Raw genomic sequence first — 226848 nt, forward strand, 5'->3', positions numbered from 1 at the left:
ATGACCATAGCGAGTCGGTCCCACCCCTTCCCATCCCGAACAGGACCGTGAAACGACTCTACGCCGATGATAGTGCGGATTGCCCGTGTGAAAGTAGGTAATCGTCAGGCTCCTCATGCTGTACGTCCAGAACCCCGGTGTCTCCGAAAGAGCGCCGGGGTTCTGGCGTTTACGCGGCTGTTCGAGCTCAGTTCGAAGAGCGTGAACCGGGAATCTCCACTCCTTGACGGCGTCTGTACCGGACGCCGGCGTCGATCGTATACACATACGGTCGACGCGGCTCTCGTGCTCTACAGCTTCGTTCTGGCCAGCGCGCGGACAAGCCACTGAGCTGCGGGCAGGACATGCATCCGTCTGTACGTCTGTCTCCGGTTAATTGGCCTGCGCTAGAAACTTCTGCGCCAATCGAACCCAATACGTCGATCCGACCGGCAGTAGCTCGTCGTTGAAGTCATAACTCGCGTTGTGCAGCATGCAAGGGCCCGCTCCGTGGCCTGCATCGCGGTGGCCGCCATCGCCGTTGCCCAGAAAGGCATAGCAGCCGGGCTTCACCAGCAGCATGAAGGAAAAGTCTTCGGCGCCCATCGTGGGCTCGACCGCATCGTCGACGTTTTCCGCGCCGACAATCTCTTTCATCACGGACGCGGCAAAGCGCGCTTCCTCACTGCTGTTGATCGTCGGCGGGTAGTTGCGGTGGAAGTGAACCTCGACGGAGCAATCGTACGCATCAGCGGTGCTTGCCGCGATCTTGCGCATACGTGACTCGATCAGATCGAGCGTCTCGGTGGTGAAGGTGCGCACGGTGCCAGCGATCCACGCGTCGTTAGGCACGACGTTGACGGCGTCGCCGGCATGGATCTGCGTGATCGACAAGACCGCGGTATCCAGCGGTTTCTTGTTGCGAGTAATGATGCTCTGCAGTCCGCTGGCGATCTGGACCGCGGTAAAGACAGGATCGCGACCATTGTGCGGCAGCGCGGCATGCGCGCCGACGCCTTTGATTTCAATGCGGAATTCGTTGCTCGATGCCATGATCGGCCCTTCCGTGACACCGAAGTGTCCGGCCGGCATGCCCGGCCAGTTGTGGATGCCGAACACCGCATCGACGGGGAATTTGACGAACAGGCCATCGTCGATCATCGCCTGCGCGCCGGCGCCGCCTTCTTCGGCGGGCTGAAAAATGAACACGATCGTGCCGTCCAAATCGCCGTGCTTCGCCAGATAGTGCGCGGCACCCAACAGCATCGCGGTATGCCCATCATGGCCGCAAGCGTGCATCTTGCCTTCGTTTTGCGAGCGATGATCGAAGCTGTTCAGCTCCTGAATGGGCAACGCATCCATATCGGCGCGCAGGCCGATCGCGCGTGAACTGTTGCCGCGCTTCAACACACCGACCACTCCGGTTTTGCCCAGTCCTCGATGCGTCTCGATGCCCCACGACTCGAGCGTGCGCGCGACCAGATCGGCCGTCGCCGTCTCTTCATAGCGCAGTTCAGGATGGGCGTGGATGGTTCGTCGGAGGGTCTGGATTTCGCCGCGCGCGGCCTGGATTTCGGGGATCAGTTTCATGATGGCGTGAGGATGCGTTTGCGCTTGACTTGCGTGGGATCGCCCCGGGGCCGGTCGGCCGGGGGCACTTAGGATAATTCATTCTACGCCGAAGGCCTTTTTGGCGGCACCACCCGGGCCGGGGGACGATTGGCGTAATAAAATTCTGTCTTGCCCCATCACTGACGGCGCACCGCTCACCAGGACAAATTGCCGATGAACGCCCCGACCGAATTTGCGCGCGCCGTGTGCCCGCACGATTGCCCCGACACCTGCGCGATGCGCGTGACCGTCGACAACGGGCGGGCGATCAAGGTTGTCGGCGATCCTGACCATCCGCCCACGCAGGGCGTGCTGTGCACGAAGGTCAGCCGCTACGCGGACCGGGTCAATCATCCGAGCCGGCTGACGACGCCGATGAAACGCATCGGCCGCAAAGGCGAGGGCCGTTTCGCGCCGATCAGTTGGGACGAAGCGCTCGAACTCGCCGCCAGCCGCCTCGCGGAAATCGCACGCCGCGCGCCGGAGGCGATCCTGCCGTACAGCTACGCGGGCACGATGGGCCTCGTGCAGGGCGATAGCATCGCGCAACGCTTCTTTCACAAGCTCGGCGCGTCGCAACTCGATCGCACGATCTGTGCGGCGGCGGGCGCCGCCGGATTGAAATACACGTACGGCGCGAGCATCGGGATGCACACGGAGTTCTTCGCGGAGAGCGACGTGATCCTGATCTGGGGCGCCAATCCGATCGCTTCGAACCTGCATTTCTGGAGCCGGGCTCAGGAAGCAAAGCGGCGTGGCGCGCGTCTGATTGCGATCGATCCGTATCGCTCGCTCACCGCGGAGAAATGCCATCAGCACATCGCGCTGAAACCCGGCACCGACGGCGCCCTCGCGCTCGGCATGATGAACGTGCTGATCACCGAGGACCTGCTCGACCACGACTACATCGCCGCGCACACGCTGGGTTTCGCCGAATTGAAGGCCCGTGCGCTTGGTTATCCGCTGGCGCGGGTTAGCGAAATCTGCGGGGTCGAAGAGCCGGTGATCGCCGGACTTGCGCGACTTTACGGCAGCACGAAAAAAGCATCGATTCGTCTGAACTACGGTCTGCAGCGGGTGCGCGGCGGCGGCAACGCGGTGCGCGCGATCGCCTGTCTGCCGTCGCTGACCGGCGCATGGCGGGAGCGCTCGGGCGGGGCCTTGCTGTCATCGAGCGGCTGGGCGCCGGTCGATTCGCATGCACTGCAGCGCCCGGACCTGATGCCCGGCTGGCCGTCGAAACCCGCCCGCGTCGTCAATATGAATGCGATCGGCGACGCGTTGCTGCATCCGGGCGACGCGACGTTCGGCCCGAAGATCGAAGCGATCGTCGTCTATAACTCGAATCCCGTTGCGGTCGCGCCCGACTCCGAGCGGGTCGCGGCCGGCTTTGCGCGCGACGATCTGTTCACGATCGTGCTCGAACATTTCCAGACCGACACCGCGGACTACGCCGACCTGCTGTTGCCGGCCACGACGCAGCTCGAGCATCTCGACGTGCAGAAGTCATACGGCCACACCTACGTGATGGCCAACCTGCCCGCGGTCGCGCCCATTGGCGACGCGCGCCCGAACACCGAAATTTTCCGCGGCCTCGCGCGCCGGATGGGACTCACCGAGCCCGCGCTATTCGACAGCGACGAAGCCGTTGCCCAGGCCGCGTTCCGCTGGGACGACAAACTGCTCGACGGCGTGGACTGGCCGACGCTGAAACAGAACGGCTGGGCCCGCCTCAAGCTGCCCGACGCGCCGTTCGCCGCGGGCGGTTTCCGCACCCCGTCCGGTAAATGCGAGTTCTACAGCGAGCGTCTGGCGCGGCAGGGCCTCGACCCTCTGCCCGACTACCTGCCGCCTTACGAGTCGGCCGACGGCGCACCGGAACTCGCGGCGCGCTACCCGCTCGCGATGATTTCACCGCCAGCGCGCAACTTCTTGAACAGCACCTTCGTGAACATCGAAAGTTTGCGGGCGACGGAAGGCGAGCCACACCTCGACATCCATCCGGCCGACGCCCATGCGCGCAACATCGCCGATGGCGAGCAGGTGCGCATCTTCAACGATCGCGGCTCGATGCAAGCGCGCGCCCGCGTCACCGACCGCGCGCGCGAGGGGCTCGTCGTCGGCTTGTCGATCTGGTGGAAAAAGCTCGCGCCGGACGGCCGCAACGCGAACCAGCTGACGAGCCAGGCGCTCACCGACCTGGGCGGTTCGGCGACGTTTTATGACTGCCTCGTCGAAGTCGAGCGAGCCTGAAAGCACGCTGCACATCGAGCTTGTGTCCCGGTCCCGTTGGTTCGAGGCCGCAGTCTAACCTCGTCGCTTTCGCCATTAGCAGGAATTTGCCCATGCTACGATGCGTTTTTAGCACGACCATTCGAAAATAATTCAGGAGACGCTGCATGGAGAAAATCTGGCTGAAATCTTATCCGCCGGGCGTTCCCGCAGAGATCGACCCGACCCGCTATGCGTCGGTAGCCGAGTTGCTCGAGGAAGCCTTTCGCGAACACCGTGTGAAGCCGGCGTTCGTCTGCATGGGCAAGGAAATGAGTTACGGGGAACTCGACACACTGTCGCGCAATCTGGCCGGGTGGCTACAGTCGAAGGGGCTCGCGCGCGGCGCCCGCGTCGCGATCATGATGCCGAACGTGCTGCAATATCCGGTCGCGATTGCCGCGATTCTGCGCGCGGGCTATGTGGTCGTGAACGTGAATCCGCTCTATACGCCGCGCGAGCTCGAGCATCAACTGAAGGACAGCGGCGCCGAAGCGATCATCCTGCTCGAGAATTTCGCCGGCACCTTGCAGGCGATCGCGCGTAACACGCCGGTCAAGCATATCGTCGTCGCGGCGATGGGCGACCTGATGGGAATCAAGGGACCGCTCGTGAACTTCGTCGTGCGCAAGGTGAAAAAGATGGTGCCGGCGTGGAATCTTCCCGGCCACATCAAGTTCAACGACGCAGTCGCGCAAGGTGCGCGCGCGACCTTCAAGCCGGTCCAGCAAGGTCCGGACGACATCGCGTTTCTGCAGTACACCGGCGGCACGACGGGTGTGGCCAAGGGCGCGACGCTACTGCACCGGAACCTGATCGCCAACGTGTTGCAGTCCGAAGTGTGGCTCAATCCGGTACGCGAGAATCGCCCCGATATCAAACAGTTCATCACCGTCGTCGCATTGCCGCTATATCACGTGTTCGCGCTCACCGTGTGCGGTCTGCTGACGATCCGCACCGGCGGTCTCGGTGTGCTGATCCCGAATCCGCGCGACATCCCCGGCATGATCAAGTCGCTCGAAGGCTACGCGATCACGACGATTCCCGCGGTCAACACGCTCTATAACGCGATGTTGAACAGCCCCGATTTCCACAAGCTCGATTTCTCGAAGCTGCTGACCGCGAACGGCGGCGGCATGGCCGTGCAGGAAGCGGTCGCGAAGCGCTGGTTCGAGCTCACGCGCACGCCGATCGTCGAAGGTTATGGGTTGTCCGAAACGTCGCCGTGCGTGACCTGCAATCCGGTCACCGCGACCGAATACAGCGGCACGATCGGCCTGCCGCTGCCGTCCACCGAAATCTCGATTCGCGACGACGACGGCAACGAAGTGCCGCCCGGCCAGGCCGGCGAGATCTGCATCCGCGGCCCGCAGGTGATGGCCGGCTACTGGAATCGTCCGGACGAGACCGCGAAGGTGATGACCGCGGACGGCTTCTTCAAATCGGGCGACGTCGGCGTGATGAGTGCCGACGGCTTCGTGAAGATCGTCGATCGCAAGAAGGACATGATTCTGGTGTCCGGTTTCAACGTCTATCCGAACGAGATCGAGGACGTCGTCGCGAAACTGCCGGGCGTGTTCGAAGTCGCCGCGGTCGGCGTGCCCGACCAGCACTCGGGCGAGGCGGTCAAACTGTTCGTCGTGAAGAAAGATCCGTCGCTGACCGACGACCAGATCTTCGCGTACTGCAAAACGCAATTGACCGGCTACAAGCGGCCCAAGCTGGTCGAATTCCGCACGGAGCTACCCAAGAGCAATGTCGGCAAGATTCTGCGCCGCGAGTTGCGCGACGGCAGGGCGTAAGCGCATCTGAGCGCACCTAAGCGCTCCGAAGCGCTCATCGCCGAGGAGTACCGTAAAGCCCGGCGCACGAAAGTGCGCCGGGCTTTTTTCTCGCCCATTTCCGGCGTCACGCGCGCAAACGCCGCGCATAAAAAAAGGCGCCCGAAGGCGCCTTTGAGACAACTGCGTATTTACGACTTATTAGAACTTGTGACGGATACCGACGCGCGCGGCGAACTGGTTGTTCGTCGTCGAGCCCGTCAGACCGTTGATGTTTGCCGTTGCTTCGACAACGCGGCCAGTCGTGGTCACGGTATCGCCCAGAGCGTGCTGGTACACGCCGATCAGGTAGACGTCGGTACGCTTGGACAGGAAGTAATCCACGCCCAGTGCGCCCTGATGGTACTGAGCGCGCGAGTTGCCTTCGATCTGGTCGCCGCGCGTGTAGTCATACGCTGCGCCAACCAGCAGTGCCGGGGTCAACTGGTACTTGAAGTTGACTTCGGCGTTGTTGAAGGTAGCCTTCTGGCCCGCGAACGGCGATGCGAAGGTCTTGCCCAGGTTGCCGAACTGGATGTTCGAATACGTCAGGCCGATCGTTGCTGCGCCGAACGTGTATGCGCCGCCTGCACCGATGACCTGGTACGTGTTAGCCGACGTGAAGCCCGAGTACACCGTGCTCGTCACTGCCGCGGCCGGTGCCGCGATCGTGCCGCCGTTGTTGAACAGGCCGCCCGAAGCTGCGGGCGTGCGTGCGTTCAAATAGCCGACGCCCAATGCCAACGGGCCGTTGTTGTAGCCAGCACCCAACGACCAGATCTGGTTGCCGGTGAAGTTGCCTGCCTGGCCGCCGAAGCTGTACGTGCCGCCGAACGTCAGGCCGCCGTAGTTCGCGCTCGTGTACTTGACCGTGTTGTTGGTGCGGTACGCGTTGTTGAAGTTGTCGATGTCGCCCGGGTGAGCAGCGATGTAGCCGCCCCACTGGTCGCCCGCTTCGAACGGACCGACGTAGTCGACCACGGAGTCGTACTGACGACCCAGCGTGACCGTGCCGAACTGGCTGCCCAGACCGACGTATGCCTGACGACCGAACATCAGGCCTTTCTGGCCGAGCGAGCCGTTGGTCACGTCAAAGCCGTTTTCCAACACGAACAGGGCCTTCAGACCGCCGCCCAGATCTTCCGTGCCGCGCAGGCCGAAACGCGAGCCTTGCAGCACGCCGCTGGACATATCGTACTTATGCGAGCCGCCCGAGTTGGTGTTCATGTTGATACCAACGTCGACGATACCGTACAGGGTCACACTGCTCTGAGCATGTGCGACGCCTGCGAATGCGCCCAATGCTGCGAGAGCGAGAAGCGACTTTTTCATCGAATGATCTCCAAGGATTACGAATCTTTTGTACAAGGCGAAATATTTAGTTAGCGCTGAGGGCCTTGCTATTCCAACTTCGCGAGAAGTTGCCACGTAATGTAACAAAAGGCATACATGGGACAAAGAAAAAGGAGACCCGCGGGACAGCGCCTGTTTCGTTTACGCAACATGGTCTAAAATCCGGAATTGGTCGCCAATTTCATGCGGATTCGAGCTTTCCGTGCAGCCGGTTTTGCGACGCAAAGCCTTGTCGCGCGGAGCATCCGGATCGATCGGCCAGTTGTCGGATCACGGAGTGCTTTATGTTGCTGGACGAGTTGATTAGCGAGTTTGATCGGGGTTTACGCTCACTGACGGGCGTGTCGCGGATGAGTCGTCCGCTGCCGGTTCCGCAGGCATCCGCGGCGCTGGCCGAGGCGCCAGAATTGTCGGCGGCCGAGCGCGCGCATTCGGCTGGTTTGATGCGCGTGAATCATGTCGGTGAGGTGTGCGCGCAGGCGCTTTATCAGGCGCAAAAATTCGCGACCCGCTCGCCGTCGATACGCGCGATGTTCGATCACGCGGCGACCGAGGAAGAAGATCATCTCGCGTGGACCGCGAAGCGCCTCGAAGCGCTCGACTCGCGTCCGAGTCTGCTCAATCCGTTGTGGTACGCCGGCGCGCTGGCCATCGGTCTGGCCGCTGGACGCATGGGTGACCGCGTGAGTCTTGGCTTCATGGCCGAAACCGAGCGCCAGGTCGAACAGCATCTGGACAGCCACCTCGAACAATTGCCCGCCGCCGACCACGAATCGCGCGCGATCGTCGAACAGATGCGTATCGACGAAGCGCACCACGGCAAGTCCGCAATGGACGCGGGCGGTATCGAATTGCCGTTCCCCGCGCGCGCGCTGATGCGGGCGATGTCCAAGGTGATGACGCGCACCGCATATTACATATGAGCTGAAACGTGCTGAAACGCGGAACTCGCCGCTGAACACGGCGTTCCGAGGTCCGCGCGGCGCGCTCGCCAGCACGAGTTTTACAGGAGGGCGACGGCGCCGCGCGCGCCGCTCTCACCGTTCCCGCAGCCCCGCCTGAATCCTTCCAAACCGGCTTAACGATTCCTTTCAATCCGCGCTGTTCCCCCGCACTTTTCACGTATCACCTTCACAAGCTTCACTAGCTCATTCATTTATAACGGTTTTCCGTTTTATGTCTGATGTGAAGAGGACGCGCTAAGTCCTTGTTCTAGCAAACAAAATCCGCCCGAAAACCCGTCGGCTCCCTTGACCCGTGTTTAGCGTTCCTCTAAAGTGGGAGACAGTGTGAGAAAGTGTATTTTTGTGTGATCTGAGTGGCACTTTCGGGTAGATTTTCACGAATCGGGAAGCCGGCGCAACAGCGTCGCGAGAGGGGAGAGCGAAGTGTTCCAAGGGGCGTCGGCGCTGACGCTCGATGCGAAAGGGCGGATGTCGATTCCCTCTCGCTATCGGGATGCGCTGCAGACACAGGCAGAGGGCCGGGTGACGATCACCAAGCACCCGGACGGCTGCCTGTTGCTGTTTCCGCGCCCCGAATGGGAAATCTTTCGCGACAAGGTCGACAAGCTGCCGATGAACGCAGCCTGGTGGAAGCGCATTTTTCTCGGCAACGCAATGGATGTGGATATGGACGGCGCAGGCCGCGTGCTCGTGTCGCCGGAGCTGCGCGCGGCCGGTTCGCTGGAGAAGGAAGTGACCTTGCTCGGCATGGGGCGTCACTTCGAGTTGTGGGATGCCCAGATTTACGCCGCGAAGGAACAGGCGGCGATCGCCGAGGGCATGCCCGACGCGTTGAAAGACTTCACGTTCTGATCGCGGCTTAACTTTATGGCATCTGCGATGGGAAACGAATTGCAGCATCGCACGGTGCTGCTCAACGAAGCGGTCGATGCGCTGGTCACACGCGCCGACGGCACGTATGTGGACGGCACCTTCGGCCGTGGCGGTCATAGCCGCCTCGTGCTGGAGCGGCTGGGCGAAGCGGGTCGGCTGATCTCGTTCGACAAGGATCCGCTCGCGATCGCGACGGCGCAAAAGATCACGGATCCGCGCTTCGCGATCGTGCACGAGAGTTTTGCTTCACTGCGCTCGGCGATGGCGGAGCGCGGCGTAGGGCGTGTGTCGGGTGTGTTGCTCGATCTGGGCGTGTCGTCGCCGCAGATCGACGACCCGGAGCGGGGCTTCAGCTTCCGCGCCGAAGGCCCGCTCGACATGCGGATGGACCCGACGCGCGGCGAGTCCGCGGCGGACTGGCTCGCGCGGGCCACGGTGCAGGAACTGACGGAGGTGATACGAGATTATGGGGAAGAACGGTTTGCTTTTCAGATTGCAAAGGCGCTTGTTGCTCGCCGGGCAGAGTCCGACCGTCTTGGGCCTCTCGTCAGCACGGGCGAGCTTGCCCAAATCGTGGCTAACGTCGTCAAAACCCGTGAGAAGGGCAAGGACCCGGCAACCCGCACCTTTCAGGCTATACGGATTCACGTCAATCAAGAGCTTGCGGAGCTGCAAGTCGTTCTAGAAGCAGCATTGTCGTTGTTGGAGCAAGGGGGGCGGCTGGTGGTCATCAGCTTTCATTCGCTCGAGGACAGGATCGTCAAGCGATTCATGCAGGCGCACGCGAGCACGCCGGCGGTCGACCGCCGGCTGCCGATTCGCGCGGTCGACCTGCCCAGCCCGCCGCTCAAGATCATCGGCCGCGTGTTCGCGAGCGACGCTGAAGTCGCCGACAACCCGCGCTCCCGTTCTGCCGTGATGCGCGTGGCGGAGCGGATCGCGCCATGAACCGCCTCAATATCTTCCTGCTGATCATCGTGATGGGCTGTGCCTTGTCGGTCGTCAATGCGACCAATCAGCAGCGTCAGATCTTTATCCAGTTGCAGCGCGCCCAATCTCAGGAGCGCCAGCTGCAGCAGGACTATTCGCAGCTTCAATATCAGCAGAGCGCGCTGTCGAAGACCTCGCGCATCGAGCAGATCGCCACTGCGTCGCTGAAGATGCAGTCGGTTACCACCGGCCGCACCCAGTACCTGACGCTCGACGCGGGCGCCGCAAAGGCGCAGGACGCGCCGATTCCGACTTCCGCTCCGGCCTCGGCGCCGGTCGCGACCCGTCGCGGAGGCGCGCGATGAAAAAATCGTCGTCGGCTCACAAGAGCGTCGCTTTTTCGGCCAATCCGATCCTGTCGGTGCGTCTGCCGATGTGGCGCTCGAAACTCGTCGTGTTCCTGCTGTTCATGGCGTTCGTCGCGCTGGCCGCGCGCGCGTTCTGGATTCAGGGGCCGGGTAACGCGTTCTATCTGAAGCAGGGCGAAATCCGCTATCAGCGCCGCCTCGAATTGCCGGCCACGCGCGGCAAGATTCTCGATCGCAACGGTCTCGTGCTCGCGACGAGCCTGCCGGTGCGCGCGATCTGGGCGATTCCCGAGTCCGTGCCGGACGATCTCGGCGCGGACAAGCTGACCGCGCTCGGCAAGCTGCTCGACATGAGCGACAAGGAGTTGCGCAGGAAGCTGTCGGAAGACAAGACCTTTGTCTACGTGAAGCGCCAGGTGCCGGTCGACGTCGCGGCCAAAGTCACCGCGCTGGAAATCCCCGGCATTTACGCGCGCGACGAATACAAGCGCTTCTATCCGGAAGGCGAAATCACCGCTCATCTGATCGGCTTCACGAACGTCGAGGACGAAGGCCAGGAAGGCGTCGAGCTCGGCGACCAGAAGCTGCTGGCGGGCGTGTCGGGCAGCCGTCGCGTGATCAAGGACCGGATCGGCCACATCATCGAGGATGTGGACGAGCAGGTCGTGCCGCACAACGGTAAGGACGTCGATCTGTCGATCGACAGCAAGATCCAGTACATCGCGTACACGAACCTGAAAGCGGCGGTCGAGAAGTTCAAAGCGAAGGCCGGCGCGGCAATGGTGATCGACGTGCGCACCGGCGAAGTGCTGGCGCTCGTCAATTACCCGACCTACAACCCGAACGACCGCTCGCACCTGACCGGCGACCAGCTGCGCAACCGCATCCTGACCGACACCTTCGAACCGGGCTCGATCATGAAGCCGTTCACGGTGTCGCTCGCGCTCGACCTGCATCGCGTGACGCCGAATACACTGGTGGATACGGGCAACGGCCACTTCGTGCTGGACGGCGCGCCGATCACCGACGACGCCGGCTTCGGCGTGCTGACGGTCGGCGGCGTGATCCAGAAGTCGAGCAACATCGGCGCGACCAAGATCGCGATGCAGCTGCGCCCGGAAGAGATGTGGAATATGTATACGAGCATCGGTCTCGGGCAGGCGCCGAAGGTCGGCTTCCCCGGCGCGGCGGCGGGCCGCCTGCGGCAGTGGAAAAACTGGCGCCGGATCGAGCAGGCGACCATGTCGTACGGCTATGGTCTGTCGGTGTCGCTGTTCCAGCTCGGCCGCGCGTACACCGCGATCGCGCACGACGGCGAAATCATGCCGGTGACGATCTTCCACACGCCGGGCGACCAGCCGGCCACCGGTCCGCAGATCTTTTCGCCGACCACCGCGCGCCAGGTGCGCGCGATGCTCGAAACCGTGGTGTCCGCGCAAGGCACGTCGCCGGACGCGGCGGTGCCCGGCTATCGCGTCGGCGGCAAGAGCGGTACCGCGTACAAGCACGGTCCGCACGGCTACGACCACTCCAAATACCGCGCGTCCTTCGTCGGCATGGCGCCGATGCCGAATCCGCGCATCGTCGTCGCGGTGTCGGTCGACGAGCCGACCGCCGGCAGCCACTTCGGCGGCCAGGTGTCCGGCCCGGTGTTCTCGGGCATCGTCGGCGATACGCTGCGCGCGCTCAACGTGCCGCCGGACATGCCGGTCAAGCAGATGGTGGTGTCCGACGACTCGGCGCCGGCCGCGCCCGGCGCGCCGGCCACCCAGGCTCAGGCGAAGAAGCAGCCCCCGAATGCCGGCGTGAAAAAGATGACCATTTCCGCCAACACGAAGAATCACCCAGGAGTCGAGCGATGAGCGCGCTGCGCGAGCAACACCCAGCGCACCGGCAGGTCGCCGACGCTCTCGCGTGGCTGCGGGCGCGCCTGCAGCCGGGCGCGCATCTGCACGCGGACACCCGCACGCTCGCGGCCGGCGACGGCTTTTTTGCGTACGCGGTCGACGGCGCCGATAACCGCCCGCACATCGCCGCCGCGCTCGAACGCGGCGCGGCCGCTGTGCTGGTGCAGCCCGAAGGTTTCAGCGGCACGCTCGATGCGGCCGTCGCGCAGCCGGTGCCCGCGTTGAACGAACTCGCCGGCACGATCGCGAGCGCGTGGTATCGCGATCCGAGCGACGCGATGCTCGCGGTCGGCATCACCGGCACCAACGGCAAGACCTCGTGCAGCCAGTGGATCGCGTCGGCGCTGTCGGCGCTCGGCACGCGCTGCGCGATCGTCGGTACGCTCGGCAGCGGCTTTCCGGGCCAGCTCGCGCACACCGGTTTCACGACGCCCGACGCGCCGCAACTGCAACGCAGTCTCGCGCAGTTGCGCGACGCCGGCGCGCAGGCGGTGGCGATGGAAGTGTCGTCGCATGCGCTGCATCAGGGGCGGGTGAACGGCACCGCGTTCGATATCGCGGTGTTCACCAATCTGACCCAGGACCATCTGGACTACCACGGCACCTTCGACGCATACGAAGCGGCGAAAGCGCGCCTGTTCGCGTGGCCGGAACTGCGCGCGGCCGTGATCAATCGCGACGATGCCGCCGGTCGCCGTCTGCTCGCGAGCACGCAAGGCCACGCGCGCACGATCGCGTATGGCGTCGATCCGGCGCCGGCCGGCACCGCGCAGCAGATGCAGCAAATGCCGCCGGCCGACGCATGGCTGCTGGCGTCGAACGTGCGCGCGACCGCGACCGGCACCGCGTTTCATCTGGACACCTCGGACTGGGGCAACGCCGAAGTCGAGGTGCAGACGCTGGGTCTGTTCAACGTCAGCAATCTGCTCGCGGTGCTCGGCGCACTGCTCGCCGCCGACGCGAAGTTCGACGCGGCGCTGGCCGAACTCGCCAAGCTCGAACCGGTGAACGGCCGCATGGAACGTCTCGGCGGCCGGCTGCAAAACGACGAACCGCTGGTTGTAATCGATTACGCGCACACGCCCGACGCGCTCGAAAAGACCCTCGAAGCATTGCGCCCGATCGCGACCGCGCGCGGCGGCGAACTGATCTGCATGTTCGGTTGCGGAGGCGATCGCGACGCGACCAAACGTCCGCTGATGGGCGCGATCGCCGAGCGCCTCGCTGACGGCCTCGTCATCACCAGCGACAACCCGCGCAGCGAAGATCCGCTCGCGATCATCGAACAGATCGCGGCAGGCATGCACGACGCGTCGAAGGCGCGCCGTATCGAGGACCGCGCGAGCGCGATCCTGCAAGCGATCCGCGGCGCCGCGCGCGAAGACGTGATCGTGCTGGCCGGCAAGGGCCACGAAGCCACACAGGAAATCATGGGCAAGAAACGCGCTTTCTCCGATCAGGACCACGCTCGCCTCGCACTCGCCGCGCGGGCCACGCAAGCACGCGGAGGTGGCGAATGAGCATGTTCTCGCTGCGCGCGGCCGCCGCGCAAATTCCGGGCGCCACGGTAGTCGGCGACGACAGCGTGCGCTTCGAACGGGTGTCGACCGACAGCCGCAGCGCGGGCCCGGGCGATCTGTTCATCGCGATCAAGGGCGAGCGCTTCGATGCGCACGAGTTCCTGCCGCAAGTGGCCGCGCGCAACGTCGCGGCCGTGCTGGCAAGCCGCACGCCGGAGAACTGGAATGTGCCGACGCTGCGCGTCGCCGATACGCGGGTCGCGCTCGGCGCGCTGGCGCGCGGCTGGCGTCGCCAGTTCGAATTGCCGCTGGTCGCGGTGACCGGCAGCAACGGCAAGACCACGGTCAAGGAAATGATCGCGTCGATCTTCGCCGCGGCGGTCGGCGCGGATGCGCGCCTCGCGACCGCCGGCAATTTCAACAACGACATCGGCCTGCCGCTGACGTTGTTCCGTCTGCACGCCGCGCATCGGCTCGCGGTGGTCGAACTCGGGATGAATCATCCGGGTGAGACCGAACTGCTCGCGAAGCTCGCCGAGCCGACGGTCGCCGTCGTCAACAACGCGCAGCGCGAGCACCAGGAATTCATGGCGACCGTCGAAGCGGTCGCGCTCGAACATGCGAGCGTGATTCACGCGCTGTCGCCCGAAGGCACGGCTGTGTTCCCGGCCGACGACGCGTACGCGAGCATCTGGCGCGTCGCGGCGACCGGCAACCGCATCATGGATTTCGCGCTGAACAACGCGGAGCGCACGACCCAAGCGGCGGTGACGGGCCGCTTCGACGGCAAGCATCTGAGCGTCGAAACCCCGCACGGCCATCTCGACATCACGCTGCAGGTGCTCGGCGACCACAACGCGCACAACGCGCTGGCCGCGACCGCGGCCGCGCTGGCCGCCGGCGTATCGCTCGATGCGATCAAACGCGGTCTCGAATCGTTCGGCCCGGTGAAGGGCCGTTTGCAGGTCAAGCAGGCGGTGCTCGGCACGCTGGCCGGCGCGACCGTGATCGACGACACCTACAACGCGAATCCCGATTCGATGCGCGCGGCAATCGACGTGCTCGCATCGCGCGCGTCGCCGCGTGTGCTCGTGATGGGCGACATGGGCGAAGTCGGCGACCACGGTCCGACGTTTCACCGCGAAATCGGTGCGTACGCGAAAGAGCGCGGTATCGACGCGCTGTATGCGCTCGGCGACGCATCGCGCGACGCGTGCAGCGCATACGGCACAACCGCGCAGCACTTCGCCGAGGTCGGCGCGCTGGTCGCGCAACTCGAGCAGGCCGGCTTCGGCGCGGCCGCAACGCTTCTCGTGAAAGGCTCGCGCTTCATGCAGATGGAGCGCGTGGTGGACGCCGTTACGAGTCCACAACCCAACGCTGCGGGCAACACGCCCGCCGCACATTGAAATAGAAGGACCGAAGCATGCTACTGGCGCTGGCGCAATGGCTGCAGAATGACGCAACCTTCCTGCGCGTGTTCAGTTATCTGACGTTTCGCGCGGTGATGGCGACCATCACCGCGTTGTTGATCGGGCTCGTCTGCGGCCCGGCGGTGATTCGCAAGCTGACCGCGATGAAGGTCGGCCAGGCCGTGCGCAAGGACGGCCCGCAAACCCACCTCGTCAAATCCGGCACGCCGACCATGGGCGGCGTGCTGATTCTGCTCGGCATCGGCGTCGCGACGCTGCTGTGGGCCGACCTGACCAACCGCTTCATCTGGATCGTGATCCTCGTCACGTTCGGCTTCGGCGTGATCGGCTGGGTCGACGATTACCGCAAGGTCGTCTACAAGGACCCGCGAGGGATGTCGTCGCGCGAGAAGTATTTCTGGCAGTCGGTGATCGGCCTGTTCGCGGCGGTGTACCTCGCGTTCAGCGTATCCGAGGCGAACAACGTGCGGGTCTTCGATCTGTTCATGGCGTGGGTGCGCAGCGGCCTGTCGATGGGCCTGCCAGCGCGCGCCGACCTGCTGGTGCCGTTCTTCAAGTCGATCACCTATCCGCTCGGCGTGTGGGGCTTCATCGTGCTCACGTATCTCGTGATCGTCGGCGCGAGCAACGCGGTGAATCTGACCGACGGCCTCGACGGCCTCGTGATCATGCCGGTCGTGCTGGTCGGCGCGTCGCTCGGCGTGTTCGCGTACGTGATGGGCAGCTCGGTCTACTCGAAATACCTGCTGTTTCCGCACATTCCCGGCGCGGGCGAGTTGCTGATCTTCTGTTCGGCGATGGGCGGCGCGGGGCTCGCGTTCCTGTGGTTCAACACGCACCCGGCGCAGATGTTCATGGGCGACGTCGGCGCGCTCGCGCTAGGCGGCGCGCTCGGCACCGTCGCGGTGATCGTGCGCCAGGAAATCGTGCTGTTCATCATGGGCGGCATTTTCGTCGCCGAAACGCTGTCGGTGATGTTGCAGGTCACGTGGTTCAAATACACCAAGCGCCGTTACGGCGAAGGGCGGCGCTTTTTCAAGATGGCGCCGCTGCATCACCATTTCGAATTGTCCGGCTGGAAGGAAACCCAGGTGGTGGTGCGGTTCTGGATCATCACGTTGATGCTGTGTCTGTTCGGTTTGTCCACACTCAAGCTGCGTTGAGCGGCGCGCGAAGTCTAGAAAGGGAAGGCGATGTTCGGCGAGAAGTTTCGGGATCGGCAAAAGCCGATGGTGCTCGTGCTGGGACTGGGTGAATCCGGTCTCGCGATGGCGCGCTGGTGCGCGCGGCACGGCTGTCGGCTGCGGGTGGCCGATACGCGCGAGGTGCCGCCGAACCTGTCGGCGCTCGAAGCACATCGGGTCGATGCCGAGTTCGTCGGCGGCCCGTTCTCGCCGGTGCTGCTCGAAGGCGTCGAACTGGTCGCGATCAGCCCGGGGCTGTCGCCGCTCGCCGCCGATCTGCTGCCGCTGATCAGCGCCGCGCGCGAGCAGGGCATTGCGGTGTGGGGCGAGCTCGAACTGTTCCAGCAGGCGCTGCGCACGCTCGGCGAGTCGGGCTACGCGCCGAAGGTGATCGCGATCACCGGCACCAATGGCAAGACCACCACCACGAGCCTGACCGGCTTGCTGTGCGAACGCGCGGGCAAGAAGGTCGCGGTCGCGGGCAATATCAGCCCGTCGCTGCTCGACAAGCTCAGCGATGCGATCGACCAGACCGCGCTGCCCGACGTCTGGGTGCTCGAACTGTCGAGCTTCCAGCTGGAGACCTCGCACACGTTTACGCCGGATGCGGCGGCGGTGCTGAACATCACGCAGGATCACCTCGACTGGCACGGCGGGCTCGATGCATACGCGGCCGCGAAGGGCCGCATCTTCGGTACACAGACCATGCGCGTGCTCAATCGCGACGACGCCCGTGTGATGGCGCTGGCGGACACGGCCGGCGACGCCGAGGTCGTCACGTTCGGCGTGACCGAGCCGCACAACGTTGGCGACTACGGTCTGCTGCGCGACAACGGAATGGTCTGGCTGGCGCTCGCGCACGACCGCGACGCGAGCGACGAACCGGCGCCGAAGCGGCGTCGCAAGAACGAAGCGGCCGCGACGCCGGATATCGCACTGAAGCGCCTGATGCCCGCCGACGCATTGCGCATTCGCGGGCTGCATAACGCCGCCAACGCGCTGGCCGCGTACGCGCTCGCGCGCGCGGTCGGCCTGCCCGGCGCGCCGCTGCTGCACGGCCTGCGCGAGTATCGCGGCGAGCCGCACCGGGTGGAACTGATCGCGTCGATCGACGGGATCGACTACGTGGACGACAGCAAGGGCACCAACGTCGGCGCGACGGTTGCCGCGCTCGACGGTCTCGCGCAGCGCATCGTGCTGATCGCCGGCGGCGACGGCAAGGGCCAGGCATTCGAGCCGCTCGCCGCGCCGGTGATGCGCTGGTGCCGCGCGGTGATGCTGATCGGCCGCGACGCGCCGCAGATTCGCGCGGCGCTCGAACACACCGGCATCGCGATGACCGATCACGCGACGCTCGAAGAAGCGACGCGCGCGGCCACTGCAATTGCGCAGCCGGGCGACGCGGTGCTGCTGTCGCCCGCGTGCGCGAGCTTCGACATGTTCAAGGGTTACGCGCACCGGGCGGCGGTGTTCCGCGGCACGGTCGAAGAAATCGCGGCCGAACGGGGGACGATGATATGAGCTGGTCGGAACGTTTCGGCTCGCGCGAGGCCGCCGGCAACGGCGGCGCGACGCGCTCCACGCGCGGCGGCGGCAGCGGTCTGGCGAGCGCGGTCAACGGCGTGCGGCCGCTGCGCTCGCGCATGCTCGACTACGACCACTCGCTGCTGTGGGTGGTCGTTGCGCTGCTGGGTCTCGGCATCGTGATGGTGTATTCGGCGTCGATCGCGATGCCCGATTCGCCGAAGTACTCGTCGTACCGCGACTGGGCGTTCCTCGTGCGCCAGATCATCTTCGTCGTGATGGGTTCGGTGATCGGCGTGGTGTCGTTCCGCGTGCCGATTTCGACGTGGGACAAGTACGCGCCGAAGCTGTTTCTGATTTCACTGGTCGCGCTCGTGATCGTGCTGATTCCGCACGTCGGCAAGGGCGTGAACGGCGCGCGCCGCTGGATTCCGCTCGGCATCACGAACATGCAGCCGTCTGAAATCATGAAGCTCGCGGTGACGATCTACGCGGCGAACTACACGGTGCGCAAGCAGGAATACATGCACAGCTTCGCGAAGGGCTTTCTGCCGATGGCCGTCGCGGTGGGGCTCGTCGGCATGCTGCTGCTGCTCGAGCCGGACATGGGCGCGTTCATGGTGATCGCCGCGATCGCGATGGGCGTGCTGTTTCTCGGCGGCGTGAACGGCAAGCTGTTCGGCGGCCTGGTGGCGACCGCGGTGGGCACCTTCACGCTGCTGGTGTGGGCGTCGCCGTGGCGGCGCGAACGGATCTTCGCGTATCTCGATCCGTGGGACGACCGCTACGCTCAGGGCAAGGCCTACCAGCTGACGCACTCGCTGATCGCATTCGGCCGCGGCGAGTGGTTCGGTGTCGGCCTCGGCGGCAGTGTCGAGAAGCTCAACTATCTGCCGGAAGCGCATACCGACTTCATCCTTGCGGTGATCGGCGAGGAACTCGGTTTCGTGGGCGTGCTGGTCGTGATCCTGATGTTCTACTGGATCGTGCGCCGCTCGTTCGAGATCGGCCGTCAGGCGCTCGCGCTCGACCGCACGTTCGCGGGTCTGGTCGCGAAGGGCGTCGGCATCTGGTTCGGCGCGCAGACCTTCATCAACATGGGCGTGAACCTCGGCCTGCTGCCGACCAAGGGTCTGACCTTGCCGCTCGTCAGTTACGGCGGCTCGGGCATCGTGCTGAACTGCGTGGCGATCGCGGTGCTGATGCGGGTGGATTATGAAAATCGTGTGTTGATGCGTGGGGGGAAGGTATGAGCCCCATGCAGCAACGCACGATTTCGGCGAAGGCTAACTTCGTGCGCAACGCGCGCGAAGTTAAGCGCAGCGGCCGGAGCCAAAATCGATCGCGTGGAGGGAAGGTATGACCCTCGCGCGGCAACGCACGCTGATGGTGATGGCCGGCGGCACCGGAGGACACGTGTTCCCCGGGCTCGCGGTCGCGCATCTGATGCAGGCGTGGGGCTGGAACGTCGTTTGGCTCGGCAACCCGGCGGGAATGGAAGCGACGTTGGTGCCCAAGCACGGCATTCCGATGGAGTACGTGCGCTTCGGCGGCGTGCGCGGCAAGGGCATCAAAACCAAGCTGATGCTGCCGGTCAATCTGCTGCGCGCGTGCACGCAGAGCTTCTCGGTGTTGCGCCGGGTGAAGCCCGACGTGGTGCTCGGCATGGGCGGCTACATCACGTTCCCGGCGGGTCTGATGACCGCGCTGAGCGGCCGGCCGCTGGTGCTGCACGAACAGAATTCGATTGCCGGTCTGGCTAACAAGGTGCTGGCGAAACTCGCGAAGCGCGTGCTGGTCGCGTTTCCGAATGCATTGCCGCACGGCGAGTGGACCGGCAATCCGATTCGCGAGGAACTTGCGCGCGCGAATGCACCCAAAGCACGCTACGCGCAGCGCAGCGGTCCGCTGAACGTGCTAGTGGTCGGCGGCAGTCTCGGCGCCGCGGCGCTCAATGAAGTGGTGCCGCGCGCGGTCGCGCTGCTCGGCGCCGGCGAACGGCCGCGCATCGTGCATCAGGCGGGCGCGAAACACATCGACGCGCTGCGCGAGAACTACGCGGCAGCCGGCTTGCAGCCGGGCGCCGACGTCACGCTGGTGCCGTTCATCGACGACATGACGAGCGCCTACGAGCAGGCCGATCTGGTGATCTGCCGCTCGGGCGCGATGACGGTGTCGGAGATTTCGGCGGTCGGCGTCGCCGCGCTGTTCGTGCCGTTCCCGTACGCGGTCGACGATCACCAGACCACCAATGCAGCGTTTCTCGCCGACAACGGCGCGGCGCTGGTCGTGCAACAACGCGATCTGTCGGCGGAAAAACTCGCCGACTGGTTGCGCAGCCAGACGCGGGACAGTCTCGCGCTCATGGCGGAGCGTTCGCGCTCGCTCGCGAAACCGGATGCCACCGAACAGGTCGCGCAGATCTGCGCGACGGTGGCGGGCGCGGGTTCGATGGCGGGCGTGAGCCCAGAAGGAAAGCAATGAAACACATCGTCAAACACATTCATTTTGTCGGCATCGGCGGCGTCGGCATGAGCGGCATCGCCGAGGTGCTGGTCAATCTCGGCTACCAGGTAAGCGGCTCGGACCTGTCGGGCAACGCGGTGACCGAACGCCTCGCCAGACTCGGCGCGCGCATCTCGATCGGCCATGCGGCGGAAAACATCGAAGGCGCGAACGCGGTGGTCGTCTCGACCGCGGTGCGCAGCGACAACCCGGAAGTGCTCGAAGCACGCCATCGGCGCATTCCGATCGTGCCGCGCGCGGTGATGCTCGCGGAACTGATGCGTCTGAAGCAGGGCATCGCGATTGCCGGCACGCACGGCAAGACCACCACGACCTCGCTGGTCGCGAGCGTGCTCGCCGCCGGCGGGCTCGATCCGACCTTCGTGATCGGCGGCCGGCTGATCAGCGCGGGCGCGAATGCGCGCCTTGGCACCGGCGACTTCATCGTCGCCGAGGCGGACGAGTCGGACGCGTCGTTCCTGAACCTGTTCCCGGTGATCGAAGTCATTACGAACATCGACGCCGATCATATGGACACCTACGGGCACGACTTCGCGCGGCTCAAGCAGGCGTTCATCGAATTCACGCACCGTCTGCCGTTCTACGGGATTGCAGTGCTGTGCGTCGACGATCCGAACGTGAAGGAGATCCTGCCGTTCGTGTCGAAGCCGATCATCCGCTACGGTTTGGCGGCCGACGCGCAGGTGCGCGCGGTCAACGTCGAAGCGCGCGAAGGGCGCATGCATTTCACCGCGCTGCGCGAAGACGCGGCGCCGCTCGACATCGTGCTGAACCTGCCGGGCGAGCACAACGTGCAGAACGCGCTGGCGGCAATTGCGATCGCGACTGAACTTGAAGTGAAAGATGCCGATATCCAGCGAGCGCTGGCGGATTTCAACGGCGTCGGCCGGCGCTTCCAGCGCTACGGCGAAGTGCCCGTATTCAGCGACGGCAACACCGCGGGCGCCTACACGCTGGTGGACGACTACGGTCACCATCCGGTCGAAATGGCCGCCACGGTGGCGGCGGCGCGTGGCGCGTTTCCGGGCCGGCGTCTGGTGCTGGCGTTCCAGCCGCACCGCTTCACGCGTACGCGCGATTGCTTCGAGGATTTCGTCAAGGTGCTGTCGACCGTCGATGCGCTGGTGCTGACCGAGGTGTATGCGGCCGGCGAAGCGCCGATCGTCGCCGCGGACGGCCGCGCATTGGCGCGCGCGCTGCGGGTCGCGGGCAAGGTCGAGCCGGTGTTCGTCGATACGGTGGATGAAGTGCCGGACGCGCTGTCCGCGGTGGTGCGCGATGGCGATGTGGTGATTACGATGGGCGCGGGCTCGATCGGCGGTGTGCCGGGTCGCCTCGCTCAGGAACAGAAGGTGTGAGATGAGCAGCAGTATCGATCCGAAAAAATTCGGCAAGGTGGCGGTGCTGCTCGGCGGTAATTCCGCCGAGCGCGAGGTGTCGCTCAATTCCGGGCGTCTGGTGTTGGAGGGACTGCGCGCTGCGGGCGTCGACGCGCATCCGTTCGATCCGGCCGAACGGCCGCTGTCCGCGTTGAAGGACGAAGGCTTCGTGCGCGCGTTCAACGCGCTGCATGGCGGGTACGGCGAGAACGGCCAGATCCAGGGCGCGCTCGACTTTTACGGCATCCGCTACACCGGTAGCGGCGTGCTCGGCTCGGCGCTCGGTCTCGACAAGTTCCGCACCAAACTCGTGTGGCAGCAACTCGGCATTCCGACGCCGCCGTTCGAAGCGGTGCTGCGCGGCGACGACTACGAAGCGCGCGCGCAAGAGATCGTCGCGAAGCTCGGTCTGCCGCTGTTCGTGAAGCCGGCCAGCGAAGGCTCGAGCGTCGCGGTGATCAAGGTGAAGAGCGCGGACGCGTTGCCGGCCGCGCTGCTCGAAGCGGTGAAGTACGACCGCATCGTGGTGGTCGAGAAGAGCATCGAAGGCGGCGGCGAATACACCGCGTGCATCGCCGGCAATCTGGATCTGCCGGTGATCCGCATCGTGCCGGCCGGCGAGTTCTACGACTATCACGCGAAGTACGTCGCCAACGACACCCAGTACCTGATTCCGTGCGGCCTCGCCGCAGCCGAAGAAGCGCGCCTGAAGCAGCTCGCGCGCCGCGCGTTCGACGTGCTCGGCTGCACCGACTGGGGCCGCGCGGACTTCATGCTGGATGGCGCGGGCAACCCGTATTTCCTCGAAGTGAACACGGCGCCTGGCATGACCGATCACTCGCTGCCGCCGAAAGCGGCGCGCGCGGTCGGCATCAGCTATCAGGAACTGGTTGTCGGCGTATTGGCGCTGACGTTGCAGGACTAACCGGGGCAACCCGAAAGCAACACCATGTGGAACAACGTTCGCCAGCTCAATCTCGCCACCAACGCATTGCATGCGTTGCTGGTGCTCGTGCTGCTGGCGGCGGGCGCTTACTGGCTGATCCAGCGTCCGAACTTCGCGCTGCACGCGATCCAGATCGACGGCGACACCGAGCACATCAATTCGCCGACGGTGCGCGCGGGTGTGGTCGGCAAGCTGAAGGGCAACTTCTTCACGGTCGATCTCGACGTCGCGCGGCAGGCGTTCGAGCAGATGCCGTGGGTGCGTCACGCGAGCGTGCGGCGGGTCTGGCCGAACGCATTGGCTGTCACGCTCGAGGAGTACAAACCGCTGGGCACGTGGGGCAGCGATCAGCTGGTGAGCACGGACGGTGAGCTGTTCACCGCGAACCAGGGCGAACTCGACGAAGAGCTGCCCGCGTTCGACGGTCCGGACGGCACCGCGAAGGAAGTCGTCGCGCGTTATCACGACTTCCAGAAGTGGTTTGCGCCGCTCGGCGCGACGCCGGAAGAAGTCACGTTGTCGCCGCGCTACGCGTGGACGGTGAAGCTGTCGAATGGCACCCATGTCGAGCTGGGGCGCGAGCGCAATCAGGACACGCTGGCCGATCGCAGCAGGCGCCTGACCGCGGCATGGGGCGCGGTCACGCAACGTTGGGGGAAGGATATCGAGTATGCGGACTTGCGCTATCCGAACGGTTTCGCGATTCGTGCCGCTGGCATGCGCTTCATCAGCGAACCCGACAAGGGCAAGAAGTAAACGGACATCACACGCACTGAGCACGCTATGAGTAAAGACTATAAAGATCTGCTGGTCGCCCTCGACATCGGAACGTCGAAGGTAGTGGCCATCGTCGCCGAGTTGAAGGGCGAGGGCCATTACGAGGTGATCGGTCTCGGCCAGAGCGAGTCGAAGGGGCTCAAGAAAGGCGTGGTGGTCAATATCGAAGCCACCGTGCAGTCGATCCAGCGCGCGCTCGAGGAAGCCGAGCTGATGGCCGACTGCAAGATCACCAATGTGTTCACCGGGATCGCCGGCAGCCATATCCGCAGCTTCAATTCGAGCGGCATGGTGGCGATCAAGGAAAAGGAAGTGACCCAGGCGGACGTCGCGCGCGTGATCGAAACCGCGAAGGCGATCAACATTCCGACCGACCAGCAGGTGCTGCATATCCTCACGCAGGAATTCATCATCGACGGTCAGGAAGACGTGCGCGAGCCGATCGGCATGAGCGGCATCCGTCTCGAAGTGAAGGTGCATATCGTCACCGGCGCGGTCAGCGCGGCGCAGAACATCGTCAAGTGCGTGCGCCGCTGCGGCCTCGAAGTGAACGATCTGATCCTGCAACCGCTCGCGTCGTCGCTCGCGGTGCTGACCGAAGACGAGAAGGAACTGGGCGTGGTGCTGGTCGACATCGGCGGCGGCACCACCGACATCGCGATCTTCAGCGAAGGCGCGATCCGTCATACCGCGGTGATTCCGATCGCCGGCGACCAGATCACCAGCGACATCGCGATGGCGCTGCGCACGCCGACGCCGGACGCCGAAGACATCAAGGTCGATTACGGCATCGCCAAGCAGGCGCTCGCCGATCCGGACGAAATGATCGAAGTGCCGGGGCTCGGCGAGCGCGGTCCGCGCACGCTGTCGCGCCAGGCGCTGGCCGCGGTCATCGAGCCGCGCGTCGAGGAGCTCTTTTCTCTCGTGCAGCAGGTGGTGCGCGAGTCGGGTTACGAAGAGCTGCTGAGTTCGGGCGTCGTGCTGACCGGCGGCGCGTCGATGATGCTCGGCATGGTCGAGCTCGGCGAGGACATTTTCCTGAAACCGGTGCGCATCGGCGTGCCGGAATATGCGGGCGGTCTCGCCGACGTCGTGCGCAATCCGCGCTATTCGACGGCGATGGGTCTGCTCGTCGAAGGACGCTCGCAGCGCATGCGCGGGCGCAAGGTTGCAGTGCAGTCGGGGTCGATGGGCCAGGTGTTCTCGCGTATGAAGGACTGGTTCCTCGGCAACTTCTGAGCACGGGTTTCGAAATACGCGCTGGTGCCGGCGGCTGGTGCGCGACAGGGGGTTGCCCGATCCCCTGCCGGATAACGCCGAGTGGCGGTACTTTTTTATCTTGACGGAGGCAACATGGAATTCCAGATGCTGGAAACCGAAACGAACGGCACCATCATCAAGGTGGTCGGAGTAGGTGGCGCTGGCGGCAATGCCGTTCAGCACATGATCAACAAAGGCGTGCAAGGCGTCGACTTCATCGTGATGAACACGGACGCGCAGGCACTGTCGCGTTCGCGCGCGACCGCGGTGATCCAGCTCGGCAACACGGGTCTGGGCGCCGGCGCGAAGCCGGAAATGGGCCGCGCCGCTGCTGAAGAAGCACGCGAGCGCATCGCCGACGCACTGCGCGGCGCGCACATGGTGTTCATCACCGCGGGCATGGGTGGCGGCACCGGCACGGGCGCCGCACCGGTGGTCGCGCAGATCGCCAAGGAAATGGGCATCCTGACCGTCGGCGTGGTCAGCAAGCCGTTCGAATTCGAAGGCGGCAAGCGCATGCGCGTCGCGGAAGCCGGTTCGCAGCAACTGGAGGATCACGTCGACTCGCTGATCGTCGTGCTGAACGACAAGCTGTTCGAGGTGATGGGCGACGACGCCGAGATGGACAAGTGCTTCCAGTGCGCTGACGACGTTCTGAACAACGCGGTTGCGGGTATCGCTGAAATCATCAACGTCGACGGTCTGGTGAACGTCGACTTCGAAGACGTGAAGACCGTGATGGGCGAGCAGGGCAAGGCGATGATGGGCACGGCGACGGTCGCCGGCGTCGATCGCGCGCGCCTCGCGGCCGAGCAGGCCGTGGCGAGCCCGCTGCTGGAAGGCGTCGATCTGTCGGGTGCGCGCGGCGTGCTGGTCAACATCACGTCGAGCCGTTCGCTGCGTCTGTCGGAAACCCGCGAAGTGATGAACACGATCAAGAGCTACGCGGCGGAAGACGCCACGGTGATCTTCGGCGCGGTGTACGACGATGCGATGGGCGACGCACTGCGCGTGACGGTCGTTGCAACGGGTCTGGGCCGCGCGGCGAAGAAGCAGCAGTCCGCACCGATGACGCTGCTGCGCACTGGCACCGACAACCAGCCGATCGCCGCGATGCAGCATGCGGCGTACGCGCCGGCGGCGGCGCAGGCGAGCACGGCCGACTACGGCGCGCTGGATACGCCGGCAGTGTGGCGCACCTCGCGCGACACCGCGGCATCGCACGTGCAGGCGCTGCAGGAAAAGGGCGTCGATACGTACGACATCCCGGCGTTCCTGCGCAAGCAGGCGGACTGAGCGCGCGAGCAGGCTTTCGTTGCCGCGCTGCGGTAGGACGCAGGGCAGCGCTGGCGGACGAATGCACGAGCGTGGCGGGTGAACGGCGAGAAGGTCGCGTATCGTCAGATTCGCGGCAGGGGCAACTGCCCTCTGCAAAAAACGCGAAGCGGACGGCACGGCTGCCGCCGGATTTCACTGCGACACGAGAACGTGCGAGCGTGCTTCGCATCGATGCAAAGGACTGAGCATGATCAACGCAGGTGACAAGCTGCCCGACGCGACGCTCTTCGAATATGTCGAAGACGGCCGGGCGGGCTGCACGATCGGACCGAACAATTTCGACGTGCGCGGGCAGACGGCGAACAAACGCGTGGTGATCTTCGGATTGCCGGGCGCGTTCACGCCGACCTGTTCGGCCAAACATGTACCGGGCTATGTCGAGCATGCCGAGCAGTTGCGCGCTGCCGGCGTCGACGAAATCTGGTGCGTGTCCGTCAACGACGCGTTCGTGATGGGCGCGTGGGGACGCGATCAGCACACCGCGGGCAAGGTGCGCATGATGGCGGACGGCAGTGCGGCTTTCACACGGGCGCTCGGTCTGGAGCAGGATCTGTCGGCGCGTGGGATGGGAATCCGTTCCCAGCGCTATGCGATGGTGGTCGACGACGGCGTGGTCAAGACGCTGAACGTCGAAGCCGCCGGCAAATTCGAAGTCAGCGATGCAGCGAGTATTCTCGCGACGTTGCGCTAGTTGCGGGCGTTACGCCTTCGCCTCTCGCTGCGCGCATCTGTCGCGTGGCGCTGCGGCAACGGCGCATAAGACGCTTTTGTGACAGGCCGTTACGCGGGCCGATGACCGGAAACGCCTCCGTTCCGGCGCATCGGCCCGTCACGCTTTCCTTCGCGGTGCCCAGGGGTAATTCAGCGAAACAGATTGATACGTTCCCTGGAAGGACGCTCGTCTGGGGAATGGAGTATAATTCGGGCTATGGAATAAAAAGTCCCGATTGGGATTTTCAATCGAACAGAAGATCACCATGTTGAAGCAGCGCACTATCAAATCGATCGTCAAGACTGTCGGCATCGGCCTGCACTCGGGCCGTAAAGTCAATCTGACGCTCCGTCCGGCGGCGCCGGATACCGGCATCGTATTTTCGCGCGTGGACCTGGCCACTCCGGTGGACATTCCCGCGTCGGCGATGGCAATCGGCGATACGCGGCTCGCTTCGGTGTTGCAAAAAGACGGCGCGCGGGTGTCGACCATCGAGCACCTGATGTCCGCCTGCGCGGGTCTTGGCATCGACAATCTGTATGTCGACGTGACCGCCGAGGAAATTCCGATCATGGACGGCAGCGCGGGTTCGTTCGTGTTTCTGATCCAGTCGGCCGGCATCGAAGAGCAGAACGCGCCGAAGAAATTCATCAAGGTCACGAAGCCGGTGGAAATCCGCGACGGCGACAAGTTCGCGCGTCTCGATCCGTACTTCGGCTTCAGGCTCAAGTTCACGATCGACTTCCGTCATCCGGCCGTCGACAAAACCGGCCAGGCGCTCGAAGTGGATTTCGCCAACACGTCGTATGTGCGTGAAATCGCGCGCGCGCGTACGTTCGGCTTCGCGCATGAAGTTGAAATGATGCGCGAGCTGGGTCTGGCGCGCGGCGGCAGCATGGACAACGCGATCGTGCTCGACGAGTACCGCATCCTGAACAACGACGGCTTGCGTTACGACGACGAGTTCGTCAAGCACAAGATGCTCGACGCGATCGGCGACCTGTATGTGGTCGGCCATCCGCTGCTGGCTTCGTACACTGCGTACAAGTCGGGTCATGGGCTGAACAACGCGCTGCTGCGCGAATTGCTCGCACACGAGGACTCGTACGAAATCGTCACCTTCGACGACACGCAGAAGGCGCCGCGCGGCTTCGCGTACGAAACGCAGACGGCATTCGCATAACGCTTGCGGCAACGCGGCGTCGACAAGAGAAACGGCCCTTTCGGGCCGTTTTTTTCGTTCAGTGAATTTCGCTCAGCGCGTGCGCCGATGTCGGGCCGCCATGCGCGCTAGCGCTTCTTGCAACGGCGACGGTTCGAGCGATTCGCTCAACGCCTGCAGCGCGGCCGCGCCAACAGGCGTCATACGCGCCTGTTTGATCGGCGGCGGCTCCTTGATGGGCTGCGGCCGCACGCGAATTCTCAGCGCGTGAACCTGCCAGCCGCGTTGCTGCAGGTCCGACAACAGCCGCGGTTCGAGATGGCGCAAGCGCGCGGCGAGCGCATTGTGCGCGGCGAACAGCGCCAATACACCTTCCTTGACGAAGCCCGGCTCGACGCTGGTTGCGAGATAGTCGGGCAGCAGTTCGCGTAAATCCTTCTCGAGCGCGGCGATCTGCTCGACGCCCGCGCGCAGCGCCGCGAACGCGTCCGTGCGGCCGAGTACTTCGGCGACGGGCTGCGGCCGGCGCAGGTCGAACTGCTTGGGCTGCCTTGAAAAGGACGGAAAACGGCTCATGTTTGGAAGTGACGACGTGAGCGCACCCGATGTGCGCCAACGTCGCGATTGTACCGCGCGGGCACTGCGCGAAACCGTCCGGCGAGCTGCCGCGGAGGGCGGCAGACGGGCCGGAAACGGCCTGCAGCCGTCACGCCGTCGACACGAGCGCGGCCGAAGGCGCGTGCTAAAATGCCCGATTCGAATTCACTCTTGGACTAAGCGGCCGAGGACTTTCCGACCCAGACGCAGGTGTGCGCCATCGCATGCCGCGAGCCAGCCGAAGCCGCGACGCAGACACCGATCCGATGACCACCGGTTTTCTACAGAAGATTTTTGGCAGCCGTAATCAACGGCTAGTCAAGCAATATCAAAAGACCGTCGCGGCGATCAATGCGCTCGAACCGCAGATCGAGCAATTGACGGACGAACAGCTGCGCGCCAAAACGGGTGAATTCCGCCAACGCGTCGCGAGCGGTGAGTCGCTCGACAAGCTCCTGCCCGAAGCTTTTGCCGTCTGCCGCGAGGCCAGCAAGCGGGTGCTGAAAATGCGCCACTTCGACGTGCAGCTGATCGGCGGCATGGCTCTGCACTACGGCAAGATCGGCGAAATGCGCACCGGCGAAGGCAAGACGCTCGTCGCGACGCTGCCCGTGTATCTGAATGCGCTGTCGGGCCGCGGCGTCCACGTGGTCACGGTCAACGACTACCTCGCGCAGCGCGACGCCGAATGGATGGCGCGTCTGTACAACTTCCTCGGTATGTCGGTCGGCATCAACCTGTCGCAGATGGAGCACACGGCGAAGCAGCAGGCTTACGCCGCGGACATCACGTACGGCACCAACAACGAATTCGGCTTCGACTACCTGCGCGACAACATGGTCTACGAGACCGACGCGCGCGTGCAGCGTAGCCTGAACTTCGCGGTCGTCGACGAGGTCGACTCGATTCTGATCGACGAAGCGCGTACCCCGCTGATCATCTCCGGCCAGGCCGAAGATCACACCGAACTCTACGTGCGCATGAACGCGCTGCCGCCGCTGCTCGAGCGCCAGATCGGCGAAGAGAAGGCGGACGGCACCGGCGTCGAGAAGCCGGGCGACTACACGCTGGACGAAAAGGGCCGTCAGGTGTTCCTGACCGAGTCGGGCCACGAAAAGGCCGAGCGTCTGCTCGCCGAGTGGGGCCTGATCGGCGAGGGCGAAAGCCTGTACGCGCCGCAGAACATCACGCTGATGCACCACGTGTATGCGGCGCTGCGCGCGCACACGCTGTTCTTCAAGGACCAGCACTACGTGGTGCAGAACGGCGAAGTGATCATCGTCGACGAATTCACCGGGCGTCTGATGGCGGGTCGCCGCTGGTCGGACGGTCTGCACCAGGCGGTCGAGGCGAAGGAGCACGTGAAGATTCAGAGCGAGAACCAGACGCTCGCCTCGATCACGTTCCAGAACTACTTCCGCATGTACGCGAAGCTCGCCGGCATGACCGGTACGGCCGACACTGAAGCGTACGAATTCAACGAGATCTACGGCCTTGAAACGGTTGTGATCCCGACCAACCGTCCGCCGAAGCGGATCGACAAGCAGGATCAGATCTACAAGACCGCGAAGGAGCGTTATGACGCGGTGATCCGCGACATTCGCGAGTGCTACGAGCGCGGTCAGCCGGTGCTGGTCGGCACCACGTCGATCGAGAACTCGGAGTTGCTGTCGCATCTGCTGAAGCAGGCCGGCTTGCCGCACGAAGTGCTGAACGCGAAGCAGCACGCGCGCGAAGCGGCGATCGTCGCCGAAGCGGGCCGTCCGCAGCGCATCACGATCGCCACCAACATGGCCGGCCGCGGTACCGACATCGTGCTCGGCGGCAACGCGGAAAAGCAGGCGCTGTTCATCGAGCAGGACGAAACGCTGTCCGACGCGGAAAAGCAGAGCCGCATCCAGAAGCTGCACGACGAATGGCAGACGCTGCACGATCAGGTGAAGGCCGCCGGCGGTCTGCACATCATCGGCACCGAGCGTCACGAGTCGCGCCGGATCGACAATCAGCTGCGCGGCCGTGCCGGCCGTCAGGGCGACCCGGGTTCGTCGCGCTTCTATCTGTCGCTGGAAGATCCGCTGCTGCGCATTTTCGCGGGCGACCGCGTGCGCGCGATCATGGATCGCCTGAAGATGCCGGAAGGCGAGGCGATCGAAGCGGGCATCGTGTCGCGTTCGATCGAATCGGCGCAGCGCAAGGTCGAGGCGCGCAACTTCGATATTCGTAAGCAGCTGCTCGAATACGACGACGTATCGAACGACCAGCGCAAGGTGATCTACCAGCAGCGCAACGAACTGCTCGAAGCGAACGACATCACCGAGACGATCACCGCGATGCGTCACGGCGTGGTCGCCGACCTCGTGCATCAGTTCGTGCCGGCGGGCAGCATCGAAGAGCAGTGGGACGTGCCCGAGCTCGAAGAACTGCTACGCAACGACTGGCAGCTCGATCTCGCGATCCAGGAAATGATCAACGAGTCGAACTCGATCAACGCCGACGAGATTCTCGAAGCGGTCGAAGCGGCCGCGGACGAAGCGTACGAAGCGAAGGTCGAACTGGTCGGTCGCGAATCGTTTAGCGGCTTCGAGCGCTCGATCATGCTGCAGACGCTCGACCGCGCATGGCGTGAACATCTCGCCGCGCTGGATCATCTGCGCCAGGGCATCCATCTGCGCGGCTATGCGCAGAAGAATCCGAAGCAGGAATACAAGCGCGAGGCGTTCGAACTGTTCGCCGCAATGCTCGACGCGGTGAAGCTCGAAGTCACGCGCATCGTGATGAACGTGCAGATCCAGTCGCCGGAGCAGCTCGAAGCGGCCGCCGAGCAGATCGAAGAGCAGGGCGGTCATCTCGTCGACAACGTCGAGTTCCGCCATGCCGAGTTCGCGGAAGCCGCCGCGCCGGTCGCGGCCGAAGCCGCTGCCGCGATGATCGGCGACGCGATGAGCCACGGTCACAGCGCGACGCCGCAGGCCGCGGTGCACGTGAATACCGACAACGTGCCGAAGGTCGGCCGTAACGACCCCTGCCCGTGCGGCAGCGGCAAGAAGTACAAGCAGTGCCACGGCAAGATCGCGTAAAGCCGACACGGCGCGCTCCCGGGCGCGCCGCGTTGTTTTGCGCGCCGCTTGGCCGTTGATTTCGCAGGTGAGCCGGCAACCCGCCCGGCTCATCCGTTCTGTTTCCTCAATGCCGGCTCCCGCCGGCATTTTCTTCGACAGGTCGCGACCATGGCTGTCAACTTTCCCTCGATCGATCCCGCTCAACTGCACCCCGTCGCCGGCGTCAAGCTCGGCTGGGCGGAAGCGAACATCCGCAAGCCGAACCGCAAGGACGTGCTGATCATTTCCGTCGACGAAGGCGCGACGGTCGGCGGCGTGTTCACGCAGAACCGCTTCTGCGCGGCGCCCGTGACCGTTTGCCGCGAAAACCTGCAGCGCGTGCGCGCGGGCGGCAAGCCGATTCGCGCGCTAGTGGTGAACACCGGCAACGCGAACGCGGGCACCGGCGAGCCGGGCCTCGCGGCGACCCGCGAGACCTGCGCGGAACTCGCGCGTCTGACGGACCTCGCGCCCGAGCAGGTGTTGCCGTTCTCGACCGGCGTGATCCTCGAACCGCTGCCGGTCGATCGTCTGAAGGCCGGCCTGCCGGCTGCGCTCGCGAACCGCAAGGAAGCGAACTGGTTCGACGCCGCGCAGGCGATCATGACCACGGATACGCTGCCGAAGGCCGCTTCCCGCCAGGTCACGATCGACGGTCATACGGTCACGCTGACCGGCATCAGCAAGGGCGCGGGCATGATCAAGCCGAACATGGCGACCATGCTCGGCTTCCTCGCGTTCGACGCGAACGTCGCCCAGCCGGTGCTCGACGAACTGGTCAAGCACGTCGCGGACCGCTCGTTCAACTGCATCACGATCGACGGCGATACGTCGACCAACGATTCGTTCATCCTGATCGCATCGGGCAAATCGAGCCTGCCGGCGATCACGTCCACCGCTTCGCCCGCTTATGCAGCGCTGCGCGACGCGGTGACCGAAGTCGCCCAGACCCTCGCGCAACTGATCGTGCGCGACGGCGAAGGCGCGACCAAATTCATGACCGTGCAGGTCGAGGGCGGTTCGAGCGCCGGCGAATGCCGCCAGATCGCGTATGCGATCGGCCACTCGCCGCTCGTCAAGACCGCCTTCTATGCATCGGATCCGAACCTCGGCCGCATTCTGGCGGCGATCGGCTATGCGGGCATCGATGATCTCGACGTCGGCAAGATCGATCTGTATCTGGACGACGTGCTGGTCGCCACCGCCGGCGGCCGCAATCCGGCCTACCGCGAGGAGGACGGCCAGCGCGTGATGAAAAAGAGCGAGATCGGCATTCGCGTGGTACTCGGCCGCGGCGATGCGCAAGCCACGATCTGGACCTGCGATCTGTCGCACGACTACGTCAGCATCAACGCCGACTATCGCTCGTAACAGGTTCAATGCGCGGCTACGGGCCGCCTACTCAACATGGACAAACTCGAACAGTTTCTGACCCGGGCCGAAGCCGTGCTCGGCCGCCTGGAAGCGATGCTTCCGCCCGCCGCGCCGGAGATCGACTGGTCTGCCGCGATTGCGTTCCGCTGGCGCAAGCGCCAGGGGCGCGGCTATCTGCAACCGGTGCCGGCGATTTCGTCGATCACGCTCGACGACCTGCAGAATATCGATCGCCAGAAAGGGCTGATCGAACAGAACACCCGCCAGTTCGTGCGCGAGCAGCCGGCCAACAACGTGCTGCTGACGGGCGCGCGCGGTACCGGCAAGTCGTCGTTGATCAAGGCGTGCCTGAACGCGTTCGCGCGGGACGGGCTGCGTCTGATCGAAGTGGACAAGGACGATCTGCACGATCTCGGCGACATCGTCGACCTGATCGCGCAGCGGCCGGAGCGCTTCATCGTGTTCTGCGACGACCTGTCGTTCGAAGACGGCGAGTCGGGCTACAAGGCGCTGAAGGTCGCGCTCGACGGCTCGGTCGCCGCGCAGTCTGACAATGTGCTGATCTACGCCACGTCGAATCGCCGCCATCTGCTGCCGGAGTACATGAGCGACAACGAGACGTACAAGCACACGTCGGACGGTGAGATTCACCCGGGCGAACTGGTCGAGGAAAAGATCTCGCTTTCTGAGCGTTTCGGGCTGTGGGTCAGCTTCTACCCGTTCAAGCAGGACGACTATCTGACCATCATCGCGCACTGGCTGCGCCATTTCGGCTGCGACGACGCCGAAATCGAGGCGGCGCGCGGCGACGCGCTGGTGTGGGCGCTCGAACGCGGATCGCGCTCGGGGCGGGTCGCGTGGCAGTTCGCGCGCGACTGGTCCGGCCGCAAGACCTCGGCATGAGCGACGCGGGTAAAAACGGCGCGGGCCGTCCGGTCACGGAAGTCGCGGTCGGCGTGCTGGTGCAGCCGGATGGGCGCTATCTACTCGCGCAGCGTCCGGCCGGCAAGCCGTACGAGGGCTACTGGGAGTTTCCGGGCGGAAAGCTGGAAGCGGGCGAATCGGTCGAGGCCGCGCTCGCGCGCGAGTTGCACGAAGAGTTGGGGATCGAGGTCGAGGCTTGTCATCTGTGGCATACGCTCGAACACGATTATCCGCACGCCTATGTGCGGCTCTTTTTCTGCAAGGTGACGCAGTGGTCGGGCGAGCCGCATGGCAGGGAAGGTCAGGCGTTCGTATGGCAGAGCCTGCCCGCTGACGTGGCGCCGTTGCTGCCGGCGACAATTCCGGTGCTGGAGTGGCTCGCGGCCGAGAAGAAGTAATCCGCAGGCTCAGACAGAACACGCGGTAGTGTGCATTGCTCGGGCAACGTACGCTACCGCGTGATCTTTTTGGGACGCTGGTTTCGCGGAAAGTGGGCGTCAGTGCAACCCGCTCAATGCGGGTTGAAATCGCTGCGCGGCGGCTCCTCATCCGAGGAAGCCCCTTCCTGCTCATTGCCGCCGATCTTGTATTTCGCGGCGGCCCATGCGCCGAGATCGATCTGCTTGCAGCGCTCGGAGCAAAACGGACGGAAGCGGCTTTCGGGAGTCCAGCGGACATCTTTACCGCAGGTAGGACATTTGACGACGGTAGGCATACGGTCGGACGGTCAATCGCAAACGGAACAAGTAACGAATATAGGGCTATTTCGCGCGGCTTCAAAGGCGCGTTGCCCGCAAGCCGCGGCGGGCTTGCGAAGCCGGCGGCGCTCTACAGACTGCAGAGCGTGAGCTGGAACGGCACGTCGATATCGACCGCGCGCGGGCGCAGATCGCTTTCCTGCACGGTGAAGCGTACCCACAGCATGTATTTGTTGGCGCTCGCTTCGGGGATCACGCGCAGTTCCGGCGCCACGCGAACCTGCATCAATTGATACGAGCGGCCGGATAGCATCTGCTGATAGCTGCCTTGCATCGCCATCACCTTCGATGCCTGACCCGATTCGCGCGCGAGGCGCAGCACGATGGTGGCCGCGTCGCGCAACGGCAGCAGCGGCGTCACCCATTTGGCGATGTCCTGACGGCGTTGATCGGGATGCAACTGTTGCCACGCGTAGTACGACGGCAGATCGAATTTACAGGTCCCGCCGGGAATGATCGCGCGGCTGCGAATGCTCGCGAGCCACTCGTTGTCTGCAAGATGCTGGCCGGTTTTGCCCTGCATTTGTGTGAGCCCGGCGAGCGTCTGTTCGATTTCGCCGAGCACCGCTTCGAGCGCGTTCTGCTCGATGCCGGGATTGCCGCGAAACGGCGCGAGCGTTTGCCGCTGGCGCTCGAGTTCTTTCATCAGATCGGATTTCAGATCCGCACGGCCCGCAACTTCGGAGATTTCGAACAACGTGGTCAGCGCGACGTGATGTTCCCTGGCGTCTTCCTGAGTCAGAAAGAACGTGAAGCGCTCGAACAGATCTTCGAGGCGCAACAGCGTCCGGATTCGCTCATTGAAGGGATACTCGTAAAGGATCAAGCGGGGTCGCCTCGGGCGTGGTCGGTGACAGGAATGCAAAACATTCTAATGCCGTGGGACTACCCAAGCAATCACGCACTTTTTCGGCGCGCTTTCGCAACTTTTTTCGTCAGTTCACGGTGTTCTGCGCGGTTCGGCTCGGCTTGGGGCGCAAAGTTCAATGCGCGCGCCGGCTGCGCTTTATCCCTGCGCGAGCGACAGATAGAGCTCGTGCATCGCGGCCACCTGCGCCTCGAGTTCTTCGAACGGCATGTTTTCGTTGAAGATCACTTCGGTGGCCGCGGCGAGGCGCGCTTCGCGCGTGGCCTGACGCGCGATGATCGCGAGCACCTCGTCGCGGCTGAAACCGTTGCGGTTTATCACGCGTGCGATCTGCGTCTCGACCGTGCAATCGACGATCAGCACGCGATTCACACGGTCCTTCCACGTACCCGACTCGACCAGCAACGGCACCACGACGATCACGTAAGGCCCTTGCGCTTCGCGCTGCTCGCGTTCGGTTTCCGCGCGAATCAGCGGGTGGGTGATCGCTTCGAGACGCTTGAGCGCGGTCTCGTCGCTAAATACCAGCGAGCGCATCCGTGCGCGATCGAGCGAGCCGTCGGCGGCGACGAACTCCTCGCCGAACTCGGCGGCGATATGCGGCATCGCGATTCCCTGCGGCGCGGTAATCCGATGCGCGATCACGTCGGTATCGACGAGCGTCACGCCGCGGATCGCGAACAGATTGGCAACGGTCGATTTGCCGCTGCCGATACCTCCGGTTAGTCCCACCACGAACATGTTTCAGCCTCCCAAGGCAAGGTAGAGCGGGGTGCCCACGAACAGCGTCAGCGCACCGCCGGCCGCGAGAAACGGCCCGAAGGGCAGCGGCTCCTCGAAGCGCATGCGGCCGCGCCACGTGGCCGCGAGCCCGACCACGGCGCCGGCTACCGCGGCGATCAGCACGATTTGCGGCAGCGCGGCCCAGCCGAGCCATGCACCGAGCGCGGCCAGCAGCTTGAAGTCGCCGTAGCCCATCCCTTCGACGCCGCGCACCAGCAGGAACAGCCAGTGCACGGCCCACAGCGCGAGATAGCCGACGATCGCGCCGAGCACCGCATCGTGCAGATTCGTGAACATGCCGTTGAAATTGACGATCAGGCCGGCCCACAGCAGCGGCAGCGTCAGCGAATCGGGCAGCAGGTGCGTGTCGATATCGATTGCGCTCATGGTCAGCAGCATTGCGCCGAGACCGAATGCGGCGAGCGCCATCGAAGTGGGGCCGAACACGACGAGCGCGGCGGTCGCGAAGGCGGCGCTGGCGAGTTCGAGCAGCGGATAGCGCAGGCTCACGTGGGTTCCGCACGCGGAGCAGCGGCCGCGCAACAGCAGGTAGCTCAGTATCGGCAGGTTTTCCCACGGGCGCAGCACGTGGCCGCAATGCGGGCAGGCGCTGCGCGGCACCCACAAGTTGTAGCGCGCGGGCAGTCCGTCGGCGGAAGGTGCCGCGTCGGCGGCATCGGTGGCTTCGCTGATTTCCGCGCGCCACGCACGTTCCAGCATGATCGGCAGCCGATGCACCACCACGTTCAGGAAGCTGCCTATCACGAGGCCGAACACGATCGCGAACGCGATCTGCACACCGGCGGGCAGGCTGGCGAACGCGAGGCCGATCTCGCTTGTGAAGCGTGCCGGCAATAAGCCCGAGAACAGGCTGGAAGAGGTTTCTGACACGAGCGGAACAGGAGCTTGCATGGTAAGGGGATTGGGTTCGGCTGGATGCTACACCACGTTGCCGAGTTGAATAATGGGCAGATACATCGCGATCACGAGGCCGCCGACCAACGTACCGAGCACGCTGATCACCAGCGGTTCGCACAAGCTCGACAGCGTGCCGATCTTTTCGTCCACCTGACGATCGGCGAGCGACGCGACGTCGAGCAACATGCTGTCGAGCGCGCCCGATTCCTCGGCGACCGCGACCGGCTGCACGACCTCGGCGGGAAAGCACTGCGCGGCCCGCATCGCCGCGGCGAGCCGTTCGCCGTGCCGTAGCCGGGCGGCAATGCCGGCTGTCGCGCTATCGAACGACGCGTTGCCGGTTGCGTGAGTGAGCGAGTCGAACGCGTCGGCGAGCGGAGTGCCGGCCGCGAGCAGCGTGCCGAGCGCGCGGCTCCAGCGCGCCGCGCAGAGCGTGCGCAGAAGCGGACCGGCCACCGGCAGGCTCAGAGACGCGCGCGCGAAACGGATGCGCGCGTTGGTCGAGCGCCGCAGGATGCATGCGAGCAGGGAGCCCGCCGCGCCCATCAGCACGAGCAAGGGCACGCTCCAGCGCGCCGCGCCGGCCGATAACGCGAGCACGAACTGCGTCGGCGCGGGTAACGTCGCGCCGAAGCTGTCGAAGATCTGTTTGAAGGTGGGCACGACCCACACCAGCAACGCCGCTGTAATCGCGACGGCGAGCAGCAGGATTGCGACCGGATAGGTCAGCGCGGCGCGCACTTTCGCGCGCTGGGCGGCCGCGCGTTCGCGGTCGTCGGCCAGACGGGCGAGCACGGTGGCCAGCGCGCCCGCCGCTTCGCCGACCTCGACCAGCTGGCAGTACAGCGTGTTGAATTGCGCCGGATGCCGTTGCAGGGCCGCGGAAAATCGCAGGCCGGCGGTGATGTCGCGGGCGAGGGCGCCGACGATGCGCGGCATTCCTTGCCGCCGGCCCGCTGACGAGGTCGACGCTGGCGCTTGGGCGAGCAGTTCGAGCGAGGGCGCGAGCGGCAGACCCGCGCGCAGCAGACTCGCGAGTTGTCGCGTGAAGCGCGTGACCTCGGCCGCGCGCGCTTGCGGGCGCGGGGCCGGACCTTGCGTCGAAAGATCGACGATGAAGAGGTCGTCACGTTTGAGCATGTCGCGGGCGACGCTCGCGTCCGGCGCGATCAGCGTGCCGCGTTGACGCGTGCCGTCGGCGCTGACGCCGCGCCAGCGAAAGCGCAACTCGGTCGCAACGGGCGGCATGACGGGCGGCGCGAGGGAGGCGGTGCTCATGCGACCTCCGTGGCGGCGAGCGCCTCGGCGAGACTGGTGGTGCCGTCGCGCACGCGCGCCAGCGCGGCGTCGCGCAACGTCGCGACCTGTTCTGACTGAGCGAGGCGAGCCAACTCGTGCACGCCCGCGCCGGCGACGATCAACTCGCGCATCGCCTCCGACACTGGCATTACCTGATGGATACCGACGCGCCCGCGATAGCCGATGCCGTGACACGCGGCGCAGCCGGTCGCCGCATACGGCTGCCAGCCGTCGAGCTGCGCTTCGGCAAAGCCCGCGGCCCGCAGCGCCGCCGCCGAATGCGGCGCGGGCGCGCGGCACGCGACGCACAGCCGCCGCACCAGCCGTTGCGCGGTCACCATGCGCAGCGCGGCCGCGAGGTTGTACGGCTCGACGCCGATGTCGATCAGCCGCGCGATCGCCGCCGGGGCGTCGTTGGTATGCAGCGTGGACAGCACGAGGTGGCCGGTTTGCGCGGCTTTCACCGCGACGTCGGCGGTTTCGCTGTCGCGGATTTCGCCGACCATGATTACGTCCGGGTCCTGGCGCAGAAAAGCACGCAACGCGACCGCGAACGTGAGTCCCGCCTTCTCGCGCACGCCGACCTGATTGATGCCGGCCAGCTGAATCTCCGCCGGATCCTCGACCGAGCACAGATTGCGCGCTTCGTCGTTCAGCAGATTCAGAAAGCAGTACAGCGACAGCGTCTTGCCGCTGCCGGTCGGTCCGGTGACCAGCATCAGTCCGTGCGGCGCGCGGATCGCGGCATCGACGGCGTCGCGCTGTTGCGGGTCGAGTCCGAGCGAGTCCAGTGAAAGATCGCTGGGCAACGCGTCGAGCCGCCGCAGTACGAGCTTCTCGCCGAACAGCGTCGGCAGCGAATTGACGCGGTAGTCTTCGAGCCGCCCCGGCGACGTCGCGATCCGCAGCCGCCCATCCTGCGGCACGCGCCGCTCGGCGATGTCCAGCCGGGCGAGCACCTTTACCCGGGTGACGAACGCGTCGCGAAGATGTGCGGGCGGCCGCGGGAGTTCGTGCAGCACGCCGTCGATACGCAGACGCATCCGCCAACCGTGCTCCGCCGGTTCGATGTGGAGGTCCGACGCGTTACGCCGCGTTGCTTCCTGCAGCGTGTCGGTTAGCAGACGTACCGCGGGTGCCGTATCGACTTCGCTCGGATTGGCCGCATTGTGCTCGCCGCTGAACGCGACGGGACGCGGTGACGCCGTGGTGGAAGGAAAAGACGTTTGCATGAGAGACCGGTGATGAGCCGCCTGTGAATCGGGACGGCTTCATCTTCCGGCGATCGGCGGCTGAGCGCCATTCGGCCGTTCGGCTAATGGCGCACAGGGCCGGCTTGTGTGAAGCTGGGTACTGGGCCAAGCGGCAGCGCCCGCAGCCACGCGGTTCAGCCCGCGCGGACTTTATTACCCTTGCCGCGCGACGCCGGTCGGAACAGCTTGACGGTGCGGATCGCCTGATCGTCGCTGCGCATCACTTCGAGTTTGACGTCGCCGATTTGCACGCAGACGTCGCCGTCGGGGATGTCTTCGAGGATTTCGAGAATCAGGCCGTTGAGCGTTTTCGGGCCGTCGGTCGGCAGCGCCAGTTGCAGCCAACGGTTCAACTCGCGCAGCGGCATGCTGCCCGCGACGATGCATTCGCCCGCTTCGTTCCAGCCGCCGCGCGAACTCGCGCTGCGCGGAATCGACGTGGTGAATTCGCCGATCAGCTCCTCGATGATGTCCTCCGGCGTGACGAGGCCTTGCAGTTCGCCGTATTCGTCGACGACGAGCGCGATGCGGTGGCGGCTCTCCTGGAAGTACTGCAGTTGCTGGAACACCGGCGTGCCGCTCGGCACGAAGTACGGCTCCGCGAGCAGCTCGCGTAGCGTATCGCGCTCGAGCTCCTGGTTGTGCAGCCCGGCGAGCGTCTTGCGCACATGGAGCACGCCGAGCACGCGGTCGATGTCGCCCTGATAGACGATCAGTTTGTTGTGATAGCAGGTTTCGAGTTGATGCAGGATCTGTTCGAACGGCGCGTCGAAGTCCAGCGCCTCGATGCGGCGGCGCGGGATCATCACGTCGTCGACGGTGATGTTTTCGAGGTCGAACAGGTTCAGCAGGATGCTGCGGTGTTTGGTCGGCATGAAGCTGCCGGATTCGAGCACGATGGTGCGCAGTTCTTCGGTGGAGAGCCGCTGTTCGCGCGCGCCCTTCGTATTGATGTGCAGCACACGCAGGATGCCGGTGGCGAATAGATTGACGAACCAGATCAGCGGCCTGCCGACGCGCATCATCGGTCCGATCAACAGGCTCGCGGGCAGCGCGATTTTTTCCGGGAACGTCGCGCCGACGATCTTCGGCGTGATTTCCGCGAACACGATGATCAGGAACGCGACGATGCCGGTCGCGATCGACAGCACGAGGTTATTGCGGCCGAACGTATGCAGCGCAATCGACGTGGTGAGTACCGGGATGATCGTGTTGAAGAGGTTGTTGCCGATCAGGATGACGCTCAGCAGTTGATCGGTGCGCGCGAGCAGCCCTTGAGTGGTTTTCGCGCCAAGCGCGTTTTTACTGGCGAGATGTTTCAGTCGATGGCGGTTGAGCGCCATCATCGCTGTCTCGGAAATGGAAAAGAAGGCGGAGCAGATGAGCAGCAGAAAGACGGCGCCGATCTGCGCCCATAAGGGAAGTTGTTCCACGCGTCGTGAAAAATGAGGGAAAGGATGGAGAGAATATAGCAGAGGGACTTGCGCGTACCGCCGTGGCGGCGGACTGGCGGCCCGGCTAGCTTGGGCCGGCAGCAGCCTTGCGGTCGACCGTCACGAAGGAGATTGCATTGCGGCGCCGGGAGAAGCGCACGGAAAAATTGCCGCGCAAAAACAAAAAACCGCCGAGCATCGCTGCGGCGGTTTTTGAACCCTGATCTAACAAGGAGAATCTGGTCGGGGTGAGAGGATTCGAACCTCCGGCCTCTACGTCCCGAACGTAGCGCTCTACCAGGCTAAGCTACACCCCGATTTGGTACTGCTGACTCGATTCAGACTAATCCGGCGTTTCAGTCTTGTTCAAGACTGTCTTGCCGTCGAGTAAGAACATAATTCTAGCAGGCTCTCTTTGAAAATGGAATGGGGAAATGAAGAAATTGCTACGGCTGCTGCTTGAGCTTCCTGTTTCGCACATTCCAGCGTGTGGTCGAGCGCGCCCGATTGCGTGATCGCATCGAAAATCGTGTCGAAACGGTCGGTGCCGCCTTGCTCGATCGCTTCGCGCGCAAGCGCCGACTGTTCGGGCGTGCCGCGTTCGATCAGATAGATCAGCGGAAGCGTTGGTTTGCCTTCGCGCAGGTCGTCGCCGGCGTTCTTGCCCATCGATTCGGCGGTGCCGGTGTAGTCGAGCCAGTCGTCCATGATCTGGAACGCGGTGCCGATGCGACGGCCGTATTCAGCGGCGGCCGCTTCGGTCTTCGCGTCCGCACCGGCGAGCACCGCGCCGAGCTGGGCCGCTGCTTCGAACAGCTTCGCTGTCTTATAGCGGATCACCTGCATGTAGCGGGCTTCATCGACGTCCGCGTCGTGCATGTTCAGCAACTGCAGCACTTCGCCTTCGGAGATGATGTTGGTCGCTTCCGACAGAATCTCCATCACGCGCATCTTGCCCACCCCGACCATCATCTGGAACGAGCGCGAGTAGAGGAAGTCGCCGACCAGCACGCTGGCGGCGTTGCCGAATAGCGCGTTGGCGGTCTGGCGGCCGCGCCGCAGATCGGATTCGTCGACCACGTCGTCATGCAAAAGCGTCGCCGTATGGATGAACTCGACGACCGCCGCCAGTTCGTGCCGGTGTCCCGTCTTGTCGCCCAGCGCGCCCGCCACCAGCAGGAGCAGCGCGGGACGCAGCCGCTTGCCGCCGGCACTGATGATGTACTCGGAGATCTGATTGATCAGCATCACGTCCGACGCAAGACGTTGCCGGATGACGCGATTGACCTGCTGCATGTCTTCGGCGATCGGAGCAAGCAGGTTGGCGACGTTGGGAGAGGAGGTGGCGGTCGACGACATGATGGCTGAATTGGGTAGTGCCGCGAATTATAAGGCGAGCGGGCCATTTCCGGGTCGTTTGACTGTGGCGCGGCTGCTTTCCGGGCGGCGGTTGCGACGGACGTCGGGGTTGCGCGCGGGGTGTCAGAAGCCGCTCGTGGCGTCCGGTGGCGGCTCGCCACGGCGGCGGGAAAGGGGGCGCGGCGGCCCCGGCCGCTTGCTAAGTGGTCTTTGACCGTGAAGCTAACTCTATGTATAATCGAGGGTTTCCGCGCGCGGTGCGTGGAAAAAATGAACACAGAGTGAGGTTCTCAATGTACGCGGTCATAAAAACCGGTGGCAAGCAGTATAAAGTTGCCGTCGGCGAAAAACTTAAAGTAGAACAGATACCGGCAGACATTGACGCTGAAATCACGCTCGACCAGGTTCTCGCAGTGGGCGAAGGCGAATCGATTAAGTTCGGTACGCCGCTGGTCAGTGGGGCTTCCGTCAAGGCTACCGTCGTGTCGCAAGGTCGTCACGCAAAAGTGACCATCTTCAAGATGCGTCGCCGGAAGCACTACCAGAAGCATGGCGGCCACCGCCAGAACTACACCGAACTGCGCATCGACGCGATCAACGCGTAAGCGCACCGGTTAAGGAGCACATCAAATGGCACACAAAAAGGCAGGCGGATCGTCCCGGAACGGCCGCGACTCCGAATCGAAACGCCTCGGCGTGAAGGTTTACGGCGGCCAGGCTATCAACGCTGGTGGCATCATCGTGCGTCAGCGCGGTACGCGTATGCACGCTGGTGAGAACGTCGGCATGGGCAAGGATCACACCCTGTTCGCGCTGAAGGACGGCCACGTCCAGTTCTCGACCAAGGGCGCGGCGAAGAAGCACACCGTTTCCGTCGTCCCGGCAGCCTGAGTTTAATCAGGCACGGGCTTCAGGACCGGAAAAAGGCCCCGCGAAGTTCGCGGGGCCTTTTTTATTGCGGCGCGCTGTAGCGCGCAGTGGCCGCGCAGCGCATATCGGCGACCGCCATATGCCGCTCGGTCGATTGATCAACGCGCGGCGCGCGCGGCAAAATAGCGGAATCAGGTTGGCAGCATTCCAGCGTCACCTCTGCAGCACAATCAGGCAGTACAGATCAGGCAGTACAAATCAGGCAGTACTACGGGACGGAGTTACGCATGAAGTTCATTGACGAAGCGAGGATTGAAGTCATCGCCGGCGACGGAGGGGATGGCAGCGCGTCGATGCGCCGCGAGAAATTCGTTCCGTTCGGCGGCCCCGACGGCGGCGACGGCGGCCGCGGCGGCAGCGTGATCGCACTCGCCGATCGCAATATCAATACGCTGATCGACTACCGCTACGCGAAAAAGCACCTGGCGCGCAACGGCGAAAACGGCCGCGGCTCCGACTGCTATGGCAAAGGCGGCGACGACATCACGTTGCGCATGCCGGTCGGCACGACGATCACCGATATGGAAACCGGCGAGCTGATCGCCGATCTGACCGAGCACAACCAGAGCGTGCAGATCGCGCAGGGCGGCGCCGGCGGTCTTGGCAACCTGCATTTCAAGTCCAGTACCAACCGCGCGCCGCGTCAGAAGACCGACGGCAAGCCGGGCGAGCGCCGCATGGTGCGCCTCGAACTGAAGGTGCTGGCCGACGTCGGTCTGCTCGGCATGCCCAATGCCGGCAAGTCGACGTTTATCTCGTCGGTGTCGAACGCGAAGCCGAAAATCGCCGATTACCCGTTCACGACGCTCGCGCCGAATCTCGGCGTGGTGCGCGTCGGGCCGAGCCGCAGTTTCGTGATCGCCGACATTCCGGGTTTGATCGAAGGCGCGGCGGAAGGCGCGGGCCTCGGCCATCAGTTTCTGCGTCACCTGCAGCGCACGGGCCTGCTGCTGCACATCGTCGACATCGCGCCGTTCGACGAATCGGTCGACCCGGTCGCGGAAGCGAAGGCGATCGTCAACGAACTGCGCAAATACGACGAACTGCTGTACCAGAAGCCGCGCTGGCTCGTGCTGAACAAGCTCGACATGGTGCCTGAGGACCAGCGCGAAGCACGCGTCGCGAGCTTCCTCGAAGGCTTCGGCTGGGACGGCCCAGTGTTCGAAATCTCGGCGCTGACCGGTCAGGGCTGTGAGAACCTTTGCTACGCGGTGTTCGACTATCTCGCAGAGCACTCCGACGCGCAGCGCGCGGCCGAAGCCGAAGATCTCGCGTCCGACGTGCGCTTCCGTGAAGGGGCGGACGCGGCGCGCCCGGCCGGCGACTCCAGCACCGAACCGCAGGAATAAAACTCGAGCGCCGGCGGCCAGCGGCAGCTGCCGGTATGCATCAGGGGTCATCTTGGGAGACAGCGCACAATGCGTTCCGTCATCGCAGATTCACGGCGATTGGTAGTCAAAGTCGGCTCGAGCCTCGTCACCAACGACGGGCGAGGCCTCGATCATGCGGCGATCGGCCGTTGGGCCGCGCAGATTGCCGCGCTGCGCGCGCAGGGTAAGGAGGTCGTGCTGGTCAGCTCGGGCGCGATTGCCGAAGGCATGCAGCGGCTCGGCTGGACTAAGCGGCCGCGCGAGATCGACGAATTGCAGGCGGCCGCCGCCGTCGGCCAGATGGGGCTCGCGCAGGTGTACGAGAGCCGCTTCGCCGAGCATTCGATCCAGACCGCGCAGATCCTGCTGACACACGCCGACCTCGCCGACCGCGAGCGCTATCTGAACGCGCGCTCCACGCTGCTGACGCTGCTGCGTCTCGGCGTCGTGCCGATCATCAACGAGAACGACACGGTCGTGACCGACGAAATCAAGTTCGGCGACAACGACACACTCGGCGCGCTGGTTGCCAACCTGATCGAAGGCGATGCGCTGATCATTCTCACCGACCAGCAAGGCCTGTTCACCGCCGATCCGCGCAAGGACCCGAGCGCGACGCTCGTGCAGCAAGCCGATGCCGGCGCGCCGGAGCTCGAAGCGATGGCCGGCGGCGCGGGTTCGAGCCTCGGCCGCGGCGGCATGCTGACCAAGATCCTCGCCGCCAAACGCGCGGCGCATAGCGGTGCCAATACGGTGATCGCGAGCGGCCGCGAAGCAGAGGTGTTGCTGCGGCTCGCGGCGGGCGAGGCGATCGGCACGCAGCTGATCGCGCGGACCGCGCGGATGGCGGCGCGCAAGCAGTGGATGGCCGATCACCTGCAGGTGCGCGGCCACGTCGTGATCGACGATGGCGCGGTCGAAAAGCTGACCGCGGGCGGCAAGAGCCTGCTGCCGATCGGCATCGTCGGCGTGCAGGGCGCGTTTGCGCGCGGCGAGGTGATTGCGTGCGTGAGCGCGCAGGGCCGGGAAGTCGCGCGCGGTTTGACCAATTACAGCAGCGCGGAAACCAAGCTGATCCAGCGGCGCCCGAGCGGCGAGATCGAATCGGTGCTCGGCTATATGCTTGAGCCGGAACTGATTCATCGCGACAATCTCGTGCTGATTTAACGATTCTTCGGACCCGCGAAGAGCATCGATGAGAAGCAGAAGGCTGTAAAAAAGCCGTTCCAGCGCGGGCTGGAACGGCTTTTTTTCGTCCACAGGCGGCGCGCACCGAGTGTCGCGCGCCGTCACGACAACAGCGTCAGTGAATCAGCGACGTCTGCGTGCGCTTGTAGCGAATGTTATGCACGATCTGCTTCGCACTGCCGAGCGGAATCTTGTTCGCGCACATGTAGTCCTGATACAGCGCAGCCTGATACGCATTCAACGCGCCGTTTTCGATCCGCGAAAAATCGTTGGCGACGGTCCGGTCCCAATCGTCGTGATCGGCGTTAAGGGCCGCGTACTGACGCCATTCGTAAGTGTCGCAACGAATGCCCTGATAGCTGACGTTGCGCGCGCCACCCGGGCTCGTGACCACCACCGTATAACGTACGACACCGTCGTCGCCGACGCTGAGCGACTTCGGATCGATCGCAAAGTGCAGCGGCGTATTGCCGGAAACTTCGAACGGCAGCAGGTTCGCGTCCGTCGGCAGTGTCGGCAATGTGTCCACCTTGTTTTCCACCCAGGTGCCCTTGCGGTCCAGCAGATACACGAACGCGCTGTCGTCGTTATTGCTCGGTTTGCCTGCGCTCGAACAGCCTGCCAGCAAGGCGCCGGTGGCGACGCACGCCGCGGCGAGTGCAAATGCTTTCAATCTGATTCCCTCAAAAGACGGGCGCGGCTCGAAAGCCGCGCCGGAGAGGGGCGGCTGGACAGCCGCCCGGAATGGTTAATCGCGCACGCTCCGCCCGATTTGCGGGTCGGCGGTTTCGTCGGCCGTTTCGTGCTCGTGCTCGGGGCTTAGCTGACCCTGACCACCGGCACCGCAATCCGGCAGAATCAGCACGCGCGTCGAAGTCTCGACGCTGACCGAACTCACGGACACGACCGTAGTGACCGTGCTTACCGTGGAATCCGGCGGGCTTTGCATCGACGACGCTACCCGGGGATAGCGCGATCCATGATGCCCGCCAGGTTTTTCCGCACGCGGCGCAGGCCGGCGCATGAAACGGGACAGCTCCGTCAGCGCCAACTGATACACATCCCGCTTGAACTCGATCACACAGTCGAGCGGCACCCAGTACTCGTTCCAGCGCCACGCATCGAACTCGGGGTGGTCGGTGGCGCGCAAGCAGATGTCGCAGTCGCGTCCTACCATCCGTAGCAAGAACCAGATTTGCTTCTGGCCGCGGTAATGACCGCGTACTTCACGCTTGATGAACTTGTCAGGCACCTCGTAACGCAACCAGTCGCGCGTGCGACCGATCACCTTGACGTGCTCAGGCAGCAGTCCGGTTTCTTCGTGTAACTCCCGATACATCGCTTGCACGGGGGTCTCACCGTATTTGATGCCCCCTTGCGGAAACTGCCAGGAATGTTCACGGAGCCGTTTGCCCCAAAACACCTCGTTGTGCGCGTTCAAGAGGATGATGCCGACGTTCGGGCGAAAGCCTTCACGATCCAGCATACAACCACCTTCGAATCCTTTAAAATTGCTTTGATTATAAACAGATAACGGACCCTACGCACCGAATCGCATAAGAATGGAGCGATTAGCCGCAATCGGCCCGTGTTTGCGGTAGCCTGTCGGTTTCCCGTGCCCGATCCCTTATGAGAAAGGCTTTGCGCGGCGATCACAGCGCCGTGCCCGGTCAGCGCGCGGCGCCGGTCGAGCGAAGCGCGCCGGCCGCGCAACGGATCCGTGTCGATTTTCCCAACGTTTTCACCTTTTCGGGCGCTCCTTCCGGAGCCGCCGCTTTTGGATAATCTGAATGAAAGCCTCCCGTTTCTTTATCGGCACCTTGAAAGAAGCGCCCGCCGACGCCGAAATCATCAGCCACAAGCTCATGGTGCGCGCGGGCATGATCCGTCGCGTGGCCGGCGGTATCTATAACTACCTGCCGATCGGCCTGCGCTCGATCCGCAAGGTGGAAGCGATCGTGCGCGAGGAAATGAACCGGGCAGGCGGGGTCGAACTGCTGATGCCGGCGGTGCAGCCGGCCGAACTGTGGCAGGAATCGGGCCGCTGGGAAAAGTACGGCCCCGAGCTGCTGCGCTTCAAGGACCGCAAGCAGGCGGACTTCGTGATGGGCCCGACGCACGAGGAAGTCGTCACCGACATCGCGCGCAATCAGATCAAGAGCTACCGTCAGCTGCCGGTCAACTTCTACCAGATCCAGACCAAGTTCCGCGACGAAATCCGTCCGCGTTTCGGCGTGATGCGCGGCCGCGAGTTCATCATGAAAGACGCGTACTCGTTCGATAAGGACGCCGAAGGTCTGCGCGAGTCGTATCGCAAGATGTACGACGCGTACGTGCGGATCTTCACGCGCCTCGGTCTGGACTTCCGTGCGGTCGCGGCCGACAACGGCTCGATCGGCGGGAGCGGCTCGCATGAGTTCCACGTGATCGCCGAGACCGGCGAAGACGACATCGCCTATTGCCCGACCTCGGAGTTCGCCGCGAACGTCGAGGCCGCCGAAGCGCTGCCGCTGCTCGCCGAGCGCGCGGCGCCGGCCGAAGAGCTGAAAAAGACCGCGACGCCGGGCAAGGCGAAGTGCGAGGCGGTCGCCGAACTGTTGAACATTCCGCTCGAACGCACGATCAAGTCCGTCGTGCTGGCCACCGAGAACGAAGGCGCGCCGGCCACCATCTGGCTGCTGATGCTGCGTGGCGATCACGATCTGAACGAGATCAAGGCGGCCAAGCTGCCCGGCCTCGCTAATTTCCGCATGGCGACCGAAGCCGAGATCGTCGAGACCTTCGGCACGCCGCCGGGCTATCTCGGCCCGATCGGCACGAAGAAGCCGGTCAACGTGATCGCCGACCGCACGGTCGCGAACATGAGCGACTTCGTGGTCGGTGCGAACGAAGTCGACTATCACATCACCGGCGTGAACTGGGGCCGCGATCTGCCGGAGCCGGTCGTCGCCGATATCCGCAACGTGAAGAAGGGCGATCCGTCGCCGGACGGCAAGGGCGTGATCGACATCTGCCGCGGCATCGAAGTGGGTCACGTGTTCCAGCTCGGCACCAAGTATTCCGAAGCGATGAACGCGACCTGCCTCGACGAAACCGGCAAGCCGCGGCCGATGGAAATGGGCTGCTACGGCATCGGCGTCACGCGTATCCTGGGCGCCGCGATCGAACAGAACTTCGACGACAAGGGCATCATCTGGCCGGAATCGATCGCGCCGTTCGAAGTCGTGCTGTGCCCGATGGGCTATGACCGCAGCGACGCGGTGCGCGAGCAGGCCGACAAGCTGTACGCGGAACTGGCCGCCGCAGGCATCGACGTGATCCTCGACGATCGCGGCGAGCGCCCGGGCGTGATGTTCGCCGACTGGGAGCTGATCGGCGTGCCGCATCGTCTGGTGATCGGCGACCGCGGTCTGAAGGACGGCAAGCTCGAATACCAGGGCCGTCGCGACACCGAAGCGATGCTGCTGCCGGTCGAGAGCGCCGCTCAAACGGTGATCGACAAAGTGCGCGCGGCACTCGCGCGCTAAGCGGAGCGGACAGTGGAGTACACCTTCCTGTCCGCGACCGTGCTGCTGATCCTGATCACCGATCCGCTCGGCAACATCCCGCTGTTTATCAGCTGTCTGCGCGGCGTGGCGCCCGAGCGGCGCACGGTCGTGATTCTGCGCGAGGTCGCAATCGCGTTCGCGATCCTGCTGCTGTTCATGGTGCTGGGGCAGGGCTTCCTGCGGATCATGAGCCTGTCGGACCAGTCGTTGGGGATCGGCGGCGGGATCGTGCTGTTTCTGATCGCGCTGCGGATGGTGTTTCCGCATCCGGACGGGCCGTTCGGCAGCGACGCGCGCGGCGGCGAGCCGCTGATCGTGCCGCTCGCGATTCCGGCGCTCGCCGGGCCGTCGGCGTTGGCGACCGTGATGCTGTTGAGCTCGCAGGCGCCGGGCAAGACCTTCGAGTGGATCGGCGCGCTGACGGTCACGATGATCGTCTGCGCGATCGTGCTGATGCTGGCCGAGCGGATTCAGGCGTGGCTCGGCGAACGGATGATGGCCGCGTTCGAGCGGCTGATGGGACTGGTGCTCGTCGCGATTTCTGTCGAGATGATGCTCGGCGGCATCCGCTCCTTCGTGCACAAGCTGTGATATGAAGAACCGGCTGCCGACGCAGCCATGAAAAAAGCGGCCAGTTTTAAAGCTGGCCGCTTTTTTTGCCGGCGGGGAAGCCGGCATGCCGCGCTACGGCAACTTCAAATGGCTCGGCGCGCCGAGCCGAGCCGAGCCAATGAGGCTCACGCCGCTCACGCGCCTTCGGTCAGTGCGCGGATAGTCGGCAGATTGCGCCAGTATCCCTTCGCATCCATCCCGCAGCCGAACACATAGCGGTCCGGTACTTCGAAGCCGCAATAATCGGGGCGCAGCGGCTTCGCCTTCGGAATGATCTTCTCGCACAACACCGCGGACAGGAAACGCTTCGCGCCCATCGCGAGGATCCGGTCGCGGATCGCGGCCATCGTCTCGCCTTCGTCGAGGATGTCGTCGAGCACCAGCACGACGCGGTCCTTCACCGACTCGGCCGGCGCGACGCGCCACTGCATCTCATTGCCGCCCTTGGTGGTGTTGCGGTAGCGGGTCAGGTGGATGTAGTCGAACTCGAGCGGGAAATCGAGGTGCGGCAGCAGCATGCCGGTGAACACAGCGGCGCCGCCCATCACTGACAGCACGAGCGGGAAGTCCTCGCTCATCTCGTCGCGGATGGCGCCCGCCATGCGCACGATCGATGCATTGACGTCCGAGGCCGAAACGATTTCTTCGGAGTGTTGAAAAACATGGAGGGCTTCTTCGCGGTTCATGACGTCTGACGGGCGGTAACTGTATACATAGTGTGGGTCGGACCATCCGGGAGGACGATCCTGCGAAGGACGGCGGCACGCGCTACAGAATAAACCCGCGCGGGCCCGAAGTCAGCCGCGCCAATTTTGGTGCCGCGCGGCGCCGTCCTCAAAGCTTAGCGCATGCCGGGCAGCATGCCCTTCATGCCGCGCATCATCTTCTGCAGATTGCCGCCCTTGAGCTTTTTCATCATCGTGCGCATCTGGTCGTACTGGTTCAGCATGCGGTTCACTTCCTGCACCTGCACGCCCGCGCCGGCGGCGATGCGGCGCTTGCGGGTCGCCTTGATCAGCTCGGGCTTCGCGCGCTCGGCCGGCGTCATCGAATTGATGATGCCTTCCATGCGGCGCATCTGCTTTTCCGCCTGGCTCATGTCGGCGCCGGCCGCGGCCTGCTGGAACTGCGCGGGCAGCTTGTCCATCAGCGACGACAGGCCGCCCATCCCTTTCATTTGCGTGAGCTGCGCGCGGAAATCGTTGAGGTCGAAGTCGCCGCCTTTCTTGACCTTGTCGGCGAGCTTCTGCGCGGCCTGCACGTCGACGCCGCGCTGCGCTTCCTCGACCAGCGCGAGAATGTCGCCCATGCCGAGGATCCGGCTTGCCATCCGGTCCGGGTGGAACACTTCGAGGCCGTCGAGCTTTTCGGCGACGCCGACGAACTTGACCGGCTTGCCCGTCACGTGACGCACCGACAGCGCGGCACCGCCGCGCGAATCGCCGTCGAGCTTGGTCAGCACGACGCCGGTGAGCGGCAGCGCGTCGCTGAACGCCTTGGCGGTGTTGACCGCGTCCTGACCGAGCATCGCGTCGACCACGAACAGCGTTTCGGCGGGCTTCAGCTCGGCGTGCAGCGCGGCGATTTCCTGCATCATCGCTTCGTCGATACCGAGGCGGCCGGCGGTGTCGACGAGCAGCACGTCATGGTAATGACGCTTGGCCCAGTCGAGCGCGGCGCGCGCGATGTCGACCGGCTTCTGGTTCGGCTCCGACGGGAAGAAGTCCGCGCCGACCTGCTCGGTCACCGTTTTCAACTGCGCGATAGCGGCCGGGCGATAGACGTCGCACGACACCGTCAGCACTTTCTTCTTGTACTTCTCGCGCAGCAGTTTCGCGAGCTTGCCGACCGTGGTCGTTTTACCGGCGCCCTGCAGACCCGCCATCAGGATGATGGCCGGCGGCGTGACCGCGAGATTCAGTTCGGACGCCTTGCCTTCGTAATCGCCGCCGATCACCGCGGTCAGCTCGCGCTGCACCACGCCGACCAGCGCCTGCCCCGGCGACAGACTGCTGATCACTTCCTCGCCGAGCGCTTTCTCTTTGACCTTGGCGATGAACTCGCGCACGACGGGCAGCGCCACGTCGGCCTCGAGCAGGGCTAGACGCACCTCGCGCAGCATTTCCTGGGTGTTCGCCTCGGTAAGGCGGGCTTCGCCGCGCAGCGTCTTGACGACGCGCGCCATCCGTTGAGTCAGATTGTCGAGCATGGGGAGCGATGAAGGGTGGGGCCCGGGCGACGCGCGAAGCGCGAGACGTCGTGGAGCAGGGGCCTAGTGTAAACTTCGAACATGGATATTGTACTGTATGCCCTCACCGCGCTTCTCTACGGCGGCCTCGCCGTGGCCGGCTGGCGCTCGCACCGGTACGCGAGCGCGCGGCCGCTGCTCGAAAGCGTGCCGCCGCTGCCCGCTCACGCCGCGCCGGGCGCGTCGGTCGCCACCGGCATGAGCACGCAGGGGCGGGCGCTGCTGTTCATCGCGCTGCTCGCGCACGGCCTGCTGCTGCACACCACGATCTTCCCGCAGAACGCGATGGTGTTCGGCTTCGCGTTCGCACTGTCGGCGATGTTCTGGCTCGGCGCCGGCATCTACTGGATCGAGAGTTTCTTCTTCCCGCTCGACGGACTGCGCTTGCTGGTGCTGCCGCTCGCGTGCGTCGCGTCGCTTCTGCCGCTCGCGTTCGGCGGCGTGCGCGTGCTGCCGTACGCGGCCGCGCCGATGTTCAAGCTGCACTTCCTGATCGCCAACATCGCGTACGGTCTGTTCGCGATCGCCGCGCTGCACGCGGTGCTGATGCTGGCGGTCGAGCGCCGCTTGCATGCGATGCGCGGCGGTCTCGCGCAGCGCCACGCGGCTGCCGCCGGCAACGGCTGGTGGTCGAGCTGGCTCGATACGCTGCCGCCGCTCCTCACGCTCGAGAAACTGCTGTTCCGTCTGATCGGCGCCGGCTTCGTGCTGCTTACGCTGACGCTCGTGTCGGGCATTCTATTTAGCGAGCAGCTGATCGACCGCGCGCTGCGGCTCGATCATAAGACCGTGTTCGCGATTCTTTCCTGGCTGATGTTCGGCGCGCTGCTGACCGCGCGCAAGGTGTCCGGCTGGCGCGGCCGTGCGGCGTTGCGCTGGGTGCTGGCGTCGTTCGTCGCGCTGTTGCTCGCGTACGTCGGCAGCCGTTTTGTGTTCGAGGTGCTGTTGCACCGGCCTGTAGTGTGAGCGTGTCTTCATGCGACAAATCTTTCTGCTGATCCTGCTGTTCATCGTCGGTCAATGGCTCGTGAAGGCGCTGCGCCGTCACGACGCGCACAGCGCGCAACGCGGCGGCGCCCGCACCGCGGACGGTGCGGCGAACGGCGCCTCGGCGGGTGCCGCGAATGGCGCGGCCGGCGCCCGTGGCGCGGGCGCGCAAGCCCAGCCGCAACTGGCCGAGCCGATGATTCGCTGCGTCGAGTGCGGCGTGCATGCGCCGAAGAGCGACTCGGTGTCGGTGGCGGGGCAGGCGTTCTGCTGCGCCGCCCATGCGCAGCGCCACAGCGCGCGTCCGTCCGGCCGCGACGCGCGATGAGCGGCACTTACATCGTCGACGCCGACGGTTGGGTGCCCGCCGCCCGCAAGCTGGTCTCGCCGAACTTCGAAGCGCGCCCGCAAGGCGCGGTGCCGACCCTGATCGTGGTCCACAACATCAGCCTGCCGCCGAACCAGTTCGGCGGCAGCGCGATTGCCGAGCTGTTCCAGAACACGCTCGACTGCGACGCCCATCCGTACTACGACACGCATCTGCGCGGCGTGCGCGTATCCGCTCATTTCGTGATTCATCGCGATGGCGCGCTCGAGCAGTTCGTGTCGTGCAACGAGCGCGCGTGGCACGCGGGGCCGTCGAATTTTTTCGGCCGCGAGCGCTGCAATGATTTCTCGATCGGCATCGAGCTCGAAGGCAGTGACACGGTCCCATTCGAAGCCGCGCAATACCGCACGCTCGCCGCGCTGGTCGACGCGCTGAAGGCGCGCTATCCGATCGACGCGCTCGCCGGTCACTCCGACGTCGCGCCCGGCCGCAAGACCGATCCCGGTCCGCACTTCGAGTGGTCGCGACTGCAAAACGACACGTCGCTCGACGCTCGGTATTTCCCCTATCTCAAGTTTTCCGGAACGCGCTAGGCGCTTTGGCGTGTGCTCGCGAGACCCGCGGAAGAACGAGGCGCTGCCTCATTCTCCGGGGAGCCCGATCGCGTCGCGAGACGAAAAAGTCAATACATCCGGCGCAAATAAATCGGTTTGACCTGCCCCGAAGTTCCACTATACTTGGTGCCACAAAGCGGGGTGTGCACTATATCTTGTGTTGTTCTGTGCATAACCTTGTGAATAACCGAGTGTATAAGTATGCGGCGCCCCGCTCCTGGAGCATGGCGCCGCAAGCATTCCGGGCACCGAAAAAATTCCTGGGGCGCGGCCGGTAGGGGGATCTCCGGCCGCATCCAGAAGCATTCAGGAAAGGACCAGCCAGTGAGCGCGACCAACCCGATGAAGACCGACATCAAATCGAATCAGGCTTCCTCGCAGTCGTATCCCGCCAACCGGCGTAGCCGGCCTTTCCGCACCCTATCGCTCGCGCTCGCGGCGGCGCGGCGTTCGATTTAATCCGCGGCACTCGCCGCAATTTCCAAGACGAGGAGCTTTGCAAATGCAAACCACCGACAACGTGACGACCCGTTACGAAGGCTCACCGGCTGGCCAGGCCTTTGGCCAGGCACAAGGCGCACAAGCGCTCGCGCCGCAGGCGAACTTCGCCGACTACAAGGTGATCCGCCGCAACGGCAGCGTGGTGTCGTTCGAGCCGTCGAAAATCGCGATCGCCGTGACGAAGGCGTTCCTCGCCGTCAACGGCGGCCAAGGCGCGGCGTCGGCACGGGTGCGCGAACTGGTCGAGCAACTCACGCAGAACGTGGTGCGCGCGCTGGTGCGCAGCCGCCCGAACGGCGGCACGTTCCATATCGAAGACATCCAGGACCAGGTCGAACTCGCGCTGATGCGCGGCGGCGAACACAACGTCGCGCGGGCGTACGTGCTGTATCGCGAGAAGCGCAACCAGGCGCGCGCGCATGACGAGCAGGCTGAGCCCGCCGCCAGCACGCCGGGCCTGAACGTGACCGACAACGGCATCACCCGTCCGCTGGATCTGGCCGCGCTGCGCGGCATTATCGAGTCCGCCTGCGCGAACCTCGGCGACGCGGTGAGCGCCGAGCCGATCGTCGCGGAAACGGTGAAGAACCTGTACGACGGCGTGCCGATGAGCCAGGTCTACGACTCGGCGATTCTCGCGGCCCGCACGATGATCGAAAAAGACCCGGCGTATAGCCAGGTCACCGCGCGCATCCTGCTGCACACGATCCGCCGCGAAATCCTCGAAGAAGAAGTCACGCAAGCCGAAATGGCCACGCGCTACGCCGACTACTTCCCGCAGTTCATCAAGCGCGGCATCGGCGCGGGCCTGCTCGACGACAAGCTGGCGCAGTTCGACCTGAAGCGCCTCGGTAACGCGCTCGACGCCAACCGCGACCTGCAGTTCGGCTACCTCGGTCTGCAGACGCTGTACGACCGCTACTTCCTGCATCACGACGGCGTGCGGATCGAAATGCCGCAGGCATTCTTTATGCGTGTCGCGATGGGCCTGTCGCTGAACGAGATCGACCGCGAAGCGCGCGCGATCGAGTTCTACAACATCCTGTCGAGCTTCGACTTCATGTCGTCCACGCCGACGCTGTTCAACTCGGGCACGCATCGCTCGCAGCTGTCGTCGTGCTACCTGACCACGGTCGACGACGACCTCGACAGCATCTACGAAGCGCTGAAGGAAAACGCGCTGCTGTCGAAGTTCGCCGGCGGTCTCGGCAACGACTGGACGCGCGTGCGCGCGCTCGGCTCGCACATCAAGGGCACCAACGGCAAGTCGCAAGGCGTCGTGCCGTTCCTGAAGGTCGTCAACGACACGGCGGTCGCCGTGAACCAGGGCGGCAAGCGCAAGGGCGCGGTGTGCGCGTACCTGGAATCGTGGCACCTCGACATCGAGGAATTCCTCGAGCTGCGTAAGAACACCGGCGACGACCGCCGTCGTACGCACGACATGAACACCGCGAACTGGATTCCCGACCTGTTCATGAAGCGCGTGATGGAAGGCGGCGACTGGACGCTGTTCTCGCCGTCGACCTGCCCGGACCTGCACGACAAGTTCGGCGCCGAGTTCGAAGCGGCTTACACCGCCTACGAAGACAAGGTCGCGCGCGGCGAGATCAAGCTGTTCAAGAAGATTCCGGCGGCGCAGCTGTGGCGCAAGATGCTGGGCATGCTGTTCGAAACCGGCCATCCTTGGATCACCTTCAAGGATCCGTGCAATGTGCGCTCGCCGCAACAGCACGTCGGCGTGGTCCACTCGTCGAACCTGTGCACGGAAATCACGCTGAACACCAGCGACTCGGAAATCGCCGTCTGCAACCTCGGCTCGGTGAACCTCGTCGCGCACCTGAAGGAACAGGCCGACGGCACGCTCGCGCTCGACCACGACAAGCTCAAGCGCACGATCAGCGTCGCGATGCGCATGCTCGACAACGTGATCGACATCAACTACTACGCGGTCGCCAAGGCACGTAACTCGAACCTGAAGCACCGTCCGGTCGGCATGGGCATCATGGGCTTCCAGGACTGCCTGCACCTGCTGCGCACGCCGTACGCGTCGCCGGAAGCGGTCGAGTTCGCCGACCGTTCGATGGAAGCGGTCTGCTACTACGCGTACTACGCGTCGACCGAACTCGCCGAAGAGCGCGGCCGCTACTCGAGCTACCGCGGCTCGCTGTGGGATCGCGGCATCCTCCCGCAGGATTCGGTCAAGCTGCTGGCCGAAGCGCGCGGCGGCTACGTCGAAGTCGATTCGAGCGAATCGATGGACTGGACCTCGCTGCGCTCGCGCATCGCGACCTACGGGATGCGCAACTCGAACTGCGTGGCGATCGCGCCGACCGCGACGATCTCGAACATCATCGGCGTGTCGGCCTGTATCGAGCCGACCTTTCAGAACCTGTACGTGAAGTCGAACCTGTCGGGCGAATTCACGGTGGTCAACGACTACCTGGTGCGCGACCTGAAAGCACGCGGTCTGTGGGACGAAGTGATGGTCGCCGACCTGAAGTACTTCGACGGCACGCTGTCGCGCATCGACCGCATCCCGGCCGACCTGCGCGCGATCTACGCAACGGCGTTCGAAGTCGATCCGACGTGGCTCGTCGAGGCGGCCTCGCGTCGTCAGAAGTGGATCGACCAGGCGCAGTCGCTGAACATCTACATGGCCGGCGCGTCGGGCAAGAAGCTCGACGAGATCTACAAGCTCGCATGGCTGCGCGGTCTGAAGACCACCTACTATCTGCGCACGATGGCGGCGACGCACGTCGAGAAATCGACGGTCGCGCACGGCGCGCTGAACGCGGTGAGCTCGGGTCATGAAGGTTCGGGCGGCGCAGGCGGCGCGGCCGGCGGCTTCGGCGTGAGCGGCGGCGCGGGTAACGCGGCAGGCGGCTTCCAGGCAGCGGCTGCTGCAGCAGCGGGTGTGGCGGCTTCGGCAGCGGCAGTCGAAGCAACGCCCGAAGCGGAAGGTCCGGTTTGCATGATGCGTCCGGGCGATCCTGGCTTCGACGAGTGCGAGGCTTGCCAGTAAGCACGCGGCAAGCAGCGGGAGCGTTGCTTGCTAACTGCACGCGAGGTCGTAGGTGATGACCCGCATGCAGCGAGCGACGCTCGTCGCGAATCGCGCAGGTGCAGTACCGCGGTAGAGGTAGTTCGATGAACGGTGGGGCAGATTGAAGTCGCGCCGTTCATCGATGCAGCAAAGCAGTCTGCGAGTGGTAGTCAGTTGCGGCCCGCAACGCACGCGATGAAGCAGCAACAAGCGGTAGGAACAGGTAGCAACCGGTGGCAGCAAGCGGCTACGAAACAGCGGCCGCGACACAGCCGCCGCTAACCAAACGCAGCGCGCAGCAGTGCCTTCTGAGTCACTCGCCAGCGCGCCTGCAACACGGTCGACGCAGCACACCGGACACTCGCGATCGGGCGATGCGCCCAGCAGCGAGCCGGCAACGAATCGCAACGCAATGCGCAGCAACGCACTGCGCAACAAGATAGATAGAGCAACGAAACGTCACGACGAAACGTTGCTCTTCGAGTTCCCGAAGCAGCTCGTCAACACACGTTCAACACGCATCACTCGACGCATCGCACAGAGTCGGTTGAACAAAGTGTTGTATGAACGTAGCAACGCGAATCGAAAACAGGAATTTTCATCAGCGAACTCTTTTATCGCTCGTGAAAAGATGGTACAAACCGTTCTAAATTGATGGTGACATTTATGCTCAACTGGGATGACGAGATCACTGCCGTAACTCCCTCGAGCGCGACGCAACCGAACGTGTTGCGCAACGCTGCGGGATTGGCTGTGGGTTCGCAAATCGGAACGCGTTCCGCTCCTCATGCTCCCTCGGCTCAGGAAGTCTTCGCGAACGACATCGCTGTCGCTCCCGTCGCTCATGCAGCCACCCCGGTCGCCGGCGCCGCTGTTTCCGAAGCGCGCGTCAATGTCGCCGACAAACGCATCATCAACGGCCAGACCGACGTCAATCAGCTGGTGCCGTTCAAGTACAAGTGGGCGTGGGAAAAGTATCTGGCTGGTTGCGCCAACCACTGGATGCCGCAGGAAGTGAACATGTCGCGCGACATCGCCCTGTGGAAAGACCCGAACGGGCTGACCGAGGACGAGCGCCGCATCGTCAAGCGCAACCTGGGCTTCTTCGTGACGGCCGACTCGCTCGCCGCCAACAACATCGTGCTGGGCACCTACCGCCACATCACGGCGCCCGAATGCCGCCAGTTCCTGCTGCGCCAGGCGTTCGAAGAGGCGATTCACACGCACGCTTACCAGTACATCGTCGAGTCGCTCGGTCTCGACGAAGGCGAAATCTTCAACGCGTATCACGAAGTCCCGTCGATCCGCGCTAAAGACGAATTCCTGATTCCGTACATCCACGTGCTGACCGATCCGGCCTTCAAGACCGGCACGCTCGAAGCAGACCAGACGCTGCTGCGCTCGCTGATCGTGTTCGCCTGTGTGATGGAAGGGCTGTTCTTCTACGTCGGCTTTACGCAAATCCTGGCGCTCGGCCGTCAGAACAAGATGACCGGCGCGGCTGAGCAGTACCAGTACATCCTGCGTGACGAGTCGATGCACTGCAATTTCGGCATCGACCTGATCAACCAGATCAAGCTCGAAAACCCGCACCTTTGGACGGCTGAATTCCGCGCTGACATCCGCGCGATCTTCCAGCAGGCGGTTGAACTCGAATATCGCTACGCTGAAGATACGATGCCGCGCGGGGTGCTCGGCCTGAACGCGTCGATGTTCAAGAGCTATCTGCGCTTCATCTGCAACCGCCGTTGCCAGCAGATCGGTCTCGATCCGCTGTATCCGAACGAGGAAAACCCGTTCCCGTGGATGAGCGAGATGATCGATCTGAAGAAGGAACGCAATTTCTTCGAGACGCGAGTGATCGAATACCAGACTGGCGGTGCGCTCTCCTGGGAGTAAGCCGGGATTTCGCGACGCAGATGTATTCATTGATGGGGGTGCCGCCGGCCGAGGTCGCGGCAACCTGGATTAGGAGCAGAACGGCCTGATGCAAAGCGTGTCCGGTGCCTTGGCGGCCCACAAACATGACAGGCACTTTGCGGACCCTTCAGTGGGATGGGCAAACTTCCCCCCGGAAAAAGCCGCTGGCGTGAGCGCCGGCGGTTCGATCAAGCAATTGCCGGCGTCGCCCAGCGACGTCGACCAGATCTGGCGCGCGGTGCCTTGGGGCACGGCGCGCCTTACCGCATTCATTAGCGTAAGCGCGCGGCACCTGCGTACGCCGATGAATAGCCCGCTTCGTAGCGCGCGCCCTGAGAAGCGTCCGCGGGAAGCGGGTTTTGACGAAGGGTGTAGTTTGAACTGACCTCATCTGAAAACCTGAAGGAGAAAATGATGGCAACTGCAAAGAAGGCCGCGGCCAAGAAGCCCGCAGCGAAGAAGACCGCAGCCAAGAAGGCTGCTCCGGCGAAGAAAGCAGCACCGGCCAAGAAGGTCGCAGTGAAGAAGGTTGCAGCGAAGAAAGTCGCGGTGAAGAAGGTTGCCGCGAAGAAGGCTGCGCCGGCGAAGAAGGCTGCTGCAAAGAAAGTCGCGGCTAAGAAAGCGGCACCGGCCAAGAAGGTCGCTGCAAAGAAAGTCGCTGCCAAGAAAGTCGCGGTGAAGAAGGTCGCTGCGAAGAAGGCAGCACCGGCGAAGAAAGCCGCGGTGAAGAAGGTTGCTGCGAAGAAGGTCGCGGCGAAGAAGGCACCGGCAGCCAAGAAGGTTGCAGCGAAGAAGGCAGCGCCGGCCAAGAAGGCCGCTGCCAAGACCGCCGCCAAGAAGGCCGCGCCTGCGAAAAAGGCTGCAGCGAAGAAAGCTGCACCTGCCAAGAAGGCTGCCGCGAAGAAGGCCGCTGCACCTGCGAAGAAGGCTGCTCCCGCAAAGAAGGCTGTCGCCAAGAAGGCAGCACCTGCTCCCGCTGCGCCTGCTGTCACGAGCGCGGCACCGGCGGCGACGGTGAAGACCGCGCTGAACCCGGCAGCGGCATGGCCGTTCCCGACGGGCAGCCGTCCGTAAGCAGTAGTAGTCGCTCGGCACATCGAACGATGTGCCGGCTGACCGGGTCGTGCTGGCGCTTCAGCGAGCGCCGCCCGGTCGATGTCCCGTTACCGGCTTGCCGGTGGCGGGATTTTTTTTGCCCGCCGCGCGGGCGGCTGAACGACGCCCGGACGAAAAAACACGCATGGGCCCGTGAAGGCGCATGCGTGTGAGTTCGTCGTCGCGGCGCGTCAGCCAGAGCCGTACGCGGCCGCGCGAGAGAAGGGCAGGCCGGCGGCCGCTTAGTGGGTCACGCGGGTGACGCCGCCGCTCGAGAGCAGCCGCACGCGATCGCCGGCGCGGAAGATCTCGCCGGTGGAAGTTTGCGTGATCGCACGAATGTCGCCGTTGTCGAGCCGCACGGTGATCTCCAGGCCGTCGCGCATCGCGACGCTGTTCTCGACCGCGTTACCGGCCACCGCGCCACCGATGCCGCCGACGATTCCGGTAGCGACCGAGCCGCGTCCGCCGCCAAACGCACTGCCGGCGAGCGCGCCGAGCGCGGCGCCGCCCAGTGCGCCGACGCCGCTCGGCTGACCGTTGTTCGAGCTGATCCGCACCGCGCGCACGCTGTCGACCGTGCCGAAGCGAACCGTCTGTTCACGCTGCGCCTGCGACGCGGTAAACACGTCGGGAGAGCTGCTGTTGACCGCGCACCCCGACATGGCCAGCGAACCGGCGATCAAGGTGGCGACGACCAGGCGACTCGTTGTTCTCATTGCCAAACTCCCATAGCTCGCGATATCAGGGCAGGTCGTAGCCGAAGGCCTGCTTGAACCGCGCGTTGATTTCCGCCCGGGTGGGCGCGTAATTTTGCGGGCCCTGCTGTTCGATTTTCAATGCCCCCATCAGGCTGGCGAGACGGCCGGTGGTGGCCCAGCCGAGACCATTCTCGATACCGTACAGCAAGCCGCCGCGAAATGCATCGCCGCAGCCGGTGGGGTCGAGTACCTGGTTGGCCTTCACCGCCGGAATCTCTTCGATGCCGTCGGCGTGATGGATTCTTGCACCCTTTTCGCCGAGCGTGATGATCAGCGCGTCGACCTTGCCGGCGATCTCCTCGATCGACCAGCCGGTCTTGTTGCCCACGAGCGCGGCTTCGTAATCGTTGACCGCCACGTAAGTGGCAAGTTCAATCATGCGCCGCAGCGTGGCGCCGTCGAACAGCGGCAGCCCCTGACCCGGATCGAAGATGAACGGCACGCCTGCTGCCGCCAGCTGTTCGGAGTGCTGAACCATGCCGTCGTAGCCGTCCGGCGCGACGATGCCGAGCGTGAGCCCTTTCACTTCGTCGGCGCGGTTCAGATGCGATTGCATCATCGCGCCCGGATGGAACGCGGTGATCTGGTTGTTCTCGAGATCGGTGGTGATCATCGCCTGCGCCGAGTAAGTGTCGGGCACCACTAGCACGTTGTCCGCCGGCAGGCCGAGGCTCGCGAGACGATCCAGGTAGAGCTGCGCGTCGACCGCGCCGATCGCGCCCATGATGCGCGCGTCGCCGCCGAGCAGATGCAGCGCATACGCGATGTTGCCCGCGCAGCCGCCGAACTCGCGGCGCATGGTCGGCACGAGAAAGCTAACGTTCAGGATGTGGACCTGCTCCGGCAGGATGTGCTCCCGAAAGCGGCCTTCGAAGGTCATGATGTTGTCGTACGCGAGCGAACCGCAGATGAGCGTAGCCAAGGCGAGCGTTCCTGTTAAAAGCGTTGGAAAAAGCGGCGACGATGCGACAGCGCCGCGCCGAAGCCGAGCTTCGCGCGGCGCTGGGGTTCGTGCGCGGCGGGCTTACTTCAGTGCGGCGAGCGCGGCGTCGTAGTTCGGCTCGTTCTTGATTTCGCTGACCAGCTCGGCGTGCAGGACCTTGTCGTTTTCGTCGAGCACGACGACCGCGCGCGCGGTCAGCCCCGTCAGCGGGCCGCTCGTGACGTCGACGCCGTACGCTTGCGCGAATTCATGGCCGCGGAACGTCGAAGCGGTCACGACGTTCTCGATGCCTTCGGTCGTGCAGAAGCGCGATGCGGCGAACGGCAGGTCGCCCGACACGACGATCACCGCCGTGTTGTTCAGCTTCGCGGCCGCTTCGTTGAACTTGCGGGTCGAGGTTGCACAGGTCGGCGTGTCGAGGCTCGGCACGATGTTGAGCACTTTGCGCTTGCCGGCGAAGTCGGCGAGCGTCAGCGGCTTGAGGTCCTTGCCGACCAGCGAGAAAGCGGCGGCCTGCTGGCCCACCGACGGGAACGTGCCGCTAACTTCGATCGGGTTGCCACCCAGCGTGACTTGACTCATGTTTGTGCTCCGAAAGGGCGTCAGTAAATGACAATGAAGCGCCCGCTCGGGGCGGGCGCGTGGGCTGCGTTACGGATAGAAAATCTGTACGCGGAAATTGGAGGCGACCGCGTTGCCGGTATCGAGATGCACGATCATCGTCTGCGTGCTGTGCGCGGGCAGGCCGGCCGCGATCACGGTGCCGGGCGGCACGTAATCTTGCGGCCACAGCACGCGCCGCACTGCGACGTTGTTCTGATCGTCGAGCAGCGTGAGTTCGATAGCGGGGTACGCGAGCGCGAGATTGAGCCGGTTGCGCAGCGGCATTCTCAGTTCGAGCTTGTGCGGACCGTCGATCTGGCGCAGATCGGACGGCTCGACCAGCAGGCCGTCGATGTCGTGCGGCGGGCTTAACTGACAGCCCAGATGCGCGCACAGTTTCGCGTACACCGCCTGCGAGCCCGGAATCGCGACCTGCACGCTCTCGCGCTGCCACCACGCGAGCTGCGCGAGCAACGCGATCAGCAGCAGGACCGCGAGCACGATGCCGGTCGCTATCCAGCCGGTTCGTCCCGCCTCGGCGGGGCGGGTTTCGCGCGTGACCGGGAACGGCTCGCTGCCGTCGTTGACCGGGCGCACCGAGAACGGCTCGCCGCTCGACGGCGGAGGTACGGTGCCGCCACCGGGCGGGCGCGGACCGCGCGGTCCGCCGGCACCCGCGGCCGTGCTTGCGCGTGCTTGTGCGCCCGCACCTGCACCTACGCCTGCACCTGCGCCGCCCGATGCCGCGGCGCCGAAAGCCGCGCCGCCGGCCGCACCCGCGGCGGCGCGGAAGCTGCCCGGGCCGGCGCCGATCGAACCGAAGCGCGGCTCGTTATCGGGGATGCCGTGCAGGCTCGTCGGCTCGCGCAGCTCAGGCTCGTCGAATGCGGACGGCTCCTGGCGGCCGGCCCGGTGCCACACACGCGGAGTCTCTTCGGCGAATGGCGGCGGCGCTGCAGGCGCGGATGAAGAGGGCGGTGGTGGCGGCGTGACGGAGGGGCGAACCAGCGTGTCGGCGGCAGACGCGGCAGGCGGCACTGCTGGTGGCACTGCTGGTGGCACCAGCGGCGGCACGGCGAGCGTGTCGTCATCCGGCTCATCGGACGGATAGGCGAACGGTTCGAGCGGCGCGTCGGCGAGCGTCGGTTCCTGCTGATCGGCGGGTATCGTCGCGCTGAAGCCGCCGGCGGGCAAACTCGGTTCGCTCGGCTGTTGCGGTGGGGCTGGGTTAGCGGTGGGCGGCGAGTGGTAGTCGCTGCCGAGCGGCAGCGGCGTCAACTGCATGCTGTCGGCGTGATGGCGCAAACGGGTGTCGAGCGTGCTGGCGGAGCTGCCCACCGCACTACTCGTCGCACTGCTTGCCGCGTTGCCCGCCGCATTGCCCGCGGCTTCGCCGACGGGCGCACTGCCCGCGGCTGCGCCGGCGGGCGCGTTGCCCGCGGCCGGCGCCCACGGATCCACAGTCTGGTCGCCGAAATGCGCGCCCGGCTGCGGCGCGCCCGAGAGCGCTTCGACCGCCGAAGCGGCCACCGGTTTAGCAGTAGAGAAATCGCCGCCTTCGCTGACGTCGAACAGACTGCTCGACGCGTCGAAGACTTCCTGGCAGTGCCCGCAGCGCACGAGACCGCGGCGCTGCGCAAGGTGTGCCGGTTGCAGGCGGAAAACAGTTTCGCAGAAGGGACAACGCGTCGCCAGAAGCATATCGAGCCGTTGAGCCAGGGGCTGTTGGTTTGACAATACGCCTTATTCTAATGGCTTTCGCGACGCGTTCCGGCGAGGCACACCCAACCTTCGTGCTCGCGCCACACGCTGATGTCGATCCAGCGCGCGTACACCTGCGCGACTTCGTCGGCCTGGCGCGCGAGGATGCCCGACAGTGCGATCCGGCCGCCCGGCCTGACCTTCGACGCCAACATCGACGCCATCAGTTTCAGCGGGTTCGACAGGATGTTCGCGACCACCACGTCGAACTCGCCGGCCGGACATGCGTCGGGCAGCCCGTACGTGACTTCGGCGCGATTGCGTTCGCTATTGTGGCGCGCGGATTCGACCGCCTGCGGATCGATGTCGATGCCGAACACCGGATCGGCGCCGCACTTCTTCGCGAGAATCGCGAGAATGCCCGAGCCGCAGCCGTAGTCGAGCACCGACTGGCCGGCCTTGACCGATTGCTCGATCCATTCCATGCACAGACGGGTAGTGGGGTGGCTACCGGTGCCGAACGCGAGGCCCGGATCCAGTTCGAGTACGAGCGCGTCGGGGTCCGGCGCATCGTGCCACGACGGCACGACCCAGATCCGCTCGCCGATCTGGATCGGATCGAACTGCGACTGCGTGAGCCGCACCCAATCCTGCTCTTCGACTTCGCGCACGCTGAACGCGGGCGTGGCGTCGAGGCCGATCTCGTTGGCCGCGGCGGTCAGCAGCAGCGCCGGGTCGTGTTCCGGCGCGAGCAGCGCGATCACGCGCGAGCGCTGCCACGCGGTGCGATCCGGCGTCAGACCGGGCTCGCCGAATAGCGGCTGCTCGTCGGGCGTGTCGGCGTCCGCGTCTTCGACCGACACGGACAACGCACCCAGCTCGAGCAGCGCGTCGGAAAATTCCTCGGCGTGCTCGCGCGCCAGTTCGGCGACCAGTTCCCGATAGCTCATGACTTAGGCTTCTTCCGGCGCAACCTGCTGACGCGCGGCCAGCCGGTTTTCGAGGTAGTGAATGCTGGTGCCGCCTTCGACGAACTTCGCGTCGAGCATCAGCTCGCGATGCAGCGGGATGTTGGTCTGAATCCCTTCGACCACCATCTCCGACAGCGCGATGCGCATCCGCTTGATCGCCTGTTCGCGCGTCGCACCGTAAGCGATCAGCTTGCCGATCATCGAGTCGTAGTTAGGCGGCACGAAATAGCCGTTGTACGCGTGCGAATCGACGCGGATGCCGGGGCCGCCCGGCATGTGCCACGAGGTCAGGCGACCCGGCGACGGCGTGAACTTGAACGGATCTTCAGCGTTGATCCGGCATTCGATCGCATGGCCGCGGAACTGGATGTCGCGCTGACGGAACGCGAGTTTCTCGCCGGCCGCGATGCGGATCTGTTCCTGCACGATGTCGACGCCGGTGATCAGCTCGGTCACCGGGTGCTCGACCTGCACGCGCGTGTTCATCTCGATGAAGTAGAACTCGCCGTTTTCATACAGGAACTCGAAGGTGCCCGCGCCGAGATAACCCATCTTCTTGCACGCGTCCGCGCAGCGATCGCCGATCCGGTCGATCAGGCGGCGCGCGATACCCGGCGCCGGCGCTTCCTCGATCACCTTCTGGTGACGGCGCTGCATCGAGCAGTCGCGCTCGCCGAGCCACACCGCGTTGCGGAACGAATCCGACAGCACCTGGATTTCGATGTGACGCGGGTTCTCGAGGAATTTCTCCATGTAGACCTGCGGGTTGCCGAACGCACGGCCGGCTTCCTCGCGCGTCATGTTGACCGCGTTGACGAGCGCCGCTTCCGTGTGGACCACGCGCATGCCGCGACCGCCGCCGCCGCCGGCCGCCTTGATGATGACCGGATAGCCGATCTGGCGGGCGATCTTGACGATCTCTTTCGGATCGTCGGGCAGCGCGCCTTCAGAGCCCGGCACGCACGGCACGCCGGTCTTGATCATGGTCTGCTTCGCGGTGACCTTGTCGCCCATCATGCGGATCGTTTCCGGACGCGGGCCGATGAAGGTGAAGCCGGACTGCTCGACGCGCTCGGCGAAGTCGGCGTTCTCCGACAGGAAGCCGTAGCCGGGGTGGATCGCTTCGGCGTCGGTGACTTCGGCCGCGCTGATCAGCGCCGGCATATTCAGATAGCTGAGCGGCGACGGTGCCGGTCCGATACAGACCGCCTCGTCGGCGAGCTTCACGTACTTGGCTTCCTTGTCGGCTTCCGAATAGACGACGACCGTCTTGACGCCGAGTTCGCGGCACGCGCGCTGGATACGAAGCGCGATCTCGCCACGATTGGCAATGAGGATTTTTTCAAACATAGCGGGTTTTCGACTCATCAATGGGCGCCGGGTCGTGTACGACGCCGGCTGCCGCAGAGCATCGGTCGCGCGCCTCGGGAAGCGGCGCGCGGGCGGCAAATAGTGCGTGCCGCGTTAGCCGACCACGAACAGCGGTTGGCCGTACTCGACCGCCTGGCCGTTTTCGACGAGGATTTCCTTGACCACGCCGGACTTGTCCGACTCGATCTCGTTGAGCAGCTTCATCGCTTCGATGATGCAGATCGTCTGGCCTTCCTTGACCGTATCGCCGACCTGCACGAACGGATCGGCGCCCGGCGACGGCGCGCGGTAGAACGTGCCGACCATCGGCGAGGTCACCACGTGACCCTGCGGCGCGGCGGCGGCCGGCGCGGCCGGTGCGGCAGGCGCTTCGCCGGCGGCGGCCGGGGCCGCTTGCGGGAATTGCGGAGCGGCGTAGGTGGCGGACGGCTGCACGTAAACCGGCGGCGCATTCTTGACGATGCGGACCTTGCCTTCGCCCTCGGTCACTTCGAGTTCGGAAATACCGGACTCCGAGACGAGGTCGATCAGAGTTTTGAGTTTACGTAGATCCATCAGGGTGCCCCTTTCAATGCGTAGTGTGCCGGCGCGCGCACGTGTGCAGTAGCCGGCTCAAATTGGACGTGTTTGGATTCAGTCGCGCGACGAACCGGCCGCGAGCCGGTCGAGCGCGAATTCGAGCGCGTACAGATATCCCTTCCAGCCGAGGCCGCAAATCACGCCCTCTGCCTGGTCGGAGAAATACGAGTGATGCCTGAACGGTTCACGACGATGCACGTTCGACAGATGAATCTCGACGAACGGAATGCCCACCCCCGCCAGTGCGTCCCGGACCGCGACGCTGGTATGCGTGTACGCGGCGGGATTGATCAGTATGAAATCGGTCTTTTCAGTCCGGGCGGACTGAATGCGGTCGACCAGTGCGCCTTCGTGATTGCTCTGGAACGACGCCAGTTCGACGCCTGCGTCCGTGGCGCGGTCCGCCAGCGCCTGATCGATCTGCGGCAAGGTCACGCGACCGTAGACCTCAGGTTCCCGGGTGCCGAGAAGATTGAGGTTGGGTCCGTGCAGTACCAGCAGTCGCGTCATGGTCGCTTCTATTTCCGTGGAATTGGGCGCACTTTAGCGCTGATTAGAGAAACTTGTCTAGTTTCCCGTAAATAGACGCGACGCGCCGGCGCTCGCCGGGCGCCGGCCGCAAAGCCAACTTCACTCAAAGTCGGGAATTTTCCGTGTATTTTTACCCGTTCTGCACGGAATCGGACACCAAAAGAAACGGCGGGAGAAATCGCGGAAACTTACAGAGTGTCGAGCGTCTGGCGCAGCGACTTTGCGTCGATCTGGCCCAATTTTGTCGAGCGAATGTTGCCTTTTGCGTCGATCACGACGGTAAACGGTAGCCCGCCCGCGTTATTTCCGAACGCGCGCGCGAGATCGGCGCCGCCGAAACCGGTCACGTAGATCGGGTACGCGACCTTGACCTTCTGCAGGAACGTCTGGATGTTCTTTTCGGAGTCGACGCCGAGGCCGACGAACTGGATGCCCTTGCTCGCGTACTCGCGCTGGATTTGAGACAGCTCCGGCATTTCCTCGACGCACGGGCCGCACCAGGAGGCCCAGAAGTTGACGACGAGCGGATGGCCCTTCAGGTGATCGAGCGACTGCGGCTTGCCGTCGACGCCGGTCACCGGCGCGGTCCACAACTGTTGCACCGCGTCCTGATGGCTGTCGGGCTGCGCCGCCTGCGCGACCTCGGCGTCGCGAGTGAACCAGTGATTGGCCGCCACGCCGCCGCCCGCGGCGACGACCGCGACGAGCGCGCCCGCCAGAATCCGTCTCGTATTCATCGTGCCCTGTTCAGTCTGTTCAATTGATGAAGGAGGTGAGTTCGTCGCCGTCGAGCAGCGCCTGCACCGCCTGCAGATTGGCTCGCGCGGTGCGCCCGCGCGCGTCGGCGCGCACCGCGCCGCGCAGATCGTCGGTCTCGTACAGCGCGAGGTGGATGCCGACCGGGTCGGCCGCGCGCTCGCCGGGCGGACGCCACAGGAAGCTCAGCGTCTCCACGTAGCCGCGGCCCGCGAAGTGGCGCGTTTCCGACACGTCGTACTGGATGTTCGCATTCAGCAGATAAATTGCGACTTCCTTCGGGTTGTCGCAGAACACCTGCAGATGCACGTCCGAATGCTCGCCGGCCGTGCCGCCGAGCACCGCGCCGGTCAGATACGGATTGAACGGCGCGAGCCGCTCCATCCAGTCGACCGCGACGACGCGCAGCCGGCGCAGCAGCGCCGGCTGGCTGTCGCCCTGGAAGAGCGACTGATATTCACGGATTTCCTCTTCGATCTGGTCGTTATCGGGCAGCCATTCGCCGGCCACCCGGGTCTCGCCGACGACCTGCCGGGCCGCTTTGCGCTTCGCGGTGGCGTAGTCCAGACCGTCTTCGGCAATCAGGCGCGCAGCCGCGATGGCGATTTCCTCGCGCACGCGCTGCGGGTCGAAATGTGATTTGCGAGCCATCCGACAATGATACTAGATCGGTCCTGGCGACGCGGGCAGTGCACACCGGGCTCAAGCCTCGCCGGGCTCCGCCCCGGGCGGCGGCCCGCGCCGCGTCGGTTACAATAGGCGTCCTTTGCAGACGGCCGTTGCGGCCCTCCTGCGGCGCTCCCACCCCTCGCAAAAATTCGCCCGCGCGGCACGACAGGCTTATGCACATCCACATCCTCGGCATCTGCGGCACCTTCATGGGCGGCCTCGCGGTACTCGCGCGCGGCGCGGGCCACACGGTGACCGGCTGCGACGCCGGCGTCTATCCGCCGATGAGCACCCAGCTCGAGGCGCAAGGCATCGGACTGATCGAGGGTTACGACGCTGATCAACTGAACGGCCTGAACGCGGATCTGTTCGTGATCGGCAACGTGGTCACACGCGGCAACCCGCTGATGGAAGCGATTCTCGACCGCGGCCTGCCGTATGTGTCCGGTCCGCAATGGCTCGGCGAGCACGTGCTGAACGGCAAATGGGTGCTGGCGGTGGCCGGCACGCATGGCAAGACCACCACCAGCTCGATGCTGACCTGGCTGCTCGAAGACGCCGGCCTCAATCCCGGCTTCCTGATCGGCGGCGTGCCGTTGAATTTCGGCGTGTCCGCGCGCCTCACCGATTCGAGCTTCTTCGTGATCGAGGCCGACGAATACGACACCGCGTTCTTCGACAAGCGTTCCAAGTTCGTCCATTACCGCCCGAAAACCGCGGTGCTGAACAACCTCGAATTCGATCACGCCGACATCTTCCCCGATCTCGCCGCGATCGAAACGCAGTTCCATCACCTGATCCGGACCGTGCCGCGGCTCGGGCGCGTCGTTACCAACGGCCGCGAGGACGCGCTCGAGCGCGTGCTGACGCGCGGCTGTTGGAGCGAGGTCGAGCGCTTCGGCGTGCAGGGCGGCTGGGAGATGCAGCCGGCCGAGCCGGGCGTGCCGGTCGACGAACACTTCGCGGTTTATCACAACGGCGAGCGCGTCGGCGTGGTCGACTGGCAGGTGCAGGGCGAGCACAATCGGATGAACGCGCTGGCCGCGATCGCCGCCGCGCGCCACGTCGGCGTGCCGCCCGCGCAGGCCGCGAAGTCGCTGTCGAACTTCCGCAACGTGAAACGGCGGATGGAAGTGCGCGGCAGCGTCGACGGCGTCACTGTATACGACGACTTCGCGCATCATCCGACCGCGATCGAGACCACGGTGGCCGGGCTGCGCGCGCGGGTCGGTCGCGACAACACGCGGATTCTCGCGGTGCTCGAACCGCGCTCGAACACGATGAAGCTCGGCGTGATGAAGGCGCAACTGCCGGCGAGCCTGCAAGATGCCGATCTGGTGTTCGGCTACGGCGCGCCGAGCGGGCGCGACGCGCTCGGCTGGAATCTCGGCGACGCGCTCGCGCCGCTCGGCGACCGCGCGCAGGCGTTCGACAATCTCGACGCGCTGGTGAAGGCAGTGGTCCACGCGGCGCGCCCCGGCGACCAGGTTCTGGTGATGAGCAACGGCGGCTTCGGCGGCGTGCATCAGAAGCTGCTCGACGCGCTGTCCGCGCGAGGCGCGTCGTGATTCTTTATCTGCACGGTTTCCGCTCGTCGCCGAATTCGTTCAAGGCGCGCGTGCTGGCCGCGCATCTGGCCGAACTCGGCCGCGCGGACGAATGGTGCTGCCCGATGCTGCCGGTGTCGCCGTTCGAGACGGTCGCGCTCGCCGAGAGGCTGGTCGCCGAGGCCCGCGCCAAAGGCGGCGCAGAGCGCGTGACGGTGATCGGCAGCTCGCTGGGCGGCTACTTCGCCACGCATCTGGCCGAGAAGCACGGCTGGCCGGCCGTGTTGCTGAACCCGGCGGTCGTGCCGCAGCGCGACCTCAGCGCTTATCTGGGCGAGCAGCCGTTGTGGCACGGCGGCGGCAGCATCGTCGTCGAGCCGCATCATCTGGATGAATTGCGCGCGCTCGGCGTCGCGTCGGTCACGCGCCCCGAACGCTATTATCTGGTGGCCGCCACCGGCGACGAAGTGCTCGACTACCGCGAAATGCTCGCGCATTATCCGGGCGCGCGGACCACGCTGATCGAAGGCAGCGACCACGCGATCAGCGAGTTCGCGCAGTACCTCGATCAGGTCGTGGCGTTCTGCGACGCCGCACACGCGGTGCCGCCGGCACCGCAAGCGACAGCCTGAGCAGGCCGGCCGCCGGCGGCGGAACGCGCACCGGTCGCGCGCGACAAAAGCTTTATGTACCCGGGCGGCCGCGGCCTCATACGGACCCCAGTCGCCGGACACGAAATTCAACCCGCTGGCGTGCATGCTGCGCGCGGCGGCTTCATCATCACGAACAGGTTGCCGTGCCGCGCAAGCAGTGATCGATCGCTACATTCGATCGGGCGCGCCGGCAGATGCAAGTCAGAACGAGAGTATTGAGTGAACGTTTTCTTCGAGGAATCGGGCAGTTTCAAGGCCGGCAGCGTGCTGTCGCGCCAGGGCGACGCGTTTCAGGTCGAGTTGCCGGGCGGCCGGCGCGCGAAGGTGCGCGCGAAAGACGTGCTGATCGAATTCGAGAAGCCGACTGCCGCGGAATTGATGCAGCAGGCCGACGCGCTCGCGCAGGAGATCGATCTGGACTTCCTGTGGGAATGCGCGCCTGACGACGAATTCCCGTTCGCGACGCTCGGCGCCGAGTACTTCGGCGCGAGCTTCGGCGCGACCGAGCGCGCGGCGCTGGTGCTGCGCCTGCATGGCGCGCCGGTCTACTTCCGCCGCAAGGGCCGCGGCATGTACCAGCGCGCGCCGCAGGAGCAGCTGAAGATGGCGCTCGCGGGCCTCGAGCGCAAACGTCAGCAGGCGCTGGTGCAGGCGCAGTACGAGGAAGAGCTGAAGCAAGGCCGCCTGCCGGAAGCGTTCGTCGGCGCCAAGGCGCTCGCGCTGCTGACCAAACCGGACAAGAACACGATCGAATACAAGGCGCTTGAAAACGCCGCCGCCGCGCGCGGTATCTCGCAGGCGCGGCTGATGCTCGAATGCGGCGCGATCGCTTCGCCGCGCGCGCTGCACGAGGCGAAGTTCCTGGCGGAATTCTTCCCGCACGGTACCGGCTTTCCGCCGGTCGCTCCCGCGCTCGTGCCGGACGATCTGCCGCAAGCCAACGTCGAGGCGTTCTCGATCGACGACGTCACCACCACCGAAATCGACGACGCGTTCTCGGTCGAGCATCTGGCCGACGGCCGCGTGCGCATCGGCGTGCACATCGCCGCGCCGGCGCTCGGCATTCAGCGCGGCGACGAGGTCGACGCGATCGCGCGCGCTCGCCTGTCCACTGTTTACATGCCCGGCGACAAGATCACGATGCTGCCCGACAGCGTGGTCGAAACTTTCACGCTCGGCGAGGGCGACTATCGCCCGGCGCTGTCGCTGTATGTGATCGTCAATCGCGACACCCAGGAGATCGTCGCGAGCGAGACGCGCGCCGAGCGCGTGTTCGTGAAGAGCAACCTGCGTCACAACACGCTCGACGAAATCGTCACCGAAGAGGCGCTCGTCGCCGGCACCGGTGAATATGCGCACAAGGACGACATCGCGGTGCTGTGGCCGTTCGCGCAGGCGCTGTTCGAAAAGCGCCAGGCCGCGCGCGCCGGCTACGGCCTGCGCCGCGAAGTGCAGCGCAACAGCGACTTCAACTTCTACGTGGAAGGCGAGCACATCACGATCACGCCGCGCCGGCGCGGCTCGCCGCTCGACACGATCGTCGCCGAACTGGCGATTCTCGCGAACTCGTCGTGGGGCGCGTTCCTCCACGATCACGGCGTGCCGGGCATCTATCGCACGCAGCGCGCGTTCGGCGCGCCGAGCGGCCCGAAGCGCACCCGCATGCAGACCAACGCGGCGCCGCACGAAGGCCTGGGTGTCACCCAGTACGCGTGGAGCACCTCGCCGCTGCGCCGCTACGTCGACCTCGTGAACCAGTGGCAGCTGATCGCGTGCGTGCAGCACGGCGTGACCGCCAAGCTCGCCGCGCCGTTCAAGCCGAAGGACGCCGACCTGTTCGCGGTCGTGCAGGGCTTCGACGACACCTACACCGCGTACGCCGACTATCAGCGCCGGATGGAGTACTTCTGGTGTCTGCGCTGGCTCAAGCAGGAAGATCGCAAGCAGGTGGTGGCGTCGGTCGTGAAGGGCGATCTGGTTCGCCTCGAAGAGATTCCGCTGCTGTTGCACGTGCCGGGGCTCGGCGTGCATGCGCGCGGCACGCGTCTGTTGATGGAAGTGATGTCGCTCGATGAGCTGACGATCGAAGCGTCGGTGCGCCTGTTGCACGTGCTCGACGCGCCGGCGGTCACGAGCGGTGCGGAAGCCGGGGAAGCGGAAGACGGCGACGAAGAAGAACTGCTCGACAGCGCCGACGACAGCGCCGAGAGCGAGGCGGAGGCCGAAGCCGAAGCGGACGGCGACGCGGACGGTGCGTCAGACGGCGCGTCAGACGGCGCGACCGACGGCGGCAACAGCGGCGACACCAACGATACCGACCAGCACATCACGGAGCCGGGACGATGAGCAGCAACGCAGCGCGCGACCGCTACGCGGTCATCGGCAATCCGGTCGGCCATAGCAAGTCGCCGTTCATCCACGGTCGCTTCGCCGCGCAAACCGGCGAGCCGATCGACTACGGTCATCTGCTCGCGCCGGTCGATGCGTTCGTGCCGCACGTGCGCGCGTTCATCGACGCGGGCGGCCGCGGCCTGAACGTGACCGTGCCGTTCAAGCTCGACGCGCACGCGTTCGCGACCACGCTGTCGCCGCGCGCGGCGGCGGCCGGCGCGGTCAATACGCTGCGGTTCGACACCGACGGCATCTATGGCGACAACACCGACGGCTTCGGCCTCGTGCGCGACATCGAAGTGAATCTGGGCGTGCCGCTGAAAGGCGCGCGCATCCTGCTGCTGGGTGCGGGCGGCGCCGCGCGCGGCGTGGTGCTGCCGATGCTGGACCGCGCGCCGCACACGCTGACCATCGTCAACCGCACCGCGGAGAAAGCCGAAGCGCTGGTCGCGCAATTCGCGCAGGCGGCGAGCGACGCGCACTGCCGGCTGAGCGGCGGCAGCGCGCAGGCGATCGAAGCGGGTCAATACGACGTGATCGTCAACGCGACCGCCGGCAGCCTCGACGCATCGCTGCCCGAGTGCGACGACCGCGCGTTCGGCAACGGCACGCTCGCGTACGACATGATGTACGGCGCGCACCCGACGGTGTTCATGGCGCATGCGGCCGGCCTCGGCGCGCGTGGCGCCGACGGTCTGGGCATGCTGGTCGAGCAGGCCGCCGAATCGTTTTACGTGTGGCGCGGCGTGCGCCCGGACGGCGCGCCGGTGCTCGCCGAGCTGCGCGCGCTGCTGAGCACGCCGTCGCCCGCCTGAGCGCGCGATGACAGCCATGCGGCGCGCCGAACACGCACGCTCTCAGGTCGGCCAGGGCGGCCAGGGCGGCCACGGCAGGCGGCCCGGTCCGCTGCGCTGGCTCGGGTACCTGATCGCGGTGCTGGCGTTCGCATGGCTCGCCACCCAGGCGTACTACTTCGCGCAGATCGCGCTGTGGAACGTCGTCGATCCGCGCTCGAGCGCGTTCATGCGCTCGGACGCGTGGCGTCTGTCGCAGGACCGCCCGGACCTCGCGGTGCAGCGCACCTGGGTGCCGTACGAGCAGATTTCGCGCAACCTGAAGCGCGCGATCATCGCGTCCGAGGACGCCAACTTCGTCAATAACAGCGGCTACGAAACCGATGCGATCCTGCAGGCGTGGGAGCGCAACAAGTCGAAAGGCCGGATCGTGCGCGGCGGCTCGACGATCTCGCAGCAGCTCGCGCGCAATCTGTTTCTGTCGCGCGAGAAGAGCTATATCCGCAAAGGGCAGGAGCTGATCATCACGTGGATGCTCGAAACGCTGATGGACAAGCAGCGCATCTTCGAGATCTATCTGAATTCGGTCGAGTGGGGCAACGGCGTGTACGGTGCCGAGGCGGCCGCGCAGTACTACTTCAAAACCTCGGCGAGCAAGCTGTCGGCCGCGCAGGCCGCGCGCCTCGCGGTGATGCTGCCGCGGCCGAAATACTTCGATGAACACAGGAATTCGGCGTATCTCGCGCAGCGCTCCAAAGTGATTGCGCGGCGCATGGGCGCGGCCGAATTGCCGGACTAAAGCCGCCGCATCGCGGCGCGCGCAATGAGCCGCGGCGCTAGCGCGGCTAGTGCCGCTAGCGCAACCAGCCCTTGCGCGACCCGCGCCCGGCAGCCGAAAGCCTCGCCATCTGCGCAGTTCTCCTCAGCATCGAGCCCGCCGCGCGCGGGCTTTTTTGCGCTCGCGCACCGCCGCTAAGCCCCTGATAGACAACTAAAATCTCACTATATGGACTGAACATTCACATATTGGTGATTGGCAAAAGTCGCCCTACAATCCAGCCAACACGCACCGCGAGTCACGCGCTGTCAGCGCGCCGAGCACGCGATTAGCGACACAAAAAACCGGAGACGAGGCCCACCATGACTGGCAGCCATAGCCAGCCGCGCGAGCGCGGCATCGCAAGTATTGCCGCCGCCCGCCGCTTCGAGCAGTTCTCCGGCCCCGCGCGCTGAGCGCAAAAAAACCATCCACCAGCGAATCGCCATGAACAAAGCGATGTCGAATCACGCGGTCAACGCGGCCGAGCCCGCCGATCTGCCGCAGTCAGTGACCCCCGCAATCAATGCCGCGCCGCGCCAGGCCGGCGCCGCTTCCACCACCACCGCCGCGGCCACCGCCACTGCGACCGCGCGGGCCTCGCGCCCGGTCGCGCGCGCGGCGAACGGCGATGCGCTCGGGCTGCCGGTCACGTTGCGCGAGATCACTCCGCAACAGGCCGGCACGCAGACGCTGCTGCGCGGCCTCGCGATTCTCGAAGCGGCGGCGGCCGGCGTGCGCGATCTGCGCAGCTTCGGCGCCGCGCTCGGCACGACCCGCAGCACCACGCATCGGCTGGTCAGCAGCCTCGTGCAGGCGCGCTATCTGCGTCAGGTGCAGGGCGGCTATCTGCTCGGGCCGAAGCTGATCGAACTCGGCACGATCGCGCTCGAACAGATGCCGCTGACCGCGGTCGCGCGTCCGCATCTGGAGTCGCTCGCCGAGCAGACGCTCGACACGATCCATCTCGGCGTGCGCGACGGCGACGACGTGCTGTACATCGACAAGATTCCCGGCACGCGCGGGCTCGAAATGCGCTCGCGGGTCGGCCACCGGATGCCTTTGGCGTCGACTGGGATCGGCAAGGCGATGATGCTCGACCTGAGCCCGGACGCGTGGCAGTCGATGTTCGACGCGTCGCGCCGCGCGCTCGCCGGCGTCAGCTTCACGCCCGACAACCGTCCCGACGCGCCGACCTTCATGCAGCGCATGGCGAACTACGCGGCCGGCGGCTACACGTTCGATCTGGAGGAAAACGAAGCAGCGATCCGCTGCGTCGCGGCGCCGGTGCGCGACGCGTCGGGTGCGATCGTCGCGGCGCTGTCGGTGGCGAGCACGATTCCGTACATGCCGCTCGAACGGATGGACGAACTGATCGCGGTCGTGCAGCGCGAGGCGCGCGCGATCTCGGAGGAACTCGGTTGGCGCGCGCCGCAACCGGCAACTCGCAGGATCAAACGATGACGGCCGCTACCGCCACGCTGGCCGATCATCCGGCGGCCGTCGCGACCGACGCGGGTCCGCAAGTCGAAGCGGACGCGCCGCTCGAGGTTGCCGGCCTCGCCGGCATCGACTTCTCGCGCGCCGCGCTGATCGCGCTCGACTGGGGGACGACGTCGCTGCGCGCGTATCTGTTCGATGCGCACGGCCAGGTGCTGGCGCTGCGCGCGTCGCCGGCCGGCATCATGAATCTGCCGAAGCGCGCGGCCGAAGGCGGCTTCGACGCCGCGTTCGACGACGTCTGCGGCGCATGGCTCGAACACGCGCGCGGCGTGCCGGTGATCGCGGCGGGTATGGTCGGCAGCGCGCAGGGTTGGCGCGAAGCGCCGTACGTCGCTACGCCCGCCAACGCCGATGCGCTGGTCGCGGGCCTCGTGCGGGTGCAGACCGCGAGCGGCGCGACGCTGCATATCGTGCCGGGCGTGCTGCAACGCGGCGAGCTGCCGAACGTGATGCGCGGCGAGGAGACGCAGATTTTCGGCGCGCTCAGTGCGGACGGCGCCGCGGACGGCTCCGCGGACGGCTCCGCCGACCCGTCCCGCTCGCTGATCGGCCTGCCGGGCACCCACGCGAAATGGGCAGTCGTACAAGGCGGCCGCATCGAACGCTTTCACACCTTCATGACCGGCGAAGTATTCGCCGCGCTGCGCGAGCACACGATCCTCGGCCGCACGATGGTCACCCCCGATCGTCCGGATACCGAAGCATTCGTGCGCGGCGTGAACATCGCGCGCGAGAAAGGCCAGGCGGGCGTGCTCGCGACCATGTTCAGCACCCGCACGCTCGGCCTGACCGGCGAGCTGGCGGCCGAAGCGCAGCCCGACTATCTGTCGGGGCTGCTGATCGGCCACGAACTGGCCGGCCTCGAAGCGGTGCTGACGCAGCAGAACAGCTCGCTCGCGCAGCAGAGTCCGCGGCTGATCGGCAACGACGCGCTGTGCGAGCGCTACCGTCTCGCGCTCGCGCAATTCGGCTGTCTGCGCGCGGAGCCGGTCCGTCATGCGACCGAGCGCGGCCTGTGGCGCGTCGCCGTCGAGGCGGGCCTCGTCACGCCGGCCGCCGGCGCGGCGCACGCGGGCTAATCAGCGGCACGGCCGCACACGAAACAAGGAATCGACATGCAACCTCACATCAATCTGCCCGGACCGTACATGCCGCACGCGGGTCTGATCGCCGCGTTCGAAGTGTGTCCGCTGATCGCGATCATGCGCGGCGTGACGCCCGCCGACGCCGCCGATCACGGCCAGGCGCTCTACGAAGCGGGTTTTCGCATCGTCGAGGTGCCGCTCAATTCGCCGCAGCCGTTCGACAGCATCGCCGCGATCCGCAAGGTGCTGCCGGCCGACGCGATCGTCGGCGCGGGCACGGTGCTGCATCCGAGCTTCGTCGCCGATGTGAAGTCGGCCGGCGGCGAGCTGGTGGTGATGCCGCACAGCGACCCGGACGTGGTGCTCGCGGCGAAGCAGCAGGGCCTCGCATGCGCGCCGGGTGTCGCGACGCCGACCGAAGCGTTCATCGCGCTGAAGAACGGCGCGGACCTGCTGAAGATGTTTCCCGCCGAGCAGCTCGGCTGCCAGGTCGTCAAGGCATGGCGCGCAGTGATCGCCGCACAGGTGCCGCTGGTGCCCGTCGGCGGGATCAACCCGGACAACATGGGCCCGTTCCTCAGTGCCGGCGCGAACGGCTTCGGGCTCGGCTCGGCGCTGTACAAGCCGGGCCAGAGCGCGGCGGTGACCGCCTCGCACGCGAAGGCGTTCATCAACGGGCTGCGAATCGCCCGCGCGGGCGTGAAGAAATGAGCCGGCTCGCCGGCAAGGCCGCGCTCGTCACTGGCGCCGGCCGCGGCATCGGCGCGGCGATCGCGCTCGCATTCGCGCGCGAGGGCGCGGCGGTGGTGCTGGCGGAGCTGGACATCGACACGGCCCGCCGCACGGCCGCGCAGATCGAATCGCAGCTTGCGGCGCAAGGCGGCGCGCGCGTGCTCGCGGTACAGACCGACGTCACGCAGTCCGCGTCGGTGCAGCATGCAGTGAGCGAGGGCGAACGCGCATTCGGCGCGCTCGACGTGCTGGTCAACAACGCCGGCATCAACGTGTTCTGCGATCCGTTGACGATGACCGACGCCGACTGGCGGCGCTGCTTCGCGGTCGATCTCGACGGCGTGTGGAACGGTTGCCGCGCGGTGCTGCCGGGAATGGTCGAACGGGGCCGGGGCAGCATCGTGAACATCGCGTCGACGCACGCGTTCAAGATCATCCCGGGCTGCTTCCCGTACCCGGTTGCGAAGCACGGCGTGATTGGCCTCACGCGCGCACTCGGCATCGAATACGCGCCGCGCAACGTGCGGGTGAATGCGATCGCGCCCGGCTACATCGAGACGCAACTGACGCACGACTGGTGGAACGAGCAGGCCGACCCGGCCGCCGCGCAACAGGCGACGCTCGACCTGCAGCCGATGGGCCGCATCGGCCGTCCGGAGGAAGTCGCGATGACCGCGGTGTTCCTCGCGTCGGACGAGGCGCCGTTCATCAACGCGAGCTGCATCACCGTCGATGGCGGGCGCTCGGCGCTGTACCACGACTGAAAGAGCAGAAACGAATCGACAACAGACAGGCGCGCGCCCCCGCGGCAACGCGCACGGAAAACCGGACGACGCGCTGGCCGCGTGCGTCAGACCGGTATAAGAAGACGCGGCCGATACCTTCTCGTTATCAATTAGTCAGGAGACAAGCATCATGAAACGCAGAATTTTCCTCACGCTGGCAGCCGCGGCCACGGGCGTGCTGTTCAACGCGCCGGTCGTGCAGGCAGCCGATTCGGTCAAGATCGGCTTCCTCGTCAAGCAGCCGGAAGAACCGTGGTTCCAGGACGAATGGAAGTTCGCCGAAATGGCCGCCAAGGAGAAGGGCTTCACGCTCGTGAAGATCGGCGCGCCGTCGGGTGAGAAGGTGATGAGCGCGATCGACAACCTCGCCGCGCAGAAGGCCCAGGGTTTCGTGATCTGCACGCCGGACGTCAAGCTCGGACCGGGCATCGTCGCGAAGGCGAAGGCCGACAACCTGAAGATGATGACGGTCGACGACCGCCTCGTCGACGGCGCCGGCAAGCCGATCGAGTCGGTCCCGCACATGGGCATCTCGGCGTACAACATCGGCAAGCAGGTCGGCGACGGCATCGCGGCCGAAATCAAGAAGCGCGGCTGGGACATGAAGGACGTCGGCGCGATCGACGTGACCTACGAGCAGCTGCCGACCGCGCACGACCGCACCACCGGCGCGACCGACGCGCTGGTCGCCGCGGGCTTCCCGAAGGCGAACATCATCGCCGCGCCGCAGGCGAAGACCGACACCGAAAACGCGTTCAACGCGGCCAACATCGCGCTGACCAAGAACCCGCAGTACAAGCACTGGGTCGCTTACGCGCTGAACGACGAAGGCGTGCTCGGCGCGGTGCGCGCAGCGGAGGGCCGCGGCTTCAAGGCGGACAACATGATCGGTATCGGCATCGGCGGTTCGGACTCCGCGCTGAACGAGTTCAAGAAGCCGCAACCGACCGGCTTCTTCGGCACGGTGATCATCAGCCCGAAGCGTCACGGCGAGGAGACCTCGGAGCTGATGTACTCGTGGATCACGCAAGGCAAGGAACCGCCGAAGCTCACGCTGACGTCCGGCATGCTGGCCACTCGCGACAACGTTGGCGAAGTGCGCGAGAAGATGGGGCTCGCGTCGAAGTAAGCGCGTGAGTTTGCTGTGAGCTGAAGTACGCCGCCGACGCGTCGCGTTCGCCACGCGCCGGCGACGGCAAATAAAAGACGCGCAATAGAACTGCGGTACAGACAGGGACCGCGCGCGATACGCGGCCCACACGAGGCAGCAAGAAATTGCATGAGACTGGACCACGCGCTAACCCGCAGGTGCCGGTCGTGAGAGGAGGCGAAGTGTCAGCGACGCTACGTTTTGACAATATCGGCAAAGTCTTTCCAGGCGTGCGCGCGCTCGACGGTGTGTCCTTCGACGTCAACGCCGGCCAGGTTCATGGCCTGATGGGCGAGAACGGCGCGGGGAAATCGACGCTGCTGAAAATACTCGGCGGCGAGTATCAACCGGATTCGGGCCGCATGATGATCGACGGCAACGAGGTGCGCTTTGCGAGCGCGGCCGCGTCGATCGGCGCGGGGATCGCGGTGATTCACCAGGAGCTGCAATATGTGCCCGACCTCACGGTCGCGGAAAATCTGCTGCTCGGCCAGCTGCCGAACTCGCTCGGCTGGGTCAACAAACGCGAGGCCAAACGCTTCGTGCGCGAGCGGCTCGAAGCGATGGGCGTCGCGCTCGACCCGAACGCGAAGCTGCGCAAGCTGTCGATCGCGCAGCGCCAGATGGTCGAAATCTGCAAGGCGCTGCTGCGCAACGCGCGGGTGATCGCGCTCGACGAACCGACCAGCTCGCTGTCGCATCGCGAGACCGAGGTGCTGTTCAAGCTGGTGCGCGACCTGCGCGCCGACAACCGCGCGATGATCTACATCTCGCATCGGATGGACGAGATCTACGAGCTGTGCGACGCGTGCACGATCTTCCGCGACGGCCGCAAGGTCGCATCGCATCCGACGCTCGCGGGAGTGCCGCGCGACACTATCGTCAGCGAGATGGTCGGGCGGGAAATTTCGGATATCTACAGTTATACGGCGCGCCCGCTCGGCGAAGTGCGCTTCGCGGCGAAGGCGATCGAAGGCCATCCGCTCGCGCAGCCGGCGAGCTTCGAGGTGCGGCGCGGCGAGATCGTCGGCTTCTTCGGGCTGGTCGGCGCGGGCCGCAGCGAGCTGATGCATCTGGTGTACGGCGCCGAACACAGGAAGGGCGGCGAACTGCTGCTCGACGGCAAGCCGATCAAGGTGCGCAGCGCCGGCGAAGCGATTAAACACGGCATCGTGCTGTGCCCGGAAGACCGCAAGGAAGAGGGCATCGTCGCGATGGCGAGCGTCGCGGAGAACATCAACATCAGCTGCCGGCGCCACTATCTGCGCGCGGGGATGTTCCTCGATCGCAAGAAAGAGGCGCAGACCGCCGACCGTTTCATCAAGCTGCTGAAGATCAAGACGCCGCATCGCCGGCAGAGGATCCGCTTCCTGTCGGGCGGCAATCAGCAGAAGGCGATTCTGTCGCGCTGGCTTGCCGAGCCCGATCTGAAGGTCGTGATTCTCGACGAACCGACTCGCGGGATCGACGTCGGCGCGAAGCACGAAATCTACAACGTGATTTATCAGCTCGCCGAGCGCGGCTGCGCGATCGTGATGATCTCGTCGGAACTGCCGGAAGTGCTCGGCGTGTCCGACCGCATCGTCGTGATGCGCCAGGGCCGCATTTCGGGCGAGCTCGCGCGCAAGGACGCGAACGAGCAGGCGGTGCTGAGCCTCGCGCTGCCGCAAAGCTCGACCGCCTTACCCGAGAACGCCAATTCGGCATCGAACGCGAACGCGGCCAACCAGAGCGGCTCGCGCGCGGCCTGAACCAGATCCGGACGCGAGTCCGCAACCCGTGGGGAACGGGGAGGAGTATTGAACATGCAAGCCAGAGAAAACCTCGCGCATCAGGCCGCCAAGAGCGCGGCGGACGCGCTGATTCCGCAGACCAGCGACAAGGCCAAGTGGTGGCAGCAGATCACCGAGTACAGCCTGATCGTGATCTTCGTCGTGATGTTCGTGACGATGTCGCTGACGGTCGACCATTTCTTTTCGATCGAGAACATGCTTGGCCTCGCGCTGTCGATCTCGCAGATCGGCATGGTCGCGTGCACGATGATGTTCTGTCTCGCGTCGCGCGACTTCGATCTTTCCGTCGGCTCGACCGTCGCGTTTGCCGGCGTGCTGTGCGCAATGGTGCTCAACGCGACCAACAACACCTTCATCGCGATCGTCGCGGCGGTCGCCGCCGGTGCGGTGATCGGCTTCGTCAACGGCGCGGTGATCGCGTATCTGCGCATCAACGCGCTGATCACCACGCTCGCGACGATGGAAATCGTCCGCGGCCTCGGCTTTATCGTGTCGCACGGGCAGGCGGTCGGGGTGTCGTCGGATACCTTTATCGCGCTCGGCGGGCTGACGATGTTCGGCGTATCGCTGCCGATCTGGGTCACGCTGCTGTGCTTCGTCGTGTTCGGCGTGATGCTGAACCAGACCGTGTACGGACGCAACACGCTCGCGATCGGCGGCAATCCGGAAGCGTCGCGGCTCGCCGGTATCAATGTGGAGCGCACGCGCGTGTGGATCTTCCTGATCCAGGGCGCGGTCACCGCGCTGGCCGGCGTGATTCTCGCGTCGCGCATCACCTCGGGGCAGCCGAACGCCGCCGAAGGCTTCGAGCTGAACGTGATCTCGGCCTGCGTGCTCGGCGGCGTGTCGCTGCTCGGCGGTCGCGCGACGATCTCCGGCGTCGTGATCGGCGTGCTGATCATGGGCACCGTCGAAAACGTGATGAACCTGCTGAACATCGACGCGTTCTACCAGTACCTCGTGCGCGGCGCGATCCTGCTCGCCGCCGTGCTGCTCGACCAGTTGAAGAACCGCGGCTCGCGCGACTAAACCCGCGACGCGCGCACCGCTCAGCTTCCCCTTAACCCACGCTCATTAAAGGAATTCCACGATGTCGTCTCCGGCCAATGCAAATGCCCGCCTCGCGGACAACGCGTACGCCCGCTATCCGAGTCTCGTCGACCGCACGGTGTTGATCACCGGCGGCGCGACCGGGATCGGCGCATCGTTCGTCGAGCACTTCGCCGCGCAGGGTTCGCGCGTAGCGTTCTTCGATATCGACGCGAGCGCCGGTGAAGCGCTCGCCGACCAGCTCGGCGACTCGAAGCACAAGCCGCTGTTTTTGCGAGTCGATCTGACCGACATCGACGCGCTGCAAAAAGCGATCGCCGACGTGAAGGCCGCGCTCGGCCCGATCCAGGTGCTGGTCAACAACGCGGCGAACGACAAGCGCCACCAGATCAGCGAAGTCACGCGCGAATCGTTCGACGCCGGTATCGCGGTGAATATCCGCCACCAGTTCTTCGCGGCCCAGGCCGTGATGGAAGACATGAAGGCCGCGCGCAGCGGCTCGATCATCAATCTCGGCTCGGTCAGCTGGATGCTGAAGAACGGCGGCTATCCGGTCTACGTGACCGCGAAAGCGGCGGTGCAGGGGCTCACGCGCGGCCTCGCGCGCGACCTCGGTCACTTCGATATCCGCGTCAATACGCTGGTGCCGGGCTGGGTGATGACGGAAAAGCAGCTGCGCCTGTGGCTCGACGACAACGGCCGCCGCCAGATCAAGGAAGGCCAGTGCATCGACGCCGAACTGCTGCCGGCCGACCTCGCGCGCATGGCGCTATTCCTCGCCGCCGACGACAGCCGCATGATCACCGCGCAGGACATCGTCGTCGATGGAGGCTGGGCGTGACTGCCGGCGCGCGCGTGCAGGCGGCGACGCTGCTGCTCGACACCCAATGCGAGCTCGGCGAGGGCGCGACCTGGTGCGCGCGCAGCGGCCGCTTCTACTGGACCGATATCGAAGGCGCGCGGCTGTGGCGCTACGATCCGGCCGACGGCCGCAGCGAATCGTTCGCCATGCCCGAGCGGCTCGCGACCTTCGCGCTGTGCGCGAATCCGCGCTATCTGCTGGTCGGGCTCGCATCGCATTTCGCGTTTTTCGATTTCGATACCGGCAAGACCCAGCGGATCGTCGACGTCGAGCCGGGCATGAACACGCGCGTGAACGACGGGCGCTGCGACCGCCAGGGCCGCTTCGTGTTCGGCACCAAGGACGAAAGCGGCAAGCTGCAGCGGCTCGCCGGCTTTTACCGCTTGAATCGCGATCTGTCGCTCGAACGGCTGCCGTTGCCGGCGCCGGCGATTTCGAACAGCATCGCGTTCAGCCCCGACGGCGCGACGATGTATTACTGCGATTCGCCGTCGCGTGAAATCCGCGCATGCGACTATCGCGCGGACGGCGGCATCGCCAACGACCGCGTGTTCACTCGCCTGACCGACGCGACCGGCATCCCCGACGGCTCGACCGTCGATGTCGACGGCGGCTTGTGGAACGCGCAGTGGGGCGGCGCGCGGGTGGTGCGCTACGGCGCCGACGGCGTCGAAACCGAGCGGATCGACGTGCCGACCTCGCAGCCGAGCTGCGTCGCGTTCGGCGGTCCGCCGAGCGGCCTCGCCGCGGGCAGCCCGCAGTTCGACACGCTGTACATCACGAGCGCGTACGCGGAACTCGATGCGGTCGACCGCGCGGCCGACACGCTCGCGGGCGGCGTGTTCGTCGCGACGCTCGCACGGCGCGGCGTGCCCGAGCCGCTATTTGAAGGCGCGCAGCTCTAGCGCAGAATGACGCGGCTGCGGCCGCGCGCCGGCAAGCGCGCGGCCGGGCAGCTCGCAACTCGCGACTCGCGAGCGGCCGGCAACGAATCGGCAGCATGCAGTTCGGACAGAGGCGATCCGTCAGAACAATAATCGCCCACACCATCCGTCAGCCTCTGACGGCAACGTCCCAAGCCTCTCGATGGAGCTCAACTATGACTGTGACGAATCTCGTTTCAGCCGCATCCCAGAACGCCCAGATCCGACGCTCGCGACTTGCCGCGGCGGCCAACCCGGTGCAGCCCGGTCCCAGCACCGCGGCGGTCGCGCGCGGCGAAGGCAGTGCGGCGGCCGATGTCGCGTGCATCACGCTCGCCAACGCGCACTTGCGCCTCGACGTCGCGCCGTCGCTCGGCGGCGGCGTGACCCGCTTCGACTGGCGCAACGACGGCGCGCTGACGCCGATCTTCCGGCGCTGCCGCGAGGTCGGCGCGGCCACGCAGCCCAATGAGCTCGCCTGCTATCCGCTTCTGCCGTACTCGAACCGGATCGGCGGCGGACGTTTCAGCGTCGCCGGACGCCGGGTCGAGGTGCCGCGCAACCGCGCGGACGAACCGCTGCCGATCCACGGCGACGGCTGGCTCGCGCAGTGGCAGGTGCTCGAGACGGGCCGCGAGCACGTACGGCTGACGCTCGACCGGCGCGACGGCAAACCGTACGCGTTCCGAGCGACGCAGACCTATACGCTCGACGGCCCGACGCTCGTGATCGCGCTCGACATCGAAAACACCGGGCGCGACACGCTGCCGTTCGGGCTCGGCGTGCATCCGTTCTTCGTGCGCGACGCGGATACCGAACTGTCGGCGGCGGCCGGCGGGCTGTGGCTGTCCGGCGACGACTGGCTGCCGGTGCGGCACGTGCCGGCGCCGCCCGCGTGGCAGTTCGGCGTCGCGTATCCGCTGCCGGAGACGATCGTCAATCACGCGTTCACTGGCTGGAGCGGCCAGGCGGCGGTGGTGTGGCCGCGGCGGCGGCTGTCGCTGAACATCGCGGCGGATACCGACTACTACGTGCTGTACACGCCGCCCGGCGAGGACTTCTTCTGCTTCGAGCCGGTCGATCATCCGATCAACGCGATGAACCTGGCCGGCGGCGCGAGCGAGCACGGGATGACGCTGCTCAAGCGCGGCGAGCGGCTCACGCGCACGTTCCGGTTTACGGTCGAGCGCACCGGCTTGCGCTCGATGCCGGGCGCGCGCGGGTCGCGGCGCAGGCAGTAGCGGGCGGCGGGCGGCGGGCGAGAGGGCGGCGAGCGCCGCGCCGGACGCAGGTAAAATACGCGCCTTCTTCCGATTACCGGCTCGCCGCGAGACCCACCATGTCCAATTTCATCCAGACACTCAACGACGCCTGGCAGCGCACCAACTCGCTGCTGTGCGTCGGCCTCGATCCCGAGCCCAGCAAATTCCCAGGCGCGCTCGCCGGCCGCGCCGATGCGATCTTCGAGTTCTGCCGCACGATCGTCGATGCGACCGCGCCGTACGCGTCGTCGTTCAAGCCGCAGATTGCCTACTTCGCCGCGCATCGCGCGGAAGACCAGCTCGAACAGCTGATCGCCCACATTCACGCGAACCATCCGGGCTTGCCGGTGATCCTCGACGCGAAGCGCGGCGACATCGGCAGCACCGCCGAGCAGTACGCGCGCGAAGCGTTCGAGCGCTACCAGGCCGACGCGGTGACGGTCAATCCGTACATGGGTTTCGACTCGATCGAGCCGTATCTGGAGCACGCGGGCAAGGGCGTGATCGTGCTGTGCCGCACGTCGAACCCGGGCGGCTCGGACCTGCAGTTTCTGGAGACGGGCGGCCGGCCGCTGTACCAGATCGTCGCGCAACTGGCGGCCGACAAGTGGAACGCGAGCGGTCAGCTCGGCCTCGTGGTCGGCGCGACGTTCCCGAAGGAAATCGACGTGGTGCGCGGAATTGTCGGCGACATGCCGCTGCTGATTCCGGGTATCGGTGCGCAGGGTGGCGACGTGCAGGCCACCGTGAGCGCGGGCCGCACCGCGAACGGCACGGGGATGCTGATCAACTCGTCGCGCGCGATCATTTACGCGGGCAAGGGCGATGACTTCGCGCAGGCCGCCGCGCAGGCTGCGAAGGATACGCGCGACCGGATCAATGCGTTCCGGTAATTGATGGGGCAGGGCGGGGAGGGCCGACGCGCTCGTGCTAGCTATTAGCGTGGCGTCGCGGCCAGCCGCCCAATCAGTTCCGCATGGCGCGGATAGCGCGCCTTCAGCGCATCGACATCCGCGAGCTCGAACTCGCTGAATTCGAACCCCGGCGCGACCGTGCAGCCGACCAGCGCGAACGTGGCGGCGTCTTCGCATTGCGCGGCGAACCACAAGCCCGCCGGCACCACCGCCTGATAGACGCTGCCGGGATCGGTGAGCGGATTGCCGAGCCGGTGCGTGACCAGCGCGCCGCTCGCGTCGTCGAGCACATGCACTAGCAGCGGCGCGCCCGCATAGAAATGCCAGAGCTCGTCGGAGCGGATCCGATGCCACGCCGAATGCGCGCCGTCGCACAGCAGGTAGTAGATCGCGGTCGACGCCGAGCGTGAGTCGACCGGCTCGCCGTCGCGCCAAACACGGGCGCTCGAGCGATAGGTTTCCGCGAAGAAGCCGCCTTCGGGATGCGGCTTCAGGTCGAAGCGGCGAATCAGTTCGTCCGCGAGCGCACGCGAATCAGTCATCAGTCCACCTGTTCAAAGTTGCCGGCCGGCCGGCCGGGCGCCGCAGCCGCAGCCGCGCGCCGGTGTACCGCGCGGGGCGCGGCGCTCAATGCTCGCGCTCGTCGAGCAGCGCGAGCACCCCGCGCAGCGCGTGCGCGGCGGCCTGCACGCGAATCTGCTCGCGATCGCCCTTGAAAATCTTCGTTTCCACAGTCGTATGCAGCCGGTTGCTCCAGCCGAACGACACCATCCCGACCGGTTTGGTCGCGGTGCCGCCGCCGGGGCCGGCGACGCCGGTAATCGACAGCGCGACCTGCGCGCGGCTATTGCGCAGCGCGCCTTCGGCCATCGCGCGCGCGACCGGCTCGCTGACCGCGCCGTGTTTGTCGATCAGGTCGGCCGGCACGCCGATCATTTCGCTTTTCGCCTGATTCGAATAGGTGACGAAGCCGCGCTCGAACCAGCCGCTGCTGCCGGAGATGTCGGTGATCGCGGTCGCGACCATGCCGCCAGTGCAGGATTCGGCGGTCGCGAGCATCAGGCGCTCGTCGCGCAGACGGTTGCTCACGCGGATCGCAAGCTGGTGAACGACGGAATCGGTAGGCATGGCGTCAATCCGGTAAACGAAGCCGGCGCCGCGGCGCGGCCAATAGCGATGATCGGGGACAGAGAAAGCGCCGGCGGCAACCGGCGCTCACTACAAGATCAAACCGACATCCGCCACAACGCGATCACGAGCAGCGTGAAAAAGGCAGCGATCAGGTCGTCGAACATGATGCCGAAGCCGCCTTTCAAACGCCGGTCGAAATAGCCGATCGGCGGCGGCTTCACCATATCGAAGAAGCGGAACACGACGAAAGCCCAGAACTGTCCGGTGAGGGTGGCGGGGGTCACCATCAGCAGCACCAGCCAGAACGCGACGATCTCGTCCCACACGACCGCCGACGGATCGCCGATGCCGAGCCGCCGCGCGGTAAACCCGCACAGCGCGATCCCGCCGATAAAACCGACGATGATCAGCGCACCCCAGCCGAGCACGGTCAGATAGCGGTTCAGCACGATGAACGACGCCCACGCGAACAGCGTGCCGACGGTGCCCGGCATGACCGGCGACAGCCCGCTGCCGAAGCCGAGCGACAGAATATGCACCGGATGCGACAGCATGAAACGCGCGCTCGCGCGGCGCGGCGGCTGCGGCTTCGGCGCGCTCGGGCCGGGCGTGGGAGCGCCGATCAGATCGTCGGCGGGGCCAAGCGAGGGGTCATTCTGCATGGAAGTGGTCGAAACCTTGCAACGTGAGAGAGAGCGGCGCGCCGGCGGCGTCGTGCCATGCGATGGCGGGCCGGTCGTGGGCCGCATCGAGAGCGCTTATTGTACCGATGCGGGTCACCGGCACCGAGGCCTCGTGGCCGGCCGCTTCGACCGCGGCGCGCGCGGCGGCGGGGGCGGTGAAGCACAGCTCGTAGTCGTCGCCGCCGGCCAGCGTGCAGCGCCGCTGAACCTCGGGCGCGAGGCGGCGCAGCGCGGCCGAGCGCGGCACCGCGTCGATATCGACGCTCGCGCGCAGCGCCGAGCGTTCGAGGATGTGCATCAGATCGCCGGCCAGCCCGTCGGACAGATCGAGCGCCGCATGGGCGACGCCGCGCAGCGCGAGGCCGAGCGCGATGCGCGGCTGCGGACGCTCGAGCGCGGTTTGGAAGAGGGCGGCGTCGGCCGGCTCCGCGTGCCACTCGCCGCGCCGCACGCCGAGGCCGGCGCGCGCGTCGCCGAGGGTGCCGGAGATCCAGATGTCGTCGCCCGGCCGCGCCGCGTCGCGGCGCAGCGCGGTTTGCGGCGGCACGCTGCCGAACACGGTGATGCACAGATTGAGCGGACCGCCGGTCGTATCGCCACCGATCAGTTCGCAGCCGTGAAGTTCGGCCAGCGCGAACAGCCCTTCGCTGAACGCGGCGAGCCACGCTTCATCGGCTTTCGGCAGCGAAAACGCCAGCGTGAACGCTTGCGGTTCGGCGCCCATCGCCGCGAGGTCCGACAGATTGACGGCCAGCGCTTTATGACCGAGCGCCTCTGGATCGAGGTCGGCGAAGAAATGGCGGCCTTCCACCAGCATGTCCGTCGAAATCGCCAGCATTTCGCCGCGACGCGGTGCCAGCAGCGCGCAATCGTCGCCGATCCCGAGGGTGCCCCCGTCAGCGTTGGACGGTCGCGCGGCGGCGGCTCGGCGGGCGAAAAAGCGGTCGATCAGCGAGAACTCGGAAAGCATGTTGGCGGAAAAAGAGCGGATTACGGTGGAGAAGCACAGAGAACCGACGACAACCAAAGCGCGTCCCGGCAATATATCCGGCAGCGCCCGGGGCATGGCCGGTTCACACTGTTTCGGTCGCGGCAGTTGTACCCGTATTGAAGGAATTGAGCGGGCAATTGGGGCTACAATGCCGTCGAACGTCTATTCTAATCTGCACCGAAAGCCCGCCTTATGTCGAATCCCGTGAACACCAAACTCCGCGAAGCCGCCCTCGATTACCACGAGTTTCCCACTCCCGGCAAAATCGCGATCGCCCCGACCAAGCAGATGATCAACCAGCGCGACCTCGCGCTGGCGTATTCGCCGGGCGTCGCGTTCGCGTGCGAGGAAATCGTCGAAAACCCGCTCAATGCCGCGCGTTTCACCGCCCGCAGCAACCTCGTCGGCGTCGTCACGAACGGCACCGCGGTGCTCGGTCTGGGCAACATCGGCCCGCTCGCGTCGAAGCCGGTGATGGAAGGCAAGGCCGTGCTGTTCAAGAAGTTCGCCGGCATCGACGTGTTCGACATCGAAATCAACGAAACCGACCCGCACAAGCTGGTCGACGTGATCGCGGCGCTCGAACCGACCTTCGGCGGCATCAACCTCGAAGACATCAAGGCGCCGGACTGCTTCATCGTCGAGCGCGAATGCCGTAAGCGGATGAAGATTCCGGTCTTCCACGACGACCAGCACGGCACCGCGATCGTCGTCGCGGCGGCGGTCACCAACGGTCTGAAGGTGGTCGGCAAGGACATCAAGAAGGTCAAGCTGGTGTCCTCCGGCGCCGGCGCCGCGGCGCTCGCCTGTCTGGACCTGCTGGTCGACATCGGCCTGCCGCTCGAAAACATCACCGTGACCGACCTCGCGGGCGTGGTCTACAAGGGCCGCACCGAGCTGATGGACCCGGACAAGGAGCGTTTCGCACGTGAAACCGATGCGCGCTCGCTCGCCGAAGTGATCGAAGGCGCGGACATTTTCCTCGGCCTGTCGGCCGGCGGCGTGCTCAAGCAGGACATGGTCAAGAAGATGGCCGACAAGCCGCTGATCCTCGCGCTCGCCAATCCGACGCCGGAAATCCTGCCGGAACTGGCGCTCGAAGTGCGTCCGGACGCGGTGCTGTGCACGGGCCGCACCGACTATCCGAACCAGGTCAACAACGTGCTGGTGTTCCCGTTCCTGTTCCGCGGCGCGCTCGACGCCGGCGCGACCACGGTCACCCGCGAAATGGAAATCGCCGCGGTCAACGCGATTGCCGAGCTGGCGCGCCAGGAGCAGAGCGACATCGTCGCGACCGCGTACGGCATTCAGGATTTGTCGTTCGGGCCCGAGTACCTGATTCCGAAGCCGTTCGATCCGCGTCTGATCGTCAAGGTCGCGCCGGCGGTGGCGAAGGCCGCGATGGATTGCGGCGTCGCCGAGCGTCCGATCGAGGACATGGACGCGTACTCGCAGCATCTGCAGCAGTTCGTCTACCACAGCGGCACGACGATGAAGCCGATCTTCCAGCTGGCGCGCGGCGTCGAGCCGGAGAAGAAGCGCATCGTGTTCGCGGAAGGCGAGGAAGAGCGCGTTCTGCGCGCAATGCAGATCATCGTCGACGAAAAGCTTGCCAAGCCGATCCTGATCGGCCGTCCGGCGGTGATCGAGCAGCGCATCGCGAAGTATGGTCTGCGCCTCGTCAACGGCCAGGACTACACGGTCGTCAACACCGATCACGACCCGCGTTACCGCGAGTTCTGGCAGGACTACGCGAAGATGATGTCGCGCAAGGGCATCACCGCGCAGATGGCCAAGCTCGAAATGCGCCGCCGCACCACGCTGATCGGCTCGATGATGGTCAAGAAGGGCGAGGCCGACGGGATGATCTGCGGCACGGTCAGCACGACGCACCGCCATCTGCACTTCATCGACCAGGTGATCGGCAAGCGCGCGGGCTGCAACGTGTACGCGGCTATGAACGCGCTGGTGCTGCCGAACCGGCAGATTTTCCTCGTCGATACGCACGTGAACGTCGACCCGACGCCGGAGCAACTGGCCGAGATCACGATCATGGCGGCGGAAGAAGTGCGCCGTTTCGGCATCGAGCCGAAGGTCGCGCTGGTGTCGCATTCGAACTTCGGTTCGAGCAACGCGCCGACCGCGCAGAAGATGCGCGATACGCTCGAGATCCTGCGCGAACGCGCGCCGGAACTGGAAGTCGACGGCGAAATGCATGGCGACGTCGCGCTCGACGCGAACCTGCGCCGTGAAGTGCTGCCGGACTCGACGCTCGAAGGCGACGCGAATCTGCTGGTGCTGCCGAACATCGACGCGGCCAACATCTCGTACAACCTGCTGAAGACGGCGGCCGGCAACAACATCGCGATCGGCCCGATGCTGCTCGGCGCGGCTCAGCCGGTGCACGTGCTGACGCCGTCGGCGACGGTGCGCCGGATCGTCAACATGACGGCCCTGCTGGTGGCGGACGTCACGGCGACCCGCTGATCGCGCGTGCGCTTCGACTGAAGTATCGGCCTGCGGCGGTGGTCTGAAGTCTCTGATCTGTCGCAGGCTTCGCGCCGGTCACCCGACCGGCGCGCGCCCGAAAAAAAGACGTGCCCGCAATGGGCACGCCTCAGGGCAAGCTGGGGAAACGCCACCCCGACAAATGGCAAAGACACAGCCTTTCGGCTGAGCAATCCCAGGCTCTTACGACCGCAACCGGACACCTTCCCGACAACCGCATGCGCTGCCGGCATCGATCTTCTTTCGCGGTCGAGCTAAGTTTAGCCTGGGTGGGATAAAGGCTTTGTTAAACCTCGTCAAACTGCTGGCTACTGGCCTGGCCGGCCGTCGAACGTTGATTCCAAAGGGGATTAGCGATACCCTTACGACTTTCATGGTCGTCAAACTCGTGATCTGACAGCGGGGAACCCTGATACATGGCACGCAACTGGATGGGCGTCAAAGGCGTGCTGATCGGTGCCGCCGCGCTCGTCGCGCTGTCGAGTTCCGTGCCGCAGGCGTTGGCGCGGGACTATTCGGCGCCGGCCGCGGCGAACGGGCAGACGGGCACCATCGCACTTGCGCAATTGCCGCGCGAGGCAGTCATTACGTTGAACCTGATAGGCGCCGGCGGGCCTTTTCCGTATCAGAAAGACGGCGTCGTATTCGGTAACTACGAACGGGTGCTACCCGCCCACCGGCGCGGTTATTACCACGAATACACCGTTCCCACGCCTCACGCGCGAAATCGCGGGGCGCGCCGCATCGTCTGCGGAGGTCCGCTGCAGCGGACCGACAACTGTTATTACTCGGACGACCACTACACCAGTTTTAATCGAATTGTTGAATGACATCGGGATGAACGGCATGAGCGACAACATCTACGCGCACGATTCCGCAGTCGCGACGGATCTTTTCGCGGCCGGCGAAGGCAATTTGTTCCAACGCGTCATGAAGATGCGCGCCGACGAGCAGGGTCGCGACAATCAGAGCGAGGCTGGCACGGTGGTTTCATCGAACGAGGAGCCCATGAGCCTTTTCAGGACCGTGCGACCGAATATCGTGCAATCGATCCGCGCGTTCCGCGTGCAGGATCTCGCCGACGAAGCAAACCAGCTCGGTCAGCACTTTCTGTATGCGTACTGCGCGAACGCGGCATCGAAACAGGAAGTCCTCGAGACGATTGCGACCTCGTTCCTGTTTCCGAAGCACTTCGGCAAGAACTACGACGCGCTGTACGACTGCCTGACCGACCTCGTGCACAAGGCGGGCGCGCAGCCGGGCTTCGTGATCGTGCTCGAACATCTGCCTATCGCGCAGAAATTCGATAAGGAAGGGCGTGAAACGCTGCTCGACGTGTTCCGCGAGGCGGCCGAGTTCTGGGCCGAGCGCAAGGTCGCGTTCCGGGTGTTTTATTCGTTCGCGTGATTTAGCTTGAGCGGGCGCTCCTCGCCCGGTCCGCTCGCGAACGTCGTGTAATGCCGGCAAAAGGCCCGCCAATTGGCGGGTCTTTTGCTTGGTCAGATGTCTTCTTCGGCAGCCGCTTTACCACCCGCCCCAGCGCGCCGCGAGCGCGGCGAGTACCGCGATCCCGGCGGTTTCCGTGCGCAGCACCCGGGGTCCGAGGCCAACCGCGGTAAAGCCGCGCTCGACAGCGGCGGCTTCTTCATCGGCGGACAGGCCGCCTTCGGGACCGATCAGCAGCGTGACTCCGGCTGGCGGCGGCGTCTCGGGCAGCGCGGTAAAGCCGATGCTCGCACGCGGCGACAGCAGCAGACGCAACTCGCCCGCCGCCGGCTCGCGCGGCAAGCGCTCGAGCCACGCGCCGAACTCCTGCACCGGTTGCACTTGCGGCAAGCGGTTGCGTCCGCACTGCTCGCACGACGCCCGCACCACCCCTTGCCAGTGCTGCTGGCGCCGCTGCGCGCGTTCGCCGGCAAGGCGCACGACGCTGCGCGCGGTCGCAAGCGGAACGAAGCCCGCCGCGCCCAGTTCGACCGCCTTCTCGATCAGCCAGTCCATCTTGTCGCCGCCGGCAATGCCCTGCGCGAGCGTCAGCCGATACGGCGGCTCGACTTCGACGTCGCGAAATTCGCGAATCCTCGCGCGCGCCGAGCGTCGTTCGACTTCGACCAGTTCGGCGTCGTACGCGCCGCCCTCGCCGTTGAACAGCACGAGCGAATCGCCGGGCTGCAGGCGCAGCACCAGCACGTGGCGCACGACATCGTCGGGCAGCGCGATGACGTCATCGGGATAAAGCGGTGCGGCAACAAAAAAACGGGGCATCGACGAAAGACTCATTAATTCAGGAAAGATGGCGCGCGAGCGCCCAGCGGTAGCCGTCGATATCCTCGACCTGCGCGAAGCGATCGCCCCAGAACTGGTCCTGCGGTTCGCTCAGCGATTTCGCACCGGCCGCGAGCGCGCGCTGGTAGACCGCATCGACGTCCTCGACATACACATAGAACGATTGCGGCGCGATCGTGCCCGCGCTTTTGGGTGTCCGCGCGGTCGAACCGAACGCGCCTTCGGGCGCGAACATGACGATCAGCTGGCCTTGATAGGTCATCTCGACGTGCATCACGGCGCCGTCGTCCTGCACGCTGTCACGTACTTCGAAACCGAACGCCGCCGAAAAAAATGCCGTCGACGCGCGCGCGTCGCGCACCGTCAGATAGGGGGTCAGCCAGGGCACACCGGCGGGGCGGGGGGCGGTCATGGAGTTCTCCGTATGGGGTGGGTGGGCGCAACAGCGGCTGCGATTCGCGTTCGACGCGTGCGTCGCGGCATCGTTCGGCTTGCTTCGCGCCGCGGCGTCACGCGTCAACTCGCTTGCCGCGGCATGGGGCCCAGTTTATCGCGCACCGACCGTGGCGCCGAGAATAGCCCTGCGTGGAGGGCCGGTTCGTAGTGCCGCAGCGAATCGATGCCGCGCGCGGCGAGGCGCTCGGCCAGCGTCGCGGCGTCGAGCGCGGCGGGGTCGAGGGTGTCGCTGGCGATCGCCATCATCCACAGCGAGCCGTATAGCGGAACGAAGGTGCCGAGCGTGCGCACCTGCGCGAAGGACGTCCGCAGGTCGGCGAGTAGCTCAGCGACACGCGGCGCGTGGAAATAGGGTGAGCCGAGATGCAGCGACAGCGCGGCGCCGGGGCGCAGTACGTGCTTCAGTTGCGTGTAGAACGCGGGCGTGTAGAGACCGGCGGCGGGGGAGTCGGGCGGCGTCAGGTCGAAGATCACGAGGTCGAATTTGCCGGCGTCGGCGTCGGCGTCGGCGTCGGCACCGGCCGCCGCATCCGCACCTGCTGCCGCCGCCACATAATCGGCCGCATCCCCGATCACGAGTTCGACGCGCGGATCCTCGAACGCGCCGCCATGCACGCTCGGCAGATGCTCCCGCGTGAGCCGCACGACCTCGGCATCGAGTTCCGCGACGACGATCCGCTCGATCCCCGGGTGCCCGAGCAACTGCCGCGCCGCGCCGCCGTCGCCGCCGCCGAGCACCAGCGCCGCGCGCGGCGCCGGATGCGCGAGCGCCGCCGGGTGCACCATGCATTCGTGATAGATGAATTCGTCGCCGGCGGAGGTCATCGGCCGGCCGTCGAGCGTGAACAGCGCGCCGAGCTGCGGCGTGTCCCAGATCTCGATGCGCTGATAACGCGACTGGACACTTTCGATCAGCCGCGCGTGCGCAAACCCATAGACGGCATCGGAATTCGGGTGGAACATCAGCGGAGCGATCACGGCGGCTGAACTCGATCGGTGAGCGTGGCGGGAGCGGTTGCCCGAATTGTAGAGGCAGGCGGCGTGCCCGCGCCGGCTCGGGTAATTTGACCGCGCGGCCGGGCGGCTTTGCGGGCGGCTCGGGGTAAACCTTCTGCTAGAATGTGACGCTTTCAGCCTTGTCCGATTGCTCTGCCCGTTTCGCGTCTGCTGGCGCCGCATCGTGCGCCGCAGCGATCCGGCTGCCGAGCTTCCGGGCCTCAAGCGCGCTCCGCTTTCTGACTCTGTCTCCGGACTCGACATGACGACCCCGTCTCCCGCACCCACTTCCCTGATGGCCAACGCAATCCGCGCGTTGTCCATGGACGCCGTTCAAAAGGCGAATTCCGGCCACCCCGGCATGCCGATGGGCATGGCCGAAATCGGCGTCGCGCTGTGGTCGCGTCATTTGCGCCATAACCCGAAGAACCCGCACTGGGCGGATCGCGACCGCTTCATCCTGTCGAACGGCCACGGCTCGATGCTGCTGTATTCGCTGCTGCATCTGACCGGCTACGATCTGCCGATCGAAGAGCTGAAGAACTTCCGCCAGCTGCATTCGAAGACCCCGGGCCACCCGGAATACGGCATTACGCCGGGCGTCGAGACCACCACCGGCCCGCTCGGCCAGGGTCTCGCGAACGCGGTCGGCATGGCGCTCGCCGAGTCGCTGCTGGCGACCGAATTCAACAAGCCCGACGCGAAGATCGTCGATCACCACACGTACGTTTTCGTCGGCGACGGCTGCCTGATGGAAGGCATCTCGCACGAAGCCTGCTCGCTCGCTGGCGTCCTGAAGCTGAACAAGCTGATCGCGTTCTACGACGACAACGGCATCTCGATCGACGGCGAAGTGGTGCACTGGTTCCACGACGACACCCCGAAGCGCTTCGAAGCGTACGGCTGGAACGTGATCCCGAACGTGGTCGGCCATGACGTCGACGCGGTCGACGCGGCGATCAGGCAGGCCAAGCAGTCGGACAAGCCGACGCTGATCTGCTGCAAGACCGTGATCGGCGAAGGCGCGCCGACCAAGGCCGGTACGCACGACTCGCACGGCGCGCCGCTCGGCGACAAGGAAATCGCGGCAACCCGCGAGGCGATCGGCTGGAAGTGGGAGCCGTTCGTGATTCCGCCGGAAGTCTACGCGGCGTGGGATGCGAAGGAAGCGGGCGCGCGCAACGAGTCGGAGTGGGACAAGGCGTTCGCGGCCTACGCGGCGAAGTACCCGCAGGAAGCGGCCGAATTCAAGCGCCGCAGCGACAAGCAACTGCCGGCCGACTGGAAAGAAAAGGCGAAGGCGATCATCGCCGGCGCGAACGAGCGCGCGGAAACCGTCGCGACGCGTAAGGCTTCGCAACAGGCGATCGAAGCGCTGTCGGCCGTGCTGCCGGAACTGCTCGGCGGCTCCGCCGACCTGACCGGTTCGAACCTGACCAACTGGAAGGCCGCCAAGCCGGTACGCGTGAATGCCGAAGGCCGTGCCGCCGGCAACTACGTGAACTACGGCGTGCGCGAATTCGGCATGAGCGCGGCGATCAACGGCGTCGCGCTGCATGGCGGCTTCAAGGCGTTCGGCGGCACCTTCCTGACGTTCTCGGACTACAGCCGCAACGCGCTGCGCGTCGCCGCGCTGATGAAGTCGCAGTCGATCTTCGTGTTCACGCACGACTCGATCGGCCTCGGCGAAGACGGCCCGACCCACCAGTCGATCGAGCACGTCGCGAGCCTGCGTCTGATCCCGAATCTGCAAACGTGGCGTCCGGCCGACACGGTCGAAACCGCGGTGGCCTGGACCCATGCGATCGGGCATGAAGGTCCGTCGTGCCTGATCTTCAGCCGTCAGAACCTGCAGTTCAACGAACGCACCGACGCGCAGATCGCCAACATCGAGAAGGGCGGTTACGTGCTGCGCGACTGGGACGAAGAGATCGTCGCGCGCAAGATCATCCTGATCGCGACCGGCTCGGAAGTCGAACTCGCAATGAAGGCGGTCGAGCCGCTCGCGCGCGAAGGCATCGCTGCCCGCGTCGTGTCGATGCCGTCGACGAACGTGTTCGACAAGCAGGACGCCGAGTACCGCGAACGCGTGCTGCCGCACGGCGTGCGCCGCGTCGCGATCGAAGCGGGTGTGTCGGATTTCTGGCGCAAGTACGTGGGTCTGGAAGGCGGCGTGGTCGGCATCGACACGTTCGGCGAATCGGCTCCGGCTGGCGTGCTGTTCAAGCATTTCGGTTTCACCGTCGAGAACGTGGTCGCGACGGCGAAGGCCGCCCTCGACTGACCGGTTCGCGCGTTGCCGTACGCATCCGCGCCGCTCACGCAGAGCGCTTCATGCGGTGCGGCAACGCCACCGGCCGGACGAACAGAAAGGTTTTTTTAGCCATCAGGAGATAAGTCATGACGATTCGCGTCGCAATCAACGGCTACGGCCGGATCGGCCGCAATACCCTGCGCGCCTTCTATGAAAACGGCAAGAAGCACGATCTCGAAATCGTGGCCATCAACGACCTGGGCGATGCAAAGACCAACGCTCACCTGACGCAGTACGACACCGCGCACGGCAAATTCCCGGGCGAAGTGTCGGTGGACGGCGACTACCTCGTCGTGAACGGCGACAAGATCCGCGTGCTGGCCAACCGCAACCCGGCCGAACTGCCGTGGGGCGAGCTGGGCGTCGACGTCGTGCTCGAGTGCACCGGCTTCTTCACGACCAAGGAAAAGGCCAGCGCGCACATCAAGGGCGGCGCGAAGAAGGTGATCATCTCGGCGCCGGGCGGTAAGGACGTCGACGCGACGATCGTCTATGGCGTGAACCACAATGTGCTCAAGGCATCGGACACGGTGATCTCGAACGCATCGTGCACGACCAACTGCCTCGCGCCGCTGGTCAAGCCGCTGAACGACAAGATCGGCCTCGAAACCGGTCTGATGACGACGATCCACGCATACACGAACGACCAGGTGCTGACCGACGTGTATCACGAAGACCTGCGCCGCGCGCGTTCGGCCACCCACAGCCAGATCCCGACCAAGACCGGCGCTGCCGCCGCGGTCGGCCTCGTGCTGCCGGAACTGAACGGCAAGCTGGACGGTTACGCGATTCGCGTGCCGACCATCAACGTGTCGGTCGTCGACCTGTCGTTCATCGCCAAGCGCGACACGACGGTCGAAGAAGTCAACGCGATCATGAAGGAAGCATCGCAGGGTTCGCTCAAGGGCATCCTCGGCTACAACGACGCACCGCTGGTGTCGATCGACTTCAACCACAACCCGGCTTCGTCGACGTTCGACTCGACGCTGACCAAGGTGTCGGGCCGTCTGGTGAAGGTGTCGAGCTGGTACGACAACGAGTGGGGCTTCTCGAACCGCATGCTGGACACGGCCGTGGCGCTCGCGAACGCGAAGTAAGCAGTAGGGCGCCGACGCCCGGTGGCAAGGTTGTCGATGCCGCCGGCGTGACGCTCGCAGTAGCAAAAAAAGCCGCTCTTCGGAGCGGCTTTTTTTCGTTTGGCGTCGTGAAAAACAGGCTGATCGGTTTGAACGAATCGCCGACCGCCCTGGATGTCTGCAGCTCACTTGCCTGGACCAGCAGCAAGTCTCTCGCTATTCCATTGCTTCTCTATAACGGCTTGATAAAGCATCCGCAGCGTAATCTGCTCGCGCTCGAGGCTATGCGGCCGGCGCAGGATCAACCGACGGAATAACGAGTAAAGAACGCCTTCCCCCTCCATCAGGAAATAGCGATGAAAGTCGAAGTCGCCCGGATCGATTGCGAAGCGCGCGAAGAAACGGCTCATGAACTCGCTCGCGTCGTCCCCCGTCTGGTCAAGGTCTTCCCATAAACGTGTACTCAGGGACAGACGTTTTGATGGGCCAAGCCCAATTTCGGCTCGCACAAAGGCCTCGAGTTCGGCCCATGAAATTGCGTTCATCGGAGTACGCGGTCCTCCGGTTTGACCAGCCGATTGTATCTGCCGATCGTATTGCCCAGGCTCGTGATGTCCTTCGCACGATAGCGGCCATCCCACTCGCCACCCGTAACCCACGGTGTGAAAATTCCTACATACGCGTTGCGCGCCGTCCGCCGTCGTTACGGCGTCGGAAAATAAACCCCCGCGCGCTGCGCTGCGTTCGCGATATGCGCCTCGATCGCCTTGCCCGCGGCGAGCGAATCGCGCGCCTTCAGCGCATCGAGAATCGCGCGATGCTCGGTGTAGGTGGACAGCACCCGCTCGCGCCGGTAGAACGGCATCCGCTGGCTTTCCTGCATGATTTCCGCGCTGCTGCGCAGGATCGATTCGATCGCCGCATTGCCGGCGATGCTGACGATGCGCATATGAAACTCATAGTCGTAGCGCGCGGCTTCGTCGAGTTCGTCGCAGGCGAGCGCGCTGTGCATCGCGGTGACGTTGTCCTCGAGCCACGCGAGGTCGGCGTCGCTGACCGCCAGCGCGGCCATGCGCGCGGCGAAGCCTTCCAGCGCGTAGCGCATCTGATAGGTGTCGGGCAGCGACGACTGCTCGGCGAAACGCCACGCCTGCGCGTTTTTCGCCTGCGCGCTTTCCACATAGACGCCCTTGCCGGGGCGGATCACCAGCAGCCCCAGCGCTTCGAGCGTGGACAGCGCCTCGCGCAGCGACGCGCGGCTGATCGACAGTTCGTCGGACAGCTGGCGCTGCGCGGGCAGCAGGCTGCCGACCGGATAGACGCCCGCTTCGATGCGCTCGCGGATGGTCGCGATGGCCGCGTCGGTGACGGTATGCGGGACGTTTTTCATGGGGGCTCACTCGGGTGCGTGGTCTGACCAGAATTTTAATACGGGCCGTGCGCGAATGCACCGCGAGAGTGCTTCGGGCCCCAACTTGTCCCAAAAATGACAAATGAAAACAACGGGTAAACACTGCTCGACACACCTTGACGCGACTATATCGGCTTCCTACTATTGGCCATAACAGTACTGGTCGGACCAGTCTGAACAGAAGTCGTCCCAGATACATCTGTCACCAGGAGAAGGCCGTGTTGAAGTTCTTCAATTCGCTATTCGGGCGGGTCGTTATCGCGCTCGTGGTCGGTATCGTGCTCGGTGCCGTCTTTCCGCATTTCGCGCAGTCGCTCCGTCCGCTCGGCGACGGTTTCCTCAAGCTGATCAAGATGGTGATCGGGCCGATCGTGTTCTGCGTGGTCGTGAGCGGGATGGCGCACGCCGGCGACCTGCGCAAGGTCGGCCGGGTCGGCCTGAAGGCGGTCGTCTACTTCGAAGTGATGACGACGATCGCGCTCCTGATCGGCGCGGTGCTCGCGTACGTGACGCGGCCCGGCGTCGGCATGAACATCAATCTGAGCTCGCTCGACGCGGCCTCGCTCACGAACTACACCGAGCACGCGAAGAGCCTGAAAGACACCGCGGGCTTCCTGCTGAAGATCATCCCGGAGACCGCGTTCAACGCGTTCGCGACCGGCGACATCCTGCAGATTCTGGTGTTCTCGGTGATGTTCGGCTCGGCCCTGTCGCTGCTCGGCAAGCGCGCGCAGCGCGTGAGCGGGCTGATCGACGAACTCTCCCAGGTGTTCTTCCGCGTAATGGGCTTCATCATCAAGCTCGCGCCGCTCGGCGTGCTCGGCGCGATCGCGTTCACCACCGGCACCTACGGCGTCGAATCGCTGAAGCAGCTCGGCATGCTGGTGCTGGTGTTCTACGCGAGCTGCGTGGTGTTCGTCGTGGTCGTGCTCGGCATCGTGATGCGGCTCGCCGGCTTCAGCATCTTCAAGCTGATCCGCTACCTGCGCGAGGAACTGTCGATCGTGCTCGGCACCGCATCGTCCGATGCCGTGCTGCCGCAGATCATGCGCAAGCTCGAATGGATGGGTGTGAAGGACTCGACGGTCGGCCTCGTGATTCCGACCGGCTACTCGTTCAACCTCGACGGCTTCTCGATCTATCTGACGCTCGCGGTGCTGTTCATCGCGCAGGCGACCAACACACCGCTGTCGACGCACGATCTGATCGTCGTGGTGCTGGTGTCGCTGGTCACGTCGAAGGGCGCGCACGGCATTCCGGGTTCGGCGATCGTGATTCTCGCCGCGACGCTGTCCGCGATTCCGGCGATCCCCGTGCTCGGCCTCGTGCTGATCCTGCCGGTCGACTGGTTCGTCGGCATCGCCCGCGCGCTGACCAACCTGATCGGCAACTGCGTCGCCACCGTGGTGGTCGCCGTGTGGGAGAACGATATCGACAAGGCTCGCGCGCACCGCGTGCTGAATCGCGACGACGCGCTGCGCTACGTGCCGGCGGTCGACGATGCCGATGAGGTCGGCGGCGAGCATGCGCCGGCTGTCTGACGCGGCGGCCTGACTAGCGCTGACCAGCGCAACCACCTGTCGTTCCCAGCGTTTCCTGACCGATGTTTTTTTCGCGCGCCGAAGCGGCGCGCCCTGCGCCGGCGGCGCTTCTTCACCGATTCCGCCGGCGCCTGCGATTCCTTGCTTCGTTCCTGTCTCTTACCGATACCGACCGACATCATGGCCAATCCGATTCTCGACCCCAACGCCCCCGCCTTCACGCGCCGCTACATGAACCTCGCCGACCCGCGGCTCGGTGCGAAGGCGCTGTTCGCGAGCGATGAATTCTTCGCGCCGAAGGAGCGCATGCTCGAGCCGCAGCCGGCAGTGTTCATCCCCGGCAAGTACGACGATCACGGCAAATGGATGGACGGCTGGGAAACCCGTCGCAAGCGCACCAGCGGCCACGACTTTTGCGTGATCCGGCTGGCGCGACCGGGTGTCGTGCACGGCGTCGATCTCGATACCAGCCACTTCACCGGCAATTTCCCGCCGGCCGCGTCGATCGACGGCTGCTACAGCGACGCCGAGACGCCGCCCGAGCAGACCGACTGGCAGACGCTGGTGCCGGCCACCACGCTGCAGGGCAACCAGCATCACTACGTCGAAGTGAACGACGCGCGGCCGTTCACTCATCTGCGCGTGAATCTGTATCCGGACGGCGGCCTCGCGCGTCTGCGCGTGTACGGTCAGCCGCAGCGCGACTGGTCGCGCGTCGAGCCCGGTACGCTGCTCGACCTCGCCGCGGTCGAAAACGGCGCGTACCTCGTCGCCGCGAACAACCAGCATTTTGGGCCGGCCTCGCAGATGCTGATGCCGGGCCGCGGCGTCAACATGGGCGACGGCTGGGAAACCCGGCGCCGGCGCGAGCCGGGCAACGACTGGGCGATCGTCGCGCTCGCGCGGCCCGGCGTGATCCGCAAGATCGAAGTGGACACCGCGCACTTCAAGGGCAACTTTCCGGACCGCTGCTCGCTGCAGGCGGCCTCGGTGACGGGCGGCACCGACGACTCGCTGGTCACCCAGGCGATGTTCTGGCCGGTGCTGCTCGGCGAGCAGAAATTGCAGATGGATCACGTGCATACGTTCAGCGACTTGGCGGCGCTCGGGCCGGTCACGCACGTGCGTTTCAATATCTTCCCCGACGGCGGCGTGTCGCGTCTGCGCCTGTGGGGCGAGGTCGTTTAACGCAACGTGATGGAGCGGCGCTTATGAAGATCCTGCAAGTGGAGCGTTTGACGCGCGCGGCGTTCGCCCCGTTCGGCGAGGTGATCGAACTCGACGGCGCGCGGCATTTTCCGATCAACGGCGGCACCACCGAGCGCTTTCACGACCTCGCGCGCGTCGATGTGACGGACGGCGGCGGGCGAACGCTGATCAACCTGTTTCGCGCGCAGCCGCGCGCGTTGCCGGTCGAGATCGCGCTGATGGAGCGGCATCCGCTCGGCAGCCAGGCGTTCATTCCATTACAGGCGGGCCGCTACCTGGTGGTGGTCGCGCCGGCCGGCGAATTCGATCCGGCGCACATGCGCGCGTTCTGGACCGATGCGTGGCAAGGCGTCAATTACGCGAAAGGGGTATGGCACCATCCGCTGCTCGCGCTCGACCGGGTCAGCGATTTCGTCGTCGTCGACCGGGGCGGCGAGGGTCCCAATTGCGATGAATTGCAGCTGGCTCGGCCGTGGCGGCTGGCGTTCGAGGCGAGCGCCGACCTGGCCGCATAACGCCATACGCATCACGCATTGCGAATCGCGATTCGCGGCGGGGACCACGCAAGCCATTTACATCGCGACAATGAAAAAGCCCGGCCGATTCTCATCGGCCGGGCTTTTTTTCGACTTGCCGGGCCGCTTACTTCCACGCGGCCAACGACGCATCAGCGCTTAATGCTTGCGATGCGGGCAATTCTCCTTCGTACACGCTCCATACAGCGCCAGTGCGTGTTCCTGCAGTTTGAAGCCGCGTTCCTTCGCGATGGACTGCTGACGGCTTTCGATTTCGGAGTCGAAAAATTCTTCGACCAGCCCGCAATCGAGGCACACGAGGTGATCGTGGTGCGACCCCTCGTTCAGTTCGAACACCGCCTTGCCCGACTCGAAGTTGCTGCGCGAGAGCAGGCCGGCCTGCTCGAATTGCGTCAGCACGCGATACACGGTCGCCAGACCGATATCGAGTTCCTCGTGCAGGAGGTTGCGGTAGACGTCTTCGGCGGTCAGGTGACGCACCGGACTGTGCTGGAAAATCTCAAGGATTTTGAGGCGCGGAAGGGTCGCCTTGAGCCCGATATTCTTGAGATCGGTTGGATTGGTCATGACAAGGGATCCCTAGAGTACAATGCTGGGCTCTCATAGTAATGTGTTTTTGCCGTTCTGGTCATCTTCGATGGAATGAGCGCGGCCCGCCAGAGGGCCCGCACGGTGAGTGAAATGATTTCTAAATCTCAATTGATCTACCGGGGGAGCCGCATGCGGGGTACCTTGATCGCTGTTGCGACTGTCGCGGTTCTTGCCGGATGTTCCACGTACGACAGCCTGACCCAGCGCTTTGCCCAGCACATCACGCCGTACCGCATTACGGTGGTGCAAGGTAACTTCGTGTCGCAGGAAATGGCCAGCCAGATGAAAGTCGGCATGACCCGCGCGCAGGCGCGCCAGGTGCTCGGCACGCCGCTGTTGACCGACATGTTCCACGCGGATCGCTGGGACTACGTGTTCTATTTCAAGCGCGGTAATACCTCGATCGTGCAGCAGCGCGACTTCGTCGTGTTCTTCTCCGGCGACGTCGTGACCCACTGGACGGGCGGCGAGGATCTGCCGAGCAATCTCGAACTGCTGGCCGAAATCGACGGCGACCGCAGCGGCCGCCGGCCGAACAACCCGCCGGTACGTGCCACCGGCGCGGCCGAGGCCGCCAACGCGGTGGCCGCCAGCGACGCCGCCGCAGCGAGCGCGGCGGTTGCCGGCGGCGCGCCTGTCATCGACACGACCCGCTCGCCGTCGGTGGAAGGCGCCGCGCAGGTTGCCACGCCGTCCACGGACGCCAACGCGGAAGCGGCCCAGGCCGCCAATCGCGCGACCAGCGCGGTGTCGTCGTCGCGCGGAACGTCCAGCGCGCGGGCTTCCGCGCCGCGTGCGAACGCCGGCGGGATCCCGACGCAAGGACCGACCAGCGGCGGCCAGCCGCAATTCCAGTTCCACCGCCCACCGCCGCCGCCGGCGCCGGCGGACAACAGCAACCCGGTCGGCCCGAACGGTTCGCAAAGCAGCGGTCCGACGCTGAACGCGCCGCTGACCGGCTCGCCGTCGGGTTCGGGCACGGGCGAGTAAGCTTGCTGTCGTGGTTGTGAGGCGGGTGGCGCGTGCCGCGCGACGCCCGCCGAAGTAGCGTTTTGGGTTGGTCCTACCGCGTGATGCGGCTCGGTCCCACCGGGCGAACCGCTCGCGCGACGTGGGCGTGTGTGCTGTGAGCGCCGCTCGAACCGAATTTCGCCGGGCGCGCGCGCCCAACCATCCGTGCCGGCGCATCTGCCGGGTCGCGTTGCCGGAAGCCATTTCCGGCTGTGTCTTTTTCGAATCCTCACCGTCATGAAAATTGCCATTGCTGGCGCATCGGGCCGTATGGGCCGCATGCTGATCGAAACCGTTCTCAACGATGCCGGCGCGACGCTGACCGGCGCGCTCTGCCGTAGCGGCGCCGCGCAGCTCGGCCAGGACGCCGGCGCGTTTCTCGGCAAGCAGACCGGCGTACTGCTCTCCGACGACATCGAGCGCGTGTTCGCCGAATCCGACTACCTGATCGACTTCACGCGTCCGGACGCGACGCTCAGGCATCTCGAAGCCGCGCAGCGTCACAACGTGAAAATGGTGATTGGCACGACCGGCTTCGACAACGAGCAGAAGGCGCAGCTGCGCACGGCGGCGGAGAAAATCGGCGTGGTGTTCGCGTCGAACATGAGCGTCGGCGTGAACGTCACGCTGAAGCTGCTCGAATACGCGGCGCGTCAGTTCTCGACCGGCTACGACATCGAGATCATCGAAGCGCACCATCGCCACAAGGTCGACGCGCCGTCCGGCACCGCGCTGACGATGGGCGAGGTGATCGCCGACGCGCTCGGCCGCAATCTCGACGACTGCGCGGTGTACGGCCGCGAAGGCGTGACCGGCGAGCGCGATCCGTCCACCATTGGCTTCTCGGCGATTCGCGGCGGCGATATCGTCGGCGATCACACGGTGCTGTTCGCGGGCATCGGCGAGCGCATCGAGATCACTCACAAGTCGGCGAGCCGTCTGTCGTATGCACAAGGCGCGCTGCGTGCTGTACGCTTCCTCGAAGGCCACAACACCGGCTTGTTCGACATGCAGGACGTGCTCGGCCTGCGTTGAGCGAGGACGGGTTGCGCACGGGGGCCGCGCGGCGCGCGCCCCCGCTTCCGAAGTCATCCTGAAGTCACTTTCTCCGACGGCGAGGTCAGATGGCAGGCAGCAGCGGCATCATCCATTACCTGCAAACCAGCGACGCGATCACGCATGGCGTCGCGTACGTGCTGCTGGCCATGTCGATTGCGAGCTGGTGCTTTCTGATCGTCAAGAGCTGGATATTGACGCGCGCGAAACGCCAGGCTGCGCGCGCGATCGCGACGTTCTGGCAAGCGCCGACGCTGGCCGAGGGCGTCGCCACGCTCAGGCGCACGGATCGCGAGCGGGTTTTTGCGCCGCTCGCCGAAGCGGCGCTGCATGCGGCCGAGGTCGATATTCCGGGCGCGCTGCTCGCGCGCGTCGAACGCAGCGAACGGGTGCTGCGCGCGCTGCGCCAGGCGCTCAACGCATCGCAGCGGCGGCTCGAATTCGGCCAGGTGCTGCTCGCGTCGGTCGGCAGCACCGCGCCGTTCGTCGGCTTGCTCGGCACCGTGTGGGGCATCTATCACGCGCTCGGCAGCATCGCGGCGAGCGGCCAGGCGCAGATCGAGAACGTCGCCGGCCCGGTCGGCGAGGCGCTGATCATGACCGCGTTCGGTCTGGTGGTCGCGATTCCGGCGGTGCTCGCGTACAACGTGCTCGGGCGGCTGGTGCGGCAATTGTCCGAGGAACTCGACGGCTTCGCGCACGATCTGCACGCCTATGTGTGCGCGCCGGCCGAGGACGCGCCGGCACCCCCGCGCGCGCATCCGGCCGCGCGCGAGACGCAGCGCTGACACCGGCAGGCCCGGACGCAAGGAGGCGAGATGGCATTCGGCGGACTCGAGAAAAAGCAGACGGCCGCGCCGATGGCCGAGATCAACATGACGCCGTTGATCGACGTGATGCTGGTGCTGCTGGTGATTTTCATCATCACCGCGCCGCTCTTTTCGCACGCGATCCGGCTCGATCTGCCGAAGGTCGCCGCCGCTCCGGCACGTCAGACCCCGCAAACCATCGCGCTGTCGATCGACGGCGCCGGCCGGCTCTTCTGGAATGGCCAGCCGCTGACGCTCGCGCAGCTGCGCGAGCGCTTCGCCGAAGCCGGCAAGCAGTCCGAGCAACCCGAAATCCAGCTGCGCGCCGAGCGCTCGACCCGCTACGAAGTGATCGCCCAGGTAATGGGCGCCGCGCAGCAGGCGGGGCTCGAACGGCTCGGCTTCGTCACCGACCCGCCGCCGCCCGCCGCGCAACCCTGAGCCGCCGCGCCGCGCGCCGCGCAGCGAGCCAGATCCCACGCCACGCCGCGCGGCGCACCCGTGCGCGAACGGTATAATCGACGCTTTCCCCGCCAGCGGGGAAACAAAGCATCCTCATCCTGCAGAGCACCAAGGCCGGTGCGAAAGCACCGAACCTAGCGATCCCATCACACCATGCACGAAAAATACGTTCCCTCCGACGTCGAAGCCGCCGCGCAAGGGCAATGGCGCGCCATCGACGCGTACAAGACGACGGAAACCACCGACAAGCCCAAGTTCTACTGCGTTTCGATGCTGCCGTATCCGTCGGGCAAGCTGCACATGGGGCACGTGCGCAATTACACGATCAACGACGTGATGTACCGCTATCTGCGGATGAACGGCTACAACGTGCTGATGCCGATGGGCTGGGACGCGTTCGGGATGCCGGCGGAAAACGCCGCGATGGCCAACAACGTGCCGCCCGCGCAGTGGACCTACGACAACATCGCTTACATGAAGAAGCAGATGCAGTCGATGGGCCTCGCGATCGACTGGTCGCGCGAAGTCGCGACCTGCAGCCCGGACTACTACAAGTGGAACCAGTGGCTGTTCCTGAAGATGCTCGAGAAGGGCATCGCGTACAAGAAGACCGGCACCGTGAACTGGGACCCGGTCGACCAGACCGTGCTCGCGAACGAGCAGGTGATCGACGGGCGCGGCTGGCGCTCGGGCGCGCTGGTCGAAAAGCGCGAAATCCCGATGTACTACATGCGCATCACGCAGTACGCGGACGAACTGCTGAACGATCTGGACGGCCTCGGCTGGCCCGAGCGCGTGAAGATCATGCAGCAGAACTGGATCGGCAAGAGCTTCGGCGTGAACTTCGGCTTCCCGTATGAAATCGACGGCGAGCAGAAGCTGCTGCGCGTGTTCACCACGCGCGCCGACACGATCATGGGCGTCACGTTCTGCGCGATTGCCGCCGAACACCCGCTCGCCACGCGTCTGGCGAAAGACCATCCGGAACTGCAGGCGTTCATCGACGAATGCAAGCGCGGCGGCGTCGCCGAAGCCGACGTCGCGACGATGGAAAAGAAGGGCATGGCGACCGGCTTCTACGTCACGCATCCGCTGACCCAGGAACAGGTCCCCGTGTGGATCGGCAACTACGTGCTGATGAGCTACGGCGAAGGCGCGGTGATGGGCGTGCCGGCGCACGACGAGCGCGACTTCGCGTTCGTGAAGAAATACGGTCTGCCGATCAAGCAGGTGGTGGCCGTCGAAGGCAAGACGTTTTCGACCGACGCGTGGGAAGAGTGGTACGGCGAGAAGAACGGCACGCTGGTCAACAGCGGCAAGTACGACGGCCTCACGTACGACGAAGCAGTGGATCGCATCGCCGCGGACCTGAAGGAGCTTGGTCTGGGCGACAAGCAGATCACCTGGCGTCTACGCGACTGGGGCGTGTCGCGTCAGCGTTACTGGGGCACGCCGATTCCGATCATCCACTGCCCGAAGTGCGGCGACGTGCCGGTGCCCGAGAAAGACCTGCCGGTCGTGCTGCCGGAAGACCTGGTGCCGGACGGCACCGGCAATCCGCTCGCGAAGTCCGAAGCATTCGTCAATTGCAGCTGCCCGACCTGCGGTGGCGCGGCCCGGCGCGAAACCGACACGATGGACACCTTCGTCGATTCGTCGTGGTACTTCTACCGCTACGCATCGCCGGACGCGAAGACCATGGTCGACGAGCGCACCGATTACTGGGCGCCGATGGACCAGTACATCGGCGGCATCGAGCACGCGATCCTGCACCTGCTGTACTCGCGCTTCTGGGCCAAGGTGATGCGTGACCTCGGCCTCGTGAAGTTCGGCGAGCCGGCCAAGAACCTGCTCACTCAGGGCATGGTGCTCAACGAAACGTATTACCGCGAAAACGAAGCGGGCAAGAAGACCTGGTACAACCCGGCGGACGTGACCGTGTCATTCGACGACAAGGGCCGTCCGGTCGGCGCGATCCTGAACGCGGACGGTCAGCCGGTCGTGCTCGGCGGCGTCGAGAAGATGTCCAAGTCGAAGAACAACGGCGTCGATCCGCAGATGCTGATCGACCAGCACGGCGCCGACACCGCGCGTCTGTTCGTGATGTTCGCCGCGCCGCCCGAGCAGCAGCTCGAGTGGTCGGGTTCGGGCGTCGAAGGCGCGAGCCGCTTCCTGCGCCGGGTGTGGAATTTCGGTCACGCGAACGAAACCGCGCTGCGCGCCGGCGGCCAGTTCGACGCCGCGCAACTTGCCGAGGTCGACAAGGCGCTGCGCCGCGAAATCTATAGCGTGCTGAAGCAGGCCGACTTCGACTACCAGCGTCTGCAGTACAACACCGTGGTATCGGCGGCGATGAAGATGCTCAACGCGCTCGACGGCGCGAAGGGCGCGCAGCCGGCCGTGCTGCGCGAAACCTACGGCGTGATGCTGCGCGTGCTGTACCCGGTCGTGCCGCACCTGACGTTCCAGCTGTGGCAGGAACTCGGCTATGCGGACGAGTACGGTTCGCTGCTCGATGCACCGTGGCCGAAGGTCGACGAAAAGGCGCTGGAGCAGGCAGAGATCGAACTCGTGCTGCAGGTGAACGGCAAGGTGCGCGGTGCGCTGACCGTCGCGAAGGACGCGTCGCGCGAAGCGATCGAGCAGCTCGCGGCCGCGCACGAAATGGTCGCGAAGTTCAGCGAAGGCAAGGCGCCGAAGAAGATCATCGTGGTGCCGGGCCGCCTCGTGAACGTGGTCGTTTGACGGACCACGCCATCGCGCCGGTTGAACGGACGCCGCCTGACGGCGGCGGCGTTCGCCGGCACCGCGAATCCACTGCGAACCGGGAGCGAATGTGACTCGCAGATCGTTTTTGACGCTCGCTTGCAGCGTAATGATGTTGTCGGCCTGCGGCTTCCAGTTGCGCGGCCAGCAGGACTACCCGTTCAAGCGGCTGTACGTGTCGGGCGGCTCGCCGGCGGCCGCCGCGCGCCTCACGCGCATCGTGCAGGGCGGCAGCGACACCGTGGTGGTCAGCTCGCCGGCCAATGCCGACGCGCTGCTGCAGATCACGCAGAACCGCGGCATCAGCACGCTGACGCTCAATTCGCTCGGCGTGGTCGCCGAGTATCAGCTGAATCTGCAGATGACCTATACGCTGACCGGCAAGGACGGCACGGTGCTGATTCCGGGCAGCGTGATCGCGCTGAACCGCGCGATGACCTATAGCGACCAGTTCTCGCAGGCGAAGGCCGCCGAGTCCGACATCCTGTTCGCGGACATGGAAAACGACGCGATCGACCAACTCGTGCGCCGCCTCGGCGCGGTGCGTTCGATGCATCCGGCGCCGGGCGAAGTGGTGCCGCCGGTCGCGCCGCGCGCGCCGCTGCCGCCGCCGCCGCTGTGAGCGGCCGGACCATTCTGACCGCCAGCCATGCAACTGCGACCTGACGCGCTCGAAGCGCATCTCGCCAAGGGCCTCGCCGGACTGTACGTCGTGTACGGCGACGAGCACCTGCTCGCGCAGGAGGCCTGCGACCGCATCCGCGCGGCCGCGCGCGCGGCGGGCTTCACCGACCGTTCGGTGTTCACGGTCGAGCGCGGCTTCGACTGGAGTTCGCTGCTCGGCGCGAGCCAGTCGATGTCGCTGTTCGGCGACCGTCAACTGGTCGAATTGCGGATTCCGTCGGGCAAGCCGGGCAAGGAAGGGGCCGACGCGCTGAAGGCGCTCGCGGCCGCCGTCAACGACGACGTGCTGACGATGATCACGCTGCCGCGTCTGGATGCAACCACGCAGAAGTCCGCGTGGTTCAGCGCGCTGGCCGACGCGGGCGTCGCGCTGAAAATCGATCCGGTCGAACGCGCGCAATTGCCGAACTGGGTCGGCCAGCGGCTCGCGGCGCAAGGCCAGCGGGTCGCCGCCGGCGAAGAAGGGCGGCGCGCGCTCGCGTTCATCGCCGAGCGTGTCGAAGGCAATCTGCTCGCCGCGCATCAGGAAATCCAGAAACTCGGGCTGCTGTATCCGCAGGGCTCGCTCAGCTTCGACCAGGTGCAGGACGCGGTGCTCAACGTCGCCCGTTACGACGTGTTCAAGCTCAACGAGGCGATGCTGGCGGGCGACGTCGGCCGTCTCGCGCGCATGCTCGACGGGCTGCGCGGCGAAGGCGAGGCCGCGGTGCTGGTGCTGTGGGCGCTCGTCGAGGAAGTGCGCACGCTGCTGCGGATCAAGCGCGGCGTCGCGGCCGGCAAGCCGCTCGCGATGCTGACCCGCGAGAACCGCGTATGGGGGCCGCGCGAACGGCTGATCGGACCGGCGCTGTCGCGCGTCAACGAAGCGGCGCTGGAACAGGCGCTCGAACTGGCGGCGCGGCTCGACCGCCAGGTGAAGGGCCTGTCGGGCGGCACGCCCGGCAATCGTCGCAATGCGCCGCCGCCCGATCCTTGGGATGGCCTGTTCGACCTCGCGATGGCGGTGGCCGCGCCCAAACCGGCGGCCGGTGCTCTGGCGGCCGGCGTACCGGTGCCGCCGCCACGACCGCGGACCGCCGCCGCCACGCCGCCGCGCCGGCCAGTCTGACGCACGTCGAGGGCGCGTCAGAGGCGCCAAAGCGTGACAGGCGCTTGCAACTGCGCGCCGCCGCCGCAAGCGCCGCCCCATGACCCGACTTACAATCGCTTGATCTTTCGCTAATCCCGCCAGAGCGCCGCACCGCAGCGTGCGCGGCATCACGAGAATGACCATGGATATCGACCAGTACATGACCGACCTCGGCCAGCGCGCCCGCCAGGCTTCGCGCGCGATGGCGCGAGCGTCGACCGCCGCGAAGAACGCCGCGCTCGCGGCCGTCGCCGAAGCGATCGAGCGCGACACCGCGCTGCTGAAGGCCGCCAATGCGCGCGACCTCGAACGCGCGCGCGAGAAGGGCCACGACGCCGCGTTCATCGATCGCCTGACGCTGTCGGACAAGGCGCTGAAGACGATGGTCGAAGGCCTGCGCCAGGTCGCGGCACTCGCCGATCCGATCGGCGAGATCAGCAATCTGAAATACCGGCCGAGCGGTATCCAGGTCGGCCAGATGCGCGTGCCGCTCGGGGTGATCGGCATCATCTACGAGTCGCGCCCGAACGTGACGATCGACGCGGCCGCGCTGTGCCTGAAGTCCGGCAACGCGACGATCCTGCGCGGCGGCTCCGAGGCGCTCGAATGCAATACCGCGCTCGCGAAGCTGATCGGCGAAGGGCTCGCGGCGGCCGGTCTGCCGCAGGACGCGGTGCAGGTGGTCGCGACCGCGGACCGCGCGGCGGTCGGCAAGCTGATCACGATGACCGAGTACGTCGACGTGATCGTGCCGCGCGGCGGCAAGAGCCTGATCGAGCGGCTGATGAACGAAGCGCGCGTGCCGATGATCAAGCACCTGGATGGCATCTGCCACGTGTACGTCGACGATCGTGCCGATCTCACGAAAGCGCTGAACGTCTGCGACAACGCGAAGACGCACCGCTACGGCACCTGCAACACGATGGAAACGCTGCTCGTCGCGCGCGGCATCGCGGCGGCGGTGCTCCCGCCGCTCGGCAAGCTGTATCGCGCGAAGGACGTCGAGCTGCGCGTCGACGCGGCGGCGCGCGCGGTGCTCGCCGACGCGGGCGTCGGCCCGCTGGTCGACGCGACCGAGCAAGACTGGCGCACCGAGTACCTCGCGCCGGTGCTGGCGATCAAGGTGGTCGACAATCTCGACGCCGCGATCGAGCACATCAACACGTACAGCTCGCAGCACACCGACGCGATCGTCACCGAAGACCACGACCGCGCGATGCGCTTCCTGCGCGAAGTCGACTCGGCGAGCGTGATGGTCAACGCGTCGACGCGGTTCGCCGACGGCTTCGAGTTCGGGCTCGGCGCGGAGATCGGCATTTCGAACGACAAGCTGCACGCGCGCGGGCCGGTCGGCCTCGACGGGCTGACCTCGCTGAAGTACGTCGTGCTCGGGCACGGCGAGGGCCGCCAGTAAGCGCGGTGCTCGAGCTGTAGCTTTCGCTGTAGGGCTGTATCCGACAACAACAAAGGACCGCGATGCTTTGGGTTAAAACGTTTCACATCGTCTTGATTGCCTCCTGGTTTGCCGGCCTGTTCTATCTGCCGCGCATCTTCGTCAATCTGGCGATGGAAACGGAACCCGCGGCGACCGCCCGTCTGCTGCTGATGGCGCGCAAGCTGTTCCGCTTCATGACCATCATCGCGGTGCCGGCGCTGGCGTGCGGGTTGTGGCTGTGGCTCGTGATCGGGATCGGCAGCGGACAGGGCTGGATTCACGCGAAGGTCGGCGTGGTCGTGCTGCTGGTCGTTTATCACGCGTATTGCGGGGTGCTGCTGCGTCGCTTCGAGCGGGGCGAGAACCGGCGCACCGACAAGTGGTACCGGATGTTCAACGAGCTGCCGGTGCTCGGGATGCTCGCGGCGGTCGCGCTGGTGGTGATCAAGCCGTTTTGAGCGCGCAATAGCGGTAGCAGTTGCGGTAGCGGTCGCAATAACGCGCCGCGGTGCGGGAAAAAAACAAAGGGCGGTGTGCCGGATGATTGGCACACCGCCCTTGTTGTTTTCTGCGGGCATGCGCGATTCGCGCCGCCTCGCTCACCCCTGCGAATCCACCCGCCGCCGGTGAATCACCTCTTTGGTCTGCGCGAGCTTCTCCACCAGCTCCGGCCCGCGGCTCAGCGCGACCCCGACCGCCAGAATGTCGCCGATCGCCAGATGCGAGACCCGCGAGGTCATCGGCGAAAAGATGTCGGTGTCTTCGTCGACGTTCGCGAACAGGCCTACCGTTGCGAGTCGCGCGAGCGGCGAATTGCCGTGCGTGATCGCGATCACCTTCGCGCCGGCGTTCAACGCTGCCTTCGCCGCGTCGATGATGTCGCGCGTGCGGCCGGTGTTCGAGATCGCGACCACCACGTCGCCCGCGCCGAGCAGCGCCGCCGACATCAGAAACGTATGCGGGTCCGAATACGCGACGCTCGGCATGCCGAGCCGGAAGAATTTGTGCTGCATGTCGAGCGCGGCGATGCCGGAGCCGCCCGCGCCGTAGAACTCGATGCGCCGCGCCTGCGCGAGGATTTCGATCGCCGAGGCGACGCTGTCGGACGACAGGTTGTTGCGCACCTGGATCAGCGCGCCGATCGTGCGGTCCAGCACCTTTGCGGCGACGCCGGGGGTCGGCTCGTCGGGCCGCACGTCGCGATAGACGGCGGGCACCTCGGCGGCGATCCCCTGCGCGAGCCGGATCTTGAACTCGCGAAACCCGGAAAAGCCGAGCGCGTGGCAGAACCGCGCGATGGTCGGCTGACTGACGCCCGCGCGCGCGGCGACTTCGGTCATCGACAGATCGAGCACCTCGCGCGGCGCTTCGATCACGTAATCGGCCAGCTTGCGCTCGGACGGGCGCAGCTGGTCGCGCATCTGTTCCACCTGGGACAGCATCATCGGAAAACTCGCACTATGCTGAAGAATCCGTGGACTATAGCCGATTGGTCGATATCCGACAAAAGGCAGGTACAAAAACTACATAACCCGTCTAAGTGTTATCCCTAGGTTTTGCCCGTTTTAGCTTGATGCGCCGCCAGTCAAGCGAGACAGCTTGATCGGCGATGCGGCGCTGCAGCAGGTTTCGTCGTTGCGAGCGTGTAGTTTTTCTACTAATATGGCGTCGTTCAAAGCACGACCGCAACGTCCCGACCCAACCCGCGACCACCCCGCGATACCGCCAGGCGTCACGCTTGCCCGCCGCCGGCGACGAAGGAGCTCCGATGGTTTCCCCGCATCCGCAATTGTCGAAGGTCACGCAACGCGTGATCGAGCGCAGCAAACCCACGCGCGCAGCGTATCTGGCCCGCATCCAGCACGCGCAAGGGCGCTTCCCGGCGCGCGGCGCGCTGTCGTGCGCGAACCTCGCACACGGTTTCGCGGGCCTGGAAGGCAGCGACAAACTGAAGATCAAGCAGATTCGCGAGCCGAACATCGGCATCGTTTCGGCGTACAACGAAATGCTGTCGGCCCACGCGCCGTACAAAAACTACCCGGACATCATCAAGCAGGCCGCGCGTGAAAACGGCGGCGTCGCGCAATTCGCGGGCGGCGTGCCGGCGATGTGCGACGGCATCACCCAGGGCAACGCGGGGATGGAGCTGTCGCTGTTCTCGCGCGAGGTGATCGCGATGAGCACTGCGGTCGCGCTGACCCACAACATGTTCGACGCGGCGCTGTGCCTGGGCATCTGCGACAAGATCGTGCCGGGCCTGTTGATCGGCGCGCTGCAATTCGGCCATCTGCCGACCATTTTCGTGCCGGCCGGCCCGATGACGAGCGGCCTGTCCAACGACGACAAAGCCAAGACCCGCCAGCAGTTCGCGACCGGCCAGTGCGGCCGCGACGCGCTGCTCGAAGCGGAAGCGGCCGCGTATCACGGCCACGGCACCTGCACGTTCTACGGCACCGCGAACAGCAACCAGATGCTGATGGAAGTGATGGGCCTGCACCTGCCGGGCTCGGCTTTCGTGCATCCGCACACGCCGCTGCGCGACGCGCTGACCGCGCAGGCCGCGCGCCGCGTGCTCGATCTGACGGTCGAGCGCGGCAACTACATGCCGATCGGCCACGTGATCGACGAGAAGGCGATCGTCAACGGCATCGTCGCGCTGCTGGCGACCGGCGGCTCGACCAATCACACGCTGCACCTCGTCGCGATCGCGCGCGCGGCCGGCATCGTGATCGACTGGGACGATTTCGACGAGCTGTCGCAGGCGGTGCCGCTGCTCGCGAAGATCTATCCGAACGGCAAGGCCGACGTGAACCACTTCCACGCGGCGGGCGGCGTCGCGTTCCTGGTGCGCAACCTGCTCGAAGCGGGGCTGCTGCACGAAGACGTGAACACCGTCGCTGGCAAGGGCCTTGCGCACTACACTGAAGAGCCGAAGCTGCTCGACGGCAAGCTGCAATGGGTCGCGGGCGTCGAAGCGAGCGCGGACACCGCGGTGCTGCGCGGCATCGAGGAACCGTTCCAGCCCGACGGCGGCCTGCGTCTGATGCAGGGCAAGCTCGGCCGCGGCGTGATCAAGATCTCGGCGGTCGCCGCCGCGCATCGCAAGGTGAAGGCGCCGGCGATCGTGTTCGATTCGCAGGAAGCGGTGCAGGAAGCCTTCGACAACGGCGAACTGAAGCGCGACTTCATCGCGGTAGTGCGCTTCCAGGGCGCGCGCGCAAACGGCATGCCCGAGCTGCATCGTTTGACGCCGCTGCTGGGTGTGTTGCAGGATCAGGGTTTCCATGTCGCGCTGGTCACCGACGGCCGGATGTCGGGCGCATCGGGCAAGGTGCCGGCGGTGATTCATCTGTCGCCGGAGGCGCTGCTGCAAGGTCCGATCGGCAAGGTCCGCACTGGCGACATGCTGGTGATCGACGCCGAAGCGGGCGTGCTCGATATCGAGATCGACGCGGCCGAATGGGCGGCGCGCCAGTGCGAACAATCGCGGCATCAGGCGGACAACGAAGTGGGCTTCGGCCGCGAGCTGTTCGGCGTCTTCCGCGCGGCTGCGGCGCCGGCCGAGCAGGGCGCGTCGGTCTTCGGCCCGATGGTCGGCGAAGGCGGCCACGGTACTGCCGCACCTCACGCCCAGCAGCACGGCGACCAACACAAGAGCACCGCGCAAACCGGCGCGGCGCTGCAGAAACAAGGAGTCTGACTATGACGGCGAAAACAGTAAGCGAGATCGTGCGCCTCGGCCCGGTGATTCCGGTCCTCGCGTTCGATACGGTCGAACAGGGCGAACAGGTGTCGCGCGCATTGCATGCGGGCGGCGTGAAGGTGCTCGAAATCACGTTGCGCACGCCGGCTGGCCTGGGCGCGATCGAGCGTGCGTGCGGACTGGCCGACGACATCGTGGTCGGCGTCGGCACGCTCACGAAGCCCGAGCATTGCGCGCAGGCGAAGAAGGCGGGCGCGCAGTTCGGCGTGTCGCCGGGCCTGACCAAGGAGCTGCACCAGGCTGCGCAGGACGCGGGTCTGCCGCTGCTGCCGGGCGTGATGACGCCGTCGGACATCATCCTCGCGCTCGAGCTGGGCTACGACATCGTCAAGTTCTTCCCGGCCCAGCAGGCCGGCGGCGTGCCGATGCTGCAAGCGTTCCACGGTCCGTTCCCGGCGCTGAAGTTCTGCCCGACCGGCGGTATCACCGCGGAAAGCGCGCCGCATTTCCTCGCGCTGCCGAACGTGGTGTGCGTCGGCGGTTCGTGGCTCACGCCGAAGTCGGCGCTCGCCGCGCAGAACTGGGAAGAAGTCACGCGTCTGGCGCGCGCCGCGAGTCAGCTGGCCGCGCCCGCGCATTGAGCGCCTGGCGGACCCCGCGAGCGTAACCGGTCCGACCTACGAGTCTCGTCGATACAGCCGCCACGGCTGTCGCGCCGGGACTCTTTTTTTGCGTGCGATGCGTACTGGATTGACGGGCGTTTCCACGATACAAACTGTAAAATTCAGCGTCCGCGCGGCCAGCCGGGTTTCAGGCATCGCGCAGGTTGCCGTGAGACGAAGTGCGGCCCGTGTTCCGCACTCAAATCAATAACTCAAAAGGAGGAGCTTCATGGAAGCCCACGGCAGCATGCTGCTCATTTACGCGCTCATCGCGATCGGCTTGCTGATCCTGATGATCACGCGCTTCAAGATCTATCCGTTCCTCGTCCTGATCATCGTCTCGCTGCTGCTCGGCCTCGTCGCCGGCATGCCGATGCAGACCATCGTCAAGTCGTTCGAAACGGGTAACGGCAACACGCTCGGCCACATCGCGATCGTGGTCGGTCTCGGCACGATGCTCGGCAAGATGATGGCCGAATCGGGCGGCGCCGAGCGGATCGCGACCACACTGATCAACTGGTTCGGCGAGAAGCATATTCACTGGGCGATGATGGTCGTCGCGATCATCGTCGGTTTGCCGGTGTTCTTCGAAGTCGGTTTCGTGCTGCTGATTCCGATCGCGTTCAACGTCGCCAAACGCACCAATAAATCGCTGCTGCTGGTCGGCCTGCCGATGGTCGCCGGCCTGTCCGTCGTGCACGGGCTGATTCCGCCGCACCCGGCCGCGCTGCTCGCGGTGCAGGCGTATCACGCGGACATCGGCAAGACCATTGCGTATGGTCTGATCGTCGGCATTCCGTGCGCGATCGTCGCCGGTCCGCTGTTCGCGCTGCTGATCAGCCGCCATATCAAACTGCCGAAGGAAAACGCGCTGGCCGCGCAGTTTCTGGGCAGCGACGTGGCCGGCGACGCCGGTGCTAACGGCGCCAAGGGCGTGCAAGCGAATGCGCCCAAGCGCGATCTGCCAGGTTTCGGCATCACGCTGTTCACGATCCTGCTGCCGGTGATCCTGATGCTGGTCGGCAGCTGGGCCGACCTGGTGTTCGCACCGAAGACGCTGCCGAACGATCTCCTGCGCTTCTTCGGCAACACCGACGTCGCGCTGCTGACGGCCGTGCTGGTCAGCTTCTGGACCTTCGGCGCGAGCCGTGGCTTCAATCGCGAGCAGATCCAGAAGTTCTGCGGCGAATGTCTGGCGCCGATCGCCGGCATTACGCTGATCGTCGGCGCGGGCGGTGGTTTCGGCCGGGTGCTGATGGATAGCGGCATCTCGAAGGAAATCACCAACGTGGCGACCGCGGTGCATCTGTCGCCGCTGATGTTCGGCTGGCTGGTCGCGGCAATGATTCGCCTCGCGACCGGTTCGGCGACGGTCGCGATGACGACCGCCTGCGGGATCGTCGCGCCGATCGCGGCGGCCGGCGCGGTGCAGGTGAAGCCGGAACTGATGGTGCTGGCGACCGGCTCGGGCTCGCTGATCTTCTCGCACGTGAACGACGGCGGCTTCTGGCTGATCAAAGAGTATTTCGGCATGACGGTGGGGCAGACCTTCAAAACGTGGTCGCTCCTCGAAACCATCATTTCGGTGATGGGGCTGGGCCTGACCTTCGCGCTCGCGGCGGTCCTGTAAGGAGATTCACATGATTCTGATCGCAATGGGCGTGTCGGGCGCCGGCAAGTCGCTGATCGGCGAACTGCTGGCCGAGCGCCTGCACTGTACGTTCACCGACGGCGACGCGTTTCACAGCGCCGCCAACAAGGAAAAGATGCACCACGGCATCCCGCTCACCGACGAAGACCGGTGGCCGTGGCTGAAAACGATCCGCGCGGCGATCGAGGAAAAGCAGCGGGCGGGCGAGACGGGGGTGTTCACCTGCTCGTCGCTGAAGCGCTCGTATCGCGACGTGCTGCGCGACGGCGACGACGATGTCTGCTTCGTGTACCTGAAGGGTTCGCGCGAGGTGCTGTCGGAGCGGCTCGGGCATCGCACCGGCCATTTCTTCGATCCGTCGCTGCTGCAAAGCCAGCTCGATACGCTCGAGGAACCGGGCGAGGACGAAGCGATCACGGTCAGCATCGACCTCCCCCCGGAACAGATCGTCGACGAAGTGCTGCGTCAACTCGAACAGCGTTGATCGATCGATGGGCAGGTGGTTCGCGCCGCGCCTCAGGATGAAAAAAAGCCGCTCCTTGGAGCGGCTTTTTATTGCGCGGCCGCGGCTGTCGAAGCCGCGACGCGCACCGTCAGTTCAGCGAACGGCTCAGCCGATCCGCTTGGCCAGTTCGACTGCCTTGCCGATGTACGACGCCGGCGTCATCGCGAGCAGATGGTCCTTCGCTTCCTGCGGAATCGCCAGAGCGCCGACGAAGCTTTGCAGCGCCTCGCGCGTGATGCCCTTGCCGCGCGTCAGTTCCTTCAGCTGCTCGTACGGATTTTCGATGCCGTAACGGCGCATCACGGTCTGCACCGGCTCGGCCAGCACTTCCCAGCAGTTGTCGAGGTCTTCGTTCAGACGCTGCGCGTTCACTTCGAGCTTGTCGAGGCCGCGGATCAGCGAGTCGTACGACAGCAGCGAGTAACCGAACGCGACGCCGATGTTGCGCAGCACCGTCGAGTCGGTCAGGTCGCGCTGCCAGCGCGACACCGGCAGCTTGTCGGCGAGGTGGCGCAGCGTCGCGTTCGCGAGGCCGAGATTGCCTTCCGAGTTTTCGAAGTCGATCGGGTTGACCTTGTGCGGCATCGTCGACGAACCGATTTCGCCGGCCTTGGTGCGCTGCTTGAAGTAACCGAGCGAGATGTAGCCCCACACGTCGCGGTCCAGATCCAGCAGGATCGTGTTCGCGCGCGAGATCGCGTCGAACAGCTCGGCCATGTAGTCGTGCGGTTCGATCTGGATCGTGTACGGGTTGAACGTGAGCTTCAGGCGGTTTTCGACCACGTCCTTCGAGAACGCTTCCCAGTCGAACTCCGGATACGCGGACAGGTGCGCGTTGAAGTTGCCGACCGCGCCGTTCATCTTGCCGAGCAGTTCGACTTTCGCGATGCGCTCGATCGCGCGCGCCAGACGCGCGGCGACGTTGGCGATTTCCTTGCCGAGCGTGGTCGGGCTGGCCGGCTGGCCGTGCGTGCGCGACAGCATCGGCTGCTCCGCGTGCGCATGGGCGAGCGCGACGAGGCGCTGATGAACCGAGCGCAGTGCCGGCAGGATCACGTGTTCACGCGCGCCGGCGAGCATCAGGCCGTGCGACGTGTTGTTGATGTCTTCGGACGTGCACGCGAAGTGGATGAACTCGCTCGCGCGCTCCAGCTCTTCCTGACCCTTGACCGATTCCTTCAGCCAGTACTCGACCGCCTTCACGTCGTGATTGGTCACGCGCTCGATTTCCTTGATGCGGGCGGCGTCGTGCGCGGTGAAGCGCTCGGCCAGCTGCAGCAGGAATTGCTCGGACGCTTCGGAGAAACGCGGCACTTCGGCGAAGCCGGCGCGCGACAGCGCGATCAGCCAGTGGATCTCGACCGTCACTCGATTGCGCATGAAAGCGGCTTCCGAGAGCCAGTCGCGCAGGGCTTCGGTTTTGGCGGCATAGCGGCCGTCGAGCGGGGAGAGCGCGTTCAGCGCGAACAGGGTGTCGGGGCGGGTGTCGGACATGATGGGACGTGTGGGACGTGATGAGCGCTCGGGGAGCGGATCGGAAACGGGGGCAACCGCGCATTTTACCACCGTGCGGGCGGCGGGCCGGCGCGCCGGCCGCGCGCGGCTGGCGTCGAGGCGGTTCCTCTCCGGCCGCGGGTGGCGCATGTCGCGAGCGCCGCGAGCGCCGGTCGGCGCCGCCGGCCGTGATCCGCGCCGCTAGAATGCAGACTTTCTCCCTCCCGCCGGCAAGCGCACTCGCATGGAACTGAAATGGCTCGAAGACTTCATTTCGCTCGCGGAAACGCGTAGCTTCAGCCGCTCGGCCGAATTGCGCCACGTCACGCAGCCGGCTTTCTCGCGCCGCATCCAGGCGCTCGAAGCGTGGCTCGGCACCGAGCTGATCGACCGCTCGGTGTATCCGACCCGGCTCACCGCGGCCGGCCAGGTGTTCAACGAGCAGGCGCTCGCGATGCTGTCGCAATTTCACGAGGCGCGTGCGCTATTGCGCGGCCATACCGCGACCCCGCAGGCGACGATCGAATTCGCGGTGCCGCACACGCTGTCGCTCACGTATTTTCCGCGCTGGCTGCAACGGATCGAAGCGCAGATGGGCCCGATCCACACCCGGCTGCGCGCGCTGAACGTGCACGACGCGGCGCTGTCGCTGGTGGAGGGCGGCTGCGATCTGATGATGGGCTACCACCATCCGAGCCATCCGGTCGCGCTCGACCCCGGCCGCTACGACATGCTGACGCTCGGTCACGAACCGATCAGCCCGTTCTCGGTGCCGGCCCGCGCGGGGCGCCCGCGCCATACGCTGCCGGGCACGCCCGAAGCGCCGTCGCCGTATCTGTCGTACACGCCGAACGCGTACCTGGGCCGGATGACCGAGGTGATTCTCGCCAACGCGCCGGAGCGGCTGTATCTGGACCGGCTGTACGAAACCGACATGGCCGAGGGCCTCAAGGCGATGGCGCTGGCCGGTCACGGGATCGCGTTCCTGCCGCATAGCGCGGTCGAGGACGCAGTCGCCGAGGGTCGGCTGATCCGTCTCGATCGGGCGAGCCGCGGCACACCCGAAGGACAACTGACTTTGAGCATGGAGATCCGCCTGTACCGCGACAAGCTCGCCGCGAAAAGCGACGACGCTCGCCAGATTCTCGTGCGGCAACTGTGGGACGTGGTGTCGGAAGAGTTGAAGCAGGGCGCCGCCTGAACGTTATCCGGGCGTGCCGCCGAACCTGCGCGACGGCGACGCGAATTTGCGACTTTTCGAACGTTATGCAAAAAAAACATAATCGGATAAGGAAACGGCATTGGATTTCGAAACGGTGTTTTTCCACAATGCCGTTACTCGATCAACGCCGGAGCGTTCATGTCTTCCCAGCAAGAAGCCGTACAAGCCGCAGCAACCCTTCAGTCCGTTCCCTCCTACCTTAATCGCGACGACCTCGGCCCCTGGGGCAACTACCTGCGCCAGGTCGACCGCGTCGCGCCGTATCTCGGTTCGCTGTCGCGCTGGCTCGAAACGCTGAAGCGCCCGAAGCGCATTCTGGTTGTCGACGTGCCGATCGAACTCGATAACGGCACCGTCGCGCACTTCGAGGGCTACCGCGTGCAGCACAACGTGTCGCGCGGCCCGGGCAAGGGCGGCGTGCGTTATCACCAGGATGTGACGTTGTCCGAAGTGATGGCGCTGTCCGCGTGGATGTCGGTGAAGAACGCGGCGGTGAACGTGCCGTACGGCGGCGCGAAGGGCGGCATCCGGGTCGATCCGCGCACGCTGTCGCGCGGCGAGCTCGAGCGCGTAACGCGTCGCTACACCAGCGAAATCGGCATCATCATCGGACCGAACACCGATATTCCCGCGCCGGACGTGAACACGAACGAGCAGATCATGGCGTGGATGATGGACACCTACTCGATGAACCAGGGCCAAACGGCCACCGGCGTCGTGACCGGCAAGCCGATCACGCTCGGCGGTTCGCTCGGCCGCCGCGAGGCGACCGGCCGCGGCGTGTTCGTGGTGGGCTGCGAAGCGGCTCGCCGGATCGGCTTCGACATCGAAGGCGCGCGCATCGCGGTGCAGGGTTTCGGCAACGTCGGCGGGATTGCCGCGCGGCTGTTCCAGGAAGCGGGCGCGAAGGTGGTCGCGGTGCAGGACCACACCGGCTCGGTGTACAAGTCGACCGGCATCGACGCGGTCGCGCTGCTCGATCATGTCGCGAAGACGGGCGGCGTCGGCGGTTTCGTCGAAGCCGACGCCATCACCAACGAAGAGTTCTGGACCGTCGAATCGGACATCCTGATCCCGGCGGCGCTGGAAAACCAGATCACCGAGATCAACGCCGGCAAGATCAAGACCCGGATCATCGTGGAAGGCGCGAACGGCCCGACCACCACCGCGGCCGACGACATCCTGCACGAACGCGGCATCCTCGTGATTCCGGATGTGGTCGCCAATGCGGGCGGTGTGACAGTGTCATATTTCGAATGGGTGCAGGACTTCTCGAGCTTCTTCTGGACCGAGGAAGAGATCAACGAGCGTCTGGAGCGGGTGATGCGCGAGGCATTCGCGGCGGTCTGGCAGGTGTCGAGCGAGCAGAATGTGTCGGTGCGGACCGCGGCGTTCATCGTCGCGTGCAAGCGGATTTTGCAGGCACGCGAACTGCGCGGTTTGTACCCCTGATCGATCTTGGACTACCCTGTCTGAGATAGCGATTGATGCATTGCCGCGCTCCACGAGAGCGCGGGTTGGACCGGCGGGCGGTATCGAGCGATGCCGCCCGCCTTCGCATGTCCGTGTGAAGCGCGCGCGGCCTTGTCGCACCGCGGTCGCGGCGTGCGCGCAACAACATGGTTAATAGCAATACTTTCAGAAAAATTACTTTGCTAAACTGGCGCCGATTCTTGCCAAGGAGATCCAAGATGAAGGTTAAAAAGGCTGCGCTGCTGCTCGCGACTCTGGGACTGTTCACGGTCGGCGCGCACGCGCAAGACTCGGGCACGCTGAAAAAGATCAAGGACACGGGCGTGATTTCGCTGGGGCATCGCGAATCGTCGATTCCGTTTTCCTATTACGACGACAAGCAGAACGTGATCGGCTACTCGCAGGACTACGCGCTGAAGATCGTCGAGGGCGTCAAGCAGAAACTGAACATGCCGAACCTGAAGGTGAAGCTGGTTCCGATCACGTCGCAGAACCGCATTCCGCTGGTGCAGAACGGTACCGTAGACATCGAATGCGGCTCGACCACGAATAACCTCGAGCGCCAGCAACAGGCCGCGTTCTCCAACACGATCTTCGTGATCGGCACGCGCCTGATGACCAGGAAAGATTCCGGCATCAAGGATTTCCCGGACCTGAAGGGCAAGACGGTCGTGACGACCGCCGGCACCACCTCCGAGCGCCTGCTTCGCAAGATGAACCAGGACAAGAGCATGGGCATGAACATCATCAGCGCGAAGGACCACGGCGAGTCGTTCCTGACGCTGTCCACCGGCCGTGCGGCCGCGTTCATGATGGACGACGCGCTGCTCGCAGGCGAGCGCGCGAAGTCGAACAACCCGGGCGATTTCGTGATCGTCGGTACGCCGCAGTCGCGTGAAGCTTACGGCTGCATGCTGCGCAAGAACGATCCGGAGTTCAAGAAGGTCGCCGACGACGCGATCGCGAAGGTGCAAACCTCGAGCGAAGGCGAGCAGATCTACAAGCGCTGGTTCGAATCGCCGATCCCGCCGAAGGGCCTGAACCTGAACTTCCCGATGAGCGACGATATGCGGGCGCTGTTCAAGAATCCGAACGACAAGGCAATCGATTAAACGCTAGCTGCTTTTTTCGATACTTTCGAAAAACGCTTAACGAAACGGAAGGGGCCACGCGCTTCTTCCGTTTCTTTTTGCCGGAGTCTTGGTCATGTCATATCACTGGAACTGGGGCATTTTGCTGAGTCCCGTCTCCACCGGCGAGCCGACCACCTATCTGGGCTGGCTGGTGTCGGGGCTATGGGTCACCGTCACCGTGTCGCTGTCGGCATGGGTGATCGCGCTGATCGTCGGTTCGTTCTTCGGCGTGCTGCGCACGCTGCCTAGCAAATGGGCGTCGGGCATCGGCACCGTCTACGTCGCGATTTTCCGCAACGTGCCGCTGATCGTGCAGTTCTTCATCTGGTATCTGGTGATACCGGAGTTGCTGCCCGTGTCGATCGGTACCTGGTTCAAACAGTTGCCGCCGGCCGCGCAGTTCTTCTCGTCGTCGATCATCTGTCTGGGGCTGTTTACCGCCGCGCGGGTGTGCGAGCAGGTGCGCTCGGGCATCAACGCGCTGCCGCGCGGCCAGCGCGCCGCGGGTCTCGCGGTCGGCTTCACGCAATGGCAGACGTACCGCTACGTGCTGCTGCCGGTCGCTTACCGGATCATCGTGCCGCCGCTGACCTCCGAGTTTCTGAATATCTTCAAGAACTCCGCGGTCGCCTCGACGATCGGTCTGCTCGACCTGTCCGCGCAGGCGCGCCAGCTGGTCGACTATACGGCGCAGACTTATGAGTCGTTCATCGCGGTCACGGTCGCGTACATGCTGATCAACCTGATCGTGATGCAACTGATGCGCTGGGTCGAAGCGAAGACCCGGCTGCCCGGCTATATCGGAGGCAAGTGATGCATCATTTCGACTGGAGCGGTATTCCGGGCGCGCTGCCTACGTTGTGGACCGGCGCCATCGTCACCTTCAAGATCACGCTGATCGCGATCGTATTCGGCATCGTCTGGGGCACCATTCTCGCGATGTTCCGGCTGTCGTCGATCAAGCCGCTCGAATGGTTCGCCAAGCTCTACGTGACGCTGTTCCGTTCGATCCCGCTGGTGATGGTGCTGCTGTGGTTCTTTCTGATCGTGCCGCAGCTGCTGCAAAGCGTGCTCGGGCTGTCGGCGGATATCGACATCCGGCTCGCGTCGGCGATGGTCGCGTTCTCGCTGTTCGAGGCCGCGTACTACTCGGAGATCATCCGCGCCGGTATTCAGGCGGTGCCGCGCGGCCAGGTCAACGCGTCGTTCGCGCTCGGCATGACCTACGGCCAGGCCATGCGCCTGATCGTGCTGCCGCAGGCATTCCGCGCGATGGTGCCGCTGCTGCTCACGCAGGGTATCGTGCTGTTCCAGGACACGTCGCTCGTCTACGTGATCAGCCTGGCCGACTTCTTCCGCACCGCCACGAATATCGGCGACCGTGACGGCACGAGTGTCGAAATGGTACTGTTCGCGGGCGCGTGTTATTTCGTGATCTGTGTGATCGCGTCGAGCCTTGTCAAAGGTCTTCAGAAAAAGGTCGCAAGATGATCTCAATCAAGAATGTTTCGAAGTGGTACGGCCAGTTTCAGGTGCTGACCGACTGCACGACGGAAGTCAAAAAGGGCGAAGTGGTGGTGGTGTGCGGGCCGTCCGGTTCGGGCAAGTCCACGTTGATCAAGACCGTCAACGGTCTCGAGCCGTTTCAGAAAGGCGAGATCGTGATCAACGGCCAGTCGCTGACCGACAAGAAAACCAATCTGTCGAAGCTGCGCTCGAAGGTCGGCATGGTGTTCCAGCACTTCGAGCTGTTCCCGCATCTGTCGATCGTGCAGAACCTGACGCTCGCGCAGATCAAGGTGCTCGGCCGCTCGACCGACGAAGCGACCGCGAAGGGCCTGAAGCTGCTCGACCGGGTGGGCTTGCGCGCGCATGCGGACAAGTATCCGGGGCAGTTGTCGGGCGGTCAGCAGCAGCGTGTCGCGATTGCGCGCGCGCTGTCGATGGACCCGATCGCGATGCTGTTCGACGAGCCGACCTCGGCGCTCGACCCCGAGATGATCAACGAAGTGCTTGACGTGATGGTCGAACTCGCGCAGGAAGGCATGACGATGATGTGCGTCACGCACGAAATGGGCTTTGCGAAGAAGGTCGCGCATCGCGTGATTTTCATGGACAAGGGCTTGATCGTCGAAGACGACCGTAAGGAAGACTTCTTCGCGAATCCGAAGTCGGATCGCGCGAAGGATTTTCTCGCGAAGATCCTGCACTGAGGTTGGGGGTGTGGCTCGCGTTCGCTTCCTGGTGGGGCTGGCGCGGGATGCAAAAAAGCCGCTCTGTGGAGCGGCTTTTTTGTTTTCGAGCGGGTCTGGTGGCGCCGTTGGTTCGCTTACGATTCGAACGCGGCCGCGTCGTCCGCGGCTTCGAGATCGGTTTCGCTGCCGGGCGCGGCTGCGGCGGCAGTCGCGGCGAGAGCCTGCGCGCCGTTCGAGGCCGCGATCGTCGTTGCCGACGCCGATGCATCGAGCGCCGGATTGCGCAGCTTTTCGAGCACCGCCGCCGGCACCGGAATGTTGGCGTGGCCGATCACGTCGCCATGCTGGAACATCAGCAGATCGCCCGGCGCGAACGCGGTCCACACTTCGTTGTCGGTCAGCGGCTTGGTCGCGATCACCGCGACGCGGTCTTCCGGCGTCGTGTACTTGGCGAAATCGATCGACACGTCCGCGTCGACCAGATGCGCGGTCGAAAACGGCCAGCTGCGCACCAGATAGTGCAGATGCGTCGAGCAATGCGCGAACAGCGCCTGGCCGTTCGACATCAGGAAATTGAACACGCCGTAGCGGGTGATTTCGCGCGTCAGCGTTTCGAGCGTCGCGAACAGCTCCTCGAGCGGCGGCTGCGCGCCCGGAAACGCCTTGCGCAAACCTTGCAGCAGCGCGCAGAACGCGAGTTCGCTGTCGGTCGTGCCGACCGGCTGATAGACGCCGGTCAACTCGGGCGCATAGCCTTGCAGGTCGCCGTTGTGCGCAAAGATCCAGTGACGTCCCCACAGTTCGCGCATGAACGGGTGGCAGTTTTCGAGCAGGATGTGCCCCTGCGTCGCCTTGCGGATGTGCGCGATCGTGTTTTTCGATTTGATCGGGTAGCGCTTGACCATCTCGGCGATCGGCGAGGTGGCCGACGATTGATGATCGATGAACAGGCGGCAGGCCTTGTCTTCGAAGAAGGCGATCCCCCAGCCGTCGGCGTGGTGATCGGTGACGCCGCCGCGCGCCGCGAAACCGGTAAACGAGAACGTGACGTCCGTCGGCGCGGCGCAGTTCATTCCAAGAAGTTGGCACATGTTGCAGGTGAGCCTGTGAACGGAACGAGCCGTTACAATGATGATTTTCCAAGCATATCACCGAGCCGGAGCCGCCAAATAGCGAAATTGACGTGTGTTCGGGCCGCAACAGCGCGGTTTGACCGGGTCGATCGACTATCCGCGCGAAGTCTCGAGGCCCCCTTGCCATGACCGCTTCCAACGTTTCCCCCGATTCCATCACGCTGGTCCGCCCGGACGACTGGCATCTGCACGTGCGCGACGGCGCGATGCTGGCGGCGGTGCTGCCCGATACCGCGCGCCAATTCGGCCGCGCGATCATCATGCCGAACCTGAAGCCGCCGGTCACGACGACCGAACTGGCGCGCGCATATCGCGAGCGGATCGTTGCCGCGATCCCCGCGGGCGCGAAGTTCGAGCCGCTGATGACGCTGTATCTGACCGACAACACGCCGCCCGACGAAATCCGCCGCGCGCGCGAAAGCGGCTTCGTGCACGGCGTGAAGCTGTATCCGGCGGGCGCGACGACCAACTCGGATGCCGGCGTCACCGACCTGATGAAGTGCGCGAAGACGCTTGAAGCGATGCAGGAAGTCGGCATGCCGCTGCTGGTGCACGGCGAGGTGACCGATTCGGACATCGATCTGTTCGATCGCGAGAAGGTCTTCATCGACCGTGTGCTGGCGCCGGTGCGCCGCGAGTTTCCCGCGCTGAAGGTGGTGTTCGAACACATCACGACCAAGGACGCGGTCGACTACATCCGCGACGCGGGCGCGCCGCCCGAACTGCTCGGCGCGACGATTACCGCACATCACCTGCTGTACAACCGCAACGCGATCTTCCAGGGCGGCATCCGCCCGCATTACTACTGCCTGCCGGTGCTCAAGCGCGAGACGCATCGCGTCGCGCTGGTCGAGGCGGCGACGTCCGGCAATCCGCGCTTTTTCCTCGGCACCGACAGCGCGCCGCATCCGAAGGGGCTGAAGGAGCACGCGTGTGGCTGCGCGGGCTGCTACACGGCGCTGCATGCGCTGGAGTTGTACACCGAAGCATTCGACAAAGCCGGCGCGCTCGACAAACTCGAAGGCTTCGCGAGCTTCCACGGTGCGGATTTCTACGGTCTGCCGCGCAATACGGAGAAGGTCACGCTGCGTCGCGAGGAATGGACGCTGCCTGCGGAACTGCCGGTCGGCGATACCCCGGTCGTGCCGCTGCGCGGCGGCGAGTCGATCGGCTGGCGGCTGGTCTGAGGTCGCGGTAGATGCGTGAGCGGGGAGTAGGGGAAGGGCTTGCGGACGAGCGTGAAGCGCCGCCATCTCCGTTTGCCGCGATCGACTGGTCGCAGCCGTGGTTCGCGCAGTTGGGACCGCGCGGCGAGCGCTGGCAGCGCGCCGCGCTCGCCGGCTACCCGGACCTGCTCGCCGCGATGAATGCCGACGCGGCGCGGATCGGCCAGACCACCGGCCGCGGCCACCCGCTCGCCTTTATCGCGCAGGACGATCTGCCGCCCGGCGCCGCGTACGAGGCACACATTGCGTCGACCGGTTGCGTGCCGACGCGCCATAACCTGCACGACTTCTTCAACGGTTCGATGTGGTTCGCGTTTCCGCGCATCAAGGCGGCGCTGAACGCGCGGCAGTCGGCGGAACTCGACGTGCTCGGCGTCGGCCCGACGCGCGGCGGAGTGCGCGACATGCTGACCCTGTTCGACGAGAACGCGCTGCTGTTCGCGTGCGCGGATCCGGCGTTGAGCGCCGCGCTGCGCGGCTTCGACTGGCGCACGCTGTTCGTCGCGCGACGCGACGCGTGGCGGCGTAGTTGTGAGGTGCGCTGCTTCGGCCATGCGTTGCTGGAAAAGCTGATCGCGCCGTTCAAGGGCTGCACGGGGCATGCGTGGATCGTCGACGTGCCGGCCGATTACTTCGAGTGGGAGACTGCCGCGCGCAACGCGTGGCTCGACGAAGCGGTCAGCGCGGCGCTGCTCGGCACCGGCGAATTGACCAGCCGGCTGTTCGCGCCGCTGCCGGTGCTCGGCATTCCGGGCTGGTGGCCGGATAACGAAACGCCCGCGTTTTACGACGACACCACGGTATTTCGCGCTGGGCGCCGCAAAAGCTAGGCGCGACGGCGGCGGCGTTGGTAGCGCGTCGGCTATTTCACGCCGAAGCCGCGAAGCCTCAACGCATCGCATCAGTCTCGTCGTCGTTCGGTGTTAAAATCCGCGCCAGCAAAGCAGGCTAGGCAGTCGCGGCCTCGACGGTTTCGGCCGACGAGGGCGAGGAAAGTCCGGACTCCACAGGGCAGGGTGATGGCTAACGGCCATCCGTGGCGACACGCGGAACAGGGCAACAGAAAGCAAACCGCCGATGGCCCGGCGCAAACCGGGATCAGGTAAGGGTGAAACGGTGCGGTAAGAGCGCACCGCGGCTGTCGCAAGACAGACCGGCACGGTAACCTCCACCCGGAGCAATTCCAAGTAGGCAGGCGCGCATCTTCGAGATGCAGGACGGGGCCCCCGTCTCGTCTGCGGGTAGGAAGCTTGAGCGCGTCAGTAATGGCGCGCCTAGAGGAATGGCTGCCACGCACGGCGCGTCTTCGGACGCGGCGTGTGCACAGAATCCGGCTTATCGGCCTGCTTTGCCGCTGAATAAAAAAATGCCGGCGTCCGCGAGGACGCCGGCATTTTTATTGGGGCCGCCTGCTTAGAGCGCGACGATATCGAACGAATGCGTGAGCTCGGCGGTCTTCGCGATCATGATCGACGCCGAGCAGTATTTGTCGTGCGACAGGTTGATCGCGCGTTCGACGGTCGCCGGGTTCAGGTTCTTGCCGGTCACCGTGAAGTGGAAGTGGATCGTCGTGAACACCTTCGGATCTTCGCTCGCGCGCTCGGCCTTCAGCGTCACCGAACAGTCGACGATTTCCTGACGGCTCTTCTTCAGGATCATCACGACGTCGTACGCCGTGCAGCCGCCGGTGCCGAGCAGCACCATTTCCATCGGCCGCGGCGCGAGGTTGCGGCCGCCGCCCTCGGGCGCGCCGTCCATCGCAACCAGATGACCGCTGCCCGTCTCGGCCGCGAACGCCATCCCGTCCTGCCCCATCCAGCTTACTTTGCATTCCATGCTGTCACTCCACCGCGCATAGCTTTATCGAGACGGCATTGTAGCCCGCTGTTTGACAATTCGCCCGCCGCTGCCTTATCTCAAAAATATACACGCTGACTACTTTTGTGTTGCGCTGCGGCATGGGCGGCCGCTCTACAATTTCTTGCTGTGTTTAGGGGTTTTACTCTAGATGCGCGTCGATGCGATCTGGATCTTTAAACCTTTAGTGCTTGATCCATAAAGGCTTTCGTTGACAGCGCCAAATTTGACTATCTTTCACAATGTGGATTTGCATTTCGCAATGCAAATGTTCTTGCGTCGCACAAGGGCGCCTCATATAATTGCACCCATCGTTGCAGCAGTTTTGCAACTCCGCTGTCTCCTCCACCTCCTCCTTTGGTGGATTAAACCCGAACCAACCGTTCGGGTTTTTTTTCGTCCGGCGGTTTTTGCATCGTTTTGACGCGGTTTCTGGCTTTTCAGCGCGGTAGTCGCCGCAAGTTTTGACTTGCCAACTCAAATTCCTTTATAATTCAGGGCTTTTCCGCATCCGCGCCCGCGGAGGAAGAACCAGGGAGAGCCTGCACGCGCCTCGATGCGCACACTACAAGCAGGAAAAAACACATTGGGCGCAGCAATTTTTTTGGATCGATCATGAAGACGTTTTCCGCAAAAGCCCATGAGGTGACGCGCGAATGGTACGTGATTGACGCGACGGATAAGGTTCTCGGGCGTGTCGCCAGCGAAGTGGCACACCGTCTTCGCGGCAAGCACAAGCCTGAATTCACTCCCCACGTCGACACCGGTGATTTCATCATCGTTATCAACGCCGGCAAGCTGAAGGTCACGGGCAACAAGGTTACCGACAAGAAGTACTACCGTCACTCGGGCTACCCAGGCGGTATCTATGAAACGACGTTCGGCAAGATGCAGGAACGCTTCCCGGGCCGCGCGCTCGAGAAGGCGGTCAAGGGCATGCTGCCGAAGGGCCCGCTCGGCTACGCGATGATCAAGAAGCTGAAGGTCTACGCAGACGCAACGCATCCGCATTCGGCACAACAGCCGAAGGCGCTCGAGATCTAAGGGGAGCCCACATGATCGGTAACTGGAATTACGGCACGGGCCGCCGCAAGAGCGCCGTCGCTCGCGTGTTCATCAAGGCAGGCAAGGGCGACATCGTTGTGAACGGCAAGCCCATCGCTGATTACTTCTCGCGCGAAACGTCGCTGATGATCGTGCGTCAGCCGCTCGAACTCACGAACCACGGCACCACGTTCGACATCAAGGTCAACGTGACGGGTGGCGGTGAAACGGGTCAAGCCGGTGCGGTTCGCCACGGCATCACCCGCGCGCTGATGGACTACGACGCAACGCTGAAGCCGCAACTGTCGCACGCTGGCTTCGTGACGCGTGACGCTCGTGAAGTCGAACGTAAAAAGGTCGGCTTCCACAAGGCACGTCGCCGCAAGCAGTTCTCGAAGCGTTAATCGTTTCGAAGCAGACCGGCTTCGCCGCCGGTCGGCAGGAAGAGCCGCCAACGCTACCCGCGAAGGCGGCTTTTTTCATGGTTCGCCGGATCGGAGAGAACCCATTGATTTTGTGGGCATCGGCACGATATCGGGATCAGCCCTACAATAGCGGCTAAATGCTTTTTGGAGAGTTCGAATGAACGCAGTCACCGATACCCCCGTGACCGAGATGCCGGCCCCCTTCGTTTTCACCGACGCAGCGGCTGACAAGGTCAAGCAATTGATCGAAGAAGAAGGCAACCCGGAGCTCAAGCTGCGCGTATTCGTGCAGGGCGGCGGCTGCTCGGGCTTTCAATACGGTTTCACGTTCGATGAAGCGATCAACGAAGACGACACCGTGATGAACAAGAGCGGCGTCCAGCTGCTGATCGACTCGATGAGCTACCAGTATCTGGTCGGCGCCGAGATCGACTACAAGGACGACATCAACGGCGCGCAGTTCGTGATCAAGAACCCGAACGCGACCACCACCTGCGGTTGCGGCTCGTCGTTCTCGGTCTGAGCGCGACGGCTCGTTGAGCCACTCATCAAGCCAGCATTGAAAACGGGGCCTGCAAGGCCCCGTTTTTTGTTGGCTGCGCGCATCGATCCCGCCGTCAGCGCGGATAGATCGCGCCCAATACACGTTCGGCCGACGCGCCGGTCACCGCCGGCAGATTGCCCGGCAAGCGCGCGATGCAGCGCATCGCCAGCCACGCGAACGCGAGCGGTTCGACCTGGCTGGGCGGCACGCCGAGCGCATCGGTCGTCATCACCGGCACGCCGCTCACGCCGCTGTCTTCCAGCGCCTGCTGCAAAGCCTTCATGATCTCCGGATTGCGCGCACCGCCGCCGCAAACGTAGACCGCGCGAGCGTCGGACGCATGCCGCTCGATTTCGCGCGCGACCGTCACCGCGGTCAGCCCGACCAGCGTCGCCTGCACGTCGGCGGGTTCGAGGCCGGGAAACGGCGCGAGCTTCGCGTCGAGCCACGCGGCGTTGAACAGGTCGCGGCCGGTGCTCTTCGGCGGTTGCTCGGCGAAGAACGGTTCGTCGAGCAACACGTTCAGCAGGTCGCGGTTCAACTGGCCGCTTGCCGCGAAATGGCCGTTTTCGTCGAACGGTTTGCCCAGATGGCGTTCGGCCCACGCGTCGAGCAATGCGTTGGCCGGGCCGCAATCGAAGCCGCGCACGCTGCCGGTCGCGTTCAGAATCGTAATGTTGCTGATGCCGCCGAGATTGCAGACCACGCGCGTTTCGTTAGGCGAACCGAAGATCGTCGCGTGAAAAGCGGGCACGAGCGGCGCGCCCTGGCCGCCGGCCGCGACGTCGCGGCTGCGGAAATCGGCGACCACGTCGATGTGCAGCATTTCCGCGAGCAGCGCCGGATTGTTGATCTGGCGCGTATAGCCTTTTTCCGGCCGATGCCGCACCGTCTGGCCATGCACGCCGATCGCACGTACTTCGTCGGCGGACACGCGGCCGTCGCGCAACAGATCATGGCAGCAGACGGTGTAGCGCGTGGCCAGCGCGTTGGCGGCCAGCGCCTCGCGTTCGATCTCGTTCTCGCCCGGCTGCTGCAGCGCAAACAGCGCTTCGCGGATGCCGGCCGAGAAGCCGACGAACGCTTCGGCCAGCACTTCCGGCGGTTTGCCGTCGGCAAAGCGGACGGCCACACCGTCGACACCGTCCATGCTCGTTCCCGACATCAATCCGATGTAGATGCCGTCTGCAGAGTCTTGCGCCACGTCGCTGCTCCTCTCGATGTTCATTGCGATTCGTTGTAGCAGATTATCGGGGTAAGCGCGGCCGATGGTAAGCGCCGCGCCGCGCATCTATGGGACAATCCTGTTTTTTCGCGACTTCACGTTTCCAGCATGAGCACCGAGTCCACCAAGCCCACCCCCGCGTTCCCGATCACCGACGAAGTCCGTCACGCTCTCGCCGTCACCAAGCGCGGTGTCGACGAACTGCTGATCGAAGACGAATTCGCGCAAAAGCTCGCGCGGAGCGCGGCGACCGGCAAGCCGCTGCGCATCAAGCTCGGTCTCGATCCGACCGCGCCCGATATCCACATCGGCCACACGGTCGTGCTGAACAAGATGCGTCAGCTGCAGGACCTCGGCCACACGGTGATCTTCCTGATCGGCGATTTCACGTCGTTGATCGGCGATCCGTCCGGCCGCAACGCGACCCGTCCGCCGCTCACGCGCGAGCAGATCGAATCGAACGCGAAGACCTATTTCGAGCAGGCCGCGCTGGTGCTCGACCGCGACAAGACCGAGATCCGCTACAACAGCGAATGGTCGATGCCGCTCGGCGCCGACGGCATGATCAAGCTCGCGTCGCGCTACACGGTCGCGCGAATTCTCGAACGCGAGGACTTCACCAAGCGTTTCCAGGGCGGCGTGCCGATTTCGATCCACGAATTCCTGTACCCGCTGATGCAGGGCTACGACTCGGTCGCGCTGAACGCGGACCTGGAGCTCGGCGGCACCGACCAGAAGTTCAACCTGCTGGTCGGCCGCGAATTGCAGAAGCAGTATGGCCAGGAGCAGCAGTGCATCCTGACGATGCCGCTGCTCGAAGGGCTCGACGGCGTCGAGAAGATGTCGAAGTCGAAGAACAACTACATCGGCATCAGCGAAAAGCCGACCGACATGTTCGGCAAGCTGATGAGCATCTCCGACACGCTGATGTGGCGTTACTTCGAATTGCTATCGTTCCGTCCGATGGACGAGATCGCCGGCTTCAAAAAAGAAATCGAGGCGGGCCGCAATCCGCGCGACTTCAAGGTGATGCTCGGCCAGGAAATCGTCGCGCGCTTCCACTCGCAGGCGGATGCCGAGCGCGCGCTCGAAGACTTCAACCATCGCGCGAAGGGCGGTGTGCCCGACGATATTCCGGCCGTGACGCTCGCCGGCGCGCCGCTCGCGATCGGCCAACTGCTGAAGCAGGCGAACCTCGTGCCGTCGACCAGCGAAGCGCTGCGCAATATCGAGCAGGGCGGCGTGAAGATCGACGGCGCGACCGTGTCCGACAAGGGCCTGAAGGTCGAGGCCGGCGAGTACGTGGTGCAGGTCGGCAAGCGCCGCTTTGCGCGCGTCACGTTGAGCGCCTGAGCGTGGTTCGCATGACTACGGCTGCTGTCGCGGCGATGCGCTGTCGGTCGTTGCGCGGGTTCGCGCGATGATCGCGCTGATCCAGCGGGTACGGCGCGCCGAGGTGCGCGTCGCCGACCGCGTGACCGGCGCGATCGACTCGGGCCTGCTCGCGCTCGTCTGCGCGGAGCGCGGCGACACCGAAGCCGCGGCGGACCGTCTGCTCGCGAAAGTGCTCGGTTATCGGGTGTTCAGCGACGCCGCCGGCAAGATGAATCTGTCGGTGCAGAATCTCGACGGCGCCGGGCGCGCGGGCGGCCTGCTGCTGGTGTCGCAGTTCACGCTCGCCGCCGATACCAACAGCGGCCTGCGCCCGAGTTTCACGCCGGCCGCGCCGCCCGACGAGGGCAAGCGCCTGTTCGATTACTTCGTCGCGGCCGCGCGCGCGAAGCATCCGATCGTCGAAACCGGCGAGTTCGGCGCCGATATGCAGGTGTCGCTCGTCAACGACGGACCGGTCACGTTCTGGTTGCAGACCAACGCTTGAGTGCTGGCTGACGCGCGCCGCTGCGGCGCGTGTTCGTTTCAGGCGCTCCGCTGCGCACTTCGCCTATCCAGTCATCCCATCGCGTTCCAGCATTCCCACCCCGCCGCGCAGGCGAGCCTGCCGCTTTTTGCGACAATGGCGGCTCGGCACAACCGGCGAACAGCGCCCATCTCCTCCTATGACGACGCAGATTCTGTTTATCCGCCACGGCGAAACCGACTGGAACCGCATCAAGCGTATTCAAGGCCACATCGACATTCCGCTCGCGACGACCGGGATCGAGCAGGCGCAGCGTCTCGCGCGGCGTATCGCCGGCGAAGTGCGGCAGGGCGCGCGACTCGATGCGATCTATTCGAGCGACCTGCTGCGCGCGCAGCAGACCGCGCAACCGATCGGCGACGCGCTCGGCCTGCCGCTGCAACTGCGCGAAAACTTGCGCGAGCGCTCGTACGGCGCCTTCCAGGGCCATGACAGCGACGAGATCGCGCTGCGTTTCCCCGACGAATACGCGCAGTGGCAGACGCGCGATCCCGGCTTCGCGCCGCCCGAAGGCGAGTCGCAGCGGGTGTTCTATCACCGCATCGTCCATGCGATCGAGCCGCTGATCGCCGCGCATCCGGGTGGCCGGATCGCGTGCGTCGCGCATGGCGGGGTGCTCGACTGCGTGCGCCGCTTCGCGTGCGGTTTGCCGCTGGATGCGCCGCGCGACTATCAGTTGCTCAATACGAGCGTGAACGTGGTGGATTTCGATAAGGGCCGCGCGACGATCGTGTCGTGGGCGGATGTCGCGCATCTGGATGCCGGCAGCGCCGACGATGACGGTTTGAAGAAACACCCGGCGCCGTAAGCGCTGCGGGGGCGAGCCGCTGGCATCCGACATACGGCTTACGCGGCTTACGCCACTGCGTGCCCCAACCCCACGCCTACTGCGACTCTTTCGCCACCGCCGCCGCCCGCCGCCGCGCCCGCTTCGACACCCCATTGACCAGCGCCCAGCGAATCACCGGCGCGACCAGTCGCACGCCGGACCGCGTCAAGGTCCGGCGCAGCGCCGCGTAGCGTTCGAAGCCGAGCATCGTCTGCGCCCAGTCGGGCAGCAGATCGACGCCGGCGTTGAGCATCAGCGTGCCGGCCGGGCGCATCGCGAGGCTCGGCGCCGGTGCGCTCAGCACGATCCTGACCACCTCGCGGGTGCGCTCGCTCGCCACCAGCGCGGGCTGCATCGCGAGCAGGTACGCCTCGATCTCGGCGCGCGAGCGCGGAATATCGGTCGCGCCGAGCATTTGCGCAATGCGCGCGGTCTCCGCGAAATACTGATCCTGCGCGGCGACCGACAGCACTGGATTCACATAACGCAGATGCGCGGTCATGAAGCTCGATACTTCCGCGACGTGCACCCACGTGAGCAGCGCCGGCTCGCTCGCGCGATACGCCTGGCCGTCCGGCGCGACGCCGGTCACATCGAGGTGGATGCGCTTCACGCGCTCTATCAGCGCAAGCGCATCCGCGCGGCTGCCGAACGTGGTGCCGGCGATAAAGGTCGCGGTGCGCCGCAAGCGGCCGAGAATGTCGCTGCGAAAGCTCGAATGATCCCAGACGCCGGCGAGCGCGAGCGGATGCAGCGCTTGCAGCAGCAACGCGCTGATGCCGCCCGTCATCATCGACGTGAAGTCGGCGTGCACTTTCCAGCAGATGGAGTCGGGGCCGAACAGGCCGGGGTCGCCCGGCGGCGACGAATAGTCGAGCACCGGGCCGCTGCCGGTCGTCAGATGGGTGACGCCGGCCGCGAGTTTCGAGCGCAGGCGGTGGGTCAGTTGCTGTGCGAAATTGCCGGACGGGTCGCCGGCGGGATTGACGGGGGCAGAGTTGTTCGGGCCGGGTCGCTGGGTCTGGTCGGACATCCTGATCGGCCTCGGCTAGTGACTCACTTCGACGATTCCCACAGGCCCGGCAACGCGCTCGATCCATCCGGCACGGCCAGTCCGAAATGCCGGTAGGTGAGCAGCGTGGCGACGCGCCCGCGCGGCGTGCGTTGCAGGAAGCCTTGCTGGATCAGATAGGGCTCGAGCACGTCTTCGATCGTGTCGCGCTCCTCGCCGATGGCTGCGGCGAGATTGTCGACGCCGACCGGGCCGCCGTCGAACTTGTACAGGATCGCTTCGAGCAGCTTGCGGTCCATCAGGTCGAAGCCGACCGCGTCGACGTCGAGCATGCTCAGCGCGGCGTCGGCGACCTGCGCGGTGATGTTGCCGTCGGCCTTCACTTCCGCGTAGTCGCGCACGCGCCGCAGCAGGCGGTTCGCGATTCGCGGCGTGCCGCGCGCGCGGCGGGCGATTTCGAACGCGCCGTCCGGATGGATCTGCGCGTTCAGCAGCGATGCCGACCGCGTGACGATGCGCGCCAGCTCCTGCGCGTTGTAGAACTCGAGCCGCGCGACGATCCCGAAGCGGTCACGCAGCGGATTGGTCAGCATGCCCGCGCGGGTGGTCGCGCCAACCAGCGTGAACGGCTGCAGGTCGAGCTTCACGCTGCGCGCGGCCGGTCCTTCGCCGATCATGATGTCGATCTGATAATCCTCGAGCGCCGGGTACAGGATTTCCTCGACGACCGGAGAAAGCCGGTGGATTTCGTCGATGAACAGCACGTCGTTGGCTTCGAGATTGGTCAGCAGCGCGGCGAGGTCGCCGGCGCGTTCGAGCACCGGGCCCGAGGTTTGCCGCAAACTGACGCCCATTTCGCGCGCGATGATGTGCGCGAGCGTGGTTTTGCCGAGGCCCGGGGGGCCGAACAGAAGCACGTGGTCGAGCGATTCGGAACGGCGCTTGGCGGCCTCGATGAAGATTTCCAGCTGGCCGCGGACTTTTTCCTGCCCGACATATTCTTCGAGCTGGCGCGGCCGCAACGCGCGCTCGAACGCTTCTTCGTTCGACGACGCGGGCGTGGCCGCGATGATGCGCTCGGCGGCGAGTTTGTCGGTTTCGATCATGTCGGCATTGTACCGCCGCGTTGCTCGCGCGTTAGCCCTTCGACAGCGCCTTCAGCGCGAGCTTGATGCCCTCGGACACGCCGGTGCCGGCCGGCACGTTCTTGATCGCGGCGAGCGCTTCCTTCTCCGAATAGCCGAGCGCGAGCAACGCGTTGAGGATGTCGGACGCGTGATCGGACGGCGACGCGGCGCCCGCCAGCGCGCCGAGATCGGCGCCGAGTTTGCCCTTCAGTTCGAGCAGCAGCCGCTCCGCGGTTTTCTTGCCGATGCCGGGCACGCGCGTGAGCCGCGCGGCGTCCTGCATCGTCACGGTCTGCGCGAGTTCGGCGACGCTCATGCCGGACAGCACCGCGAGCGCCATGCGCGCGCCGATGCCGGAAATTTTCAGCAGCTCGCGGAAGGTCGAGCGCTCCTGCGCGGTGCCGAAGCCGTACAGCAGATGCGCGTCCTCGCGCACGATCATCTGCGTGAGCAGCACGATACGCTCGCCGGTCGACGGCAGGTTGTAGAACGTGCTCATCGGCACGTCCACTTCATAGCCGACGCCGTTGCAGTCGACGAGCAGATGCGGCGGGTTTTTTTCCAGCAGAACGCCGGCAATGCGACCGATCATGGGGGATTCAGTATCGAGAGTCGTGGGGGGAATGCGCGAGTGTAGCGTAGCGGATGGGCGGCGCGTATCGTGTTGCGGGCGATCTCGGCCTCAGCCGACCAGCCGCCCGCGCCGCACCCGCAGACCTTTCTTCGCGAGCGACGGCGCAATGCCGCCGAGCGTGCTCAGGGTGCCGCCGCCATGCGCGTGGCAGATCGCCATGCCGAGCGCGTCGGCCGCATCGGTGCCCGGCACGCCGGACAGGTTCAGCAGCCGCACGACCATCTGCTGCATTTGCTCCTTGGTCGCGCGGCCGTAGCCGACCACCGCTTGCTTCAGTTGCAGCGCGGTGTATTCGGCGACCGGCACGCCGCCCGCGACGAGCCCGCAGATCGCGGCGCCGCGCGCCTGGCCGAGCAGCAGCGTCGATTGCGGATTGACGTTGACGAAGACTTTTTCGATCGCGGCCTGATCCGGCGAGTGCTCGCGGATCAAGGTCGAAATGCCCGCGAAGATGGTGCCCAGGCGCGACGGCAGGTCGGCGTCGGCGGTGCGGATCACGCCGCTCGCGACGTAGCTCAGGGTATGGCCGTGTTGTTCGATCACGCCGAAGCCGGTCACGCGCAGGCCGGGGTCGATGCCGAGAATTCTCATTGGGTGCAGCGTATGCGATAAAAACCAGGTGCCTGCGATACTACAACGAACCCGCCGCGCAGCGGTCCGCTGACGGTGCGAGCGGCGCAATAAATGCTGTTGGGTCTTACTGGGGCTGCGCGCAGGGAGGCGAACGAACGATGGAGCGTTATCGGAATCTGAGCGGCGAGTCGGGCATCGACGCGTATGAAATCGGCGCCGATTTCATCAAGGTGCGATTCCGCACGGACGTCGTGTATTGGTACACAGAGACGAGTGCCGGCGCGGAGCATGTCGAGGAGCTTAAGCGTTTGGCTCGGCGGGGAAGGGGTCTTTCTACATACATCAGCCAGCATGCGGACGTGCGCGATGGTTATGCGCGGAAAGAGCCGGACGATTGAGCGAAGGCCGCGTGGCCGCACAGCAGTGCCACAGCGAACGCAGCAAAACAAACGGCCCGGTGGAAAAATCCACCGGGCCGTTTGTTCATCGGTCATGCCGGCAACCGCCGCGTCAGTGACACCGCAGCCGTCATCCGCAAAGCCGCATCAATGACGGAAGTGACGCACGCCGGTCAGCACCATCGCGATGTTGTGCTCGTCGGCCGCGCTGACCACTTCGTCGTCGCGCATTGAGCCGCCCGGCTGGATCACGCAGGTCGCGCCGGCCGCGACCACCACGTCGAGGCCGTCGCGGAACGGGAAGAACGCATCTGACGCGACTGCCGAACCGGCCAGCGTCAGACCGGCGTTCTGCGCCTTGATGCTGGCGATGCGCGCCGAGTCCACGCGGCTCATCTGGCCCGCGCCGACGCCGAGCGTCATGCCGTTCGCGCAGAACACGATCGCGTTCGACTTCACGTACTTCGCGACACGCCATGCAAACAGCAGATCGTCCATTTCCTTTGGCGTCGGATGACGCTTGGTGACGACGCGCAATTCGCGCGGCTGCACGTTCTTCGAATCGAGCGACTGCACCAGCAGGCCGCCGCCGACGCGCTTCAGATCGAACGCGTTATGGCCTTCGCCGAGCGCGATTTCGAGCAGACGCACGTTCTGCTTGGCCGCGAACACCTGACGCGCTTCGGCGCTGAACGACGGCGCGATCAGCACTTCGACGAACTGCTTCGCGACCGCTTGCGCAGCGGCTTCATCGACTTCGCGGTTGAACGCGATGATGCCGCCGAATGCCGAGGTCGGATCGGTCTGGAACGCCTTCGAATACGCTTCGTGCGCGTGTGCGCCGATCGCGACGCCGCACGGATTCGCGTGCTTGACGATCACGCAGGCCGGCACGTCGAAGGTCTTCACGCATTCCCACGCCGCGTCGGAGTCGGCGATGTTGTTGTACGACAGTTCCTTGCCCTGCAACTGGTTGTAGTTCGCGAGCGCGCCGGCCGGCACCGTGAGGTCACGGTAGAACGCCGCGCTCTGATGCGGGTTTTCGCCGTAACGCAGGTCCTGGACCTTTTCATACGCGACGTTCAGCGTGGCCGGATACTGATTGCGCGACGTGTGCTGCAACTCTTCGGTCAGGCTCGTCAGGTAGTTCGTGATCGCGCCGTCGTACTGCGCGGTGTGCGCGTAGACCTTGGTCGCGAGGCGGAAGTTGGTCTTGTACGACACCGAGTTGGCGTTCGCGCGCATTTCCTCGAGCACGACCGCGTAGTCAGCCGGGTCGACCACCACGGTCACGTCGCGATGATTCTTCGCGGCCGAGCGCAGCATCGTCGGGCCGCCGATGTCGATATTCTCGATCGCGTCTTCCAGCGAGCACTCTTCCTTCGACACCGTCTGCACGAACGGGTACAGGTTCACGACCAGCAGATCGATCGTCGGGATGTCGTGCTTCTCGAGCGCGGCCATGTGCTCCGGCAGATCGCGGCGCGCGAGGATGCCGCCGTGCACCTTCGGATGCAGCGTTTTCACGCGGCCATCGAGCATTTCCGGGAAGCCCGTGTAGTCGGCCACTTCGGTGACGGACAGGCCCGCGTCCGCGAGCAGTTTCGCGGTACCGCCGGTCGACAGGATCTTGATGCCGAGGTCCGACAGCGATTTGGCGAAGTCGACGATGCCGGACTTGTCGGAGACGGAGATGAGCGCTTGCTTGATCATGATGAAGACGAAAAGCCGAAGGGGAAACGTGGCAGGAGCGCGAGGAAACTACAACGGGTTACAGCAAACCGTGCTGTTGCAGCTTCTTGCGCAGCGTATTGCGGTTAATGCCGAGATACTCGGCGGCCAGCGACTGATTACCGCCGGCCTGCTCGAGCACCACTTCGAGCAAGGGTTTTTCCACGCATGAAATGACCATGTCGTAGACGTCGTGCGGATTGGAGCCGTCGAGATCCTGGAAATACACGTCCAGGCTGTCGCGGACAGATTGTTCGATATTGTTCTTGCTCATGCTGCTAGTTTGTCGGTGTGGTCCTCGCCCTGCGTGTCGAGCCCGGGGGTGCCGGCTGATTCGTCGACATAGACGAGGCGGTCTGAGATCGCCTTTTGCGCGTCAAAGAACTCGTTGACGGCGAGGAGTTGTTCGCGCGTGGTGTCCAGCGTATTCATGCGATGCCGGAACAGGTTGGCGCCGGAAAGGCCGCGAGTGTACCAGCCGATGTGCTTGCGCGCAGTGCGCACGCCGGTAAATTCCCCGTAAAAAGCGTAGTGATCCTCTAGATGTTCGTTCATCACCTGCTGGATTTCGTCGATCCGCGGCGGCGGTAGCAATTCGCCGGTTTGCAGGAAATGCTCGATTTCGCGGAACAGCCACGGCCGGCCCTGCGCGGCGCGGCCGATCATGATCGCGTCGGCGCCGGTCGCGGCGAGCACCTCGCGGGCCTTTTGCGGCGACGTGATGTCGCCGTTCGCGACGACCGGAATGCCGACCGCGGCTTTCACCGCGGCGATGGTCTCGTATTCGGCGTCGCCGTGATACAGGTCGGCGCGGGTGCGGCCATGCACGGTCAGCATCGAGATGCCTGCCGCTTCGGCAAGGCGCGCGACGTTCAGCGCGTTTTTATTCTCGCGGTTCCAGCCGGTGCGGATTTTCAGCGTGACCGGCACCGCGTCGGGACCGACGCCCACCGCGCCGACCACCGCCTCGACGATGCGCTGCACGAGCGGCTCGTTCTGCAGCAGCGCGGAACCGGCCGCGACGTTGCAGACCTTCTTGGCCGGGCAGCCCATGTTGATGTCGATGATCTGCGCGCCGTTGGCGACGTTGTAGCGGGCGGCCTCGGCCATCATGACCGGATCGGCGCCGGCGATCTGCACCGCGATCGGCTCGACTTCGCCTTCGTGGTTCGCGCGGCGCATGGTCTTTTCGCTTTTCCACAACTGCGCGTTCGACGCGACCATTTCCGACACCGCGTAGCCCGCGCCGAGCCGTTTGCACAGCTGACGGAAGGGCCGGTCGGTCACGCCGGCCATCGGGGCGACGAACAGGTTATTGCGCAGATTGTGGGAGCCGAGAGTGGGCATGACGTGAGCGCGCGGCGAAGACCGGCGAATGACAGTCGACGCAAACGCGAAATGCGAGGGAAAACCGCTATTTTAGCGTTAACGGGTAACGACGAGCCGGCAACCGCATCTCGTAACCCATTAAATCTTTTATGAAAGTCGCGCAATTCATAGAGCCGGCGCGAGGTGCGAACCGGCGGCGCGCGCCGCGCGGGCGACGGCGCGGCGCACTGCGTTGTTGGCCTAGCGACGCTGGCCGAACATCATCTGCCGCGCGAGCGCGGTTTTCAGCGGCGGCACGAATTCCAGCGCGGTCAGCGCGAGGCCGCGCAGCACCGCGAGCGGCGCAACGTCCACGGTAAAGAGCCGCGCGAGCGTGTCGGTCGAGCCGATCGTCAGGCGCCGGTCGAGCGCGCGGCGTTGCGCGAACGCGGCCAGCGCGAGCGAGGTCGGCCCTTCGGCGGACAGCGCGTCGGCGAGCGCATGCGCGTCGCGCAGCCCCAGATTCAGCCCCTGGCCGGCGACCGGATGCAGCGTCTGCGCCGCATTGCCGATCGCGACGATGTGGCCGTTCACCTGGGTGTCGATCGCGTTGAGCCCGAGCGGGAACGACGCACGGCCGGTGATGTGCGTAAAGCGGCCCATGCGGTCGCCGAATGCGGCGTCCAGTTCGCGCAGGAATTCCGCGTCGGATAGTTGCGCGCGGCGCGCGGCTTCGTCGGGCGAGCAGCACCAGACCAGCGCGTAGTCGGCGCCGCGCACGCCGCCCATCGGCAGCAGCGCGATCGGGCCTTGCGCCGTGAAGCGCTCCCACGCGACATGCGGTTGCGGCGCGGACACGGTGACCGTGCCGACCAGCGCGGTCTGGCCGTAGTCGCGCGAGCCGGCGATCGCGGTGCGTGCGGACTTGCCGGCTCGAGCGGCTTCGCGGGCGGGCGGGGCGGCGGAGTTCGAGGCGGCGTCGGCAGCCGGGCGCGGCGCCGCGTTTCCAGCCGCGCTGCCGGCCGCGCCGCGCGCCGCATCCTTACCCGCGCCGCCGCCATGCTTCTGATCGCCGAACAGCCCGCCCTCGGCGTTCACCAGAATCCGCGTGCGCAGTTGCCGCGCGACGCCGGCCGTTTCGATCGGCAGCGTGACGCCGTCGCGCTCCTGGACCGGCGTGCCGGCCGAGGTCGAGCGATACCAGTGGACCGGGGTCGCGCGCACCGCGTCGGCGAGGCCGTGCACGATCGCGCCGTAGCGCAGCACGTAGCCGAGCGCGGGCAGCCCGTGCTCGTGATGGTCGATCAGCGTGCGGCCGAAGTGGCCGCGCTGCGACACATGGATGCGTTCGATCGCGGTCGCCTCGGCGGGCCAGCGCAGCGGCTCGAGGATCATCCGGCTGCCGTGCGACACCGCGATCGCGCGCGGATCGGCGATCGAGTCTTCCGGCTCGCGCGCGTCGACCAGCGCGATCTTCAACTCGCGGGTCACGCTGCGGCGCGCGAGCCAGCCGGCCAGCGCAAGGCCGACCGGGCCGGCGCCGACGATCGTTACGTCGAAGTCGAACGGCTGGCGGGAAGCGGGCTTCAGGATCACGACTGCGTGAGAGTTCTGGTTCATCGCGGCTCAGGTCCTTGCCGGCTGGGCTGCTTGCATCAGCGCTTCGATTTCGTCGGCGGCCACTGGCACCTCGCGTGTGATCAGCTCGCAGCCGTTAGGCGTGACGATCGCGTCGTCCTCGATACGGATGCCGATGTTCCAGTAGCGCTCGGGCACCCCCTCGGCCGGGCGGACGTACAGACCTGGCTCGATCGTCAGCGTCATCGATGCCTGCAGCGTGCGCCACGGCAGCACGCCGGCTTCGTCGCGCGGCGCGCCGCGTTCGCGGTAGTCACCGCAATCGTGCACGTCCATGCCGAGCCAGTGACCGGTGCGATGCATATAGAACGGCGCGTAGGCGCGCTCGGCGAGGACGTCCTCGACCGCCGCGAATTTCGCGCGCGGCACGATTCCGGTGTCCAGCAGCCCTTGCGACAGCACCCGCAGCGCAGCCTGGTGCGGATCGTCGAAGCTCGCGCCCGCGCGGGTCGCGTCGATCGCGGCCTGCTGCGCGGCCAGCACGATCTCGTACAGCTCGCGCTGCGCGGGCGTGAAGCGGCCGCTCGCCGGGAACGTGCGGGTGATGTCGGACGCGTAGCCGTCGAGTTCGCAGGCCGCGTCGATCAGGATCAGGTCGCCGTCACGCGCGATCGCGTTGCCGGCCGGGTAGTGCAGCACGCACGCATTCGCGCCCGCCGCGACGATCGACGTGTAGGCCGGCGCCTGCGCGCCGAACTTGCGGAACGTGTACAGCAACTCGGCTTCGAGTTCGTATTCGCGGATGCCGGGCCGGCACGCGGCCATCGCGCGACGATGCGCGGCCGCCGAAATCTGTCCGGCGCGCCGCATGATCGCGAGTTCGTGGTCGTCCTTGACGAGTCGCATCTCGTCGAGCAGCGGTAGCAGGTCGCGCGCGGCGGCCGGCGCGGCGACGCCGCCGCGGCTTTGCGCGCGCACCGCGTCGAGCCAGCCGCGTACCTGTTCGTCGAGCCGCGCCGAGCTGCCGAGCGCGTAGTGCAGCGCCGGCTTGTCGGCGAGGATGCGCGGCAGCTGCGTATCGAGTTCGCCCACCGGGAACGCGGCGTCGAGGCCGAACGCATCGCGCGCGCCGTCGGGACCGAAGCGAAAACCTTCCCATGTTTCGCGCTCGACGTTCTTCTCGCGGCAGAACAGGATCGACGCCGGCGCGCCGGGCGCGGCGCTGGCGTCCAGCACCAGCACTGCCTCGGGTTCGGTGAAGCCGGTCAGATAGTAGAAGTAGCTGTCGTGGCGATAGGGGTAGTCGGTGTCGCGGTTGCGCAGTGCTTCGGGCGCGGTCGGCACGATGGCGACGCCGCCGCCCGCCGCGCGCAGCGCGGCGAGAACGCGCTCGCGGCGCGTGCGGTAGACGTCGATGGCGATGGTGGGTTCGGTCGGCTGGTTCATCGTGCGATTGTAGCGCCGCGTTTCGTCCGATCTCGCGCCGCACCGCGCGGTTTTTGTGCGGATTCCGACCGTGCGGGCGCCGCGGGCATGTTGCAATCCGTCAACAAAGGGTCCGCGAGCGGCTTGCAACATGCTTGCAGCATGCTCGGGAAGGCCTTAGACCACTTATACTTTCGCCGGATTCAAAAAAAGGCAGATGGTCATGATGAAACTCATCGGTTCGCTCAGCAGCCCGTATGTGCGTAAAGCGCGGATCGTGCTCGCCGACAAGAGAATCGACTACGAACTGGTGCCCGAGAACGTGTGGGCGCCGGATACCCGGATTCATACCTTCAATCCGCTCGGCAAGGTGCCGTGCCTCGTGATGGAAGACGGCGAGGCCGTGTTCGATTCGCGGGTGATCTGCGAATACGTCGATACGCTGTCGCCGGTCGGCAAGCTGATTCCGGCGTCGGGGCGCGAGCGCGTCGAGGTGCGTTGCTGGGAAGCGCTCGCCGACGGCGTGCTCGACGCGGCGGTGCTGATCCGTCTGGAAGGCACCCAGCGCCCGGCCGAGCACCGCAACGACGCGTGGCTCGCGCGCCAGCAGCGCAAGATCGACGAAGCGCTGGTCGCGATGTCCCAGGGACTCGGCAGCAAGCCGTGGTGCGCGAGCAATCACTACACGCTCGCCGACATCGCGGTGGGCTGCGCGCTCGGTTATCTGGACTTCCGGATGCCGGAGCTGAACTGGCGCGACGCGCACCCGAATCTCGACAAGCATTTCCAGAAATTGTCGCTGCGGCAGTCGTTTATCGATACGGTGCCGTCGAATTGAGGTGGCGGCTGCGGCCAGGTGATCGATAGCCTGGAGCGCGGTCCGGTGGTGAATCGTTGAATGAAAAATGCGCCTGAGAAGTCAGGCGCATTTTTTTTGCGGGTCCGATTCGCGCGACGCGCTACTTCTTGCCCTTGCGGCGCGCGAGCTTCGGCCCGAACGCAAAACCGAACGCGAGCAGCACCACCGACACCGCCAGCACCGTGTTATTGCCGCTCGTCACGTAAGGCGTGTTGCCGGTCGTGCCTTGCACGTTCACGTCGAGCGAGCCGACCGTGTACGGCGTCAGACGGCCGATCACGCGGCCTTGCGCGTCGATCGCCGCGGTCATGCCGGTGTTGGTCGCGCGCAGCATCGGCCGGCCGGTTTCGAGCGAGCGCATCCGCGCGATCTGCAGATGCTGGTCGAGCGCGATCGTGTCGCCGAACCACGCGAGATTGGTCGAGTTGACCAGCACGCCGGCCGGCGTCGCGTTCTCGCGCAGCGTACGGGCGATCTCCTCGCCGAAGATGTCCTCGTAGCAGATGTTCAGCGCGACCGGCTGGTTATGCACCATGAACGGCTTTTGCACCGGCGCGCCGCGGAAGAAGTCGCCGAGCGGAATGTTCATCAGGTTCACGAACCAGCGAAAGCCCCACGGCACGAACTCGCCGAACGGCACCAGGTGGTGCTTGTCGTAGCGGTAGATTTCGTGCGAGTTCGGGGTGACGCCGAACAGGCTGTTGGTGTAATCGACGACCCGGCCCTCAGGCGTGATCGTGCCGCCGATCGCGCCGAACAGCAGCGCGCTGCCGGTCGAGTCCGAGAACTGGCGGATCGCCGCCGCGAAATTCGGCGGCAGTTGCTGGGCGAGCACCGGAATCGCGGTTTCCGGCGTGACGATCAGGTCGGCCGGTTTCGCGGTGATCATCTGCTGGTATTCGTCGACGGCGGCGTGCAGGCCGGCTTCCTCGAACTTCATCTCCTGCTTGACGTTGCCTTGCAGCAGACGCACGGTGAGCGGCGCGTTGGCCGGCTCGGTCCATTGCACGAGCGGCAGCAGCAGGCCGATCGCCAGCAGCGCCAGCGCGACGGCGGCGGGCGCCGCGATCTGCGCGGCGCTGGCGGCGCGGGCCGGTGCGGCGGGTCCGGCGGCATTGAAGTTAGTGGCGGCGTTGGCAGTGTGAGTCGGATCAGCGGCGGGGTCAGCGGCAGAATTAGCGGCGCCGCCGCGCGCTGCGGCGCGCGAGCGCGCGAACGCCAGCAACGCCTGCACGATCAGCGCAGCCGTTAGCGCGACCATCCAGCCGACCCCATACACGCCGGCCACCGGCGCGAAGCCGGCGAGCGGACCGTCGACCTGCGCATAGCCGGTCGCAAGCCACGGAAAGCCGGTGAACACGGTGCCGCGCAACCATTCGCCGATCGCCCACGCGCTCGCGAACGCCAGCGCGCCGTGCCAGCTCGGCGCGAACGGCGCGCGGTGGTCGTTTGCGCCGTTGCGCGCATGGCCCGCGCAGAACGACCAGATTCCCGCGGCCAGTGCCGGATAGAGCGCCAGATACAGCGAAAACAGCACCAGTGCCGCGCCGGCGAGCGCAGCCGGCATGCCGCCGTAGAAATGCATGCTGACGTACAGCCACCACACGCCGGTCACGAAGTTGCCGAAGCCGAACGCGCCGCCGGTCAGCGCCGCGCTCTTCCAGCCGGTGCTGCGCGTGAGCCACGCGAACAGGAATACGAAGATCGCCAGTTGCAGCCAGCCGCCGTGCGGCGTCGGTGCGAACGACAGCGTGTTGAGCGCGCCGGCGGCCAGCGCGACCAGGTAGTGCCAACGCGGCAACGCGCGGCTGCGGGTGGCGGCGTCGATACCGGTGTCGCCGGTCGAGGAGGCTGCAGCGGGGGCGGTCGCGCCGCGGCGCGAACGGGAAGTGAGCGGGTCGGCCATTGTTGCGCGGTCGGCGTCGAAAGTTGAGAAACGGAAAAGCGCGCATAGGCGCGCGGGATGCGGAAAAACGGTGAGTCCTGCGGAACAACAGCCACCAGGCGGGCTAGCGATCCGCGGCTCGGCCGCGCCCCCGCCTCAGGTCTGCACGTGCTGCGCGTCGCGCTCGCGCTGCCCCGCGAGCGGATCGCGGCGCACCAGCAGCATATGAATCTGGCGGGCGTCGCCGCGCAGAATCTCGAAGATCAGATCGTCGAGGCGGACTTTCTCGCCGCGATGCGGGACCCGCCCGAAGTGATGCGTGACGAGCCCGCCGATCGTGTCGACTTCCTCGTCCGAGTAATGGGTGCCGAAGCTCTCGTTGAACTGCTCGATCTCGGTCAGCGCACGCACCCGGAAGCGGCCGTCCGGCGATGCGATGATGTTGCCGCTTTCCTCGTCGAAATCGTATTCGTCCTCAATGTCGCCGACGATCTGCTCGAGCACGTCTTCGATCGTGATCAGGCCGGCGACGCCGCCGTATTCGTCGACCACCACCGCGAGGTGATTGCGATTCACGCGGAAGTCGTGCAGCAGCACGTTCAGCCGCTTCGACTCGGGGATGAAGACCGCCGGGCGCAGCATCCCGCGCACGTCGAATTCTTCTTCCGCGTAGTAGCGCAGCAGGTCTTTGGCGAGCAGCACGCCGATGACGTTGTCGCGATTGCCCTCGTAGACCGGATAGCGCGAGTGCGCCTTTTCCAGCACGTAGGGGATGAATTCGGCGGGATTGTCCGCGATGTTGATCGCGTCCATTTGCGCGCGCGGCACCATGATGTCGCGTGCGCTCAGTTCCGAGACCTGGAAGACCCCTTCGATCATCGACAGCGAGTCGGCGTCGATCAGGTTGCGCTCGTGCGCGTCCTGCAGAATTTCCAGAAGTTCGGCGCGCGAGTCGGGCTCGGGCGAGATGAAGTCGGTCAGGCGTTCGAGCAGCGAGCGCTTTTCCTGCGGTTTGTCGAGTTGGCGTCCGGTGTGGCGTCGACTGGGATACGTGTCGTTCATGGTAGTGCGCCCGGCGAGACTGGGCGCGCTGTTGCAGAGCGTTAAGAATACACCAGGCCGATGGCGGAACCGTGTCCCGCCGGGCCCGGCGATGAGTGAAGCCAGGGTGCGGCAGCCGCGCCGCGAGGGCGACGCGTGGATCCATCCTAACCGATTCCGCCAGGAAAATGATTGTCGGTAAAAACGCGCGGTCGTGCTAAGTGGTTCAGCGCATGAAACCAGCGCACGACATTCAGCGCACCCAACTCAGCGCATCCAACTCAGCGCACCCAACTCAGCGCACCCAACTCAGCGCACCCAACTCAGCGCACCAACCCGCGATCCAGCGCCGGCGCCTGGGCGCCTTCGCGCCCTTCAGCTTCGCAGCGCGCCAGCAACGCCTCGAGCGCGCGGTCCGGCATCCCGCTTTCGCGTAGTGCGTGGACGGTGCGGCTCACGTAATCGAGCGTCGTGCCGTAGCGGCCGCACGCGCAACCGAGCACCGTGCGGATGATCTCGTCGCGCAGCTTGCCGGTATAGCTCGGCACGTCGCGCCGCATCACGAACGCGAGCGCGTCGACGCGGCGGCCGTCGGCGAGCACGCACGGCAGCCACGCGGGCCGGTACGAACCCATCGGCATTTCGCGCCGCCACAGCGCTTCGAGATGCGGCATCGAGCCCTCGGCGGCGAGCCGGAACGCCATCCCGGTGCAGGAGCCACCGCGATCGAGCGCGAGCACGAGACCGGGCTGCTCGGGCGTGCCGCGATTCACGCGCGACCACAGATACAGCCCGCGATGGTAGCCATGCACCTTCGAGCGCTGCGCCTCGACGGTCGGCAGGCCCGGGTTCCAGATCAAGGAGCCATAGCCGAACAGCCACAGGTCGCTCTTGCGGTCCCAGTCGCGCAACGTATAGTCGAGCGACATGCGCAGTTCGTCGTCCGTCAGAAGCCGTGATTCCCCGAGTACCGGCGGGTAGTCCGGGCAACGCACGAGGGTGTCGGCTTCGGGGGACGGGGTGCTCACGGTGTTCGGTCGTGGATCGCGTAAAGGAGGGTGAGAAGAAGGGGGAAAGCCGCGGCCCTTATTGATAGGGATCCGGAAAGCCGAGTTTGCCGAGGATTTCGGTTTCGATCGCTTCCATTTCCTCGGCTTCCTCTTCGACTTCGTGGTCGTAGCCCTGCGCATGCAACGCGCCGTGCACCAGCAGATGCGCGTAGTGAGCGACGAGCGGCTTGCCCTGTTCGGCGGCTTCCTTCTCGACCACCGGGCAGCACAGGATCAGGTCGCCGGTCACCGGATCGTCTTCCGATTCGGCGTACGCAAAGGTCAGCACATTGGTCGCGTAGTCCTTGCCGCGGTAGGTGCGGTTCAGCGTGCGGCCTTCCTCGGCGTCGACGAAGCGTACCGTCAGCTCGCCGTCCGCGAACAGCGCGGCCTTGATCCAGCCGGCGACGGTCGCGCGCGGCAGCAGCGCCTTGTGTTCGGGCCACGCCCTGGCGGCGGGAAATTGCAGGTTCAACGTGAGTTTCGGGGCGCGGCTCATGCGGTTCGGGCGGGGCGTTCGGGTTGGATGCGTCGGAGTAGGGCGTTCAGCGCGAATCGACCGGTGCCGGCGGCTTCTGCGCATGCGCATCGTACGCCTCCACAATTCGCGCGACCAGCGGATGGCGCACCACGTCCGCGCTGGTGAAGCGCGTGAGCGCGATGCCGCGCACGTTCGCGAGCACCTGCTGGGCTTCGATCAGCCCGCTCTTGTGGCCGCGCGGCAGGTCGATCTGGGTCGTGTCGCCGGTGACCACCGCCTTCGAGCCGAAGCCGATCCGCGTGAGGAACATCTTCATCTGTTCGGGCGTGGTGTTTTGCGCCTCGTCGAGGATGATGAACGCGTGGTTCAGCGTGCGGCCGCGCATGTACGCGAGCGGCGCGATTTCGATCATTTGCCGCTCGAACATCTTCGCGGTCTTGTCGAAGCCGAGCAGGTCGTACAGCGCGTCGTACAGCGGCCGCAGATACGGGTCGACCTTCTGCGCGAGATCGCCCGGCAGAAAGCCGAGCCGCTCGCCCGCTTCGACCGCCGGACGGGTCAGCACGATGCGCTTGACCTGATCGCGCTCCAACGCGTCGACCGCGCAGGCCACCGCGAGGTAGGTCTTGCCGGTGCCGGCGGGGCCGACGCCGAAGGTCACGTCGTGCGACACGATCTGCTTCAGATATTCGCGCTGCGCCGGCGTGCGGCCGCGCAGGTCGGCGCGTCGCGTGTAGAGCTTCGGGCCGTATTCCTGCAGCTCGTCTTCGCTCGCGTCGAGGTCGGCGGGCTGGTCGAACGGATGGTCGGGGTTGCCGGCGAAGTGCGGATCGGCTGCGTCGCCACCGTCGCCGGAGCCGTTGCCGTTGCCGTTCGGCCGATGGCGCGCCGGATGCCGTACTTCCACCAGCGCGAGCTGGATGTCGTCGACCGACAACGGATCGCGCGCGTTGTTGTAGAAGTTTTCGAGCGCGGTGAGCGCCAGTTTCGCGCCGCGTCCGCGGATCGTGATCCGGTGGCCGCGGCGCTGCAGGGTCACGTCGAGCGCCTGCTCGATCTGCCGCAGATTTTCGTCGAGCGGGCCGCAGAGGTTGGCGAGCCGCGCGTTGTCTTCGCGCGGCGCGGTGAATTCCAGATGCTGCTGAGTGGTCTTCAAGGCGGGGAGTCGATCCTGTCGGTTGGCGGTACGCGCGGATGGCTTAGTGGGTGGTGGCCGCGTTGTCGTCGTGCACCATCACGAGTTCGCCGCGCAGCGAGTGCGGGTACGCGTGCACGATCTTCACGTCGACCATCTGGCCGATCAGCCGCGCATGCGAGGCGACCGGGGCCGGGAAATTGACCACGCGGTTGTTCTCGGTGCGGCCGGCGAGTTCGTTCGGGTCCTTGCGCGCCGGGCGCTCGACCAGAATCCGCTCGACCTTGCCGACCATCGCGTGGCTGATGCGCTGCACGTTCTCTTCGATGGTCGCCTGCAGGTGTTGCAGACGTTTGAGCTTGACCTCGCGCGGCGTGTCGTCGTGCAGGTTCGCGGCCGGCGTGCCGGGGCGCGGGCTGTAGATGAACGAGAAGCTGGTGTCGTACTGCATCTCTTCGACCAGCGCCATCATCTTCGCGAAGTCTTCCTCGGTCTCGCCGGGGAAGCCGACGATCATATCGGTCGACAGCGACAGGTCCGGACGGATCGCGCGCAGGCGGCGGATCACTGACTTGTATTCGAGCACCGTGTAGCCGCGCTTCATCGCCATCAGGATGCGGTCCGAGCCGTGCTGCACCGGCAGGTGCAGATGGCTGACGAGCTTGGGCACCTTCGCGTAGGTGTCGATCAGGCGCTGCGTGAATTCCTTCGGGTGCGAGGTCGTGTAGCGAATCCGTTCGATGCCCGGGATATCGGCGACGTATTCGATCAGCGTCGCGAAGTCGGCGATCTCGGTCGAACCGGCGGTCAGCGCGCCACGGTAAGCGTTGACGTTCTGGCCGAGCAGCGTGACTTCGCGCACGCCCTGGTCGGCAAGGCCGGCGATTTCGGTCAGCACGTCGTCGAGCGGACGCGACACTTCCTCGCCGCGCGTGTACGGCACCACGCAGTAGCTGCAATATTTGCTGCAGCCTTCCATGATCGACACGAACGCGCTCGGGCCGTCGACGCGCGCCGGCGGCAGGTGATCGAACTTCTCGATTTCGGGGAACGTGATGTCGACCTGGGCGCGGCCGCTCGCGCGGCGCTCGTCGATCATCTGCGGCAGGCGGTGCAGCGTCTGCGGACCGAACACCAGATCGACGTACGGCGCGCGCGCGACGATCGACGCGCCTTCCTGGCTCGCCACACAACCGCCCACGCCGATGATCAGATTCGGATTTGCATCCTTCAGCTCGCGCACGCGGCCGAGGTCGGAGAACACTTTCTCCTGGGCTTTTTCACGTACCGAGCAGGTGTTGAACAGGATCACGTCGGCGTCTTCCGGCGTGTCGGTCTTGACGAGTCCTTCGGCGGCTCCGAGTACGTCGACCATCTTGTCGGAGTCGTACTCGTTCATCTGGCAGCCAAAGGTCTTTACATAAACTTTCTTGGTCATCGAATTTCGCCGGTCGCAGTGGTTAACCTGGGGGCGTCGTAAAAAGTGAAGAGGGGCCGCGGCACGAGCGGAGCGCGGCGCCTGAAGGCCGGCCCGCATGCGTCTTCGCAGCGTAACTCGATATTATAGCCCTTCATGCAGCGGGGGTTTTGACCCTCGGCTGGGCGGCCGGCGGCTCCGGCGGCAAGCCCAGCAGCCGTTCCAGTTCATCCGAAACCTGCGCGAAACGCTCGCTCAGGAAATCCAGCAGCACCCGCACGCGCGGCGCCATGAAGCGGTTGCGGTGATACAGCGCATGCAGCGGCGCGTCCGGGTAGCGCCATTCGGGCAGCAGGCTTTTCAGCCCGTCCGCGCGCAGGTCCGACTCCACATCCCACATCGACTTGATCGCGATTCCGTAGCCGCGCAGCGCCCATTCGCGCGCGACCGCGCCGTCGTTGGTCTCGCGCGACGTGTCGAGCGGCACCGTGTAGTGCTGCACCTCGTCGCCGCGCGTGAAGCGCCATTCGTTGACCGGCCCGGACGCGGTGCTGAGCACGATGCAGTCGAACCTGGCCAGATCCTGCGGATCTTTCGGCTCGCCCTTGCGCGCGATGTAATCCGGCGACGCGCACAGCACGCGCCGGTTCGGCGCGAGCCAGCGGGCGACCAGCGAGCTGTCCTGCGGCACGCCGAAGCGGATCGCGAGGTCGATGTCCTCCTGCACCAGGTTCGCGAGCGAATCCGACAGCGTCAGCGCGAACGTGACCTCGGGATACAGCGCGTTGAAGTCGTCGAGCCAGTGCAGCAGCAGGTTGCGGCCGAAGTCCGAGGTCGTCGAGATCCGCACCTTGCCGCGCACGACGCCCTGTCCGGCTTGCAGCGCGGCTTCGGCGTCCTCGAGCGATTGCAGCGCCTGGCGGCAGCAGTTCAGGTAAAGGCGGCCTTCGTCGGTGAGCCGCAGCTGGCGGGTGGTGCGCTCGAACAGGCGCGCCTTCAGATTGGCTTCGAGTTTCGCGAGCCGCGCGCTCGCCGCGGCGGGCGTCAACCCCATCCGCCGGCCCGCCGCCGACAGGCTGCCTTGCTGCGCCGCTTCGACGAAGAGGCGGATGTCACCGAGATTGTCCATCGTTCTCTTTCAAGCAGAATTTGAAAATGCTTCAAATGCTACGCCAATTATCAAAACGGCGCGGCGCCCCGACAATGCAGCCGTCGAAATACCGTGGTCGGCGGCCTCACCTGCGGGGCAAGCCAGCGCGATTGCACCTTCATCCCTGATTTCATCCAGGAGCGGATAAATGCCCATCCCCTTACTTGCGCTGGCGATTAGCGCCTTCGCAATCGGCACGACCGAATTCGTCATCATGGGCCTGTTGCCCGAAGTCGCCCGCGATCTGACCGTGTCGATCCCGTCGGCGGGGCTGCTGGTCAGCGGCTATGCGCTCGGCGTCGCGGTCGGCGCGCCGCTGCTCGCGGTGATCACCAGCCGGATGTCGCGCAAGTTCGCGTTGCAGCTGCTGATGGGCGTGTTCATCGTCGGCAACGTGCTGTGCGCGATCGCGCCGAGCTACGCGGTGCTGATGGTCGCGCGCGTGGTGACCTCGTTCGCGCACGGCTCGTTCTTCGGCATCGGCGCGGTGGTCGCGGCGTCGCTGGTGCCGGCCGACAAGCGCGCCAGCGCGATCGCGCTGATGTTCACCGGCCTCACGCTCGCCAATGTGCTCGGCGTGCCGTTCGGCACCTTCGTCGGCCAGCAGTTCGGCTGGCGCGCGGCGTTCTGGATCGTCAGCGGCTTCGGCGTGCTGTCGCTCGCGGGCGTGAGCGCGCTGGTGCCGAACCGTCACGACAGCGGGCCGGCCGGTCTCGGTCATGAAGTGCGCGTGCTGAAGGACCCGCAAGTGTGGACCGCGCTCGGCATGACGGTGCTCGGCTTCGGCGGCGTATTCGTCGTGTTCACCTATATCGCGCCGATCCTCGAACAGGTCAGCGGTTTCTCGCCGCGCGGCGTCACGCTGATCCTCGTGCTGTTCGGCGTCGGGCTGACGGTCGGCAACATGGTCGGCGGCAAGCTCGCGGACCGCGCGCTGATGCCGTCGCTGATGGCGATTCTGGCCGCGCTCGCGGTCGTGATGGCGATCTTTGCGCGCACCAGCCATTCGCAGGTCGCAGCGGCGATCACCGTGTTCGTGTGGGGCATCGCGGCGTTCGCGACAGTGCCGCCGCTGCAGATGCGGGTGGTCGAGAAGGCCGCCGCCGCGCCCAATCTCGCGTCGACGCTCAATATCGGCGCGTTCAACGTCGGCAATGCGGCCGGCGCGTGGCTCGGCGGGCTGGTGATCGGTCACGGCCATCCGCTCGATAGCCTGCCGTGGGTCGCGGCGGCGGTCAGCGTCGCGGCGTTGCTGCTCACCTGGGTCGCGGCGCGCATGGATGCGCCGCCCGCCGCGCCCGTTGCGCAGCGCGCGTAAAAGCTTGCCTCCGCAATGCTGATAACAGTGTGAAGATAACTTCGTTGGGCGGCGCGCGGGCCGATGCTATCTTGCTTCCACTTACTGCTCTTGCGCCGCCTGGCGGCGCTCTGGAGGCCAATATGCATTCCCCGCTCGCGCTGGTGCGCGATCCGTCGGCCGTTGCCGACAGCGTTATTCGTCCCGCCGCGGACCCCGCTGCTCATCACGCCGCCGGTAGCGTGGCCGCTGCCGCAGTCGCAGTCGCAGCAGGCGCCGCAGACACCGATGGCGCGCCGCGCTCACCCGAAGCGTTCGACGCGCTCGAACACCTGGTCGGCGTGAATCTCGCGCGGCTGCGCGCCGAGCGGCAGCTGTCGCTCGATGCGCTGGCACGGGCGTCGGGCGTGTCGCGCGCGATGCTCGCGCAGATCGAATCGGCGCGCAGCGTGCCGTCGATCAAGGTGCTGTGCAAGGTCGCGGCGGCGTTGCGGGTCTCGGTGGCCGCGTTCCTGCGGCGTCACGCGACCAACGGCTTCGAGCATCTGCCGGCCGAGCGCTCGGCGCGCGTGGTCAGCTCGAACGGGCGGTATTCCGCGCGGCCGCTGTATCCGGACGACGAAGCGGTCGCCGCCGAGTTTCATGAACTGCGGATCGCGCCGCTGCATACGGAGGCGGGCGTGCGTCGCGCGCCGGGCACGATCGTGAATCTGGTGGTCAGCGACGGCACGCTCGAAGTCAGCGTGCAGGACCGGCGGCAACTGCTCGCGACCGGCGACGCAATCGTGTTCGACGCCGATCAGCCGCATAGTCTGCGCAACCCGGGCGACACCGAGGCGCGCGCGTTTCGCGTGACGCTGCGGGCGGAAACGCCGCCGCGTTGGGAGGTGCCGGCGGTTGCCGCGCGTGACGACGCGGCGCGCGAAGGCGCACTGGGTTGAGCACTGGCTGGCCGGCCCGCGGAGCGGGCCGGTGATAAGGACTCCTCCAACGCAAAAAGCCGGTTCACGAGAACCGGCTTTTTGCTATCTGCCCGCGCCTACTCGCGCCGCGAGCACACAACGGAGCAGTGCGATTTACGACTGCAGGTCGCCGAACTCGCCGCGCACGCCCGCATCGACGAGCGCCGGCAATTCGTCCATGTGTTTCATGATCCGCGTGATCCCCATCGCCCGCAGCGCATCCGCGTAGCCGTCCGGAATATGGCTCGCGCCGACGAACGCGATCGTCTTCATGCCGGCCGCGCGCGCCGCGTTCAGCCCCGACACGCTGTCTTCGACGACGAGGCAGCGCGCCGGCTCGACGCCGAGCGATTGCGCGGCGAACAGATAGACATCCGGGAATGGCTTGGGCCGCGCGACCTGTTCGGCGCTGAACACGCGCTCGCCGAAAATCTGCTGCAGGCCCGCGCGGCGCACCGACGCGCTCACCCGCGTCATGCGGCTGTTCGATACGACCGCGACCGGCAGCGTCAGACGTTGCAGCGCATCGCGCACGCCGTTGATCGGGCTCAGCGACGACGCCAGCGCGACCTCGACGTTGTGCTCGATCGTGTCGAGAAAGTCGGCGGGCAGCGTGACGCCGAACTGCTTTTCGATGCCGGCGAGAAAGCGCGAGGTCTGCTGACCGAATGCGGTTTTGACGACGGGCGCGAAGTCGATGCCGGGGAGGGTGGCCGTCAGCGTATCGAACATCACGCGATCGGCGATGACTTCACTGTCGACGAGCACGCCGTCGCAGTCACAGATGAGATGGTCGATCATGCTTGCAAGTGCGGTGAAAGGCGCCATGATACGTGCTTTCGGCACGGCCACGGCCCGTCACCGCCGCCGCGCCGTCAACCCATATCCGCCCAGGCCTTCGCCGCGCGAATCGCGCGCTGCCATCCTTCGAGACACGACTTGACCTCCGCATGCGGCAGCGCCGGCGTGAAGCGCTGCTCGAGCTTCCAGTGACTCTTCAGCTCATCGATATCCTTCCAGTACCCGACCGCGAGCCCGGCCAGATAAGCGGCGCCGAGCGCGGTCGTCTCCGACACCCTGGGCCGCACCGCGTCGACGCCGAGAATATCGGCCTGGAACTGCATCAGCAGATTATTCGCGCAGGCGCCGCCGTCCACCCGCAATTCGCCGATCCGGATGCCCGAGTCCGCTTCCATTGCCTTCAACACGTCGAGTGACTGATACGCGATCGAGTCGAGCGCCGCGCGCGCGATGTGCGCGGACGTGGTGCCGCGCGTCACGCCGAACAGCGTGCCGCGCGCATGCGCGTTCCAGTGCGGCGCGCCGAGGCCGGCGAACGCGGGCACCAGATACACGCCGTCGCAATGCGAGACGCCGCGCGCGAGCGTCTCGATCTCGCTCGCCTTCCTGATGATGCCGAGGCCGTCGCGCAACCACTGCACGACCGCGCCGCCAATGAATATGCTGCCTTCGAGCGCGTAATCGATCCGCTCGCCGATCTGCCAGGCGATCGTCGTGACCAGGTTGTTGCGCGATTCGATCGGCTGCGCGCCGGTGTTCATCACGAGGAAGCAGCCGGTGCCGTAGGTGTTCTTCACCATGCCCGACTCGGTGCACATCTGCCCGAACAGCGCAGCGTGCTGATCGCCGGCGATGCCCGCGAGCGGAATCTTCGATGCGAACACCGTGGTCACGGTCGGCCCGTACACCTCGGCCGACGAGCGTACCTCCGGCAGCATGCTGCGTGGAATATCGAGCGCGGCGAGCAGTTCGTCGTCCCACTTCAGCGTGTGGATGTTGAACAGCATCGTGCGCGACGCGTTGGTCACGTCGGTGATGTGCAGCGCGCCCTTGGTGAAATTCCACACCAGCCAGCTGTCGACGGTGCCGAACGCAAGCCGGCCCTGGCGCGCTTTTTCGCGCGCGCCAGCGACGTTGTCGAGAATCCAGCGGATCTTGGTCGCCGAGAAGTACGAATCGATCGGCAGACCGGTCTTTGCGCGCACGCTCGCTTCGAGCCCTTGCGCTTTCAGCTCGTCGCAGAAGTCGGCGGTGCGGTGGTCCTGCCAGACGATCGCGTTGTAGACCGGTTGACCGGTCTCGCGATCCCACACGATCGTGGTCTCGCGCTGGTTGGTGATGCCGATCGCGGCGATCGACGTGCCGTTCATGCCGGCGCGCGTGACCGCTTCGGCGGCGACGCCGGCCTGGGTCGACCAGATTTCCTGCGGGTCGTGCTCGACCCAGCCGGGGTGCGGATAGATCTGCTGGAACTCCTTCTGCGCGGTCGACACGATGTTGCCGCGCCTGTCGAACAGCATCGCGCGCGAGCTGGTGGTGCCCTGGTCAAGCGCCAGGATGTACTGATCCTGCATTGTCTCTTCTCCATGCATGTTATGGATCGCCGGGCTGCGGCCGGCGATGGCGCGGCGGCTTGTCGTGTCGGCGGGCCGCGCTAGTGTGATGGCCCGTGCGGCTTGCGTCCAGCGCGGCGGGCGCGGTGGTGCTGCGGCGGGCGCGGCCCGGCGCGCTCGTCTTACGCGCTCGCGCGCGCCGGTTCGCGCGCGAACCAGCCATCGATATCGTTCGTGACCTGCGCGAGCGTGCCCGGCTCGACGTGCAGCCCGAGCTTCGAGCGCCGCCACAGCACGTCCTGCGCGCTGCGCGCCCATTCGGTGTCGCGCAGATAAACCAGTTCGGCTTCGTAAAGCCCTGGCGCGAATTGCCGGCCGAGCTCGGCGCGCGAGCGCGCGTCGCCGATCACGCGCCGCGCGCGGGTGCCGTATGCGCGCGCCAGCCGATGCGCGAGCGCCGGCGGCAGCCACGCGTGTTCGCGTTCGAATTCGCCGAGAAAGCGCGCGAAGTTCGCGTCCGCGATATCGCCGCCCGGCAGCGGCGCGCCGACGGTCCAGGCGGACGCGTCGCGCCGCAGCGCGTGGGTGAGCGTATCGACCGCCTGCTCGGCGAGCTTGCGAAACGTCGTGATCTTGCCGCCGAACACCGACAGCAGCGGCGCTTCGCCAGCGGGCGCGTCGAGTTCGAGCGAGTAGTCGCGCGTGACCGCCGACGGGTTATCGGCGTTCTCGTCTTCGAGCAGCGGCCGCACGCCCGAATAGGTCCAGCGGACGTCGGCCGGCGAGATCTTCTGCTTGAAGTAGCGGTTGATCGAATCGCACAGGTACTGGGTTTCGTTCGCGTCGATCGCGACCTGGGCCGGATCGCCGCGGTATTCGAGGTCGGTCGTGCCGATCAGCGTGTAGTCGCGCTCGTACGGGATCGCGAAGATGATCCGCTTGTCCGGGTTCTGGAAGATGTACGCGTGGTCGTGCTCGAACAGCCGCCGCGTGACGATGTGGCTGCCCTTGACGAGCCGCACGCTGTGCGTCGCCGGCCGCCCCAGTGCGCCCTTCAGCAGTTCGCCGACCCACGGGCCCGCCGCGTTGGCGAGCGCGGCGGCGCGCACGTCGAGCGTCGAGCCGTCCGCGCGGCGCAGTTGCGCGTGCCATTCGCCGTACGCCCGGCTTGCGCCGGTCAGCTTCGTGCGGGTCAGGATCGTCGCGCCGCGCTCGTGCGCGTCGAGCGCGTTCAGCACCACGAGGCGCGCGTCGTTGACCCAGCCGTCCGAATAGACGAAGCCGCGTTTGATCGAATCGACCAGCGGCGCGCCCGCCGGATGCGTCGCCATCGTGATGCCGCGCGAGCCGGGCAGCAGTTCGCGCCTCGCCAGGTGATCGTAAAGAAACAGACCCGCGCGGATCAGCCACGCCGGCCGCAGGTCGGGCATATGCGGCATCACGAAACGCAGCGGCCACATGATGTGCGGCGCCGCGCGCAGCAGCGTCTCGCGCTCCTGCAACGCTTTGCGCACCAGCCCGAACTCGCGGTATTCGAGGTAGCGCAGCCCGCCGTGGATCAGCTTGGTGCTCGCCGACGACGTATGCGCGGCAAGGTCGTCCTGCTCGCACAGCAGCACCGACAGGCCGCGGCCGGCCGCGTCGCGGGCGATGCCCGCGCCGTTGATCCCGCCGCCGACGACGAGCAAATCGTATTTCGAGCCTTGCGTCACCTGCTGGGTCCTCTGGATCGAATCTGGAAGTTGGAAAACGAATCGAACGGGTCATGTTCGTTTTCGAACTTTAATGAACATATTCGAAAAAGTAAAGTTAGCGTGCCGGTGGCGAGACCGATGCAAAGCGGGTCGGGAGTGGCGCAACCCGCGGCCGCGGACGATACTCACGGCAGCAGCCATTTCGAGGTGATGAATGCGTGGACTTTTGATGATCGGCGCGGCGGCGCTGCTGGCGGGATGCGTGAGCACGCCGAGTCTGGAAGGAACGAGAGGGGCGACATCGTTCGAGTCGTTGCAGCAGATGTGCTCGCCGCAGACGGTCGATTACGGCCCCGACGCGCAGGCCGTCTACACGGCGTTCTTCGACGCGTACGTCGCGAACCGGCGCGGCAGGTTGTCGAAGGAGGATTTCTGCGCGTTCCAGGCGGGCATCGCGCAGCGCCACGCGAGCGAAGCGATGAGCAGCGATCCGAAGCTGCGCAATCAGTGGGTCGAGTTCTTCAACCAGCAGCGCGCGAAGGCGATCGGCTGGCGCGCGGCGGCCGATCCGACATTGCGCGCCGGTTGAACTGGCGCGCCGCGACAGTCGTTCGAAATGCGCGCGCATCAGACGCCACGTGCGGGCGCGGCGCGGTCAGCGCCCGCCAGCCAGTGGCGACGCAGGTGAGCGAACAGGAAGAGGTGTTACGAGAACCGTTTTATGGCCCGCAGCGCATCGTCGCCGCTTTCCGTCACGCTCCACTGTTCATTGCCCGATGCGAGGCGTTCGAGTTGCACCAGTTGGCGTTCGAGCAACGCATCGAGTTCTTCGCGGTCCATGTCGACCTGATTGGGGGCGTCCTTGACGAGCAACAACGTGGCGAATTCATGCGGACTCAGCATCGTTCTCTCCATGTCAGGCAATCGCGGACAACCTTGCAAGCGCCGGTCGGGGCCGGGCGGGGTCCGCTAGAGGATCAGGGCGGGAGGTACGGCTTACACGACAGATTCACACAACAGGCGCGGCGGGCGATACGCACGCAACGCCGGGGAACTGGAGTGTAGGCGAGCCCCGATCAAACGCCAACCCAGCCCTCGTAAATATTCCGTTTGACAATTGGTCGCCCAAGCGGCGGTCTGGCGCGGCGCCCAGATCCTTGATTTCACTCGAAGTTTTGCGTGCGCCGCAGCATGGCGGCGAATGCCTGGGCGCGGCCGTAAGCCGTCTGATCAACGGTGGACTTAACATTGATGAACGGCCGGCGAGCCTCCGAAAACCTCCGGCGAACCCCCGGCGAACGCCTGCCCAAGCCGCCCGATTAGTCGGCGACGTAGACCTGGCAGTTGACCGCGCCGAGCATCTCGGCCATGTCCGCAGGCGGCGCGGCGTCGGTGAACAGCGCGTCGATCTGTTCGAGATGGCCCTGGCGAACCAGCGCCGGACGGCCGAACTTCGAGTGGTCGGCGGCGAGGAACACGGTGCGCGCGTGCTCGATGATCGCCTCGGCGACCCGCACCTCGCGGGTGTCGAAATCGCGCAACGTGCCGTCGGTTTCGATGCTCGACGTGCCGATGATCGCGAAGTCGACCTTGAACTGGCGGATGAAGTCGATCGCCAGTTCGCCGACGATTCCCTTGTCCCACGGCCGCACGATCCCGCCGGTGACCAGCACCTCGCAATCGGGATAGCCGCTCATCATGCTCGCGACGTTCAGGTTGTTAGTGATCACGCGCAGCCCGCGATGCCGGTTCAGTGCGCGCGCGACTTCCTCGGTGGTGGTGCCGAGATTGATGAACAGCGACGCCTGATCGGGAATATGCGTGGCCACCAGCGCCGCGATGCGCCGCTTCTCGTCATGGAACATCCGCTGACGCGCGGTGTAGGAGACGTTCTCGGAACTGGTCGGCAGGCTCGCGCCGCCGTGATAGCGGCGCAGCAGGTTCATGTCGGCGAGCCAGTTGACGTCGCGGCGGATCGTCTGCGGCGTCACGTCGAAGTGGCTGGCGAGGTCGTCCACGGTCACGAAGCCGTCGCGTTGCACCCACTCCAGCAGTTCCTGTTGCCGGGCGTTGAGAGTCAGGCGGGGGTCTCGTGTCATGGGTCTCGTTCGTGGTTGGAGGGCGGGGCGGCCTGCCGGCTGCGCTTTGCCGGTCCGCAATGGGAACCGGGGCGCCCGAGTTGCGGCTATTGTAAGACCATCGGCGCCGCGCTCCGCACAACTCATGCGGTCTGCATCGAAGAGGCGCCGCGGCCGTGACGCTTAATTCAGGCGCGTTACGCATTTATTCATTTGATAAATGAATTTGTTTTTTGCGCCGGTTCGCGCTGCAATCGCGGGTTCCGCTTTGTAGTTGCTTTACAACCTTTCCCTTGATGTCCGGCGACTCTTTCATGCCGGACAGCGCTTTCGAGAGTGTTCGACATGACTGGCTTCAACTGGCAAAACCCCTATTCGACACAACGTCTGCCCGTATTCGCGCGCAACATCGTTTCGACCTCCCATCCGCTCGCCGCGCAGGCCGGTCTGCGCATGCTGTGGAAGGGCGGCAACGCGGTCGACGCGGCGATCGCGGCGGCCGCCGCGATCACGGTGGTCGAGCCGGTGTCGTGCGGCCTGGGCGGCGATGCGTTCGCGCTGGTGTGGGACGGCAAGAAGCTGCATGGGCTGAACGCGTCGGGCGTGTCGCCGGCCGCATGGAACGTCGATTACTTCAAGCGCAAGTACGGCGAGGAAAACGGTCTCGCGAAGCAGCCCAAGCGCGGCTGGGACGCGGTCACGGTGCCGGGCGTGATCGCCGGTTGGGAAGCGCTGCATCAGAAGTTCGGCAAGCTGCCGTTCGCCGACCTGATGGAGCCGGCGATCGAGATCGCCGAGCGCGGTCACGCGGTCGCGAGCATCGTCGCGTACAAGTGGGCGGCCGCGGTGCCCGAACTGAAGGATCAGCCGGGCTTCGCGCAGACCTTCATGCCGCGGGGCCGTGCGCCGCAAGTCAGCGAACTGGTGCGCTTCCCCGGTCACGCGAAGACGCTGCGCCAGCTCGCCGAGCAGGGCCCGCGCGCGTATTACGAGGGCGAGATCGCCGAGCGCATCGCCGCGTTCGCGCGTGAAGGCGGCGCCGCGCTGACCGCCGACGATCTGCGCAATTACCGCGCCGACTGGGTCGAGCCGATCGGCAAGGACTATCGCGGCTACACCGTGCACGAGATTCCGCCGAACGGCCAGGGGATCGCCGCGCTGATCGCGCTCGGCATTCTCGAGAAGTTCGACGTGAAGTCGCTGAAGGTCGACAGCGTCGAGTCGCAGCATCTGCAGATCGAAGCGATGAAGCTCGCGTTCGCCGACGTATATCGCTACGTCGCCGACCCGCGTTCGATGGAAGTGACGCCGGAGCAGATGCTCGACGACGCGTACCTGAGCGCGCGCGCGAAGCTGATCGACCCGAAGCGCGCGACGCAATTCGACTTCGGGATGCCGAAGGCGGGCGGCACCATCTACCTGTCGGCGGCCGACGAGAACGGCATGATGGTCAGTTTCATCCAGTCGAACTACATGGGCTTCGGCTCGGGCATCGTGGTGCCGGACAGCGGCATCTCGCTGCAGAACCGCGGCTGCGGTTTCTCGATGGATCCGAGCTCGCCGAACGTGGTGGAAGGCGGCAAGCGGCCGTTCCACACGATCATCCCGGCGTTCCTCACGCAGCAGGTCGATGGCCGCCAGGAAGCGGTGATGAGCTTCGGCGTGATGGGCGGCGACATGCAGCCGCAAGGCCATCTGCAAACGGTGGTGCGGATGCTCGACTACGGCCAGCAGCCGCAGGCTGCATGCGATGCGCCGCGCTGGAAGGTCAACCGCGACTTCACGATCGACATCGAATCGACGCTCGATCCGCAGACCGCCGATGCGCTGCAAAAGCTCGGCCACACGATCAAGTCGGTCGACGATCCGTACATGGACTTCGGCTCCGGCCAGTTCATCTGGAAGCTCGATCGCAACGAGCCGGAGCGCGGCTATGTGGCGGCGAGCGACAGCCGCCGCGACGGGCTTGCGGCCGGTTTCTAGGTCCTGAGCGGGCGCCACATCACGAATCACGTATCACGCGTCAGACAGGCAGGAGACCCCCCATGACCGTTTCCGCATCGAGTTCCTCGAGCGCATCCCCTCATCGCCCGTTCGTACCGCTTTCCAAAGCGAAGATACGGCGGATCGTTTTTTCGTCGTCGGTCGGCAACGCGCTCGAATGGTTCGACTTCCTCGTCTACGGCTTCTTCGCGACGATCATCGCGAAGCAGTTCTTCCCGATGCAGGACGAATGGCTATCGACGCTGCTCGCGATCGCGACCTTCGGCATCTCGTTCCTGATGCGCCCGCTCGGCGCGGTCGTGCTCGGCGTCTACGGCGATCGCAAGGGCCGCAAAGCCGCGCTCACGCTCGCGATCGCGCTGATGATGATCGGCACTTTCACGATGGCGGTGATGCCGCCGTTTTCGTCGATCGGCGTGGCCGCGCCGGTGCTGGTGCTGCTCGCGCGGCTCGTGCAGGGCTTCGCGGTGGGCGGCGAGTTCGGCAGCGCGACCGCGTTCATGGTCGAGCATAGCCCGTCGCAACGCGGCTATTACGCGAGCTGGCAGTTCGCGAGCCAGGGCCTCGCGGCGATCACCGCGGCGGCCTTCGGTTCGCTGCTGACCGGCTGGCTGCCGGCCGAACATCTGAACAGCTGGGGCTGGCGCGTGCCGTTCGTGTTCGGTCTGCTGATCGGCCCGGTCGGCTACTACATCCGCTCGCATCTGGACGAGACGCCCGAATTCGTCGCGATGCGTGAGCAGCGCGAAGCGGCCGGCGCGCACAAGGCGGCGGACGAAACGAAGGATGCGTCGTTCGCGAGTCAGTGGGTCAATCTGCTGCTGGCGATCGGCATCGTCGCGCAGTCCACCGTCGGCGTGTACGTGTTGCAGCTTTATATGCCGCTGTACGCGGTCAAGCAGCTGCATATGGCGGCGGCCGCGTCGTTCGGCGTGGTGGTGCTCAACGGCGGCATGCAGTTCATCTTTTCGCCGCTCATGGGCGCGCTGTCGGACCGCATCGGCCGCATTCGCATCATGCTGACTACGTCGGTGCTGATGGGCGTGCTGATCTATCCGATGTTCGCATGGCTGCAATCGCATCCGACGATCGGCTGGCTGCTGGCGTTGCAAGGCGTCGCCGGTATCTTCAAGGCTGCTTACTCGGGGCCGATGCCCGCGCTGATGTCGGAGATCTTCCCGACCCAGGTGCGCTCGACCGGTCTGTCGATTGCGTACAGCCTCGGCGTGACGCTGTTCGGCGGTTTTGCGCCGACGATCGTCGAAACCTTCATTCACTTGACCGGCGACAAACTTGCACCGAGTTATTACGTGCTGCTTGCGGCGGTGCTGTCCGGCGTGTCGCTCGCCATCGTCGCGGTGCGGATGCGGCGGGGGCGGCTCGCGCAAGCGCGCGTGCAGCCCGCGTAGCCGTCATCAGGGGCGCCGGGCCTTTGTCCGATCGTCCCACGTGGGGATCCAAAGCCAGCTCGTCGAGCTGGCTTTTTTTTGGCCATCGGCACGCCGTTTTAATACGGTGGAAGATATCGACTATCTTGGAATTGGAACTGCGCGAGAGCGGCACGGTCTGTGCTCAATGATCTGCATGGTCGGATAACTGCTGTTAACCTGCAGAGTACGAGAGCCCAACTCTAATCACGGCGTTGTATCCGGCACGGAGAAACATCACGGCGAGCGCGGGGGCGGTAGCGAGCAGCGCCACGGGTCGGTACAGCATTGGAGCAAGACACGATGCACACAGAGCTGAACCATGTGATGCCCTGGCGGATCGAGGACATCGACCTCTCACGGATCGACCGGCGCAAGGCCGCCGCGAACGAAGACCTGCTGCTGTTGCTGTGCGCGTCCTCGTTCATCGAGAGCGGCACCGATCTGTACACCAGCAATCTGAGTACATTTTTCAACGGCGATCCCGAGGTCTCGGCGTGGCTCAACAACGAGTGGGAGCCCGAGGAAATGCAGCATGGCCGCGCGCTGAAGGCCTATATCGCGCACGTGTGGCCCGAGTTCGACTGGGATACCGCGTTTGCCAACTTCATGGCCGAGTACTCGCTGACCTGCTCGGTCGAGGATTTCGAAAAGACCCGCGCGCTCGAAATGGTCGCGCGCTGCGTGGTCGAGACCGGTACCGCGACGTTGTACCGAGCGATCGGCGAATGCTCGGACGAACCGGTGCTCAAGCAGGTCACCGACAACATCCGCACCGACGAAGTCCGTCACTACAAGCACTTTTTCAGGTACTTCAAGAAGTACAACAAGATCGAAGGCAACGGCCGGCTGGCGGTGCTCGGCGCGCTGCTGCGCCGCGTGATGGAGATCAAGAACGAGGACTCGGAGATCGCGCTGCGGCACGTGTTCGCGGTTCGCTATCCGGAGCGCGTGAACGATGCCGGCTATAACGGCGAGCGCGCGGCGCGCATCAACAAGCTGGTGCGACGCAATCTGTCCGCCGAGATGTGCGTGAAGATGCTGCTCAAGCCGCTCGATCTGCCGGCGCGCATCCAGCCCGGCGTGCATTACCCGCTCGCGAAGATCGCCCAGCACGTGTTCTTCCGTTGAGGCGCCGCGCGAATCCCTCGATGCGCGCGCGATCATCCTCGACCCTACGCTCGAGCCTGCGCCCGCCGCCGCGGGCTGCGGGTTTTTTCGAGGCATGATTGAGCTTTGCCGACCCGAACCGGATTCATCGTATGAGCGACTCTTCAGCTTCATCATCAAGCGCCGCGCGCGCGCTCGACCAGAACGTGTTCGACGAGTGGCCGGCCAACGTGCGAGCGTGGTTCGACGGCGCGTCGCTCGCGGACAAGACGGGCTTTACGGCGTCGTTGCTCAGTGTCGATGCGAACGGCCACGTGCGCACGTCGCTGCTCAGCGTCGGCGAGCTGTATGCGCCCGATTCGCGCACGCTCGGCATCGCGCTATGGCCGCAGGCGCGCGCGACGCGGGCGATCACGCAAAGCGGTCGGGCCGCGTTGAGCTTCGTGTGCGACGCCGCGTTCTATCAGGTTCAGTTGCGCGTCACGCCGCTGCCGTGCGCGGCCGGCGACGCTAGCGGCCTCGTCTATCTGCTTGCATCGATCGACACCGGCGAAGCGCAGAGCGTGCGTTATGCGCGCCTGACGGGCGGCATCACGTTCGAACTGGAGGGCGAGGGCAGTGCGGTGCTCGCGCGCTGGGAACGGCAACTGGAGCAGTTGAAGCGGGCCGTTGCGGCGAGCCGCCGTTAGTTTTTCGTGGGACGACTCGCGAACGGCTCGCGGTTTTGCTCGCGCTGTAGTTCGCGACATTGTTCGCGGCATTGTTCGCGATAGAAGGCGGCGAACTCGAAGCGATACCGCGGGCCGCGAGGCGGCAGACAGCAATGCCCAGATAGCAAAAGGCCCGCGATCAGCGGGCCTTTGAATTAGCAGTTCAGCGCAGAAACTTAGCGGCTGCGTTCGCCGTTACGCGACGGCTGCGCGCCACGCGGCGCATCGTTGCGCGGCTTCACGCCGCCGCCGAGCAGCGCGCCCGGATTGCCGTTGTGCGAGCGGTTGCCCTGCGGCTTGCGTGGCGCGTGATTCGCGGCGCCGCCGTCATGCGCGGCACGCGGGCGGTCGTCGTGACGCTGCGCGTCGCGGCGCGGCTGGCCGTTGTTGCTAGCGGCCGGCTTTGCGCCTTGTGCGCGCGGCGCATTCTGACCGTTCGACGGACGCTGCCCCGAGCGTTGAGCAGCAGCTTGACCCGCACCCTGCGGCGCGCGTTGTCCGCCGCCTTGCGCCGGCTTCGCAGCGGCGCCCGCGCCATCGCGGCGGCCACCGCCCTGGCCCTGACGCGGCGCGCGACCGCCGCCACCGCCGCCCTGGCCGCGTCGTTGAATCGGCTCCGGCTTCGCGGTCGGATCCGGCTCGAAACCGGCGATCACTTCCTGCGGAACGGGCCGCTTGATCAGCTTCTCGATGTCCTTGAGCAACTGCAGTTCGTCGACGCACACCAGCGACACCGCTTCGCCCGTCGCCCCCGCGCGGCCGGTGCGGCCAATGCGGTGCACATAGTCTTCCGGCACGTTCGGCAGGTCGAAGTTGACCACGTGCGGCAACTGATCGATATCGATGCCGCGCGCGGCGATATCGGTCGCGACCAGCACCTGCAACGTGTTGTCCTTGAACTCGGCGAGCGCGCGCGTGCGCGCGGACTGGCTCTTGTTGCCGTGAATCGCGAGCGCGCTGATGCCGTCCTTGGTCAGCTGTTCGGCCAGACGGTTCGCGCCGTGCTTGGTGCGGGTGAACACCAGCACCTGGAACCAGTTGTGCTGACGGATCAGGTGCGTGAGCAGCTCGCGCTTGCGGTCGCGGTCGACCGGGTGAATCTTCTGCGCGACCGTTTCGGCCGTCGTGTTGCGGCGCGCGACTTCGATCAGCGCCGGCGAGTCGAGCAGGTTGTCGGCGAGCGCCTTGATTTCATCGGAGAAGGTCGCCGAGAACAGCAGGTTCTGACGCTTCGGCGGCAGCTTCGCGAGCACGCGCTTGATGTCGTGGATGAAGCCCATGTCGAGCATGCGGTCCGCTTCGTCGAGCACGAGGATTTCGAGTTGCGACAGGTCGATGGTCTTCTGCTGCATGTGGTCGAGCAGACGGCCCGGCGTCGCGACGACGATATCGACGCCGCTTCTGAGCGCGCCGATCTGTGGATTGATGCCGACGCCGCCGAACATCACAGTCGACTTCAGCTTCAGATACTTGCCGTACTGGCGCACGCTTTCCTCGACCTGGGCGGCGAGTTCGCGGGTCGGCGTGAGGATCAGCGCGCGCACCACGCGCTTGCCGCCGGCGGCCGGCGCCATCGAATCGAGACGTTGCAGGATCGGCAGCGTGAAGCCGGCGGTCTTGCCGGTGCCGGTTTGCGCGCCGGCGAGCAGGTCGCCGCCGTTGAGCACGGCGGGGATCGCCTGAGTCTGGATCGGGGTCGGGCTGGTGTAGCCCAGTTCGTTGACAGCGCGGACCAGCGGTTCGGACAAGCCGAGGGAATCAAAAGACATAAAAGCTCTTTGCAATGCAATGCAGTTTCGCGAACGTCACCGGCGGGACCCAGCGGACCCCAACGCGGCAACAGCAGCGCGGCATCGACATGCGCGTTCGCGCATGAGCGAGGCCGAAGCCCGGTTCCGTTCACGGAGAAATCGGCGGCACGCTCCAGGAGGTGCCGAATGTTTCAACGCGCTATGCAGACACGTCGACTGGCCTTAAGTTGCAATCCGCCGCCGTGGCGTGTCATGCGACGTAGCGCGCGACACTGACGAATTGGCACAGACTGCCCGCCAGTACGAACAGGTGCCAGATACCATGTCCGTGGCGGATGCGCTCGTCGTTGATGAAGAAATAGATGCCGGCGCTATAAATGACGCCGCCGGCTACCAGCCACGCGGTACCCGCCGCCGGTAACGCATGCAGCAGCGGGCGGACGGCTACGAGCGCGAGCCATCCCATCAGCACATACAGCACCATCGAAACGCTGCGGGTGCGGCGCCCGAGCGTCAGTTCCTGCACGATGCCAAGGACCGCAAGCCCCCAGCTTACGCCAAACAGCGACCAGCCCCACGGTCCACGCAAGGTGACCAGCGTGAACGGCGTATAGCTGCCGGCGATCAGCAGGTAGATCGCCGAATGGTCGCATTTCTGCAAAATCGCCTTCAGACGCGGATGGCTCACGCTGTGATAGAGCGTCGAGATCGCGTACAGCGCGAACAGCATCGCTCCGTACACGCTGAAGCTGACCACCTTGTACGCGTCGCCGGCGAGGGCTCCCATCGTTACGAGCGTCGCCAGCCCCACCACCGACAGCACGGCGCCGACCAGATGGGTAATGCTGTTGAAACGCTCGCCGACGGGCACGGCTCTATCCTCCTGCGCGGTCCCACGAGGGCGACCATTCAAACCAATGGGCCCACATGATACCGGTCCTGAAAAAACGAAGGGCGCGGCCGCGAAATTCGCTGGCCGCGCCCGGGGTGCCTCAGACGCTGCTTAGTCGAGCGGCGCCGAACGCAGGTTGGCCACTTGCTGCGGCGACACGGCGGTGCCGTGGTTGCCCCAGGACATCCGGATGTACGTGACGACCGCCGCGACTTCCTGATTCGACAGCGACTGCGCGAACGGCGGCATGCCGTACGGATGCGGGTTGGCTTCCGTGCTCGGCGGATAACCGCCGTTCAGCACCATGCGGATCGGGTTGACCGCCGACGGCATCTGGATCGACTGGTTGTTGGCCAGCGGCGGGAAGGCCGGCGGCATGCCCAGACCGTTGTCCGCGTGGCACTTCGCGCAGTTGTCAGCGTAGATCTTCTGGCCCTGCTTCAACAGTTCGCCGCCGAACTGTTCCGAGGTTTCCAGCTGCAACGGCTCCGGTGCTTCGCTCTTCTGCGGGATCGTCTTCAGGTACGTGGCCATCGCCTTGATGTCCTCGTCCGACAGATACTGCAGGCTGTTATGCACGACTTCGGCCATCGGGCCGAACACGGCGCCGCGGTTCGACACGCCGGTCTTCAGCAGATCGGCGATGTCCTGCAGTTCCCAGTCGCCCAGACCCGCTTCGCGGTTCGACGTCAGCGACGGCGCATACCAGTTCTGCAGCGGGATCAGGCCGCCGGCGAAGGCCGCCGAGTTGACCGGGCCGCCCATCGCGTTGATCGATGTGTGGCACATCCCGCAGTGGCCGAGACCTTCGACCAGATACGCGCCGCGGTTCCATTCGACCGACTTGGTCGGATCCGGCTTGAACTCGCCTTCACGGAAGAACAGCGTGCGCCAGCCGATCAGCATGTTGCGCTGGTTGAACGGGAATTTCAGTTCGTGCGGACGGCTCGGCACATTGACCGGCGCGACCGAGCGCAGGTACGCGTAGATCGCGTCCGAATCGGCGCGCGTGACCTTCGTGTAGCTCGTGAACGGAAAGCCCGGATACAGCAGGCTGCCGTCCTTCGAGCGGCCGGTGTGCATCGCGCGATAGAAGTCGTCCTGGGTCCACTTGCCGATGCCGTACTGGTCGTCCGGCGTGATGTTCGGCGTGAACATCGTGCCGAACGGCGTGGCCATCGGCAGGCCGCCGGCGAACGGCTTGCCGCCGCGCACCGTGTGGCACGCGATACAGTCGCCGGCGCGGGCGAGATACTCGCCCTTCTTGATCAGTTCGGCATGGTCGGCGGGCGCGGCCGCCACGGCCATGCCGCTGCTGTGCAGATTGCCGCCGCCCGACCACAGGACGGGAACGAGGGCGGCAGCCGCGGCTACGACGACTGCCGAAAGGGCGAACAGGGACTTGCGTTTCATTTGAATGTCTCTCCCGGCGCCTTATTGCGGTTCGCTGCCGCAGGCAAGCGGAGTCTTCAACGAGCGGGCCGGAGCCGGCACGGGGTTTTGCGGAGCCTGCTGGGTGGAAAGCCAGGCCGCGGCGGCGTTCACGTCTTCGTCGGTCAGACGCGTGGCGATCGTGTGCATGCAGTCCGGCGCGATCGCGTGACGCGTGCCCGAGCGCCATGCGCCCAGCTGCGCGCTGATGTAGTCCGCGTGCAGACCGACCAGACCCGGGATGGCCGGTTCCATACCGGTCAGCGCCTTGCCGTGGCAGGCCACGCATGCCGGCACCTGCTTGCTCGCGTCGCCGTGCAGCACGATCTGCTCACCGCGCGCGAGCGTGGCGGCCGACACCGTCGGCTTGGCCGGCGGCGGATACGGGGGACGCTGCTGCGAGAAGAAGGTGGCGATCTTGTGGAGGTAGTCGTCCGAGAGATACGTGACGAGGTAGTTCATCGGCGGGTACTTGCGACGGCCTTCACGAAAGTTCTGCAACTGGTTGTACAGATAGTCCGCCGGCTTGCCCGCGAGGCGCGGGAAGTAATCGTTGTCGGTACCTTGCCCATGCGAGCCGTGGCACGCCGTGCAGCCTTGCACGCGCGCTTCCATTGTGTCGGGGGCCTTCGGTTGAGTCTGCGCTTTCGCAGCGCTGTAGACACCCGCGGAGCCGATCAGCAGAAGGGCAAGCAACGGGCGGAAGAGGCGTCTTGAAGACACGCGTAACTCCATCAGAATCGGGGACCTGACCGAACTTCGAGCGGCTCGGTGTGAAGGACTGCCGTCGCTGCGGCGACGCAGCATTCTATCATCGAAGGGTAATGGTGACTATTTGCCGCATTAGAGACCGTTCCCGCTGTGACCGCCATGCGACAGTATGCCGCGTCGAGTGCGGGCCGGGTTGTGTTGGTCAATCTGTTGCGCGCTTTGCTTGCTTTATCTCGAATTTGATGGCAGGGGCGGGTCGTTGCTCGCGCAACGGCCGGGCGCTTTGTTACCGATTCGTTCGAGCCCGGTTGAACCGATCCCCGCGCGCGCCATCGAAGCGTACACTTCCGGGCTCGCCGGCCGCCGCGCGGCCCGGTTCCGGTAGTCCCTCCGTTCGTTCTCATCCGCTATCAGCCTTACATGAAGCTATTCGACTTTTCCTCTTCGGCGCTGCGTGCGTTGATGTCCGGCGCGCTGCCGCTGGTGCTGTCCTCGAGCGCGTTCGCGCATGCGCATCTGGTCGCGAGCGAGCCGGCCGCGAACGCCGAGGCCGTCGCTCCGACCGAACTGACGATCCATTTCACCGAGCCGCTCGAACCCGCGTTCAGCAAGATCGTGCTCACCGATGCGAGCGGTAAGCCGGCGACCACGAGCGCGTCGACGGTGGACGGCCGCGATCCGAAGACGATGCGGCTCGCGCTGCCGCAGTTGAGCAGCGGCCGCTATGCGGTGCACTGGATCGCGGTGGCCACCGACGGCCATCGAACCCAGGGCGACTTTGCGTTCAACGTCAAATGAGCATCGACGGACTGTGGATCGGGCAGGTCGCGATGGCCGCGCTCATGAATGTCGCATTCGGTTTCGCCGTCGGTTCGGCGCTACTCGGCGCATGGCTCGCGCCGGACGCGCGGCAAAGCGTGTCGCCGGCGCGGCCCGGCTGGATCCGCGCGCATCGCTCGATGCTCGCGGCCGCGATCGTGCTGGTGCTCGCCGACTTCGGCTGGCTGCTGTACCAGAGCGCGTCGATGAGCGGCGTCGCGCTGCCGGCCGCGTTCAGCGTGATCCCGACCGTGCTCACGCAGACGCATGTCGGCTTCGGCTGGAGCGTCGCGTTCGGCGGCGCGCTGGTGCTGCTCGGCACCGCGCTGTCGAACGGCACCGGCATGCTGCGCAATGCGCTGCTGTGGCTCGCGGTGCTCGCGATCGCGGGCGGCAAGGCGTCGCTCGGTCATGCGGCCGATGCCGGAGTGGCGTCGGCCGCGCTCGGCATGCAGACGCTGCACGTGCTCGCGACCAGCGTGTGGGGCGGTCTCGCGGTGGCCGCCGGCCTCGCGGTGCTGCCGGCGCTCGGCGCATCGACCGCGCGCGGGATGCTGATTCGCACCGCGACCCAGCTGTCGAACGTGTCGCTCGTCGCGGTCGCGCTAGTGCTGCTCTCGGGTGTGTTCAACGCGGTGCGCGGCTCGGGCGGCTCGCTCGAAGCGATTCAGGCGAGCACGTGGGGGCATGTGCTGACGCTCAAGTTCGTGCTGGTCGCGCTCGCGCTGGTGCTCGGCGGGCTGAACCGGTTCTCGGCGCTGCCGCGCCTGCGCCGCACCGCGTCGACGATGGATGCGCATACCTTCGTCAACGTGCTGTATCTGGAAGCGCTCGTGATGATCGGGGTATTCGTCGTCGCGGCGGCGCTGTCGCATAGCGTGCCGGCGTTTGCGGCATAAAAAAGCGCCGCACTGCGAAGCACGTGCGGCGCAATACACACGGTCGCCTGGCGGTGGCCAGCGCATCCGTTACTGCTCGGTTCAGGCGGCGAGCGCGGCGAGCGCGGCGTCGGGCGCCGGGATCAGGGTCTCTTCGGGAAACATCTCCTGCTGCAGTTCGCCGGCATCGTTAAACCATTGACAGATCAGCCAGTTGCCCGGCGCGAACAGCACCGGGCCGCTCCATGTCGCGGTCATCGGGCGGCCGCCGGACTTCAGTCGCAGCACGTCGCCGGCGTGAAAGGCGGGTTTCGTGGAGCGGATCGACAGTCGCATCGCCCAGCGGGCCGGGTTATTCGAAGCCGAGCCGGTGGCCGAGGATCGGCGCGCAGAACAGCGCGATCGCGCAGCCCGCGGCCTTGCCTTCGAGTTCGGCGCCGGCCGCGCGCGAGCCGACGATATGCGTGAGCAGGTCGAACACCTGCGGCAGGCAGTACAGCACCGCAGCCGCGATAAAGCACTTGCTGACTACCGCGATGCTCCAGCCGCGCTCGTACGCGAGCATCGCGCCGATGATGCGCAGCACGCCGAACGCGACCAGCGCGCCGACCGCCGCCTGTTCGCGGATCAGATAGTCAGGAAGGAATTCGCCCATGATGCGCCCCGTTGCATGTGTGTTTTGCATGCATTTGAGCAAGGAGCGGGCCATGCGTATGTCCGATACCGAACAAACGACGCACAAGCCGCGCTGGGCAAGGCTTGGCGGGAAATGACGCGGGTCGCGCGGGAGTGCCGGAACGGCTGTTCGAGGCGCCGCGGTCGGCGATGTTACGTTACTGAGACGCCCCGCGCGTCACGTAGCCGTAACGCGCGGGCGGGGTTGCTTCAGACGCCGGCGATCACCACTCGGCGACGCTGCCGTCCGCGTGACGCCACACCGGATTGCGCCAGCGATGACCGACCTTCGCCATCTCGCGCACCTTCTCTTCGTTCACTTCGATGCCGAGGCCCGGGCCCTGCGGAATCGACACGAAGCCGTCTTCGTATTTGAAGACTTCGGGGTTCTTGATGTAGTCGAGCAGGTCGTTGCCCTGGTTGTAGTGAATCCCGAGGCTCTGCTCCTGGATGAACGCGTTGTAGCTGACCGCGTCGATCTGCAGGCAGGTCGCGAGCGCGATCGGGCCGAGCGGGCAGTGCAGCGCGAGCGCGACGTCGTAGGCTTCGGCCATCGAGGCGATCTTGCGACACTCGGTGATCCCGCCCGCGTGCGACGCGTCCGGCTGGATGATGTCGACGTACCCGCCCGACAGGATGTGCTTGAAGTCCCAGCGCGAGTACAGACGCTCGCCGAGCGCGATCGGTGTATTGGTCTGGTTGACGATGTCACGCAGCGCTTCCGCGTTCTCCGAGAGCACAGGCTCTTCGATGAACAGCAGCTTGTACGGGTCGAGCTCCTTCGCGAGCACCTTGGCCATCGGCTTGTGCACGCGGCCGTGGAAATCCACGCCGATGCCGATGTTCGGTCCGACCGCCTCGCGCACCGCGGCGACGTTGTTGATCACGCCCTGGACCTTGTCGAAGGTGTCGATGATCTGCAGCTCTTCCGAGCCGTTCATCTTGACCGCCTTGAAGCCGCGTTCGACCACCGCGCGCGCGTTGTTGGCGACGTCGCTCGGGCGGTCGCCGCCGATCCACGAGTACACCTTGATCTTGTCGCGCACTTGGCCGCCCAGCAGCGCGTGCACCGGCACGCCATGATGCTTGCCTTTGATATCCCACAACGCCTGGTCGACGCCGGCGATCGCGCTCATCGTGATCGGACCGCCGCGATAGAAGCCCGCGCGATACATCACCTGCCAGTGGTCCTCGATCAGCAGCGGATCCTTGCCGATCAGATAGTCGGCCAGCTCTTCGACCGCCGCGGCGACCGTGTGCGCGCGGCCTTCGACCACCGGCTCGCCCCAGCCGACGATCCCCTCGTCGGTCTCGATCTTCAGGAAACACCAGCGCGGCGGGACGATGAAAGTTTCGAGCCTGGTGATTTTCATGGTGTGCGTCTCCTCGGTGGGGCGAAACTGGCGCTGCGAAGGCCGCTCCGCTGTCCGTGTGAAGCAGGCCTGCGCGCCTGCGAAAAATTCGGGATTTATATGCTACAACAAAAGCGCTTTTTAATACTATTAATAGTATTATTTGCCACATAGTGACCAGGGCGCGGGCCGCTTGCGCCTTTGCGAAACGGCCAACGCCCACCGATAGCCATCCTTACCCGCCGGAGAGAATCATTCAGCACGATCTGCATGGGCGAGTCGCCCAACTGCTCGCGACCGCGATTCTGCGCGGCGATTACGCGCCGGAATCGATCCTGCCGCGCGAAGCCGAGTTGATGGACAGCTACGGCGTGAGCCGCACGGTGCTGCGTGAAGCGCTGCGCACGCTGACGTCGAAGGGTTTGATCGAATCGCGGCCGCGGGTCGGTACGCGGGTGCGGCGCAAGTGCGCGTGGAATCTGCTCGATGCCGATCTGCTCGACTGGTACTCGCGCGTCGCCGAGCCGGTGGGCTTCGCGCTGAAGCTGCAGGAAATGCGCGAGATGATCGAGCCGTATGCGGCCAGTCTCGCGGCCGATGCGTACACCGACGACACGCTGTGCGCGCTGACGGCCGCGCATGCGTCGATGGTGGCGGCGCGCAATGTCGATGAATGGGTGCGCGCCGATCTGCAGTTTCATCTGAGCGTGCTGAGCGCGTGCAGCAACGAGTTGCTGATTCCGCTCGGTGCGCTGATCGAGCGCACGCTGGAGGCGCAGTTGCGCCTGAACGCGAAGCGCGCGGATGTGTTCAATGCGTCGCTGGCCGAACATACCGCCGTGTTCGACGCGATTCGCGCGCGCGATGCCGACGCGGCGTATGCGGCGATGGCGTCGTTGCTCGGGGCGACGCGCGGGAGGATCGAAGGGTAGCCTGTGCGGCGGCCAGGCGAGGCGCGCGGGATCGCGCGCCCGTCCGCTCAATCCATCGCCGCGTGCGCGACCGACGAATCCGCCGACTTGCGCGACGGCCGGATCAGCAGCAGCAGCGGAATCACCAGCAGCGTCGCCAGAAACATCAGCTTGAAGTCGTTCAGATACGCGACCATCGCGGCCTGCTGGGTGATCGACGCGTTCAACGCCGCGAGGTCATAGTTCGAGCCGCTTGCGAGCATCGGCTGGATCGCCGGGTTGAACGCCGTCACGTTCGCCGCGAGGTCCGCGTGCGAGACCTGCGTGTTGCGCGTCATCAGCGTCTGCACGATCGAAATGCCGATACTGCTGCCGATGTTGCGCATCAGGCTGTACGTCGCGGTGCCGTCCGCGCGCAGTTCGGGCGCAAGCGTCGAGAAGGTCAGCGCGGACAGCGGCACGAACACGAGGCCGAGCCCGAAGCCCTGGATCACGCCGGGCCACACGATGTCCGCCGCCGATAGCACGATCGTGTAATGCATCATCTGCCACAGCGAGAACGCCGAAATCAGGAAGCCGGCCAGCAACAGCAGCCGCGCGTCGACGCGCTTTAACAGCCGCCCGGCGATCAGCATCGCGACCATCGTGCCGGCGCCGCTCGGCGCTGTGACGAGGCCGGTGGTCGCGACCGGATAGCCCATCAGGTTTTGCAGCATCGGCGGCAGCAGCGCGCGGGTCGCATACATGACCGCGCCGATCACGAAGATGAAGAAGGTGCCCGTTGCGAAGTTCGGGTCTTTCAGCAACTGGTATTTGAAGAACGAGTTCTTGCCGATCGTCGCGGTGTGCACGAGGAAGAACGCGAAGCTGATCGCCGCGACGAGCGCCTGAATCACGATCTCGTTCGATGAAAACCAGTCGAGCTGCTCGCCGCGATCGAGCATCGCCTGCAGCGCGCCGATCGCGAGACCGAGGGAGATGAAGCCGAACGCGTCGAACTTCACGTCGTGCTTGGGCTCGCGGGTCGGCAGGAAGGTCGCGACGCCGAACAGCGCGAATGCGCCGATCGGCACGTTGATGAAGAATACCCAGCGCCAGTTGTAGCTATCGGTGAGCCAGCCGCCCAGCGTCGGGCCGAGGATCGGGCCGACCATCACGCCCATTCCCCACACGGCCATCGCCTGGCCTTGTTTCTCGCGCGGATTGATGTCGAGCAGGATCGATTGCGACAGCGGCACCAGCGACGCGCCGAAGATCCCCTGCAACAGCCGCGACGCGACGATCTGCGTGAGCGTCTCCGACAGGCCGCACAACGCCGACGCGACCGTGAAGCCGCCGATCGCGATGATCAGCAGGCGCTTCACGCTGAGCCGGTCCGACAGCCAGCCGGTCAGTGGCGTGGCGATCGCGGCGGCGACGATGTAGGAGGTCAGCACCCAGGTGATTTCGTCCTGCGACGCGGACAGCGTGCCTTGCATGTGCGGCAGGGCGACGTTGGCGATCGTGCTGTCGAGCGTCTGGATCAGCGTCGCGAGCATGATCGAGATCGTGATCATCGGCCGGTTGAGCGGCGCGGCGGCGCTGGCCGGCGTGGAGGCGGAGGACATGAAGGGCGGGGGATCGTCGATATAGTAAGCATGCTTAGTATATCGACGATGCGGGTTTTCGCTATCGGGGGTTGTGCGGAGGTTCGAGCGGGGGCGCGCGGCGTTGGAGGCCGACGTGCTTTCGCGAAGTGCTTTCGCGAAGTGCTTCCGCGAAGTGCTTCCGCGAAGTGCTTCCGCGAAGTGCTTCCGTATAATCCGGCGCATGAAAACCCAATTCGAAGAGCGCTTCGGCTTCCTGATTTCCGACGTCGGCCGGCTGTCGGGCAAGCGTTTCGACGATCTCGCGAAGTCGTCGGTCGATCTGACGCGCGCGCAGTGCCGCGTGCTCGCCTACCTCAGCCATTACGGTGATATCAATCAGGCGCGGCTCGCGGATCTGCTCGAGGTCGCGCCGATCTCGGCTGGGCGGCTGCTCGACCGGATGGAAGAGGGCGGCTGGATCGAGCGGACCGCTAACCCGCAGGACCGGCGCGAGCGCCAGGTGCGGATGACGGAGAAGGCGGAGCGCACGCTAGGCAAGGCGCGCAAGGTCGGCGACGAGGTCGCGAGCGAGGCGCTGAGCGGGTTCAGCGACGAAGAGATCGCGCAGTTGATCGCGATGCTGCAGCGGGTGCGGGGGAATTTGAGCCGGTTGGTGGATCGCTGACGCGGCTCGTTACTTCGATTGTGGCCCGTTACTTCGATTCCGATGCCGGCGCGGCGCCGCTCGGCGGTACCAGTTCGTAACAGACTGGTGGCTTGGCTTTCGGATCGGGCTGCTGCGGGTCGATGCATTTGAACGCGCTCTGATCGCGCTGCACGAAGATCGTGTCGGCGGCAGCGGCGTTGCCATGGGGCGCGCCGTTCACCACGGCAACGATCTTATAGCCGTTCTGCAGTAGCGTCGCGAGGGTGGTCGAGGCGGTGCGCCACTGGCTGTCGGACGTGGTTGGGGATTGGGCCTGAGCGGTGAAGGCGGCAGTCGTGCCGGCTAGCGCGAGCGCAGCAGCGGTGATTGCGAGCGCGGCGGGGCGGAACGTCATCAGGAGAGCTCCTTGAAGTTGCGTTTCTGCGAGCCAAAACAAAAAAGCCGCTGTCCTTGTGAGACAGCGGCTTTTCCTTGAAGCTGGTGGCGAATCAGGGACTCGAACCCCGGACCTGCGGATTATGATTCCGTCGCTCTAACCGACTGAGCTAATTCGCCGAAAGAAGCGAGATTATGCTGGTGAAGACGGGGGCTGTCAACCCCCGTCGCACATCTTTTTTAAGACACCCGGTCAGCCCGCGTTTCAGTCCTGCGCGTAGATGTCCGAGTCCTTGGTCTCCCGCACGAACAGCATGCCGATCACGAAGGTCACCAGCGCGATCACGATCGGATACCACAGCCCCGAGTAGATGTTGCCCTTCGCCGCGACGATCGCGAACGCGGTTGCCGGCAGGAAGCCGCCGAACCAGCCGTTGCCGATGTGATACGGCAGCGACATCGACGTATAGCGGATCCGCGTCGGGAACATCTCGACCAGCATCGCCGCGATCGGACCGTACACCATCGTCACGTAGATCACGAGGATCGTCAGGACCACGATCGTCATCGGCCAGTTGATCTGCGCCGGATCGGCCTTCGGCGGGTAGCCGGCGGCCTTCAGCGTCGCGGCCAGCGTCGCCTCGAACTTCTTGCCTTGCTCCTTCGCATCGGCGGCGCGGCCGTCGAACGTGTTGACCACCGTGTCGCCGACGCGGATCTGCGCCATCGTGCCGGCCGGTGCCGCGACGTTGTCATAGTTCAGGCCGGCCCGCGACAGCGCGCCCTTCGCGATATCGCACGAGCTCGTGAACCTCGCGGTGCCTACCGGGTTGAACTGGAACGAGCACTCTGCCGGATCGGCGATCACGACGATCGGCGACTTGGCGGTCGCCGCTTCGAGCGCCGGGTTCGTGTAGTGCGTGAGCGCCTTGAACAGCGGGAAGTAGGTCAGCGCGGCGATCAGCAGCCCGGCCATGATGATTGGCTTGCGGCCGATCCGGTCCGACAGCGAGCCGAAGAACACGAAGAACGGCGTGCCGATCAGGAGCGCGACCGCGATCATGATGTTGGAGCTCGCGCCGTCGACCTTCAGCGTCTGCGTCAGGAAGAACAGCGTGTAAAACTGGCCCGTGTACCAGACCACGGCCTGGCCGGCAGTCACGCCGATCAGCGCGAGAATCACGACCTTCAGGTTCTTCCACTGGCCGAACGCTTCCGACAGCGGCGCCTTCGAGGTCTTGCCCTCGGCCTTGATGCGCTCGAACACCGGCGATTCATGCAGTTGCAGACGGATCCACACCGACACCGCGAGCAGCAGGATCGACACGATGAACGGAATGCGCCAGCCCCATGCGCCGAACGCGTCTTCGCCCATCACCGTGCGCACGCCGAGAATCACGAGCAGCGACAGGAACAGGCCCAGCGTCGCGGTGGTCTGGATCCACGCGGTGTAGAAGCCGCGGCGTCCCGCCGGCGCGTGTTCGGCCACGTAGGTCGCGGCGCCGCCGTACTCGCCGCCGAGCGCGAGGCCCTGCAGCAGCCGCATCGCGATGAAGATCACCGGCGCGGCGATGCCGATCGTCGCGTAGCCGGGCAGGAAGCCGACGAGGAACGTCGACAGACCCATGATGACGATCGTGATCAGGAACGTGTACTTGCGCCCGACCATGTCGCCGAGCCGGCCGAACACGATCGCGCCGAACGGCCGGACCGCGAAGCCCGCCGCGAAGCTGAGCAGCGTGAAGATGAAGGCCGCGGTGGGATTGACCCCTGAGAAGAAGCTTTTGCTGATGAAGGCCGCGAGCGAGCCGGCCAGATAAAAGTCGTACCACTCGAAAACCGTGCCCAGCGACGATGCGAAGATCACCCGCTTCTCATCGCGCGTCATCGGCACGTGCGAGATTTGCCCGCCAACGGTAGCCATATGTCGTCTCCAATATTGATATGCCCACGGACGCCGGTCCAGGCGTTCCCGTGCAACCGATTATTGGAGCGGAAACTTACGGCGTTCTGACGCGGCCGCGCGACTTGGGGTAGTTCGCTATGCCGGCGAACCTGTCGACAATTTCTCGAAATTCGCCGCGAACGTGCTGCAACGTGCTTCGAATCATCTCAAAATTGTCTTTCCGGAGTTGCTGACGACGGGCCGGGTTAGGGTAAGTCCCGTCCCCGTTCGAGCGGGTGCAGGCTCACACGCACGAGGGTGCCGGCGAGCCGCGGCGCCTGCTGGTAGACGTTGTCGTCGATCGTCAGCTCGCCGCCGTGCATCGCGGCGATCTCCCGCACGATCGCGAGACCCAGCCCGCTGCCGTCGCCTTCGCGGCCGAGAATCCGGTAAAAGCGCTCGACCACCCGCGAGCGCTCGGCGACCGGAATGCCGAGTCCGGTGTCCTCGACTTCGAGGTGCACGAGTCGCGCGGCCGGGTCATGTCGCACCCGCACGGTGATACGGCCGCCCGCCGGCGTGTAGCGGATCGCGTTGTCGATCAGATTCGCGAGCATTTCGCGCAGCATCACCGGATTGCCGTCGACCTCGACGGGCTCGTCGGGCGCTTCGTAGCCGAGATCCATCTGCTTGGCGAGCGCCGGCTGCACCCACTCGCGCACCGCGTTGCGCGCGAGTTCGCCGAGCTCGACCGGCGTGAAGATATGCCCGGAGCGACGGTTCTCCGCGCGCGCGAGCGCGAGCAGCTGCGTGACGAGCCGCGCCGCTTGTTCCGAGCTGGTCGCGATCTGTTCGAGCGAGCGATGCACCTCGGCCGACGCATCCTGCCGCAGCGCCAGTTCGGCCTGGGTGCGCAGGCCGGCGAGCGGGGTTTTCATCTGATGCGCGGCGTCGGCGATAAAGCGCTTCTGCAACTCCATGTTCTGTTCGAGGCGCGTGAGCAGATCGTTGAACGAGGTCACCAGCGGCTCGATTTCGGGCGGTGCGCGGCGCGCTTCGAGCGGCGACAGATCGTCCGGGCGGCGCGCGCGGATGTGCGCCTGCAGTGCGTGCAGCGGCTCGAGCCCTCGCGACAGGCCGAACCACACCAGCAGGATCGCGAGCGGCAGGATCACGAACTGCGGCAGGATCACGCCCTTGATGATGTCGTTGGCGAGCGCGCTGCGTTTGTCGAGCGTTTCGGCGACCTGCACCAGCACCGGCTGCGCGCCGGGCGTCTGCGGAAACTCGACGGTCGTGTAGGCGACGCGAATGTCGTTGCCGCGCAGCACGTCGTCGCGAAATTCGACGATCCCCGCCTGCGGCCGGTCTTCCTCGTGCGGCAGCGGCATGTCGCGCTCGCCGGCGACCAGCTCGCCGCGCGTGCCGAGCACCTGAAAGAACACGCTGTCGACGTTGTCCGCGCGCAGGAAGTCGCGCGTCGATTCGGGCAGCGTCAGCTCGGCCACGCCGTTGACCGGATGGATCTGGCGCGCGAGCACGTAGGCATCGGTTTCGAGCGCGCGGTCGAACGGCCCGTTGGCGATCGACTTGGCCACGAGATAGGTGACCGCGAGGCTCATCGGCCACAGCAACAGCAGCGGCGCGAGCATCCAGTCGAGAATCTCGCCGAACAGCGAGCGCGGGCGCGCCTCGGCGGCGGCTTCGGTTTCGTCGGGTGGGGCGAACGGGTTCGCGTAGCGGGCGTCGCGCGCCTCGTCGAGGTCCGCCGCGTGCGCCGTGGCGCGATCAGCGCGTGCGGACATCGCGGCCCTCTACTTGTAGTGGTGGCTCGCCGGCATCGCGTCGGACGCGGGCGGCGTTGCACGAGACTCGGAGGCGGCGGGGGAGGTCGGCGCGGCCTTTTCGAGGCAGTAGCCGAGCCCGCGCACGGTGATGATCCGCACGCCGCTCGGCTCGATCTTCTTGCGCAACCGGTGCACGTACACCTCGATCGCGTTGTTGCTGACTTCCTCGCCCCATTCGCACAGATGGTCGACCAGCTGCTCCTTCGAGACCAGCCGGCCGATCCGTTGCAGCAGCACTTCGAGCAGACCGAGTTCGCGCGCCGACAGATCGATTACCTGGTCGTTCACGTACGCGATCCGGCCGACCTGATCGAACGACAATGAGCCGTGCCGCGTGACGGTCGGGCCGCCGCCCGCGCCGCGCCGGGTCAACGCCCGCACGCGCGCCTCGAGTTCGTTCAGCGCGAACGGTTTGGCCATGTAGTCGTCGGCGCCGAGGTCGAGGCCCTTCACGCGTTCGTCGACGCTGTCGGCGGCGGTCAGGATCAGCACCGGCAGGTTCGAATTGCGCGCGCGCAGGCGCCGCAGGACTTCGAGTCCAGACATGCGCGGCAGGCCGAGATCGAGGATCAGCAGGTCGAACGTCTGCATTGACAACGCGGTATCGGCTTCCACGCCGCTTTTCACGTGATCGACCGCATAGGCCGATTGGCGGAGTGATCGAACCAGACCGTCCGCGAGTATGCTGTCGTCTTCGGCTATCAGAATTCGCATGATGCGCCAGCTGGCTTTGCCGGCACCGTGGGGCTTGCCGCGGCGCGCAGCGGTCTCCGAACAATGATTGTGAGTAGTTGAGGCGGCGCGACAGTAAAAATGCACGATCGCATGACAATCCCGCTTGCCAAAACTACTGTTTTTTTATACAGTGTCTGCGTTTCGTGTGCTGTTCCTCAGAGTCACGCCAAATCTGGCTGAAAACCGGGCGCACACCTGCCTCAGACGCCGTTCATCATAGCAAAGGACGATTCATGGAAGAAAGCAAGAAAGGCTCGGCTGGACTGACTGCTGAAAAGAGCAAGGCACTGGCCGCCGCGCTCGCGCAGATCGAAAAGCAGTTCGGCAAAGGGTCGGTCATGCGGCTCGGCGCAGGTGAGGCAGTCGAAGACATCCAGGTCGTCTCGACCGGTTCGCTCGGCCTCGACATCGCACTGGGCGTCGGCGGTTTGCCGCGTGGCCGTGTGGTCGAAATCTACGGTCCGGAATCGTCCGGTAAAACCACGCTGACGCTGCAGGTCATCGCCGAAATGCAGAAGCTGGGCGGCACTGCGGCGTTCATCGACGCGGAACACGCGCTGGACATCCAGTACGCGGGCAAGCTCGGCGTGAACGTCGCCGACCTGCTGGTCTCGCAGCCGGACACCGGTGAACAGGCGCTCGAAATCGCCGACGCGCTGGTGCGCTCGGGCTCGATCGACATGATCGTGATCGACTCGGTCGCGGCGCTGGTGCCGAAGGCTGAAATCGAAGGCGAAATGGGCGACTCGCTGCCGGGTCTGCAGGCACGTCTGATGTCGCAGGCGCTGCGCAAGCTGACCGGCACGATCAAGCGTACGAACTGCCTCGTGATCTTCATCAACCAGATCCGTATGAAGATCGGCGTGATGTTCGGCAACCCGGAAACCACCACTGGCGGTAATGCGCTGAAGTTCTACGCATCGGTGCGTCTGGACATTCGCCGTATCGGTTCGATCAAGAAGAATGACGAAGTGATCGGCAACGAAACGCGCGTGAAGGTCGTCAAGAACAAGGTGTCGCCACCGTTCCGCGAAGCGATTTTCGACATCCTGTACGGCGAGGGCATCTCGCGTCAGGGCGAAATCATCGACCTCGGCGTGCAGGCGAAGATCGTCGACAAGGCTGGCGCATGGTACAGCTACAACGGCGAACGGATCGGTCAGGGCAAGGACAACGCGCGTGAATTCCTGCGCGAAAATCCTGAGATCGCACGTGAAATCGAAAACCGCATCCGCGAATCGCTGGGCGTCACCGCAATGGCGGACGCAGTGACCGGCGCAAACGCGGAAGAAGTCGCGGGCGAAGAAGAGTAAGCATCACGTGATACGCAAAGGCCGGCCCTTGTCCGATTCCGGACGCTATCCGGGCGGCCCGCGCGACCCGGCGGATGGATCACCTCATGATCGGGGTTCATCCGCCGGCGCTCCGCCAGATCACCTCGACTCATTCGACCCATTCGAATCTTTCGACGCACACGATCGCGCCGAGGGCCGTGGCCCGCAGCGTACGCGATCGACATCTTCCCGCGTGTCTCCCGCATCGGCGAGCGCGGATTTCTCCGAAGCTCCCACCGAAGCCACCTACACCCGCTCGCGCCGCCGACCCGGCGAAGCGAAGCCGGACCAATCCGCTGACCAACCGTCGAAATCCCGGCGTCCAACCCGTTCGCTGAAGGGGCGCGCACTGGGCTATCTGTCGCGTCGCGAATACAGCCGCGCGGAACTGGCGCGCAAGCTGAAGCCCTACGTCGAAGAAAACGATTCGCTCGACACGGTGCTCGATTTACTCGAAGCCGAAAACTGGCTATCCGATTCACGCTTTGCGGAAAGTCTCGTCCACCGGCGCGCATCGCGGCTCGGCACGAGCCGCATTCTCGGCGAACTCAAACAGCACGCGCTGAACCCGGTGCTCGTCGAAGAGGCCACCGCGCAACTGCGCGAAACCGAACTCGCGCGCGCCCACGCGGTGTGGAGCAAGAAGTTCGGGCAGCTCCCCGGGACCCCGGCCGAGCGTGCGAAGCAGGCACGCTTTCTCGCGTCGCGAGGCTTTTCCGGCGCGACGATCGGCAAGATCCTGAAGGGCGTTGAAGAGCTCTGGGAAGGCGACTAGCGCAGCGCTCGCGGCAACAGCGGGAGCCGGGCAATTCACGCGCCGCGCATCGCCGCACAGTCGTGCGCAATCCGGGGTATCCCAAATACCCGTTATGCTAAAATCCAGAGGTTTTCCAACCGGTCTTTCCTTCCCGCATGCCGCTCTCCCCGCCAGTGTCCCGTCAGTTGCGCCATCGTCGCGCAATCCGAGCGGAAGCCTTTGAGCGAGCCGATGGCCTGTGGGATGTGGAAGCGTGCCTGACCGACGAAAAGCCGCGTGAGGTGGCGCTTGCGTCGGGTGTCCGGCCAAATGGTCAGCCGATCCATGAACTCTGGCTTCGCATCACCATCGATCGAGAGCTCAATGTCGTCGACGCTGAAGCGTCGTCCGACTGGGTTCCCTATCCAGGGTTGTGCCAGACCAGCAATCCCGCCTACCGTGCCCTCATCGGGCTCAATCTGTTCCACAACTTCCGTCGCGATGCTGCCCGTTTGCTGGCCGGCACGGCCGGTTGCACGCATCTCACCGAGTTGTGCGCGATCCTGCCGACCGCCGCGATCCAGGCGTTCGCCGGCGACGTGTGGAACACCGGTGACAGCAAGCCCGGCGCGGACGCGGATTCGGCAGACGCGGCGGCGGACGGCACAGGCGAACATTCCAACGACAAACCGCCATTCCAGCTGGGACGCTGCCACGCGCTGCGTTTCGACGGCGAGGCGGTGAAACAGTTTTATCCGCGCTGGTATGGCCACGCACCGCGTCCGGCGGAACGCGCGGCCTCGTCGGGCGAGACGCCGGTTCGTGAAGAAGGCGGCAGCGCGTCGGCCTGAATGGCGGCGGCGGAATCGAAGTTCAATCCAACTCTCAGACTGAAGGGAATCACGCATGAAGATTCACGAGTACCAGGGTAAGGAAATCCTGCGGAAATTCGGCGTCGCGGTACCGCGCGGCAAGCCGGTCTTCTCGGTGGATGATGCGGTCAAGGCCGCGGAAGAGCTCGGCGGCCCGGTGTGGGTCGTGAAGGCTCAGATCCACGCGGGTGGCCGTGGCAAGGGCGGCGGCGTGAAGGTCGCCAAGTCGCTGGAACAGGTTCGCGAATACTCGAACCAGATCCTCGGCATGCAGCTCGTCACGCACCAGACCGGTCCGGAAGGCCAGAAGGTGAATCGCCTGCTGATCGAAGAAGGCGCTGACATCAAGAAGGAACTGTATGTCGGTCTCGTGATCGATCGCGTGTCGCAGAAGATCGTCGTGATGGCATCGAGCGAAGGCGGCATGGACGTCGAAGAAGTCGCGGAAAAGACGCCTGAGCTGATCCACAAGGTTGCAGTCGATCCGTCGACCGGCCTGAAGGACGCTGAAGCCGACGACCTCGCGAAGAAGATCGGCGTGCCCGACGCTTCGATCCCTCAAGCTCGTGCGATCCTGCAAGGCCTGTACAAGGCATTCTGGGAAACCGACGCATCGCTCGCGGAAATCAACCCGCTGATCCTGACCGGCGACGGCAAGGTCATCGCACTCGACGCGAAGTTCAACTTCGACTCGAACGCGCTGTTCCGTCACCCGGAAATCGTCGCCTACCGCGATCTGGACGAAGAAGATCCGGCTGAAGTCGAAGCTTCGAAGTTCGACCTCGCGTACATCTCGCTCGACGGCAACATCGGCTGCCTCGTGAACGGCGCGGGCCTCGCAATGGCAACGATGGACACCATCAAGCTGTTCGGCGGCGAACCGGCGAACTTCCTCGACGTCGGCGGTGGCGCGACGACCGAGAAGGTCACCGAAGCGTTCAAGATCATGCTGAAGAACCCGAACCTGACCGCGATTCTGGTCAACATCTTCGGCGGTATCATGCGCTGCGACGTGATCGCGGAAGGCGTGATCGCGGCGTCGAAGGCCGTGTCGCTGAAGGTGCCGCTGGTGGTCCGCATGAAGGGCACGAACGAAGATCTGGGCAAGAAGATGCTCGCCGAATCCGGCCTTCCGATCATCTCGGCGGACAGCATGGAAGAAGCGGCTCAGAAGGTCGTCGCGGCCGCAGCGGGCAAGGCGTAAGCCTCAGTCCCCAGCGCGTTTACCAGCTCATCGGCCAGCTCACTTGCCTGGTCTACGAATGGCGGCGCGCGAGCGACGCGGGCGTGCAACGGCACGCCTCGCGGCGCCACCGCGCGACACCAAACGAACAGAGGTCAATACATGTCGATTCTGATCAACAAAGACACCAAGGTCATCACGCAGGGCATCACCGGCAAGACCGGTCAGTTCCACACGCGTGCTTGCCGTGAATACGCAAACGGCCGCGAAGCGTACGTCGCGGGCGTGAACCCGAAGCGCGCCGGCGAAGATTTCGAAGGCATTCCTATCTACGCTAGCGTCGCTGAAGCCAAGGCTGAAACGGGCGCGACCGTGTCGGTGATTTACGTGCCGCCGGCAGGCGCTGCCGCGGCAATCTGGGAAGCAGTCGAAGCCGACCTGGATCTCGCAATCTGTATCACGGAAGGCATCCCCGTCCGCGACATGATCGAGATCAAGGACCGTATGCGTCGCGAAAACCGCAAGACGCTGCTGCTCGGACCGAACTGCCCGGGCACGATCACGCCGGACGAACTCAAGATCGGCATCATGCCGGGTCACATCCACCGCAAAGGCCGCATTGGCGTCGTGTCGCGTTCGGGCACGCTGACCTATGAAGCAGTCGGCCAGCTGACCGCGATCGGCCTCGGCCAGTCGTCGGCAGTCGGTATCGGCGGCGACCCGATCAACGGTCTGAAGCACATCGACGTGATGAAGATGTTCAACGACGATCCGGATACGGACGCCGTCATCATGATCGGCGAGATCGGCGGTCCGGACGAAGCGAACGCTGCGCACTGGATCAAGGACAACATGAAGAAGCCGGTGGTCGGCTTCATCGCTGGCGTCACGGCGCCTCCGGGCAAGCGCATGGGCCACGCCGGCGCGCTGATCTCGGGCGGTGCGGACACCGCTGACGCGAAGCTGGAAATCATGGACGCATGCGGTATCAAGGTCACGAAGAACCCGTCGGAAATGGCGCGTCTTCTGAAGGCGATGCTGTAAAAACGAATTCGCGTGCCCCGCGCACGCGATTTTGATACGCTTACGAGGTCCTTTCGTGAGCGGGCGGTCCCGAAAAGCGGGGGAGTGCAGACTCCCCCGCTTTTTTTCGTCCGTGCGGTTAGTCGTGGATACCCGCTGCGGCGCTCGCCCCGGCGCACTTTTTTCAAGCGTTTCTCATGCTCGAATTTTTCTCGACGCTCCATTGGGGCGCGGTGTTCCAGATCATCGTCATCGATATCCTGCTCGGCGGCGATAACGCGGTCGTGATCGCGCTCGCGTGCCGCAATCTGCCGCCGCAGCAGCGCCTGCGCGGCGTGCTGTGGGGCACGGCCGGCGCGATCCTGTTGCGGGTGGTGCTGATCGCGTTCGCGGTCGCGCTGCTCGATGTGCCGTTTCTGAAATTCGCGGGCGGCATTCTGCTGCTGTGGATCGGCGTGCGTTTGCTCGCGCCGGCCCACGACGGGCATGACAACGTGAAGCCGGCCGACAAGCTGATTTCCGCGATCAAGACGATCATCGTCGCGGACGCGGTGATGAGCGTCGATAACGTGATCGCGATCGCCGGCGCGGCTGAGGCCGCCGAGCATGAGCATCGGCTGGCGCTGGTGATCTTCGGTCTCGTGGTCAGCATTCCGCTGATCGTGTGGGGCAGTCAGCTGATCCTGAAGCTGCTCGATCGCTTCCCGGTCGTCGTGCTGTTCGGTGCGGCGCTGTTGGGCTGGATCGCCGGCGGGCTGATGGTCAACGATCCGGCCGGCGATCGCTGGCCGGTTCTCGACTCGCCGGTTGCCGAGTATGGGATGAGTATCGCGGGGGCGGTATTCGTCGTGCTTGCTGGATATCTGCTGAAGCGGCGTAACGCGCGACGCGCGGCGGTTTGACGGGGCGCGCCGGCGTTGCTTGCCGACGCGAGCGTGATTCCACGCCTGCCTCGTCACCACCCGCGGCACCAGCCTGGCCATCCGGCCGACTGTGCCGCGCGAGCCTTGCTCGCTACGATTGAAACGCCTGTTCCCGATCCGCGGGGCAGGCGTTTTTCGTATCAGGAGGCTGCCGATGATCGTGACCCTGCCGTATTCCCCTTACTCCCACTCGAAGCATTCGCCGCGCCACGCATGGTGGCGCGCCGGCTGGCAGAGGCGTCTGTTGCGCGCGTGCCGCCGCTGCGGCGTCGGCTTCACGCTGATCGAACTGATGATCGTGCTGGCGATCGTCGGCGTGATCGCCGCCTATGCGATTCCCGCGTACCAGGACTATCTGGCGCGAAGCCGGGTCGGCGAAGGGTTGTCGCTGGCGGCTTCGGCGCGGCTCGCGGTGGCCGAAAACGCCGCGAGCGGCAATGCGTTCGGCGGCGGTTACACGTCGCCGCCGGCCACCCGCAATGTCGAGTCGATCCGGATCGACGAAGACACCGGGCAGATCACCGTGACCTATACGACGCGCGTCGCGCAGGCGGGCGCGAACACGTTGGCGCTGGTGCCGTCGGTGCCGGACAACGCAGATGCGCCGACCGCGCGCGTCGCGTTGACGAGGGACGCGGTGCTCAGCGGCGCGCTGACCTGGGAATGCTTCGTCAGCGGCAAGAGCGCGTCGTCGCTACCGGCGCCGGGCGCGGGTCCGGCACCCACCGAAGCGCCGACGCTCGCGGCCAATCTGGCGCCGCCCGAATGCCGCTCGTAAGTCGGCGCATCAGCGCGTGAAAGAGGGGCGAGCCGACGCTCGAAGCGGCGGGGCAGCGGCTGACGCGATGACGCGAAGCGGCCACCTAATAGGCTGATTTTTCATCTATTTCGGCGGGGCCGGCGCACAGCGCAAGGAATTTTTTGTATAGTGCGCCGGTTGCTGACGCCCACCCGTTGATTCGATGCCCACCCCTTTCGCGCGCTACCTGTCTCTCGTTCTGCTGGCTCTCGCGTTGGTGCTGCCTTATGCGGTCGCAGCCCACACCTACCCGATCCCGACTTTCTACGCTGAATTCACCACGCTCGCGCTGTATCTGCTGACCGGCGCCGCGGTCGTGCTGCTGGTCGCGACCACGCGGCCGCGCGTGGCCTTCGCGTCGCCGACGGTCGCGCTGGTGCCGCTGCTGTTCGGCCTGCTGCTGGTCGTGCAGACCTTCGTGTTGCCGGTCGAGCAGCCGTCGATGAACTGGCTCGGCGCCGGTTTCCTGCTCGCCGCGTTCATGGCGGTGCACGCGGGCTACGGCTTCGCGCGCGTGAAGCTCGATGAAACCGCGTTGCGCTGGGCGGCCGGCGCGTTGATCGTCGGCGGTCTGTTCGCGGTGTTCAGCCAGGTGATCCAGCTGTTTCATCTCGAGACGCGGGTCGCGCCGCTCGTCGTCGCCTACAACATCACGATCGAGCGCCGGCCGTTCGGCAACATGGCGCAGGCGAATCACCTGGCGACCTACATCGCGTTCGCGGTGGCAGGCGCGTTGTATCTCGTGCAGACGCGTCGCATTGCGCTGCCGATCTGGCTGCTGGTGTCGACGCTGTTTTCGGTGGGCCTCGCGCTGACCGTGTCGCGCGGGCCGTGGCTGCAGATGGGCGTGATCGTTGTCGCCGGTTTCTGGATGGCGTTCGCGCAGATGCGCAGCGACGCGCAACTGCGCCGCAGCAACCGCGAATGGCTGATTCCGATCGCGCTCGCGGTGCTGTTCTTCGTGGTCAACGCGCTGATCCGCTGGGCCAACGTGCACTACAACCTCGAGCTGGGACAGTCGGCGGCCGAGCGCTTCAAGGACGCCGGCCAGATCGCGCCGCGCCTCGCGTTGTGGAAATACGGGCTGACGATGTTCAAGGCCCATCCGCTGATCGGCGTCGGCTGGGGCGAATTCCCGAACTATCAGTTCGAGCTCGTCAAGCAACTCGGCGGCGTCGAAATCGCCAACAACTCGCACGACATCTTTATCGACCTGCTCGCGAAGACCGGTCTGATCGGTCTGGGCATCGTGCTGCTGGGTCTGATCGCGTGGCTCGTGCGGGTGGTGCGCGCGCCGCAGAGCGCGGCGCGCGTGTTCGGCATCGCGCTGATCGGCGTGCTGACGATGCACGCGCTGGTCGAGTATCCGCAGCAATACATGTTCTTCCTGCTGCCGGCGATGTTCGTGTTCGGTCTGCTCGAAACGCGGCCGTTGCGGATCGTGCCGGCGAACGTGTCGCTCGGTGCGTTCGCGGTGGTCGTGTTCGGCGGGCTGGCGTCGCTGTATCCGGTGTATCGCGACTATGCGCGCGCCGAGGTGCTGTATTACGGCTCGCGGCCGGCCGAACAGTACGCCGCCGATCCGTCGTTGCTGTTCGGCGCGTGGGGCGACTACGGCCTCGCGACGCTGCAGCCGATGAATCCGCTGAACCTGCAACGCAAGCTCGCGATGCATCGCCGCGCAATCTCGCTGCTGCCGGGCGAAACGGTGCTGCGCCGTTACGCGGTGTTGCAGGCATTGACCGGCGATACCGCGGCGGCGCTCGATACGGTCGAACGGCTGCGGATTTTTGCCGAGGAATTGAAGGACTGGCCGGCGCAGCTCGGTTACCTGTACGAGTTGGTCGATGAGCAGAAGTCGCTCGCGGGCTTCAGGGAGGAGCTGGTCAAGCGTTACGGTACGCCGGCGGCCGGCGCGCACCAGTCGGACGACGAGGATAGCGACGACGAGTGAGCATGGAAGGCTGGTCTGCGCGGGCAGGGGGCGCGGACTTCACCGCTGGCCCTTACCCCACCATCAAAGCTCCGAATACTTCGTCGCCGTTCCTTTCGCCTTGTCCGCCGGATAGCGGACCTCGTTCAGCTTGAGCTTTTCCGCGGCCGCGTCGACGAGGTCGAAGCCCGCGGTATGCGCGACCAGCAGCAGATACATAAAGACGTCCGCGCATTCGTGGCGCAGGTCGGTCAATTGCTCCCGGTCGCCGAGCATCGTGTCGATCTGCGCATCGGTTTTCCACTGAATCGTCTCCAGCAGCTCGCCGGCTTCGATGCCGGTCGAGACGATCAGATTGCGCAGCGTATGAAACTGCTTCCAGTCGCGCGCGTCGCGAAATGCCAGTAGCTGTTCGAGCAGTTCGTCGTGGGTCATATCGGTGTCCTGAGCGTCGCGGGATAATTCTGGGGCCGGCGCTTATCCGGCGCTAATAGAACCGGCTTTCAAGCCCCCGCCACCCAATCCCCCGACTTCCCCCCATGCTTCTCCATCACCTTCACATCGGTGATGACCATCCCGCGATCGACCGCCTTGCACATGTCGTACACGGTCAGCAGTCCGACCTGTACCGCGGTCAGCGCCTCCATTTCCACCCCGGTCCGTCCGAGCGTCTCCACCTGCACCGTGCAGTGGACGCCGGGCAGCGTGTCGTCGAGTTCGAAATCGGCTTTTACGCGCGTGAGCGCGAGCGGATGGCACAGCGGAATCAGATCGGCGGTGCGCTTCGAAGCCTGGATCGCCGCGATCCGCGCGATGCCGATCACGTCGCCCTTTTTGGCGTTGCCGTCGCGGATCAGCGCGAACGTATCGGGCAGCATCCGGATCGAACCTCGCGCGACCGCGATGCGTTTCGTCTCCTGCTTGCCGCCGACGTCCACCATATGCGCTTGGCCGGTCGCATCGAAATGAGTGAGTTCTGGCATGGTTGGCTCCTTCAGAGGGCGCCTATCATAGCAGTGCGTTAGCGCTGCGATGCAGGTGCGATAGGGCAGAGCGATAGCCGCGCCGCGCAAGCCTTGCCGCTATTTCGACACAGCCTCGTCACAGCCTCGCAACAGAGCGCGCGCCGCTTCCGAACCGTCGCGGCGACTGGCTACAATTGCCGTCAGCTGTACCCGAGCTTAGCCCGATCTATGTCCCGCGACGCCGATGCCCGCTATGTTAGTCCGGCCGGCACGCGGCGTTTTTCGACTTCGTCAGACCGGCCCCGCGATGCGTGCAAAACGGTTTCTCGCTGCGTTGTTGTCCGGCGCGCTGATGGCGCCGCCGGGCGCGTTCGCGCAAGCGGGGAGCGTGACCGGCTTCGCGCCGAACCTGCCGTCCGCCGAGTCGCCGTTGGTCAGCGGATCGGCCGACAGCTACGCCGATCCGGTGCTGCCGCCCGACATCGCGCGCGGCGTGTTCGGCACCTACGGCGGCGCGCAAAGCCGCTTTTCGACCGGTGCCGTCGGCGCCGGCAGCCACACCGGCGATGGCTGGCGCGCGCCGATCGCCGCGCAGCAATTGCCCGATCTCGGCAGCGGCGGTTCCGGTTCGCTGACGCCGCAGGCCGAACGCAAGCTCGGCGATCGCGTGATGCGCGAAGTGCGGCGCGACCCCGACTATCTCGACGACTGGCTGGTGCGCGACTACCTCAATTCGGTGGCCGGCAAGCTCGCGGCGGCCGCCAACGCGCTGTACATCGGCGGCTATCGTCCGGACTTCGACCTGTTCGCGGTCCGCGACGCGCAGATCAACGCGTTCTCGCTGCCGGGCGGCTTCATCGGCGTGAACACCGGCCTGATCGCGGCGACGCAGACCGAGTCCGAACTCGCGTCGGTGCTCGGCCACGAGATGGGCCACGTGCTGCAGCGACATATCTCGCGGATGATCTCGACCGGCGAGCGCAGCGGCTACGCGGCGCTGCTCGGCATGCTGTTCGGCGTGCTGGCGGGGGTGCTCGCGCACAGCGGCGACCTCGGCGGCGCGATCGCGATCGGCAGCCAGGCGTACGCGGTCGACAGCCAGTTGCGCTTTTCCCGCTCGGCCGAGCAGGAGGCGGACCGCGTCGGCTTTCTGCTGCTCGCGGGCGCCGGCTACGACCCGTATGCGATGTCGTCGTTCTTCGGCCGGCTCGATCGCGCGGCGATGAACGACAACGGCATTCCGGCGTATGCGCGCTCCCATCCGCTGACCGGCGAGCGGATCGCCGACATGGACGATCGCGCGCGCCGCGCGCCGTATCGCCAGCCGCATCAGGACCCCGAATACGGTTTCGTGCGGGCCCGCGCGCGCCTGTTGCAGGACCACGCGCGCAACGAATACGCGGACGAAATTTCCCGGTTGCGCGCGGAAATCGACGAACGCACCGCGCTGAACGCCGCGGCGAACTGGTACGGGATCGCGTATGGGCAGATGCTGCTGGAGCGTTACGACGACGCGGTGGCCTCGCTGGCAACCGCGCGCGCGGCGTTCGCGGCGGGCGCGCGCGAGGCCGGCGAGCCCGAGCGCAGTGCGCCGAGCCTCGACGTGCTGGCGGCCGACATCGCGCGGCGCGCCGGTCACGACGACGACGCGGCGCGGCTTGCGGCGCTGGCGCAGAAGCGCTGGCCGGACTCGAACGCGGCGATCGACATGCACATCCGCACGCTGCTCACGCTGCACCGTTTCGCCGACGCGCAAGCGCTCGCGAAACAGGAGACCCGCGCGCATCCGGATCAGCCCGCGTGGTGGCTGTATCTCGCGCAGGCGAGCGCGGGCAGCGGCGATGTGTTGATGCAGCATCGGGCGATGGCGGAGAAGTTCGCGCTCGACGGCGCGTGGCCGTCGGCGATCCGCCAGCTAAAAGACGCGCGCGATCTGAAGACGATCGGCTATTACGACCTCGCAACCGTCGACGCGCGTCTGCACGAGATGGAGAGCCGCTACAAGGAAGAGCGGCTGGACGAGAAAGGTTAGCGCAGTTAGTTGAAGCTGAAGCGGCGGCCGCGCCGCGCGCGTCAGGTCGGCGTGTGCACCGCCGCTGCGGCTGCCGCGGGACTTGCGATAAACCCGAACCGCGCCGCCACCTCGTCATGCCGGATGCTCTGCAGAGGCAGCGGGGCTTGTGCATTCCAGTGGAGTTCACCGCTCATCGACCCATCGTCGGCGAGCGTCGCGTGATCGGCGAACAGTTCGAGATCGTGATCGTGCAGCACCGCGATGCGCGCCGGCTGTGTGTGGTCGGCGAACAGAATTGCGCCGTCTTCGTCGACGAACACCGCGGCCGGCTCGAACCTGCCGCCTCCCTGGTCGTGCAGCGCGAGCGCGCCGCCGGCATCGACCGACAATCGGACGACCCACGGCGTATAACCAAGCTCCACATACACCCGCTGCGGCCCGTTCTGAAAAAACCACTGCCCCCGCTCATCGACCTCGTAATTACGGTTGATGAAGCCCAGCAGCGCGTCGTGCCGGATCGCCGTGCCCGGCGCGCCGCTCGCCTGGGCCGCTTCGTCGCGCATGCGCCAGTTGCCGCGCCGGTCGAGCATCAGCCAGCCGGTGCAGCTCGGCACATTCGGCCATTTGGCCAGCGACTGTCTGACGATGTCATCCATGATCGACGTGACGCTCCAGGTAGCTGAACACGCGCCGCGACAGCCAGTCGATGCGGCCCGGAAACGGCCCGGTCATGAAGCCCGCGTGGCCGCCGTGCTCGGGTTGATACAGCTCGACCGCGTTTGACACCTCATGCGGCGACGGCAGCGCGGTGGCCGGCAGGAACGGGTCGTTGCGCGCATTGAGCACCAGCGTCGGCACCTCGATGTGCGGCAGCAGCGGGCGGGTGGTCGCGCTGCTCCAGTAGTGATCGGTATTGCGAAAGCCATGCAGCGGCGCGGTCACGACGTTGTCGAACTCGTACATCGTGCGGCTCGCGAGCATCGCGTCGCGGTCGAACAGGCCGGGGAACTGCTCGAGTTTCTGGCTGGCTTTCTGTTTGAGGGACTTCAGGAAGTTGCGCGTGTAGACGAGACCGAAGCCTTGCGACAGCGCGCGGCCACCCGCGTGCACGTCGATCGGCGTCGAAATCGCCGCGGCCGCGGCAACGAGCGGCACCGCCTCGTCGCGCTGTTCGCCGAGCCAGCGCAGCAGCACATTGCCGCCGAGCGACACGCCGGCCGCGACCACCGGCCCGCGATGCGCGGCCGCGAGACGGCGCAGGATCCAGTCGACCTCGTTGCTGTCGGCCAGATGGTAGAAGCGCGGCAGCCGGTTCAGCGAACCGCTGCAGCTGCGAAAGTGCGGCACCACGCCGTGCCAGCCGTACTGGCGCGCGGCTTCCATCAGCGCGGCCGCATAGTGCGAGCCGGAGCTGCCTTCGAGTCCATGGAACAGTACGAACAGCGGCGCGGTGGCGGCGGGCGCCGCTTCGTGCGCGACCCAGTCGAGATCGATGAAGTCGCCGTCCGGCGTGTCCCAGCGCTCGCGCCTGAACGGCACCGCGGGGCGGCGCGCGAATAGCGACGGGACGATGGTCTGGACATGCCGGTTCGGCAGCCACAGCGGCGCGCGGTACAACAGTTCGACGCTCGCCTCGACGGCCGCCGCGACGCGGGCGGTGGGGGAGGTGGGTTGATTGGGCGTCGAACTCATACCGGCGGAAAAACCAACGAACGTGGAGTTGAAACGGCGGCGCCGCGCGTCAGTGCAGCGGCCCCTGGCCATGCCGCATGCGGGTCGCGAACTGGCTCGCGGTCTCGTTCGGCATCGGGCTCGCGTGAATGTGCGCGATGCGCCACTCGCCGCGTTCATGAACCATCACGTAGGTCGTGAAGACCATCGCGGGTATCGCGGCCGGATCGGCCGGGCGATGCGCTTCGGCAATCGCGTAGACGACGGTGCCGAGGCTGTCGTAGACGCGGATGTCGAGCGGCTCGATCGACACCGGCTGCGCTTCGAGCTGGTTCTGCAAACCGGTGCGGATGTTCTCGAGCCCATGCAGATGCGAGCCGTCGGCGCAGATGCAGCTGACGAATTCCTCGTCGATCCACAAGCCCATCAAGCCGTCGATATTGACCTCGGCGACGGCCTGATAGTAGGCGTTCAGGGTATCGGCGGCGGCTTCGAAGATATGGGCAAAACGTGGCATGGCTCGTCAGTCTCGTGTGCGCGGCGCGCGGTTGCGGGTCAGCGTAGCGGGACGGTCCAGTGCTCCGGACCGTCGCTCCCGGGCGTCAGCTTGCCCGCGCCGCAAGGCGCGAACATGACGCGACGCGCTCGGGGCGTGCGGTGTTGCTTGCGAGTGCCGGCCGGCTCAGCGCTGCGCGAGCAGCATGCCGCGCAGATCGCCGAAAACCTGCTCGGCGCTCAACTGCTTCAGGCAGTTCAGGTGGCCGAGCGGACACTCGCGCTCAAAACAGGGGCTGCATTCGAGATGGAGCCATTGTACCTTCGCGAGCTCGGACAAGGGCGGGGTGTGGCGCGGATCGGTCGAGCCGTACACGGCCACCAGCGGGCGGCGCAGCGCGGCGGCGACGTGCATCAGACCGGAGTCGTTGGTGACCACCGCGTTGGCCCGCGAGATCAGCGCGCAGGCCTCGCCGAGCGCGGTCTGGCCGCACAGATTGCGCACGTTCGGCGCTTTCTCGGCGATCGCCTGGGCGAGCGGCGCGTCCTTCGGCGAGCCGAGCGCGACGATCTGCGTGTACGGGAACGACTGGCCGACCATCTGCGCGAGCGCTGCGAAATGCTCGGGCGGCCAGCGCTTGGCCGGACCGTATTCGGCGCCGGGGCAGAACACCAGCAGTGGCACCCGGGTGTCGAGATTGAAGCGCGCCGAGACCCGCGATGCCTCGTTCAGATCCGTGTCGAGACGCGGCAGCGGCAGATCCTCGGGGATCTTCGCGCCGGGCGCGTACGCGAGCGCGGCGTAATGGCCGACCATCGGCGGACGCTGATCCTTGCGCGGATTCGCGTGGCGCACGTTCAGCACGCCGTAGCGGCTCTCGCCGGTGTAGCCGATGCGCAGCGGGATGCCCGCGAGCCACGGGATGAGTGCCGACTTGAACGAGTTCGGCAGCACGTAGGCCGCGTCGTAGCCGACGTCGCGCAGATCGCTCGCCAACTGCCAGCGGCGCAGCATCTGCAGCTTGCCGTGGGCGAGGTCGGTTGCGTAGACGTCGCGGATTTCCGGCATCCGTTCGAGTACGGGCGCGACCCAGCTGGGCGCGACCGCGTCGATGACGATGCGCGGATGCAATTTCACGAGGCGCGCAAACAGCGGCTGCGCCATCAATGCGTCACCGATCCAGTTCGGTGCGATAACCAACGCGCGACGCATCAGAGTGAGGTCCGGTGTCGAAACGAAGCGCCGCGCGCGGCGCGCGTGGCGTTCGGAGGGGTAAAAGGGGAAATGAGAGCCGCTGCGGCGCGTGACCGGTTGCCCGGACGCGCCGCGACGGCGGCACGGCTTTCAGTGAGACGGCGCGGCGCGGGTGCCCGAAGCAGCGGCGCGGCTGGCTGGCCGCGCGCGCCGGCTCGTACCTGCGCGCGCTGGCGGAGCCGGCCTGAAGCCGCTCGAGCCCCCCGGGCTCAATGGCCCTTGATCACTTCGCCGTCGCGCAGCTTGTAGCGCGTGCTGCAGTACGGGCAGCGTGCTTCGCCGTGCGAGACGTCGATGAACACGCGCGGATGGGCGCTCCAGCGCGGCATGGCCGGGTTCGGGCAGTACGCCGGCAGATCTTTTGCCGTCAGTTCGACCAGCGGCATTTCCTTGATATCGCTCATGAGACTTTCTCGTTGTATGCGGGGTGCGGGCAGCGCGCCGCCACGCGGCGGCGCGGGCGCCTCTCGGACGCGGTTGCGTCAGATCTTCGTGAGCCAGTGCGCGTACTTCGCGCTCTTGCCGTTGACGACGTCGAAGAAGGCCGACTGCAGCTTCTCGGTGATCGGGCCGCGCGCGCCGGCGCCGATCGTGCGGTTGTCGAGTTCACGGATTGGCGTGACTTCGGCGGCGGTGCCGGTGAAGAACGCTTCGTCGCAGGTGTAGACCTCGTCGCGGGTGATGCGCTTTTCGATCACCTGCAGGCCCATGTCGCGCGCAAGCGTGATCACGGTGTCGCGCGTGATGCCGTCGAGGCACGACGACAGGTCCGGCGTGTACAGCTTGCCGTTGTTGACGAGGAAGAAGTTTTCGCCAGAGCCTTCCGACACGTAGCCGTCGACGTCGAGCAGCAGCGCTTCGTCGTAGCCGTCGGCGATCGCTTCCTGGTTCGCGAGGATCGAGTTCACATACCAGCCCGATGCCTTCGCGCGCACCATCGACACGTTCACGTGATGGCGCGTGAACGACGAGGTCTTCACGCGGATGCCCTTGGCGATGCCGTCTTCACCGAGGTAGGCGCCCCACGGCCACGCGGCGATCGCGACGTGGATCGTGTTGCCCTTGGCCGACACGCCGAGCTTTTCCGAGCCGACCCAGATGATCGGGCGCAGGTAGCAGGATTCGAGCTTGTTTTCGCGGACCACTTCGCGCTGCGCGGCGGCGAGCGTTTCGTGGTCGAACGGCACGTCCATCTGGAAGATCTTCGCCGAGTTCAACAGGCGCTTGGTGTGCTCCTGCAGGCGGAAGATCGCGGTGCCGCCGTCGGCCGTCCGGTAGGCGCGCACGCCCTCGAACACGCCCATGCCGTAGTGCAACGTGTGGGTGAGCACGTGGATCTTGGCATCGCGCCAGTCGATGAGCTTGCCATCCATCCAGATCTTGCCGTCGCGGTCGGCCATTGACATACGATTCTCCAGCAGGTGCGTTGTGAGGTGCGGCCTAGCGCGGGGGGCCCTGGCCGAGGAGCGCTATTTTAGCGTCATTTGCACACGCAACGGGCATTCGGGCGCTGCCGGCGCATAGCGCGGACGCTATAATCCGGCGCACACTTAAATCGATTCCGGAGACGCCGGCCGAGCTCGCAAGCCGGCGCCCACCGGGCCTTCCTGACGGCGTTTCCCGCGCCCGCGCCCTTTGCCTGATGCTCGCCCGACTGTCCGATACCGATCGCCGTGCCTTCCGTGAAGGCTTGCGCGACTACTCACCCACGCTGATGGCGATTTTCTCGTGGGGCCTCGTGACCGGCATCGCGATGAGCAAGTCCGTGCTGACGCTGCCGCAGGCACTGACGATGTCGCTGCTGTGCTACGCGGGCTCGTCGCAACTGGCGGTGCTGCCGCTGCTCGCCGCCAAGCTGCCGGTGTGGACCGTGCTGGCCACCGCGGCGATGGTCAATACCCGCTTCGTGATCTTCAGCGCCGGTCTGGCGCCGCATTTCTCCTATCTGCCGATGTGGCGGCGCATCGTGCTCGGCTATTTCAACGGCGACGTGATCTACCTGCTGTTCGTCAAGAAGACCTTCGCGACCGGCTACGTGCCGGGCAAGGAGGCGTACTTCTGGGGGATGGCGGTCGCGAGCTGGCTGTCGTGGCAGGTGTCGTCGATCATCGGCATCCTGCTGGCGAGCCTGATTCCGGACAACTGGGGGCTCGGGCTGGCCGGCACGCTCGCGCTCTTGCCGGTGATGGTCGCGGCGATCGCGACCCGCTCCACATTGGTCGCGGTCATCGTCGCGGCGATCGTCGCGCTGCTCGCCTTCGAGCTGCCGTACCGGCTCGCGCTGCTGCTCGCGGTGCTCGCGGCGATTGCCGCCGGTAGCGTCGCCGATCTGCTGGTCGAACGCGCGGACCTGCGCCGCATCCGCCGCGCGAGCGGCAAGCCGGGAGACGCCCGATGACCTCCACGCAAATCTGGCTCGCGATCTTCGGCATGACTTTCGTCACCGCGTTCACGCGCGCGATGTTCCTGATCGGCGGCGAGCGCACCGTGCTGCCGCCGCGCGTGCAGAAGATGCTGCGCTACGCGCCGGCGGCCGCGCTCGCCGCGGTGGTGGTGCCCGAGGTGCTGGCGACCCCCGCCGGGCTGTCGTTCGCGCCGTCCAACCATGAGCTGTACGCGACGCTGGCCGGGCTCGGGTGGTTTTTGTGGCGGCGCACCATGCTCGGCACCATCGTGACCGGAATGGCGGTGTTCACGCTGATGCGGGTCTTCATGTGACGGCTCGCGGCGGCCCATGCTGCACTGCGGCCTCACCAGGGTGCGGCCAAATACGGGAGATTCGCGCCATCGCGGGTCAGAAGGGTGGTGGGATCAGTTAAAATGCCGCTTTTCGGGATGAGTGCGCCGCACGCAGTAACGCAACCCGCGCAACCCGCGCAGCCCGCGCGCCCGGCCGCCGGCGCCCGATCCCGCGGAGCCGCTGGGCCGATGCGCAGGTACTGGCCGCGAATCGCCCGGCGCAGCCCGCCACCGCCTTCTCATCAACTCGCCTACTCAAGCCCATGAACAAGGTATTGCGTCTCTCCGACCTGATCGCCGAAGGCAAGCTGTCCGGCAAACGCGTATTCATCCGTGCCGATCTGAACGTGCCGCAGGACGATCAAGGCAACATCACCGAAGACACCCGTATCCGTGCGTCCGTGCCGGCCATCAAGGCCGCGCTCGACGCCGGCGCCGCCGTGATGGTCACCTCGCACCTGGGTCGTCCGACCGAAGGCGACTTCAAGCCTGAAGACTCGCTCGCGCCGGTCGCGAAGCGTCTGGCCGAACTGCTCGGCCGCGACGTGCCGCTGGTCGCGAACTGGGTCGAAAACGGCGTGAACGTCGCGCCGGGCTCGGTCGTGCTGCTCGAAAACTGCCGCGTCAACAAGGGCGAAAAGAAGGACTCCGACGAACTCGCGCAGAAGATGGCCAAGCTCTGCGACGTCTACGTGAACGATGCGTTCGGCACCGCGCACCGCGCCGAAGCGACCACCCACGGCATCGCCAGGTACGCGCCGGTCGCGTGCGCGGGCCCGCTGCTCGCGGCCGAGCTCGAAGCGCTCGGCAAAGCGCTGGGCGCGCCGAAGCGTCCGCTGGTGGCGATCGTCGCCGGCTCGAAGGTGTCAACCAAGCTGACCATCCTGAAGTCGCTCGCGGACAAGGTGGACCAGTTGATCGTCGGCGGCGGCATCGCCAACACGTTCATGCTCGCGGCCGGTCTGAAGATCGGCAAGTCGCTCGCCGAGAACGACCTCGTCGACGAAGCGAAGGCGATCATCGAGGCGGCCAAGGCACGCGGCGCATCGGTGCCGATCCCGACCGACGTGGTCACGGCCAAGGAATTCTCGCCGACCGCGAAGGCCGAGGTGAAAGCCGTCGCGGATGTGCAGGACGACGACATGATCCTCGACATCGGACCGGAAACCGCGAAGGTGCTGGCCGCGCAGCTCGAAAAGGCCGGCACGATCGTGTGGAACGGCCCGGTCGGCGTATTCGAGTTCGACCAGTTCGGCAACGGCACGAAGACGCTCGCGGACGCGATCGCGCGATCCTCGGCGTTCTCGATCGCCGGCGGCGGCGACACGCTTGCGGCGATCGCCAAGTACGGGATCCAGCAGCAGGTCAGCTATATCTCGACGGGCGGCGGCGCGTTCCTCGAGTTCCTCGAAGGCAAGAAGCTGCCGGCGGTCGAAGTTCTGGAATCGCGGGCTTAACGTGGCGACGCGCTCCCCAACCGTGAAGTCGACCAGGGCGCGTGGCGCGCAAGTGCCGCGCGGTAATGCGGCAGCAACGGCAGGGGAGCGGGCGCAGCGCGTGAGCACTGCGGCGGCGGTGGCCGCCACGGAGGCGGCGCAAGCTTCGCCCGCTGACGCGGCCACATCGGAAGCGCTTACCGACCAGCCAGACAGCGCGCCGGCGGCCCGCGCAGACTCCACCGCGCCGGCGCAACCGTCCGGCAACCAGCAGTCATCCGCGCCGGCCCACCCGGCGCCGGTCCTGCATACCGCATCACCCGTCTCACTCCACAAAGCGACGCCGGTCATAACCGGCGCGCGCCCCGCGGCATCGTTCGATGCGCAGACTCTGCAGCAGACCTACAGCGCTTATCCCAGCGATCCCATCCAGACGAGGAGACTCATGCATCGCGCCACCAAGATTGTCGCTACCATCGGTCCGGCTTCCAGTACGCCGGAAATCCTACTGCAAATGATTCATGCGGGAATGGATGTGGTGCGACTCAATTTCTCCCACGGCACCGCCGACGACCACCGCCAGCGCGCCGAATTCGTGCGCGAGGCGGCTCGCCAGGCAGGCCGCGAGGTCGCCATCATGGCCGACCTGCAAGGCCCGAAGATCCGCGTCGGCAAATTCGACAACGGCCGCACCACGCTGCTGGCCGGCAATACGTTCATCCTCGATGCGGACTGCGAGCTCGGCAACGACGAGCGCGTCGGCCTCGACTACAAGGATCTGCCGCGTGACCTGAAGCCGGGCGACGTGCTGCTGCTCAACGACGGCCTGATCGTGCTGAACGTACAGCGCGTGATCGGCAACGAGATCCACACGGTCGTGAAGATCGGCGGCGAGCTGTCGAACAACAAGGGCATCAACCGTCAGGGCGGCGGTCTGTCGGCGCCGGCGCTGACCGCGAAGGACATGGAAGACATCCGCACCGCGATGTCGCTCGGCGTCGACTTCATCGCGGTGTCGTTCCCGAAGAACGCGACCGACATGGAAATGGCCCGCCAGCTCGCCAACATCGCAGGCGCGCCGTACGGGATCAAGCCGAAGATGATCGCGAAGATCGAGCGTGCCGAGGCGATTCCGGCGCTGCAGGGCATCCTCGACGCATCGGACGGCATCATGGTCGCGCGCGGCGACCTGGCCGTCGAAGTGGGCAACGCCGCGGTCCCCGCGCTGCAAAAGCGCATGATCCGGATGGCCCGCGAATCGAACAAGTTCGTGATCACCGCGACCCAGATGATGGAGTCGATGATCCACGCGCCGGTGCCGACCCGTGCGGAAGTGTCGGACGTCGCCAACGCGGTGCTCGACGGCACCGACGCGGTGATGCTGTCGGCGGAGTCCGCGGCGGGCAAGTACCCGGTGCAGACCATCGAAACGATGGCCGCGATCTGCGTCGAAGCGGAGAAGTCCGAGCAGTCGGAACTGGACAAGGATTTCCTCGACCGCACGTTCACGCGGATCGACCAGTCGATCGCGATGGGCGCGCTGTTTACCGCCTATCACCTCGGCGCGAAGGCGATCGTCGCGCTGACCGAGTCCGGCTCGACCGCGCTGTGGATGTCGCGTCACTGGAGCCACGTGCCGATCTTCGCGCTGACGCCGCGCGTCGGCAGCGAACGCGCGATGGCGCTGTACCGCAACGTGACGTCGCTGCACCTGGACACCAACACCGACCGCGACATCGCGCTGCAGCAGGCGCTCGAAACCGTGGTCGGCAAAGGCTATGCGTCGCGCGGCGACATGGTGGTGCTGACCGTCGGCGAGCCGATGGGGCAGGCCGGCGGCACCAACACGCTGAAGATCGTGCGGGTGGGCGAACCGTACTGAGCACGCAGCACCGCTCGATCGGCACAGGCTGGAGCGAGCGAAGCAGGCGGGCGGCGCTCGATGCGCTCGCGCTCGCCGCATGTGCGACGGCGCACCAACGGCGCCCACGCCGGCGCGGGAACACCGCCTGCTTCGCGATAAAATCGCCGCAAAAGATGCCGACGGCAAAAGAATTCGTTTCAATCTAAGGAGTTACAGCATGCCTCTCGTATCAATGCGTCAACTGCTGGACCATGCCGCCGAAAACGGTTATGGCCTGCCGGCATTCAACGTGAACAACCTGGAGCAGGTGCAGGCGATCATGGCCGCGGCCGACAAGGTCAACGCGCCGGTGATCATGCAGGCCTCGGCCGGCGCGCGTAAGTACGCGGGCGAGCCGTTCCTGCGTCACCTGATCGAAGCGGCGGTCGAGTCGTATCCGCACATCCCGGTCGTGATGCACCAGGACCACGGCCAGTCGCCGGCGGTCTGCATGGCGGCGATCCGCAGCGGCTTCACCAGCGTGATGATGGACGGCTCGCTCGAAGCGGACGGCAAGACGGTTGCATCGTACGAGTACAACGTCGAAACGTCGCGCAAGGTCGTCGAAGCGGCGCACTCGATCGGCGTCACCGTCGAGGCCGAACTGGGCGTGCTCGGCTCGCTCGAAACGATGAAGGGCGACAAGGAAGACGGCCACGGCGCGGAAGGCACGATGACCCGCGAACAGCTGCTGACCGATCCGGAGCAGGCCGCCGACTTCGTCAAGCTGACCCAGTGCGACGCGCTCGCCATCGCGATCGGCACCTCGCACGGCGCATACAAGTTCAGCAAGAAGCCGACGGGCGATATTCTGTCGATCCAGCGCATCAAGGAAATCCATCAGCGCATTCCGAACACGCACCTGGTGATGCACGGTTCGTCGTCGGTGCCGCAGGAACTGCTCGCGGAAATCCGCGAATTCGGCGGCGACATGAAGGAAACCTATGGCGTGCCGGTCGAGGAAATCCAGGAAGGCATCCGTCACGGCGTGCGCAAGGTCAACATCGACACCGACCTGCGCCTGGCCATCACCGGTGCGATCCGCCGCTACATGGCGACCAATCCGGGCAAGTTCGATCCGCGCGATTACCTGAAGCCGGCGCGCGAAGCGGCGATGAAGATCTGTATCGACCGCTACACGCAATTCGGTTGCGAAGGCCAGGCCGGCAAGATCAAGCCGGTTTCGCTTGATAAAATCGCGGAGAAGTACAAGTCGGGCGAGCTCGCGCAAGTCGTCCGCTAAGCAGTAGTTCTGGCTCCGCGCCTGGCTATCCGGCCAGGTTGTGGTCCGAGCGCCGTTCCCGCATCATCGGGGGAACGGCGTTTCCCTTTTGTTCCGGTCACATTTTCTGCCCCATTTTTAGCGAACCACGACGATGTCTACCCTCTACGAATCCACGCTCCGCTCGCTGCCGCTGCTCGGCCGCGGTAAAGTCCGCGACAACTATGCGGTGGGCAACGACCAGCTGCTGATCGTCACGACCGACCGTCTGTCGGCGTTTGACGTGATCATGGGCGAGCCGATTCCGAACAAGGGCCGCGTGCTGAACGCGATGGCGAACTTCTGGTTCGAGAAACTGCAGCACGTGGTGCCGAATCACCTGACCGGTGTCGCGCCCGAGTCGGTGGTCGCGCCGGACGAAGTCGAGCAGGTCAAGGGCCGCGCGGTGGTCGTCAAGCGCCTCGAGCCGATCCTCGTCGAAGCGGTGGTGCGCGGCTATCTGGCCGGCAGCGGCTGGAAAGACTATCAGGCCACCGGCGCGGTGTGCGGCGTGCAACTGCCGGCGGGTCTGCAGAACGCGCAGAAACTGCCCGAGCCGATCTTCACGCCGGCCGCCAAGGCCGAGATGGGCCACCACGACGAAAACATCACGTACGACGAGATGGAGCGCCGCATCGGCACCGAACTGTCGGCCACGATCCGCGACATCTCGATCCGCCTCTACAAGGAAGCCGCTGAATTCGCGGCCACGCGCGGCATCATCATCGCGGACACCAAGTTCGAATTCGGTCTGGACAACCACGGCAAGCTGTATCTGATGGACGAGGCGCTGACCGCCGATTCGTCGCGCTTCTGGCCGGCGGACCAGTACCAGGTCGGCACCAACCCGCCGTCGTTCGACAAACAGTTCGTGCGCGACTGGCTCGAAACCCAGCCGTGGAAGAAAGAGCCGCCGGCGCCGAAGCTGCCGGACGAGGTGGTCGTCAAAACGGGCGAGAAGTACCAGGAAGCGCTCGAGCGCCTGACTGGCCACAAGCTCGACTGAGCGTCGACTGATCGCGCGCGCCTTGCGAGAGGCGCGCACCGTCCGGAAACAAGGAAGCCGTAAAGATGAGTGAAGCACAAACCGCCCACAAGCATGACGCGCCGGTCGTCGGCGTGCTGATGGGCTCCAGTTCCGACTGGGACGTGATGAAAAACGCCGTGGCGATTCTGCAGGAATTCGGCGTGCCGTACGAAGCGAAGGTCGTGTCCGCGCACCGCATGCCCGACGAAATGTTCGCCTATGCTGAAAGCGCGCGCGAGCGCGGCATTCGCGCGATCATCGCCGGAGCGGGCGGCGCCGCGCACCTGCCGGGCATGCTGGCCGCGAAGACCACGGTGCCGGTGCTCGGAGTGCCGGTCGCGAGCAAGTACCTGAAGGGCGTCGATTCGCTGCATTCGATCGTGCAGATGCCCAAAGGCGTGCCGGTCGCCACGTTTGCGATCGGCGAGGCCGGCGCGGCGAACGCGGCGCTGTTCGCGGTGTCGCTGCTCTCCGGTACCAGCAGCGAATACGCGGAGAAACTCGCGGCTTTCCGCGTGCGCCAGAACGAAGCGGCTCACGCAATGGTGTTGCCGGCGCTGTAAGCGCGCGGTGTTTGAACGACGTCCCCAACAGTTTGACCCTCGACCCCCGGCCGTTCGCCCGTCGCTCGCAAGATGAGCGCAACGCGCGGACGGCCGCGACCGACCACCAAGATGAACCCTGACAACACCCCGGTTTCACCGATTCTGCCTGGCGCATGGCTTGGCATGGTCGGTGGCGGCCAGCTCGGCCGCATGTTCTGTTTTGCCGCCCAGGCGATGGGCTATCGTGTCGCCGTGCTCGATCCGGACGAGACGAGCCCGGCCGGCGCGGTCGCCGACCGCCATCTGCGCGCGGCCTATACCGACGAAGCGGCGTTGACCGAACTCGCGCGGCTGTGCGCGGCGGTGTCGACCGAATTCGAGAACGTGCCGGCCGCGAGCCTGGACTTCCTCGCGAAGACTACCTTCGTGAGTCCGGCGGGCCGCTGCGTCGCGGTCGCGCAGGACCGCATCGCCGAGAAGCGCTTCATCGCGGCCTCGGGCGTGACGGTGGCGCCGCACGTGGTGATCGAGTCGTCGGATGCGCTGGCCGCGCTCGGCGACGGCGAGCTCGAAGCGGTGCTGCCGGGCATCCTGAAGACCGCCCGCATGGGGTACGACGGCAAGGGCCAGATTCGCGTGCGCAATGCCGACGAAGTGCGCGAGGCGCATGCATCGCTCGGCGGCGTGCCGTGCGTGCTGGAAAAGCGCCTGCCGCTGAAGTTCGAGGTGTCGGCGCTGATCGCGCGCGGCTCGAGCGGCGCGTCGGTCGTCTATCCGCTCGCGCAGAACACCCATCGCGACGGCGTGCTGTCGCACACGATCGTGCCGGCCCCGGACGCGACCCCCGCGCTGGTCCAGCAGGCACAGCAGGCGGCGTTGCAGATCGCCGACAAGCTCGGCTACGTCGGCGTGCTGTGCGTCGAATTCTTCATTCTCGAAGACGGTTCGCTGGTTGCCAACGAAATGGCGCCGCGTCCGCACAACTCCGGCCACTATACGGTCGACGCGTGCGCGACCAGTCAGTTCGAACAGCAGGTCCGCGCGATGACCGGCATGCCGCTCGGCGACGCGCGCCAGCATTCGCCCGCGGTGATGCTGAACATCCTCGGCGACGTGTGGTTCCCGGGCGGCCCGAAGGGCGCGCCGGTCACCCCGCCGTGGCACGAGGTCGCGGCGATGCGGGCCGCGCGGCTGCATCTGTACGGCAAGGAAGAGGCGCGTTGCGGCCGTAAGATGGGCCACGTGAACTTCACCGCGCCGACGCTCGAAGAAGCCCGCACGGCGGCGCGCGATTGCGCGCGGCTGCTGCATATCGCCACCAGCTGACGCGCGCATCATGCCGGATCAACACAAACCCGTCGAAGCCGCTGCCGGCGCGCTGCCGGTCAGCGCCGCGCAGATCGCGCACGCGGCGGCGCTCCTCGACGCGGGCGAGCTGGTCGCGTTTCCGACTGAGACCGTCTATGGGCTCGGCGGCGACGCCGAGAGCCCGGACGCGGTCGCGCGCATTTACGCGGCGAAGGGACGGCCGGCCAACCATCCGGTGATCGTGCATCTCGCGCCGCACGGCGATCCGAACTACTGGGTCGAGCATTTGCCGGCCGATGCGCAGCGCCTGATCGACGCGTTCTGGCCGGGGCCGCTCACGCTGATCCTGAAGCGCGCCGCCCGCATTCCGGCGGCGGTCAGCGGCGGCCAGGATTCGGTCGGGCTGCGCTGCCCGTCGCATCCGGTTGCGCAGGCGCTGCTCGAGGCGTTCAGCGCGTTGCGCGGCGGTCATGGCGGCGTCGCGGCGCCGTCGGCGAACCGCTTTGGGCATGTGAGCCCGACCACCGCCCAGCACGTGCGTGATGAATTCGGCGGTGCGATTCATGTGCTCGATGGCGGCGCGTCGGATGTCGGCATCGAATCGACGATTCTGGATCTGTCGCGCGGTTTTCCGGCGTTGCTGCGGCCCGGCCGCGTAACGCCGCAGGATATCGCCGACGTGCTCGGCGAGGCGCCGCGTCTGCCCGACGGCTCGGATGCGACCGCGCCACGCGCGTCGGGTACGCTCAAAGCGCATTACGCGCCGCGCACGCCGCTCGCGCTGCTGCCGTTCGCCGAACTGGAGCCGCTGCTCGCGGTGCGCGAGCCGGGCGAGCGTGTCGCGCTGGTCGCGCGGGCGTCGCGGGCGGGGCAGTGGGCCGATGCGCAAGGCGTGCATTTCGTCGCCGCGCCGGAAGATCCGCATGCGTATGCGCGCGAACTGTACGGTTTGCTGCGCGCGCTCGATCGCGCGAACGTCACGCGGATTCTGATCGAAAAGCTGCCCGATACGATCGAATGGATCGCGGTCAACGACCGGCTCGGGCGCGCGGCGGCCGCGTTCGAGGCGCAGGGCTGAGCCTAGGGCCCGGCATAGACGCAGGCGCAGGCGCCAAAAGACAAAGGCCCGGCTCGTTCAACGAGCCGGGCCTTTTTGCATCCAAGCGTGAGTCAAGGCTGCCGCGGGGTCATCCACCGTACCGACGATCCCACAGCCACGCCCCGGTTACTTCCCGAGCCCGCTCGCGGCGACCTGCTTCTCGACCTGCTGAGCGAACAGCGCGTACAGATGGGTGCTCGGGTGCACGAGGTCGGCGAACATATAGGTCTGGTCCGCGCCGGCCACCGTGTAGGTCTGCGGCGAGCAGAACAGCGACGAGCCGAACGCGCTGCCCCACGATGCGGCGTTCTGGCCGGGCGCGAGCACGCTCGGGTTGTTCGTCGCGTAGGTGGTGGCGGACGTGATCATCGACGTCAGATTACATGCGGTGCCCGTATTGGAGACCGTGAAGCCGAGCGACTGATAGTTCGCCAGCGTCTGGTCGAGCCATTGGTACGTGCTCACGTAAATGACCTGCTTGTTCGATGCGAGCGCCTGCTGGAGCGTGCCGTTGTACGCCTTCACCAGCCCATCGATGAGCGCCTGGCCGGTTGCGCCGGCCGCGAGTCCTTGCGGCGTCTTCGCGATGTCCGGGACATCCGCCACCACCACGTGCGTCGCGCCCGATGCGATCACTTTCTGCACCGTGGCGGCGAAGGTTTTCGCCGCCGTGACGATGGCCACCCCGGCGCTCTGGCTCGCGGTCGCCAGTGCGGTGTTTGCCGCGGCCTGCGCGTCGGCTGCGCTGCCGCCGCCTTGCAGCACCGCTGCCGCCGCTGCCGTCCCCGCCGCCGACACTGCCTGCACCTGCGTGAAGATATCGTTCGCGCCGCCGTTCATCAGCACCAGCTGGTTCCCATTGAAGCTGCCGTGCTCGGAGATGTATTGGGTCACCTGGGCCGTGACCGGCAGCGTGGTCGCTGCCAGGTTGTTCGGCGCGTAGCCCTGGCCCGGCTGCAGGTCGACGCGCGAACCGCCCTGCGCGTAGCCGAGCCCGCCGGTCGCCCTCGGCGCGTTGCCGAAGCCGCCCACATTCGCGGCGCTCAGCGTGTCGCCGTAGTACTCGGCGACCTTCTGGGTCCAGACTTCGCCCGGATTGGTCGTGAAGCGGCCGCCGCCGGTGCCGACATTGGCCTGCACCGCCGCCTGATACGTGCCGACGTCCGACAGGCTGTCGCCGAACGACACGATCTGCAGCTTGACGCCGCCGGCCGGCGTGCTGCTGTTGCTGCTCGAATTGTTGTCGTCACCCCCGCCGCCGCACGCCGCCAGCGCGGCGAACGCTGCGCTCGCCACGGCGATCTGCGTGGCGCGCATCCACGGATGTTTCTTCGAAGCGGTTTGATTCATGTTGACTGCATCTCCTCGTATGTGTGGCCCTTGTGCCATGTGTTGCAGGCAGCGCCTGCCGCGTTGCGCGGCGTGGCGACAGCTTACAGAATCTTTTACGGTCTGCGCGGGATACGAAACGCGGCCGTATGTCGTGTGTTCACACCTGATTGCCCTTTGTCGCGTTGCCGAGCGGCTTGCCCGGGCGGTGAAGCGGCCCGCTGCCTGTTGGCGCATGGACAGACATTGCGACTAACGGCGCGGCCACGCTTTCCATCGCCCCGGCCGCCGCGCGCTGCGCATGATAAGCGGCGGCCCACGCGGGCGGCGCGAACAGCGCGCGCCATTTGTTGCGCCAGCCGCGCACGCTCGCGAAATCGGCGGCCATCGACGCCCATTCGTGAAACGTCGCCTTCAGGGGGTTGTACGTGTGCAGCGGCTCGACGATTCCGTAGACCGGCGCATCGCGCGGATCTTCTTCGACGTAGCTGCCGAACAGACGGTCCCAGATCACCAGCACGCCCGCGTAATTGCGATCGATGTAGCGGTCGTTGCGCGCATGATGCACGCGGTGGATCGACGGCGTATTGAACACGTATTCGAGCCAGCCGAGCTTGCCGACCGCCTGGGTGTGCACGAAGAACTGGAAGCCGAGATTGATCAGCACGATCGCGACGATCTGCTTCGGCGGGAAGCCGAGGACCGCGAGCGGAATCCAGAACAGCCACATGCCGGCGATCGGATACATCAGGCTCTGGCGGAACGCGGTCGAAAAATTCATCCGCTCCGACGAGTGGTGCACGACGTGGGCGGCCCACAACCAGCGCACCCGGTGACTGCAACGATGAAACACGTAATAGAGCAGGTCCTGCGCGACGAACAGCACGACGAACGAGACCCACGTGGCCGGCCACGTATGGAGGCGAAAGTGGGAGTAGAAGAACGCGTAGACGGGGATGATCGCGAGCCACGCGAGCTTGTCGGCGGCCTGCTGCAGCAGCGCGAGCGCGGCGTTGCACAGCGTGTCGCTCCAGCTGTACAGGCGCTCGGCCGGCCGCGTGCGCCGCAGGTGCCACGCCTCCCAGCCGATGCAGCCGAGAAAGACGGGCGCCATGGCGAGCAGCAGCAATTCGGCATCGAATTGCATCGTGTCTCCGTTCCTGGTCCCTGACCGCCGCGCGGTACGCGCCGGGTGGTGTCGTTATCGTTCGTATGGGCCGCGTGTCCTTGGGACGCCGCGGCACGTGCGGCAGTGCGGTGCGCGAATGGTTTCGCTGGTTTCGCGCGCCGCATGCTGCCCGACAGCGTACACGCTTAGGCGCTTGCCGCGCGCGGCTTCGCTAGAAGTAATCCTCAGTGGCCGGCGCGTTTGCGCGGGTTTTTCCTGGGCTTCGCGCGCGGCTCTTCGACGGGCGCGGAGACTTTCGTGAAGCCCTGCGCCGGGCCTTCATAAACCCATTCGAGCAGCGCATCGTGCGCGGCGCGCGCCGCTTCCGAATGCGGATCGTTGATCAGGCTGACGACCACGTAACTATTGCCGTCGGCCGAGGCGACGTAGCCGGCGATCGCGCGCACGTCGCGCAACGTGCCGGTCTTGATGTGCGCGTTGCCGCCCGCGCCGAGGTTGGTCAGGCGGTTGCGCATCGTGCCGTCGACGCCGGCGATCGGCAGCGATTCGACAAACGCCTGCGCGACCGGGCTCGCGTTCGCGCGCTGCAGCAGATCGGCGAGCGCGAGCGCGGTGATGTGCTCGTCGCGCGACAGGCCCGAGCCGTTCGCGAGCGTCAGGTATTCGGTGTTCAGGCTGTCGCGACGCAGGAAGTCCTCCACCGCGCGCGCGGCGTTCGCGGTCGTCGCCGGGGCCTTGTCCTCTACCGCGCCGATCGTCAGGAACAGATTGCGCGCCATCGTGTTGTTGCTGAACTTGTTGATGTCGCGCACCACGTCGGACAGCACCGGGCTTTCGTGCGTCGCGACCAGCTTCGCGCCGCGCGGCACCGCGCCTTCGCGGGTAGTGCCGTGGAAGGTCGCGCCGGTCTGCTGCCACAGCGCGAGGAAGCCGCCGGCGAAGAACGTCGAATGATCGAGCACCGCGACGTTGACCGTGCGCGCGTCGCAGCGCGTCGGGAAGTCGCCGGCGAACGACGCGACCAGCGTGCCGTCCGGCTGCGGCGTCACGCTCGGGGTCGGCAGCTCGCCGCGGCATGGGCCGTTGGTCGCGCGCAACTGGTTGTCGATGCGCAGCTGCGCGAGCGCGGGCAGCACGTCGATCGCGACCGTGCCGTCAGGCGACGGCGTGAGCGTGAACGACAGCGCCTTGAACGCGTACAGCAGCGGGTCGGGGCCGACGTTGTACGGCGCGGTGACGTCGTCGTCGAACGCGGGCAGGTCGCGCGTCGACGGGTCGAAGTAGCGCTTGTCGAGCACCAGCGCGCCGTCGATACCGTTGATGCCCGCCTTGCGGATCTTCTGCACGAGGTCGATCAGCTCTTCCGGCACCAGCTTCGGATCGCCGGTGCCCTGGATGTACAGATTGCCGTGCAGCACGCCGCTCGCGTCCAGCGTGCCGTCCGCGTACGCGCTGGTGCGCCAGCGGTAATCGGGGCCGAGGATCGACAGGCCCGAATAGGTGGTGACGAGCTTCATCGTCGACGCGGGCATCATCGGCTTGCCGGCGTTCAGCGCGAGGATCGGCGTGCGGTCGCCGACTTTCTCGACCACCACGCTGATCGACGACAGCGGCACGTGCGCGCGTTGCAGCCCGGCCATCACCGGCTGCGGCAGCACCGTCGTGACGTTGACGCTCGGATGCGCGGCCTTCGCGCGAGCCTGCGCCGTTTGCGGCAGCAGCGCGGTCGTGCCGAGCGCGGCGGCCAGCAGGCCGACGGCGGCGCGCGACGCGAGCCGGCGGGGCAGGGATGCCGCATGAACGGGGAGACGGCGGGCGACGGAAGACTGGAGGGCGAGCGTCATGAACGGAGAAGAAGCACGGGAGCGGGCAAAAAAGCGGGCAAAGAAGCGGACAAAGAAGCGAACAGAGGCGGACAAGATTTCAACGCGAAATTTGGTGTCGGTTTCGGTGTCGGTACGTGTCGGACAGGTGTGCGGCAAGCGCGCCGGCCGCCAGACCGCCTCGCCGCCAGCCACCAGGCAGCCGCCGGGCGACGCAAAGCGACCATTGTAGTGACATGCCGCGCGGCTGCGTCGAAAAAAGCGCCCGGCGCCGCGCAGCCCGGAGGCGGGCGCTAGAATGCGGCATCATCAAACGTTTCGGAACGGACAACCATGCGCATCCTGCTTGTCGAAGATGACCGGATGATCGCCGAGGGCGTGCGCAAGGCGCTGCGCGGCGAAGGCTTCGCGGTCGACTGGGTCGAGGACGGCGAAGCGGCGCTGCGGGCGGCGGCCGGCCAGCCTTACGACCTCGCGCTGCTCGACCTCGGTCTGCCCAAGCGCGACGGCCTCGATGTGCTGCGCACGCTGCGCGCGCGCGGCCACGCGCTGCCGGTGCTGATCGTCACCGCGCGCGACGCGGTCGCCGATCGCGTGAAGGGCCTCGACGCCGGCGCCGACGATTATCTCGTCAAACCTTTCGATCTCGACGAACTCGGCGCGCGGATGCGCGCGCTGATCCGCCGCCATTCGGGCCGCAGCGATTCGACGATCCGCCACGGCAACCTGACGCTCGATCCCGCGTCGCATCAGGTCACGCTCGACGGCGCGCCGGTCGCGCTGTCGGCGCGCGAATTCGCGCTGCTGGAGGCTTTGATCGCGCGCCCCGGCGCGGTGCTGTCGAAGAGCCAGCTGGAAGAAAAGATGTACGGCTGGGGCGAGGAGATCGGCAGCAACACGGTCGAGGTCTATATCCATGCGCTGCGCAAGAAGCTCGGCGCCGAACTGATTCGCAACGTGCGCGGGCTCGGCTACATGATCGCGAAGGACGCCTGAGCCGATGCGCTCGATTCGCCGTCAGCTGCTGGTCTGGCTGCTCGCGCTGGTGCTGCTCGGCGTCGGCATCGCGGGCTGGTTGATCTACCGGCAGGCGCTGGCCGAAGCGAACGAGCTGTTCGATTACCAGCTGGAACAGATCGCCGCGGCGCTGCCGGCGGAACCGTTCTCGCAGGTGCTCGGCCGCGATACCGGCGACGAAGGCATCGTGCTGCAGATCTGGAACCGCAACGGCATGCTGATGTACTACTCGCGGCCGCGCGCGCCGCTTGCGCCGCGCGCCGAACTCGGCTTTTCGACCGAGCGCACCGAGCGCGGCGAATGGCGCGTGTACGGGGCGATCGTCGGCGATAACGTGGTGCAGCTCGCGCAGCCGCTGTCGGTGCGCAACCGGCTCGCGGCGAACGTCGCGCTGCGCACGCTGTGGCCGCTGATCGTGCTGCTGCCGCTGCTCGGGCTGGCGGTGTGGGTGATCATCGGGCGCGGGCTGCGGCCGTTGCGACGTGTGACGAGCGCGCTCGACACGCGTCATCCGGAGGCGCTCGAGCCACTGCCCGACCAGCGTCTGCCGCTCGAAGTGCAGCCGCTGGTGCGCGCATTGAACGGCCTGCTCGCGCGGCTCGCCAACGCGCTCGATGTGCAGAAAGCGTTCGTCGCCGATGCCGCGCACGAATTGCGCACGCCGCTCGCCGCGGTGCAGATTCAGGCGCAGCTGGTCGCGCGCGCGAAAGATGAAACCGCGCGCAGCGAAGCACTCGCCGATCTGCAGGCGGGCGTCACGCGCGCGACGCGCCTTGCCGAGCAGTTGCTCGCGCTCGCGCGCGCCGAACCGGACGAGCGCGCGGTCAGCGGACCGCTCGACCTGAGCGCGCTGCTGCGGGAATGCGTGGCGACCTACGCGCCGCTCGCGCTGAGCCGGGGCGTCGATCTCGGCATCGAGGCGAGCGAGGCCGCCAGCGTCAACGGCGATCCGGAAGCGCTGCGCGTGATGTTCAACAATCTCGTCGACAACGCGACCAAATACACGCCGCACGGCGGTCGCGTCGACGTTAGCCTGCAGGTCGAGAACGGCCGTCCGGTGGTGCGGATCGCCGACAGCGGTCCGGGCATCGACCCGGCCGACCGCGAGCGCGTGTTCGACCGTTTCTATCGCGCGGGCGCCGGCGCGGACCGCGCGCGCACCGACGTCGCCGGCAGTGGTCTCGGTCTGGCGATCGTGCGCCGCATCGCCACTCAACACCACGCGGAGGTGTCGCTCGACACGTCGCCCGCGGGCGGCTTGCAGGTCACCGTGCGGTTCTGAAAAACGCACGGCGCGCGGTCTTCCGGACTGCGCAAAATGCCGCCCGCAACGGGCCGCACATCGGCCCCGGAGGCCCATCCCATAAAGGTTCCCGCGCTCGGGCTCTGCTTAAGCCTCTTTTAAGTGACGCCCCTTACGCTCCTCGACATTCAAAGTCACTCTCTCCAGTCAGGAGCTCATGATGAACGCGAAAACCTTGTCCCGCGGGGCCGTTGCCGTAGCTATCGCCGGCGCGCTGTCCGCCGGTTATGTGGCGGGCCATCGCAATATGCCGGCCCCGCAGGTCATCTCGCCCGCCGAAGCGGCCGCGCTGATGCCCGCCGAAGCCGCCGCCAAAACCGGCATCCCCGATTTCTCGGGCCTCGTCGAGACCTACGGCCCGGCCGTCGTCAATATCAGCGCGAAGCACGTGGTCAAGGAGACCGCGCTGCGTGGCAACAGCCGCGGCAACCTGAACGGCAACCAGTTGCCGATCGACCCGAACGATCCGTTCTTCCAGTTCTATAAGCGCTTCTTCGGCGGCATGCCCGGCATGCAGGGCGGTGGTGGTGGCGGCGGTGACGGCGGCGGCGACGGACCCGATCAGCCGAGCGCGAGCCTCGGTTCCGGCTTCATCATCAGCAATGACGGTTACATCCTGACCAACGCGCACGTGGTCGACGGCGCCAACGTCGTCACCGTCAAGCTGACCGACAAGCGCGAGTTCAAGGCGAAGGTGGTCGGCGCCGACAAGCAGTCCGACGTCGCGGTGCTGAAGATCGACGCAAGCAATCTGCCGAGCGTGAAGATCGGCGATCCGCGCCAGAGCAAGGTCGGTCAGTGGGTGGTCGCGATCGGCTCGCCGTACGGCTTCGACAACACCGTGACCTCGGGCATCATCAGCGCGAAGTCGCGCTCGCTGCCGAACGAGAACTACACGCCGTTCATCCAGACCGACGTGCCGGTGAACCCGGGCAACTCGGGTGGTCCGCTGTTCAACCTGCAGGGCGAAGTGATCGGCATCAACTCGATGATTTACTCGCAGACCGGCGGCTTCCAGGGCCTGTCGTTCGCGATCCCGATCAATGAAGCGATCAAGGTCAAGGACGATCTGGTCAAGACCGGTCACGTGAGCCGCGGCCGTCTCGGCGTCGCGGTGCAGGGCCTGAACCAGACGCTCGCCAATTCGTTCGGCTTGTCCAAGCCGCAAGGCGCGCTGGTCAGCTCGGTCGATGCCGGCGGTCCGGCGGCCAAGGCCGGCCTGCAGCCGGGCGACGTGATCGTCGCGGTGAACGGCGACGAAGTCAGCGATTCGACGGATCTGCCGGCCAAGATCGCGGGCCTCGCGCCGGGCAGCTCGGCGACGCTGAAGGTATGGCGCGATAAGGCCAATAAGGACATCAAGGTGACCATCGGTTCGTTCTCGGACGCGAAAGTCGCGTCGGCGGACAAGGCCGATCAGCAGACCCAGGTGCAAGGCCGTCTCGGCGTCGCGGTGCGCGCGCTGACGCCGGACGAGAAGAGCAGCGCGTCGGTGTCGCACGGGCTGCTGGTGCAGCAGTCGGGCGGCGCGGCGGCCACCGCCGGGATCCGCCCCGGCGACGTGATCCTCGCGGTCAACGGCCGTTCGGTCGCCAACGTCGATCAACTGAAGCAGATAATTTCGGGCGCGGGCAACAGCATCGCGCTCCTGATCCAGCGAGACAACGCACAGATTTTCGTGCCCGTTGATCTCGGCTGATCCAGTCTCGGGCGATTTGCGAATCGCCCAACCACGCGAGAGCTGTAAGTAGTGCTTGCCGGTCCTTTGCATTTACTGCAGGGACCGATTTTTTTTCGTCGGTCGACAAGGGCCGCTGCGCCCACGGCGCCTAAGCCGCACACAGGCCGCGCGCCGTCGGGCAATGGTTGGGGCGCGTGGGCTTCGCGGTAAGCGCACGCCTGGCATGCAGGTTGCGTTATTTCCGGTTTGGGTCCGTTGAACGACGGCGCGAGGACTTTAACAAGGAGAGCGAACCGATGAAAACCCAACGCAATCAGCAAACGATCGTAGCCGCCGCGCTTTGCGCGGCGCTCACGCTCGGACTGGCGGGCGGTGCATACGCGCAGCAGGGGGGCGTGAGCGGCGGCTCGGCCACCGATAACACCAGCGCGGGCAATACCAACGGCGGCGGCCTGCCGCAAGTGCAGCAGCAGGGCGACGTGTCGTATGTGTCCGGCGGTGTCGGCCAGGACGAATCGCGCGCGCTGCAGGCGGCGCAAAGCGAGTGGCCGCTGACGCTGCGTTTCACCGGCCCGACCTCCAATTTTCTCGCCGACGTGCAGGTGCGCATCGTCGATGCGCATGACGGCGAGGTGCTGAACACCACGTCGCGCGGACCGTTCATGCTGGTCCGGTTGCACCCGGGCCGCTACACCGTGCACGCGAAGTACAACGACCGCGAGCAGACACACACCGTGACGGTGCCGGCGCATGGCAACGTCAAATCCGCGTTTGTCTGGAGCGGCCAGTAACGGGTGACGGCGGCGCAACCTCTCGCGCCGGCCCGGCGCGCAGTGAAGCCCGCTCAGTGAAGCCCCCTCAGCGAAGCCCGCGCAGGCGCCCGAAGTTTCGCCGATAATGAAGCCACGGGCGCGTCCCGTGGCTTTGCCGTTGCGGCGGCAAGCGCCCGCGTTGAGTGCCTATCCATCACGGAGTCCGGACATGAGCGATGCGTCGACATCTGAGCAAAAGCCTGGCGGCCATGCCATCGTGATTCACGAAAATAGCCACCGCGTGCGCGTGATTCACGGCGGCGTGACGATGGCCGACACCCAGGCGGCGCTCACGCTATGCGAAACCGGCCTGCCGGACGTCGTCTACTTTCCGCGCGAACATGTGAACATGGCCCGGCTCGAACGCTCGACGCACAGCTCGCACTGTCCGTTCAAGGGCGATGCGTCGTACTTTCATCTGCGCACCGAAGACGGTCTGATCGAAAACGCGGTATGGAGCTACGAGGCCCCATTCGAGCAGGTCGGACGGATCAAGGGCTATCTGGCGTTCTATACATCGCGCGTCGATCGCATCGATCAGACGTCCTGATCCCGCGGGCCGCGCGTTCATCGGGGAGGCTGTGATGGAACTGAACCAGGCGGTACGGATTCCGCTCGCGCCGGCCGAAGTCTGGGACGCGTTGCAGGATCTCGCGCTGTTGCGTGCGAGTCTCGACAACTGCGAGTCGCTCACCCGGCTCGCCCACGGCGAATACGCGCTGACCATGACGGTGCCGCTCGGCCCGTTGCGCGCCCGTTACGAAGCGCGCGCCCACGTGGCCGGTCAGGATTCCGGACCGGCCGACGCGCAGCGCCGCACGATCAACTTCAAGGCGCGTGCCGAAGGCGTCGGCGCGTTGCGCGGCCAGATCGAAGTGCGTCTGCGGGCAGACGACAGCGCGCATGGCGGCGCCCGCGAGCGCGGCACGCGGATCGATTACACGATCTGGGCGACTTCGTCCGGACCACTCGCCGAACTGCCGGTGCGCCAGCTCGAAAACGCATTGCATCAACTCGCCGACGATTTCTTCACCGAATTCGACGGGGTCGTGCGCGCCAAGCACGGCACGGGGCCGAACCGCGCGCGCGGGGCGGCGCCACGTCGCCAGCATGTGTTTCTGCGGCCGATCTCGCTCGGCGCAATCGCGCGACGCACGCGCATCGAGCACGCCAGCGCGCTCGGCGGGCGCGCGGCGAGCGCGTCGCATAGCTGGTCGCAGGGCGGCTCGCACCACGAGCCGGGCCCGCACGTCGTGCCGCACTGGGCGTGGGCGGGGATGATTTTCGTGGTCGCGCTGCTGCTGTATCTGGTGCGCTGGATCAGCGAGCATTGACGCCGCGAAAATCGCGCCGCCCTCGCCGCGTCGCCACTACGCCACTACGCCACCCGCGTCCTCGATCTTTCGACAAGGAGCCTTGCCATGACCACCGTCGCGCCGCGCCGTGCGCTGATTGTCATCGACGTGCAGAACGAATACGTGAGCGGCGACCTGCCGATCGAATTTCCCGACGTGCAGACTTCGCTCGCCAACATCGGCCGCGCGATCGATGCCGCGCGTGCGGCCGGCGTGCCGGTCGTGGTCGTGCAGAACATCGCACCGGCGACCTCGCCGCTGTTCGCTCGCGGCAGCGTCGGGGCGCAGTTGCACGAAGTCGTCAGCTCGCGCGCTCACGATCACCTGATCGAGAAGTCGCTGCCGAGCGCGTTCACCGGCACCGATCTGGCCGACTGGCTCGCCGCGCGCGAGATCGACACGCTGACCGTGACCGGCTACATGACGCACAACTGCGACGCGTCGACGATCAACCACGCGGTTCATGCGGGGCTCGCGGTCGAGTTCCTGCACGACGCGACCGGTTCGGTGCCGTATCAGAACAGTGCGGGTTTTGCGAGCGCGGAGGAGATTCATCGCGTGTTCAGCGTAGTGCTGCAGTCGCGCTTCGCGGCGGTCGCGAGCACGGACGCGTGGCTTGCATCGCTGCACAACGGCGCGCCGCTCGAGCGCGGCAACATCTATTCGTCGAATCAGACGGCGCGGGCTCGCAGCGCGGTGGCGTAAGCGCGGTATAGGAAAGTAAAGCGGTGCGCGCCGGCCGCCCCCAAAAAACAACAAGGGCGGTTCATCGCGAACCGCCCTTGTCGTGAGCTAACTCATCATCCACCGTCTAGGACGCGGCCTTGGTCCGCAGCGCCGGACTCAAACGCAACGCGTCGAACATCCCTTCGACCATTTGCTCCGCATGCGCGCCGAGATCCGTCGCGTCGGGCAAAAACAGCATGTCGCGCAGCGCGCCGCCGACGAACGCATGCACCATCGTCGCCGCGAGCCGGGTGTCGAGCTCGGCAGGCAACTGCCCCTTCGACACCGCATTGCGCAGACCGCCTTCGATCTTCTTGAGCCCCTCGCGCATGTTGGTCTGGTAGCGCTCGACCATCGGACCCATGTCCTCGACCAGCTCGCATTTGAGAAACAGGATGTCGAACACGCGCCGGCGGCGCGGGTCGTTGACGGTGTCGCGCAGACACACCATGCACACTTCGATCAGCCGCCCCAGCGGATCGGGCTCGTTCGGATCGAGCGACGCGGCTTTCAGCTCATCGAGCGGCAGCAGCACACGGTCGAACATTTCCGTGAAGAGATCGCTCTTGTGCGCGAAGTGCCAATAGATGGCGCCGCGCGTGACCCCGGCCGCCTGCGCGATATCGGCCAGCGACGTGCGCGAGACTCCTTTCTCGAAAAAAACCAGCTCAGCCGCGTCGAGAATGCGGTTGCGCGTCTCCAATGCCTCTTCTTTGGTTCTTCTGACCATATAGGTATGACCTGCACTGATTGTGGGGCTTTCCCGGACCGAATTAAGTCAGTCGGGTGACAATCCAACTACGTTTGAGCGAATGGCGAAGCGATCTTGCGAGTCCCCGGCCAGCAAGCGATGTAAATGCACTT

At 65.6% G+C, this 226848-nt stretch carries 213 protein-coding genes, 2 tRNA genes, 1 rRNA gene and 1 other RNA gene; 129 read left to right on the forward strand and 88 right to left on the reverse strand.

All coding sequences use genetic code 11. From position 1 onward, the window contains the following. Positions 1-110 (forward strand): 5S ribosomal RNA (gene rrf / locus LJ656_RS14915); the annotation flags it as partial. Between the two features lie 262 nt (positions 111-372). Here rrf and LJ656_RS14920 read toward each other — a convergent pair. Continuing rightward, entirely contained in the window at positions 373-1569 is a 1197-nt protein-coding gene (locus LJ656_RS14920; RefSeq protein WP_230510190.1) for a M20 aminoacylase family protein, read from the reverse strand. A gap of 195 nt (positions 1570-1764) precedes the next feature. Between LJ656_RS14920 and LJ656_RS14925 the strand changes: the two genes are divergently transcribed. Beyond that, positions 1765-3843 (forward strand): molybdopterin-containing oxidoreductase family protein, encoded by a 2079-nt coding sequence (locus LJ656_RS14925; protein ID WP_230510191.1) that lies wholly within the window; start codon positions 1765-1767, stop codon positions 3841-3843. Positions 3844-3989: 146 nt separating this feature from the next. Further along, on the forward strand, positions 3990-5663 hold the full coding sequence (locus LJ656_RS14930; RefSeq protein WP_230510192.1) for a long-chain fatty acid--CoA ligase: 1674 nt from the start codon (positions 3990-3992) through the stop codon (positions 5661-5663). A 180-nt stretch (positions 5664-5843) separates the two neighbouring features. On the opposite strand, the gene LJ656_RS14935 is transcribed toward LJ656_RS14930, so the two are convergent. After that, positions 5844-7013 (reverse strand): porin, encoded by a 1170-nt coding sequence (locus LJ656_RS14935; protein WP_230510193.1) that lies wholly within the window; start codon positions 7011-7013, stop codon positions 5844-5846. 305 nt (positions 7014-7318) lie between these two features. Between LJ656_RS14935 and coq7 the strand changes: the two genes are divergently transcribed. The 18 genes from coq7 to lpxC all read left to right on the forward strand — a co-directional run bounded on the left by coq7 (position 7319) and on the right by lpxC (position 27859). Further along, on the forward strand, positions 7319-7957 hold the full coding sequence (coq7, locus tag LJ656_RS14940) for a 2-polyprenyl-3-methyl-6-methoxy-1,4-benzoquinone monooxygenase (RefSeq protein WP_230510194.1): 639 nt from the start codon (positions 7319-7321) through the stop codon (positions 7955-7957). A 465-nt stretch (positions 7958-8422) separates the two neighbouring features. Further along, complete coding sequence (gene mraZ / locus LJ656_RS14945) at positions 8423-8851, forward strand: division/cell wall cluster transcriptional repressor MraZ (protein WP_013090620.1); 429 nt, start codon at positions 8423-8425, stop codon at positions 8849-8851. A 27-nt stretch (positions 8852-8878) separates the two neighbouring features. Next, positions 8879-9820 carry a 16S rRNA (cytosine(1402)-N(4))-methyltransferase RsmH gene (gene rsmH, locus LJ656_RS14950; RefSeq protein WP_075302984.1) on the forward strand — a complete coding sequence of 314 codons (942 nt, stop codon included), beginning with the start codon at positions 8879-8881 and terminating at the stop codon, positions 9818-9820. After that, positions 9817-10167, forward strand: a complete 351-nt coding sequence (ftsL, locus tag LJ656_RS14955; RefSeq protein WP_075302982.1) for a cell division protein FtsL — start codon at positions 9817-9819, stop codon at positions 10165-10167. Before rsmH ends, ftsL begins: the two co-directional genes overlap by 4 nt. Then, complete coding sequence (locus tag LJ656_RS14960; protein WP_230510195.1) at positions 10164-12032, forward strand: peptidoglycan D,D-transpeptidase FtsI family protein; 1869 nt, start codon at positions 10164-10166, stop codon at positions 12030-12032. The genes ftsL and LJ656_RS14960 overlap by 4 nt, the downstream gene beginning before the upstream one ends. Continuing rightward, positions 12029-13597, forward strand: a complete 1569-nt coding sequence (locus tag LJ656_RS14965; RefSeq protein WP_230510196.1) for a UDP-N-acetylmuramoyl-L-alanyl-D-glutamate--2,6-diaminopimelate ligase — start codon at positions 12029-12031, stop codon at positions 13595-13597. Before LJ656_RS14960 ends, LJ656_RS14965 begins: the two co-directional genes overlap by 4 nt. Beyond that, positions 13594-15006, forward strand: coding sequence for a UDP-N-acetylmuramoyl-tripeptide--D-alanyl-D-alanine ligase (locus LJ656_RS14970; RefSeq protein WP_230510197.1), 1413 nt, complete (start codon positions 13594-13596; stop codon positions 15004-15006). Before LJ656_RS14965 ends, LJ656_RS14970 begins: the two co-directional genes overlap by 4 nt. Positions 15007-15023: 17 nt before the next feature. Beyond that, positions 15024-16193: a phospho-N-acetylmuramoyl-pentapeptide-transferase gene (gene mraY, locus LJ656_RS14975; protein ID WP_230510198.1), complete on the forward strand. Its 1170-nt coding sequence runs from the start codon at positions 15024-15026 to the stop codon at positions 16191-16193. Between the two features lie 30 nt (positions 16194-16223). Beyond that, positions 16224-17735 (forward strand): UDP-N-acetylmuramoyl-L-alanine--D-glutamate ligase, encoded by a 1512-nt coding sequence (gene murD / locus LJ656_RS14980; protein WP_230510199.1) that lies wholly within the window; start codon positions 16224-16226, stop codon positions 17733-17735. Then, the gene (ftsW, locus tag LJ656_RS14985) at positions 17732-18991 is read left to right on the forward strand and encodes a putative lipid II flippase FtsW (RefSeq protein WP_230510200.1); all 1260 of its coding nucleotides are present in this window, start codon (positions 17732-17734) and stop codon (positions 18989-18991) included. The genes murD and ftsW overlap by 4 nt, the downstream gene beginning before the upstream one ends. A 106-nt stretch (positions 18992-19097) precedes the next feature. Beyond that, positions 19098-20222 carry an undecaprenyldiphospho-muramoylpentapeptide beta-N-acetylglucosaminyltransferase gene (gene murG, locus LJ656_RS14990; RefSeq protein WP_230510201.1) on the forward strand — a complete coding sequence of 375 codons (1125 nt, stop codon included), beginning with the start codon at positions 19098-19100 and terminating at the stop codon, positions 20220-20222. Further along, positions 20219-21622, forward strand: a complete 1404-nt coding sequence (gene murC / locus LJ656_RS14995; protein WP_230510202.1) for a UDP-N-acetylmuramate--L-alanine ligase — start codon at positions 20219-20221, stop codon at positions 21620-21622. The genes murG and murC overlap by 4 nt, the downstream gene beginning before the upstream one ends. Position 21623: 1 nt before the next feature. Continuing rightward, positions 21624-22568, forward strand: coding sequence for a D-alanine--D-alanine ligase (locus tag LJ656_RS15000; protein ID WP_230510203.1), 945 nt, complete (start codon positions 21624-21626; stop codon positions 22566-22568). 24 nt (positions 22569-22592) lie between these two features. After that, positions 22593-23345, forward strand: a complete 753-nt coding sequence (locus LJ656_RS15005; protein WP_230510204.1) for a cell division protein FtsQ/DivIB — start codon at positions 22593-22595, stop codon at positions 23343-23345. 27 nt (positions 23346-23372) lie between these two features. Further along, positions 23373-24605, forward strand: a complete 1233-nt coding sequence (gene ftsA, locus LJ656_RS15010) for a cell division protein FtsA (RefSeq protein ID WP_075302960.1) — start codon at positions 23373-23375, stop codon at positions 24603-24605. A 114-nt stretch (positions 24606-24719) separates the two neighbouring features. Further along, positions 24720-25922, forward strand: coding sequence for a cell division protein FtsZ (gene ftsZ / locus LJ656_RS15015; protein WP_075302958.1), 1203 nt, complete (start codon positions 24720-24722; stop codon positions 25920-25922). A 229-nt stretch (positions 25923-26151) separates the two neighbouring features. Beyond that, the gene (locus LJ656_RS15020; protein WP_230510205.1) at positions 26152-26655 is read left to right on the forward strand and encodes a peroxiredoxin; all 504 of its coding nucleotides are present in this window, start codon (positions 26152-26154) and stop codon (positions 26653-26655) included. Positions 26656-26941: 286 nt separating this feature from the next. Then, positions 26942-27859: a UDP-3-O-acyl-N-acetylglucosamine deacetylase gene (gene lpxC, locus LJ656_RS15025; protein WP_230510206.1), complete on the forward strand. Its 918-nt coding sequence runs from the start codon at positions 26942-26944 to the stop codon at positions 27857-27859. Between the two features lie 72 nt (positions 27860-27931). Here lpxC and LJ656_RS15030 read toward each other — a convergent pair whose 3' ends face one another. After that, the gene (locus LJ656_RS15030) at positions 27932-28414 is read right to left on the reverse strand and encodes a DciA family protein (RefSeq protein WP_230510207.1); all 483 of its coding nucleotides are present in this window, start codon (positions 28412-28414) and stop codon (positions 27932-27934) included. Between the two features lie 287 nt (positions 28415-28701). On the opposite strand from LJ656_RS15030, the gene secA reads away from it, so the two are divergent. From secA to LJ656_RS15050, 4 genes are all read left to right on the forward strand, one after another. Further along, entirely contained in the window at positions 28702-31512 is a 2811-nt protein-coding gene (gene secA, locus LJ656_RS15035) for a preprotein translocase subunit SecA (protein WP_230510208.1), read from the forward strand. Positions 31513-31662: 150 nt separating this feature from the next. Then, positions 31663-32904, forward strand: a complete 1242-nt coding sequence (argJ, locus tag LJ656_RS15040; protein WP_230510209.1) for a bifunctional glutamate N-acetyltransferase/amino-acid acetyltransferase ArgJ — start codon at positions 31663-31665, stop codon at positions 32902-32904. Between the two features lie 36 nt (positions 32905-32940). Continuing rightward, complete coding sequence (locus LJ656_RS15045; protein ID WP_230510210.1) at positions 32941-33810, forward strand: ATP-binding protein; 870 nt, start codon at positions 32941-32943, stop codon at positions 33808-33810. Then, positions 33807-34229, forward strand: coding sequence for an NUDIX domain-containing protein (locus LJ656_RS15050; RefSeq protein ID WP_230510211.1), 423 nt, complete (start codon positions 33807-33809; stop codon positions 34227-34229). Before LJ656_RS15045 ends, LJ656_RS15050 begins: the two co-directional genes overlap by 4 nt. A 113-nt stretch (positions 34230-34342) precedes the next feature. On the opposite strand, the gene LJ656_RS15055 is transcribed toward LJ656_RS15050, so the two are convergent. From LJ656_RS15055 to LJ656_RS15100, 10 genes are all read right to left on the reverse strand, one after another. Next, the gene (locus tag LJ656_RS15055; RefSeq protein WP_230510212.1) at positions 34343-34546 is read right to left on the reverse strand and encodes a DNA gyrase inhibitor YacG; all 204 of its coding nucleotides are present in this window, start codon (positions 34544-34546) and stop codon (positions 34343-34345) included. A 113-nt stretch (positions 34547-34659) separates the two neighbouring features. After that, positions 34660-35415, reverse strand: a complete 756-nt coding sequence (gene zapD / locus LJ656_RS15060; RefSeq protein ID WP_075302942.1) for a cell division protein ZapD — start codon at positions 35413-35415, stop codon at positions 34660-34662. Between the two features lie 180 nt (positions 35416-35595). After that, positions 35596-36198, reverse strand: coding sequence for a dephospho-CoA kinase (gene coaE, locus LJ656_RS15065; RefSeq protein WP_230510213.1), 603 nt, complete (start codon positions 36196-36198; stop codon positions 35596-35598). 3 nt (positions 36199-36201) lie between these two features. Beyond that, positions 36202-37152, reverse strand: a complete 951-nt coding sequence (locus LJ656_RS15070; protein WP_230510214.1) for a prepilin peptidase — start codon at positions 37150-37152, stop codon at positions 36202-36204. A gap of 27 nt (positions 37153-37179) precedes the next feature. Beyond that, positions 37180-38436 carry a type II secretion system F family protein gene (locus tag LJ656_RS15075; RefSeq protein WP_230510215.1) on the reverse strand — a complete coding sequence of 419 codons (1257 nt, stop codon included), beginning with the start codon at positions 38434-38436 and terminating at the stop codon, positions 37180-37182. Continuing rightward, positions 38433-39689 carry a GspE/PulE family protein gene (locus tag LJ656_RS15080; RefSeq protein ID WP_230510216.1) on the reverse strand — a complete coding sequence of 419 codons (1257 nt, stop codon included), beginning with the start codon at positions 39687-39689 and terminating at the stop codon, positions 38433-38435. The genes LJ656_RS15075 and LJ656_RS15080 overlap by 4 nt, the downstream gene beginning before the upstream one ends. Before the next feature lie 155 nt (positions 39690-39844). Beyond that, complete coding sequence (locus tag LJ656_RS15085; protein ID WP_230510217.1) at positions 39845-41056, reverse strand: HlyC/CorC family transporter; 1212 nt, start codon at positions 41054-41056, stop codon at positions 39845-39847. Positions 41057-41228: 172 nt separating this feature from the next. Then, a complete protein-coding gene (locus LJ656_RS15090) occupies positions 41229-41375 on the reverse strand; it encodes a hypothetical protein (RefSeq protein ID WP_230510218.1) in 147 nt (48 codons plus the stop codon). 8 nt (positions 41376-41383) lie between these two features. Next, a tRNA-Pro gene (locus tag LJ656_RS15095) sits at positions 41384-41460 on the reverse strand. A 49-nt stretch (positions 41461-41509) separates the two neighbouring features. Then, positions 41510-42502, reverse strand: coding sequence for a polyprenyl synthetase family protein (locus LJ656_RS15100; RefSeq protein ID WP_230510219.1), 993 nt, complete (start codon positions 42500-42502; stop codon positions 41510-41512). A gap of 293 nt (positions 42503-42795) precedes the next feature. Between LJ656_RS15100 and rplU the strand changes: the two genes are divergently transcribed. From rplU to proB, 4 genes are all read left to right on the forward strand, one after another. After that, positions 42796-43107 carry a 50S ribosomal protein L21 gene (rplU, locus tag LJ656_RS15105; protein ID WP_007180329.1) on the forward strand — a complete coding sequence of 104 codons (312 nt, stop codon included), beginning with the start codon at positions 42796-42798 and terminating at the stop codon, positions 43105-43107. Positions 43108-43132: 25 nt separating this feature from the next. After that, positions 43133-43393: a 50S ribosomal protein L27 gene (gene rpmA, locus LJ656_RS15110; RefSeq protein WP_008923994.1), complete on the forward strand. Its 261-nt coding sequence runs from the start codon at positions 43133-43135 to the stop codon at positions 43391-43393. Between the two features lie 266 nt (positions 43394-43659). Further along, the gene (cgtA, locus tag LJ656_RS15115; protein ID WP_230510220.1) at positions 43660-44781 is read left to right on the forward strand and encodes an Obg family GTPase CgtA; all 1122 of its coding nucleotides are present in this window, start codon (positions 43660-43662) and stop codon (positions 44779-44781) included. A 69-nt stretch (positions 44782-44850) separates the two neighbouring features. Then, complete coding sequence (proB, locus tag LJ656_RS15120; RefSeq protein WP_230510221.1) at positions 44851-45969, forward strand: glutamate 5-kinase; 1119 nt, start codon at positions 44851-44853, stop codon at positions 45967-45969. 136 nt (positions 45970-46105) lie between these two features. Here proB and LJ656_RS15125 read toward each other — a convergent pair whose 3' ends face one another. Both LJ656_RS15125 and LJ656_RS15130 read right to left on the reverse strand, forming a co-directional pair. Next, positions 46106-46663, reverse strand: a complete 558-nt coding sequence (locus LJ656_RS15125; protein ID WP_230510222.1) for a CNP1-like family protein — start codon at positions 46661-46663, stop codon at positions 46106-46108. A 75-nt stretch (positions 46664-46738) separates the two neighbouring features. Continuing rightward, the gene (locus tag LJ656_RS15130; RefSeq protein WP_230510223.1) at positions 46739-47476 is read right to left on the reverse strand and encodes an RNA pyrophosphohydrolase; all 738 of its coding nucleotides are present in this window, start codon (positions 47474-47476) and stop codon (positions 46739-46741) included. Positions 47477-47780: 304 nt separating this feature from the next. Between LJ656_RS15130 and LJ656_RS15135 the strand changes: the two genes are divergently transcribed. Together LJ656_RS15135 and LJ656_RS15140 are read left to right on the forward strand one after the other, a co-directional pair. Continuing rightward, on the forward strand, positions 47781-49517 hold the full coding sequence (locus LJ656_RS15135; RefSeq protein ID WP_230510224.1) for a proline--tRNA ligase: 1737 nt from the start codon (positions 47781-47783) through the stop codon (positions 49515-49517). A gap of 12 nt (positions 49518-49529) precedes the next feature. Next, positions 49530-50129, forward strand: coding sequence for a MarC family protein (locus LJ656_RS15140; RefSeq protein WP_230510225.1), 600 nt, complete (start codon positions 49530-49532; stop codon positions 50127-50129). Between the two features lie 155 nt (positions 50130-50284). Here the strand turns inward: LJ656_RS15140 and LJ656_RS15145 are convergent, their stop codons facing one another. Then, on the reverse strand, positions 50285-50836 hold the full coding sequence (locus tag LJ656_RS15145; protein WP_230510226.1) for a hypoxanthine-guanine phosphoribosyltransferase: 552 nt from the start codon (positions 50834-50836) through the stop codon (positions 50285-50287). A 155-nt stretch (positions 50837-50991) separates the two neighbouring features. After that, positions 50992-52359: a signal recognition particle protein gene (gene ffh / locus LJ656_RS15150; protein WP_230510227.1), complete on the reverse strand. Its 1368-nt coding sequence runs from the start codon at positions 52357-52359 to the stop codon at positions 50992-50994. A gap of 81 nt (positions 52360-52440) precedes the next feature. Between ffh and LJ656_RS15155 the strand changes: the two genes are divergently transcribed. The 8 genes from LJ656_RS15155 to LJ656_RS15190 all read left to right on the forward strand — a co-directional run bounded on the left by LJ656_RS15155 (position 52441) and on the right by LJ656_RS15190 (position 60865). Next, positions 52441-53364 (forward strand): cytochrome C assembly family protein, encoded by a 924-nt coding sequence (locus LJ656_RS15155; protein WP_230510228.1) that lies wholly within the window; start codon positions 52441-52443, stop codon positions 53362-53364. Between the two features lie 10 nt (positions 53365-53374). Then, positions 53375-53713, forward strand: coding sequence for a PP0621 family protein (locus tag LJ656_RS15160; protein WP_230510229.1), 339 nt, complete (start codon positions 53375-53377; stop codon positions 53711-53713). Next, on the forward strand, positions 53710-54306 hold the full coding sequence (ampD, locus tag LJ656_RS15165; RefSeq protein ID WP_230510230.1) for a 1,6-anhydro-N-acetylmuramyl-L-alanine amidase AmpD: 597 nt from the start codon (positions 53710-53712) through the stop codon (positions 54304-54306). Before LJ656_RS15160 ends, ampD begins: the two co-directional genes overlap by 4 nt. A gap of 523 nt (positions 54307-54829) precedes the next feature. Further along, positions 54830-57850, forward strand: a complete 3021-nt coding sequence (locus LJ656_RS15170; RefSeq protein WP_230510231.1) for a ribonucleoside-diphosphate reductase subunit alpha — start codon at positions 54830-54832, stop codon at positions 57848-57850. A gap of 433 nt (positions 57851-58283) precedes the next feature. Next, positions 58284-58526: a hypothetical protein gene (locus LJ656_RS15175; protein WP_230510232.1), complete on the forward strand. Its 243-nt coding sequence runs from the start codon at positions 58284-58286 to the stop codon at positions 58524-58526. 11 nt (positions 58527-58537) lie between these two features. Further along, positions 58538-59770: a ribonucleotide-diphosphate reductase subunit beta gene (locus tag LJ656_RS15180; RefSeq protein ID WP_230510233.1), complete on the forward strand. Its 1233-nt coding sequence runs from the start codon at positions 58538-58540 to the stop codon at positions 59768-59770. An 88-nt stretch (positions 59771-59858) separates the two neighbouring features. Further along, positions 59859-60176, forward strand: coding sequence for a hypothetical protein (locus LJ656_RS15185; protein WP_230510234.1), 318 nt, complete (start codon positions 59859-59861; stop codon positions 60174-60176). Between the two features lie 29 nt (positions 60177-60205). Further along, on the forward strand, positions 60206-60865 hold the full coding sequence (locus LJ656_RS15190) for a histone H1-like DNA-binding protein (RefSeq protein ID WP_230510235.1): 660 nt from the start codon (positions 60206-60208) through the stop codon (positions 60863-60865). A gap of 263 nt (positions 60866-61128) precedes the next feature. On the opposite strand, the gene LJ656_RS15195 is transcribed toward LJ656_RS15190, so the two are convergent. The 10 genes from LJ656_RS15195 to LJ656_RS15240 form a co-directional block, all read right to left on the reverse strand. Beyond that, positions 61129-61605 (reverse strand): outer membrane lipoprotein, encoded by a 477-nt coding sequence (locus tag LJ656_RS15195; RefSeq protein ID WP_230510236.1) that lies wholly within the window; start codon positions 61603-61605, stop codon positions 61129-61131. 25 nt (positions 61606-61630) lie between these two features. Further along, positions 61631-62569 (reverse strand): carbohydrate kinase family protein, encoded by a 939-nt coding sequence (locus LJ656_RS15200; protein ID WP_230510237.1) that lies wholly within the window; start codon positions 62567-62569, stop codon positions 61631-61633. 102 nt (positions 62570-62671) lie between these two features. Continuing rightward, entirely contained in the window at positions 62672-63172 is a 501-nt protein-coding gene (tpx, locus tag LJ656_RS15205) for a thiol peroxidase (RefSeq protein ID WP_230510238.1), read from the reverse strand. Positions 63173-63241: 69 nt separating this feature from the next. Next, positions 63242-64894: a zinc-ribbon and DUF3426 domain-containing protein gene (locus LJ656_RS15210; protein ID WP_230510239.1), complete on the reverse strand. Its 1653-nt coding sequence runs from the start codon at positions 64892-64894 to the stop codon at positions 63242-63244. 47 nt (positions 64895-64941) lie between these two features. Next, positions 64942-65844: a 50S ribosomal protein L11 methyltransferase gene (gene prmA / locus LJ656_RS15215; protein ID WP_230510240.1), complete on the reverse strand. Its 903-nt coding sequence runs from the start codon at positions 65842-65844 to the stop codon at positions 64942-64944. Between the two features lie 3 nt (positions 65845-65847). After that, entirely contained in the window at positions 65848-67215 is a 1368-nt protein-coding gene (gene accC, locus LJ656_RS15220; protein WP_230510241.1) for an acetyl-CoA carboxylase biotin carboxylase subunit, read from the reverse strand. A 114-nt stretch (positions 67216-67329) separates the two neighbouring features. Beyond that, complete coding sequence (gene accB, locus LJ656_RS15225; protein ID WP_230510242.1) at positions 67330-67791, reverse strand: acetyl-CoA carboxylase biotin carboxyl carrier protein; 462 nt, start codon at positions 67789-67791, stop codon at positions 67330-67332. 78 nt (positions 67792-67869) lie between these two features. Continuing rightward, complete coding sequence (gene aroQ / locus LJ656_RS15230) at positions 67870-68325, reverse strand: type II 3-dehydroquinate dehydratase (protein WP_230510243.1); 456 nt, start codon at positions 68323-68325, stop codon at positions 67870-67872. Positions 68326-68534: 209 nt separating this feature from the next. Beyond that, positions 68535-69083, reverse strand: a complete 549-nt coding sequence (locus LJ656_RS15235) for a TlpA family protein disulfide reductase (protein WP_230510244.1) — start codon at positions 69081-69083, stop codon at positions 68535-68537. A 19-nt stretch (positions 69084-69102) separates the two neighbouring features. Then, positions 69103-69753 (reverse strand): UDP-N-acetylmuramate--alanine ligase, encoded by a 651-nt coding sequence (locus tag LJ656_RS15240; protein WP_230510245.1) that lies wholly within the window; start codon positions 69751-69753, stop codon positions 69103-69105. Positions 69754-69944: 191 nt separating this feature from the next. Here LJ656_RS15240 and mpl point away from each other — a divergent pair, with 191 nt between their 5' ends. The 16 genes from mpl to pyrF all read left to right on the forward strand — a co-directional run bounded on the left by mpl (position 69945) and on the right by pyrF (position 88011). After that, the gene (gene mpl / locus LJ656_RS15245; RefSeq protein ID WP_230510246.1) at positions 69945-71339 is read left to right on the forward strand and encodes a UDP-N-acetylmuramate:L-alanyl-gamma-D-glutamyl-meso-diaminopimelate ligase; all 1395 of its coding nucleotides are present in this window, start codon (positions 69945-69947) and stop codon (positions 71337-71339) included. Continuing rightward, entirely contained in the window at positions 71336-71950 is a 615-nt protein-coding gene (locus LJ656_RS15250; RefSeq protein WP_230510247.1) for a YqiA/YcfP family alpha/beta fold hydrolase, read from the forward strand. Before mpl ends, LJ656_RS15250 begins: the two co-directional genes overlap by 4 nt. 240 nt (positions 71951-72190) lie before the next feature. Further along, entirely contained in the window at positions 72191-74317 is a 2127-nt protein-coding gene (locus LJ656_RS15255) for a ribonuclease catalytic domain-containing protein (RefSeq protein WP_230510248.1), read from the forward strand. After that, positions 74314-75177, forward strand: coding sequence for a shikimate dehydrogenase (gene aroE, locus LJ656_RS15260; RefSeq protein WP_230510249.1), 864 nt, complete (start codon positions 74314-74316; stop codon positions 75175-75177). Before LJ656_RS15255 ends, aroE begins: the two co-directional genes overlap by 4 nt. A gap of 7 nt (positions 75178-75184) precedes the next feature. Beyond that, positions 75185-75955, forward strand: a complete 771-nt coding sequence (gene mtgA / locus LJ656_RS15265; RefSeq protein ID WP_230510250.1) for a monofunctional biosynthetic peptidoglycan transglycosylase — start codon at positions 75185-75187, stop codon at positions 75953-75955. 465 nt (positions 75956-76420) lie between these two features. Continuing rightward, positions 76421-77437: an IclR family transcriptional regulator gene (locus LJ656_RS15270; protein WP_230510251.1), complete on the forward strand. Its 1017-nt coding sequence runs from the start codon at positions 76421-76423 to the stop codon at positions 77435-77437. After that, a complete protein-coding gene (locus LJ656_RS15275; protein ID WP_230510252.1) occupies positions 77434-78555 on the forward strand; it encodes a 2-dehydro-3-deoxygalactonokinase in 1122 nt (373 codons plus the stop codon). Before LJ656_RS15270 ends, LJ656_RS15275 begins: the two co-directional genes overlap by 4 nt. 36 nt (positions 78556-78591) lie before the next feature. Beyond that, positions 78592-79272 carry a 2-dehydro-3-deoxy-6-phosphogalactonate aldolase gene (locus tag LJ656_RS15280; protein ID WP_230510253.1) on the forward strand — a complete coding sequence of 227 codons (681 nt, stop codon included), beginning with the start codon at positions 78592-78594 and terminating at the stop codon, positions 79270-79272. Continuing rightward, positions 79269-80057: an SDR family oxidoreductase gene (locus LJ656_RS15285; RefSeq protein WP_230510254.1), complete on the forward strand. Its 789-nt coding sequence runs from the start codon at positions 79269-79271 to the stop codon at positions 80055-80057. The genes LJ656_RS15280 and LJ656_RS15285 overlap by 4 nt, the downstream gene beginning before the upstream one ends. A 151-nt stretch (positions 80058-80208) precedes the next feature. Then, complete coding sequence (locus LJ656_RS15290) at positions 80209-81207, forward strand: arabinose ABC transporter substrate-binding protein (protein WP_230510255.1); 999 nt, start codon at positions 80209-80211, stop codon at positions 81205-81207. Positions 81208-81410: 203 nt separating this feature from the next. Then, entirely contained in the window at positions 81411-82979 is a 1569-nt protein-coding gene (araG, locus tag LJ656_RS15295; protein WP_230510256.1) for an L-arabinose ABC transporter ATP-binding protein AraG, read from the forward strand. A 54-nt stretch (positions 82980-83033) separates the two neighbouring features. Next, on the forward strand, positions 83034-84050 hold the full coding sequence (araH, locus tag LJ656_RS15300; RefSeq protein ID WP_230510257.1) for an L-arabinose ABC transporter permease AraH: 1017 nt from the start codon (positions 83034-83036) through the stop codon (positions 84048-84050). A gap of 61 nt (positions 84051-84111) precedes the next feature. Next, on the forward strand, positions 84112-84912 hold the full coding sequence (locus LJ656_RS15305) for an SDR family NAD(P)-dependent oxidoreductase (RefSeq protein ID WP_230510258.1): 801 nt from the start codon (positions 84112-84114) through the stop codon (positions 84910-84912). Next, complete coding sequence (locus LJ656_RS15310) at positions 84909-85838, forward strand: SMP-30/gluconolactonase/LRE family protein (protein WP_230510259.1); 930 nt, start codon at positions 84909-84911, stop codon at positions 85836-85838. The genes LJ656_RS15305 and LJ656_RS15310 overlap by 4 nt, the downstream gene beginning before the upstream one ends. Positions 85839-86032: 194 nt before the next feature. Beyond that, a complete protein-coding gene (locus tag LJ656_RS15315; protein ID WP_230510260.1) occupies positions 86033-87097 on the forward strand; it encodes an aldose 1-epimerase in 1065 nt (354 codons plus the stop codon). A gap of 98 nt (positions 87098-87195) precedes the next feature. After that, the gene (gene pyrF, locus LJ656_RS15320) at positions 87196-88011 is read left to right on the forward strand and encodes an orotidine-5'-phosphate decarboxylase (RefSeq protein WP_230510261.1); all 816 of its coding nucleotides are present in this window, start codon (positions 87196-87198) and stop codon (positions 88009-88011) included. Between the two features lie 44 nt (positions 88012-88055). Here the strand turns inward: pyrF and LJ656_RS15325 are convergent, their stop codons facing one another. The 4 genes from LJ656_RS15325 to thiL form a co-directional block, all read right to left on the reverse strand. Then, on the reverse strand, positions 88056-88574 hold the full coding sequence (locus LJ656_RS15325; protein ID WP_230510262.1) for a cupin domain-containing protein: 519 nt from the start codon (positions 88572-88574) through the stop codon (positions 88056-88058). 85 nt (positions 88575-88659) lie between these two features. Further along, complete coding sequence (locus LJ656_RS15330) at positions 88660-89160, reverse strand: CinA family protein (RefSeq protein ID WP_230510263.1); 501 nt, start codon at positions 89158-89160, stop codon at positions 88660-88662. Between the two features lie 98 nt (positions 89161-89258). Beyond that, positions 89259-89825 (reverse strand): phosphatidylglycerophosphatase A family protein, encoded by a 567-nt coding sequence (locus LJ656_RS15335; protein ID WP_230510264.1) that lies wholly within the window; start codon positions 89823-89825, stop codon positions 89259-89261. Next, entirely contained in the window at positions 89815-90816 is a 1002-nt protein-coding gene (gene thiL / locus LJ656_RS15340) for a thiamine-phosphate kinase (RefSeq protein ID WP_230510265.1), read from the reverse strand. Before thiL ends, LJ656_RS15335 begins: the two co-directional genes overlap by 11 nt. 213 nt (positions 90817-91029) lie before the next feature. Here thiL and LJ656_RS15345 point away from each other — a divergent pair, with 213 nt between their 5' ends. The 3 genes from LJ656_RS15345 to LJ656_RS15355 all read left to right on the forward strand — a co-directional run bounded on the left by LJ656_RS15345 (position 91030) and on the right by LJ656_RS15355 (position 94752). Then, positions 91030-93324, forward strand: coding sequence for an NADP-dependent malic enzyme (locus LJ656_RS15345; RefSeq protein ID WP_268998640.1), 2295 nt, complete (start codon positions 91030-91032; stop codon positions 93322-93324). A gap of 437 nt (positions 93325-93761) precedes the next feature. Beyond that, positions 93762-94175 carry a ribonuclease gene (locus LJ656_RS15350; RefSeq protein ID WP_230510267.1) on the forward strand — a complete coding sequence of 138 codons (414 nt, stop codon included), beginning with the start codon at positions 93762-93764 and terminating at the stop codon, positions 94173-94175. A 16-nt stretch (positions 94176-94191) separates the two neighbouring features. Next, positions 94192-94752 (forward strand): barstar family protein, encoded by a 561-nt coding sequence (locus LJ656_RS15355; protein WP_230510268.1) that lies wholly within the window; start codon positions 94192-94194, stop codon positions 94750-94752. 117 nt (positions 94753-94869) lie between these two features. Here LJ656_RS15355 and LJ656_RS15360 read toward each other — a convergent pair whose 3' ends face one another. From LJ656_RS15360 to speE, 3 genes are all read right to left on the reverse strand, one after another. Then, complete coding sequence (locus LJ656_RS15360; RefSeq protein ID WP_230510269.1) at positions 94870-95610, reverse strand: 16S rRNA (uracil(1498)-N(3))-methyltransferase; 741 nt, start codon at positions 95608-95610, stop codon at positions 94870-94872. Positions 95611-95629: 19 nt separating this feature from the next. After that, entirely contained in the window at positions 95630-96043 is a 414-nt protein-coding gene (locus LJ656_RS15365; protein ID WP_230510270.1) for a VOC family protein, read from the reverse strand. Between the two features lie 104 nt (positions 96044-96147). Beyond that, complete coding sequence (speE, locus tag LJ656_RS15370) at positions 96148-97065, reverse strand: polyamine aminopropyltransferase (RefSeq protein WP_230510271.1); 918 nt, start codon at positions 97063-97065, stop codon at positions 96148-96150. A gap of 280 nt (positions 97066-97345) precedes the next feature. On the opposite strand from speE, the gene tkt reads away from it, so the two are divergent. Together tkt and gap are read left to right on the forward strand one after the other, a co-directional pair. Next, positions 97346-99367, forward strand: a complete 2022-nt coding sequence (gene tkt, locus LJ656_RS15375) for a transketolase (RefSeq protein WP_230510272.1) — start codon at positions 97346-97348, stop codon at positions 99365-99367. A gap of 116 nt (positions 99368-99483) precedes the next feature. Beyond that, the gene (gene gap / locus LJ656_RS15380) at positions 99484-100494 is read left to right on the forward strand and encodes a type I glyceraldehyde-3-phosphate dehydrogenase (protein ID WP_230510273.1); all 1011 of its coding nucleotides are present in this window, start codon (positions 99484-99486) and stop codon (positions 100492-100494) included. 164 nt (positions 100495-100658) lie between these two features. On the opposite strand, the gene LJ656_RS15385 is transcribed toward gap, so the two are convergent. Then, entirely contained in the window at positions 100659-101018 is a 360-nt protein-coding gene (locus tag LJ656_RS15385; RefSeq protein WP_230510274.1) for a DUF1493 family protein, read from the reverse strand. A 158-nt stretch (positions 101019-101176) separates the two neighbouring features. Beyond that, on the reverse strand, positions 101177-101863 hold the full coding sequence (locus tag LJ656_RS15390) for a FadR/GntR family transcriptional regulator (protein ID WP_230510275.1): 687 nt from the start codon (positions 101861-101863) through the stop codon (positions 101177-101179). A gap of 239 nt (positions 101864-102102) precedes the next feature. On the opposite strand from LJ656_RS15390, the gene LJ656_RS15395 reads away from it, so the two are divergent. From LJ656_RS15395 to LJ656_RS15405, 3 genes are all read left to right on the forward strand, one after another. After that, positions 102103-103425, forward strand: coding sequence for a C4-dicarboxylate transporter DctA (locus LJ656_RS15395; protein ID WP_230510276.1), 1323 nt, complete (start codon positions 102103-102105; stop codon positions 103423-103425). A 180-nt stretch (positions 103426-103605) separates the two neighbouring features. Then, positions 103606-104613, forward strand: a complete 1008-nt coding sequence (alc, locus tag LJ656_RS15400; protein WP_230510277.1) for an allantoicase — start codon at positions 103606-103608, stop codon at positions 104611-104613. A 23-nt stretch (positions 104614-104636) separates the two neighbouring features. After that, complete coding sequence (locus LJ656_RS15405; protein ID WP_230510278.1) at positions 104637-105149, forward strand: ureidoglycolate lyase; 513 nt, start codon at positions 104637-104639, stop codon at positions 105147-105149. A 159-nt stretch (positions 105150-105308) separates the two neighbouring features. On the opposite strand, the gene fur is transcribed toward LJ656_RS15405, so the two are convergent. Next, positions 105309-105737, reverse strand: a complete 429-nt coding sequence (gene fur, locus LJ656_RS15410) for a ferric iron uptake transcriptional regulator (protein ID WP_012434340.1) — start codon at positions 105735-105737, stop codon at positions 105309-105311. A gap of 153 nt (positions 105738-105890) precedes the next feature. On the opposite strand from fur, the gene LJ656_RS15415 reads away from it, so the two are divergent. The 9 genes from LJ656_RS15415 (at position 105891) to LJ656_RS15455 (ending at position 115571) form a co-directional block, all read left to right on the forward strand. Beyond that, positions 105891-106751, forward strand: a complete 861-nt coding sequence (locus tag LJ656_RS15415) for an outer membrane protein assembly factor BamE (RefSeq protein WP_230510279.1) — start codon at positions 105891-105893, stop codon at positions 106749-106751. Positions 106752-107009: 258 nt separating this feature from the next. Beyond that, positions 107010-107807 carry a 4-hydroxy-tetrahydrodipicolinate reductase gene (gene dapB, locus LJ656_RS15420; protein ID WP_230510280.1) on the forward strand — a complete coding sequence of 266 codons (798 nt, stop codon included), beginning with the start codon at positions 107010-107012 and terminating at the stop codon, positions 107805-107807. An 89-nt stretch (positions 107808-107896) separates the two neighbouring features. Beyond that, positions 107897-108616, forward strand: coding sequence for a MotA/TolQ/ExbB proton channel family protein (locus LJ656_RS15425; RefSeq protein ID WP_230510281.1), 720 nt, complete (start codon positions 107897-107899; stop codon positions 108614-108616). 30 nt (positions 108617-108646) lie between these two features. Then, positions 108647-109078, forward strand: coding sequence for an ExbD/TolR family protein (locus LJ656_RS15430; RefSeq protein WP_230510282.1), 432 nt, complete (start codon positions 108647-108649; stop codon positions 109076-109078). Between the two features lie 174 nt (positions 109079-109252). Next, on the forward strand, positions 109253-111844 hold the full coding sequence (gene leuS, locus LJ656_RS15435; RefSeq protein WP_230510283.1) for a leucine--tRNA ligase: 2592 nt from the start codon (positions 109253-109255) through the stop codon (positions 111842-111844). 91 nt (positions 111845-111935) lie between these two features. Continuing rightward, positions 111936-112487 carry an LPS-assembly lipoprotein LptE gene (locus LJ656_RS15440; RefSeq protein ID WP_230510284.1) on the forward strand — a complete coding sequence of 184 codons (552 nt, stop codon included), beginning with the start codon at positions 111936-111938 and terminating at the stop codon, positions 112485-112487. A 27-nt stretch (positions 112488-112514) separates the two neighbouring features. Beyond that, on the forward strand, positions 112515-113657 hold the full coding sequence (gene holA / locus LJ656_RS15445; protein ID WP_230510285.1) for a DNA polymerase III subunit delta: 1143 nt from the start codon (positions 112515-112517) through the stop codon (positions 113655-113657). Between the two features lie 163 nt (positions 113658-113820). Next, positions 113821-115092, forward strand: coding sequence for a glutamate-5-semialdehyde dehydrogenase (locus LJ656_RS15450; protein WP_230510286.1), 1272 nt, complete (start codon positions 113821-113823; stop codon positions 115090-115092). 62 nt (positions 115093-115154) lie between these two features. Further along, positions 115155-115571 (forward strand): CopD family protein, encoded by a 417-nt coding sequence (locus tag LJ656_RS15455; RefSeq protein ID WP_230510287.1) that lies wholly within the window; start codon positions 115155-115157, stop codon positions 115569-115571. A 141-nt stretch (positions 115572-115712) separates the two neighbouring features. On the opposite strand, the gene LJ656_RS15460 is transcribed toward LJ656_RS15455, so the two are convergent. Continuing rightward, positions 115713-116558 (reverse strand): MurR/RpiR family transcriptional regulator, encoded by an 846-nt coding sequence (locus LJ656_RS15460; protein ID WP_230510288.1) that lies wholly within the window; start codon positions 116556-116558, stop codon positions 115713-115715. Between the two features lie 323 nt (positions 116559-116881). On the opposite strand from LJ656_RS15460, the gene edd reads away from it, so the two are divergent. From edd to LJ656_RS15480, 4 genes are all read left to right on the forward strand, one after another. Then, positions 116882-118813, forward strand: coding sequence for a phosphogluconate dehydratase (gene edd / locus LJ656_RS15465; RefSeq protein ID WP_230510289.1), 1932 nt, complete (start codon positions 116882-116884; stop codon positions 118811-118813). 2 nt (positions 118814-118815) lie between these two features. Beyond that, a complete protein-coding gene (gene eda / locus LJ656_RS15470) occupies positions 118816-119457 on the forward strand; it encodes a bifunctional 4-hydroxy-2-oxoglutarate aldolase/2-dehydro-3-deoxy-phosphogluconate aldolase (protein WP_230510290.1) in 642 nt (213 codons plus the stop codon). Positions 119458-119707: 250 nt separating this feature from the next. Further along, positions 119708-121108: a GntP family permease gene (locus LJ656_RS15475; RefSeq protein ID WP_230510291.1), complete on the forward strand. Its 1401-nt coding sequence runs from the start codon at positions 119708-119710 to the stop codon at positions 121106-121108. A 10-nt stretch (positions 121109-121118) separates the two neighbouring features. Continuing rightward, positions 121119-121613 (forward strand): gluconokinase, encoded by a 495-nt coding sequence (locus LJ656_RS15480; protein ID WP_230510292.1) that lies wholly within the window; start codon positions 121119-121121, stop codon positions 121611-121613. 126 nt (positions 121614-121739) lie between these two features. Here LJ656_RS15480 and purB read toward each other — a convergent pair whose 3' ends face one another. Next, positions 121740-123128 (reverse strand): adenylosuccinate lyase, encoded by a 1389-nt coding sequence (gene purB / locus LJ656_RS15485; protein ID WP_230510293.1) that lies wholly within the window; start codon positions 123126-123128, stop codon positions 121740-121742. A gap of 244 nt (positions 123129-123372) precedes the next feature. On the opposite strand from purB, the gene LJ656_RS15490 reads away from it, so the two are divergent. The 6 genes from LJ656_RS15490 (at position 123373) to LJ656_RS15515 (ending at position 129169) form a co-directional block, all read left to right on the forward strand. Beyond that, positions 123373-124329: a LysR family transcriptional regulator gene (locus LJ656_RS15490; RefSeq protein WP_230510294.1), complete on the forward strand. Its 957-nt coding sequence runs from the start codon at positions 123373-123375 to the stop codon at positions 124327-124329. A gap of 159 nt (positions 124330-124488) precedes the next feature. After that, positions 124489-125802 carry a Glu/Leu/Phe/Val family dehydrogenase gene (locus LJ656_RS15495; RefSeq protein WP_230510295.1) on the forward strand — a complete coding sequence of 438 codons (1314 nt, stop codon included), beginning with the start codon at positions 124489-124491 and terminating at the stop codon, positions 125800-125802. 239 nt (positions 125803-126041) lie between these two features. Next, positions 126042-126935 carry a glutamate/aspartate ABC transporter substrate-binding protein gene (locus LJ656_RS15500; protein ID WP_230510296.1) on the forward strand — a complete coding sequence of 298 codons (894 nt, stop codon included), beginning with the start codon at positions 126042-126044 and terminating at the stop codon, positions 126933-126935. Positions 126936-127029: 94 nt separating this feature from the next. Further along, the gene (locus tag LJ656_RS15505) at positions 127030-127770 is read left to right on the forward strand and encodes an amino acid ABC transporter permease (protein WP_230510297.1); all 741 of its coding nucleotides are present in this window, start codon (positions 127030-127032) and stop codon (positions 127768-127770) included. Next, positions 127770-128447, forward strand: coding sequence for a glutamate/aspartate ABC transporter permease GltK (gene gltK / locus LJ656_RS15510; protein WP_230510298.1), 678 nt, complete (start codon positions 127770-127772; stop codon positions 128445-128447). The genes LJ656_RS15505 and gltK overlap by 1 nt, the downstream gene beginning before the upstream one ends. Beyond that, entirely contained in the window at positions 128444-129169 is a 726-nt protein-coding gene (locus tag LJ656_RS15515; protein WP_230510299.1) for an amino acid ABC transporter ATP-binding protein, read from the forward strand. Before gltK ends, LJ656_RS15515 begins: the two co-directional genes overlap by 4 nt. Before the next feature lie 116 nt (positions 129170-129285). Here the strand turns inward: LJ656_RS15515 and LJ656_RS15520 are convergent, their stop codons facing one another. Continuing rightward, entirely contained in the window at positions 129286-130242 is a 957-nt protein-coding gene (locus tag LJ656_RS15520; RefSeq protein ID WP_230510300.1) for a class II glutamine amidotransferase, read from the reverse strand. A 167-nt stretch (positions 130243-130409) separates the two neighbouring features. Here LJ656_RS15520 and pyrC point away from each other — a divergent pair, with 167 nt between their 5' ends. The 3 genes from pyrC (at position 130410) to rnpB (ending at position 132864) form a co-directional block, all read left to right on the forward strand. Beyond that, positions 130410-131471, forward strand: coding sequence for a dihydroorotase (gene pyrC, locus LJ656_RS15525; protein ID WP_230510301.1), 1062 nt, complete (start codon positions 130410-130412; stop codon positions 131469-131471). 11 nt (positions 131472-131482) lie between these two features. Then, positions 131483-132340: a DUF3025 domain-containing protein gene (locus LJ656_RS15530; protein ID WP_230510302.1), complete on the forward strand. Its 858-nt coding sequence runs from the start codon at positions 131483-131485 to the stop codon at positions 132338-132340. Between the two features lie 110 nt (positions 132341-132450). Further along, positions 132451-132864: RNase P RNA component class A (gene rnpB / locus LJ656_RS15535), an RNA gene on the forward strand. Positions 132865-132923: 59 nt separating this feature from the next. Here rnpB and LJ656_RS15540 read toward each other — a convergent pair. Continuing rightward, positions 132924-133346 (reverse strand): OsmC family protein, encoded by a 423-nt coding sequence (locus LJ656_RS15540; RefSeq protein ID WP_230510303.1) that lies wholly within the window; start codon positions 133344-133346, stop codon positions 132924-132926. 636 nt (positions 133347-133982) lie between these two features. Between LJ656_RS15540 and rplM the strand changes: the two genes are divergently transcribed. The 3 genes from rplM (at position 133983) to erpA (ending at position 135359) form a co-directional block, all read left to right on the forward strand. Further along, entirely contained in the window at positions 133983-134411 is a 429-nt protein-coding gene (rplM, locus tag LJ656_RS15545) for a 50S ribosomal protein L13 (RefSeq protein ID WP_013090508.1), read from the forward strand. Between the two features lie 11 nt (positions 134412-134422). Further along, entirely contained in the window at positions 134423-134815 is a 393-nt protein-coding gene (rpsI, locus tag LJ656_RS15550; RefSeq protein ID WP_085487754.1) for a 30S ribosomal protein S9, read from the forward strand. A 178-nt stretch (positions 134816-134993) separates the two neighbouring features. Further along, positions 134994-135359, forward strand: coding sequence for an iron-sulfur cluster insertion protein ErpA (gene erpA, locus LJ656_RS15555; protein ID WP_075302778.1), 366 nt, complete (start codon positions 134994-134996; stop codon positions 135357-135359). A 94-nt stretch (positions 135360-135453) separates the two neighbouring features. Here the strand turns inward: erpA and LJ656_RS15560 are convergent, their stop codons facing one another. After that, on the reverse strand, positions 135454-136584 hold the full coding sequence (locus LJ656_RS15560) for an anhydro-N-acetylmuramic acid kinase (protein ID WP_230510516.1): 1131 nt from the start codon (positions 136582-136584) through the stop codon (positions 135454-135456). A gap of 129 nt (positions 136585-136713) precedes the next feature. Here LJ656_RS15560 and tyrS point away from each other — a divergent pair, with 129 nt between their 5' ends. The 3 genes from tyrS (at position 136714) to LJ656_RS15575 (ending at position 139331) form a co-directional block, all read left to right on the forward strand. Then, positions 136714-137958, forward strand: coding sequence for a tyrosine--tRNA ligase (tyrS, locus tag LJ656_RS15565; protein ID WP_230510304.1), 1245 nt, complete (start codon positions 136714-136716; stop codon positions 137956-137958). Between the two features lie 67 nt (positions 137959-138025). Further along, the gene (dtd, locus tag LJ656_RS15570; protein ID WP_230510305.1) at positions 138026-138484 is read left to right on the forward strand and encodes a D-aminoacyl-tRNA deacylase; all 459 of its coding nucleotides are present in this window, start codon (positions 138026-138028) and stop codon (positions 138482-138484) included. A gap of 178 nt (positions 138485-138662) precedes the next feature. Further along, entirely contained in the window at positions 138663-139331 is a 669-nt protein-coding gene (locus LJ656_RS15575; protein WP_230510306.1) for a histidine phosphatase family protein, read from the forward strand. Positions 139332-139407: 76 nt separating this feature from the next. On the opposite strand, the gene LJ656_RS15580 is transcribed toward LJ656_RS15575, so the two are convergent. The 4 genes from LJ656_RS15580 to ruvC all read right to left on the reverse strand — a co-directional run bounded on the left by LJ656_RS15580 (position 139408) and on the right by ruvC (position 142716). Beyond that, a complete protein-coding gene (locus LJ656_RS15580; RefSeq protein ID WP_230510307.1) occupies positions 139408-140385 on the reverse strand; it encodes an oxygenase MpaB family protein in 978 nt (325 codons plus the stop codon). A 23-nt stretch (positions 140386-140408) separates the two neighbouring features. Then, positions 140409-141470 carry a Holliday junction branch migration DNA helicase RuvB gene (gene ruvB / locus LJ656_RS15585; RefSeq protein WP_230510308.1) on the reverse strand — a complete coding sequence of 354 codons (1062 nt, stop codon included), beginning with the start codon at positions 141468-141470 and terminating at the stop codon, positions 140409-140411. 31 nt (positions 141471-141501) lie between these two features. Beyond that, positions 141502-142083, reverse strand: coding sequence for a Holliday junction branch migration protein RuvA (ruvA, locus tag LJ656_RS15590; protein ID WP_230510309.1), 582 nt, complete (start codon positions 142081-142083; stop codon positions 141502-141504). Positions 142084-142173: 90 nt separating this feature from the next. Beyond that, positions 142174-142716: a crossover junction endodeoxyribonuclease RuvC gene (ruvC, locus tag LJ656_RS15595; protein WP_230510310.1), complete on the reverse strand. Its 543-nt coding sequence runs from the start codon at positions 142714-142716 to the stop codon at positions 142174-142176. A 140-nt stretch (positions 142717-142856) separates the two neighbouring features. Between ruvC and LJ656_RS15600 the strand changes: the two genes are divergently transcribed. Beyond that, entirely contained in the window at positions 142857-143096 is a 240-nt protein-coding gene (locus LJ656_RS15600; RefSeq protein WP_230510311.1) for a hypothetical protein, read from the forward strand. Between the two features lie 147 nt (positions 143097-143243). On the opposite strand, the gene purH is transcribed toward LJ656_RS15600, so the two are convergent. The 5 genes from purH to LJ656_RS15625 all read right to left on the reverse strand — a co-directional run bounded on the left by purH (position 143244) and on the right by LJ656_RS15625 (position 149159). Further along, positions 143244-144809 carry a bifunctional phosphoribosylaminoimidazolecarboxamide formyltransferase/IMP cyclohydrolase gene (gene purH / locus LJ656_RS15605; RefSeq protein ID WP_230510312.1) on the reverse strand — a complete coding sequence of 522 codons (1566 nt, stop codon included), beginning with the start codon at positions 144807-144809 and terminating at the stop codon, positions 143244-143246. Between the two features lie 58 nt (positions 144810-144867). Further along, on the reverse strand, positions 144868-145101 hold the full coding sequence (locus LJ656_RS15610; protein ID WP_008919619.1) for a Fis family transcriptional regulator: 234 nt from the start codon (positions 145099-145101) through the stop codon (positions 144868-144870). Then, on the reverse strand, positions 145098-146174 hold the full coding sequence (gene dusB / locus LJ656_RS15615; RefSeq protein WP_230510313.1) for a tRNA dihydrouridine synthase DusB: 1077 nt from the start codon (positions 146172-146174) through the stop codon (positions 145098-145100). The genes LJ656_RS15610 and dusB overlap by 4 nt, the downstream gene beginning before the upstream one ends. Before the next feature lie 222 nt (positions 146175-146396). After that, positions 146397-147755 (reverse strand): UbiH/UbiF/VisC/COQ6 family ubiquinone biosynthesis hydroxylase, encoded by a 1359-nt coding sequence (locus LJ656_RS15620; RefSeq protein ID WP_230510314.1) that lies wholly within the window; start codon positions 147753-147755, stop codon positions 146397-146399. Positions 147756-147761: 6 nt separating this feature from the next. Next, on the reverse strand, positions 147762-149159 hold the full coding sequence (locus LJ656_RS15625; RefSeq protein WP_230510315.1) for an aminopeptidase P N-terminal domain-containing protein: 1398 nt from the start codon (positions 149157-149159) through the stop codon (positions 147762-147764). 196 nt (positions 149160-149355) lie between these two features. Between LJ656_RS15625 and LJ656_RS15630 the strand changes: the two genes are divergently transcribed. Continuing rightward, a complete protein-coding gene (locus tag LJ656_RS15630) occupies positions 149356-149976 on the forward strand; it encodes a glutathione S-transferase C-terminal domain-containing protein (protein WP_230510316.1) in 621 nt (206 codons plus the stop codon). Positions 149977-150097: 121 nt separating this feature from the next. Here LJ656_RS15630 and lnt read toward each other — a convergent pair whose 3' ends face one another. From lnt to LJ656_RS15665, 7 genes are all read right to left on the reverse strand, one after another. Then, complete coding sequence (gene lnt / locus LJ656_RS15635; RefSeq protein WP_230510317.1) at positions 150098-151903, reverse strand: apolipoprotein N-acyltransferase; 1806 nt, start codon at positions 151901-151903, stop codon at positions 150098-150100. Between the two features lie 135 nt (positions 151904-152038). After that, positions 152039-152944, reverse strand: a complete 906-nt coding sequence (locus LJ656_RS15640) for a CorC family transporter (protein WP_230510318.1) — start codon at positions 152942-152944, stop codon at positions 152039-152041. A gap of 302 nt (positions 152945-153246) precedes the next feature. Then, complete coding sequence (locus LJ656_RS15645) at positions 153247-153951, reverse strand: gamma-glutamylcyclotransferase (RefSeq protein ID WP_230510319.1); 705 nt, start codon at positions 153949-153951, stop codon at positions 153247-153249. A gap of 58 nt (positions 153952-154009) precedes the next feature. Next, positions 154010-154471, reverse strand: a complete 462-nt coding sequence (gene ybeY, locus LJ656_RS15650) for an rRNA maturation RNase YbeY (RefSeq protein WP_230510320.1) — start codon at positions 154469-154471, stop codon at positions 154010-154012. Between the two features lie 46 nt (positions 154472-154517). Beyond that, positions 154518-155609 carry a PhoH family protein gene (locus tag LJ656_RS15655; protein ID WP_230510321.1) on the reverse strand — a complete coding sequence of 364 codons (1092 nt, stop codon included), beginning with the start codon at positions 155607-155609 and terminating at the stop codon, positions 154518-154520. Between the two features lie 43 nt (positions 155610-155652). Next, entirely contained in the window at positions 155653-157026 is a 1374-nt protein-coding gene (gene miaB / locus LJ656_RS15660; RefSeq protein WP_230510322.1) for a tRNA (N6-isopentenyl adenosine(37)-C2)-methylthiotransferase MiaB, read from the reverse strand. Between the two features lie 133 nt (positions 157027-157159). Continuing rightward, a complete protein-coding gene (locus LJ656_RS15665; RefSeq protein WP_230510323.1) occupies positions 157160-158134 on the reverse strand; it encodes a LysR family transcriptional regulator in 975 nt (324 codons plus the stop codon). A gap of 169 nt (positions 158135-158303) precedes the next feature. On the opposite strand from LJ656_RS15665, the gene LJ656_RS15670 reads away from it, so the two are divergent. Then, on the forward strand, positions 158304-159473 hold the full coding sequence (locus LJ656_RS15670; RefSeq protein ID WP_230510324.1) for an MFS transporter: 1170 nt from the start codon (positions 158304-158306) through the stop codon (positions 159471-159473). Between the two features lie 122 nt (positions 159474-159595). Beyond that, positions 159596-160393: a helix-turn-helix domain-containing protein gene (locus tag LJ656_RS15675; RefSeq protein ID WP_230510325.1), complete on the forward strand. Its 798-nt coding sequence runs from the start codon at positions 159596-159598 to the stop codon at positions 160391-160393. A gap of 135 nt (positions 160394-160528) precedes the next feature. Here the strand turns inward: LJ656_RS15675 and LJ656_RS15680 are convergent, their stop codons facing one another. The 3 genes from LJ656_RS15680 to glpD form a co-directional block, all read right to left on the reverse strand. Then, positions 160529-161215, reverse strand: a complete 687-nt coding sequence (locus LJ656_RS15680; protein WP_230510326.1) for an HAD family hydrolase — start codon at positions 161213-161215, stop codon at positions 160529-160531. 74 nt (positions 161216-161289) lie between these two features. Then, entirely contained in the window at positions 161290-162789 is a 1500-nt protein-coding gene (glpK, locus tag LJ656_RS15685) for a glycerol kinase GlpK (RefSeq protein ID WP_230510327.1), read from the reverse strand. 161 nt (positions 162790-162950) lie between these two features. Further along, the gene (gene glpD / locus LJ656_RS15690) at positions 162951-164480 is read right to left on the reverse strand and encodes a glycerol-3-phosphate dehydrogenase (protein ID WP_230510328.1); all 1530 of its coding nucleotides are present in this window, start codon (positions 164478-164480) and stop codon (positions 162951-162953) included. A 196-nt stretch (positions 164481-164676) separates the two neighbouring features. Here glpD and LJ656_RS15695 point away from each other — a divergent pair, with 196 nt between their 5' ends. Beyond that, positions 164677-165051: a hypothetical protein gene (locus tag LJ656_RS15695; RefSeq protein ID WP_230510329.1), complete on the forward strand. Its 375-nt coding sequence runs from the start codon at positions 164677-164679 to the stop codon at positions 165049-165051. Between the two features lie 116 nt (positions 165052-165167). Here the strand turns inward: LJ656_RS15695 and LJ656_RS15700 are convergent, their stop codons facing one another. Both LJ656_RS15700 and LJ656_RS15705 read right to left on the reverse strand, forming a co-directional pair. Next, a complete protein-coding gene (locus tag LJ656_RS15700) occupies positions 165168-165365 on the reverse strand; it encodes a hypothetical protein (protein WP_075302730.1) in 198 nt (65 codons plus the stop codon). 416 nt (positions 165366-165781) lie between these two features. Beyond that, positions 165782-166561, reverse strand: coding sequence for a DeoR/GlpR family DNA-binding transcription regulator (locus tag LJ656_RS15705; RefSeq protein WP_230510330.1), 780 nt, complete (start codon positions 166559-166561; stop codon positions 165782-165784). A gap of 324 nt (positions 166562-166885) precedes the next feature. On the opposite strand from LJ656_RS15705, the gene ggt reads away from it, so the two are divergent. The 4 genes from ggt to LJ656_RS15725 all read left to right on the forward strand — a co-directional run bounded on the left by ggt (position 166886) and on the right by LJ656_RS15725 (position 171770). Beyond that, positions 166886-168523: a gamma-glutamyltransferase gene (gene ggt, locus LJ656_RS15710; protein ID WP_230510331.1), complete on the forward strand. Its 1638-nt coding sequence runs from the start codon at positions 166886-166888 to the stop codon at positions 168521-168523. A 62-nt stretch (positions 168524-168585) separates the two neighbouring features. Continuing rightward, complete coding sequence (locus LJ656_RS15715) at positions 168586-169953, forward strand: MFS transporter (protein ID WP_230510332.1); 1368 nt, start codon at positions 168586-168588, stop codon at positions 169951-169953. A 321-nt stretch (positions 169954-170274) separates the two neighbouring features. Continuing rightward, entirely contained in the window at positions 170275-171102 is an 828-nt protein-coding gene (locus LJ656_RS15720) for a ferritin-like domain-containing protein (protein WP_230510333.1), read from the forward strand. A gap of 131 nt (positions 171103-171233) precedes the next feature. Further along, positions 171234-171770, forward strand: coding sequence for a hypothetical protein (locus LJ656_RS15725; protein ID WP_230510334.1), 537 nt, complete (start codon positions 171234-171236; stop codon positions 171768-171770). A 197-nt stretch (positions 171771-171967) separates the two neighbouring features. On the opposite strand, the gene LJ656_RS15730 is transcribed toward LJ656_RS15725, so the two are convergent. From LJ656_RS15730 to LJ656_RS15745, 4 genes are all read right to left on the reverse strand, one after another. Beyond that, positions 171968-173560 carry a DEAD/DEAH box helicase gene (locus LJ656_RS15730; protein WP_230510335.1) on the reverse strand — a complete coding sequence of 531 codons (1593 nt, stop codon included), beginning with the start codon at positions 173558-173560 and terminating at the stop codon, positions 171968-171970. Positions 173561-173792: 232 nt separating this feature from the next. Next, positions 173793-174413 (reverse strand): PAQR family membrane homeostasis protein TrhA, encoded by a 621-nt coding sequence (gene trhA / locus LJ656_RS15735; RefSeq protein ID WP_230510336.1) that lies wholly within the window; start codon positions 174411-174413, stop codon positions 173793-173795. Positions 174414-174545: 132 nt separating this feature from the next. After that, positions 174546-175847: a c-type cytochrome gene (locus LJ656_RS15740; RefSeq protein ID WP_230510337.1), complete on the reverse strand. Its 1302-nt coding sequence runs from the start codon at positions 175845-175847 to the stop codon at positions 174546-174548. Between the two features lie 21 nt (positions 175848-175868). Then, complete coding sequence (locus tag LJ656_RS15745; RefSeq protein WP_075302714.1) at positions 175869-176600, reverse strand: c-type cytochrome; 732 nt, start codon at positions 176598-176600, stop codon at positions 175869-175871. A gap of 396 nt (positions 176601-176996) precedes the next feature. Here LJ656_RS15745 and copC point away from each other — a divergent pair, with 396 nt between their 5' ends. Both copC and LJ656_RS15755 read left to right on the forward strand, forming a co-directional pair. Beyond that, positions 176997-177374 carry a copper homeostasis periplasmic binding protein CopC gene (gene copC, locus LJ656_RS15750; protein ID WP_230510338.1) on the forward strand — a complete coding sequence of 126 codons (378 nt, stop codon included), beginning with the start codon at positions 176997-176999 and terminating at the stop codon, positions 177372-177374. Next, a complete protein-coding gene (locus tag LJ656_RS15755) occupies positions 177371-178294 on the forward strand; it encodes a CopD family protein (RefSeq protein ID WP_230510339.1) in 924 nt (307 codons plus the stop codon). The genes copC and LJ656_RS15755 overlap by 4 nt, the downstream gene beginning before the upstream one ends. An 81-nt stretch (positions 178295-178375) precedes the next feature. On the opposite strand, the gene LJ656_RS15760 is transcribed toward LJ656_RS15755, so the two are convergent. The 3 genes from LJ656_RS15760 to dgoD all read right to left on the reverse strand — a co-directional run bounded on the left by LJ656_RS15760 (position 178376) and on the right by dgoD (position 180321). Beyond that, the gene (locus LJ656_RS15760; protein ID WP_230510340.1) at positions 178376-178609 is read right to left on the reverse strand and encodes a YodC family protein; all 234 of its coding nucleotides are present in this window, start codon (positions 178607-178609) and stop codon (positions 178376-178378) included. Positions 178610-178625: 16 nt separating this feature from the next. Further along, entirely contained in the window at positions 178626-178928 is a 303-nt protein-coding gene (locus tag LJ656_RS15765) for a hypothetical protein (protein WP_230510341.1), read from the reverse strand. A gap of 244 nt (positions 178929-179172) precedes the next feature. Then, a complete protein-coding gene (gene dgoD, locus LJ656_RS15770) occupies positions 179173-180321 on the reverse strand; it encodes a galactonate dehydratase (protein WP_230510342.1) in 1149 nt (382 codons plus the stop codon). A gap of 230 nt (positions 180322-180551) precedes the next feature. Between dgoD and LJ656_RS15775 the strand changes: the two genes are divergently transcribed. Beyond that, positions 180552-181232 (forward strand): FadR/GntR family transcriptional regulator, encoded by a 681-nt coding sequence (locus tag LJ656_RS15775; RefSeq protein WP_230510517.1) that lies wholly within the window; start codon positions 180552-180554, stop codon positions 181230-181232. A 47-nt stretch (positions 181233-181279) separates the two neighbouring features. Here the strand turns inward: LJ656_RS15775 and LJ656_RS15780 are convergent, their stop codons facing one another. Then, complete coding sequence (locus tag LJ656_RS15780) at positions 181280-182818, reverse strand: DHA2 family efflux MFS transporter permease subunit (RefSeq protein ID WP_230510343.1); 1539 nt, start codon at positions 182816-182818, stop codon at positions 181280-181282. Positions 182819-183020: 202 nt separating this feature from the next. On the opposite strand from LJ656_RS15780, the gene LJ656_RS15785 reads away from it, so the two are divergent. Continuing rightward, positions 183021-183464 (forward strand): MarR family winged helix-turn-helix transcriptional regulator, encoded by a 444-nt coding sequence (locus LJ656_RS15785; RefSeq protein ID WP_230510344.1) that lies wholly within the window; start codon positions 183021-183023, stop codon positions 183462-183464. Positions 183465-183492: 28 nt separating this feature from the next. Here LJ656_RS15785 and LJ656_RS15790 read toward each other — a convergent pair whose 3' ends face one another. The 5 genes from LJ656_RS15790 to LJ656_RS15810 form a co-directional block, all read right to left on the reverse strand. Beyond that, positions 183493-183840, reverse strand: a complete 348-nt coding sequence (locus tag LJ656_RS15790) for a hypothetical protein (RefSeq protein WP_230510345.1) — start codon at positions 183838-183840, stop codon at positions 183493-183495. An 84-nt stretch (positions 183841-183924) separates the two neighbouring features. Further along, positions 183925-184001, reverse strand: a tRNA-Met gene (locus LJ656_RS15795). A gap of 85 nt (positions 184002-184086) precedes the next feature. Next, positions 184087-185745 carry an MFS transporter gene (locus LJ656_RS15800; RefSeq protein ID WP_230510346.1) on the reverse strand — a complete coding sequence of 553 codons (1659 nt, stop codon included), beginning with the start codon at positions 185743-185745 and terminating at the stop codon, positions 184087-184089. A 227-nt stretch (positions 185746-185972) separates the two neighbouring features. After that, positions 185973-187511 carry a sensor histidine kinase gene (locus LJ656_RS15805; RefSeq protein ID WP_230510347.1) on the reverse strand — a complete coding sequence of 513 codons (1539 nt, stop codon included), beginning with the start codon at positions 187509-187511 and terminating at the stop codon, positions 185973-185975. Positions 187512-187520: 9 nt separating this feature from the next. Further along, complete coding sequence (locus LJ656_RS15810; RefSeq protein ID WP_230510348.1) at positions 187521-188267, reverse strand: response regulator transcription factor; 747 nt, start codon at positions 188265-188267, stop codon at positions 187521-187523. Between the two features lie 254 nt (positions 188268-188521). On the opposite strand from LJ656_RS15810, the gene recA reads away from it, so the two are divergent. The 8 genes from recA to LJ656_RS15850 all read left to right on the forward strand — a co-directional run bounded on the left by recA (position 188522) and on the right by LJ656_RS15850 (position 197112). Continuing rightward, positions 188522-189601: a recombinase RecA gene (gene recA, locus LJ656_RS15815; RefSeq protein WP_230510349.1), complete on the forward strand. Its 1080-nt coding sequence runs from the start codon at positions 188522-188524 to the stop codon at positions 189599-189601. 7 nt (positions 189602-189608) lie between these two features. Next, positions 189609-190397, forward strand: coding sequence for a recombination regulator RecX (gene recX / locus LJ656_RS15820; protein ID WP_230510350.1), 789 nt, complete (start codon positions 189609-189611; stop codon positions 190395-190397). 137 nt (positions 190398-190534) lie between these two features. After that, positions 190535-191209 carry a DUF2889 domain-containing protein gene (locus tag LJ656_RS15825; RefSeq protein WP_230510351.1) on the forward strand — a complete coding sequence of 225 codons (675 nt, stop codon included), beginning with the start codon at positions 190535-190537 and terminating at the stop codon, positions 191207-191209. A 55-nt stretch (positions 191210-191264) separates the two neighbouring features. After that, on the forward strand, positions 191265-192434 hold the full coding sequence (sucC, locus tag LJ656_RS15830) for an ADP-forming succinate--CoA ligase subunit beta (RefSeq protein WP_075302690.1): 1170 nt from the start codon (positions 191265-191267) through the stop codon (positions 192432-192434). 141 nt (positions 192435-192575) lie between these two features. Continuing rightward, positions 192576-193457 (forward strand): succinate--CoA ligase subunit alpha, encoded by an 882-nt coding sequence (gene sucD, locus LJ656_RS15835; protein WP_075302688.1) that lies wholly within the window; start codon positions 192576-192578, stop codon positions 193455-193457. Between the two features lie 176 nt (positions 193458-193633). Further along, positions 193634-194338 carry a TerC family protein gene (locus LJ656_RS15840; protein ID WP_230510352.1) on the forward strand — a complete coding sequence of 235 codons (705 nt, stop codon included), beginning with the start codon at positions 193634-193636 and terminating at the stop codon, positions 194336-194338. 175 nt (positions 194339-194513) lie between these two features. Further along, positions 194514-195137 (forward strand): pilin, encoded by a 624-nt coding sequence (locus LJ656_RS15845; protein WP_329958878.1) that lies wholly within the window; start codon positions 194514-194516, stop codon positions 195135-195137. A 184-nt stretch (positions 195138-195321) separates the two neighbouring features. Continuing rightward, complete coding sequence (locus tag LJ656_RS15850) at positions 195322-197112, forward strand: PglL family O-oligosaccharyltransferase (protein ID WP_230510353.1); 1791 nt, start codon at positions 195322-195324, stop codon at positions 197110-197112. A gap of 63 nt (positions 197113-197175) precedes the next feature. Here LJ656_RS15850 and LJ656_RS15855 read toward each other — a convergent pair whose 3' ends face one another. Continuing rightward, positions 197176-197526: a nucleotide pyrophosphohydrolase gene (locus tag LJ656_RS15855; protein ID WP_230510354.1), complete on the reverse strand. Its 351-nt coding sequence runs from the start codon at positions 197524-197526 to the stop codon at positions 197176-197178. 68 nt (positions 197527-197594) lie between these two features. Further along, a complete protein-coding gene (moaC, locus tag LJ656_RS15860; RefSeq protein ID WP_230510355.1) occupies positions 197595-198074 on the reverse strand; it encodes a cyclic pyranopterin monophosphate synthase MoaC in 480 nt (159 codons plus the stop codon). Positions 198075-198363: 289 nt separating this feature from the next. On the opposite strand from moaC, the gene LJ656_RS15865 reads away from it, so the two are divergent. Next, positions 198364-200088: a M48 family metalloprotease gene (locus tag LJ656_RS15865; RefSeq protein ID WP_230510356.1), complete on the forward strand. Its 1725-nt coding sequence runs from the start codon at positions 198364-198366 to the stop codon at positions 200086-200088. 41 nt (positions 200089-200129) lie between these two features. Here the strand turns inward: LJ656_RS15865 and LJ656_RS15870 are convergent, their stop codons facing one another. From LJ656_RS15870 to LJ656_RS15895, 6 genes are all read right to left on the reverse strand, one after another. Then, positions 200130-200726 (reverse strand): DUF2946 family protein, encoded by a 597-nt coding sequence (locus LJ656_RS15870; RefSeq protein WP_230510357.1) that lies wholly within the window; start codon positions 200724-200726, stop codon positions 200130-200132. Then, positions 200719-201762 carry a hydrolase gene (locus LJ656_RS15875; protein WP_230510358.1) on the reverse strand — a complete coding sequence of 348 codons (1044 nt, stop codon included), beginning with the start codon at positions 201760-201762 and terminating at the stop codon, positions 200719-200721. The genes LJ656_RS15870 and LJ656_RS15875 overlap by 8 nt, the downstream gene beginning before the upstream one ends. Before the next feature lie 49 nt (positions 201763-201811). After that, positions 201812-202258: a nuclear transport factor 2 family protein gene (locus tag LJ656_RS15880; RefSeq protein WP_075302662.1), complete on the reverse strand. Its 447-nt coding sequence runs from the start codon at positions 202256-202258 to the stop codon at positions 201812-201814. Positions 202259-202423: 165 nt separating this feature from the next. Then, entirely contained in the window at positions 202424-203449 is a 1026-nt protein-coding gene (gene waaF, locus LJ656_RS15885; protein WP_230510359.1) for a lipopolysaccharide heptosyltransferase II, read from the reverse strand. A gap of 251 nt (positions 203450-203700) precedes the next feature. Next, on the reverse strand, positions 203701-203895 hold the full coding sequence (locus LJ656_RS15890) for a zinc-finger domain-containing protein (protein ID WP_006049970.1): 195 nt from the start codon (positions 203893-203895) through the stop codon (positions 203701-203703). A 78-nt stretch (positions 203896-203973) separates the two neighbouring features. Next, the gene (locus tag LJ656_RS15895) at positions 203974-204897 is read right to left on the reverse strand and encodes a branched-chain amino acid transaminase (RefSeq protein WP_230510360.1); all 924 of its coding nucleotides are present in this window, start codon (positions 204895-204897) and stop codon (positions 203974-203976) included. Between the two features lie 236 nt (positions 204898-205133). Between LJ656_RS15895 and LJ656_RS15900 the strand changes: the two genes are divergently transcribed. From LJ656_RS15900 to LJ656_RS15940, 9 genes are all read left to right on the forward strand, one after another. Beyond that, on the forward strand, positions 205134-205889 hold the full coding sequence (locus LJ656_RS15900) for an AzlC family ABC transporter permease (protein WP_230510361.1): 756 nt from the start codon (positions 205134-205136) through the stop codon (positions 205887-205889). After that, positions 205886-206209, forward strand: a complete 324-nt coding sequence (locus LJ656_RS15905; RefSeq protein ID WP_230510362.1) for an AzlD domain-containing protein — start codon at positions 205886-205888, stop codon at positions 206207-206209. Before LJ656_RS15900 ends, LJ656_RS15905 begins: the two co-directional genes overlap by 4 nt. Before the next feature lie 284 nt (positions 206210-206493). Continuing rightward, complete coding sequence (locus LJ656_RS15910; RefSeq protein ID WP_230510363.1) at positions 206494-207687, forward strand: phosphoglycerate kinase; 1194 nt, start codon at positions 206494-206496, stop codon at positions 207685-207687. Between the two features lie 424 nt (positions 207688-208111). Continuing rightward, positions 208112-209548 carry a pyruvate kinase gene (gene pyk / locus LJ656_RS15915; RefSeq protein ID WP_230510364.1) on the forward strand — a complete coding sequence of 479 codons (1437 nt, stop codon included), beginning with the start codon at positions 208112-208114 and terminating at the stop codon, positions 209546-209548. Positions 209549-209747: 199 nt separating this feature from the next. Further along, complete coding sequence (fba, locus tag LJ656_RS15920) at positions 209748-210812, forward strand: class II fructose-bisphosphate aldolase (RefSeq protein WP_230510365.1); 1065 nt, start codon at positions 209748-209750, stop codon at positions 210810-210812. A gap of 133 nt (positions 210813-210945) precedes the next feature. After that, positions 210946-211836 carry a phosphoribosylaminoimidazolesuccinocarboxamide synthase gene (locus tag LJ656_RS15925; RefSeq protein WP_075302646.1) on the forward strand — a complete coding sequence of 297 codons (891 nt, stop codon included), beginning with the start codon at positions 210946-210948 and terminating at the stop codon, positions 211834-211836. Positions 211837-211901: 65 nt separating this feature from the next. Beyond that, positions 211902-212420: a 5-(carboxyamino)imidazole ribonucleotide mutase gene (gene purE, locus LJ656_RS15930; protein WP_230510366.1), complete on the forward strand. Its 519-nt coding sequence runs from the start codon at positions 211902-211904 to the stop codon at positions 212418-212420. Between the two features lie 111 nt (positions 212421-212531). Then, on the forward strand, positions 212532-213728 hold the full coding sequence (locus LJ656_RS15935; RefSeq protein WP_230510367.1) for a 5-(carboxyamino)imidazole ribonucleotide synthase: 1197 nt from the start codon (positions 212532-212534) through the stop codon (positions 213726-213728). Between the two features lie 10 nt (positions 213729-213738). After that, positions 213739-214788: an L-threonylcarbamoyladenylate synthase gene (locus LJ656_RS15940; RefSeq protein ID WP_230510368.1), complete on the forward strand. Its 1050-nt coding sequence runs from the start codon at positions 213739-213741 to the stop codon at positions 214786-214788. A 147-nt stretch (positions 214789-214935) separates the two neighbouring features. On the opposite strand, the gene LJ656_RS15945 is transcribed toward LJ656_RS15940, so the two are convergent. The 3 genes from LJ656_RS15945 to dacB form a co-directional block, all read right to left on the reverse strand. Then, the gene (locus tag LJ656_RS15945) at positions 214936-216159 is read right to left on the reverse strand and encodes an SGNH/GDSL hydrolase family protein (protein ID WP_230510369.1); all 1224 of its coding nucleotides are present in this window, start codon (positions 216157-216159) and stop codon (positions 214936-214938) included. A gap of 139 nt (positions 216160-216298) precedes the next feature. Further along, the gene (locus LJ656_RS15950; RefSeq protein WP_230510370.1) at positions 216299-217285 is read right to left on the reverse strand and encodes a sterol desaturase family protein; all 987 of its coding nucleotides are present in this window, start codon (positions 217283-217285) and stop codon (positions 216299-216301) included. A gap of 206 nt (positions 217286-217491) precedes the next feature. Then, the gene (gene dacB / locus LJ656_RS15955; RefSeq protein WP_230510371.1) at positions 217492-219111 is read right to left on the reverse strand and encodes a D-alanyl-D-alanine carboxypeptidase/D-alanyl-D-alanine endopeptidase; all 1620 of its coding nucleotides are present in this window, start codon (positions 219109-219111) and stop codon (positions 217492-217494) included. Between the two features lie 312 nt (positions 219112-219423). Between dacB and LJ656_RS15960 the strand changes: the two genes are divergently transcribed. The 7 genes from LJ656_RS15960 (at position 219424) to LJ656_RS15990 (ending at position 225963) form a co-directional block, all read left to right on the forward strand. After that, positions 219424-220086 carry a response regulator gene (locus LJ656_RS15960; RefSeq protein WP_230510372.1) on the forward strand — a complete coding sequence of 221 codons (663 nt, stop codon included), beginning with the start codon at positions 219424-219426 and terminating at the stop codon, positions 220084-220086. 4 nt (positions 220087-220090) lie between these two features. Continuing rightward, on the forward strand, positions 220091-221389 hold the full coding sequence (locus LJ656_RS15965) for an ATP-binding protein (RefSeq protein ID WP_230510373.1): 1299 nt from the start codon (positions 220091-220093) through the stop codon (positions 221387-221389). Positions 221390-221570: 181 nt separating this feature from the next. Continuing rightward, positions 221571-223109 carry a DegQ family serine endoprotease gene (locus LJ656_RS15970; protein WP_230510374.1) on the forward strand — a complete coding sequence of 513 codons (1539 nt, stop codon included), beginning with the start codon at positions 221571-221573 and terminating at the stop codon, positions 223107-223109. A 278-nt stretch (positions 223110-223387) separates the two neighbouring features. Then, positions 223388-223882, forward strand: a complete 495-nt coding sequence (locus LJ656_RS15975; RefSeq protein WP_230510375.1) for a carboxypeptidase regulatory-like domain-containing protein — start codon at positions 223388-223390, stop codon at positions 223880-223882. Between the two features lie 190 nt (positions 223883-224072). Beyond that, positions 224073-224453 carry a DUF427 domain-containing protein gene (locus LJ656_RS15980; protein WP_230510376.1) on the forward strand — a complete coding sequence of 127 codons (381 nt, stop codon included), beginning with the start codon at positions 224073-224075 and terminating at the stop codon, positions 224451-224453. Positions 224454-224487: 34 nt separating this feature from the next. Continuing rightward, on the forward strand, positions 224488-225237 hold the full coding sequence (locus LJ656_RS15985) for an SRPBCC family protein (protein ID WP_230510377.1): 750 nt from the start codon (positions 224488-224490) through the stop codon (positions 225235-225237). An 87-nt stretch (positions 225238-225324) separates the two neighbouring features. Further along, entirely contained in the window at positions 225325-225963 is a 639-nt protein-coding gene (locus tag LJ656_RS15990; protein ID WP_230510378.1) for a cysteine hydrolase family protein, read from the forward strand. 106 nt (positions 225964-226069) lie between these two features. Here LJ656_RS15990 and LJ656_RS15995 read toward each other — a convergent pair whose 3' ends face one another. Next, complete coding sequence (locus LJ656_RS15995) at positions 226070-226714, reverse strand: TetR family transcriptional regulator (protein ID WP_230510379.1); 645 nt, start codon at positions 226712-226714, stop codon at positions 226070-226072. Positions 226715-226848 lie beyond the last annotated feature (134 nt).

It is taken from the genome of Paraburkholderia sejongensis (assembly GCF_020880815.1).
In the GTDB taxonomy this organism is placed as follows: Bacteria; Pseudomonadota; Gammaproteobacteria; order Burkholderiales; family Burkholderiaceae; genus Paraburkholderia; species Paraburkholderia sejongensis.

Bases quoted from the DNA above. Each gene is read 5' to 3' on its own strand.
- LJ656_RS15050 (WP_230510211.1), top strand. From the start codon at position 33,807: ATGAGCGACGCGGGTAAAAACGGCGCGGGCCGTCCGGTCACGGAAGTC.
- argJ (WP_230510209.1), top strand. From the start codon at position 31,663: ATGGCTGTCAACTTTCCCTCGATCGATCCCGCTCAACTGCACCCCGTC.
- LJ656_RS15460 (WP_230510288.1), bottom strand. From the start codon at position 116,558: ATGATGCTGTCCCAGGTGGAACAGATGCGCGACCAGCTGCGCCCGTCC.
- LJ656_RS15780 (WP_230510343.1), bottom strand. From the start codon at position 182,818: ATGTCCTCCGCCTCCACGCCGGCCAGCGCCGCCGCGCCGCTCAACCGG.
- dgoD (WP_230510342.1), bottom strand. From the start codon at position 180,321: ATGAAAATCACCAGGCTCGAAACTTTCATCGTCCCGCCGCGCTGGTGT.
- dtd (WP_230510305.1), top strand. From the start codon at position 138,026: ATGATCGCGCTGATCCAGCGGGTACGGCGCGCCGAGGTGCGCGTCGCC.
- recA (WP_230510349.1), top strand. From the start codon at position 188,522: ATGGAAGAAAGCAAGAAAGGCTCGGCTGGACTGACTGCTGAAAAGAGC.
- purB (WP_230510293.1), bottom strand. From the start codon at position 123,128: ATGTCCGACACCCGCCCCGACACCCTGTTCGCGCTGAACGCGCTCTCC.
- LJ656_RS15500 (WP_230510296.1), top strand. From the start codon at position 126,042: ATGAAGGTTAAAAAGGCTGCGCTGCTGCTCGCGACTCTGGGACTGTTC.
- LJ656_RS15970 (WP_230510374.1), top strand. From the start codon at position 221,571: ATGAACGCGAAAACCTTGTCCCGCGGGGCCGTTGCCGTAGCTATCGCC.
- pyrC (WP_230510301.1), top strand. From the start codon at position 130,410: ATGACCGCTTCCAACGTTTCCCCCGATTCCATCACGCTGGTCCGCCCG.
- LJ656_RS15000 (WP_230510203.1), top strand. From the start codon at position 21,624: ATGAGCAGCAGTATCGATCCGAAAAAATTCGGCAAGGTGGCGGTGCTG.
- rpmA (WP_008923994.1), top strand. From the start codon at position 43,133: ATGGCACACAAAAAGGCAGGCGGATCGTCCCGGAACGGCCGCGACTCC.
- LJ656_RS15840 (WP_230510352.1), top strand. From the start codon at position 193,634: ATGCTCGAATTTTTCTCGACGCTCCATTGGGGCGCGGTGTTCCAGATC.
- LJ656_RS15540 (WP_230510303.1), bottom strand. From the start codon at position 133,346: ATGGAATGCAAAGTAAGCTGGATGGGGCAGGACGGGATGGCGTTCGCG.
- LJ656_RS15785 (WP_230510344.1), top strand. From the start codon at position 183,021: ATGAAAACCCAATTCGAAGAGCGCTTCGGCTTCCTGATTTCCGACGTC.
- LJ656_RS15425 (WP_230510281.1), top strand. From the start codon at position 107,897: ATGGCAGGCAGCAGCGGCATCATCCATTACCTGCAAACCAGCGACGCG.
- sucD (WP_075302688.1), top strand. From the start codon at position 192,576: ATGTCGATTCTGATCAACAAAGACACCAAGGTCATCACGCAGGGCATC.
- LJ656_RS15185 (WP_230510234.1), top strand. From the start codon at position 59,859: ATGCAAAGCGTGTCCGGTGCCTTGGCGGCCCACAAACATGACAGGCAC.
- LJ656_RS15895 (WP_230510360.1), bottom strand. From the start codon at position 204,897: ATGTCAATGGCCGACCGCGACGGCAAGATCTGGATGGATGGCAAGCTC.
- LJ656_RS15045 (WP_230510210.1), top strand. From the start codon at position 32,941: ATGGACAAACTCGAACAGTTTCTGACCCGGGCCGAAGCCGTGCTCGGC.
- LJ656_RS15030 (WP_230510207.1), bottom strand. From the start codon at position 28,414: ATGAGCCGTTTTCCGTCCTTTTCAAGGCAGCCCAAGCAGTTCGACCTG.
- LJ656_RS15190 (WP_230510235.1), top strand. From the start codon at position 60,206: ATGGCAACTGCAAAGAAGGCCGCGGCCAAGAAGCCCGCAGCGAAGAAG.
- LJ656_RS15155 (WP_230510228.1), top strand. From the start codon at position 52,441: ATGGATATTGTACTGTATGCCCTCACCGCGCTTCTCTACGGCGGCCTC.
- LJ656_RS15620 (WP_230510314.1), bottom strand. From the start codon at position 147,755: ATGAACCAGAACTCTCACGCAGTCGTGATCCTGAAGCCCGCTTCCCGC.
- lpxC (WP_230510206.1), top strand. From the start codon at position 26,942: ATGTTGAAGCAGCGCACTATCAAATCGATCGTCAAGACTGTCGGCATC.
- LJ656_RS15390 (WP_230510275.1), bottom strand. From the start codon at position 101,863: ATGAAAAACGTCCCGCATACCGTCACCGACGCGGCCATCGCGACCATC.
- LJ656_RS15720 (WP_230510333.1), top strand. From the start codon at position 170,275: ATGCACACAGAGCTGAACCATGTGATGCCCTGGCGGATCGAGGACATC.
- LJ656_RS15405 (WP_230510278.1), top strand. From the start codon at position 104,637: ATGAAGATCCTGCAAGTGGAGCGTTTGACGCGCGCGGCGTTCGCCCCG.
- LJ656_RS15745 (WP_075302714.1), bottom strand. From the start codon at position 176,600: ATGGAGTTACGCGTGTCTTCAAGACGCCTCTTCCGCCCGTTGCTTGCC.
- LJ656_RS15335 (WP_230510264.1), bottom strand. From the start codon at position 89,825: ATGCAGAATGACCCCTCGCTTGGCCCCGCCGACGATCTGATCGGCGCT.
- copC (WP_230510338.1), top strand. From the start codon at position 176,997: ATGAAGCTATTCGACTTTTCCTCTTCGGCGCTGCGTGCGTTGATGTCC.
- ruvA (WP_230510309.1), bottom strand. From the start codon at position 142,083: ATGATCGGTCGCATTGCCGGCGTTCTGCTGGAAAAAAACCCGCCGCAT.
- eda (WP_230510290.1), top strand. From the start codon at position 118,816: ATGACGGCGAAAACAGTAAGCGAGATCGTGCGCCTCGGCCCGGTGATT.
- mtgA (WP_230510250.1), top strand. From the start codon at position 75,185: ATGACAGCCATGCGGCGCGCCGAACACGCACGCTCTCAGGTCGGCCAG.
- gltK (WP_230510298.1), top strand. From the start codon at position 127,770: ATGCATCATTTCGACTGGAGCGGTATTCCGGGCGCGCTGCCTACGTTG.
- LJ656_RS15870 (WP_230510357.1), bottom strand. From the start codon at position 200,726: ATGGATGACATCGTCAGACAGTCGCTGGCCAAATGGCCGAATGTGCCG.
- LJ656_RS15725 (WP_230510334.1), top strand. From the start codon at position 171,234: ATGAGCGACTCTTCAGCTTCATCATCAAGCGCCGCGCGCGCGCTCGAC.
- accB (WP_230510242.1), bottom strand. From the start codon at position 67,791: ATGGATCTACGTAAACTCAAAACTCTGATCGACCTCGTCTCGGAGTCC.
- LJ656_RS15855 (WP_230510354.1), bottom strand. From the start codon at position 197,526: ATGACCCACGACGAACTGCTCGAACAGCTACTGGCATTTCGCGACGCG.
- ftsL (WP_075302982.1), top strand. From the start codon at position 9,817: ATGAACCGCCTCAATATCTTCCTGCTGATCATCGTGATGGGCTGTGCC.
- LJ656_RS15520 (WP_230510300.1), bottom strand. From the start codon at position 130,242: ATGTGCCAACTTCTTGGAATGAACTGCGCCGCGCCGACGGACGTCACG.
- thiL (WP_230510265.1), bottom strand. From the start codon at position 90,816: ATGCTTTCCGAGTTCTCGCTGATCGACCGCTTTTTCGCCCGCCGAGCC.
- LJ656_RS15385 (WP_230510274.1), bottom strand. From the start codon at position 101,018: ATGAACGCAATTTCATGGGCCGAACTCGAGGCCTTTGTGCGAGCCGAA.
- accC (WP_230510241.1), bottom strand. From the start codon at position 67,215: ATGTTTGAAAAAATCCTCATTGCCAATCGTGGCGAGATCGCGCTTCGT.
- LJ656_RS15625 (WP_230510315.1), bottom strand. From the start codon at position 149,159: ATGAACCAGCCGACCGAACCCACCATCGCCATCGACGTCTACCGCACG.
- tyrS (WP_230510304.1), top strand. From the start codon at position 136,714: ATGAGCACCGAGTCCACCAAGCCCACCCCCGCGTTCCCGATCACCGAC.
- rplM (WP_013090508.1), top strand. From the start codon at position 133,983: ATGAAGACGTTTTCCGCAAAAGCCCATGAGGTGACGCGCGAATGGTAC.
- LJ656_RS15670 (WP_230510324.1), top strand. From the start codon at position 158,304: ATGCCCATCCCCTTACTTGCGCTGGCGATTAGCGCCTTCGCAATCGGC.
- LJ656_RS15845 (WP_329958878.1), top strand. From the start codon at position 194,514: ATGATCGTGACCCTGCCGTATTCCCCTTACTCCCACTCGAAGCATTCG.
- ruvB (WP_230510308.1), bottom strand. From the start codon at position 141,470: ATGATCGAAACCGACAAACTCGCCGCCGAGCGCATCATCGCGGCCACG.
- tkt (WP_230510272.1), top strand. From the start codon at position 97,346: ATGACGACCCCGTCTCCCGCACCCACTTCCCTGATGGCCAACGCAATC.
- LJ656_RS15130 (WP_230510223.1), bottom strand. From the start codon at position 47,476: ATGCTGGATCGTGAAGGCTTTCGCCCGAACGTCGGCATCATCCTCTTG.
- pyrF (WP_230510261.1), top strand. From the start codon at position 87,196: ATGTCCAATTTCATCCAGACACTCAACGACGCCTGGCAGCGCACCAAC.
- ftsZ (WP_075302958.1), top strand. From the start codon at position 24,720: ATGGAATTCCAGATGCTGGAAACCGAAACGAACGGCACCATCATCAAG.
- LJ656_RS15270 (WP_230510251.1), top strand. From the start codon at position 76,421: ATGAACAAAGCGATGTCGAATCACGCGGTCAACGCGGCCGAGCCCGCC.
- rpsI (WP_085487754.1), top strand. From the start codon at position 134,423: ATGATCGGTAACTGGAATTACGGCACGGGCCGCCGCAAGAGCGCCGTC.
- LJ656_RS15630 (WP_230510316.1), top strand. From the start codon at position 149,356: ATGGTCATGATGAAACTCATCGGTTCGCTCAGCAGCCCGTATGTGCGT.
- lnt (WP_230510317.1), bottom strand. From the start codon at position 151,903: ATGGCCGACCCGCTCACTTCCCGTTCGCGCCGCGGCGCGACCGCCCCC.
- LJ656_RS15175 (WP_230510232.1), top strand. From the start codon at position 58,284: ATGCGCAGCAACGCACTGCGCAACAAGATAGATAGAGCAACGAAACGT.
- LJ656_RS15530 (WP_230510302.1), top strand. From the start codon at position 131,483: ATGCGTGAGCGGGGAGTAGGGGAAGGGCTTGCGGACGAGCGTGAAGCG.
- LJ656_RS15880 (WP_075302662.1), bottom strand. From the start codon at position 202,258: ATGCCACGTTTTGCCCATATCTTCGAAGCCGCCGCCGATACCCTGAAC.
- LJ656_RS15790 (WP_230510345.1), bottom strand. From the start codon at position 183,840: ATGACGTTCCGCCCCGCCGCGCTCGCAATCACCGCTGCTGCGCTCGCG.
- mraY (WP_230510198.1), top strand. From the start codon at position 15,024: ATGCTACTGGCGCTGGCGCAATGGCTGCAGAATGACGCAACCTTCCTG.
- LJ656_RS15305 (WP_230510258.1), top strand. From the start codon at position 84,112: ATGTCGTCTCCGGCCAATGCAAATGCCCGCCTCGCGGACAACGCGTAC.
- coaE (WP_230510213.1), bottom strand. From the start codon at position 36,198: ATGTTCGTGGTGGGACTAACCGGAGGTATCGGCAGCGGCAAATCGACC.
- dacB (WP_230510371.1), bottom strand. From the start codon at position 219,111: ATGACGCTCGCCCTCCAGTCTTCCGTCGCCCGCCGTCTCCCCGTTCAT.
- prmA (WP_230510240.1), bottom strand. From the start codon at position 65,844: ATGAGCTATCGGGAACTGGTCGCCGAACTGGCGCGCGAGCACGCCGAG.
- LJ656_RS15960 (WP_230510372.1), top strand. From the start codon at position 219,424: ATGCGCATCCTGCTTGTCGAAGATGACCGGATGATCGCCGAGGGCGTG.
- LJ656_RS15360 (WP_230510269.1), bottom strand. From the start codon at position 95,610: ATGCCCCGTTTTTTTGTTGCCGCACCGCTTTATCCCGATGACGTCATC.
- LJ656_RS15085 (WP_230510217.1), bottom strand. From the start codon at position 41,056: ATGATGGCGCTCAACCGCCATCGACTGAAACATCTCGCCAGTAAAAAC.
- LJ656_RS15665 (WP_230510323.1), bottom strand. From the start codon at position 158,134: ATGGACAATCTCGGTGACATCCGCCTCTTCGTCGAAGCGGCGCAGCAA.
- LJ656_RS15890 (WP_006049970.1), bottom strand. From the start codon at position 203,895: ATGAGCGATATCAAGGAAATGCCGCTGGTCGAACTGACGGCAAAAGAT.
- LJ656_RS15005 (WP_230510204.1), top strand. From the start codon at position 22,593: ATGTGGAACAACGTTCGCCAGCTCAATCTCGCCACCAACGCATTGCAT.
- purH (WP_230510312.1), bottom strand. From the start codon at position 144,809: ATGATCAAGCAAGCGCTCATCTCCGTCTCCGACAAGTCCGGCATCGTC.
- miaB (WP_230510322.1), bottom strand. From the start codon at position 157,026: ATGACCAAGAAAGTTTATGTAAAGACCTTTGGCTGCCAGATGAACGAG.
- LJ656_RS15940 (WP_230510368.1), top strand. From the start codon at position 213,739: ATGCCGGATCAACACAAACCCGTCGAAGCCGCTGCCGGCGCGCTGCCG.
- dusB (WP_230510313.1), bottom strand. From the start codon at position 146,174: ATGCCCACTCTCGGCTCCCACAATCTGCGCAATAACCTGTTCGTCGCC.
- LJ656_RS15730 (WP_230510335.1), bottom strand. From the start codon at position 173,560: ATGTCTTTTGATTCCCTCGGCTTGTCCGAACCGCTGGTCCGCGCTGTC.
- murD (WP_230510199.1), top strand. From the start codon at position 16,224: ATGTTCGGCGAGAAGTTTCGGGATCGGCAAAAGCCGATGGTGCTCGTG.
- ffh (WP_230510227.1), bottom strand. From the start codon at position 52,359: ATGCTCGACAATCTGACTCAACGGATGGCGCGCGTCGTCAAGACGCTG.
- LJ656_RS15825 (WP_230510351.1), top strand. From the start codon at position 190,535: ATGCCGCTCTCCCCGCCAGTGTCCCGTCAGTTGCGCCATCGTCGCGCA.
- ybeY (WP_230510320.1), bottom strand. From the start codon at position 154,471: ATGAGCCGCGCCCCGAAACTCACGTTGAACCTGCAATTTCCCGCCGCC.
- LJ656_RS15290 (WP_230510255.1), top strand. From the start codon at position 80,209: ATGAAACGCAGAATTTTCCTCACGCTGGCAGCCGCGGCCACGGGCGTG.
- fur (WP_012434340.1), bottom strand. From the start codon at position 105,737: ATGACCAATCCAACCGATCTCAAGAATATCGGGCTCAAGGCGACCCTT.
- LJ656_RS15075 (WP_230510215.1), bottom strand. From the start codon at position 38,436: ATGAGCACCGCCTCCCTCGCGCCGCCCGTCATGCCGCCCGTTGCGACC.
- murC (WP_230510202.1), top strand. From the start codon at position 20,219: ATGAAACACATCGTCAAACACATTCATTTTGTCGGCATCGGCGGCGTC.
- LJ656_RS14930 (WP_230510192.1), top strand. From the start codon at position 3,990: ATGGAGAAAATCTGGCTGAAATCTTATCCGCCGGGCGTTCCCGCAGAG.
- LJ656_RS15235 (WP_230510244.1), bottom strand. From the start codon at position 69,083: ATGAATACGAGACGGATTCTGGCGGGCGCGCTCGTCGCGGTCGTCGCC.
- LJ656_RS15950 (WP_230510370.1), bottom strand. From the start codon at position 217,285: ATGCAATTCGATGCCGAATTGCTGCTGCTCGCCATGGCGCCCGTCTTT.
- sucC (WP_075302690.1), top strand. From the start codon at position 191,265: ATGAAGATTCACGAGTACCAGGGTAAGGAAATCCTGCGGAAATTCGGC.
- LJ656_RS15180 (WP_230510233.1), top strand. From the start codon at position 58,538: ATGCTCAACTGGGATGACGAGATCACTGCCGTAACTCCCTCGAGCGCG.
- LJ656_RS15070 (WP_230510214.1), bottom strand. From the start codon at position 37,152: ATGCAAGCTCCTGTTCCGCTCGTGTCAGAAACCTCTTCCAGCCTGTTC.
- LJ656_RS15865 (WP_230510356.1), top strand. From the start codon at position 198,364: ATGCGTGCAAAACGGTTTCTCGCTGCGTTGTTGTCCGGCGCGCTGATG.
- LJ656_RS15480 (WP_230510292.1), top strand. From the start codon at position 121,119: ATGATTCTGATCGCAATGGGCGTGTCGGGCGCCGGCAAGTCGCTGATC.
- ampD (WP_230510230.1), top strand. From the start codon at position 53,710: ATGAGCGGCACTTACATCGTCGACGCCGACGGTTGGGTGCCCGCCGCC.
- LJ656_RS15145 (WP_230510226.1), bottom strand. From the start codon at position 50,836: ATGAACCGCGAAGAAGCCCTCCATGTTTTTCAACACTCCGAAGAAATC.
- pyk (WP_230510364.1), top strand. From the start codon at position 208,112: ATGCATCGCGCCACCAAGATTGTCGCTACCATCGGTCCGGCTTCCAGT.
- mpl (WP_230510246.1), top strand. From the start codon at position 69,945: ATGCACATCCACATCCTCGGCATCTGCGGCACCTTCATGGGCGGCCTC.
- coq7 (WP_230510194.1), top strand. From the start codon at position 7,319: ATGTTGCTGGACGAGTTGATTAGCGAGTTTGATCGGGGTTTACGCTCA.
- LJ656_RS15475 (WP_230510291.1), top strand. From the start codon at position 119,708: ATGGAAGCCCACGGCAGCATGCTGCTCATTTACGCGCTCATCGCGATC.
- LJ656_RS15675 (WP_230510325.1), top strand. From the start codon at position 159,596: ATGCATTCCCCGCTCGCGCTGGTGCGCGATCCGTCGGCCGTTGCCGAC.
- LJ656_RS15640 (WP_230510318.1), bottom strand. From the start codon at position 152,944: ATGAACGACACGTATCCCAGTCGACGCCACACCGGACGCCAACTCGAC.
- LJ656_RS15240 (WP_230510245.1), bottom strand. From the start codon at position 69,753: ATGGCTCGCAAATCACATTTCGACCCGCAGCGCGTGCGCGAGGAAATC.
- leuS (WP_230510283.1), top strand. From the start codon at position 109,253: ATGCACGAAAAATACGTTCCCTCCGACGTCGAAGCCGCCGCGCAAGGG.
- LJ656_RS15800 (WP_230510346.1), bottom strand. From the start codon at position 185,745: ATGGCTACCGTTGGCGGGCAAATCTCGCACGTGCCGATGACGCGCGAT.
- LJ656_RS15160 (WP_230510229.1), top strand. From the start codon at position 53,375: ATGCGACAAATCTTTCTGCTGATCCTGCTGTTCATCGTCGGTCAATGG.
- LJ656_RS15355 (WP_230510268.1), top strand. From the start codon at position 94,192: ATGAGCGACAACATCTACGCGCACGATTCCGCAGTCGCGACGGATCTT.
- LJ656_RS14960 (WP_230510195.1), top strand. From the start codon at position 10,164: ATGAAAAAATCGTCGTCGGCTCACAAGAGCGTCGCTTTTTCGGCCAAT.
- LJ656_RS15580 (WP_230510307.1), bottom strand. From the start codon at position 140,385: ATGTCCGACCAGACCCAGCGACCCGGCCCGAACAACTCTGCCCCCGTC.
- LJ656_RS15910 (WP_230510363.1), top strand. From the start codon at position 206,494: ATGAACAAGGTATTGCGTCTCTCCGACCTGATCGCCGAAGGCAAGCTG.
- glpK (WP_230510327.1), bottom strand. From the start codon at position 162,789: ATGCAGGATCAGTACATCCTGGCGCTTGACCAGGGCACCACCAGCTCG.
- LJ656_RS15765 (WP_230510341.1), bottom strand. From the start codon at position 178,928: ATGGGCGAATTCCTTCCTGACTATCTGATCCGCGAACAGGCGGCGGTC.
- LJ656_RS15505 (WP_230510297.1), top strand. From the start codon at position 127,030: ATGTCATATCACTGGAACTGGGGCATTTTGCTGAGTCCCGTCTCCACC.
- tpx (WP_230510238.1), bottom strand. From the start codon at position 63,172: ATGAGTCAAGTCACGCTGGGTGGCAACCCGATCGAAGTTAGCGGCACG.
- LJ656_RS14965 (WP_230510196.1), top strand. From the start codon at position 12,029: ATGAGCGCGCTGCGCGAGCAACACCCAGCGCACCGGCAGGTCGCCGAC.
- LJ656_RS15365 (WP_230510270.1), bottom strand. From the start codon at position 96,043: ATGACCGCCCCCCGCCCCGCCGGTGTGCCCTGGCTGACCCCCTATCTG.
- LJ656_RS15925 (WP_075302646.1), top strand. From the start codon at position 210,946: ATGTCTACCCTCTACGAATCCACGCTCCGCTCGCTGCCGCTGCTCGGC.
- LJ656_RS15810 (WP_230510348.1), bottom strand. From the start codon at position 188,267: ATGCGAATTCTGATAGCCGAAGACGACAGCATACTCGCGGACGGTCTG.
- LJ656_RS14935 (WP_230510193.1), bottom strand. From the start codon at position 7,013: ATGAAAAAGTCGCTTCTCGCTCTCGCAGCATTGGGCGCATTCGCAGGC.
- purE (WP_230510366.1), top strand. From the start codon at position 211,902: ATGAGTGAAGCACAAACCGCCCACAAGCATGACGCGCCGGTCGTCGGC.
- alc (WP_230510277.1), top strand. From the start codon at position 103,606: ATGGCCAATCCGATTCTCGACCCCAACGCCCCCGCCTTCACGCGCCGC.
- LJ656_RS15740 (WP_230510337.1), bottom strand. From the start codon at position 175,847: ATGAAACGCAAGTCCCTGTTCGCCCTTTCGGCAGTCGTCGTAGCCGCG.
- LJ656_RS14925 (WP_230510191.1), top strand. From the start codon at position 1,765: ATGAACGCCCCGACCGAATTTGCGCGCGCCGTGTGCCCGCACGATTGC.
- LJ656_RS15985 (WP_230510377.1), top strand. From the start codon at position 224,488: ATGGAACTGAACCAGGCGGTACGGATTCCGCTCGCGCCGGCCGAAGTC.
- LJ656_RS15575 (WP_230510306.1), top strand. From the start codon at position 138,663: ATGACGACGCAGATTCTGTTTATCCGCCACGGCGAAACCGACTGGAAC.
- murG (WP_230510201.1), top strand. From the start codon at position 19,098: ATGACCCTCGCGCGGCAACGCACGCTGATGGTGATGGCCGGCGGCACC.
- LJ656_RS15515 (WP_230510299.1), top strand. From the start codon at position 128,444: ATGATCTCAATCAAGAATGTTTCGAAGTGGTACGGCCAGTTTCAGGTG.
- LJ656_RS15975 (WP_230510375.1), top strand. From the start codon at position 223,388: ATGAAAACCCAACGCAATCAGCAAACGATCGTAGCCGCCGCGCTTTGC.
- LJ656_RS15965 (WP_230510373.1), top strand. From the start codon at position 220,091: ATGCGCTCGATTCGCCGTCAGCTGCTGGTCTGGCTGCTCGCGCTGGTG.
- secA (WP_230510208.1), top strand. From the start codon at position 28,702: ATGACCACCGGTTTTCTACAGAAGATTTTTGGCAGCCGTAATCAACGG.
- LJ656_RS15760 (WP_230510340.1), bottom strand. From the start codon at position 178,609: ATGCGACTGTCGATCCGCTCCACGAAACCCGCCTTTCACGCCGGCGAC.
- holA (WP_230510285.1), top strand. From the start codon at position 112,515: ATGCAACTGCGACCTGACGCGCTCGAAGCGCATCTCGCCAAGGGCCTC.
- LJ656_RS15170 (WP_230510231.1), top strand. From the start codon at position 54,830: ATGCAAACCACCGACAACGTGACGACCCGTTACGAAGGCTCACCGGCT.
- ftsA (WP_075302960.1), top strand. From the start codon at position 23,373: ATGAGTAAAGACTATAAAGATCTGCTGGTCGCCCTCGACATCGGAACG.
- LJ656_RS15350 (WP_230510267.1), top strand. From the start codon at position 93,762: ATGGCACGCAACTGGATGGGCGTCAAAGGCGTGCTGATCGGTGCCGCC.
- LJ656_RS15900 (WP_230510361.1), top strand. From the start codon at position 205,134: ATGCTCGCCCGACTGTCCGATACCGATCGCCGTGCCTTCCGTGAAGGC.
- rsmH (WP_075302984.1), top strand. From the start codon at position 8,879: ATGGGAAACGAATTGCAGCATCGCACGGTGCTGCTCAACGAAGCGGTC.
- LJ656_RS15315 (WP_230510260.1), top strand. From the start codon at position 86,033: ATGACTGTGACGAATCTCGTTTCAGCCGCATCCCAGAACGCCCAGATC.
- LJ656_RS15080 (WP_230510216.1), bottom strand. From the start codon at position 39,689: ATGCAAACGTCTTTTCCTTCCACCACGGCGTCACCGCGTCCCGTCGCG.
- edd (WP_230510289.1), top strand. From the start codon at position 116,882: ATGGTTTCCCCGCATCCGCAATTGTCGAAGGTCACGCAACGCGTGATC.
- ggt (WP_230510331.1), top strand. From the start codon at position 166,886: ATGACTGGCTTCAACTGGCAAAACCCCTATTCGACACAACGTCTGCCC.
- fba (WP_230510365.1), top strand. From the start codon at position 209,748: ATGCCTCTCGTATCAATGCGTCAACTGCTGGACCATGCCGCCGAAAAC.
- LJ656_RS15100 (WP_230510219.1), bottom strand. From the start codon at position 42,502: ATGTCGTCGACCGCCACCTCCTCTCCCAACGTCGCCAACCTGCTTGCT.
- LJ656_RS15325 (WP_230510262.1), bottom strand. From the start codon at position 88,574: ATGACTGATTCGCGTGCGCTCGCGGACGAACTGATTCGCCGCTTCGAC.
- LJ656_RS15850 (WP_230510353.1), top strand. From the start codon at position 195,322: ATGCCCACCCCTTTCGCGCGCTACCTGTCTCTCGTTCTGCTGGCTCTC.
- araH (WP_230510257.1), top strand. From the start codon at position 83,034: ATGCAAGCCAGAGAAAACCTCGCGCATCAGGCCGCCAAGAGCGCGGCG.
- moaC (WP_230510355.1), bottom strand. From the start codon at position 198,074: ATGCCAGAACTCACTCATTTCGATGCGACCGGCCAAGCGCATATGGTG.
- LJ656_RS15980 (WP_230510376.1), top strand. From the start codon at position 224,073: ATGAGCGATGCGTCGACATCTGAGCAAAAGCCTGGCGGCCATGCCATC.
- LJ656_RS15020 (WP_230510205.1), top strand. From the start codon at position 26,152: ATGATCAACGCAGGTGACAAGCTGCCCGACGCGACGCTCTTCGAATAT.
- LJ656_RS15875 (WP_230510358.1), bottom strand. From the start codon at position 201,762: ATGAGTTCGACGCCCAATCAACCCACCTCCCCCACCGCCCGCGTCGCG.
- LJ656_RS15995 (WP_230510379.1), bottom strand. From the start codon at position 226,714: ATGGTCAGAAGAACCAAAGAAGAGGCATTGGAGACGCGCAACCGCATT.
- LJ656_RS15195 (WP_230510236.1), bottom strand. From the start codon at position 61,605: ATGAGAACAACGAGTCGCCTGGTCGTCGCCACCTTGATCGCCGGTTCG.
- dapB (WP_230510280.1), top strand. From the start codon at position 107,010: ATGAAAATTGCCATTGCTGGCGCATCGGGCCGTATGGGCCGCATGCTG.
- erpA (WP_075302778.1), top strand. From the start codon at position 134,994: ATGAACGCAGTCACCGATACCCCCGTGACCGAGATGCCGGCCCCCTTC.
- ftsW (WP_230510200.1), top strand. From the start codon at position 17,732: ATGAGCTGGTCGGAACGTTTCGGCTCGCGCGAGGCCGCCGGCAACGGC.
- LJ656_RS15755 (WP_230510339.1), top strand. From the start codon at position 177,371: ATGAGCATCGACGGACTGTGGATCGGGCAGGTCGCGATGGCCGCGCTC.
- LJ656_RS15705 (WP_230510330.1), bottom strand. From the start codon at position 166,561: ATGACACGAGACCCCCGCCTGACTCTCAACGCCCGGCAACAGGAACTG.
- aroQ (WP_230510243.1), bottom strand. From the start codon at position 68,325: ATGACGCGACTGCTGGTACTGCACGGACCCAACCTCAATCTTCTCGGC.
- LJ656_RS15415 (WP_230510279.1), top strand. From the start codon at position 105,891: ATGCGGGGTACCTTGATCGCTGTTGCGACTGTCGCGGTTCTTGCCGGA.
- ruvC (WP_230510310.1), bottom strand. From the start codon at position 142,716: ATGAGAATTCTCGGCATCGACCCCGGCCTGCGCGTGACCGGCTTCGGC.
- LJ656_RS15935 (WP_230510367.1), top strand. From the start codon at position 212,532: ATGAACCCTGACAACACCCCGGTTTCACCGATTCTGCCTGGCGCATGG.
- LJ656_RS15600 (WP_230510311.1), top strand. From the start codon at position 142,857: ATGGAGCGTTATCGGAATCTGAGCGGCGAGTCGGGCATCGACGCGTAT.
- LJ656_RS15945 (WP_230510369.1), bottom strand. From the start codon at position 216,159: ATGAATCAAACCGCTTCGAAGAAACATCCGTGGATGCGCGCCACGCAG.
- LJ656_RS15905 (WP_230510362.1), top strand. From the start codon at position 205,886: ATGACCTCCACGCAAATCTGGCTCGCGATCTTCGGCATGACTTTCGTC.
- LJ656_RS15210 (WP_230510239.1), bottom strand. From the start codon at position 64,894: ATGCTTCTGGCGACGCGTTGTCCCTTCTGCGAAACTGTTTTCCGCCTG.
- LJ656_RS15280 (WP_230510253.1), top strand. From the start codon at position 78,592: ATGCAACCTCACATCAATCTGCCCGGACCGTACATGCCGCACGCGGGT.
- LJ656_RS15490 (WP_230510294.1), top strand. From the start codon at position 123,373: ATGGAACTGAAATGGCTCGAAGACTTCATTTCGCTCGCGGAAACGCGT.
- LJ656_RS15695 (WP_230510329.1), top strand. From the start codon at position 164,677: ATGCGTGGACTTTTGATGATCGGCGCGGCGGCGCTGCTGGCGGGATGC.
- LJ656_RS15055 (WP_230510212.1), bottom strand. From the start codon at position 34,546: ATGCCTACCGTCGTCAAATGTCCTACCTGCGGTAAAGATGTCCGCTGG.
- LJ656_RS15345 (WP_268998640.1), top strand. From the start codon at position 91,030: ATGTCGAATCCCGTGAACACCAAACTCCGCGAAGCCGCCCTCGATTAC.
- LJ656_RS15495 (WP_230510295.1), top strand. From the start codon at position 124,489: ATGTCTTCCCAGCAAGAAGCCGTACAAGCCGCAGCAACCCTTCAGTCC.
- rplU (WP_007180329.1), top strand. From the start codon at position 42,796: ATGTACGCGGTCATAAAAACCGGTGGCAAGCAGTATAAAGTTGCCGTC.
- LJ656_RS15455 (WP_230510287.1), top strand. From the start codon at position 115,155: ATGCTTTGGGTTAAAACGTTTCACATCGTCTTGATTGCCTCCTGGTTT.
- aroE (WP_230510249.1), top strand. From the start codon at position 74,314: ATGAGCAGCAACGCAGCGCGCGACCGCTACGCGGTCATCGGCAATCCG.
- LJ656_RS15135 (WP_230510224.1), top strand. From the start codon at position 47,781: ATGAAAGCCTCCCGTTTCTTTATCGGCACCTTGAAAGAAGCGCCCGCC.
- LJ656_RS15275 (WP_230510252.1), top strand. From the start codon at position 77,434: ATGACGGCCGCTACCGCCACGCTGGCCGATCATCCGGCGGCCGTCGCG.
- LJ656_RS15450 (WP_230510286.1), top strand. From the start codon at position 113,821: ATGGATATCGACCAGTACATGACCGACCTCGGCCAGCGCGCCCGCCAG.
- LJ656_RS15430 (WP_230510282.1), top strand. From the start codon at position 108,647: ATGGCATTCGGCGGACTCGAGAAAAAGCAGACGGCCGCGCCGATGGCC.
- LJ656_RS15715 (WP_230510332.1), top strand. From the start codon at position 168,586: ATGACCGTTTCCGCATCGAGTTCCTCGAGCGCATCCCCTCATCGCCCG.
- cgtA (WP_230510220.1), top strand. From the start codon at position 43,660: ATGAAGTTCATTGACGAAGCGAGGATTGAAGTCATCGCCGGCGACGGA.
- LJ656_RS14970 (WP_230510197.1), top strand. From the start codon at position 13,594: ATGAGCATGTTCTCGCTGCGCGCGGCCGCCGCGCAAATTCCGGGCGCC.
- LJ656_RS15330 (WP_230510263.1), bottom strand. From the start codon at position 89,160: ATGCCTACCGATTCCGTCGTTCACCAGCTTGCGATCCGCGTGAGCAAC.
- LJ656_RS15285 (WP_230510254.1), top strand. From the start codon at position 79,269: ATGAGCCGGCTCGCCGGCAAGGCCGCGCTCGTCACTGGCGCCGGCCGC.
- waaF (WP_230510359.1), bottom strand. From the start codon at position 203,449: ATGCGTCGCGCGTTGGTTATCGCACCGAACTGGATCGGTGACGCATTG.
- LJ656_RS15700 (WP_075302730.1), bottom strand. From the start codon at position 165,365: ATGCTGAGTCCGCATGAATTCGCCACGTTGTTGCTCGTCAAGGACGCC.
- gap (WP_230510273.1), top strand. From the start codon at position 99,484: ATGACGATTCGCGTCGCAATCAACGGCTACGGCCGGATCGGCCGCAAT.
- proB (WP_230510221.1), top strand. From the start codon at position 44,851: ATGCGTTCCGTCATCGCAGATTCACGGCGATTGGTAGTCAAAGTCGGC.
- LJ656_RS15680 (WP_230510326.1), bottom strand. From the start codon at position 161,215: ATGATCGACCATCTCATCTGTGACTGCGACGGCGTGCTCGTCGACAGT.
- LJ656_RS15610 (WP_008919619.1), bottom strand. From the start codon at position 145,101: ATGAGCAAGAACAATATCGAACAATCTGTCCGCGACAGCCTGGACGTG.
- LJ656_RS15805 (WP_230510347.1), bottom strand. From the start codon at position 187,511: ATGTCCGCACGCGCTGATCGCGCCACGGCGCACGCGGCGGACCTCGAC.
- LJ656_RS15990 (WP_230510378.1), top strand. From the start codon at position 225,325: ATGACCACCGTCGCGCCGCGCCGTGCGCTGATTGTCATCGACGTGCAG.
- LJ656_RS14920 (WP_230510190.1), bottom strand. From the start codon at position 1,569: ATGAAACTGATCCCCGAAATCCAGGCCGCGCGCGGCGAAATCCAGACC.